This is a genomic window from Xanthomonas sp. LMG 8993 (genome assembly GCF_009835065.2).
Classification (GTDB): Bacteria; Pseudomonadota; Gammaproteobacteria; order Xanthomonadales; family Xanthomonadaceae; genus Xanthomonas; species Xanthomonas arboricola.
In genome coordinates this window covers 1-230,686 of sequence record NZ_QVIF02000001.1, presented here as the reverse complement: position 1 = coordinate 230,686, position 230,686 = coordinate 1, and the positions used below count along the sequence as shown (strand labels likewise).

General features: G+C 65.7%; 178 protein-coding genes, 1 tRNA gene, 1 other RNA gene, 1 pseudogene and 1 riboswitch (1 of these 182 cut by a window edge). Of the genes and pseudogenes, 73 read left to right on the top strand and 108 right to left on the bottom strand.

What is annotated here, in order from left to right; genetic code table 11:
• The 3 genes in view from hxsB to hxsA are tightly spaced (at most 2 nt apart) and all read left to right on the top strand, a layout consistent with a single transcriptional unit that may run on beyond the window.
• Positions 1–612, top strand: partial view of a His-Xaa-Ser system radical SAM maturase HxsB gene (hxsB, locus tag DYQ94_RS00905; RefSeq protein WP_160954608.1) — the 3' end only. The gene continues 882 nt to the left of window position 1, outside the view; 612 of the gene's 1,494 nt are visible here — the last part of the coding sequence; its start codon lies beyond the left edge, outside the window; it ends in the stop codon at positions 610–612.
• Positions 599–1,768, top strand: a complete 1,170-nt coding sequence (gene hxsC / locus DYQ94_RS00900; RefSeq protein ID WP_160954607.1) for a His-Xaa-Ser system radical SAM maturase HxsC — start codon at positions 599–601, stop codon at positions 1,766–1,768. Before hxsB ends, hxsC begins: the two co-directional genes overlap by 14 nt.
• A 2-nt stretch (positions 1,769–1,770) precedes the next feature.
• Positions 1,771–2,415 (top strand): His-Xaa-Ser repeat protein HxsA, encoded by a 645-nt coding sequence (hxsA, locus tag DYQ94_RS00895; protein ID WP_144410712.1) that lies wholly within the window; start codon positions 1,771–1,773, stop codon positions 2,413–2,415.
• Between the two features lie 322 nt (positions 2,416–2,737).
• Here the strand turns inward: hxsA and DYQ94_RS00890 are convergent, their stop codons facing one another.
• The 4 genes from DYQ94_RS00890 to DYQ94_RS00875 form a co-directional block, all read right to left on the bottom strand.
• The gene (locus DYQ94_RS00890) at positions 2,738–3,331 is read right to left on the bottom strand and encodes a hypothetical protein (RefSeq protein WP_144410711.1); all 594 of its coding nucleotides are present in this window, start codon (positions 3,329–3,331) and stop codon (positions 2,738–2,740) included.
• 133 nt (positions 3,332–3,464) lie between these two features.
• Positions 3,465–4,910: a site-specific integrase gene (locus DYQ94_RS00885; protein WP_160954606.1), complete on the bottom strand. Its 1,446-nt coding sequence runs from the start codon at positions 4,908–4,910 to the stop codon at positions 3,465–3,467.
• Positions 4,911–5,001: 91 nt separating this feature from the next.
• Positions 5,002–5,835, bottom strand: a complete 834-nt coding sequence (locus DYQ94_RS00880) for a hypothetical protein (protein WP_046342063.1) — start codon at positions 5,833–5,835, stop codon at positions 5,002–5,004.
• Positions 5,828–7,741: a site-specific integrase gene (locus DYQ94_RS00875; protein ID WP_160954605.1), complete on the bottom strand. Its 1,914-nt coding sequence runs from the start codon at positions 7,739–7,741 to the stop codon at positions 5,828–5,830. Before DYQ94_RS00875 ends, DYQ94_RS00880 begins: the two co-directional genes overlap by 8 nt.
• Positions 7,742–8,009: 268 nt before the next feature.
• On the opposite strand from DYQ94_RS00875, the gene mutS reads away from it, so the two are divergent.
• From mutS to katG, 3 genes are all read left to right on the top strand, one after another.
• On the top strand, positions 8,010–10,565 hold the full coding sequence (gene mutS, locus DYQ94_RS00870) for a DNA mismatch repair protein MutS (RefSeq protein WP_202397416.1): 2,556 nt from the start codon (positions 8,010–8,012) through the stop codon (positions 10,563–10,565).
• A 220-nt stretch (positions 10,566–10,785) separates the two neighbouring features.
• On the top strand, positions 10,786–11,400 hold the full coding sequence (locus DYQ94_RS00865; protein ID WP_126965700.1) for a DUF937 domain-containing protein: 615 nt from the start codon (positions 10,786–10,788) through the stop codon (positions 11,398–11,400).
• Between the two features lie 362 nt (positions 11,401–11,762).
• A complete protein-coding gene (katG, locus tag DYQ94_RS00860) occupies positions 11,763–14,009 on the top strand; it encodes a catalase/peroxidase HPI (protein ID WP_102256849.1) in 2,247 nt (748 codons plus the stop codon).
• Positions 14,010–14,391: 382 nt separating this feature from the next.
• On the opposite strand, the gene DYQ94_RS00855 is transcribed toward katG, so the two are convergent.
• Positions 14,392–14,799 carry an Hsp15 family ribosome-associated heat shock protein gene (locus DYQ94_RS00855; protein ID WP_039528472.1) on the bottom strand — a complete coding sequence of 136 codons (408 nt, stop codon included), beginning with the start codon at positions 14,797–14,799 and terminating at the stop codon, positions 14,392–14,394.
• Positions 14,800–15,077: 278 nt separating this feature from the next.
• Between DYQ94_RS00855 and DYQ94_RS00850 the strand changes: the two genes are divergently transcribed.
• The gene (locus tag DYQ94_RS00850) at positions 15,078–16,553 is read left to right on the top strand and encodes an MATE family efflux transporter (RefSeq protein WP_126965699.1); all 1,476 of its coding nucleotides are present in this window, start codon (positions 15,078–15,080) and stop codon (positions 16,551–16,553) included.
• Between the two features lie 340 nt (positions 16,554–16,893).
• On the opposite strand, the gene rplS is transcribed toward DYQ94_RS00850, so the two are convergent.
• The 7 genes from rplS to ffh form a co-directional block, all read right to left on the bottom strand.
• Positions 16,894–17,301, bottom strand: a complete 408-nt coding sequence (gene rplS / locus DYQ94_RS00845) for a 50S ribosomal protein L19 (protein WP_005989873.1) — start codon at positions 17,299–17,301, stop codon at positions 16,894–16,896.
• A gap of 145 nt (positions 17,302–17,446) precedes the next feature.
• Positions 17,447–18,205 (bottom strand): tRNA (guanosine(37)-N1)-methyltransferase TrmD, encoded by a 759-nt coding sequence (trmD, locus tag DYQ94_RS00840; protein ID WP_039520068.1) that lies wholly within the window; start codon positions 18,203–18,205, stop codon positions 17,447–17,449.
• Between the two features lie 62 nt (positions 18,206–18,267).
• On the bottom strand, positions 18,268–18,780 hold the full coding sequence (gene rimM / locus DYQ94_RS00835) for a ribosome maturation factor RimM (protein WP_126965698.1): 513 nt from the start codon (positions 18,778–18,780) through the stop codon (positions 18,268–18,270).
• A 44-nt stretch (positions 18,781–18,824) separates the two neighbouring features.
• Positions 18,825–19,085 carry a 30S ribosomal protein S16 gene (rpsP, locus tag DYQ94_RS00830; protein ID WP_011036396.1) on the bottom strand — a complete coding sequence of 87 codons (261 nt, stop codon included), beginning with the start codon at positions 19,083–19,085 and terminating at the stop codon, positions 18,825–18,827.
• 97 nt (positions 19,086–19,182) lie between these two features.
• Positions 19,183–19,980, bottom strand: a complete 798-nt coding sequence (locus DYQ94_RS00825; protein ID WP_126965697.1) for an aminotransferase class IV family protein — start codon at positions 19,978–19,980, stop codon at positions 19,183–19,185.
• Entirely contained in the window at positions 19,971–21,041 is a 1,071-nt protein-coding gene (locus DYQ94_RS00820) for an NAD(P)H-dependent flavin oxidoreductase (protein WP_126965696.1), read from the bottom strand. Before DYQ94_RS00820 ends, DYQ94_RS00825 begins: the two co-directional genes overlap by 10 nt.
• A 92-nt stretch (positions 21,042–21,133) precedes the next feature.
• Positions 21,134–22,510 (bottom strand): signal recognition particle protein, encoded by a 1,377-nt coding sequence (ffh, locus tag DYQ94_RS00815; protein ID WP_016901489.1) that lies wholly within the window; start codon positions 22,508–22,510, stop codon positions 21,134–21,136.
• A 352-nt stretch (positions 22,511–22,862) separates the two neighbouring features.
• Between ffh and DYQ94_RS00810 the strand changes: the two genes are divergently transcribed.
• Entirely contained in the window at positions 22,863–23,654 is a 792-nt protein-coding gene (locus tag DYQ94_RS00810; RefSeq protein WP_016901491.1) for a cytochrome C assembly family protein, read from the top strand.
• A 52-nt stretch (positions 23,655–23,706) separates the two neighbouring features.
• On the opposite strand, the gene DYQ94_RS00805 is transcribed toward DYQ94_RS00810, so the two are convergent.
• Positions 23,707–24,756, bottom strand: coding sequence for an aldose epimerase family protein (locus tag DYQ94_RS00805; protein ID WP_126965695.1), 1,050 nt, complete (start codon positions 24,754–24,756; stop codon positions 23,707–23,709).
• 239 nt (positions 24,757–24,995) lie between these two features.
• On the opposite strand from DYQ94_RS00805, the gene DYQ94_RS00800 reads away from it, so the two are divergent.
• Entirely contained in the window at positions 24,996–26,579 is a 1,584-nt protein-coding gene (locus DYQ94_RS00800) for an alpha-N-arabinofuranosidase (protein ID WP_160954603.1), read from the top strand.
• A 186-nt stretch (positions 26,580–26,765) separates the two neighbouring features.
• Here the strand turns inward: DYQ94_RS00800 and DYQ94_RS00795 are convergent, their stop codons facing one another.
• On the bottom strand, positions 26,766–27,731 hold the full coding sequence (locus DYQ94_RS00795; protein WP_126965694.1) for a LysR family transcriptional regulator: 966 nt from the start codon (positions 27,729–27,731) through the stop codon (positions 26,766–26,768).
• Positions 27,732–27,866: 135 nt separating this feature from the next.
• Here DYQ94_RS00795 and DYQ94_RS00790 point away from each other — a divergent pair, with 135 nt between their 5' ends.
• The 3 genes from DYQ94_RS00790 (at position 27,867) to DYQ94_RS00780 (ending at position 29,910) form a co-directional block, all read left to right on the top strand.
• Complete coding sequence (locus tag DYQ94_RS00790; protein WP_126965693.1) at positions 27,867–28,142, top strand: DUF2798 domain-containing protein; 276 nt, start codon at positions 27,867–27,869, stop codon at positions 28,140–28,142.
• Positions 28,139–28,492, top strand: a complete 354-nt coding sequence (locus tag DYQ94_RS00785; protein ID WP_126965692.1) for a hypothetical protein — start codon at positions 28,139–28,141, stop codon at positions 28,490–28,492. The genes DYQ94_RS00790 and DYQ94_RS00785 overlap by 4 nt, the downstream gene beginning before the upstream one ends.
• Positions 28,493–28,560: 68 nt before the next feature.
• A complete protein-coding gene (locus DYQ94_RS00780) occupies positions 28,561–29,910 on the top strand; it encodes a glycoside hydrolase family 16 protein (RefSeq protein WP_126965691.1) in 1,350 nt (449 codons plus the stop codon).
• Between the two features lie 62 nt (positions 29,911–29,972).
• On the opposite strand, the gene DYQ94_RS00775 is transcribed toward DYQ94_RS00780, so the two are convergent.
• Both DYQ94_RS00775 and DYQ94_RS00770 read right to left on the bottom strand, forming a co-directional pair.
• Positions 29,973–30,341 carry a response regulator gene (locus DYQ94_RS00775; RefSeq protein ID WP_102581770.1) on the bottom strand — a complete coding sequence of 123 codons (369 nt, stop codon included), beginning with the start codon at positions 30,339–30,341 and terminating at the stop codon, positions 29,973–29,975.
• Complete coding sequence (locus DYQ94_RS00770) at positions 30,334–31,497, bottom strand: PAS domain-containing hybrid sensor histidine kinase/response regulator family protein (RefSeq protein ID WP_046342045.1); 1,164 nt, start codon at positions 31,495–31,497, stop codon at positions 30,334–30,336. Before DYQ94_RS00770 ends, DYQ94_RS00775 begins: the two co-directional genes overlap by 8 nt.
• Positions 31,498–31,653: 156 nt before the next feature.
• On the opposite strand from DYQ94_RS00770, the gene DYQ94_RS00765 reads away from it, so the two are divergent.
• The 6 genes from DYQ94_RS00765 (at position 31,654) to trxC (ending at position 38,721) form a co-directional block, all read left to right on the top strand.
• Positions 31,654–34,818 carry a response regulator gene (locus DYQ94_RS00765; RefSeq protein WP_126965690.1) on the top strand — a complete coding sequence of 1,055 codons (3,165 nt, stop codon included), beginning with the start codon at positions 31,654–31,656 and terminating at the stop codon, positions 34,816–34,818.
• Positions 34,791–35,642: a CheR family methyltransferase gene (locus DYQ94_RS00760; protein WP_184428981.1), complete on the top strand. Its 852-nt coding sequence runs from the start codon at positions 34,791–34,793 to the stop codon at positions 35,640–35,642. The genes DYQ94_RS00765 and DYQ94_RS00760 overlap by 28 nt, the downstream gene beginning before the upstream one ends.
• 5 nt (positions 35,643–35,647) lie before the next feature.
• Positions 35,648–36,226, top strand: a complete 579-nt coding sequence (locus DYQ94_RS00755) for a chemotaxis protein CheB (RefSeq protein ID WP_024938076.1) — start codon at positions 35,648–35,650, stop codon at positions 36,224–36,226.
• On the top strand, positions 36,223–37,353 hold the full coding sequence (locus DYQ94_RS00750) for a hybrid sensor histidine kinase/response regulator (RefSeq protein WP_126965689.1): 1,131 nt from the start codon (positions 36,223–36,225) through the stop codon (positions 37,351–37,353). The genes DYQ94_RS00755 and DYQ94_RS00750 overlap by 4 nt, the downstream gene beginning before the upstream one ends.
• A gap of 377 nt (positions 37,354–37,730) precedes the next feature.
• Complete coding sequence (locus tag DYQ94_RS00745) at positions 37,731–38,096, top strand: DUF1428 domain-containing protein (RefSeq protein WP_046345870.1); 366 nt, start codon at positions 37,731–37,733, stop codon at positions 38,094–38,096.
• A gap of 178 nt (positions 38,097–38,274) precedes the next feature.
• Positions 38,275–38,721 (top strand): thioredoxin TrxC, encoded by a 447-nt coding sequence (trxC, locus tag DYQ94_RS00740; RefSeq protein ID WP_160954601.1) that lies wholly within the window; start codon positions 38,275–38,277, stop codon positions 38,719–38,721.
• A gap of 157 nt (positions 38,722–38,878) precedes the next feature.
• On the opposite strand, the gene DYQ94_RS00735 is transcribed toward trxC, so the two are convergent.
• Complete coding sequence (locus tag DYQ94_RS00735) at positions 38,879–41,254, bottom strand: TonB-dependent receptor (protein ID WP_126965688.1); 2,376 nt, start codon at positions 41,252–41,254, stop codon at positions 38,879–38,881.
• A gap of 108 nt (positions 41,255–41,362) precedes the next feature.
• Between DYQ94_RS00735 and DYQ94_RS00730 the strand changes: the two genes are divergently transcribed.
• Together DYQ94_RS00730 and DYQ94_RS00725 are read left to right on the top strand one after the other, a co-directional pair.
• Positions 41,363–41,439, top strand: a non-coding RNA gene (locus DYQ94_RS00730) — sX9 sRNA.
• Positions 41,440–41,688: 249 nt separating this feature from the next.
• A complete protein-coding gene (locus DYQ94_RS00725; RefSeq protein WP_126965750.1) occupies positions 41,689–43,338 on the top strand; it encodes a glycoside hydrolase family 43 protein in 1,650 nt (549 codons plus the stop codon).
• 231 nt (positions 43,339–43,569) lie between these two features.
• On the opposite strand, the gene DYQ94_RS00720 is transcribed toward DYQ94_RS00725, so the two are convergent.
• The 6 genes from DYQ94_RS00720 to DYQ94_RS00695 are packed head-to-tail and all read right to left on the bottom strand — an operon-like array spanning position 43,570 to position 48,989.
• On the bottom strand, positions 43,570–45,528 hold the full coding sequence (locus tag DYQ94_RS00720) for a response regulator (protein WP_184428979.1): 1,959 nt from the start codon (positions 45,526–45,528) through the stop codon (positions 43,570–43,572).
• Positions 45,518–46,393 carry a sensor histidine kinase gene (locus DYQ94_RS00715; RefSeq protein WP_065031873.1) on the bottom strand — a complete coding sequence of 292 codons (876 nt, stop codon included), beginning with the start codon at positions 46,391–46,393 and terminating at the stop codon, positions 45,518–45,520. The genes DYQ94_RS00720 and DYQ94_RS00715 overlap by 11 nt, the downstream gene beginning before the upstream one ends.
• Positions 46,390–47,400: an ATP-binding protein gene (locus DYQ94_RS00710; RefSeq protein ID WP_126965686.1), complete on the bottom strand. Its 1,011-nt coding sequence runs from the start codon at positions 47,398–47,400 to the stop codon at positions 46,390–46,392. Before DYQ94_RS00710 ends, DYQ94_RS00715 begins: the two co-directional genes overlap by 4 nt.
• Complete coding sequence (locus DYQ94_RS00705) at positions 47,391–47,786, bottom strand: ATP-binding protein (RefSeq protein WP_016901512.1); 396 nt, start codon at positions 47,784–47,786, stop codon at positions 47,391–47,393. The genes DYQ94_RS00710 and DYQ94_RS00705 overlap by 10 nt, the downstream gene beginning before the upstream one ends.
• Complete coding sequence (locus tag DYQ94_RS00700) at positions 47,783–48,145, bottom strand: STAS domain-containing protein (protein WP_126965685.1); 363 nt, start codon at positions 48,143–48,145, stop codon at positions 47,783–47,785. The genes DYQ94_RS00705 and DYQ94_RS00700 overlap by 4 nt, the downstream gene beginning before the upstream one ends.
• Before the next feature lies 1 nt (position 48,146).
• Positions 48,147–48,989 (bottom strand): STAS domain-containing protein, encoded by an 843-nt coding sequence (locus tag DYQ94_RS00695; protein WP_160954600.1) that lies wholly within the window; start codon positions 48,987–48,989, stop codon positions 48,147–48,149.
• Between the two features lie 544 nt (positions 48,990–49,533).
• On the opposite strand from DYQ94_RS00695, the gene DYQ94_RS00690 reads away from it, so the two are divergent.
• Positions 49,534–50,634, top strand: coding sequence for an NADH:flavin oxidoreductase/NADH oxidase (locus DYQ94_RS00690; RefSeq protein ID WP_126965684.1), 1,101 nt, complete (start codon positions 49,534–49,536; stop codon positions 50,632–50,634).
• 975 nt (positions 50,635–51,609) lie between these two features.
• On the opposite strand, the gene DYQ94_RS00685 is transcribed toward DYQ94_RS00690, so the two are convergent.
• The 3 genes from DYQ94_RS00685 to DYQ94_RS00675 form a co-directional block, all read right to left on the bottom strand.
• Positions 51,610–53,934, bottom strand: coding sequence for a tetratricopeptide repeat protein (locus DYQ94_RS00685; RefSeq protein WP_126965683.1), 2,325 nt, complete (start codon positions 53,932–53,934; stop codon positions 51,610–51,612).
• Between the two features lie 24 nt (positions 53,935–53,958).
• Positions 53,959–55,827 carry an ATP-binding protein gene (locus DYQ94_RS00680; RefSeq protein ID WP_024940066.1) on the bottom strand — a complete coding sequence of 623 codons (1,869 nt, stop codon included), beginning with the start codon at positions 55,825–55,827 and terminating at the stop codon, positions 53,959–53,961.
• A gap of 221 nt (positions 55,828–56,048) precedes the next feature.
• The gene (locus tag DYQ94_RS00675) at positions 56,049–57,404 is read right to left on the bottom strand and encodes a helix-turn-helix transcriptional regulator (RefSeq protein WP_024940067.1); all 1,356 of its coding nucleotides are present in this window, start codon (positions 57,402–57,404) and stop codon (positions 56,049–56,051) included.
• 96 nt (positions 57,405–57,500) lie between these two features.
• Between DYQ94_RS00675 and DYQ94_RS00670 the strand changes: the two genes are divergently transcribed.
• Positions 57,501–57,797 (top strand): hypothetical protein, encoded by a 297-nt coding sequence (locus DYQ94_RS00670; protein WP_126965681.1) that lies wholly within the window; start codon positions 57,501–57,503, stop codon positions 57,795–57,797.
• A 516-nt stretch (positions 57,798–58,313) separates the two neighbouring features.
• Positions 58,314–59,099 carry a winged helix-turn-helix domain-containing protein gene (locus DYQ94_RS00665; protein ID WP_126965680.1) on the top strand — a complete coding sequence of 262 codons (786 nt, stop codon included), beginning with the start codon at positions 58,314–58,316 and terminating at the stop codon, positions 59,097–59,099.
• A 403-nt stretch (positions 59,100–59,502) separates the two neighbouring features.
• On the opposite strand, the gene DYQ94_RS00660 is transcribed toward DYQ94_RS00665, so the two are convergent.
• The 13 genes from DYQ94_RS00660 to murJ form a co-directional block, all read right to left on the bottom strand.
• Positions 59,503–59,889, bottom strand: coding sequence for a DUF805 domain-containing protein (locus tag DYQ94_RS00660; RefSeq protein ID WP_016901521.1), 387 nt, complete (start codon positions 59,887–59,889; stop codon positions 59,503–59,505).
• Positions 59,890–60,191: 302 nt separating this feature from the next.
• Complete coding sequence (gene radA, locus DYQ94_RS00655) at positions 60,192–61,583, bottom strand: DNA repair protein RadA (protein WP_016901522.1); 1,392 nt, start codon at positions 61,581–61,583, stop codon at positions 60,192–60,194.
• 433 nt (positions 61,584–62,016) lie between these two features.
• A complete protein-coding gene (locus tag DYQ94_RS00650; protein ID WP_160954599.1) occupies positions 62,017–63,897 on the bottom strand; it encodes a M61 family metallopeptidase in 1,881 nt (626 codons plus the stop codon).
• Between the two features lie 180 nt (positions 63,898–64,077).
• A complete protein-coding gene (gene cyoD, locus DYQ94_RS00645; RefSeq protein ID WP_006450195.1) occupies positions 64,078–64,413 on the bottom strand; it encodes a cytochrome o ubiquinol oxidase subunit IV in 336 nt (111 codons plus the stop codon).
• Positions 64,413–65,042 (bottom strand): cytochrome o ubiquinol oxidase subunit III, encoded by a 630-nt coding sequence (gene cyoC, locus DYQ94_RS00640; protein ID WP_006450194.1) that lies wholly within the window; start codon positions 65,040–65,042, stop codon positions 64,413–64,415. Before cyoC ends, cyoD begins: the two co-directional genes overlap by 1 nt.
• A complete protein-coding gene (cyoB, locus tag DYQ94_RS00635) occupies positions 65,039–67,039 on the bottom strand; it encodes a cytochrome o ubiquinol oxidase subunit I (protein WP_039511404.1) in 2,001 nt (666 codons plus the stop codon). The genes cyoC and cyoB overlap by 4 nt, the downstream gene beginning before the upstream one ends.
• Positions 67,039–67,974, bottom strand: a complete 936-nt coding sequence (gene cyoA, locus DYQ94_RS00630; RefSeq protein WP_024940071.1) for a ubiquinol oxidase subunit II — start codon at positions 67,972–67,974, stop codon at positions 67,039–67,041. Before cyoA ends, cyoB begins: the two co-directional genes overlap by 1 nt.
• A gap of 357 nt (positions 67,975–68,331) precedes the next feature.
• Positions 68,332–68,407: transfer RNA gene (locus DYQ94_RS00625), tRNA-Thr, on the bottom strand.
• Positions 68,408–68,583: 176 nt separating this feature from the next.
• Entirely contained in the window at positions 68,584–69,534 is a 951-nt protein-coding gene (ispH, locus tag DYQ94_RS00620) for a 4-hydroxy-3-methylbut-2-enyl diphosphate reductase (RefSeq protein WP_102252551.1), read from the bottom strand.
• A gap of 77 nt (positions 69,535–69,611) precedes the next feature.
• On the bottom strand, positions 69,612–70,124 hold the full coding sequence (gene lspA / locus DYQ94_RS00615) for a signal peptidase II (RefSeq protein WP_039511422.1): 513 nt from the start codon (positions 70,122–70,124) through the stop codon (positions 69,612–69,614).
• A gap of 321 nt (positions 70,125–70,445) precedes the next feature.
• Complete coding sequence (gene ileS, locus DYQ94_RS00610) at positions 70,446–73,277, bottom strand: isoleucine--tRNA ligase (RefSeq protein WP_126965678.1); 2,832 nt, start codon at positions 73,275–73,277, stop codon at positions 70,446–70,448.
• Between the two features lie 6 nt (positions 73,278–73,283).
• A complete protein-coding gene (locus DYQ94_RS00605) occupies positions 73,284–74,354 on the bottom strand; it encodes a bifunctional riboflavin kinase/FAD synthetase (protein WP_104608706.1) in 1,071 nt (356 codons plus the stop codon).
• A 219-nt stretch (positions 74,355–74,573) separates the two neighbouring features.
• On the bottom strand, positions 74,574–76,166 hold the full coding sequence (gene murJ, locus DYQ94_RS00600) for a murein biosynthesis integral membrane protein MurJ (RefSeq protein WP_047126655.1): 1,593 nt from the start codon (positions 76,164–76,166) through the stop codon (positions 74,574–74,576).
• Positions 76,167–76,282: 116 nt separating this feature from the next.
• Between murJ and rpsT the strand changes: the two genes are divergently transcribed.
• Complete coding sequence (rpsT, locus tag DYQ94_RS00595) at positions 76,283–76,552, top strand: 30S ribosomal protein S20 (protein ID WP_002807888.1); 270 nt, start codon at positions 76,283–76,285, stop codon at positions 76,550–76,552.
• Between the two features lie 91 nt (positions 76,553–76,643).
• On the opposite strand, the gene obgE is transcribed toward rpsT, so the two are convergent.
• The 3 genes from obgE to rplU all read right to left on the bottom strand — a co-directional run bounded on the left by obgE (position 76,644) and on the right by rplU (position 78,519).
• Positions 76,644–77,693 carry a GTPase ObgE gene (obgE, locus tag DYQ94_RS00590; RefSeq protein ID WP_104624164.1) on the bottom strand — a complete coding sequence of 350 codons (1,050 nt, stop codon included), beginning with the start codon at positions 77,691–77,693 and terminating at the stop codon, positions 76,644–76,646.
• Between the two features lie 232 nt (positions 77,694–77,925).
• Positions 77,926–78,186, bottom strand: coding sequence for a 50S ribosomal protein L27 (gene rpmA, locus DYQ94_RS00585; RefSeq protein ID WP_003484326.1), 261 nt, complete (start codon positions 78,184–78,186; stop codon positions 77,926–77,928).
• A 12-nt stretch (positions 78,187–78,198) separates the two neighbouring features.
• Entirely contained in the window at positions 78,199–78,519 is a 321-nt protein-coding gene (gene rplU, locus DYQ94_RS00580) for a 50S ribosomal protein L21 (protein WP_046342025.1), read from the bottom strand.
• A 291-nt stretch (positions 78,520–78,810) separates the two neighbouring features.
• Between rplU and uvrA the strand changes: the two genes are divergently transcribed.
• The gene (gene uvrA / locus DYQ94_RS00575) at positions 78,811–81,777 is read left to right on the top strand and encodes an excinuclease ABC subunit UvrA (RefSeq protein ID WP_160954598.1); all 2,967 of its coding nucleotides are present in this window, start codon (positions 78,811–78,813) and stop codon (positions 81,775–81,777) included.
• Positions 81,777–82,184, top strand: coding sequence for an acyl-CoA thioesterase (locus DYQ94_RS00570; protein ID WP_024940078.1), 408 nt, complete (start codon positions 81,777–81,779; stop codon positions 82,182–82,184). The genes uvrA and DYQ94_RS00570 overlap by 1 nt, the downstream gene beginning before the upstream one ends.
• Positions 82,185–82,446: 262 nt before the next feature.
• Here the strand turns inward: DYQ94_RS00570 and DYQ94_RS00565 are convergent, their stop codons facing one another.
• A complete protein-coding gene (locus DYQ94_RS00565) occupies positions 82,447–82,884 on the bottom strand; it encodes a copper chaperone PCu(A)C (protein ID WP_237474883.1) in 438 nt (145 codons plus the stop codon).
• A gap of 53 nt (positions 82,885–82,937) precedes the next feature.
• Here DYQ94_RS00565 and DYQ94_RS00560 point away from each other — a divergent pair, with 53 nt between their 5' ends.
• From DYQ94_RS00560 to DYQ94_RS00545, 4 genes are all read left to right on the top strand, one after another.
• On the top strand, positions 82,938–83,708 hold the full coding sequence (locus tag DYQ94_RS00560) for an enoyl-CoA hydratase/isomerase family protein (protein WP_160954596.1): 771 nt from the start codon (positions 82,938–82,940) through the stop codon (positions 83,706–83,708).
• A 71-nt stretch (positions 83,709–83,779) separates the two neighbouring features.
• The gene (tesB, locus tag DYQ94_RS00555) at positions 83,780–84,694 is read left to right on the top strand and encodes an acyl-CoA thioesterase II (protein WP_016901707.1); all 915 of its coding nucleotides are present in this window, start codon (positions 83,780–83,782) and stop codon (positions 84,692–84,694) included.
• Positions 84,695–84,842: 148 nt separating this feature from the next.
• On the top strand, positions 84,843–85,352 hold the full coding sequence (locus DYQ94_RS00550) for a putative signal transducing protein (RefSeq protein WP_016901706.1): 510 nt from the start codon (positions 84,843–84,845) through the stop codon (positions 85,350–85,352).
• A gap of 99 nt (positions 85,353–85,451) precedes the next feature.
• Positions 85,452–86,645 carry an RNA polymerase sigma factor gene (locus tag DYQ94_RS00545; protein WP_160954595.1) on the top strand — a complete coding sequence of 398 codons (1,194 nt, stop codon included), beginning with the start codon at positions 85,452–85,454 and terminating at the stop codon, positions 86,643–86,645.
• A 186-nt stretch (positions 86,646–86,831) separates the two neighbouring features.
• Here the strand turns inward: DYQ94_RS00545 and DYQ94_RS00540 are convergent, their stop codons facing one another.
• Positions 86,832–87,569, bottom strand: a complete 738-nt coding sequence (locus DYQ94_RS00540) for an EF-hand domain-containing protein (RefSeq protein WP_374057716.1) — start codon at positions 87,567–87,569, stop codon at positions 86,832–86,834.
• On the opposite strand from DYQ94_RS00540, the gene DYQ94_RS00535 reads away from it, so the two are divergent.
• On the top strand, positions 87,460–88,374 hold the full coding sequence (locus DYQ94_RS00535; RefSeq protein WP_039519976.1) for an arginyltransferase: 915 nt from the start codon (positions 87,460–87,462) through the stop codon (positions 88,372–88,374). The two genes, DYQ94_RS00540 and DYQ94_RS00535, sit on opposite strands and share 110 nt — an antisense overlap.
• Before the next feature lie 52 nt (positions 88,375–88,426).
• Entirely contained in the window at positions 88,427–89,656 is a 1,230-nt protein-coding gene (locus DYQ94_RS00530) for an endonuclease/exonuclease/phosphatase family protein (protein WP_237474882.1), read from the top strand.
• Between the two features lie 93 nt (positions 89,657–89,749).
• On the opposite strand, the gene purT is transcribed toward DYQ94_RS00530, so the two are convergent.
• On the bottom strand, positions 89,750–90,949 hold the full coding sequence (gene purT / locus DYQ94_RS00525) for a formate-dependent phosphoribosylglycinamide formyltransferase (RefSeq protein ID WP_160954593.1): 1,200 nt from the start codon (positions 90,947–90,949) through the stop codon (positions 89,750–89,752).
• Positions 90,950–91,076: 127 nt separating this feature from the next.
• Between purT and DYQ94_RS00520 the strand changes: the two genes are divergently transcribed.
• The 4 genes from DYQ94_RS00520 (at position 91,077) to DYQ94_RS00505 (ending at position 93,387) form a co-directional block, all read left to right on the top strand.
• A complete protein-coding gene (locus DYQ94_RS00520) occupies positions 91,077–91,946 on the top strand; it encodes an SPFH domain-containing protein (RefSeq protein ID WP_160954592.1) in 870 nt (289 codons plus the stop codon).
• A 9-nt stretch (positions 91,947–91,955) separates the two neighbouring features.
• Positions 91,956–92,240 carry a hypothetical protein gene (locus DYQ94_RS00515; protein WP_016901699.1) on the top strand — a complete coding sequence of 95 codons (285 nt, stop codon included), beginning with the start codon at positions 91,956–91,958 and terminating at the stop codon, positions 92,238–92,240.
• Positions 92,237–92,416 carry a type II toxin-antitoxin system antitoxin gene (locus DYQ94_RS00510; protein ID WP_024939461.1) on the top strand — a complete coding sequence of 60 codons (180 nt, stop codon included), beginning with the start codon at positions 92,237–92,239 and terminating at the stop codon, positions 92,414–92,416. Before DYQ94_RS00515 ends, DYQ94_RS00510 begins: the two co-directional genes overlap by 4 nt.
• A 173-nt stretch (positions 92,417–92,589) precedes the next feature.
• Positions 92,590–93,387: a M15 family metallopeptidase gene (locus tag DYQ94_RS00505; protein ID WP_160954591.1), complete on the top strand. Its 798-nt coding sequence runs from the start codon at positions 92,590–92,592 to the stop codon at positions 93,385–93,387.
• Between the two features lie 37 nt (positions 93,388–93,424).
• Here the strand turns inward: DYQ94_RS00505 and DYQ94_RS00500 are convergent, their stop codons facing one another.
• The 5 genes from DYQ94_RS00500 to DYQ94_RS00480 form a co-directional block, all read right to left on the bottom strand.
• Positions 93,425–94,099, bottom strand: coding sequence for a DNA-3-methyladenine glycosylase family protein (locus tag DYQ94_RS00500; protein WP_126965669.1), 675 nt, complete (start codon positions 94,097–94,099; stop codon positions 93,425–93,427).
• Between the two features lie 2 nt (positions 94,100–94,101).
• Positions 94,102–94,473, bottom strand: a complete 372-nt coding sequence (locus DYQ94_RS00495) for a DUF423 domain-containing protein (RefSeq protein ID WP_126965668.1) — start codon at positions 94,471–94,473, stop codon at positions 94,102–94,104.
• 95 nt (positions 94,474–94,568) lie between these two features.
• On the bottom strand, positions 94,569–95,750 hold the full coding sequence (locus DYQ94_RS00490; protein WP_126965667.1) for a polyketide cyclase: 1,182 nt from the start codon (positions 95,748–95,750) through the stop codon (positions 94,569–94,571).
• Between the two features lie 373 nt (positions 95,751–96,123).
• A complete protein-coding gene (locus DYQ94_RS00485) occupies positions 96,124–96,765 on the bottom strand; it encodes a response regulator (RefSeq protein WP_016901693.1) in 642 nt (213 codons plus the stop codon).
• A complete protein-coding gene (locus DYQ94_RS00480; protein ID WP_016901692.1) occupies positions 96,765–97,961 on the bottom strand; it encodes a sensor histidine kinase in 1,197 nt (398 codons plus the stop codon). Before DYQ94_RS00480 ends, DYQ94_RS00485 begins: the two co-directional genes overlap by 1 nt.
• A 226-nt stretch (positions 97,962–98,187) precedes the next feature.
• Here DYQ94_RS00480 and DYQ94_RS00475 point away from each other — a divergent pair, with 226 nt between their 5' ends.
• The 5 genes from DYQ94_RS00475 to DYQ94_RS00455 all read left to right on the top strand — a co-directional run bounded on the left by DYQ94_RS00475 (position 98,188) and on the right by DYQ94_RS00455 (position 101,203).
• Positions 98,188–98,787: a GNAT family N-acetyltransferase gene (locus DYQ94_RS00475; RefSeq protein ID WP_126962257.1), complete on the top strand. Its 600-nt coding sequence runs from the start codon at positions 98,188–98,190 to the stop codon at positions 98,785–98,787.
• A gap of 3 nt (positions 98,788–98,790) precedes the next feature.
• Entirely contained in the window at positions 98,791–99,537 is a 747-nt protein-coding gene (gene minC, locus DYQ94_RS00470; RefSeq protein ID WP_016901690.1) for a septum site-determining protein MinC, read from the top strand.
• Between the two features lie 35 nt (positions 99,538–99,572).
• Positions 99,573–100,382 carry a septum site-determining protein MinD gene (gene minD / locus DYQ94_RS00465; protein WP_046342008.1) on the top strand — a complete coding sequence of 270 codons (810 nt, stop codon included), beginning with the start codon at positions 99,573–99,575 and terminating at the stop codon, positions 100,380–100,382.
• 2 nt (positions 100,383–100,384) lie between these two features.
• Positions 100,385–100,642, top strand: a complete 258-nt coding sequence (minE, locus tag DYQ94_RS00460) for a cell division topological specificity factor MinE (protein ID WP_005994583.1) — start codon at positions 100,385–100,387, stop codon at positions 100,640–100,642.
• A gap of 69 nt (positions 100,643–100,711) precedes the next feature.
• A complete protein-coding gene (locus tag DYQ94_RS00455) occupies positions 100,712–101,203 on the top strand; it encodes a hypothetical protein (RefSeq protein WP_102252572.1) in 492 nt (163 codons plus the stop codon).
• 177 nt (positions 101,204–101,380) lie between these two features.
• Here DYQ94_RS00455 and DYQ94_RS00450 read toward each other — a convergent pair whose 3' ends face one another.
• Both DYQ94_RS00450 and DYQ94_RS00445 read right to left on the bottom strand, forming a co-directional pair.
• Positions 101,381–102,676: a sensor histidine kinase gene (locus DYQ94_RS00450; protein WP_126967014.1), complete on the bottom strand. Its 1,296-nt coding sequence runs from the start codon at positions 102,674–102,676 to the stop codon at positions 101,381–101,383.
• Complete coding sequence (locus DYQ94_RS00445; RefSeq protein WP_016901685.1) at positions 102,669–103,385, bottom strand: response regulator transcription factor; 717 nt, start codon at positions 103,383–103,385, stop codon at positions 102,669–102,671. Before DYQ94_RS00445 ends, DYQ94_RS00450 begins: the two co-directional genes overlap by 8 nt.
• A gap of 136 nt (positions 103,386–103,521) precedes the next feature.
• Here DYQ94_RS00445 and DYQ94_RS00440 point away from each other — a divergent pair, with 136 nt between their 5' ends.
• From DYQ94_RS00440 to DYQ94_RS00420, 5 genes are all read left to right on the top strand, one after another.
• Positions 103,522–105,255 carry an ArnT family glycosyltransferase gene (locus tag DYQ94_RS00440; protein ID WP_160955133.1) on the top strand — a complete coding sequence of 578 codons (1,734 nt, stop codon included), beginning with the start codon at positions 103,522–103,524 and terminating at the stop codon, positions 105,253–105,255.
• Between the two features lie 100 nt (positions 105,256–105,355).
• Positions 105,356–106,120 carry a phosphatase PAP2 family protein gene (locus DYQ94_RS00435; protein WP_126967015.1) on the top strand — a complete coding sequence of 255 codons (765 nt, stop codon included), beginning with the start codon at positions 105,356–105,358 and terminating at the stop codon, positions 106,118–106,120.
• Positions 106,117–107,772, top strand: a complete 1,656-nt coding sequence (locus tag DYQ94_RS00430) for a phosphoethanolamine transferase (RefSeq protein WP_126967016.1) — start codon at positions 106,117–106,119, stop codon at positions 107,770–107,772. Before DYQ94_RS00435 ends, DYQ94_RS00430 begins: the two co-directional genes overlap by 4 nt.
• A gap of 1,215 nt (positions 107,773–108,987) precedes the next feature.
• A complete protein-coding gene (locus DYQ94_RS00425) occupies positions 108,988–111,006 on the top strand; it encodes a M2 family metallopeptidase (RefSeq protein ID WP_160955132.1) in 2,019 nt (672 codons plus the stop codon).
• 130 nt (positions 111,007–111,136) lie between these two features.
• On the top strand, positions 111,137–113,071 hold the full coding sequence (locus DYQ94_RS00420) for an XVIPCD domain-containing protein (protein ID WP_160955131.1): 1,935 nt from the start codon (positions 111,137–111,139) through the stop codon (positions 113,069–113,071).
• A gap of 119 nt (positions 113,072–113,190) precedes the next feature.
• Here the strand turns inward: DYQ94_RS00420 and DYQ94_RS00415 are convergent, their stop codons facing one another.
• Together DYQ94_RS00415 and DYQ94_RS00410 are read right to left on the bottom strand one after the other, a co-directional pair.
• Positions 113,191–113,592: a hypothetical protein gene (locus DYQ94_RS00415; protein ID WP_016901679.1), complete on the bottom strand. Its 402-nt coding sequence runs from the start codon at positions 113,590–113,592 to the stop codon at positions 113,191–113,193.
• Between the two features lie 16 nt (positions 113,593–113,608).
• Positions 113,609–114,862 carry a multidrug effflux MFS transporter gene (locus DYQ94_RS00410; protein WP_024939474.1) on the bottom strand — a complete coding sequence of 418 codons (1,254 nt, stop codon included), beginning with the start codon at positions 114,860–114,862 and terminating at the stop codon, positions 113,609–113,611.
• A gap of 256 nt (positions 114,863–115,118) precedes the next feature.
• A riboswitch (glycine riboswitch) is annotated at positions 115,119–115,233 on the top strand.
• Positions 115,234–115,331: 98 nt separating this feature from the next.
• Between DYQ94_RS00410 and gcvP the strand changes: the two genes are divergently transcribed.
• The 4 genes from gcvP (at position 115,332) to DYQ94_RS00390 (ending at position 123,529) form a co-directional block, all read left to right on the top strand.
• Positions 115,332–118,265 carry an aminomethyl-transferring glycine dehydrogenase gene (gene gcvP, locus DYQ94_RS00405; protein ID WP_126967019.1) on the top strand — a complete coding sequence of 978 codons (2,934 nt, stop codon included), beginning with the start codon at positions 115,332–115,334 and terminating at the stop codon, positions 118,263–118,265.
• 424 nt (positions 118,266–118,689) lie between these two features.
• A complete protein-coding gene (locus DYQ94_RS00400) occupies positions 118,690–120,339 on the top strand; it encodes a carboxylesterase/lipase family protein (RefSeq protein ID WP_126967020.1) in 1,650 nt (549 codons plus the stop codon).
• 21 nt (positions 120,340–120,360) lie between these two features.
• Positions 120,361–121,215 carry an aldo/keto reductase gene (locus tag DYQ94_RS00395; protein ID WP_024939477.1) on the top strand — a complete coding sequence of 285 codons (855 nt, stop codon included), beginning with the start codon at positions 120,361–120,363 and terminating at the stop codon, positions 121,213–121,215.
• A 205-nt stretch (positions 121,216–121,420) separates the two neighbouring features.
• Positions 121,421–123,529, top strand: coding sequence for a catalase (locus tag DYQ94_RS00390; RefSeq protein ID WP_160955129.1), 2,109 nt, complete (start codon positions 121,421–121,423; stop codon positions 123,527–123,529).
• A gap of 828 nt (positions 123,530–124,357) precedes the next feature.
• On the opposite strand, the gene DYQ94_RS00385 is transcribed toward DYQ94_RS00390, so the two are convergent.
• Together DYQ94_RS00385 and DYQ94_RS00380 are read right to left on the bottom strand one after the other, a co-directional pair.
• Positions 124,358–125,083, bottom strand: coding sequence for an AraC family transcriptional regulator (locus DYQ94_RS00385; RefSeq protein ID WP_024939479.1), 726 nt, complete (start codon positions 125,081–125,083; stop codon positions 124,358–124,360).
• 145 nt (positions 125,084–125,228) lie between these two features.
• Complete coding sequence (locus DYQ94_RS00380; RefSeq protein WP_065031898.1) at positions 125,229–125,699, bottom strand: hypothetical protein; 471 nt, start codon at positions 125,697–125,699, stop codon at positions 125,229–125,231.
• A gap of 324 nt (positions 125,700–126,023) precedes the next feature.
• Here DYQ94_RS00380 and DYQ94_RS00375 point away from each other — a divergent pair, with 324 nt between their 5' ends.
• Entirely contained in the window at positions 126,024–126,428 is a 405-nt protein-coding gene (locus DYQ94_RS00375; protein WP_202397570.1) for a hypothetical protein, read from the top strand.
• A gap of 101 nt (positions 126,429–126,529) precedes the next feature.
• Here the strand turns inward: DYQ94_RS00375 and DYQ94_RS00370 are convergent, their stop codons facing one another.
• The 7 genes from DYQ94_RS00370 to DYQ94_RS00340 form a co-directional block, all read right to left on the bottom strand.
• Complete coding sequence (locus DYQ94_RS00370) at positions 126,530–128,650, bottom strand: alpha/beta hydrolase family protein (protein ID WP_126967022.1); 2,121 nt, start codon at positions 128,648–128,650, stop codon at positions 126,530–126,532.
• Positions 128,651–128,822: 172 nt separating this feature from the next.
• The gene (locus DYQ94_RS00365) at positions 128,823–130,109 is read right to left on the bottom strand and encodes a carbohydrate porin (RefSeq protein ID WP_160955128.1); all 1,287 of its coding nucleotides are present in this window, start codon (positions 130,107–130,109) and stop codon (positions 128,823–128,825) included.
• Between the two features lie 241 nt (positions 130,110–130,350).
• The gene (locus tag DYQ94_RS00360; protein WP_241235279.1) at positions 130,351–132,777 is read right to left on the bottom strand and encodes a glucose/quinate/shikimate family membrane-bound PQQ-dependent dehydrogenase; all 2,427 of its coding nucleotides are present in this window, start codon (positions 132,775–132,777) and stop codon (positions 130,351–130,353) included.
• A gap of 302 nt (positions 132,778–133,079) precedes the next feature.
• Positions 133,080–133,928: a transporter gene (locus DYQ94_RS00355; RefSeq protein WP_126967024.1), complete on the bottom strand. Its 849-nt coding sequence runs from the start codon at positions 133,926–133,928 to the stop codon at positions 133,080–133,082.
• An 823-nt stretch (positions 133,929–134,751) separates the two neighbouring features.
• Positions 134,752–136,722, bottom strand: a complete 1,971-nt coding sequence (locus DYQ94_RS00350; protein ID WP_047125795.1) for an OPT family oligopeptide transporter — start codon at positions 136,720–136,722, stop codon at positions 134,752–134,754.
• A 610-nt stretch (positions 136,723–137,332) separates the two neighbouring features.
• Positions 137,333–138,151 carry an HDOD domain-containing protein gene (locus DYQ94_RS00345; RefSeq protein ID WP_054590888.1) on the bottom strand — a complete coding sequence of 273 codons (819 nt, stop codon included), beginning with the start codon at positions 138,149–138,151 and terminating at the stop codon, positions 137,333–137,335.
• Between the two features lie 211 nt (positions 138,152–138,362).
• Positions 138,363–139,955, bottom strand: a complete 1,593-nt coding sequence (locus tag DYQ94_RS00340) for an alpha/beta hydrolase family protein (RefSeq protein WP_126967039.1) — start codon at positions 139,953–139,955, stop codon at positions 138,363–138,365.
• A gap of 82 nt (positions 139,956–140,037) precedes the next feature.
• Here DYQ94_RS00340 and DYQ94_RS00335 point away from each other — a divergent pair, with 82 nt between their 5' ends.
• A complete protein-coding gene (locus DYQ94_RS00335) occupies positions 140,038–140,241 on the top strand; it encodes a hypothetical protein (RefSeq protein WP_080716326.1) in 204 nt (67 codons plus the stop codon).
• 146 nt (positions 140,242–140,387) lie between these two features.
• On the opposite strand, the gene DYQ94_RS00330 is transcribed toward DYQ94_RS00335, so the two are convergent.
• The 4 genes from DYQ94_RS00330 to lexA form a co-directional block, all read right to left on the bottom strand.
• Complete coding sequence (locus DYQ94_RS00330) at positions 140,388–143,639, bottom strand: error-prone DNA polymerase (protein WP_160955127.1); 3,252 nt, start codon at positions 143,637–143,639, stop codon at positions 140,388–140,390.
• A gap of 156 nt (positions 143,640–143,795) precedes the next feature.
• Positions 143,796–145,214 carry a Y-family DNA polymerase gene (locus DYQ94_RS00325; protein ID WP_126967025.1) on the bottom strand — a complete coding sequence of 473 codons (1,419 nt, stop codon included), beginning with the start codon at positions 145,212–145,214 and terminating at the stop codon, positions 143,796–143,798.
• 9 nt (positions 145,215–145,223) lie between these two features.
• Positions 145,224–145,877 carry a translesion DNA synthesis-associated protein ImuA gene (gene imuA, locus DYQ94_RS00320; protein WP_024938648.1) on the bottom strand — a complete coding sequence of 218 codons (654 nt, stop codon included), beginning with the start codon at positions 145,875–145,877 and terminating at the stop codon, positions 145,224–145,226.
• Position 145,878: 1 nt separating this feature from the next.
• A complete protein-coding gene (gene lexA / locus DYQ94_RS00315) occupies positions 145,879–146,484 on the bottom strand; it encodes a transcriptional repressor LexA (protein WP_046341994.1) in 606 nt (201 codons plus the stop codon).
• A 161-nt stretch (positions 146,485–146,645) separates the two neighbouring features.
• Between lexA and DYQ94_RS00310 the strand changes: the two genes are divergently transcribed.
• Together DYQ94_RS00310 and DYQ94_RS00305 are read left to right on the top strand one after the other, a co-directional pair.
• A complete protein-coding gene (locus DYQ94_RS00310) occupies positions 146,646–146,867 on the top strand; it encodes an AbrB/MazE/SpoVT family DNA-binding domain-containing protein (RefSeq protein WP_016903820.1) in 222 nt (73 codons plus the stop codon).
• A gap of 9 nt (positions 146,868–146,876) precedes the next feature.
• Entirely contained in the window at positions 146,877–147,302 is a 426-nt protein-coding gene (locus tag DYQ94_RS00305; RefSeq protein ID WP_104568814.1) for a type II toxin-antitoxin system death-on-curing family toxin, read from the top strand.
• Between the two features lie 87 nt (positions 147,303–147,389).
• On the opposite strand, the gene DYQ94_RS00300 is transcribed toward DYQ94_RS00305, so the two are convergent.
• The 5 genes from DYQ94_RS00300 to DYQ94_RS00280 form a co-directional block, all read right to left on the bottom strand.
• Positions 147,390–148,694, bottom strand: a complete 1,305-nt coding sequence (locus tag DYQ94_RS00300; protein ID WP_126967026.1) for a jacalin-like lectin — start codon at positions 148,692–148,694, stop codon at positions 147,390–147,392.
• Positions 148,695–148,803: 109 nt separating this feature from the next.
• A complete protein-coding gene (locus tag DYQ94_RS00295) occupies positions 148,804–150,120 on the bottom strand; it encodes a histidine-type phosphatase (RefSeq protein WP_160955126.1) in 1,317 nt (438 codons plus the stop codon).
• A gap of 275 nt (positions 150,121–150,395) precedes the next feature.
• Positions 150,396–153,293, bottom strand: a complete 2,898-nt coding sequence (locus DYQ94_RS00290) for a TonB-dependent receptor (protein WP_065031905.1) — start codon at positions 153,291–153,293, stop codon at positions 150,396–150,398.
• Between the two features lie 373 nt (positions 153,294–153,666).
• A complete protein-coding gene (locus DYQ94_RS00285; protein WP_237474998.1) occupies positions 153,667–154,689 on the bottom strand; it encodes a FecR family protein in 1,023 nt (340 codons plus the stop codon).
• Positions 154,690–154,754: 65 nt separating this feature from the next.
• Positions 154,755–155,279, bottom strand: a complete 525-nt coding sequence (locus DYQ94_RS00280; RefSeq protein ID WP_024938642.1) for an RNA polymerase sigma factor — start codon at positions 155,277–155,279, stop codon at positions 154,755–154,757.
• Positions 155,280–155,527: 248 nt separating this feature from the next.
• On the opposite strand from DYQ94_RS00280, the gene DYQ94_RS00275 reads away from it, so the two are divergent.
• From DYQ94_RS00275 to DYQ94_RS00265, 3 genes are read left to right on the top strand one after another with little or no spacing between them, the layout of a single operon-like run.
• Entirely contained in the window at positions 155,528–156,103 is a 576-nt protein-coding gene (locus DYQ94_RS00275; RefSeq protein ID WP_024938641.1) for a (2Fe-2S)-binding protein, read from the top strand.
• On the top strand, positions 156,076–157,164 hold the full coding sequence (locus DYQ94_RS00270) for an FAD binding domain-containing protein (RefSeq protein WP_024938640.1): 1,089 nt from the start codon (positions 156,076–156,078) through the stop codon (positions 157,162–157,164). The genes DYQ94_RS00275 and DYQ94_RS00270 overlap by 28 nt, the downstream gene beginning before the upstream one ends.
• Entirely contained in the window at positions 157,161–159,458 is a 2,298-nt protein-coding gene (locus DYQ94_RS00265; RefSeq protein ID WP_160955124.1) for a xanthine dehydrogenase family protein molybdopterin-binding subunit, read from the top strand. Before DYQ94_RS00270 ends, DYQ94_RS00265 begins: the two co-directional genes overlap by 4 nt.
• Positions 159,459–159,719: 261 nt before the next feature.
• Here the strand turns inward: DYQ94_RS00265 and DYQ94_RS00260 are convergent, their stop codons facing one another.
• Together DYQ94_RS00260 and DYQ94_RS00255 are read right to left on the bottom strand one after the other, a co-directional pair.
• The gene (locus tag DYQ94_RS00260) at positions 159,720–160,463 is read right to left on the bottom strand and encodes a FadR/GntR family transcriptional regulator (protein ID WP_104532764.1); all 744 of its coding nucleotides are present in this window, start codon (positions 160,461–160,463) and stop codon (positions 159,720–159,722) included.
• Between the two features lie 61 nt (positions 160,464–160,524).
• Positions 160,525–163,359, bottom strand: a complete 2,835-nt coding sequence (locus tag DYQ94_RS00255) for a TonB-dependent receptor (protein ID WP_237474996.1) — start codon at positions 163,357–163,359, stop codon at positions 160,525–160,527.
• A 313-nt stretch (positions 163,360–163,672) separates the two neighbouring features.
• On the opposite strand from DYQ94_RS00255, the gene DYQ94_RS00250 reads away from it, so the two are divergent.
• Genes DYQ94_RS00250 through DYQ94_RS00230 form a run of 5 tightly spaced genes read left to right on the top strand, consistent with a single transcriptional unit; the run spans position 163,673 to position 171,405 of the window.
• Positions 163,673–165,865, top strand: a complete 2,193-nt coding sequence (locus tag DYQ94_RS00250) for a polysaccharide lyase 6 family protein (protein WP_260286536.1) — start codon at positions 163,673–163,675, stop codon at positions 165,863–165,865.
• Entirely contained in the window at positions 165,862–168,105 is a 2,244-nt protein-coding gene (locus DYQ94_RS00245; RefSeq protein ID WP_160955123.1) for an oligoalginate lyase, read from the top strand. Before DYQ94_RS00250 ends, DYQ94_RS00245 begins: the two co-directional genes overlap by 4 nt.
• Positions 168,102–169,403, top strand: a complete 1,302-nt coding sequence (locus DYQ94_RS00240) for an MFS transporter (RefSeq protein ID WP_047130732.1) — start codon at positions 168,102–168,104, stop codon at positions 169,401–169,403. The genes DYQ94_RS00245 and DYQ94_RS00240 overlap by 4 nt, the downstream gene beginning before the upstream one ends.
• A 50-nt stretch (positions 169,404–169,453) precedes the next feature.
• Positions 169,454–170,206 (top strand): SDR family NAD(P)-dependent oxidoreductase, encoded by a 753-nt coding sequence (locus DYQ94_RS00235; protein ID WP_024938633.1) that lies wholly within the window; start codon positions 169,454–169,456, stop codon positions 170,204–170,206.
• A gap of 35 nt (positions 170,207–170,241) precedes the next feature.
• Entirely contained in the window at positions 170,242–171,405 is a 1,164-nt protein-coding gene (locus tag DYQ94_RS00230; protein ID WP_104560783.1) for an SGNH/GDSL hydrolase family protein, read from the top strand.
• Between the two features lie 94 nt (positions 171,406–171,499).
• On the opposite strand, the gene DYQ94_RS00225 is transcribed toward DYQ94_RS00230, so the two are convergent.
• Positions 171,500–172,000, bottom strand: coding sequence for a DUF421 domain-containing protein (locus DYQ94_RS00225; protein WP_046341982.1), 501 nt, complete (start codon positions 171,998–172,000; stop codon positions 171,500–171,502).
• A gap of 173 nt (positions 172,001–172,173) precedes the next feature.
• Here DYQ94_RS00225 and DYQ94_RS00220 point away from each other — a divergent pair, with 173 nt between their 5' ends.
• Positions 172,174–174,456 (top strand): glycoside hydrolase family 3 N-terminal domain-containing protein, encoded by a 2,283-nt coding sequence (locus DYQ94_RS00220; RefSeq protein ID WP_184428974.1) that lies wholly within the window; start codon positions 172,174–172,176, stop codon positions 174,454–174,456.
• Between the two features lie 503 nt (positions 174,457–174,959).
• Here DYQ94_RS00220 and DYQ94_RS00215 read toward each other — a convergent pair.
• On the bottom strand, positions 174,960–177,506 hold the full coding sequence (locus DYQ94_RS00215) for an excinuclease ABC subunit UvrA (RefSeq protein WP_160955121.1): 2,547 nt from the start codon (positions 177,504–177,506) through the stop codon (positions 174,960–174,962).
• Positions 177,507–178,152: 646 nt separating this feature from the next.
• The gene (locus DYQ94_RS00210; protein WP_126967035.1) at positions 178,153–178,791 is read right to left on the bottom strand and encodes an HD domain-containing protein; all 639 of its coding nucleotides are present in this window, start codon (positions 178,789–178,791) and stop codon (positions 178,153–178,155) included.
• 148 nt (positions 178,792–178,939) lie between these two features.
• On the opposite strand from DYQ94_RS00210, the gene DYQ94_RS00205 reads away from it, so the two are divergent.
• Positions 178,940–179,686 (top strand): EAL domain-containing protein, encoded by a 747-nt coding sequence (locus DYQ94_RS00205; RefSeq protein ID WP_024938629.1) that lies wholly within the window; start codon positions 178,940–178,942, stop codon positions 179,684–179,686.
• Positions 179,687–179,867: 181 nt separating this feature from the next.
• Here DYQ94_RS00205 and DYQ94_RS00200 read toward each other — a convergent pair whose 3' ends face one another.
• The 3 genes from DYQ94_RS00200 to DYQ94_RS00190 all read right to left on the bottom strand — a co-directional run bounded on the left by DYQ94_RS00200 (position 179,868) and on the right by DYQ94_RS00190 (position 182,893).
• Positions 179,868–180,173 carry a UBP-type zinc finger domain-containing protein gene (locus DYQ94_RS00200; protein WP_160954638.1) on the bottom strand — a complete coding sequence of 102 codons (306 nt, stop codon included), beginning with the start codon at positions 180,171–180,173 and terminating at the stop codon, positions 179,868–179,870.
• A complete protein-coding gene (locus DYQ94_RS00195; RefSeq protein WP_104624201.1) occupies positions 180,170–181,879 on the bottom strand; it encodes an FAD-dependent oxidoreductase in 1,710 nt (569 codons plus the stop codon). Before DYQ94_RS00195 ends, DYQ94_RS00200 begins: the two co-directional genes overlap by 4 nt.
• A gap of 384 nt (positions 181,880–182,263) precedes the next feature.
• On the bottom strand, positions 182,264–182,893 hold the full coding sequence (locus DYQ94_RS00190; protein ID WP_160954639.1) for an alpha-ketoglutarate-dependent dioxygenase AlkB family protein: 630 nt from the start codon (positions 182,891–182,893) through the stop codon (positions 182,264–182,266).
• A 310-nt stretch (positions 182,894–183,203) separates the two neighbouring features.
• Here DYQ94_RS00190 and DYQ94_RS00185 point away from each other — a divergent pair, with 310 nt between their 5' ends.
• On the top strand, positions 183,204–185,558 hold the full coding sequence (locus DYQ94_RS00185; protein WP_160954640.1) for a GH92 family glycosyl hydrolase: 2,355 nt from the start codon (positions 183,204–183,206) through the stop codon (positions 185,556–185,558).
• A 1-nt stretch (position 185,559) separates the two neighbouring features.
• Here DYQ94_RS00185 and DYQ94_RS00180 read toward each other — a convergent pair whose 3' ends face one another.
• Positions 185,560–186,267: a DUF429 domain-containing protein gene (locus DYQ94_RS00180; RefSeq protein WP_024938624.1), complete on the bottom strand. Its 708-nt coding sequence runs from the start codon at positions 186,265–186,267 to the stop codon at positions 185,560–185,562.
• A gap of 184 nt (positions 186,268–186,451) precedes the next feature.
• Between DYQ94_RS00180 and DYQ94_RS00175 the strand changes: the two genes are divergently transcribed.
• The gene (locus DYQ94_RS00175) at positions 186,452–187,354 is read left to right on the top strand and encodes an SDR family oxidoreductase (protein ID WP_160954641.1); all 903 of its coding nucleotides are present in this window, start codon (positions 186,452–186,454) and stop codon (positions 187,352–187,354) included.
• A gap of 277 nt (positions 187,355–187,631) precedes the next feature.
• Here the strand turns inward: DYQ94_RS00175 and DYQ94_RS00170 are convergent, their stop codons facing one another.
• The 3 genes from DYQ94_RS00170 to DYQ94_RS00160 all read right to left on the bottom strand — a co-directional run bounded on the left by DYQ94_RS00170 (position 187,632) and on the right by DYQ94_RS00160 (position 191,194).
• The gene (locus DYQ94_RS00170) at positions 187,632–189,101 is read right to left on the bottom strand and encodes a glycoside hydrolase family 30 protein (RefSeq protein WP_184428972.1); all 1,470 of its coding nucleotides are present in this window, start codon (positions 189,099–189,101) and stop codon (positions 187,632–187,634) included.
• A gap of 435 nt (positions 189,102–189,536) precedes the next feature.
• Positions 189,537–190,406, bottom strand: coding sequence for an NAD(P)H-hydrate dehydratase (locus DYQ94_RS00165; protein WP_126965144.1), 870 nt, complete (start codon positions 190,404–190,406; stop codon positions 189,537–189,539).
• A complete protein-coding gene (locus DYQ94_RS00160) occupies positions 190,406–191,194 on the bottom strand; it encodes a histidine phosphatase family protein (RefSeq protein WP_046341970.1) in 789 nt (262 codons plus the stop codon). The genes DYQ94_RS00165 and DYQ94_RS00160 overlap by 1 nt, the downstream gene beginning before the upstream one ends.
• 173 nt (positions 191,195–191,367) lie before the next feature.
• Here DYQ94_RS00160 and DYQ94_RS00155 point away from each other — a divergent pair, with 173 nt between their 5' ends.
• Complete coding sequence (locus tag DYQ94_RS00155; RefSeq protein WP_005920554.1) at positions 191,368–191,997, top strand: TetR/AcrR family transcriptional regulator; 630 nt, start codon at positions 191,368–191,370, stop codon at positions 191,995–191,997.
• 5 nt (positions 191,998–192,002) lie between these two features.
• Here the strand turns inward: DYQ94_RS00155 and DYQ94_RS00150 are convergent, their stop codons facing one another.
• The 8 genes and pseudogenes from DYQ94_RS00150 to DYQ94_RS00115 all read right to left on the bottom strand — a co-directional run bounded on the left by DYQ94_RS00150 (position 192,003) and on the right by DYQ94_RS00115 (position 201,133).
• Positions 192,003–192,269, bottom strand: a complete 267-nt coding sequence (locus DYQ94_RS00150) for an XAC0095 family protein (protein WP_126965145.1) — start codon at positions 192,267–192,269, stop codon at positions 192,003–192,005.
• Positions 192,270–192,656: 387 nt separating this feature from the next.
• On the bottom strand, positions 192,657–195,002 hold the full coding sequence (locus DYQ94_RS00145) for a restriction endonuclease subunit S (RefSeq protein WP_126965146.1): 2,346 nt from the start codon (positions 195,000–195,002) through the stop codon (positions 192,657–192,659).
• A complete protein-coding gene (locus tag DYQ94_RS00140) occupies positions 194,999–196,468 on the bottom strand; it encodes a type I restriction-modification system subunit M (protein WP_126965147.1) in 1,470 nt (489 codons plus the stop codon). The genes DYQ94_RS00145 and DYQ94_RS00140 overlap by 4 nt, the downstream gene beginning before the upstream one ends.
• A 4-nt stretch (positions 196,469–196,472) precedes the next feature.
• Positions 196,473–197,159: a nucleotidyl transferase AbiEii/AbiGii toxin family protein gene (locus DYQ94_RS00135; RefSeq protein ID WP_237474893.1), complete on the bottom strand. Its 687-nt coding sequence runs from the start codon at positions 197,157–197,159 to the stop codon at positions 196,473–196,475.
• Positions 197,160–197,194: 35 nt separating this feature from the next.
• The gene (locus tag DYQ94_RS00130; protein ID WP_126965149.1) at positions 197,195–197,830 is read right to left on the bottom strand and encodes a helix-turn-helix domain-containing protein; all 636 of its coding nucleotides are present in this window, start codon (positions 197,828–197,830) and stop codon (positions 197,195–197,197) included.
• 63 nt (positions 197,831–197,893) lie between these two features.
• Positions 197,894–200,275 (bottom strand): EcoAI/FtnUII family type I restriction enzme subunit R, encoded by a 2,382-nt coding sequence (gene hsdR, locus DYQ94_RS00125; protein ID WP_126965150.1) that lies wholly within the window; start codon positions 200,273–200,275, stop codon positions 197,894–197,896.
• 79 nt (positions 200,276–200,354) lie between these two features.
• Positions 200,355–200,508 (bottom strand): annotated as a pseudogene (locus DYQ94_RS00120) (type II toxin-antitoxin system RelE/ParE family toxin); the annotation flags it as partial.
• A gap of 34 nt (positions 200,509–200,542) precedes the next feature.
• Positions 200,543–201,133, bottom strand: a complete 591-nt coding sequence (locus DYQ94_RS00115) for a TetR/AcrR family transcriptional regulator (RefSeq protein ID WP_126965151.1) — start codon at positions 201,131–201,133, stop codon at positions 200,543–200,545.
• Between the two features lie 70 nt (positions 201,134–201,203).
• Here DYQ94_RS00115 and bdcA point away from each other — a divergent pair, with 70 nt between their 5' ends.
• From bdcA to DYQ94_RS00100, 3 genes are all read left to right on the top strand, one after another.
• Positions 201,204–201,917, top strand: a complete 714-nt coding sequence (gene bdcA, locus DYQ94_RS00110; protein ID WP_014506929.1) for an SDR family oxidoreductase — start codon at positions 201,204–201,206, stop codon at positions 201,915–201,917.
• A 258-nt stretch (positions 201,918–202,175) separates the two neighbouring features.
• Positions 202,176–203,039, top strand: coding sequence for a Smlt3025 familytype IV secretion system inhibitor (locus tag DYQ94_RS00105; protein ID WP_126965152.1), 864 nt, complete (start codon positions 202,176–202,178; stop codon positions 203,037–203,039).
• Positions 203,040–203,062: 23 nt separating this feature from the next.
• The gene (locus tag DYQ94_RS00100; protein WP_160954642.1) at positions 203,063–204,388 is read left to right on the top strand and encodes a Smlt3024 family type IV secretion system effector; all 1,326 of its coding nucleotides are present in this window, start codon (positions 203,063–203,065) and stop codon (positions 204,386–204,388) included.
• A gap of 5 nt (positions 204,389–204,393) precedes the next feature.
• Here the strand turns inward: DYQ94_RS00100 and DYQ94_RS00095 are convergent, their stop codons facing one another.
• Both DYQ94_RS00095 and DYQ94_RS00090 read right to left on the bottom strand, forming a co-directional pair.
• Positions 204,394–204,534: a hypothetical protein gene (locus DYQ94_RS00095; RefSeq protein ID WP_160954643.1), complete on the bottom strand. Its 141-nt coding sequence runs from the start codon at positions 204,532–204,534 to the stop codon at positions 204,394–204,396.
• Positions 204,535–204,675: 141 nt separating this feature from the next.
• On the bottom strand, positions 204,676–204,852 hold the full coding sequence (locus tag DYQ94_RS00090) for a type II toxin-antitoxin system RelE/ParE family toxin (RefSeq protein ID WP_425518989.1): 177 nt from the start codon (positions 204,850–204,852) through the stop codon (positions 204,676–204,678).
• 67 nt (positions 204,853–204,919) lie between these two features.
• Between DYQ94_RS00090 and DYQ94_RS00085 the strand changes: the two genes are divergently transcribed.
• Positions 204,920–205,072, top strand: a complete 153-nt coding sequence (locus DYQ94_RS00085; RefSeq protein WP_164738844.1) for a hypothetical protein — start codon at positions 204,920–204,922, stop codon at positions 205,070–205,072.
• Between the two features lie 9 nt (positions 205,073–205,081).
• Here DYQ94_RS00085 and DYQ94_RS00080 read toward each other — a convergent pair whose 3' ends face one another.
• The 9 genes from DYQ94_RS00080 to DYQ94_RS00040 all read right to left on the bottom strand — a co-directional run bounded on the left by DYQ94_RS00080 (position 205,082) and on the right by DYQ94_RS00040 (position 216,117).
• The gene (locus tag DYQ94_RS00080) at positions 205,082–207,745 is read right to left on the bottom strand and encodes a M1 family metallopeptidase (protein ID WP_126965154.1); all 2,664 of its coding nucleotides are present in this window, start codon (positions 207,743–207,745) and stop codon (positions 205,082–205,084) included.
• Positions 207,746–207,920: 175 nt separating this feature from the next.
• On the bottom strand, positions 207,921–209,213 hold the full coding sequence (locus tag DYQ94_RS00075) for an adenylosuccinate synthase (RefSeq protein ID WP_024938603.1): 1,293 nt from the start codon (positions 209,211–209,213) through the stop codon (positions 207,921–207,923).
• Between the two features lie 428 nt (positions 209,214–209,641).
• On the bottom strand, positions 209,642–209,827 hold the full coding sequence (locus tag DYQ94_RS00070) for a DUF2065 domain-containing protein (protein ID WP_039510765.1): 186 nt from the start codon (positions 209,825–209,827) through the stop codon (positions 209,642–209,644).
• Positions 209,828–210,165: 338 nt separating this feature from the next.
• Positions 210,166–210,630 (bottom strand): REP-associated tyrosine transposase, encoded by a 465-nt coding sequence (locus tag DYQ94_RS00065; RefSeq protein WP_065046697.1) that lies wholly within the window; start codon positions 210,628–210,630, stop codon positions 210,166–210,168.
• A gap of 598 nt (positions 210,631–211,228) precedes the next feature.
• Positions 211,229–212,092, bottom strand: a complete 864-nt coding sequence (gene hflC, locus DYQ94_RS00060; protein WP_039523939.1) for a protease modulator HflC — start codon at positions 212,090–212,092, stop codon at positions 211,229–211,231.
• Positions 212,092–213,231 carry an FtsH protease activity modulator HflK gene (gene hflK, locus DYQ94_RS00055; RefSeq protein WP_126965155.1) on the bottom strand — a complete coding sequence of 380 codons (1,140 nt, stop codon included), beginning with the start codon at positions 213,229–213,231 and terminating at the stop codon, positions 212,092–212,094. Before hflK ends, hflC begins: the two co-directional genes overlap by 1 nt.
• A gap of 463 nt (positions 213,232–213,694) precedes the next feature.
• A complete protein-coding gene (pilH, locus tag DYQ94_RS00050) occupies positions 213,695–214,081 on the bottom strand; it encodes a twitching motility response regulator PilH (RefSeq protein WP_024938599.1) in 387 nt (128 codons plus the stop codon).
• 522 nt (positions 214,082–214,603) lie between these two features.
• Positions 214,604–215,500 carry a DnaJ C-terminal domain-containing protein gene (locus tag DYQ94_RS00045; protein ID WP_054590856.1) on the bottom strand — a complete coding sequence of 299 codons (897 nt, stop codon included), beginning with the start codon at positions 215,498–215,500 and terminating at the stop codon, positions 214,604–214,606.
• A 140-nt stretch (positions 215,501–215,640) separates the two neighbouring features.
• The gene (locus DYQ94_RS00040; RefSeq protein ID WP_016903925.1) at positions 215,641–216,117 is read right to left on the bottom strand and encodes an Hsp20/alpha crystallin family protein; all 477 of its coding nucleotides are present in this window, start codon (positions 216,115–216,117) and stop codon (positions 215,641–215,643) included.
• Between the two features lie 162 nt (positions 216,118–216,279).
• On the opposite strand from DYQ94_RS00040, the gene DYQ94_RS00035 reads away from it, so the two are divergent.
• Positions 216,280–216,762, top strand: coding sequence for a peroxiredoxin (locus DYQ94_RS00035; protein WP_016903926.1), 483 nt, complete (start codon positions 216,280–216,282; stop codon positions 216,760–216,762).
• 43 nt (positions 216,763–216,805) lie between these two features.
• The gene (locus DYQ94_RS00030; protein WP_024938597.1) at positions 216,806–217,366 is read left to right on the top strand and encodes a ferritin-like domain-containing protein; all 561 of its coding nucleotides are present in this window, start codon (positions 216,806–216,808) and stop codon (positions 217,364–217,366) included.
• Positions 217,367–217,638: 272 nt separating this feature from the next.
• Here the strand turns inward: DYQ94_RS00030 and pbpC are convergent, their stop codons facing one another.
• From pbpC to DYQ94_RS00005, 5 genes are all read right to left on the bottom strand, one after another.
• Positions 217,639–220,059, bottom strand: coding sequence for a penicillin-binding protein 1C (gene pbpC, locus DYQ94_RS00025; protein ID WP_126965156.1), 2,421 nt, complete (start codon positions 220,057–220,059; stop codon positions 217,639–217,641).
• Positions 220,060–220,170: 111 nt separating this feature from the next.
• A complete protein-coding gene (locus tag DYQ94_RS00020; RefSeq protein WP_181126459.1) occupies positions 220,171–220,947 on the bottom strand; it encodes a CPBP family glutamic-type intramembrane protease in 777 nt (258 codons plus the stop codon).
• Between the two features lie 131 nt (positions 220,948–221,078).
• Positions 221,079–222,026, bottom strand: a complete 948-nt coding sequence (locus DYQ94_RS00015) for a glycerophosphodiester phosphodiesterase family protein (RefSeq protein ID WP_160954644.1) — start codon at positions 222,024–222,026, stop codon at positions 221,079–221,081.
• Positions 222,027–222,184: 158 nt separating this feature from the next.
• Positions 222,185–225,139: a TonB-dependent receptor gene (locus DYQ94_RS00010; RefSeq protein WP_126965158.1), complete on the bottom strand. Its 2,955-nt coding sequence runs from the start codon at positions 225,137–225,139 to the stop codon at positions 222,185–222,187.
• 346 nt (positions 225,140–225,485) lie between these two features.
• Positions 225,486–230,387, bottom strand: coding sequence for an alpha-2-macroglobulin family protein (locus DYQ94_RS00005; RefSeq protein WP_184428970.1), 4,902 nt, complete (start codon positions 230,385–230,387; stop codon positions 225,486–225,488).
• Positions 230,388–230,686 lie beyond the last annotated feature (299 nt).

Genomic DNA, 230,686 nt, shown 5'->3' with positions numbered 1-230,686 from the left:
GCGAATCGGACGGCTCGCCGAACCGGTTACTCAACGGAAGACTACCTGGCCTTCTACATGCGAGCCTTTGGCCATTTGATAGCGGTCAACCGCTCCGGTTATGCATTAGAAGAGTCGTATGCGTCGCTGCTGCTCTCGCAGCTCTTCACTTCGTTTGGTCATGGCTATGTCGATCTCAGGTCGCCATCTGGTGCAGGCCTTGGGGCCGTCATCTATGACCACGACGGGCGGGTCTACCCTTCTGACGAGGCAAGAATGCTCGCAGCGATGGGAGATGACCAGTTCGCGCTTGGAGACGTTTCACAACCGGTCGCCAGTTGGCTTTCGTCCCCTGTCATGGCGCGGCTATTGGAAGCTGGCGTAGCTGAGGCTTTACCTACCTGCTCCGATTGCGCATTCGTGCCGCTGTGCGGCGCGGACCCGATCGAGCACTACGCACGCCAGGGAGACACCGTTGGACATCGCCCGACTAGCGACTTTTGCAAGAGGAACATGGGCTTGTTCGATCTCTTGTTGGAACGCTACGAAGGCTCTGACCGATGGACCCAAGGCTTGATGCGATCCTGGGCGGCTCCCAAGGCAGCAGAGGAAGTTTCCAATGTTGCCGCTTGAGACCAAAGCACTGCTTGCGCCATCCACCCGAGCATCCTTACTGAAAGTCGTCGGCTTGGCAGATTTTTCGCAATCCCCACTGCCGTTAGAGCGGATGGCTTTGGATACAAGGGGCTTGAACCTGCAACGGTTGAGCGAATCACTGTTAGGACTGCCCTGGGGCGCTGTCCTTGCACCTGAAGAAGCAGCGTGGTTCGACGATCTCCCTCTCGTTCGCTTGAAGGGATCGCAGGACCTCTGCAAACCAGGGGACGTCATTGAACTCAATCCGCTTCAAAGCAAGGTTGCCATTCGCTACCGACGGGGCGATACAGGAAACGTGCTATTCGCCACCGAGCGTTGCAACAGCTACTGCCTGATGTGCTCGCAGCCACCGCGTGAGGTAGAAGACGCTTGGCGTGTCCAACATCTGCTGGACTTGATTGACCTAATCGACCAGAACGAGCCCTCTCTCGCTATCAGCGGAGGTGAACCCACGTTGCTGGGAGATGGCTTGGTCCAGGTCACCCAGAAGTGTGCGGATGCGCTGCCGAATACCCACATCCACGTCCTCTCGAATGGACGGCTTCGCGACCCAGCGCTGCCTGCAAAGTTCACGGGTATCCACCCCAATCTAAGTTGGGGTGTCCCGCTTTATGGCGACCACCACGCCCTGCATGACTATGTCGTTCAGAGCGAAGGCGCTTTCTCCCAAACCTTGCGAGGTCTGTATGCCCTTGAGGCCGCTGGCCAGAGAGTTGAGATCCGCGTCGTGCTGGTGAAGCCAAGCTTCGAGCGACTGGCACAGCTCGCTCGCTACATCTGGCGCAACTTTCCCTTCGTGGAGCACGTGGCGCTGATGGGCATTGAACCAATCGGATTTGCAAAGGCGCATCAGCAGGAACTGTGGGCTGACCCAGCCGATTACGCGGCAGAGCTTGGGGAGGCGGTTGAGACGCTCGCAGAGGGGGGAATCGCTGTCTCTCTCTACAACTTGCCGCTTTGCACCCTGAATCGCTCTCTTTGGCCGTATGCAGTTCAGAGCATCTCGACTTGGAAGAACGACTACCTTCCTGCATGTAACGCTTGCTCGGTTCGGGAACGTTGCGGCGGGTTCTTTTCGTGGGTCACTCCGGCGTGGACCAGTCGCGCCGTATCACCAATATTGGAAGCCTAGACATGTCCAACGCCTTGATGATTATCGGCTCTGCTACTTTTGGCAGCTTGGCCACTGAGCCGCCCAAGGGACAGTCTGATCTCATGATGCTTTCTGAGATGGACGGGAAATACGCCACAGTCCTGAGCACTTCCTTGAACGCCGGGCGGCACAACCTGTATGCCGGGCATAGAAGCCACAGTTCCCACCGTTCGCACAGCTCGCATCGGTCACACTCTTCCGGCTCTGGAAGTTCTTACAGATCCTACTCATCCCCACCGGCGACGACCTACACACCGCCAGCGAGCACCTACGCGCCGTCGTCGACGTCAAAGAGCACAGGCAGCACCTCGGGCGCATCGTATGGACAAAGCTTGCAACCGACTGGCACATCAACGACATCAGCGAACCACAGCAGTTCGCAACCGCTCTCATCGACCTCGACCACCAAGCTTGCCTCGGAGGGTCGAGATGCGGACGCCTTGAAGCTACTCATCATGCGCGTCCAGGCTGCCCTTTACTCGAAGGGCTACGACCCCGGGGCCATTGATGGGACTCTGACACCTGAGACGAAGTTAGCACTTCGGCTTTTCCAGCGGGCTTATGGGCTTAAGCCGACCGGCACCATGACTACACCAACGCTTGATGCACTAGGGGTGCGACTGTAGTCCTCCCTCCTCAAAGCCCGCGCAGATACTTAGCTAGTAGCTCGTGGAACCTGTCTCGGCCTACTTAACATCTCCTGGCCGCGCAGGTCATCGAAGCCATTGGGAGGCAATAGTCATGGTGAAGAGCTCTCCGATTATTCCTAACAACCGAAGGGGCTTGGTGTGAACTTCCTAACTTCAATTAACATCAAACACGGAGCTTGACATATCGGATATTCGAAATAATCTTCACGCATGAAAGATAATCTGAAAATTCAGCCGGCGCTTGGAGCAGCACTAGCTTGGTTAGCTGCAATAATTGCCATTGCCGCAAAATTTTTTGCTAGGTAAACCATTGGTCGGGAAAAGTTGCAATCGCAGTTCCAGCTAGGGCCACGAGTGTTCCAAAGAATGCATGCGTAAAAGCTGACTGAAGTGCGACCGCCACATCTTTAGAGGAGAGACGTAACATACGAGGAAATTTTGATTTTTGCTCATCCTTACGCTTCGCGTAGTATGAAATTATTTCATCAATTTCACTCTTCCATTGAAGCTCACTCAGCCCACCGCACCCTCTTAACTTTTTCAAAAGAGCAATTATTTCTCTCGTAAGCCTTACATCTCTTACTGCGACGGTTTGACGCAGACTCTCCTGGTCGATAAACCTTGATATGAAGCTTCTTTGAGAGCTGGTCAAGTAAACACCGAGAAGAATTTGCAAACCCCCACTCACGATAAGGACAATTTGGGCTATCGTCGAGAAATTCTTATTGCTAGTAGAAACGCCGATAGTTACCAAGATTAGTGCGGATGCCCCCGCATACACCCATAAGTGGCGACCCCAAGAAACCGCGGTCCTCTCTATCAGATCCCACCATTGCACATCCCCTTTACTCTGATAGCTCGCCATGTCATCTGTTTCTGTATCTGGCTCCATACATTCTCCAAAGTGACGTTTACGAAGTCAGAGCATAGCGCGCCACCGAGGTAAGGGGCGGGATGCTCGTCCGCTTTCAGCGTTAGAGGCGTTAGAGAGAGAGCGCCTGAGAGGCAACCACCATCATTCCCTCTCAAGAAATCCCGTAATTTATAGAGCCAAGTCCTGGGCCCTGGCCAAAGCCATGGAGCTTTTCAGTCACTGTAAACGGTCGACTGTAGGTGGCATGGTGCTCATCATCAAGTTCATGCCCTACTATTTGAGCGCGAAGCTCTGAGACTACACCTGCGCCCTGCAACTCTTGGATGAAAGTCTTCCGGAGCGAGTGGAAGCCCCTCTTAGCCGGCGACCAATTTTTACCGACCTCAGCTAGGTGCCGACCGAATGCCTTGGTGATCCAGTTGCCTTGCCCGTTTAACGCGTTAGCCTTGGCCGCTGGAAACAAGCGCTGGTGCCCAGCCGCCCGTAGTTCTTCGACCCAGCCCAAGAACCCTAACCTGATCAAGGCAGGATGGATTGGGACGATCCGCAGACTGGCTTCGGTTTTGACCTTCTGATGCTCGCCCTCGTCCGAAATGCGAATACATGGGATGCCGTCCTCCTCGCACACATCGCTGGTCAACAGTTGGCCCACCTCCGACACCCGCGCTCCAGTGTAAAGACCGATCAGCATTGCCCAGCGCGCGGCCAGCGGGACTCGCTCTAGGACTGCGGGAGCAAACAGGGCTTGGATCTGCTCACGGTCAAAAGCCTTAAATCCCAGCTTCCTTCGAGCCCGCCGTTCCCGTGCCGAATAGCTCACGTGGCCCTTAGCCGGGTTGTCGCCTTTAGGGTAGTGACCAGAAGCGATGGCCCAATCGAAAAACCCTCCCTTCCCGCCGATGTAGCTTTGCTTGTTTGTCAGGGTTGGAGTGGATGCTCCCTCCTTCCGCATCTGCTGATACCAGCGGGCCAAGTCCGAACGCGTGACCGTGTGGATCTTCGTCCTCTCCCCCAGGTGGTCCACCAATGCCTGGATGGCCGATTTTTTGATGACGTAAGTCTTGGGCAAAGTGCGTCCCTTCAAGGTCGCCAACCAGGCATGCTGCGCCTTTCCAAGCGTCACCGGCTCAATGGAAGAACCTGCCTCGGTGGCATATGCCGCCACAGCCAGCGGAGACCTCGGCAACGCTTCGGCTTGCTTACCATCCGAACCAGTGCCTTCGTGGAGCGCTCTAAACAGCCTGACTCCCTCTGGGCTGTCTATTTGCCAGCGCTCATGCACGGTCCCGTCCGGCGTTCTGGTTCGATGCAAGGTCAGGTTTCGGAAGGGGGCCGCGGCAGAAGATCCAGCCAACAATGCAGAGGCATCTTCTTTGCTGCGATTTTGCAAGCCGTCGGCACGCAGTTGAGCGAACAACCGTTCGTAGTGCGATGCCAGCGTCACCGCACGCAACTGTGCTTCTTCCACAATGTTCGTATGCAACGTGCGCTTGATTGTCTGCTGACCCAGCAAAGGCTGAAGATCGTTAGGGACACGCTGCCGAAAAGACCAACGGCCGGATGGCAACGAGCGCGACAAATATTGACGATTACGCATCAACAGCGGACCGGTTACGCTGGCCGTTGCTTCTCTCTATGGGCCTCTACTTAAAAGCAGGGAGAAAGCTTCAGCGTGGACCGGCGAACCTCTAAAACGGAGTGCGGGGAAGCACTATCGCCGGAGGCAGCCTATCTTCAAGGTCACGGCTTCGCTGCGCCGAGCGTTCCTGCGCAAGGTGTCGCGTCAGCTCCCCCAGTGCCCTATCCATCGCCTCGCTGAAAGGGTCTCGAGCTTCGTTGGTGGCCCAAGGCTCCTGTAGCGCTTCTTTCAGGGTAGCCGTCCACACCTCGCCAACCTCTGAGCCAACCCCGGTATGAGCAACATTCGCTTTGCTTGTGCCGTTCGCTTTGCTTGTGCCGTTCGCTTCGTTTGCTCCATCCGCAGCAGTCGCAGCCGTCAGCACATCGCCTGGCACGGTCAATACATGGCCAACCAAGCGACCGCCGACCAACACCCAGTCGTGCTGGGCGGTCAAACACTCTTTGACTGTCGTGAGGGCCAGGACCCTGCCCGCTTTTCGCGTCATGCGGGCGACTTGGTCCCTGACTGCCTGTAGTTCAAGTTGAAGCTCCAACTCCCGAGCCTGCTGCCTCAACCGTTCTAACTCATCTACAAGGCGTCGCTCTTTGGGCGTCTTGCTGGCCCTGGCTTTCTGCCACTCCACTAAGTCTTCATAGAGGTAGCGCACGTGCTGATTGGCCCCGCCACCTGTGAGTCCTGCGCCTTTCTGGAAGGGTGGCCCCAACGGTGGGGAGCGGCGGCGCCACTCCCCCAGCGTGTCGAAGTGGACTCCCAGGAACCGTGCCGCAGCCTTGGTGCTGACAGCTTTTGTCAGCCCACCTCTTGCGCGCTCCAGTTCCTGGTCCAGCGTCGCCTCCAACAGCGCACGGTAGTCCTCTTCACTGCGAACAACCTCAATCATCCAGTGCGGTCCGCTGGTTCCGTTGAGCAAAGATAGTAACCGGAGGGTCATTGGCCTCGTCCAGCCTCGGCTTGTCCGTCCCCTTCAGCCGGTTCCACACCCGCGGACTCTTGGCGACCATGGCTTCCTCAACTCGCCCCATCGCTTCTCGCAACTTGGACCACTCCTGCTCGGTGTAGCGCTCCGATACCGCTGCCATCCGGTCCTCGCCCTGGCCCCGCGTGTGGTGATGCAACAGCTGGGAGACGATGCGGCTCTCTCCGAACAACCGAGCCGCGTAGCGGCCCATGGTTCGACGGAGATCGTGCGGGGTCAGTCCGATGTCGATGTCCTCGCTGAGGTTCAAGAGGCCCGCATCGCGCCGAACGTTGGCCACGATGCTCTTGCTGTCTGAGTAGTGCCCCGAACGGCTGCGGCTCGAACGTGCAGGAAAGACGTAGCGGGTTCGATCCAGGGCGTGGCGCGCTTTCTCCAACTCCACTTCCAATCCTTTGATCAGCTCCCGGTTGGCACCCTTGGCCTTGGCGGCTCGAAGCAGCCCTTCCGTAGTCGCCACATCCTTCTTCGCTTCGGTGTCGTCAGGCCGCTCATCCAGACGCCGCTGAAGCACCTGCTCGGCGAAATACGTCACCGGCAAATAGCGCTCATCTCCGTTCTTGGTGTCGAACAGGTAGACCTGCGACCCCTCCCGACGGGTGAAAAGATTGACCTCTCCCGGTGGGGTCAACGACACCCACGACACCTCACGCTGAGTCAGCTCGCCCGGCGTGCAGCGGTCGAACCACCGCAACGCGGCTGCCTCGCTGCGCCTGGTGCCCCACAACAGAGTCAGCAGCAGGTAATCGGCACCGGCGGCGTTCAAACCGCCCTGCTCATCTCGGCGAGCCAGGATGACCTTCAGCACCTTGGGCAGCGTGTCATCCCCCAATGGATTGCGCACCTCAGCCCGGCTGTAGTGGTTGCGCAGGTCCTGAGCCCCGCGAAGCAAATCCTTGCTGTAGATAGCCTGGAATGGGTTGTAGATTATCTTGGGCTCTCGCCGAGCTTCATGCGCCTGTTCTTGTTCCACTTCGTTGAACAGGTCCACAGAGCGCTTGGCATCGGTGAAGGTGTGCTCGGCAGCGGCAAGTCCCGCGGCCCTTACCCGTTGAATGTATTTCCCAGCGATGCCCAGTTCGCCAAGCTGAGCTGTGGAAAGCTGGGCCCAGTCGTCGTGGGATGCCAAGGCCTGACGCATGGCGGTCGGGATACGGTTGGAGCGAAGCATGGCGCTCTTGCGCAACGCGTCGTATCCCCGCACCACGTCCTGGGTTCGCGTGTCCCGAATCTTCAAATCAGCCAGGCCCACCTCGGGTCGCTCCAGACGGGCCAAGCTGCTGCGGACCGCCTCGACACTGACCTGCTTTACCTTCTTCTTTTTGGCCCGCTCTCCCATGCGCTCGATGTAGAGCTCCATGCACTGCCGAAGCGTGATGTCTTCCGAGCGTTTGTCCCGACGCTTGGCGCGGAGTTCTGCACGCTCCTGGTGCACCGGATTGGTCCCGGTCTGCCGGAGCACCGACAGGTGCCCCTTGGCTACCTCGTAGGCTTCGTCCAGCCCCATGTCAGTGACGTTGCCCAAGGAAAAACGGCGGATGCCCGTCGGCCCACGCTTAACCACCTCGTATGTGGTCTTGGTGCTCCCCACCCGAAAACTAAAACCGGAAGGAGCCTTGTCACTTCCGTCCACCAAACGGTAGGGTTCGCCGGCCTCTTCAGGGGCCCGCTCCACCAGCTTGACCTTGCCCGCGTTGTCCATCACGGGGATCCGATCCACCGACAGGCTCAGGACTTGGGCGTAGGTCAGCTTAAACTTGAGCGACCCACGCCTCTTTGGCAGGTCTGGCAGCTCCGACGTCTTGCTCATGCATCCTCCATTGCTGTCGTGTAAGTGCCGTTGGCTGCAACCAAAGTCGCAACATCAACGCACGCTTTTCTTACCATGCGAACTCGTCGCAACATGCCAAATTGGGTCTCGCTTTGAATCGTCGCAACACGGTCGCAACAAAAAAGACCGTTACTCCCCGCCAAACCCCTCTTTTGACCGTCAGTTCCGTTACAGAGCAAATTCATAAGTGACTGTTTCCTCAGATATTTCCAAGCCTGGCAAGGCCCCTCAAGAACACACGCCTGCCATGAAGCAATTCTTCGCCGCCAAGTCGGACTACCCCGACCTGCTGCTGTTCTTCCGCATGGGCGATTTCTACGAGCTGTTCTACGACGATGCGCGCAAGGCTGCGCGGCTGCTCGACATCACCCTGACCCAGCGCGGCAGCTCCGGCGGTGCGCCGATCCCGATGGCCGGCGTGCCGGTGCATGCCTACGAGGGCTATCTGGCGCGGCTGGTGGCGTTGGGCGAGTCGGTGGCGATCTGCGAACAGATCGGCGACCCGGCGCTGGCCAAGGGCCTGGTCGAGCGCAAGGTGGTGCGCATCGTCACCCCCGGCACGGTCACCGACGAGGCGCTGCTGGACGAACGCCGCGACACCTTGCTGATGGCGATCTCGCGCAGCAAGCAAGGCTACGGCCTGGCCTGGGCCGATCTGGCCGGCGGGCGTTTTCTGGTCAACGAAGTGGACAGCGTGGACGCGCTGGAAGCGGAGATCGCACGCCTGGAACCGGCCGAACTGCTGGTGCCCGACGAAGACAACTGGCCGGAGTTCCTGCGTGGCCGCGTCGGCGTGCGGCGGCGGCCACCGTGGTTGTTCGACGCCGACAGCGGCCGGCGCCAGCTGCTGGCGTTCTTCAAGTTGCACGACCTGTCCGGCTTCGGCATCGACGACAAGCCCTGCGCTACGGCCGCCGCTGGCGCGCTGCTGGGCTATGTCGAGGAAACCCAGAAACAGCGGCTGCCGCATCTGACCTCCATCGCAATGGAAGTAGCCAGCGAAGCGATCTCGATGAACGCGGCCACGCGCCGGCATCTGGAGCTGGACACGCGCGTCGATGGCGACACCCGCAACACCTTGCTCGGGGTGCTGGATAGCACGGTCACGCCGATGGGCGGGCGCCTGCTGCGACGTTGGCTGCACCGCCCGCTGCGCCTGCGCGAGGTGCTGGTGCAGCGCCACCACGCGGTCGGCACGCTGATCGACAGCGGCGCCGATGCCGACGTGCGCGAGGCCTTCCGCGCGCTGGGCGATCTGGAACGCATCCTCACCCGCGTGGCGCTGCGCTCGGCGCGCCCGCGCGATTTTTCCACCTTGCGCGATGGACTGGCGCTGTTGCCGAAGATGCGTACGATCCTCGCACCACTGGATTCGCCGCGCCTGCAGACGCTGCATGCCGAACTCGGCGAGCACGATGCCACCGCGCACCTGTTGATCAGCGCAGTGGCGGAACAACCGCCGCTCAAGCTCAGCGACGGTGGCGTGATCGCCACCGGCTACGACGCCGATCTGGATGAGTTGCGCCGCCTGTCCACCAATGCCGATCAATTCCTGATCGACCTGGAACAGCGCGAACGCGCCAGCAGCGGCATCGCCACGCTCAAGGTCGGCTACAACCGCGTGCATGGCTATTACATCGAGATCAGCAAGGGCCAGGCCGAGAAGGCCCCGCTGCACTACAGCCGCCGGCAGACGCTGACCAACGCCGAGCGCTACATCACCGAAGAACTCAAGAGCTTCGAGGACAAGGTGCTGTCGGCGCGCGAGCGCTCGTTGTCGCGCGAAAAACTGCTGTATGAAGGCCTGCTCGATGCACTCGGCAGCGAGCTGGAAGGTCTCAAGCGTTGCGCGAGTGCATTGAGCGAACTGGATGTGCTGGCCGCCTTCGCCGAGCGCGCGCAGGCGCTGGACTGGGCGCAGCCGGAACTGGAGAGTGCCCCCTGCCTGCGTATCGAACGCGGCCGCCACCCGGTGGTGGAAGCGGTGCGCGACCAGCCGTTCGAACCCAACGATCTGGAGCTGCATGCCGACCGCCGCATGCTGGTCATCACCGGCCCGAACATGGGCGGTAAATCGACCTACATGCGCCAGAACGCCCTGATCGTGCTGCTGGCGCACATCGGCAGCTATGTGCCGGCCAGCCGCGCGGTGATCGGGCCGATCGACCGCATCCTCACCCGCATCGGCGCGGGCGACGATCTGGCGCGCGGGCAGTCCACCTTCATGGTGGAAATGGCCGAAACCAGCTACATCCTGCATCACGCCACGCCGCAATCGCTGGTGCTGATGGACGAGATCGGCCGCGGCACCTCCACCTACGATGGCCTGGCGCTGGCCGATGCCGTCGCACGCCATCTGGCGCATACCAACCGCTGTTACACGCTGTTCGCCACGCATTACTTCGAGCTCACCGCACTGGCCGACGAATCGCATGCCGGCGGTGCCAGCGGCATCGCCAACGTGCATCTGGACGCGGTCGAACACGGCGAGCGCCTGGTGTTCATGCATGCGGTCAAGGACGGCCCGGCCAATCGCAGCTTCGGCCTGCAGGTGGCCGCGCTCGCCGGCTTGCCCAAGGCCGCCGTGACCCAGGCGCGTCATCGCCTGGCCGAACTGGAACAACGCGGCGGCGAAAGCCATGTCGCACAGATGGCGCCGGCCGCATTGGACGCCCCGCAACAGTTCGGCCTGTTCACCGCGCCCTCGTCCGCTGCGCAGGAAGCGCTGCAGGCGCTGGACCCGGACGAACTCACGCCCAAGCAGGCGCTGGAAGCCTTGTATCGGTTGAAGGCGTTGCTTTGAGGGCGGGGAATCGGGAATCGGGAATCGTAGGAGCGTAGTTGCCTGGCTCTAATGCTTTGCGGGGTTGGTCAACCCGTTGCTGTGTTGTTGTCGGATGAAGTGACTTGACTGCCACTGTGCGGCATCGCTGCCCTCGCCCTGCAGTGCGACGCGTGCCGTGTTGCTCTGCTGCCGCGACGGGCGCACGCTGCGGCAACGTTTTGTCCAACCGGAGACACCCATGACCACGTCCGCCTCGTTGACCGATCAACTCGCCGCGCAGTTGCAAGGCCCGCAGTTGCAGCAGCTCGCCAGCCGGCTCGGCATTGCGCCCGAGCAGGCGCAATCGGCGGTGCAGACCGCGCTGCCGCTGTTGATGGGCGCCCTGGGCCGTAACAGCCAGCAGGCCGGCGGCACCGATGCGTTGCTGGGTGCCTTGCAGCGCGATCATGCCGGCAGCCCGGACATCGGCAGCCTGCTCGGTACGTTGCTGGGCGGCTCGGCCAGCGGTGCGCAAGGCAATGGCGCCGGCATCGTGGGGCATCTGTTCGGCGACAGGGCGCCGCAGGCTGCCGCTGGTCTGGGCCAGGCCACCGGCCTGGAAACCGGCAAGGCCAATCAACTGCTGCAGTTGCTGGCACCCATCGTGATGGCGTATCTGGCCAAGCGTTTCCTCGGCGGCAATGCCGATGCCAGCAGCCAGCTCGGCCCGGCCCTGGCGCAGGAACAGCAGCGCGCCAGCAGCGACACCGGGATCAACGGCGTGCTGGGCAGCGTGCTGGATCAGGACGGCGACGGGAAGCTTGGACTGGGCGATGTCATGAAGCTCGGCGGCAGCCTGTTCGGCAAGCGCTGAGATCGCAGCAACAGGTCGGTTCGGCACCGGCGTGCCATCCATAGCGTCTCGCTATCGATATGGTTGAATAATTCGAATTCCCCAACCGATCGATGCTGCTTATCGTGTGCGCACGCCACCACGATGAGTCCGCCTGATGCGTCTGTCTGCCAGTCACAGTCTGCATATCGACCTATACCGGCGCCTGCAGGCAGGCGCTAGCATCGGCACACCCGGCGACCATTCTCGATAACCCCACGGCCGCATCTGCGCCTTCGATCGATGACCACCGCTGACGCATTGCCCACCTTTTTGATTCCACCAGCACGTGTCCGCAGTTTCGGCACACAGCTCCCCAAGTGCTCACGCACACAGGTATTGCCATGACAACCGAAGCAAAGTGCCCTTTCAATCACGCCGTCGTCGGTACCGGAACCACCAACCGCGATTGGTGGCCCAAGCAGTTGCGCGTGGACCTGCTCAGCCAGCATTCGAGCAAGTCCAACCCGCTGGGCCAGACCTTCAACTATGCCGAGGCGTTCAAGCGCATCGATCTGGCCGCGCTCAAGCAGGAACTGCGTGCGCTGATGACCGACTCGCAGGACTGGTGGCCGGCCGACTTCGGCCATTACGGTCCGCTGTTCGTGCGCATGGCCTGGCATAGCGCCGGCACCTACCGCATCGGCGACGGACGTGGCGGCGGCGGTCGCGGCCAGCAGCGCTTCGCACCGCTCAACAGCTGGCCGGACAATGTCAGCCTGGACAAGGCGCGCCGCCTGCTGTGGCCGATCAAGCAGAAGTACGGCCAGGCGATCTCCTGGGCCGACCTGATGATCCTCACCGGCAACGTCGCGCTGGAAAGCATGGGCTTCAAGACCTTCGGCTTTGCCGGTGGCCGCGAAGACACCTGGGAACCGGATCAGGACCTGTATTGGGGCCGCGAAACCAAGTGGCTGGGTGGCGACGAGCGCTACTCGCGCGGTTCGCCCGGCGTGGACGAAGCGCACGGCGTGCTGGTGAAGGACGACGACAGCGAAGTGCCGCACACCCGCGATCTGGAGAACCCGCTGGCCGCCGTGCAGATGGGCCTGATCTACGTCAATCCGGAAGGCCCGGACGGCAAGCCCGACCCGGTCGCCGCCGCGCGCGACATCCGCGACACCTTCGCACGCATGGCGATGAACGACGAAGAGACCGTGGCGCTGATCGCCGGCGGCCACACCTTCGGCAAGACCCACGGCGCCGGCCCGGCCGACAACGTTGGTGCCGAGCCGGAAGCCGGCGAGCTGGAGAGCCAGGGCCTGGGCTGGCACAACCGCTACGGCAGCGGCAAGGGTGCCGACACCATCACCAGCGGCCTGGAAGTCACCTGGACCACCACCCCGGCGCAGTGGAGCAACGACTTCTTCGACCATCTGTTCAAGTTCGAGTGGGAACTGAGCAAGAGCCCGGCCGGCGCGCACCAGTGGGTGGCCAAGAATGCCGACGCCATCATTCCCGACGCCCACGATGCAGCGAAGAAGCATCGGCCGACCATGCTGACCACCGATCTGGCGCTGCGTTTCGACCCGGCCTATGAGGCCATCTCGCGTCGCTTCCACCAACACCCCGACCAGTTCGCCGACGCGTTCGCCCGGGCCTGGTTCAAGCTCACCCACCGCGACATGGGCCCGCGCTCGCGTTACCTGGGGACCGAGGTGCCGAGCGAAGAACTGCTGTGGCAGGACCCGGTGCCGGCCGTCGACCACCCGCTGGTCGATGCGCAGGACGCCGCCGCCCTCAAGCAGACCATCCTCGATTCCGGCCTGAGCGTGGCGCAGCTGGTGTCCACCGCGTGGGCATCGGCATCGACCTTCCGCGGCTCGGACAAGCGTGGCGGCGCCAACGGCGCACGCATCCGTCTGGCACCGCAGAAGGATTGGCAGGCCAACCAGCCCGCGCAGCTTGCACAGGTGCTGGGCACGCTGGAGCGCATCCGGGCCGACTTCAACGGCGCGCAGGCGGGCGGCAAGCAGATCTCGCTGGCCGACCTGATCGTGCTGGCCGGTAATGCCGCGGTCGAACATGCCGCACAGGCCGCTGGTCACAGCGTCACCGTGCCGTTCGCACCCGGCCGCACCGATGCCTCGCAGGAGCAGACCGATGTCGAATCGTTCGCGGTGCTGGAACCGGTGGCCGATGGCTTCCGCAACTACGCCAAGCAGCGCTATGCGGTGCCCGCTGAGGCGCTGTTGATCGACAAGGCACAGCTGCTGACGCTGACCGCGCCCGAGTTGACCGTGCTGGTCGGCGGCCTGCGCGTGCTCGGCGCCAATGTCGGCGACTCCAGCCATGGCGTGTTCACCACCCGCCCCGGCGTGCTGAGCAACGACTTCTTCGCCAACCTGCTCGACATGCGCACCGAGTGGAAAGCCACCTCCGAATCGAAGGAGGTCTACGAAGGCCGCGACCGCAGCACCGGTGAAGCCAAATGGACCGGCACGCGCGTGGATCTGGTGTTCGGCTCCAACTCGATCCTGCGTGCGGTGGCCGAGGTCTATGCCAGTGCCGACGCACAGGAGAAGTTCGTCCAGGACTTCGTCGCCGCCTGGACCAAGGTGATGCAGCTGGATCGTTTCGATCTGGCGTGAGTGGCAAGGCGCACGCCATCGTGCGTGCGCTTCCAACTCTCTGTTGAACTGCACGCAAGAGACCGACTCGGCACGGAAGACGTCAGTGGAGCGGCGGGTCTGCGGTTTGGCTGCAAGGCCCTTGCCCGCCCACCATCGCGGGACACGCCGCAAGTACGTCCTTGTAGGCTCTTACGCGGCATCCATGCCGCGTAAGGTCCCGCGACGGTGAGCGGGCAAGGACCCGTCGAGATGGTCGGTGTGCATGGTTGAGAGCAGAGCATCACGAACGGCGCTTCCCCCGCGATGGAGAAGCGCCGTTTTTATTGATTGAACAACATGACGGATGCCAAGGCGTTTCTTGTTTCCGTCAGTCGATTCGCAGCGAATAGCCCGCGCAGTGCTACAACGCGTCGATATCGCCCAGCGCGTTGATCAGCCGGCGTGCGCGCTTGTCCGGCTTGCCCTCGGGTGCGCGATAGCCGGTACGTTCGGCGGCGCGCTGCAGCCGCCATTGCGCCCGCGCCTCGCGTGAGGCATCGCTTTCCACGTACAGCGTCTGTGCGACCGGAGCCGGGCCGCGCACATCGCTCAGCGCGGCAACGGTGACTTCGAAGATTTCGCCGCCACGGTCGATGCGTAACTGTTCGCCGCTGCGCAGCGTGCGCGAGGGCTTGGGCCGCTGGCCGGCGACGTCCACCTTGCCGTTGTCCACCGCCGTCTTGGCCAGGCTGCGCGTCTTGAAGAAGCGCGCCGCCCACAGCCAGACATCCAGCCTGACCGTCGTCGCTTGTTCCACCAGTTGAGTCATCGCGTTGTGCTTGCCGTCGGATCCAATGGGCTGCGGGCCGCTGCCGTGATCGCCACTGTATCGGCGCGTCGCAACGGGCTGCGTTGAGCGGGAAATATCTGGGCGAGCCCGCTGTAACTCAAGCGTGGCTGCCGTCCAAGTACAGCCTTCCTTCCACACGCTGGCTGACTCATACAGACTGATCCGCACAGCGTGCGTCGTGTCATCGGCCTGGCGACAGCACGCGTCACACCTGCCAATGCTAGTGTTCGCAGCTTCCGCACCACGGCGCGCCTGCGATGCCCAAATCCGCTGTCCTGACCGAAGGCCCGATCGGCAAGAATCTGCTGCTGTTCGCGATGCCGATCCTTGCCGGGAACATCGCGCAATCGCTCAATGGCTCGATCAATGCGATCTGGGTGGGCCGCTACCTCGGCGAGGCGGCGCTGACTGCGGCGGCCAACGCCAACAGCATCATGTTCTTCCTGATCGGCTCGGTGTTCGGCATCGGCATGGCCTCGACCATCCTGATCGGCCAGGCAATGGGTGCGCGCGACATCGCGCAGGCGCGCAAGGTCATGGGCACCAGTGCCAGTTTCTTCGGAGGGCTGTCGGCGCTGATCGCGGTGCTGGGCTGGTTTCTGGCCCCGCATCTGTTGACCGCCATGGGCACGCCACCGGCGTCGCAGACACTGGCCGAAGAGTACCTGCGGGTGATCTTCCTGGCGATGCCGCTGATCTATGTGTTTGCGTTCCTGTCGGCGGCACTACGCGGTACCGGCGATGCCCGCACGCCATTCCGCTTCTTGTTGGTGTCGGTGGTGCTGGACATCGTGTTCAACCCGCTGCTGATCTTCGGCCTGGGCCCGTTCCCGGCGCTGGGCATCGCCGGCGCGGCCTGGGCCACCTTGCTGGCGCAGGCGGTGGCACTGGGCGGTTTGCTGCTGTATCTGCGCAGCAAACGCCATGTGCTGTGGCTGGGCCGTGGCGATCTGCACCTGTTCCGCATCGCGCCGACGATCCTGCGCGCGCTCATCGTCAAAGGCGTGCCGATGGGCCTGCAGATGGTGCTGATTTCGCTGGCCATGATCGCGATGATGACGCTGGTGAACGGCTTCGGCACCGACACCGCAGCCGCCTACGGCGCCGCGTTGCAGCTGTGGACCTATGTGCAGATGCCGGCGATGGCGCTGGGCGCGGCATGTTCGACGATGGCCGCGCAGAACGTGGGCGCGGGATTGTGGACACGCGTGGATGCGACCGCACGCACCGGCATCGCGGCCAATTTCCTGATGACCGGCGTGCTGATCGGGCTGCTGATCGTGTTCGATCGCTGGACGCTGGCGCTGTTCCTGCCGACCGACAGCCCGACACTGGAGGTCGCGCGGCATCTCAACCACATCGGAATCTGGTCGTTCCTGCTGTTCGGCGTGAGCTTTGTGGTTTCCGGCGTGGTGCGGGCCACCGGTGCGGTGATCCCGCCGCTGCTGATCCTGGCATTCGGTCTGTGGGGCGTGCGCGTGCCGCTGGCAAACGCCTTGATTCCGCATCTGGGAGCCGATGGCATCTGGTGGAGTCTTCCGATCAGTTCGCTGTGTTCGATGCTGCTGTCGCTGGCGTATTACCGCTGGGGCGGCTGGCGCAAGGCACGCATGCTGACCACGCCGGCAGATCCTGCCGAACTGGCCGCCGCCGCAGAAGTGCCGGCGCATCCGGCCTCGCCGGTTGCCGATACCGCGCCAATCGCGGGCGCGCCGCAGCCCCGCCGGCACTGACATCGGCTGGCACCAGGCGGCACGCTGCCACACCGGCCGACATCACGCGAAAGCAGGAGCCGGACGCTGCATTGAGTGATCGATACAGCGCGCAGGGATTTCTTGAGTGATCGATCTAGTCGACCGACGCCATCGCTCGCCAAGTCGCCACGAAAAGACATCCCGCCCCACTGCGCAACAACCGCGCGCTCACCTGTAAACCTATGAGCATCGCGTACGCACAACCGGCGAATCCCTAATCCCTAATCTCGATTCCCCAATCCCGATTCCCGATCCCCACAACGCAAACGGCCGCCCGAAGGCGGCCGTCTGGCAACAGCAGGACCAGCCTGCCAGTGACTTACTCAGCCTTGGCAGCAGCCTGGCGAGCGGCCTTGGCCTGTGCAGCGGCGGCCAGATCTTCCTTGATGCGGGCAGCCTTGCCTTCCAGACCACGCAGGTAGTACAGCTTGCCGGCGCGCACCTTACCGCGACGCTTCACTTCGACCGAGTCGATGATGGCGCTGTGGGTCTGGAACACGCGCTCGACGCCGAAGCCGTGCGAGATCTTGCGCACGGTGAACGCGGAGTTCAGGCCGGCGTTCTTGGTACCGATCACGACGCCCTCATAGGCCTGCACGCGCTCGCGGTTGCCTTCCTTCACCTTGACGTTCACCACGACGGTGTCGCCCTGGTTGAACTCGGGAAGCTTGCGCTGAATCTGGGCGGCTTCGAAGTCAGCCAGGATGGTCTTGTTGAGTTTGCTCATGATGGGCACCGCGTGTCTGGTGATATTGGACCGGCAGTCGCCGCACGGCGATTGCTCGAGGTTCGTAGGAGGGCCAGACGCAAGGCTGGCCAGCAAGCCGCATATTGTACCCCAATCGATAATGCAAGAGCTAGGGGTGGAGCCCTTATTTCTCGTCGCCCGGGGCGAGTTCGCGGCGAAACTCGTCCAGCAGACGGCGATCGTTCTTGTCCAACCCGGCTTCATCGAGCAAGTCCGGGCGACGCAACCAGGTCCGGCCCAGCGACTGCTGCCGACGCCAGCGCGCAATTGCAGCGTGATTGCCCGAGCGCAATACCTCCGGCACATCGCCCCAGTCATGGGTCGATGGATGGCTGTAGTGCGGGCAGTCGAGCAGGCCTTGCGGGCCTTCGAAACTGTCCTGGGCTGCGGATTCGGCGTCGTTCAACACACCCTCCTGCAACCGCGTCACCACATCCACCAGCACCGCCGCGCCAAGCTCGCCACCGGACAACACGTAGTCGCCGATGGAGATTTCCATATCCACCGCCTGCGCCAGAAAGCGCTCGTCCACGCCTTCGTAGCGCCCGCACAGCAACACCATGCGTGGCAACTGCGCCAGCTCGCGAGCGAGCGGCTGGGTGAGAGGCCGCCCCTGCGGGCTGAGATAGATCACCGGCGCCGGACGCGCGTCTGCCGCTTGCACCGCGTCCAGACAGGCCCGCAACGGCTCGATCAACATCACCATGCCGGGCCCGCCGCCGAACGGACGATCGTCCACCCGGCGGTAATTGCCCTGCGCATGCTCGCGTGGATTCCAGCCCTGCAATTCCAGCAAGCCACGCTCCTGCGCCCGCCCGACCACACCGAACGCCGCGCATTGCGCGATGAACTCGGGGAACAGGCTGATGACGTCGATGCGCACTGGGGAATCGGAAGTGGGAAATGGGGAAAGCAATAGCGGAGCGGCGCGATGCGCCATTCCGGTCAGAAATCCGGATCCCAGTCCACCACGATCAGGTTGGTTTCGAAGTCGACCGACTTGACGAAATCCGGCAGCACGAACGGCACCAGCCGCTCACGATCGCCGCGCACCACCATCACGTCGTTGGAGCCGGTGGAAAACAGGTGCGACACCGTACCGAGCTTGACGCCTTCGACGGTTTCCACCTGCAGCTCTTCCAGATCCACCCAGTAATATTCATCGGGCTTGGGCGGCGGCAGCACGCTGCGCGCGACGTAAATCTCGGTTCCGTGCATGGCCTCGACGGTGTCGCGGTCGGTGACGTCGGGGAACACCGCAATCAGATTCTTGCCCTGATCGCGCCCACGTACGCCGCTCACGACTGATTCCTGCCCCGAGGGCGTCCGCACGATCCACGGCTGATACCGGAAGATCGCACTGCGCGGCTCGGTCCAGGATTCGAGCTTGAGCTCGCCCTTGACACCAAAAGCGCCGACAATCCTGCCTAACAGGATGCGGCGCTCGGTCGGCTTCATCTGCGTCGACTCTGGGCCAGGCGCTGGCGCCCGGCCCTCCAGGATCAGGCCGCAGCGGCCTGGGACTTGGATGCTTCGCGATACAGGTTGCGCACCTTGTCGGTCAACTGAGCGCCCTGGCCGACCCAATGGTCGACGCGTGCGACGTCCAGCACGACGCGCGGTTCTGCGCCCTGCGCAACCGGGTTGTAGTAACCCAGACGCTCGATGTTGCGGCCGTCGCGCGCGCTGCGCACGTCGGTCACGATGATGTGGTAGAACGGACGCTTCTTGGCGCCGCCGCGGGTCAGTCGAATCTTGACCATGGTGTCGTTTTCCTGAGTTGCCCAGTCGCCAGAGTGGCGCGGTAAGCCGGCGATTATAGCGGGCTCCGGCGGCGAAGCCAAGTCACCCCGGAATCGTTCAGATCCCCTGCCAGGCCTGGGTCTGCAGGGCCTGCTCCAGCAATGGCAGCTGCGCGGCCTGTGCTGGCCATGACGCCGCGCCGGCTTGCACGATCGCCTGCTGACCGCGCGCGTTGCAGCTGAAGGCGCCATCGAAGCCGCCAAGCTCGCTCAGCATGACCGGGCGAAACTCCTGCTGGATACCGAGCGTCTGCAGTCCGGCCTGCAGCAGACGCTGCTGGGTGCCGGGCAGCGCCGGCCCTTGCGGCCACACCACCCTGCCCTGCTGCCACACGCCCAGATTCCAGAAGGCGCCCTCCAGCAGATGCGCCTGCGCGTCGATCAGCAATGCGTCGTCGTAACCGGCCGCCATGGCCTGGCGACGCAGATGCAGCAGCGCGAAGGTGCCGACATGCTTGTGCCGGGGTTGCTCGCGCACATGAAGGACCGGCTGCACGCGCAGCGCGGTGGTTGGCATCCGGGCTGCGGGCGCGATGGAGATCAGCACATCGAGCGCAAGCTGGCGCAATGGATCGCGCAGGTCGAAATCCTGCGCAAACACGGTGATGCGCACGCTGGCGTCTTCGCAGTTCGCAGCCGACAACGCAGCGCGCAACTGGGCGCGCAGGGATACCTCATCGATCGATGCACCGAACAAGGCAGCGCCGTCGTGTTGCAGTCGTTGCAGATGCAGGTCCAGCCCGCGTACCGCACCGCCGCGCACCTGCAGCGTGGTGAAGTGGCCGTAATTGATCAATGCGGCCGCGCCCAACTGCTGCGCTGTCGCCACTGCGCCGTTGCAGAAGATCAGCGGCACAACAGCGCCTGTGCCTCAGCCCACCACTGGGTTAGCAATTGCGCGGCAGGCTGGGCAGGTGCCATCCAGGCCGATTGGCCGGCCCAGGCCTGCATGGCGTCCAGGCGGTTGTCGCGCGCGGCGGCCTGACGCATCGGCGCGGTCAGCGCGCGCTGCACCGGATACGGCGCCGGCACCGGCGCCTCGGCCGCAATGGCAGCACGCACATAGTGCGTGGCGAGCGCACGCCCCAGCCGGCCGGAAAATGCACGGGTCGGCTGGGTCTGTTCCGGCTCGGCCTGGGCCAGCGCGTCCGCCCAGGCACTGGGCAGCGCCGCCTCGGGCGTGCGCAGCAGGCCGGTACCGATCTGCACGGCGCTCGCACCCAGCGTCAGCGCCGCGGCAATGCCGCGCGCATCGGCGATGCCGCCTGCGGCGATCACCGGAAGATCCAGGTGATCGACCAATCGTGGCAACAAGGCGAACAACCCGGTCATCTGCCGCTCGGCGCGACCGGCATCGAATGCACCACGATGCCCACCGGCCTCGGCGCCCTGCGCAACCACCGCATCGGCACCGGCCGCCTGGGCCGCACGCGCTTCGTCCAGCGTGGTGGCGCAGGCGAACCAGGCGATGCCGGCGCTTTTCAGCCGCGCAACCTGATCGGGCCGAAACACACCCATGATCGATGAGGCGACGGCGGGCCGTGCGGCGAGCAAGGCGTCGAACTGGGCATCGAAGTCGGCCGGTGTTGCGTCGCCCGCATCCTCGGGAACCGGCGGCCCCCACTGCGACACAAACGCACGCACGCGCGCCTCTGCCGCGGCGTCGCGCACAGGGGCCGGATCAGGAATCCACAGATTGACCTGGGCGGGCCCGGCGCTCGCGCCGCGAAACGCCGCCATCCACGCCACGATGTCCTGCGGTTGCGACAACACCGCACCCATCGCGCCCATGCCGCCGGCCTCGGCAACCGCCGCCGACAACGGCACCGGGCAGGCACCGGCCATGGGGCTGAGCAGGATGGGAAGGCCTAAACCAAAACGCTGCTGGAAGGCGTCGATCTGCGAAAACGAACCCATCGTGCGCGGCCTAAAGTGATGACGCGTTGTGCGCGAGTTCAACGCCACGCGTGCCTGTCGAAGGACTTACCGCGCGCGTCGCCGATTGAAACTCAACGGAACGGCATGCCGCCGCGGCCGCCCATGGCGCCCATCATGCCCTTCATGTTGCGCATCAGGCCCTTCATGCCACCGCCGGCCAGCTTGCCCATCATCTTTTCCATCTGCTGATACTGCTTCATCAGCTTGTTGACGTCGGCCGGCTGCATGCCGGAGCCGCGGGCGATGCGGGCGCGGCGCGAGCCGTTGAGCAGGGCCGGGTTGCGGCGCTCCTTCTTGGTCATCGAATTGATGATCGCGATCATGCGCGGCACTTCCTTGCCGGTGACCTGCTGCTTGACGTTGTCCGGGATCTGGCCCATGCCCGGCAGCTTGTCCATCAGCCCATGGATGCCGCCCATGTTCTGCATCTGCTCGAGCTGTTCCTTCATGTCGTTGAGGTCGAACTTCTTGCCCTTGGCGACCTTGGCGGCGAGCTTGGCGGCCTTTTCCTGGTCGACGCTGTGCTCGACCTGTTCCACCAGCGACAGCACGTCGCCCATGTCCAGGATGCGGCTGGCGACGCGGTCGGGATGGAACACGTCCAGGCCGTCGGTCTTTTCGCCGGTACCGACGAACTTGATCGGCTTGCCGGTGATGTAGCGCACGCTCAGCGCGGCGCCGCCACGGGCGTCGCCGTCGGTCTTGGTCAGCACTACGCCGGTCAGCGGCAGCGCCTCGCCGAAGGCCTTGGCGGTGTTGGCCGCGTCCTGGCCGGTCATCGCATCGACCACGAACAGGGTTTCGGTCGGGTTGACCGCGGCGTGCAGCGCCTTGATCTCCTCCATCATCGCCGCATCGATGGCCAGGCGGCCGGCGGTATCGACCAGCAGCACGTCGGCGAACGACTTGCGCGCATCGCTGATGGCGGCGCGCACGATGTCGACCGGCTTCTGCGAGGCGTCGGAGGGGAAGAACAGCACGCCGACCTGCTCGGCCAGGGTCTTGAGCTGCTCGATCGCGGCCGGACGGTAGACGTCGGCCGAGACCACCATGACCTTCTTCTTGCGCTTTTCCTTCAGGTGCTTGGCGAGCTTGCCGACCGTGGTGGTCTTGCCCGCGCCCTGCAGGCCGGCCATCAGGATGATCGCCGGCGCCGGCACGTTGAGGTTGAGGTCGGTGGCGGCCGCGCCCATCACAGCGGTCAACTCGTCGCGGACGATCTTGATCAGCGCCTGGCCCGGGGTCAGCGACTTGAGCACTTCCTGACCGACCGCGCGCACCTTGATGCGCTCGATCAGCGCCTGTACCACCGGCAGCGCCACGTCGGCTTCGAGCAACGCGATGCGCACTTCACGGGTGGCTTCGCGGATGTTCTCCTCGGTCAGGCGGCCGCGGCCGCGCAGGCGCTCCATGGTGCCGGAGAGACGTTGGGTAAGGGACTCGAACATGCGCAAGGGACCGCGTGAGGGGAAACGGGCGTCGATTATAGCGGCACCGGCCAGCCGGCCGCCCCGGCGGCCGCCAGCGCCCGACCGGCGAAGCCGACCCGCAAGCAGCTTCACCAACGCGCAGCAACGCGCACGGCCAACCAGCGCAGCAGCGCCAGGACGGGAACGGCAACTGCGGTGCCAGCAGGTAGCCCCTGCCCGCTCGCGCTCCGCCCCCAGCACGCCAGCCCACCTCCAGCCCCGCAGCTCGCAACTGCTTTCCCGATTCCCGATTCCCGATTCCCGATTCCCGATTCCCGATTCCCGATTCCCGATTCCCGATTCCCATCCCCCAATATGCGAAACTTCCACGATGACAATCGTTCTCATCGCGTTCGCCTTGTATCTGCTGGCCACGGCACTGCTCACCCGCTCGGTGCTGCGCGATGGCAACCAGGCGCCTGCACGCTGGCTGATCCCGGCACTGGCGGCCGTGGCGCTGCACGCCGGGTACCACGTGCTAGTGGCGCTGCGCACCGCCGGCGGGCCGGACATGCATTTCTTCGCGGCGCTATCGCTGTGCGGCCTGGGCATGGCCGCGCTGACGGCGGTGTTCGGCGCGCGCGGGCGCATGGCGGCGGTGGGCGTGGTGGTGTTCCCGCTGTCGGCAATCCTGCTGGCCTGCTATCACGCTTACGGCCACGAACCGAGCTCGGACCTGGGCTGGCGGCTGGAACTGCACGCGTGGATGGCGCTGCTGGCCTACGCCACGTTGGGCATCGCCGCGTTGCTGGCGATCATGCTGTGGCTGCAGGAGCGCGCCCTGCGCCGGCGCGACTTCCATACCTGGCTGCGCGCGCTGCCGCCGTTGACCGAGCTGGAGACGCTGCTGTTCCGCACGATCACCGTCGGCTTCGTGCTGTTGAGCCTGACCCTGCTGACCGGCCTGCTGTTCGTGCAGGACTTCCTGGCGCAGCGGCTGCTGCACAAGACCGTACTCAGCATCCTGTCGTGGATCGTGTTCGGTGCGCTGCTGATCGGGCGCTGGCGCAATGGCTGGCGCGGCACCAAAGCGGTGCACTGGACGCTGACCGCGATGGCGCTGCTGGTGTTGTCGTTCTTCGGCAGCAAGTTCGTGATCGAACTGGTGCTGGGGCCGCGCTGATCGCGTTGGCTCCAGGCCCGTCCAGGCCCCGCCGCCGCCACACCGCCCGCGCTCAGGCGTCCAGCGCAGCGCTCACCGCCGCCCACGGCTGATCCGGCCCCGGGCTGGCGAAGCGATAGGCGATGCGGCGGCGGTAGACCTGCCCGGGCCGCAGGATCGTCGACGGGAAATTGGGGTGGTTGGGCGCGTCCGGGTAGTCCTGCGGCTCCAGGCAGACGCCGCGGCCGAGTCCGGGATGGTGGTCGTCCAGATGCTGGCCTTCGTAGAGTTGCACCGCCGGTGCGTCGCTGCTGATGCGCAGCGCCACGCCACTGTGCGGCGAGTACAACTCGGCAACGCAATCGGCCCCGGCGGCCAGCACCAGGCATTGGTCGTAGCCCTTGCCGAGCACCACCTGCGGGTGCGACGGATCGCTTTTGTCGGCCAACGCGGCAGCATGGCGGAAATCGAACGGCGTGCCGGCGACCGAGGCGATTTCGCCGGTCGGAATCGATTCGGCATCCACCGGCAGATAGCGATCGGCCGGCACCCGCAGCACCTGCAGCGCGGCGCGCCGATGCGGGTTGCCGGATAGGTTGAAGTACGGGTGATGGGTGAGGTTCAACGCGGTGGCGGCATCGCAGTGCGCCTCGAAGTCCAGCTGCAGGCTGCGTCCTTGCAGCTGCAGCCGCGCACGCACCTGCAGATTGCCGGGATAGCCTTCTTCGCCATCGGGCGAGTCGTAACCGAGCAGTACCTGATCCGGTGCCTGCTCCAGCACGCTCCACACGCGCCGACCGAAGCCGCGCAGGCCGCCGTGCAACTGGTTGCGCCCTTCGTTGGCGGCCAGCGTGTGGGTGACCCCATCCAGCGTGTAGCGCGCGCCGGCGATGCGGTTGCCGAAGCGGCCGACCAGGATGTTGAGGCTGTCGCCATCGGCGGCGTAGGCCGGCAGATCCGGCAATGCCAGCAGCAGCGGCACCACCCCATGCTCGGTGGTCAGCCGCAGCGCATGCAGGATGCCGCCATAGGTGAGCACCTCCGCCTCCAGCCCGGCAGTGCTGCGCAGCGTGAGCGCGTGGACTTCGACACCGTCTGGCAACTGCCCGAACACTCGCTGCATGGATCGTCCTGCCGATACTGGAAGCTGGCGAGCATAGCGGGGGAGCGCGGTCGCCGACCATGCCCCGGCGCACATCCTGGCGTGCGATGCGATGATCGTGTCGGCGAGACCTACGCCAGCCCTGGCTGATTGATCGTGATGCAGCGACAACCTGCCATTGCAGGCACTAGGCTAGCGACGCGCCCGCCCCGCACCGGCGTGTGACCACCTCGATCGATCAGCACAGGAGCGCCAAGCCGATGCAGTGGATTTCCCCCGCTTTGCGAATCTCACCGGGACGGCTGTTGCAGGCTGTCGTTGGCGCGGCCTTGCTCGCCAGCGCGCTCGCCGCCCCTGCGGCCGAGGTCAAGGTGACCGGCACGCTGCGCGTGGACCAGCCCGGTGCGCAGGTGTCGCGGCAGCTGTTCGGCCAGTTCGCCGAGCATCTGGGCACCGGCATCTACGGCGGGGTGTGGGTCGGCGAGGACTCGGCGATTGCCAATACGCGCGGCTATCGCAACGATGTGCTGGCCGCGTTGAAGGCGATTGCAGTGCCCAACATCCGCTGGCCCGGCGGCTGTTTTGCCGACGAATACCATTGGCGCGATGGCGTCGGTGCGCCGGCCAAGCGCCCGGTCAGCGTCAACACGCACTGGGGCGGCGTGGAAGAGTCCAACCGCTTCGGCACGCACGAGTTCATGGACTTCACCGAACTGCTCGGCACCCAGGCCTACATCGCCGGCAATGTGGGCAATGCGGCGCCGGACGAGATCGCGCAGTGGGCCGAATACATGACGGCGCCGACCCGCTCGAGCCTGGCCAACGAACGCCGCGCCAATGGCCGCGATGCACCGTGGCAGGTGCCCTACTTCGGCGTCGGCAACGAGTTGTGGGGCTGCGGCGGCAACATGCGCGTGGAATACGCGGCCGACGTCTATCGGCGCTACCAGACCTTCGTCAAGGCCCCGGCCAATCAGAAGATCCTCAAGATCGCGCCCGGCCCCAACAACGACGATTACCACTGGACCGAGGTGATGATGCGCGAGGCCGGCACGCTGATGGACGGCCTGAGCCTGCACTACTACACCGTGCCCGGTGGCTGGCCGCCGCGCGCCTCCTCCACCGACTTCGACGAAGCCGCCTGGATCGACACCCTGTCGCGCACGCTGGTGATGGACGAGCTGATCCGCAAACACAGCGCGATCATGGACCGCTACGACCCGGGCAGGAAGGTCGCACTGGTGGTGGACGAATGGGGCACCTGGTACGCCGGGCTGCCGGACGCGAACCCGGGCTTCCTGCATCAGCAGAACACGCTGCGCGATGCACTGGTGGCGTCGTTGAACATCGACATCTTCAGCGCGCATGCCGAGCGCGTGCGCATGGCCAATATCGCGCAGATGGTCAACGTGCTGCAGGCGATGATCCTCACCGACGGCGACAAGATGGTGCTGACGCCCACCTACCATGTGTTCGCGCTGTACAAGCCCTACCAGGACGCCACCCAGCTGCCGTTGCAACTAAGTACACCCGAGTATCGCCATGGCGATGTCCACGTGCCCGCAGTGCACGGCTCGGCGGTCAAGGCCAGGGATGGACATGTCTATATCGCCCTGACCAATCTGGATGCGACGTCGGCCGCGAACGTCAATGTGCAGGTGGATGGCCTGACGGCGCGCGGGGTGACCGGACAGATTCTGACCGGGCCGGCGATCACTGCGCACAACACCTTTACGCAGCCGCGCACGGTGGAACCCAAAGCGTTCGAGGGGGCACGCGTGCAAGGCAACGCAGTGACTGTCGCGCTGCCGGCGCGCTCGGTGGTGATGCTCAAGCTGGAGTGAGCGATGGCGGCGGCAGCATCAACTGCCGCCTTAGTCGTTGGTCGAGAACGACAACTGCGCAAACTGCGTCTTCAGCGTCGTTCGCTCTCAAGCAACGTGGCATCCATCACGCATCAGCACGTCACGCCCGCGTGCACCCTGTCGAACAGAGCACGAACCAGGCGCGCTCCAGATGTCAGATGCTGGCTACACCCCGGTCGCTGCGTGAGCCGGCGCCGGCGCGGGCTCGGCAGTACGCCATTGCACCGGCAGGCGTTCGAGCACGTGCTCCATGAAGGCGCGCACCTTCGGGGTGAAGTCGCGGCGGTCGGCGACGCAGAGGTAGATCCGCAGCGGCTCCGGTAATGCCTGGGCTGTGCTGCCGAGATCGGAGACAAACAGCGGCTGCAGCTCGCCGCGCTGCAGGTAAGGCTGCACGACATAGGCGGCCAGGCGCGCGATGCCGCCGCCGGCCGCGGCCATGGTGGCGAGCGCATCGATATCGTCGCTGACCATCGCCTTGCCCAGTTCCGGCTGGAAGCGCACGCCATTGCGCACGAAATTCCACGGCAGGCAGCGCCCGTCGACCGGGTAACGCAGCAGCAGGCAATCGTGATACTTCAAGTCGTCCGTGCCCTGCGGCGTCCCGCAGCGCGCCAGATACTCGGGCGCTGCGCACACCACCAGCGGCACCTGGGCGATGCAGCGTGCGACCAGGCCGTCTTCCAGCTGCGCTTCGATGCGCAGGCTGACATCCACGCTTTCCTGCGCGTGCTGCACCGCCCGGTCGGTGCACAGCAGCTCGATCTCCAGCTGCGGGTACTGCTGACGCAGGGCCGGCAGCATCGGGGCGAGCACGTGCCGCGCGAAGGCCGCGGTGCTGGCCACCCGCAAGCGCCCCGCCGGCGCCTGCTGCGGCCCGGCCACCGACTGGCGCGCGCGCTCCAGGTCGCGCTCCAGCTGCCGCACCTGCTCGAAGTACAGCGTGCCGCGCTCGGTCAGCGCCAGGCTGCGCGTGGTCCGGTGCAGCAGACGCACGCCCAGGTGCTGCTCCAGCCGCGCGATGTTCTGGCTGACCGCAGCCGCGCTGATCCCCAGCAGCTTGGCGCCTCCGGCAATGCTGCCGGCATCGACAGTACTGACAAAGCTACGGATGGACTGAAGAATGTTCATTGGTCAGGCGAGTATTACCAAAGGATTCGTAAGTTTTTCTTACGTAAGCCGCAAGGCTACGCGATCTACCCCGCCCGCGGTGGCGTCTCTACAGTGCTGCCCATCACGCCGATCCGCGGCAACCGAGGCCACTGCATGTCGTCATCTCCCCCCTCCTCCCCATTGCTGCGCCCGCGCTGGAAACTCGGCGTGCGCACCACCCCGTTCGTGTTCGCGTTCTATATGGCCACGATCATGGCCTTGCTGATGTGCCTGGTGATCACCGGCGCCAATACCGGCCTTGCCCCCGGCTACCTGTGGCGCGTGCTGGATGCCTACCGCATTGCGATGCCCACCGCGTTCTGCTGCGTGCTGGTGGTGCGACCGTTGGTGATACGGCTGGTGGCCTGGACGGTCCACGCCGGGCATTGAGTCTGGCGTATGCGGCATGCGCGAAACGCTGCCGCAGGCAATCGTGCCGATGCATCCGCAAGGCCATCGATGTGCCGCAGCACGCGGCTTGCCTGCCACGTTGGCATCCCCTGCGCCGTAGCCATTCCAAAGCCTGCCAACGCGTGCATGCGTTGGCGCTCGAAGCATCTGCCGGCTTGAACGCATTGAGCTGGACGCCGCAGATGCGGTCGCGCCCGCAACGAAACATCCGCAGCCAGCTGCTGCCACGCAACATCCGGCGCATGCAGTCTGCGACCGCCGTCATGCCAATGATGGATGATTCCGGAATGAACACCACGGAACTGAAACGCGCCACACAATTGCTTTGACACTGAAGTAGCCGCTGCGCAGCGTCACTTCTCCCTGGACTTCGGTCCACTTTTTGGAGACGCACGCAATGAACACGCTACGCAGTGTCGCTGTGCAGTTCGCCTTGCTATGCGCAGTGGCGATGCCACCAGGCGCACACGCGCAAACCCTGGTGTGGGAGGACAATTTCAACGGCCCCGGCATCGACGGCAACAAGTGGACCTACGACGTCGGCAACGGCTGTCAGATCGGCCTGTGCGGCTGGGGCAACGGGGAGATGCAGTACTACACCAGCCGCGCCGAAAACGCGCGCATCGATAACGGCCGGCTGGTGATCGAAGCGCGACGCGAAGCGTTCCAGGGCATGCCGTTTACCTCGGCGCGTCTCAAGACCGAAGGCCGCATGCACTTCAAATACGGCACGCTGGAGGCGCGCATCAAGACGCCGGTCGTGGGCAACGGGCTATGGCCGGCGTACTGGATGCTGGGCACCATCGGCGTGTGGCCAGGTCGCGGCGAGATCGACCTGCTGGAAGCCGGCATGGCCGCAGCGATCGCCAATGGCACCGCCAATCGCCGTATCGGCGCGGCGGTGCACTGGGACTACAACGGCCAGCAGGCCGACTACGACACCAGCTACACCAGCCCGGTGGATCTGCATGCCGACTTCCATGTGTACCGCATGACCTGGGACCCGCAGTTCATCCGCGTGTCGATCGATGGCCAGCAGTACTTCGAGTTTGCGATCTCCAATATCGAAGGCGCCTCGCTGCACGAATTCCATCAGCAGCAGTATCTGCTGCTCAATCTCGCCGTCGGCGGCGCCTATACCGGCATCACCTCGCCTGCGGCGGTGACCGCGCCGTTGCCGGGCAGGATGGAGATCGATTACATCCGCCTGTATCAAAACCCCGGTTCGCAGCTGTACGTGGGCGCGCAACACGCGGCGCCCGCAGGGCGCTTCGGCGTGTTCACCGAGCAGGCCGATACCAGCGGGCGACTCAACTTCGGCCAGGATGCCGAGCTGTATCTGTGGAACAACCTCACCCCGATTGCGCAGGCGCCGTTCGAAGGCAGCAACGTGATGGCCTACCGCGCCAATGCCGGTGCCTGGTATGGCCTGGGCATCCAGACCGACTATCGCAACATGGCCGCCTATGCCGGCGGCGCGCTGAAGCTGCACCTGAAAACCACCACGCCATCGACCTTCAAGATCGGCATCAACACCAGCTTTGGCGACAGCTGGGTGGATTTTGTCGCGGGCGGCAATCAGTACGGCCTGGTGCGCGATGGCGCCTGGCATGAGGTGAGCATTCCCTTCAGTGCGTTCTACGACCTGGATCTGCAGGCGGTCAAACAGATGTTCATGCTGGTGGCCGATCCGCCGGCTGCGCCAGTGGAGATCGCCATCGACAAGGTGTATTACCAGAGCCGTTGAGCAGCGCAGGCGCAGGACGCTCGGTCACGGCCCCTGCAGCGCAGGACACCCGCAGCCAACGCTCAGGCGTTGGTTGCCACGCCTTTCAACACATCGATCAGCTGACGCAGGCGATACGGTTTAGGCAGGAAATCCACCTGCGCCGGCAGCGGCGGCAATTGCGCCTTTGCAAACCCCGAGGCCAGGATCACCCGCGCCTGCGGCAGCAGCTGCGCCACGTGTTCGCTCAGTTCGATGCCCGACATGCCGTTGGGCATGCGGATGTCGCTGAAGACCACATCGTAGGGGCCGTTCTCGCGCAGCATGCGCAAGGCGGTGTGGCCGTCGTCGGCGGTTTCGACGGTGATGCCTGCGTCGCGCAGCGCCTCGCCGATCAGTTCGCGCAATTCCTGCTGATCTTCCACCATCAACAGACGCAGGGATTCAGTCATGCTCAGCCTCCTCGATGGCCGGGAGAAACAGGGTAACGGTGGTGCCGCGGCCAGGCGCAGTGTCCAGCTCGACGAAGCCACCGGATTGGGACGCAAAGCCGTGTACCTGGCTCAATCCCAGGCCCGAACCCTTGCCCACGTCCTTGGTGGTGAAAAACGGCTCACTGGCGCATTGCGCCACGTGTGCCGACATGCCGGGGCCGTCATCGCGTACGGCAATGCTGACGTAAGCGCGCGGCCGGCCATGCGGATCGGATGGCGCAGCACGCTGCTGTAGCGCCGTTTCCAGCACGATGGTGCCGCCGCCCGGCATGGCATCGCAGCTGTTGAACACCAGATTGAGCAAGGCCGCCTCCAGTTGGCCCGGGTCTACGCGGATATCGGGCAACTGCTCGGCGAACGCCAGCGACAGCACGATCCCGGCCGGACAGGCACGCCGCAGCAGCTCCAGCGAGCGCGTCACCACCGCGTTGGCGCCGTGGCGTTCGGGAATCAGCCGCTGCCCGCGCGCAAAGGCGAGCAGTTGGCGTGTCAGCAAGGTGCCCCGATCGACTGCCGTCTGCGCCGCGTCCACCAGCATGCGCGTACGCGCGTCGTCGCCGGCACGCAGCGCGATCAGGTCCAGGCTGGTCACCATCACGGTCAGCAGGTTATTGAAATCGTGCGCCATGCCAAGCGTCAGGCGACCCAGCGCGTCCACCTTCTGCGACTGCAGCAGGGCATGCTGCGCATGCTGCAACAGCTGCTGCGCCTGGTGCCGCTGGTCGATGTCGCAGGTGACCTTGGCAAACCCCACCAACACACCGAATTCCAGCACCGGCTCGATCGCCACGCTTGCCCAGAAGCGGCTGCCGTCCTTGCGCACCCGCCAGCCTTCGGTGGCAAAACGCCCCTCGCGTCTGGCGGTGTCAAGATTGCGGGCAGGTTCGCCGCCCTGCGCATCCTCCGGCAGATAGAAGCGCGAAAAGTGCGAGCCAATGATCTCGGCGGTGGTGTAACCCTTGATGCGCTCGCCGCCGGGATTCCAGCTGCACACGTGGCCGCCCGTATCGAGCATGTAGATCGCGTAATCGGACACGCTCTGCACCAACAGCTGGCACTGCCGGCTGTCGTGAGAAAGCGGCCCCGCACTGTCGACGGCCGTTTCCGCATCCATCACGCAACTTTCCCCCGGAAAAGCGCGCGACCATAGTGACGAGTGCGTGAAGGCTGCGTGCAAGCCGCCCCGGCTGCAGAGCGTCAAAATCCCGGCGATTTGCGCGTGAAAGTTATCGGCTACCATGACCGCCCTCCCCGTCCGGTCCGCGCCTTTATGCAGAACATCTCGACCACACGCGACCGCTGGGTGTGGGTGATCGCGGGGGCCTTGATGGCCGGAACGCTCGGCGTGGAACTGGTCACGCCGCTCGGCTATGCGGTGTGGCTGACCTATTTCGTCGCGGTGGGCGTGACGGTCTTCCAGAATCGCGTGCAGGTGCCCCTGGTGGTCGCCGCGCTCTCGTGCGTGCTGCTGGCCGTCGGTTTTCAGCTGGCGCCGTCCAGTACCAGCTCGAGTTTTTCCTCGATCAACCGCAGCATCGGCGGGGTGTCGTTCCTGGCGATGGCGCTGGTGGTGATGCAGGCGATCCGCGCGCGCCGCCAGGCCGAACTGGCGCTGTGGCTGCAGCAGGCTGAAAACACCGTTGAAGCCAGTTTGCGCGGCGATCACAGCCCCGACGATCTGGCCAATGCCGCCGTGCGCGCGCTGTGCGACACGCTGGATGCGCAGGTCGGCGCGTTGTATCGCATCGAGGGCGACCGCCTGCGTCTGACCGGCGGCGCCGCGCTGCCGGCCGATGTGTCCAGGACATTGCCGACCGATGCCGGCCAACTCGGCGAGGCCTTGCGCAGCGGCACGGTGCGCCGGGTGCGCGGTGTGGAAGCCGGACATCTGCAGATCGCCTCGGGCCTGGGCCGCAGCGCCTGCCAGGAACTGCTGCTGGCACCGGTCATCGCCGATGGGCGGGTGATCGGCATCCTCGAGCTGGGCCGCGCCGCTGCGCCGGGCACTGCCCGCACGCGCGAGGAAGAACTCCTCACGCGCTGCGGCGAGAACATCGGCCTGGCCTTGCGCACGGCATTGCTGCGCGCGCAGCTGGTGGCCCTGCTGGAAGAAACCCAGCGCCAAAGCGAAGAGCTGCAGACCCAGCAGGAAGAGCTGCGCGTGGCCAACGAGGAGCTGGAGGAACAAAGCCGCAGCCTGCAGCAATCGCAGAGCGATCTGGAACTGCAGCAAGCCGAGCTGGAACAGACCAACGTGCAGCTGGAAGAGCGCACCCAGGCGTTGGAAGCGCAGAAGCAGGCCTTGCTGATCGCGCAGAATCAGTTGGTGCGCAACAGCAACGAGCTGTCCACCGCCTCGCGCTACAAATCCGAGTTCCTGGCCAACATGTCGCACGAGCTGCGCACGCCGCTCAACAGCGCGCTGATCCTGGCCAAGCTGCTGTCGGACAACAAGGACGGCACGCTCAGCCCCGAGCAGGTGAAATACGCGCAGGCGATCCTGTCGTCCAACAACGATCTGCTGGCGTTGATCAACGACATTCTCGACCTGTCCAAGATCGAAGCCGGGCATGTGGAACTGGCCGACGAAACCGTCACCACCAGCTCGGTGCTGCAGCGCCTGCGCGAGACCTTCGAACCGCTGGCGCGCCAGAAGGGCCTGGCGTTGCAGCTGGCTGCCGAATCCGATGCACCGACGCAACTGGTCGTCGACAGCCAGCGCCTGCAGCAGATCCTCAAGAACCTGCTGGCCAACGCGATCAAGTTCACCGAGCACGGCAGCGTCAGCCTGTCGATCCAGGCGCACACGCCGGGCCGGGTGCTGTTCAAGGTCAACGACACCGGCATCGGCATCGCGCACGAACAGACCGAGATCATCTTCGAAGCGTTCCGTCAGGCCGATGGCAGCACGCGCCGTCGCTACGGCGGCACCGGCTTGGGCCTGTCGATCTCGCGTGACCTGGCCCAGCGCATGGGCGGCAGCATTCGGGTGGACAGCCAGCCCGGACGTGGCAGCTGTTTCACGCTGGAATTGCCGATCGACGGCGCGCCGGCCGAGCTGGTCACCGCAGCACAGGCCAACGCGGGTGCGCTGGCGATCGGCGCCACGCCGTTGTCGCAATCCGCCAGTGGCACGGCCATGGCCTCGCGCCTCGATGGGCGTGCAACGGGTGCGTCCACGGGGATGCCGCTGCCGATTCCGGCAGCCGCCGCCCCGCCGCTGCAGCGCGCCGACGATGATCGCGACCAACGTACCCGCCCCGGCCGACTGATCCTGGCGGTGGAGGACGAAGCACGCTTTGCACAGGCGCTGGTCGACCTGGCACACGAGCTGGACTTCGATTGCGTGGTGGCGCCCAGCGCCGAAGAAGCGCTGCGCCTGGCCGCCGAACTGCGCCCCAGCGGCATCCTGCTCGACATCGGCCTGCCGGATGCGTCCGGCCTGAGCGTGCTCGAACGCCTCAAGCGCGATCCGGCCACGCGCCATATTCCGGTGCATGTGGTGTCCGCGCTGGAGCGCAGCCAGATTGCGCTGGAACTGGGCGCGGTGGGCTATCTGATCAAGCCGGCCACGCGCGAGCTGCTGGCGGGCGCGATCCGTCAACTGGAAGACACCAATGCACGCGCGGTGCGCCGCCTGCTGATCGTCGAAGACGACAGCGCGCTGCGTGCGAATCTGCAATTGCTGCTGGCGCGCGATCAGCTGGAGATCATCGCAGTGGGCAGCATTGCCGAGGCGATGCAGCAACTGGCCGGCTCGACCTTCGACTGCATGGTCACCGATCTGGCGCTGCCCGACGGCAGCGGCTACGACCTGCTCGAGCGCATGGCCGGCAACGACGCAGTCGCGTTTCCGCCGGTCATCGTCTACACCGGGCGCGCGCTCACCCGCGACGAGGAACAACGCCTGCGCCGCTATTCCAAGAGCATCATCATTAAGGGCGTGCGCTCGCCCGAACGCCTGCTCGATGAGGTGACGCTGTTCCTGCACAGCGTGGAAGCCTCGCTGCCCAGCGACCAGCAACGCCTGCTGCGCGAAGCGCGCCGCCGCGACGCGGTGCTGGACGGCGCCACCGTGCTGCTGGCCGAGGACGACGTGCGCAACATCTTTGCGCTCTCCAGCGTGCTCGAGCCGCTGGGCGTGACGCTGCAGATCGCCCGCAACGGCCGCGAGGCGCTGGAACATCTGGCCAAGCACGAAGTGGACCTGGTGCTGATGGACATCATGATGCCGGAGATGGACGGCCTGACCGCGATGCGCCAGATCCGCGCCAATCGCCAGTGGCAGGATCTGCCGATCATCGCGCTGACCGCCAAGGCCATGGCCGACGATCGCGAGCGCTGTCTGGAGGCCGGTGCCAACGACTACATCGCCAAGCCCATCGACGTGGACAAGCTGGTGTCGCTGTGCCGGGTGTGGTGCTCGCGGCAATGAACGCGGTTGAGCTGTTCGACCTGGAGCTGCGGGTGCTGCTGGAAGCGGTCTACCAGCGCTACCACTACGACTTCCGCGATTACGCGGTGTCGTCGCTGCGCCGGCGCATGCGCCACGCGATGGCACGCCTGGAGTGCGCGCGCGTGGCCGATCTGCAGCACCGCCTGCTGCACGAACCTGACACCTTCGCGCAGGCGATGCAGTTCTTCACCGTGCAGGTGTCGGAGATGTTCCGCGACCCGACCTACTTCCGCGTACTGCGCGAGCATGCGGTGCCGGTCTTGCGCACCTATCCATCGATCAAGCTGTGGGTGGCCGGCTGCAGCACCGGCGAGGAAGTCTGGTCGCTGGCGATCCTGTTGCACGAAGAAGGCCTGCTCGAAAAGGCGGTGATCTACGCCACCGACATCAATCCCGAAGCACTGGGCATGGCCGAGGCCGGCGCCTTCGGCATCGACCGCATCGCGCAGTTCAGCCGCAATTACCTGGATGCCGGCGGCCGCGGCTCGCTCTCGGATTACTACACCACCGCCTACGATGGCGCGGTGTTCGATCGCCGGTTGAAGCGCAATATCGTCTTCGCCGACCACAGCCTGGCCACCGATACGGTGTTCTCCGAAGTACACCTGGTGTCGTGCCGCAACGTGCTGATCTATTTCAACCGCAGCCTGCAGGACCGTGCCGTGGGCCTGTTCCACGATGCATTGGTGCACCGTGGGTTCCTGGGCCTGGGCAGCAAGGAGTCGCTGCAGTTCGGTGCGCATGCGCAGGCGTTCGAAACCGTGGCGCGCGAGCAGCGCCTGTTCCGCAAGGCGGCGGCATGAACGCAATGCACGCGGCGGCGGCGCAGTTCGACGCGATGGTGATCGGTGCCTCGGCCGGCGGTGTCATGGCCTTGCAGGCGCTGCTGTCCAGCCTGCCTGCAGACCTGCCGATGCCGGTGCTGGTGGTGTTGCACCTGCCGCGCGACCGCACCAGCCATCTTGCCGAGCTGATGGATGCACGCTGCGCCTTGCCGGTGCGCGAGGCCGAAGACAAGCAGCCACTGCTTGCCGGCAGCGTGACCATCGCCCCGCCCGACTACCATCTGCTGGTTGAAACGCGCGACAGCCTGGCGTTGTCGATGGATGCACCAGTGCTGTTCTCGCGCCCGGCGATCGACCCGCTGTTCGAATCGGCGGCCGACGTCTTCGGGCAGCGCCTGCTGGCGATCCTGCTCACCGGCGCCAGCAGCGACGGCAGCGCCGGCGTGGCGGCGGTGCGCGCAGTCGGTGGCACCGCATGGATCCAGCGCCCCGACGATGCCGCCTCACCGCTGATGCCCGCCTCCGCTCTCGCCTATGCTGGCGCCGATGCGGTGCTCACCCTGCAGGCGATCTGCAGCCGACTGGAAGCCTTTCACCCATGAATCTCACCGCGACCGGCCTGGCTGCGCACAGCAATGGCGACGAACCCGCCAAGCTGCTGATCGTCGACGACGTGCCGCAGAACCTGGTGGCGATGGAAGCGCTGCTGCAGCGCGACGGCCTCCAGGTGCTGTGTGCCGCGTCCGGCGCGCAGGCGCTGGAGCTGCTGCTCGAACACGATGTGGCGCTGGCGCTGCTGGATGTGCACATGCCGGAAATGGACGGCTTTTCGCTGGCCGAACTGATGCGCGGCTCGCAGCGCAGCCGGCATGTGCCGATCATTTTCCTGACCGCATCGCCGAACGATCCGATGCGCGCCTTCCAGGGCTACGAAACCGGCGCGGTGGATTTCCTGCACAAGCCGATCGAGCCGCACGTGATCCTGAGCAAGGTCAATGTGTTCATCGAGTTGTACCAGCAGCGGCGCCTGCTCAAGGCACGCAACGCCTCGCTGGAACGCGCGCTTACGCTCAACGAAACCATGATGGCCGTGCTCACCCACGACCTGCGTACGCCGCTGTCGGTGATCCTGCTGTGCGCCGACAAGCTCGGCCTGGATGTGAAGGCCGATGGCTCGGCCGCACGCACGCTCGATCACCTGGAAAACAGCGCGCGGCGGATGGCACGGATGGTCGAGCAGTTGCTGGATTTCTCGCGCCTGCGCAGCGACGGGCTGTCGATGCAGTTCGGCCCCTGCAATCTGGGCGAAGTCACCCACAGCGTGGTGGGCGAAGTGGCGCAGGCCAACCCGCACACGCCGATCGACCTGCGTACCGAAGGCGATCTGGACGGCGATGGCGACGGCGATCGCCTGGCCCAGGTCGTGTCCAACCTGGTCGGCAATGCGGTGCTGCATGGCGGCAGCCAGCCGGTGCGGGTGCATCTGGACGGACGCGAACGCGACACGCTGCGGCTGTCGGTGCGCAATGTCGGGCGCATCCCGGACAGCCTGATGCCGCGCCTGTTCGAGCCGTTCAAGGCCAGCTTCCATACCAGCCAGGGCCTGGGGCTGGGCCTGTTCATCGCCGACCAGTTCGTCAAGGCGCACGGCGGCACGCTGCAGGCACGCAACGAAAACGGCGACGTGGTGTTTGAAGCCGTGATGCGGCGACACAATCTGGCCGCGTAATCGCGGCCAACGGGGCGACAAGCATCACGCCGGGCGTTCGCCGCGGCACCCGGCAAGGCGTGCGGGGTGATCGAAACCCATGCAATCCCGATGCTGGCGGCCTGTCGTAAGCCCCGCCCATCGCGGCAACATAATCCCTCTGACGAACTCATCCAAGACGCCTCACGCAGCGCGCGGCGCATGCGGTCCGACAACGGAAGCCGGCACGAAAGCGGTTTGCATCGTCATGCGGGCGCGACCAGTGCCCGCATGACGGATGCGCCGTATGCTCGTACTCCACGCCCCGTCCCGGCGCAGCGTTCCAGCCTGTTTCGATCGCACCAGCATCTGTCGTCATCATCCGGCGCACGCCGTGCGCCATGTCCGAGGAGGTGGTCATGTCGTATGTGGATGGATTTGCACTCGCGGTACCCACGGCCAACAAGGCCGCGTTTCTGGAACATGCCCGCATGGGCGATGCCATCATCATCGAATACGGCGCGCTGCGCGTGGTGGAGTGCTGGGGCGATGACGTCCAGCATGGACAACTGACCGACTTCCACCGCGCGGTCGCTGCCGGCGAGGACGAAACCGTGGTGTTTTCGTGGATCGAATGGCCGGACAAGGCGACCCGCGATGCGGGCATGCGCAAGATGATGGACGACCCGCGCATGGACCCGTCGGTCAACCCGATGCCGTTCGATGGCAAGCGACTGATCTACGGCGGCTTTGTTCCGATCCTGAGCCTGGGACAATCGGGCTGAGCACTGCAGCGCGCACGCGTATCTGTCTTTCACGTGCGCGCTCCCCCCCGGTGTTGCGGAAGTGGCCGACGGCACCGGGTCTTCGGCGTTGGCCGTTACACTGGCCGCATGCAGCCGCGCTCGCCGCCCACGATGCGCGGGCGCAGCGACTGTATTGCCTGCCACCGGAGACCACCGCATGACCGACGCACCGCTTTTAATCGCCTGCCCGAGCTGCGCTGCGATGAACCGTGTTGCAGCTGCGCGTCTGCGCGATGCACCCAACTGCGGCAGTTGCCACAAGCCCTTGTTCCTGGGCACGCCGGTGGCGCTGTCGGAGGCCGATTTCGATAAGCATGCGGTGCATAGCGCGCTGCCGTTGGTGGTGGATTTCTGGGCGCCGTGGTGCGGGCCGTGCCTGAGCATGGCGCCGCAGTTTGCCGCAGCCGCGGCACTGCTCGAACCGCAGGTCCGGCTGGCGAAGGTCGATACCGATCTGCATCCGGCGCTTGGCACGCGCTTCGGCATCCGCAGCATCCCGACCTTGCTGGTCATCCGCGGCGGCAGTGAGCTGGGCCGTCACTCCGGCGCGGTGAGCAGCGCGCAGATCGTCAGCTGGGTGCAGTCGGTGTTGCGCAGCCGTTGATACAAAAAAACCCGCTGCATGATGCACGCAGCGGGTCTGTTCTACGTTCTACGATCGGCATCACTGCGGCACACGCGCAGTGATGCAGTCGATCGATCAAGCACCGGGAGCGGCTGACCAGAGCACTGTGCAGCCGCTGGCGACTTTTCAGTCGCTCTTACTGCCAGTTGACGTTGACCGACACGCCCACCACGCGCGGCTCGTTGTACACCGCCGCCATGTAGTTTTCGATCACGCCCTTGACGTTCTTCTCGTTGGTGATGTTGCGCGCAAACGCCGCCACCTCCCACGCGCCATAGCCGCCGGTGTAACCGAGCTTGAGGCCGCCTTCGAAATTGCCGTTGGCGCGGAACTCGGTGGAGTCGTACAGCACGAAGCTGGTTTCGCCCTGCTTGTTCCAGTCGGTGGAGACGAAGAAGGCGCCATCGTTGCCCACCGGAATGTCGTAGCGCGCGGCCAGGTTGAGGTTGTACTTGGGCGCGTTGGGCAGCGGGTTGCCGTCGATCTGCGCAAAGGTGTTGGCACCGACGCGGATGGTCGGGTCGTTGACCGTGCACACCACCACGCCGTTGAGCGCACAGGCCTGCGCGTAGACGCGATCGTCGTGGATTTCGCTATGCAACAGGCTCAGGCCGGCGGTTAGCGACAGGTTGGAGATCGGGCGCCAGTCCAGATCCGCCTCCAGGCCGTAGGCCTTGGCCTTGTCGGCATTGAACAGCACGCCATTACCGTCCGAGTCGTTGCCGTTGAGCTGGATGTCGTCCACCGTATAGGTGAAGCCGCTGACGTTCAGACGCAGGCGGTTGTCGAACAGGCTGCTCTTGATGCCGGCTTCCCACGACAGGATGGTTTCCGAATCGGCGGTGGTGAAATCCGAATTGAACACCGCGCTGCGGCCCTGGATGGTCGGGCCGCGGAAACCGCGTGCCACGCGCGCATAGATGCTCAGCTCGGGATTGATTTCATACATCGCGCTGAGATCCCAGCTGGGCTGGGTGTCGGACATGCGCACGTCGCGACGGCCGCGATAGGTCACCGCACCGGCGGCGGTATCGGCGGTCTTGAGCAGGCGGGTTTCCTTGCTGTCCTTGGTCTGGCGCAGACCGGCAGTCAGGGTGAGCGCGTCGGTGGCCTTGTAGCTGAGCTGCCCGAAGCCGGCCCAGGAGGTATTGGTGTTGCGCAGGCGCACCCAGTTGTTGGGGTTGCGCGCGGCGGTCTGCAGGAAATACGCCCGCTGATAGAAATCGGTGGTGTCGCGCCCGTCGAAGTAGAACGCGCCCACCTGCCATTGCAGAGCGTCGTCGCCTTCGCTGGCCAGACGCAGTTCCTGGGTGTACTGGTCCAGGTCGCGGATCTGCCCCATCGACTGGCCGAAGCCGTTCGGCACGCCGTTGACCGGGTAGTTGGCCGCTGCGCCGCCATCGGTGTCGCCACGGCTATAGCCGGAGGTGGTTTCGTAGGCGGTGATGGAGGTCAGCGACACGCCGCCGAAATCGTAGATCGCCTTGATGGAGCCGCCGTCGGTCTGATACGCCTGCGGGTTGTCGTGCGCCTCGTCGTAGGCCACGCGATCGCGCGGCACGTCGACCTTGTCGCTGCCGCGCGTGACCGCATTGCGCAGGAACAACGTGGAGGTGCCGTCGTAGTCGCGCGTATGCACCGAGCCCAGCAGCGAGAACGCGTCGTTGGGCTTGAGCAGCAACTGCAGGCGCGCATTGCGGTCGTTGTAGCCGCCCATTGCATCCTTGCGCGGGGTACGCGTGCCGTCGGCGCTGCTGCCGGCGAAGGTGTTGTCCACCCAGTCGTCGCGGTGCTGGTACAGGGCCGACACGCGGAACGAAAGCACGTCGTTGATCGGCCCACCGAAGCCGCCATCCAGCGACACGGTGTTGTAGCTGCCGTAGCTGGCATCGACGCGACCGGTGTAGGTATCGCCAGGTTTGATGGTGTCGAACTTGACGATGCCGGCGGTGGTGTTGCGGCCGAACAAGGTGCCCTGCGGGCCGCGCAGCACTTCGACCTGGTCCACGTCGTAGACCGGGTTGGACTTGAGCACCACGTGTTCCAGCACCACGTCGTCCTGGATGATGGACACCGGCTGCGAAGCGCCGAGGTAGAAATCGATATTGCCCAGGCCACGGATATAGAAGCGCGGGAAGATGCGCCCGGTGGTGGTCTCGGCATAGAAGCCCGGCACGCGGCCGGACAGCGCCAGCAGCGTGTCGTCGCCACCGGCGGTGAACTCGCGCATCGCCGCGCCTTGCACCACGCCCACCGACACCGGCACTTCCTGCAGGTTCTGCTCGCGGTGTTCGGCAGTGACGGTGACCGTATCCAGCGCGGTCGGGCTGCCCTCGCCCTCGCCCTGGCGCGTCGGCGCCTGCTGCGCAGAGGCAGCAGCGGCCAGCGAGGCAAGCAGCAGGCCGGCGCAGGCACGCGCCAGCGGCGTGCGCTGCAAGGCGGCGCGACGGCGTGCGGGTGCGTGCGTGGTGGCGGACGTCAGGGACGCGGAGACAGACGAGTACAACGACATGCGAGATGATCCTTGGGTAGGTGACGCGAGGGGTGACACGGAGGCAAACGTGGCGATCAACATGGCTGCGCGGCGATCAGTCGGGCACGGCCGGTACTTGGAATCGGCACGTCGCACTCGTACACGCCGGTTCCTCCCCCACCGTCCGCACCCACCTGACACCTGCTCGCCACGTGTTGTTGGCCACTCCAGCGTCCGTCGGCACCGGGCATGCCGGCCGACGACGCAAGGTGGCGCCGCGCGCACGATATGTCAGCAATGTTGCAGCTCTATGGCAAGCGTGTCGTTGCGCACATGGCCGCCGTTGCAGAGCCATGCCGCGGCGCGCGCCAGGCATTTCGAAACGGCATGCCTGCGCTGGCCGCGTGCTGTCATGCTGGCGCCATGCGGACGCGCTCAGCGGAGAGGAACAGAGCTTGAAACGACTTGGATGGATGGCGGGCGTACTGGCCGCAGTGAGTTGTCAGCTGGCGCAGGCCGGCAGCGCGGTGATCAGCCGGATCGACTACCAGGGCGATGACGGCGGCCCGATACCGACCGCGGCACAGTACCGCAACCCGGTCGTGGCCGGTTTCCATCCTGACCCGTCGGCGGTCCGCGTCGGCGACGACTTCTATCTGGTCAACTCCAGCTTCGGCTATTTCCCCGGCCTGCCGGTGTTCAAGAGCCGCGATCTGGTGCACTGGACGCAGATCGGCAACGCGATCGATCGCCCCGATCAGATCAAATACGGCAACGACGAACTCACCCGCGGCCTGTTCGCCGCCAGCATCAGCCACCACGACGGCACCTTCTACATCGCCAACACCTGTTTCTACTGCGATGGCGGCAATTTCCTGATCACCGCCAAGGATCCGGCCGGGCCCTGGTCGGACCCGATCTGGCTGGATGCCAAGGGCATCGACCCATCGCTGTTCTTCGACGACGACGGCAGCGCCTGGCTGGTCAACAACGATGTGCCGGCAGGCAAGCTGCGTTACGACGGGCACCGCGCGATCTGGCTGCAGCGACTGGATCTGGCCAGCATGAAACTGGTCGGCACGCGCCAGGTACTGGTGGATGCGGGCTTCCAGCCGGCCAGCAACCCCGAGCATATCGAGGGCCCGCACCTGTTCCGTCGCGATGGCTATTACTACCTGACCGCAGCCGAGGGCGGCACCGGCGAGCAGCATGCACAGATGATCTACCGCAGCCGCCAGATCGCCGGGCCCTACCAGCCCTGGAGCGGCAATCCGGTGCTGACCCAGCGCGATCTGGACCCCAGCCGCAGCGCGCCGATCACCTCCGCAGGCCACGCGCAATTGGTCGAATTGCAGGACGGCTCCTGGTGGGCGGTATTCCTGGCCACCCGCCCGTATCAAGGCAACCACTACACCCTGGGTCGCGAAACCTTCCTGCTGCCGGTGCAATGGCGCGACGGCTGGCCGGTGATACTGCCGCACGGCACGGCTGTGCCTGCGGTCGCCACGCGCCCGCCGCTGCCGGCAGGCACGCAGGACGCACCCACCAGCGGGCCAATGCAGTGGAGCGAGCATTTCCAGGACGCGCGCGTGCCGATGCAATGGATGACCATCCATCCGCCAACGGCGCCGTGGTATGTCACCAGCCCGCAGGGTCTGCGCATCACGCCCTCGAGCGTGGCGCTGGGCGATATCGGCCGCGGGCAGCCGGCGTATCTGGGCCACCGTCTGCAGCATCACCACGCCACGCTGGCGGCGACCGTCGATGGCAGCACGCTGGCAGCGGGCGAACAGGCGGGGCTGGCGATCGTCGCCAGGGAAACGCATTACCTGGCCTTACTGCTGGTGCGCGAGGATGCCGGCATGTCGGTGGTGCTGTCGCGCCGCGCCGGGACGCAGGAGCCAGGCAGCGGCACCGTGCTGGCGCGCGCGCCGCTGGCCGATGCAACCCAACCGGTCACGCTGCGCTTTGCCCTGGATGGCGCACGCGTGCATGTGGATTACGCAGTCGGCAGCGGCCAGTGGCAGACGCTGCTGGAACAGGGCGATGCCCGCATGCTCAGTACCGACAGCGCCGGCGGTTTCCTGGGTGCCACGTTCGGCCCGTACGCGGACGCGCAGTGAGCGCACGCACGCCAACGACACGCCGGTGCTGCCGGCGCACTGCACAGGCATCCACTGCAGCCAGGTGCGTGCAACACGGCGTGTCAGGCACAGGCGGCGCACACCTGAAACACACGCAGCTGGACGCTGGTTTGGACGCGCGCAACGCCTGAGGCGTCGCGGCACATCGCTATCGTTATCGTTGCGCGGCAGGCAGGCACCGACAGCTGGCGCCTACGCGCGTAAACCGCGTCAGGCGCGGGCGGCGATCACGCTGCTATCGAGCATCTGCCCGACCATGTTGAGCAGATCGTTGAGGCTGAAAGGCTTGGGCAGCAGCGCCATGCCGTCGGCCAGGAATTCCTGGCGGGTGGCGGCGTTTTCGGCGTAGCCGGTGATGAACAGGATCGGCAAGCCCGGCCGCAGCGCGCGCGCCACGTCGGCCATGTCGCGCCCGTTCATGCCGGGCAGGCCGACGTCGGACACCACCAGATCGATCTCCACCCCGGCACGCAACTGATCCAGCGCGCCGTTGGCATCATCGGCTTCCACCACGTGGTAGCCGGCATCGCTGAGCACCTCGCTCACCATCATGCGCACCACATCGGTGTCGTCCACCAGCAAGATACGCTCGCTGCGTGTACGGGGCGAACTCGGTGCCGGTGCCGGCGGCACTGCGCTGGCAGTGAGCCCGCGCGGCAGCAGCAAGGCCACCGTGGTTCCGCGGCCCACGGTGCTGGTGATGCGTGCGGTGCCGCCGGACTGGCGCGCAAAGCCATAGGTCATCGACAAGCCCAGGCCGGTGCCCTCGCCGATCGGCTTGGTGGTGAAGAACGGCTCGAAGACCTGATTGAGGATGGCCGGTTCGATGCCGCTGCCATTGTCGATCACGTTCAGCACCACGTAATCACCATCGTCCAGTTCCGGATCGCCTTGCGCGGTGTAGGCCGCGCTCTGGATGCGGATGGTGCCCCGGCCCTTCAAGGCGTCACGTGCGTTGATCACCAGGTTGAGCACCACGTTTTCGAGCTGGTTGGCATCGGCCATTGCCACCAGTGGCGTGTCGGCCAACTCCAGCTCCAGCACGATGTTCTCGCCGATCGAGCGGTGCAGCATGTCTTCCAGCGAACGCACGCGTGTGTTGATGTCGAAGGCTTGCGCATCCAGCGATTGCTTACGCGCGAAGGCGAGCATGCGCTGGGTCAGTGCGGCGGCGCGATGCGCCGAGCCGGTGGCGATCTCGGCCAGCCGCGGCACCCGCTCGATGCGGTTGGACTCGACCGCCAGCTGGATCATGTCCAGGCCGGAAATGATGCTGGTCAGCAGATTGTTGAAGTCGTGCGCGATGCCGCCGGTGAGCTTGCCCAGCGCCTCCATCTTCTGCGCCTGCAGCAACTGGATTTCGGTGCGCTGGCGCTCGGCGATCTGGTGGGCCAGCTCGGTGGTGGCGGTATCCAGCTCCTGGCGCTGCTCACGCTCGCGCAGGCGCTGTTCGGTGACGTCCTCGACCAGCAGCAGGCCCAGATCCGGTTCGCGATACGGCGACACGCGCCACTCGGTTTCGCGCACCTTGCCCTCGCGCAGGATCGACAAGGCACCGCTCCAGCGCTCGCGTTGCGCCAGTGCGTTGGTCAGCGCCTGCACGGTGGCGGCCTGGTCCACGCCGGGCACGGCAAGCGCCTCGCCGGGCGTGACGGTACCGATCAAGCGCTGGAACGCCGCGTTGGCCTCATGCGTGTGCAAGCTCGCATCGACCACCGCAATCGGTGCACTGATGTGCTCGAAGATCTCGCGGAAGCGTGCCTCGCTGATGCGCAAGGCGTCTTCGGCCTGGCGCGCGCGCAGCAGGGTGCGCAGCGTGGCGACCAGCACGCTGGGGTCGACCGGGTGAATCAGGTAGGCGTCGGCACCGGCCTCCAGGCCGGTGATCATGTCGCCGGTGGCGATCGACGCGGCCGACACGTGCACCACAGGCAGCAACGCGGTGCGCGGCTCGGCGCGCAGCGTGCGCACGATGTCAAAGCCGCTCATGTCCGGCAGATTGACGTCCAGCACCACCGCAGAGAATGCCTGCTCGGCCAGTTTGGCCAGGCCGTCGGTGCCGGTGCCGGCTTCGTCGACCACGAACTGGTGGTGTTCGAGCACGCGGCGCACCGAATAACGCGTCACCGCGTTATCGTCGACGACCAGAATGTGTGGCTTACTGCCCAAGTGCATCCTCCGCTGCCAGCGTGACCGGCAGCACCACGAAAAATTCCGAGCCCTGCCCGACCACGCTGTTGATCCCCACAGTGCCGCCCAGCAACTCGGCAAACCGCTTGCAGATCGACAGCCCCAGACCGGTGCCGGTGAGGCGTTTCTGCAACGGCGAATCCACCTGTACAAAATCCTCGAACAAGGCGTCGTGAAGCTCGGCCGGAATGCCGATGCCGGTGTCCTGCACGCTGAAGCGCACATGGGTCTCGCCTTCCAGCTGCGCGAATACGCGCACATGGCCTTGCGGGGTGAACTTGAGTGCGTTGGAAATGAAGTTGCGCAGGATCTGCGCCAGCTTCTTGTCGTCGGTATAGAGCATCGGCAGCACCGGCGGGTCTTCGAAGATCAAGGTGGTGCTGCCGGCATCGGTGAGCGGGCGGAACATGCCGCGCAAGGCCGCAAACAGGTCCATCAGGTCGAACCAGCCCGGCGAGATGGTGATGCGCCCGGCCTCGATCTTGGCCAGATCCAGCAGGTCGTCGACCATCTCGGTGAGCTCGCGCGCCGAGGCGCTGACAAAGCGCACCTGCTTGGACTGCTCGGCAGTCAGCGGCCCGTCCATGCCGTCTTCCAGCAGCCGCGTGATGCTCAGGATCGAACTGAGCGGGGTGCGGAACTCGTGGCTCATGTACGACAGGAAGCGGCTCTTGAGCTCGGACACATCGCGCAGCTGTTCGGCCTGCTGATCCAGCTCGGCATACAGCGCCAGCACACCCTGGTTGGTCTCTTCCAGCTCTTCGCGCAGGGCCTGGTTCTGCCGCCGCAGCGCATCCAGTTCGGCCAGCGGATCGAGCGGTGGTGTCTCACCGGAAGCATTCATTGCAGGCCTCCCAGCCGCATGACAAATACGCCGCAATCGTCGCGGCCACGCGTGTAATCGCGCAACAGCACCGCCGCAATCAGGCGCGGATGGCGCGACAGCAGGCCCGGGTGATCGCGCAGGTTCCAGCGCGATTGCAGGCCATCGCTGTGCATGACCAGCAGCTTGCCGGCGGCATCCGCAAAATCGAATGGCTGCGCCTTGCGGAACTGCACCCCGACGATGCCCGGATGCGACGGCATGCCACGCACGCCGTCGCCATCGCACAGCGAGGCGACGATATTGCCCACCCCGGCAAAGCGCACCCGGCCGGTGCTGCTGTCGAACTGCATCACCGCGGCCGCGCCGCCGCGGGTACCGGACATACCGGCATGCAGCTGCGCGATGCGCTCGCCGGGTTCGCCGCGGGCCGCCGCCGCTGCGCGCGCGCCGGCGTCGGCGGCTTCGGCGGCGCCCGGACCGTGGCCCAGGCCATCGATCAGGGTAACGGTCGCCCGCTGCTCGCCGATCGCCAGATGCCAGGCATCGCCGCACACCGTTTCGTTGTGCAGCGGCAGGCGAATGGCGCCGTACGGCAGGTCCAGCTCGGCGCGTTGCTGCGCAAACAACCGTGCCATCACCAGCGCACCCTTGGCATCGGAATACGCATCCAGCACCTGCGCCTGGCGCTGGATCGCACCCAGCCCGGTGCCCGGCGTCCCGGCGGTGGAATAGCCATCGCGCAGGCCGTCCACGAGTGCGAACCCGGGGCCGCCGTCGATGGCGCAGATCTCCACGCCCATGCCCTGGGCGGTGGCGACCGTGGACAACTGCAGCACGCCGCCACGTCCATGCTTGACCATGTTGGTGGCAAGCTCGGTGGCCACCAGCGCCACGCGCCCGCAGGCGGCCTCATCGAAACCCAGCGCCTGAGCCAGCACCGCCGCCTCGCGGCGCGCCTGCCCGACCTGGCTGGTTTCGTCGACGCGAAACGCGCGCGTAACCTCGCCGGCGAGCATCACTTCCATTTGGTGATGGTGATCCGCGTGCCCTTGCCGGCTGCGGTGTCCAGCACGAAATCATCCACCAGCCGACGGCTGCCGGACAGGCCCAGCCCCAGCCCGCTGCCGGAGGTCCAGCCATCGGTGAGCGCCAGATCCAGGTCGGGAATGCCGGGGCCCTCGTCGCGGAAGGTCAGCTGCACGCCCTTGCGGATGCCGCTTTCCACCAGGGCCCAATCCATGTCGCCGCCGCCGCCGTAGATCACGGTGTTGCGGGCCAGCTCGCTGGCTGCGGTGACCAGCTTGGTCTGGTCGACCAAACGCAGGCCGCACTGCACCACCAGCTTGCGTACCGTCTGCCGGGCCAGCACCACATCCTGTTCGGTGCGCACCGGTTGCGAACCGGTGGTCATGAAGCGTGATCGGGTTGCTGCAACAGGAGCATGCCGCGTTCGACATTGAGCGCGGTGCGCACCGACGGCAGGGTCAGGCCCAGCTCGACCAGCGTGATCGCCACGGCCGGCTGCATGCCGACCACCACGGTCCTGGCATCCATGATTGCCGCCAAGCCGGAGATGGTGCTGATCATGCGGCCGATGAAGGAGTCGACGATGTCCAGTGCGGAAATGTCGATCAGCACGCCGCGCGCGGAGGTGGCGCTGATCTTTTCCGACAGGTCTTCCTGCAGCGTCATCGCCAGTTGGTCGTGCATGTCCACCTGGATGGTGACCAGCAGCAGGTCGCCCATCCGCAGGATCGGGATGCGCTCCATGTCAGCCCGCCTTGCCCACGGTCATGCCGATGCGCTTGAGCGCCAGCGCCAAAGCGTCGGACAGGTTGGCCTTGGTGACGATGCCCTGCAGGTCCAGGCCCAGGTGCACGATGGTCTGCGCGATCTGCGGGCGCACGCCGCTGATGATGGCATCGGCGCCCATCAGGCGGATCGCGGTGACGGTCTTGAGCAGGTGCTGCGCCACCAGCGTGTCCACGGTGGGCACGCCGGTGATGTCGATGATGGCGATTTCCGAGCCGGTATCGACGATGCGCTGCAGCAGCGACTCCATCACCACCTGGGTGCGCTGCGAATCCAGCGTGCCGATCATCGGCAGTGCCAGCACGCCCTCCCACAGCTTGACCACCGGGGTGGACAGCTCCAGCATTTCTTCCTGCTGGCGCACGATGATGTCTTCGCGGGTCTTCTGGAACGCCTTGACGGTGTACAGGCCCAGACGGTCCAGCAGCTCGGACAGCGCCCACAGCTGCTGGCCCAGATCCTCCGGCGCATCGGCATACTCGCGCTGCATCAGCGCAAACAGCACCCGCTTGAGCGAGAAGATGAAGTTGGCGGTTTCCTGCGAATCGAAGCCACGGGTGGCGCGGTCGCGCGAGAGGTTTTCCAGGAAACGACGCACCTCGCTCCAGTCGGCGCTATCCAGGCTGCTGCCGCCGTCCTTCAGGGAAGCGACCAGCAGATGCAAAAAGTCCGCGCTCTGGGTTTCGACGTCCTGCCGGGAAATACGTCCATCGCTGCCCAGGCTGGAGCTTAGCCATGCAGCCAACAACGCCGTTTCCTGGCCACGAATCGCATCGATCGAGCGCTGCTGCAATGCCACCATGAGATCACCCGCCGAGAGTAGAAGAGAGAAGGCTGGGCATGCGGGACGATGGCGCCCCCTGACTGGCGCGGCGCCCCCACGCCGAAGCGCAGCAGAATAAAGCAATTCAGTTTCGGCAACCAGCAACGAACCTGTAGCGGTCAGAGGAAGGTCCAGACAGAGTTTGACATTGCGGCGCACGCGGTGAACGTGAGCGCGACCACGCCTGGAAAGATGCGATAACTGCCGTCCCGTTCCCTTGCCATAGGCGCGACGATTGCAGGCGCGACGGCCGCCGGTTGGCGTCCACCGCCGGCTCGGCCGTGCGTGCAGCCGCCGACCGCTACGCAACGGTGGTCATGGTTTTGCGGGCGGAGCGCGTCTGACGCCGCCCAATACCTGTCGGAAGCGCGCATCCCATGCCAGCGGACGCGCCCGCTGCGCCGGCTGGCCCGCTTGTCCACAACCGGCACCGCATGCAACGCGCTGTGCCACCGGCAGAGTGTCTGCGCGGCGGCCGGGCGTGTTCTGATCGCAGCCTGCTTTTCTCAGGTGGTCGCTCTCCATGTCATCGCTGTTCTCTCCGTATCAACTCAAGGACGTCACCCTGCGCAACCGCATCGCGGTGCCGCCCATGTGCCAGTACACCGCCGTCGACGGCCTCAGCAACGCGTGGCATCAGGTGCACTACGCCAGCATGGCGCGCGGCGGTGCGGGCCTGGTCATCGTCGAGGCCACCGGCGTGTCGCCGGAAGGACGCATCACCCCCGGGTGTCTGGGCCTGTGGAACGACGCCCAGGCCGAGGGACTGGCGCGCATCGCGGCATCGATCAGCGCTGCCGGCGCGGTGCCGGGCATCCAGATCGGCCACGCCGGCCGCAAGGCCAGTGCCAACCTGCCGTGGGAAGGCGACAACCACATCCCCGACGGCGACCCGCGCGGCTGGGACACCATCTCGCCCTCGGCCATCGCCTTCGGCGGCGGCCTGCCCAAAGTGCCGCGTGAGATGACGCTGGACGACATCGCCCGCGTGCGCGGCGATTTTGTCGCCGCCGCGCAGCGCGCGCGCGATGCCGGCTTCCAGTGGCTGGAGCTGCATTTTGCCCATGGCTATCTGGCGCAAAGCTTCTTCTCGGTACACGCCAATCAACGCCAGGATCACTACGGCGGCACTGCCGACAACCGTGCGCGCTTCCTGTTGGAAACGCTGCAGGCCGTGCGTGCGGTCTGGCCGGAACAGCTGCCGCTCACCGCACGCTTTGGCGTGATCGAATTCGATGGCCGCGACGAAGAGACCCTGCAGGAAGCCATCGCACTGACGCGCAACTTCAAGCAAGGCGGCCTGGATCTGCTCAACGTCAGCATCGGCTTTAGCACCCCGACTGCGCAGATTCCATGGGGACCGGCCTTGCTGGCGCCTTACGCCGAACGGGTCAGCCGCGAGGCGCAGCTGCCGGTTGCCTCGTCCTGGAACATCGACGATCCGCTGGAAGCCGACCGCGTCGTCGCCGCCGGACAGATGGAGCTGGTGATGGTCGGCCGCGCGCACCTGGCCAACCCACACTGGCCGTATCACGCCGCATTGGCCCTGGGCGAAGAACGCCCGTCCTGGGTGCTGCCGCCCTCGTACGCGCACTGGCTGGAGCGCTACGGCAAGCGCAGCTGATCGGGCAGCTGCCATGCACTGCGAGATAGCCGTACAGGCGAATGCTTAGGTCTGCTGCGGGCGCTTACACCGGGTTTCCAGGGATGGATTCCCGGCGTGTCCCGACACTGCATGCGGCGCCGCGCCGCCGACCAGCTCCGCAGACCTGGCAATCTTGTGCAAGACCTCTGCCGGTTCCATGCGAATGCTGCGGTCTGCCGAGGGCGCTTGCACGCGTACCGGCGTGGGACACGCCGCAAGTACGTCCCTGTAGGCTCTGGCGCGGCATCCATGCCGCTCAAGGTCCCACGCCGGCACGCGTGCAAGCACCACCGGTTGTTGTCGGTTGCTGAAAGAAATGCGGAGGGTCAGCTGAGCTGCACGTTCTTCCTAGCGTCCATTCCTGGCGACGTGACAGTAGATGGAAGGCTTACTGATTACATCGGCCACGAAGTCCGCAGGCATCAACACCTGCTTGAAGCATTGCTTGCCGATCAGCGATAGCAATATGGGGAGCGTGGCGCCGCGTCCGGTGGCGGGACCGTGTGGCGACATGGATGTCGCCACCGAGCCTCCAGGGACGGATTCACGGCGTGTCCCGACACTGGATGCGGCGCCGCGCCGCCGACCGACTCCGCACACCGATCAATCTTGCGCACGACATCCACCGGTTCTTCGCGAATGCCTCGGTCTGCCGAGGGAGCTTGCACGCGTACCAGCGTAGGACACGCCGCAAGTACGTCCGTGTAGGCTCTGGCGCGAGATCCATGCCGCGCAAGGTCCCACGCCGGCAACCGCGCAAGCACCACCGATTGCTATCGGTTGCGGAAAGAAATGCGAACAGCCAGATGGGCTGCACGTTCTTCCGAGCATCACCATTCCTGACGACAGGCCAGCAGTTGGCACGCAACCACGCATGCCAATCCCGAATGCCCAATCCCCAATCCCGGCGGCGGCCGCGTCAGCAGCTAATGCGCGACGAGCTTGATCGCCGCCCTACAGCCCGTAACGCTCCACTGCGTCCAGATGCGGGCGCGGGTCCTGGTCGCAGGCCTCGGCCAGGCGCAGCCAGCACATCGGGTGCGCCCACTGCGCGGTCGTGGCCAGCAGGAGGCGATGCAGTTCCAACGGCGGCGCCGCTTCCGGCAGCGCCACGGTGAACAGCACGCCCGGCAGACCCGTGCTCGCATCTTCCGGGTCGAACGCCTCCGCGTGTTCCGGATCGACCACGCGATAGTCGTCGCGGCTATGCAGCCACAGTTTCCAGCCACGCGCTTCGATGTCCTCGCGCAAGGCCTCGATCGCCTGCCCGCCGGGATGCACGCCATCCACCAGCCAGCTGCTGCCGTAACCGCCCGCCTCCAGCACATGCACCTGCGCATAAGTCGGCACGAAGCGCTCGCGCTCGGCCTCGTCCTCCGGCGGCGGATACAACAACTCCGCATCGAACACCACCCAGTCGCCGACATGCTGGCGCCGATGCGCCGGTGCATTTTCGACGATACGCGCGGTGACCGGGCCGGTGCGCCGCGCGTAGTACTCGGCTGCCTCGCCGTCATCCACGCAGCGCACGATCACCCAACCCCAGGTTTCTTCGACCACGCCGCTGGTGCTGCTCAGCTCCATGCCGAGCGCCAGCGCCGAGGTGCGCACTGCGTCCCATTGCTGCGCCGCGCTGGCCGCAGTCATGTGATCCCAATGCGCGGAGCGCGGTTCTTCCATCAACTCGGTCAGCTGTCGATACACCTCGGTGGCATCGGCGAAGCGGCCGGTATTGAGATACATGCGCCCCAGCAAGCCGCGCGCACCGTGCGAGCCGGGCGACAGTTCCAGTAACGCGGTGCAGGCCTGCTCCAGCGCCGGCCAATCGGCCAGCCGCTGGGCCAGCTGCGCTTCGCACCACAGCGCCGCCACCGGCACCAGCGGGCGATACAGCTGCGCCAGCCGGCGCAGGCCGGCCTCGTCGCCACGGCCCAGCAGCAGATTCATCAGCCGGAAGGTCGGGCTGGTTTCGCGATCGGCATGCCGCTGCACGAATGACCACAGCAGCGCGATCGCCTCGTCGTCGGCCGCACACGCGCTCAATGCCGACGCCGTGGTGTCCACCAACTCGGCATCGTCGGGTCGCTCGGCCACTGCCTGCAGCAACCACTGCGCCTCGCGCTCGGGGTTACGCGCCACGTCTTCGCCCTGCGCATCCAGCCATGCCAGCAACTGCTCGGCGGGCACCGGCGCCGGCTCGCCGGCCGGTGCGGTTTCGATGCGCACGGCCAGACCGTCCAGCAGTTGCGTGGCGCCCCGGTCCTGGCGCAACTTGGGCACGTGCGCACGCGCAAGCGCCAGGTGGCGGCGTGCGGTCCACACCGCGCCACGCTGCAAGGCCAGCCCGATCGCCATCTCGGCCGCGTCGATCAGGATGCGATGTGCACCGACCTGCGCGTAATGATCGAGCATCACCTGCAGGCGGCTGCCCAGATCCCAGGTATTGCGCTCGGGCTGGCGCGATACCAGCACCACCACCGCACGCAACCAGTGCAGGCGGTAGCGCGGCGCGACCTCGCGCCACGGCAGAAACGCTTCCAGTGCTTCGTCGTCGCGATTCAGCATCGCCAGGGCGCGGGCTTTCTGCAAACGCCGCGGCTGACTGCAGTTGGCCCACTCCGCGCCTTCGCGCGCGGCCTCGCGCTCGCGCTGCTCGATCAGTGCCAGCGCGTCTTCCGCGCGGCCCAGCGAGAGCAGGATCGAAATGCGCATGTCCGGCACGCCGTCGTAGATCTGCCCGCCATGCGCAACAATGGTCTGCGACTGCTGCTCCAGATAACTCAGCGCCGCCTCGCCGCGTCCGTCGTCGAGCAAGGCATCGGCTTTTTCGCAGCTCAGGCATTGGTAGCACGACCAGCTCGGATCGATGCGGCCCAGCGTTTCCTCGCACACCTCGATGCGCTCTTCCACCCAGCCCGGACCGTCGATGTTGGCGTAGCACGCGGCCAGATCCTGGGTCACGCACACCGACTGCGGGCACTCCACCGCATCGGGGCGGTGCGCACGCTCGAACAGCGTCACCGCATCGCTCAGCGCACGCTCGCCCTCGCACAGGTTGCCGACCCGGTTGCGCATTTCCCAATGCCCGACGAACACCTCCAGCCACGGATTGGCCAGCGTCTTGCCCAGCGCACGCGCCTCGGGCAACAGCGCTTCGGCACGTTCGATCTGCAGGTCGCAGATATGGTCGGTCAGGCGCGTCAGCAGTTGCGCATTCTGCGGCTGCCCGGCTTCGCCCAGATCGTCCTGTAGCTTCTCCACCCAGTTCCAGATTTCCATCGTGTTGCTCCTTCGATGCGGCGCTCAGCGTGCCAGCAATTGGGTCACGGCCTCGGCAAGATCGCCGAAGGCCCGGTTCAAATCCGATCCGCCCGATGCGTTGGCACCGGGCTGCGGCTGGGTGCGCCCCTGCGCCGACACGATCACCTTCAGTGAGCGCAGCAGCCGTGCCGCCACCGCCGCCTGCGGATTGCCGGCGCGTTGCGCCGCCAGCAGCGCCTGCAATGCCGGGTTATCGAGATTCAGGTAGAGCCGCTGGGTCTGCCGTGCTTCGATCCCCGCCGTGAACTGCCGGGCCAGCCGCAGCGCAGCGGTGGACACGCGCTTGTCGTTCTCGTCCTGCTCCAGGCGGCGTTTCAGTTCGGCCTCGCGGTCGGGCACCACCACCAACGGCAACGCCTCGGGGCTGAAACGCGCCGGCACCAGCGCTTCGCCATCGCCCAGATGCTGTTCCAGCCAGGCCAGTTCGTCGGCCGGCAGCGTGTCCAGCTGGAACAACTGCCGGTTGCCCTGCTCGGTGCCCAGCTCGACCAGGCGCACGCCCTTGGCCTGCGTCCAGCGGCGCAGGAACGGCACCACCGCATAGCGATTTCCGTAGGCCACCGGCACGCCCATCGCGCGGAACAGCATTTCTTCGAAACCGCTGTCGCTGTCCAGGATCACGTGCACCGCACCACGCGCCGGCAATTGCTGCGCCGGCAGGTCGCCCTGCGAGGTCGGCACCCGCACGTGTTCCATCAGCAACTCGAACAGACGCTCGTCGCACAAGGCAGCGCCCAGCAATGCCTCGTTGTGCCGCAGCAGGATGCGCCGCCAGGCTTCCGGCTGCTGACGCGCCACATCGGCCAGGCCCTGCACCAGCGCCTCGGACAACGCGTGCTGCACGGCCGCGTAGGTGGCATCGCGCTGCAGGTCTTCGCGGCTGGCGGTGGGCGTCAAGCGATTGGATTCGATCACGCCCCCGATAAAGCCCGCCCACGGCGGCAGCAATTCGCGTGCGTTGTCGTCCAGCAGCATGCCGCGCAGGAACACCGACAGATTGCGGTTGTCGCTGGTGCCGTAGGTGGCTCCGTCCTGCACCCACAGCAGGCCGACCGCATCGCTGCCCTCCTCCGCGCGCACCGGCATGCAGCACAAGGGTTCGAAGTTGCGCTCGAAACGTGCGGCAAACTCGCGTTGGCGCCGCCAGGCCTGCACCGGATGCAACGGCACCGCATCGTGCATGCGCCACGGCGGCGGCTCGGGGTTGATCGCCTGGGTATCGGAGCCGATCCAGATCGGCTCGCGCAGCAGCGCGCAATAGCGCGACAGGATCTCGCGCAGCCGTGCTTCCTGGGCCAACGACAGATAGTCCTGGTGCAGTTCCAGCACCACTTCCGTCCCGACCTGCGCACGCGCCGGGATCGGGCTCACCGTGTATTGCTCGGCATTGCTGGAGATATAGCAATGCCCCAGCGTCGGGCTCTGGTAGGAGGTGGTGCGCACGGTGACGCGGCGCGCCAGCACGAAGGCCGACAGAAAGCCCAGCCCGAACATGCCGATCAGGCCGCTGTCCTCATGCCCGCCCTGACGCAGGCCACGCGTATACCCCACGCCGACCGTGGCCAGGTAATCGTGGATCTCCTGCTGGGTCAGCCCGGCGCCGGTGTCGATGATGCGCACGATGCCCTGGGCAGCGTCGGCATGCACTTCGATGCGCGATTCGCCTTGCCAGTCGGGTTGTTCCAGCCGGCGACGCAGGATCGAGTCGTGCGCGTTCTGCACCAGCTCGCGCAGCGCGACCACCGGCGTGGAATACAGATGCTTGCTGAGCACGGACATCAGTCCGTTGAGATCGACGCCTGCACGGCGGATCTGGGAGGCGTCCGTCGCCTCGGAGGTGTGATCTTGCATGATCGTTCGTCGTTTCCTTGGCGGCCACGCCCATCCTCGGACGCGCCTTCCTGGGTGGCAGTGCGAGCCGAACAGGATAGCCGCAAGCCACGTCGTACGCACGCGCGCCGCACTCTCACGACTTCCAATGGCTGGCCGGCCGTTCGGTCGCCACTGCAGCACGGCCTTCGGAAACGACACGCCACGGCCTGCATCGACGCCCGGCCGTGGCGCGCAACGACCTAGCGCTGCAGGGTTTCCATCGGTGCCTCATTGAAATGCTGGCGATAGCCCTTGGCCAGCGCCGAGCGGCTGCCCACGCCCCAGCGGCTGGCCGCCTGCAGCACGCTGCCGCAGCCGCCTTCGGCCAGTAGTTCGTCGCGAATGCTCTGCATCCGGTAACGACGCAACACCTGGGTCGGCGACAGCCCGGTAGCGGACTTGAACGCCTGCTGCAAGGCGCGCCCGGTGACGCCGATCTGCGCAGCCACCTCGTTGATCGACAGATCCGAGCGGTGCGCATTGGTGATCATGTAGGCGTAGGCGCGCCGGTACTTGGCCGGCAGCCGCGCGGAGATGTCGTCGCTGACATGCGCCGGCGTGCCGCTTTCCAGCAGCCGCGGCGCCTGTACCTCGCTGCGCAGGCACTGCACCGCACCCAGCGCATAGCGGTTGTACAGCAGCAGTGCCTGCTCGGTCTTGCCCAGCGCCTGGCTGATCTTGGCCTGGCAATACTCGAACTCCAGATTCCAGCGCGGCGCGTGGTGCCGGCCCGCACCGGCCAGGGCGCGCTCTGCCAGATCGGCACGCCCTACCGCCAATGCGGCAAGCGCCAGCTCCACCTGCGCATCCTGCCGGGCGCAGGGCGGGCAACCGGTGGCGGCGGCCGGCAGCGCATCGATCTGCGCATCGAAACCGAAGGTGTCGCCACCGGCGATGCGCAGCAGATTGCGCACGTGGCGCATGCGCTGTGCGAGCACCGGCATGCTCTCGGCCAGGTCGGCGATGCAGGCACGCAGCTCGTTGGGCTCGAACGCGTGCGCCGCATCCTCCTGGCGCAGCGTGGCCTGCCAGAACACGTGGTCGCTCATCCGGTCGGCGCGCCGGATGCGCAACTGCGCAATCATGTCCAGGCGCAGCGCATTGGCGATGCGCAGCCACTCGGTTGCGCCGCTGTCCAGGTCCGCCAGCACGTCGTTGGCACGCTCCAGCGTCTGCAACGCCAGCGTGCTCTGGCCCAGATGAAAGTGGGTCAGCGCCTTGCCCAGCAGACTCTCCCCGCACAGGCAGGCCGGCGTCTCGCGGTCCATCGCCAGCTGTGCAAAGCAGTTCAATGCAGCGCTCAGGCGGCGCTGGCTCAGCATCAACCAGGCGGTATTGCGGCAGGACAGCAACCGCAATTGGCGCTGATGCCCGCGCATCGCCTTCAAGGCGTGGCGGTAGGCATCTTCGGCCTCCTCCTGGTATTCGAGGATCAACAAGGCGTCGCCGCTGGCGCCGAGCAGGCCGACTTCGTCGTCGGCGCCATCCGCGGCGGCCTGGCCATCACGGCGTTGTTGAAGATGTTGCAGACCTTGCGGCCAGGCACCAACCAGCATCCTGCTTGTATAGGTAGGAAGACGGTCTGCGTACGACAACGCAGAGATCGCCGCGAAGTAGGTTGAAAGGATCATGCCGGGCTCTCTCATAGGGGGATGAGCAAAAACAACAATGCGCCGGTCTGGCTGGCGCAACCGATTGTATGCAGCGGATCCAATGGAATTTCTCACTCCAAGGCACTAAGAAAATCAAAAAACCTCACTCTGTCTCCTGCCAACCCAGTTATGCGGCATGCAGATAAAGGGCACTTTTTGCATACCGCCGGCGCTGTCGTGCATAGGACATTGCACGCCATGCGAAGCCGTATTGAAGACAGGACGGCAGCCGGAGAAGATTGGCAGGGCCAACCAAATCCCATGCCTTGTGTCGGCTTCAGTGCTGTCCCGGCATGACGTTGCAATGGCCGCATCCGCGGTACTTCAGTAAATGAAAGATGCGCGTCAAACGATGGCCGCGCCGTTGTGCTGCATCGGCGGATCGCTCAGATATTCCATGTGCGCTGCAAGCGCGTGCAAATCGCAATACCGTGGTATAGACCTGGACGCGCAATGGGATGGACTCTGCGACTGCGCCCGTTGTCTCGCCGCGTCGACCGGCTGCGCGTTGCGCAATGTCGGAATTTTGTTAGTTACTGACGACGCATGCCCTGGATGTAAGAGCTGCTTTACGCCTAGATGAGCGTACGTTAAAGCCGGCCTACCCAAAGCCGAAGAAAAGTACGCAGCAGTGAAACTTTCTGGCTCGGCAATGGTACATACCATTCGTCCGGCCCCAGGTCGGATCCCCTGGCAGCCAAAGGCGATGGCGATGCACTTATCTCTACACGTGGGTTTTGTATTGGCGCCTGCTGTCCGCAACAGGCATCCGACGTACGCCTGGTACGTGTGCAGACATGGGAAGGCCGGCTGATGCACGGCAACCTTCCCGGCAAGCACGGATCGGCTTTCCTGTTGACGCAGGACGCGCGTCTGGCATCGCAGGTCAACGCGAGCCTCGCACCGCTGGCCCCGAGTTTTGCGGTGTTTTCCGATGAACTCGAACTTCTGCGCTCGCTGCGGCATTCCCCTTGCGAGCTGTTGATCTTCGATGCGACCTGCGTCGCGTCGGACGACAGCTCGCTGCTGGCCTGGCAACGCTGCCACAGCGGCCATCCCACGCCGCTGATCGTGCTGGGGCGTTTCGACTGTGCCCACGACATCCTGGCCTGGTACCGCGCCGGCGCACACGATGTGCTCGCCCTACCCTTCAATTCGCACGAGCTGCATGTGCGCGCAGCATTGGCGCTGTCGCCGGTGGCCGAGGCGTGCCCCGAGAGCCAACAGCTGAGTGTGGGCCCCTACCAGCTGATCCGCGACGAAAATACCGTATACCTGCACGGCAAGCCGATCGTGTTGACCGCACGCGAGTTCTCGATCGCCTGGCTGCTGTTTTCCAGCCCCGGTGTGTGTTTCCGCCGCTGCCAGTTGGCCAAGGCGGTGTGGGGTAGCCACACCGAGTTCACCGACCGCACGATGGAGCAACACATCTACAAGCTGCGCAAGAAGCTGCAGCTGTGCAATCACAGCGGCGTGGTGCGCATCAGAACCGTGTATTCGCATGGGTACAAGCTGGAACTTGCCCTGCAGGTCAAGGACGCACCGACGCCCGGCAAGGTCGTCAGCCCCAGCACCGGCCATCATGCTGCGGCCTGTTGACCGATGCGGACCTGCAAGAGCGAAGCGCGGCGACTTGCGCTTGCTATCTGCTACCGGCGCCTGCATGGCAGTGAATCGGCCGTTGCCATGCGTTGATCTGGTCAGGCATTAACTGGCAGAGCTTGTTCGCCGGCTCCATGTCGAGTGGAAACGCACCCAGTTAATAGTTCAATAATGTATTGAATATACAAATAGAGCTTGGCGCATTGCCGGTCGACTGCTTCCTACACCCTGGCAGGACGTCCAAGTTTTTGCCGGCAGTTGAAGAACGCATCAATCGAGCCGAATCCGGCACTCAAACGCACGCGTGTTGTTGGTCAGCCTGCGCCGACCGTACATCTCCAGAAACGACAATGGCGCGGAGGAGTCTCCGCGCCATTGTTCGATCAGGCCTTGCACCCGGTTACTGCTTGGGATTCTCGCCGTACTCGTTCGGGCCGGGCGTACCTTCCAGGCACATGAAGACCAGCACGATGAAGCCGCCCACATAAGGCACCAGGCTGATCAGATAGAACCAACCCGACTTGCCCTGGTCGTGCAAGCGACGCACGGTCACTGCAATGCTCGGCACAATCAATGCCAGCACCACGATCCCCATGACGGCAGCAACCAGCCATGCCAGTGCACCAGGACCGTTCTCGCCGCCCATCAGTGCAGCCGCGATGCCGAACAGGCCGCCCAACACCAGCAGGACGATCGCCTGCAGCAGCATGAACATCCAATATTCCTTGCGGCGCGAGCGGCCATTGAAGTCGGCGTAGCGCTTGAGTGGCAACAACATCCATTCCATCGTGTTTTCTCCTGATAACGCGCAGTGAGCGCTGTCCGTGATCCGGTGCACAGTGCAACGGGCCGCGCATGTTGCCATAGCCGCCCTGCGCTGAAAACGTTTTCTTATCGACGAATGGCGGATCGCGACCTGCTGGCCGACGGACGGTCACAGGAGCTGGCGACAGCCAGCCCGAAACTTCATTGATGTCATTCAAGCATGGCGCAGGCAGCCATACCGCCCACTGCACGGCGGTGCGGGGTCAGCTCATCGCATGCAGAGCGACGCCTCGTAAAGACAGTCGCTCACCTACCGCCCCGGTATCACTCGGCGGCCGCTTCCAGCGCCTGGCTCAGCCGCTCCACCGCAACGATCTCCATGCCCTTGATGCTGGTGGTCTTGGGCGCGTTGGCCTTGGGCACGATCGCGCGCTTGAAGCCGTGGGTGGCGGCCTCTTTCAGACGGTCCTCGCCGTTGGGCACCGGCCGGATCTCGCCGGACAGGCCCACTTCGCCAAAGGCGATGGTCTTCTCGGACAGCGGCCGATCGCGCAGCGAGGACAACACCGCCAGCAGCACCGGTAGGTCGGCAGCGGTTTCCTGCACACGGATGCCGCCGACCACATTGACGAACACGTCCTGGTCGCCCACCACGATGCCGCCGTGGCGGTGCAGCACCGCCAGCAGCATCGCCAGCCGGTTCTGCTCCAGACCCACCGCCACGCGCCGCGGATTGGACAGCGGCGAGGCGTCCACCAGCGCCTGCACCTCCACCATCAGCGGACGGGTGCCTTCGCGGGTGACCATCACGCAGCTGCCCGGTTGCTGGGTGCTGCCACCGGACAGGAAGATCGCCGACGGGTTGGAGACCTCCTTGAGGCCCTTCTCGCCCATCGCGAACACGCCCAGCTCGTTGACCGCACCGAAGCGGTTCTTGAACGCGCGCAACAGCCGGAACCGGCTGCCGCTCTCGCCTTCGAAGTACAGCACCGCATCGACCATATGCTCGAGCACGCGCGGGCCGGCGATGCCGCCTTCCTTGGTCACATGACCGACCAGGAACACCGCGGTGCCGGTCTCCTTCGCGTAACGCACCAGCCGCGCCGCACTCTCGCGTACCTGGCTGACCGAGCCCGGCGCTGCGGTCAGCGATTCGGTCCACAGCGTCTGTACCGAATCGGCCACGATCAGCTTCGGCCGCGCCACGCTGGCATGCTGCAGGATGTTTTCGATGCCGGTTTCAGCCAGCGCGTTCAGGCCCTCCAACGGCAGATCCAGCCGCACTGCGCGCCCGGCCACCTGTGCCAGCGATTCCTCGCCGGTGACGTACAGCACCGGCAGTGTGCTGGCCATGCTCGCCAGCGCCTGCAGCAACAGCGTCGACTTGCCGATGCCGGGGTCGCCACCGATCAGCACCACCGCACCTTCGACCAGGCCGCCGCCCAGCACCCGATCGAACTCGCCAATGCCGGTGGACACGCGCGCCTGCTCGGACTGCTGCACGTCCTTGAGCGCGGTGATCTTGGGTGCCTCGGCCTTGCCGGCCCAGCCGCTACGCCGCGATGCCGCAGGCGAGGCCTTGCCGCCGGGCGTGGCGCTTTCGAGCACGATCTCGCTGAGCGTGTTCCACACCCCGCACTCGGTGCATTGCCCCTGCCACTTGTTGTATTCGGCGCCGCACTCGCCGCAGACATAGGCCGTTTTCGCCTTCGCCATCGTCAGTTAACCAATCGCTTCTGGAGCGACAGGATAGTCGGCGTTGGTCTCAGGATGCGCGACGCTGGCTCGGGATTCGGGATTCGGGATTCGGGATTCGGGAGTCGGGATTCGGGATTCGGGATTCGGGAGTCGGGAGTCGGGATTCGGGAGTCGGGATTCGGGAGTCGGGAGTCGGGAGTCGGGAGTCGGGAGTCGGGAGTCGGCCAGGCTGCGGCGGCGCTGGAATGGATGCAACCGCGCATTCCTGCTGCTGCGTTTTCACTCGGACATCGATGGCGCCGAGCGTTTGGCTGGCGCGCTGTCTTCTGGTCGGTCGGCATCGGTACCGACCAGAACCAGCGTCTGGAGCCGCATGATCGATCGCAGCCGGTCATGCAGCTCCAGGTCTTGCCATTGCCCGCTTCAACGGCTGTGAGCGAGCGGCTGCCGCTCAGCGCGGCTTGTACAACTCGCTCAGGCGATCCGGCTTGCCGGGGATGCGTTCCAGATGCGGATACAGCAGGCCGCCGTGGTAATCGATGCGCACGGTGTCGTAGCGGTCCAGGCGCTTGACCAGCAGTTCGATCGGCGCGGTGGTGCCCTTGGCCGCCTTGATCGCGTCCTTGATCACCTCACTGCTGAAGGCGCGGCCGTTGACCGCCACGATGGTGTTGCCGGCGATCAGGCCGGCATTGAAGGCCGGGCCGTCCCACAGCACATCGCTGATATCGCCAGAGGCCTTCAGGGACACGCCAAGCGAATAGGTCAGGCTGGCGTCCTTGTCGTCGCTCTCGTCGGCCTTGGTGGCCAGGTTCGGCTCCTCGTTATAGACCAGCTTCCAGCCGTTGGCTTCGATACCGCCGTTCAAGGAGCCATGCCCGTCCATGCGGCTGCGCAACAGGCTCGCCCAGTCGTAGGCGGCGATGCCGTTGAGCGTGGCGACGATGTCGTCGAAGGTGTACGGATTGACGTCCCAGTCGCCGTTCTTCATGCCGAAGAAGGCCTTGCCGAAATCGTCGATGGAACGCTTGTTGTTGGTCAGCGCGCGCAGCTTGCTGTCCACTTCCAGCCACATCATCTGGCCGCCGGAGTAATAGTCTTCGGCCATCTGATAGCTACGGTAGGCCTTGGGCCGGCGCATCGACATGGTCGGGTCGTTGGTGGTGTCCTGCACGGTGCGCCAGGCCATGCCGGGGCGACCACGCTCGTAGTTCGCCGCCACGCCGGCCAGCATCTCGCGCGCCTGATCCTGCGTCCACAGGCCCGAACGCGCAGCCATCACTTCGCCCCAGAACTGGGTCTGGCCTTCGTACAGCCACAGCAGGCTGTCACCCATCGGCACGTTGAAATTGGGCGTGGCCAGGTCGGCGCCACGGCGGTACTTGCCGTTCCAGGAATGGTTGAACTCGTGCGCGAGCAGGTCGCGCCCGGTCCAGCTCTTGTCCCACTCGGTGAAGTAGGTCGGCACGCCGCTGTTTTCGCTGGAGCGATGGTGCTCCAGGCCGATGCCGCCCAACTTCTTGGTCAGCGCCAGCAGGAATTCGTAGTGGTCGAAATGCCGCGCGCCGTAGAGCTTGTCCATCTGCTGCACCAGCGATGCATGCGCCTTGATCTGCTCGGGCTTGGCCTCCAGCGACTTGGCTTCGTCGGCGAACACGTTGAGGTAGACCGGCTGCTTGCCGCCGCTCAGCTCCACGCGCTTGTAGTACTTGCCGGCGAACATCGGCGAGTCGACCAGGTCGTCGAAGTCGATCGGCTTGAAGGTCACCGTGTCGCCAACCCGGCGGTCAGTCTCCAGCGCCGTGGCATAGCTCCAGCCGGCTGGCAGCGTGACGCTGGCCTGGGCCTTGATGTTGCGTGCGAAGACGCCGGCCGGATACAGCGCCGTGGTGTTCCACTGCAGGTTGAGCATCTCCGGGGTCATCATCACCCGGCCCTGGTTCGGGGCCTGCGGCGAGAGGAACCTGAACTCGGCCACCAGCTCGCTGGCGCCCTGCGGCACGTCCACGGTGAAGGCATACACATCGAACTGGTCGCGCTTCCACGGCACCACCTTGCCATCGACCTTGATCACCAGACCGGCGAGCTTGTCGATCGGCCCGGTCGGCGAGTGATTGCCGGGAATCCACTGCGGATACAGCAGCGTCATCGGGCCCGGCCGCGCCGGCATGGTGGTTTTGACCTTGAAGATGCGATGGGCCAGATCGGTGGCATCGACGTCGATCTTCAAGGTGCCGTCGAACGGCACGTCCTGCGGCGCGGCAGTTTGTGCGGCCGCAGGCAACGACAGTGCCGCCAGCAACGACACGGACAACAAGGTGGGGATCTTCATCGCAACTCCGCAGGGACCTGGAACAGGCAAGCCCACGATGCTAAGCGCCTGCCCGCGCTTCCCCGTATGCCATAGGTCATGCTGCGCAGCGATTCACACACAAAAAAACCGCCGGTGACCCGGCGGCTTTTTGTCCAGCATCCTTGGATCCGGCGTGCCGTGATCCGGCACAGCGCCGTCTCAATGCATCATGTTGACGTTCATGTTGTGCAGCACCCACAGCGAACCGACGATCACGATGCCGATGATCAGCAGCGAGAACAGGCCCACCTGCACGTTGGAGCGCTGCTCGGGCGAGCGATCCATGTGCAGGAAGTACACCATGTGCACCAGCATCTGCACTGCGGCCATCAGCGAGATCACGATGACGGTGACGCCCTTGGAGAACGCCCCGCTCATCACCATCGCAAACGGGATGACGGTGAGGATCACGGCCATCACAAAGCCGATCAGATAGGACTTCAGGCCGCCGGCATGTGCGTCGGCAGCGGTTTCATGCGCGTGGTGATTGGCCATTACAGCGCTCCCAGCAGGTAGACGACGGTGAACACACCGATCCAGATGATGTCCAGGAAATGCCAGAACAGGCTCAGGCAGGCCAGACGCGTGCTGTTGCGCGGGGTCAGGCCGTTCTTGGAGATCTGGATCACCAGCACTGCCATCCACAACAGACCGGAGGCCACGTGCAGGCCGTGCGTGCCCACCAGGGTGAAGAAGGCCGACAGGAACGCGCTGCGCCCCGGACCCGCCCCTTCATGGATCAGGTGGTTGAACTCCCACACTTCCATGCACAGGAAGCCGATACCCAGCAGTGCGGTGACGCCCAGCCAGGCGTACAGCCCGGTCATGCTGCGCTTGTGCGCGGAGATCATCGCAACGCCGAAGCTCAGGCTGCTGAACAACAGCAGGAAGGTTTCCACCAGCACGAACTTCAGGTCGAACAGCTCCTTGGCGGTCGGTCCGTCCACCGTGGCGCCCGAGAGCACCGCATAGGTGGCGAACAGGCCGGCGAACAGCAGGCAGTCGCTCATCAGGTAGACCCAGAACCCGAAGACGGTGTTGCCACCGGCGTCGTGATGTTCGTGGTCGTCGTGGCCGCCCGCGTGGGCGGCGTGGTCAAGCGTGGTCGAGGAAGACATGGTCATACCACCTTCGCGGCCTGCGCCGCATGTTGCTGTTCGAGCAGGGCAAAGCGCGCGTTTTCGATGCGCTCCACTTCGTCGGCCGGCACCCAGTAATCGATGTCGTCATCGAAGGTGCGCGCAATGAAGCTGCCGATCATGCCGACCAGGCCGATGATGGCCAGCCACCAGATGTGCCAGATCAGACCGAAGCCCATCAGCACGCTGAAGGCACCGATATACACGCCAGCCCCGGTGTTGCGCGGCATGTGGATCGCCTCGTACTTGGACGGACGCACCCAGCCCTTGCCGTTCTGCTTGTCGGCCCAGAACTGATCGCGGTCGTCGATGTGCGGCAGCACGGCGAAGTTGTAGAACGGCGGCGGCGAGGAGGTGGCCCACTCCAGCGTACGGCCATCCCACGGATCGCCCGTGTAGTCCATGTGCTCCTTGCGCTTCCACACGCTGTAACCGATCTGCACCAGGTTCAGGAAGATACCCAGGCCGATGATCGCAGCACCGGCCGCAGCAACGTACAGCCACGGCGCCCACTCGGGGTGGTTGTAGGTGTTCATGCGACGGGTCATGCCCATGAAGCCGAGCACGTACAGCGGCATGAAAGCCACGAAGAAGCCGATGATCCAGCACCAGAACGAGGCCTTGCCGATCTTCTCGTTGAGCTTGAAGCCGAACGCCTTCGGGAACCAGTAGGTCAGGCCGGCCAGGTAGCCGAACACCACGCCGCCGATGATCACGTTATGGAAGTGGGCGATCAGGAACAGGCTGTTGTGCAGCACGAAGTCCACGGCCGGAATCGCCAGCATCACGCCGGTCATGCCACCGATGGTGAAGGTGATGATGAAGCCGATCGTCCACAGCACCGGCGAGGTCATGTGCACACGACCGCGGAACATGGTGAACAGCCAGTTGAAGATCTTCACGCCGGTCGGGATCGAGATGATCATCGTCGTGATGCCGAAGAAGGCATTGACGTTGGCACCCGAGCCCATGGTGAAGAAGTGGTGCAACCACACCACGAACGACAGCACGCCGATGCACGAGGTGGCGTAGACCATCGAGGTGTAGCCGAACAGGCGCTTGCGGCTGTAGGTCGCGATCAACTCGGAGAAGATGCCGAACGCCGGCAGGATCAGGATATAGACTTCCGGGTGACCCCAGATCCAGATCAGGTTGACGTACATCATGGCGTTGCCGCCACCGTCATTGGTGAAGAAGTGCGTGCCCAGGTAACGGTCGGCACCCAGCAGCGCCAGCGCCACGGTCAGGATCGGGAATGCGGCAATGATCAGGATGTTGGTGATCAGCGCGGTCCAGGTGAAGATCGGCATGCGCATCAGGGTCATGCCCGGCGCGCGCATCCGCATGATCGTCACGAAGAAGTTGATGCCGGTCAGCAAGGTGCCCAGGCCTGAGACCTGCAACGCCCAGATGTAGTAGTCGACACCGACCCCTGGACTGTATTCCAGCCCCGACAACGGCGGGTAGGCCAGCCAGCCGGTCTGCGCGAATTCGCCGACACCCAGCGAGATGTTGATCAGCGCCGCACCGGCCACGAACAGCCAGAAGCTCAGCGAGTTCAGGAACGGGAACGCCACGTCGCGTGCGCCGATCTGCAGCGGCACGATCAGGTTCAACAGGCCGGTCATGAACGGCATGGCCATGAAGAAGATCATGATCACGCCGTGCGCGGTGAAGATCTGGTCGTAGTGGTGCGGCGGCAGCACACCTTCGCCGCCGTTACCCGCCAGCGCCTGCTGGGTGCGCATCATCGCCGCATCGGCGAAGCCGCGCAGCAGCATGACCAGCGCCACGATGATGTACATCACACCGATGCGCTTGTGATCCACCGAGGTGAACCACTCCTTCCACAGGTAGCCCCACAGCTTGTACTTGGTGATGGCGCCCGCGATGAGCAGGCCGAGCAGGCCGGCACCACCGAGTGCGACCATGATGATCGGCTCGTGGTACGGAACCGCCTCGATCGTAAGTTTGCCTAGCATCACTTGTCTCCAGAAGTGCACATGGCAACCGGCTCTGCAGCCGCTGCCTGATGGTCGCCATGGCCTTTGTTATGGCCCGGACCATTCATGTATTTGTCGACGAGCGAGCGGAACATGCCGTCCTGCACCGACGAGTAGTAGGTGACCGGATACTGTTCCTTGTCGTTGCGATTGGCGGCCAGCACCTGGTACTCGGCAGCGTTCAACGCGGTCGGCGATGCCTTGACCTTGGCCACCCACGCATCGAAGCCGGCCTGATCGACCGCATGCGCCTTGAAGCTCATCTTCGAGAAGCCGTGACCGCTGTAATTGGTCGACAGGCCGAAGTATTCGCCAGGCTCGTTGGCCACCAGGTGCAGCTTGGTTTCCATGCCGGCCATCGCGTAGATCATCGTGCCCAGGTGCGGGATGAAGAACGAGTTCATCACCGTATCGGAGGTGATCTTGAAGTTCAGCGGCGTATGCACCGGGAACGCGATCTCGTTGACCGTGGCGATGTTCTGGTCCGGGTAGATGAACATCCACTTCCAGTCCAGCGACACCGCTTCGATGGTGATCGGCTTGACGTCCGAATCCAGCGGACGGTACGGGTCCAGCGCATGCGAGGAGCGCCAGGTCAGCACCGCCAGCACCAGGATGATCACGCACGGGATCGACCACACCACCACTTCGATGGCGGTGGAGTGCGACCAGTCCGGCTCGTAGCGCGCCTTCGTGTTGGACGCGCGGTATTTCCACGCGAACGCAATCGTCATCACGATCACCGGGATGACCACGATCAGCATCAGCACGACCGAGGTGATCAGCAGCTGCTTCTCGTCGTGGCCGATCTGGCCTTTCGGATTGAGAATGGCCGAGTTGCAGCCTGCCAACAGCAGGAACGGCAGCATCAGGCCTGGACGAAGTACACGCCCGAGATGTTTCAACGGAATCATCGGTCGATCCAAGTGCGAAGGAACGCCAGCCTCGTTCGTCGTATCCATGTGGACTCGTCCTGACGGCGCGCTTCCCGGGGGAAGGCGGCCACGCAGACCGAAGACACGAGTTAGCTCCCTGATTTTAGACTTTGCTGCACCTGCACGAAACCCATCGGCAATGATCTGCCGCAATTAATGCGCGCAAAACTGTGCGACATGTTGTCGCAGCGCTGCGCAGGGCGGAAAAGATGCGCTTGCGGCCATCGATTGCGGCCTGTGTGATGTGCGGCGTATATGGCGGCGCAGCGCCGGGATGTGCGTGATCGGCCCAAAACGCAACTGGGCCGACCCATGGTCGACCCAGTGCTGAAGCGATGGTGCCGGAAATAGGAATCGAACCTACGACCTACGCATTACGAATGCGCCGCTCTACCAACTGAGCTATTCCGGCGAGCCGTGAATTGTAGGAGCGGAGCCGGTGCCGGGTCAATCGCCACCAGGCGGAGGACAGCATGTCCGGCGCCGGACCCGGGCTGTGGCTGGCCGATATGGCCACCTGCAGCGGTGAGGCACACCAACTTGCTGCAGGCAGTCGACGCCGGCTCAGCCAGTCCGGCGTGCCCTGCGTCAGCTGACCAGACGCAACCGCAGTTCCTTGGGCAGCGCGAACACCATCGATTCCGGCTCGCCCTCCAGCTCGGACACACTTTCGGCCCCCAGCTCGCGCAACCGCGCCAGCACGCCATCGACCAGCACCTGCGGTGCGGAAGCGCCGGCGGTCAGGCCGATGTGCTGCTTGCCGACGATCCAGGCCGGATCGATCTCGCCGGCGTTGTCGATCAGGTAGGACTCCACCCCGTCGCGCCGGGCCAGCTCGCTGAGGCGATTGGAATTGGAGCTGTTGGGCGAACCGACCACCAGCACCAGATCGCATTGGCGCGCCAGATCGCGCACCGCATCCTGACGGTTCTGGGTGGCGTAGCAGATGTCGTCGTGGCGCGGCCCTTGCATCGCCGGGTAGCGCGCACGCAGGGCCTCGATGATGCCCATGGTGTCGTCCACCGACAGCGTGGTCTGGGTGGTGTAGGCAAGGTTCTCCGGCTGGCGGATCTGCAGCGTGGCGACCTGTTCGATATCCTCGACCAGATAGATCGTGCCCGGGCCGCGTTCGCGGCTCCACTGCCCCATCGTGCCTTCCACTTCCGGATGCCCGGCGTGGCCGATCAGCACCACGTCGCGGCCGGCCCGGCAATGCCGCGCCACCTCGAAATGCACCTTGGTCACCAGCGGACAGGTCGCGTCGAACACCTTGAGCCCGCGGCGCTCGGCTTCCTGACGCACCGCCTGCGAGACGCCGTGCGCGCTGAAGATCACCGTGGCATTGTCGGGCACCTCGTCCAATTCCTCGACGAAGACCGCGCCGCGCTGCTTGAGGTCGTCGACCACAAAACGGTTGTGTACCACTTCATGGCGCACATAGATCGGCGCGCCCAGCGTTTCGATCGCACGCTTGACGATCTCGATCGCGCGGTCGACACCGGCACAGAAACCACGGGGATTGGCGAGCAGGACATCCATGGCGGGCATTCTACGGGAATGGGGAATGGAGGATGGGACCGGACGGCGCCGGTGCGCCGCGACTTCAGCGTCGATTCCTACTTCCGCATCCCCGACTCGCGCTTGCCGGACTTGTCGAACAGACCGAATACCGCGATCCCGATGGCGCCGCCGACGATCGCCGAGTCAGCGATGTTGAACGACGGCCAGGTGTGGCTGCCGATGTACCACTGGATGAAATCGACCACATGGCCGTGCATCAGGCGGTCGATCACGTTGCCGATCGCCCCGCCGATCACCAGCGCATACGGCAGCGCGCTGCGCCATTCGCTGCGTGCGGTGCGCGACAGCCAGAACGCCAGCAGCCCACTGATGCCCACCGCCAGCGCGGTGAAGAACCACAGCTGCCAGCCGCCGGCATCGCTCAGGAAGCTGAAGGCCGCGCCGGTATTGTAGGTGCGGTACCAGTTCCAGAAGCCGTCGATCACCGGCACCGGGGTGTATTCGGGCAGGCTGGACAGCACCCAGGCCTTGCTCCACTGGTCCAGCCCGATCACGAGTGCCGACAGCAGCAACCAGATCAGGGCGGAGGGTTTGGGGCGTTGACTCATGTCGAAAGGTCGCAGTTGGGGGTGACTTCTCCGACGTCGGAGAAGATGCCTGGATGGCGATAAGTGAGGGCGGTGGCAGATGAAGCTGACGAAAGCGGGATGACAGGCAGGCAAGGATGGCATGGGCACCGGAGCCGGCTACCCTGCCCCGCCGTGCCGCATGCGCCATGCTTCAGCAAGGGCGTGCATGCAGCGCCGGGGCACTCGCCGTCCGGCACCAGCGCCTGCCCATGATGCCGCGACAGAGGCGCACGCCAGCCCGTACGGGGTCTCGATAACGCGTGGCAGGACCTGCCCGCCACGCGCATTCACGCAACCCCGTCAGAACCAGTGGCGTTGCTCGCCGGGGCCTTCGATATTGCTGACGCAGCGGCTGCACAGTTCCGGGTGACGCGGATCACTGCCCACGCTGGCCTGGTGGTGCCAGCAACGCACGCACTTGGCCTTGCTGGTCGGCTGCGCGCTGACGAAGATGTCGTCGGTGCTGGCCGCAGTCACGGTCACGTCGCCACTGATGAACAGGAAGCGCAGCTCCTCGGCCAGCGGCTGCCAGCGCGCGGCGGTCTGCGCATCGGCCGCCACGGTGATCTCCGCTTCCAGCGCCGCGCCGATCGCCCCATTGGCACGCATCGGCTCCAGCACCTTGGCCACCTGCTCGCGCAAGGCCAGCAGCCTGTCGACATCGGCACTGCTCAGCGCGGCATCGGCCGGCAACGGCGCCAGGCCGTCGTACCAGGTGGCGAACAACACGTTGTCGACCCGCTTGCCCGGCAGGTAGCCCCACAGTTCCTCGGCGGTGAAGCTCAGCACCGGCGCGATCCAGCGCACGAACGCCTCGGCCACGTGATACATCGCGCTCTGCGCCGAACGGCGGCCGCGTGCATCCTCGGCCATCGTGTACAGGCGGTCCTTGGTCACGTCCAGATACAGCGAGCCCAGGTCGACGCTGCAGAAATTCAGCAGCGCCTGCACGATTTCGGCAAAGTCGTAGCGCGCATACGCGGCAGCGATCTTTTCCTGCAGTTCGTGCGCGCGGTGCACGATCCAGCGGTCCAGCAGCACCATGTCGTCCAGCGCCACCAGGTGCTGCAGCGGATCGAAGCCATGCAGGTTGCCGAGCAGGAAGCGTGCGGTATTGCGCAGGCGGCGATACGCATCGGCGTTGCGCTTGAGGATCTCCTGCGACAGCGACATCTCGTTGCTGTAATCGGCCGAGGCGATCCACAGGCGCAGGATGTCCGCGCCCAGGGTCTTCATGATGTCCTGCGGCTCGATGCCGTTGCCCAGCGACTTGGACATCTTGCGCCCGTGCTCGTCCACGGTGAAGCCGTGGGTCAGGCACTGCTTGTATGGCGCCGCCTTGTCCATCGCCACGCCGGTCAGCAGCGAGGACTGGAACCAGCCACGGTGCTGGTCGGAGCCTTCCAGGTACAGGTCGGCCGGCTTGGGCAGGCCGCGGTCCACCAGCACCGCCTCGTGGGTCACGCCGGAGTCGAACCACACATCCAGGATGTCGGTGATCTTGTCGTAATCGGCGGCCTCATCGCCCAGCAGTTCGGCCGCATCCAGCGTGTACCACACGTCCACGCCGCCCAGTTCCACCCGGTCGGCGACCTGGCGCAGCAACTCGGTGCTGCGCGGATGCGGCTCGCCGGTTTCGCGATGCACGAACAAGGCGATCGGCACGCCCCAGGTGCGCTGGCGCGAGATGGTCCAGTCCGGACGTCCATCGACCATGCCGGCGATACGCGCCTGGCCCCAGGATGGATACCAGTGCACGTTGTCGATGGCCTTGAGCGCATCGGCTCGCAGGTTGGCCTGCTCCATCGAGATGAACCACTGCGGCGTGGCGCGGAACGCGATCGGCGTCTTGTGGCGCCAGCAATGCGGATAGCTGTGCTCCATCTTGCTGGCCGCCAGCAACACGCCGGTATCGCGCAGCGCCTCGATGATGATGTCGTTGGCTTTCCAGATGTGCAGCCCAGCCAGCACGGTGTCGCCCAGCGGCGGCGTCGACGGCAGGTACACGCCGCGCCCGTCCACCGGGTTGATCTGCGCCGCGCCGTAACGCTCGAGCAAGCCGTACTGCTTGGAGACCTGGTAGTCCTCCTGGCCATGGCCCGGTGCGGTATGCACCGCGCCGGTACCGTCCTCGGCCGACACGTGGTCGCCCAGCAGCAGCGGAATCTCGCGCTCGGCATAGAACGGGTGGTTCAGCAGCATCCGCTCCAGCGCCGCGCCCTTGGCATGGCCGTGCACCACCACCGTGTCCACGCCATAGCGCGACAGCGCCTTGCCGGCCAGGGCCTCGGCCACCACCAACCAGCGCGGCTGGCCGCGATCGGCCGGGCCTTCGACCAGCACGTAGTCCAGTTCCGCGCCTAGGCTCACCGCCAGCGACGCCGGCAGCGTCCACGGCGTGGTGGTCCAGATCGGCACCGCCACGCCCACGCCCGCCGGCAGGCTGGCGCCGAACGCGGCAGCGACAGCCGCCGGATCACGCGCCGGATAGGCGATGTCCACCGTCGGCGACACCTTGTCGGCGTATTCGATCTCGGCCTCGGCCAGTGCCGAGCCGCAGTCGAAGCACCAGTGCACCGGCTTCACGCCACGGGTCAGATGGCCGTTGTCGACCACCTTGGCCAGCGCGCGGATCTCGTTGGCTTCGAAGCGGAAATCCAGCGTCTTGTACGGGTTGTCCCAATCGCCGATCACGCCCAGGCGCTTGAAATCGCGGCGCTGCAGATCGATCTGCTCGGTGGCGTACTCGCGGCACTTCTGGCGGAACTCGGCGGCGTCGAGCTTGACGCCGACCTTGCCGTACTTTTTCTCGATCGCGATCTCGATCGGCAGGCCGTGGCAATCCCAGCCCGGGATGTAGGGCGCATCGAAGCCAGCCAGATACTTCGACTTGACGATGATGTCCTTGAGGATCTTGTTGACCGCATGGCCCAGATGGATCTGGCCATTGGCATACGGCGGGCCGTCGTGCAGCACGAACAGCGGGCGCCCTGCCGCATTGGCGCGCAGTTGCGCGTACAGCCCCTCGCGCTCCCAGCGGTCCAGCATCGCCGGCTCGCGCTTGGGCAGGTCGCCACGCATCGGGAATTCCGTCGCGGGCAGATGGAGAGTGGCTTTGTAGTCTTGGGTCACAGGTCTCTACCGTTGCGCTGGATTTTTTAATAAGTCCGCACATGGATGTGCGGGCTCTTGCGAGGGACTCGCATCATAGGTCGGCTCTTGCGAGGGACTCGCATCATAGGCGGGCTGTTGCGAGGAACTCGCATGTGTTGCAGAAACTGCGTGCCTGTCCAACACCGCACGCGCCTGCTCGGCATCACGATGCATCTGCACCGTCAGCGCGTCCAGGCCGTCGAACTTCTCTTCGTCGCGCAGCTTGGCAACGAATTCGACCTCGATATGCCGGCCATACAGGTCGCCCTGGAAATCGAACAGATGCGCTTCCAGCAGCGGCTCCACACCGGCCACGGTCGGGCGCGTGCCAAAGCTCGAGACCGACGGCCACGGCCGCTCGGCCACGCCATGCACCCAGGTCGCGTAAATACCCGACAGCGCCGGCGTGCGCGGAAAGCGCAGATTGGCGGTGGGATAGCCGAGGGTGCGGCCAAGCTGTTTGCCGCGCACCACCCGCCCGCCGATGGCATACGGACGGCCAAGCAATTGCCCGGCGTGCGCGAACTCGCCCGCGCCCAGCAGCTCACGGATGCGCGTGGCCGAGATGCGCTCGCCGTGCAGGTGCACCGGCGCGATTTCGCCCGCTGCAAAGCCGTAGTGCGCACCAAGCGAGCGAAGCAGGCCGATATCGCCGCCACGCCGATGGCCGAAACGGAACTCCGGGCCGATCCAGACCTCTTTGGCGCACAGCCGGCCGACCAGGGCCAGGCGCACGAAGTCTTCGGCACTCATCGCCGACAGGCGACCGTCGAACCGGATCATGCCCACGCTGTCGGCACCGAAGCCGTGCAGCCCTTCGATCTTGGCGCGGGCCAGGGTCAGCCGCGGCGGCGGCGCGGCCGGGGCGAAAAACTCGCGCGGCAACGGCTCGAAGCTCACCGCCACCGCCGGCACCCCAAGCGCGCGCGCGCGCGCGACCGCATGCTGCACCAATGCCCGATGCCCCAGGTGCAGGCCATCGAAGGCGCCGATGCAGACCACGCTTCCGTGCGGGAACAGCGTCCCGCCCTCGACGTCTCTAAACAGCCTGCTCATTCCTCGATCCAAACAGATGCCGGCCTGCCGGCCGACCCTCGTTGATGCATAACCCGCAAGTATAGCCGTGCCTGTCAATCCGCATGGGCGCGGCCCCGGGCCTGTGCCGCCGCGTCCCGGAAGCGGGCAGACGATTGCGCGCCTTCCCGGCCCAGGATTGGCCCCAGCCACCGTGCATGACGGCTGGCTCTGCACCCGCTCGGCCAGCTCGGCGGACGACTAGCCCTCGCGCAGATGCCGCGGCCGCAATCCCAGCGCCACTTGCGCCACCAGGTAGGTCGCCCCACCGCTGCCGACCAGCACCGCCAGCCAGCCGATGCGATCCCACTTATCCATCACAGTGAACGATGGCAGCCACCACAGCAGGCTCAACAGCACCGCCACCATCGCCGCGCATGCCAGCAGCAGGCGCAGCGCATAGCCAGCCCAGCCCGCCCGGCGCTGGTACACGCCGGACTTGCCCAACCAGTACCACAGCAAAGCCAGGTTGAGATAACTGGACAGCGCGCTGGCAATGCCCAGCGCCAGATGCAGACCCGGCTGCTTGCCCAGCGCCTGCATCACGCCCTGCGCCTTGAGCTCAGGCGGCACCATGACCTGGTAGACCACTGCCAGCAACGCGAAGTTGAACACCATGTTGGCGATCAACGCCGCCACGCCGGCACGCACCGGGGTGCGGGTGTCCTGACGGGCGTAGAAGGCCGGCAGCAGCACCTTGAGCATGGCGTACGCCGGCAGGCCAAAGCTCAGGCCGTAGACCGACATCGCGGTCATGCGCGTATCGAAGGCGGTGAACTGGCGGTACTGGAACAAGGTCGCCACCAGCGGCTCAGCCAGCAGCAGCAAGCCGAGCATCGCCGGCATCGCGATCAGCAGCGTGGTGCGGAACCCCCAGTCCAGCGCGCCGGAGAACGCGCTGCGGTCGGTCTTGACGTGATGGCGCGCCAGCGCCGGCAGGATCACCGTGCCCAGCGCCACCCCGAACACGCCCAGCGGCAGTTCCAGGAACCGGTCGGCCAGCGACAGCCACGACTGCGAGCCGTCGGCCAGCCGCGCGGCGATCACCGTGTCCAGCATCAGGTTGATCTGCGCGATCGACGAACCGAACAGGGTCGGAATCATCAGGGTCAGCACCTTGCGCACATCCGGGTGCGTCCAGCCCCAACGCGGCAGCGTCAGCAGGTCGATGCCCTTCAGGGCCGGCAGCTGAAACAGCAACTGCAGCGCCCCGGCCACCAGCACCGCCCAGCCCAGCGCCAGGATCGGCACGTCCAGCCGCGGCGCCAGCCACAGCGCGCCGGCGATCATGCACAGGTTGAGGATCACCGGCGTCAGCGCCGGAATCGCAAACCGCTGGAAGCTGTTGAGCGCCCCGCCCGCCAGCGCGGTCAACGAGACGAACAACAGAAACGGAAACGTCAGCCGCAACAAATCGACCAGCAGGCCGTATTTATCCGGATCGGTGGCCGCGCCATCGGAAAACACCGACGCCAGCTGCGGGGTGAAGATCAGCCCCAGCGCGGTGATCAGCAGCAACATGCCGCCGAGCGTGCCGGACACCCGCGACATCAGCTCGCGCAAGTCGGTATGCGGGCGGGTCTCCTTGACCTCGGTGAACACCGGCACGAAGGCGGTGGCGAACGAGCCCTCGGCAAACAGCCGACGAAGGAAATTGGGGATCCGGAACGCCACCCAGAACGCGTCGGTGACCGCATTGGCGCCGAAGGTGGTGGAGATCGCCTGGTCGCGGATCAGGCCCAACACCCGCGACACCATGGTCATACTGCTGAATGAGAGCAGGCCTCTCAACATGCCGGGCTTGCTCACGCTGCATCCCTCTTGACAACTGACTTGACGTACATAACTAAGCCCATCATACTTTCCCGCTTGCTTTTTCCACTACACCGATTTTTCAGGAACCCACCACCGTGGCCAATATCAAGTCCGCCAAGAAGCGCGCCAAGCAGACCGTCGTGCGCAATGAGCGCAACACGGGCCAGCGTTCGATGCTGCGCACCGCCGTCAAGAAGGTGATCAAGGCCCTTGACGCCAACGATGCTGCAGGCGCCGAAGCTGCTTTCGCCGTTGCCCAGCCCATCCTCGACCGTTTCAGCGCCCGTGGCCTGATTCACAAGAACAAGGCTGCGCGTCACAAGAGCCGCCTGACCGCTCGCATCAAGGCCATCAAGGCCGCGTAAGCGAGCCGTGCTGGCATCACCGCAGGCCTGGCTTGCGGTGGCATAGAAAAACCCGGCCTTGGCCGGGTTTTTTGTGTGCCTGCGCATGCGCTCAGCCGGCATTGCGTGCCTCGAGCTCGTCCTCGCGCTGACGGTCGAAGAACGCCATGATGTCCTTCATGATCGGGAAGGTGCCATCGCGGCCCAGCGCCGAGACCAGATACCACGGCGCGGCCCAGCCGAGTTCGGCCACGATCGTCTCGGCCGCAGCGCGCGCCTCGTCCTCGAACATCAGGTCGGCCTTGTTGAGCACCAGCCAGCGCGGCTTCTTCAGCAACTCCGGATCATGGCGCTCCAGCTCGCGTTCGATGGTGCGCACCTGATCCACCGGCGACGCCTCCACCCCACCATCCATCGGCGAAATGTCCACCAGATGCAGCAGCAGACGGGTGCGCTGCAGATGGCGCAGGAACTGCGTGCCCAGCCCGGCACCGTCGGCCGCGCCCTCGATCAGGCCCGGCACGTCGGCGATGACGAAGCTGCGGTATGCCTCGACACTGACCACGCCCAGATTCGGGTACAGGGTGGTGAACGGGTAATCGGCCACCTTCGGGGTTGCCGAGGACACCGCGCGGATCAGGGTGCTCTTGCCCGCATTGGGAAAGCCCAGCAAGCCGACGTCGGCCAGCAGCTTCAGCTCCAGCTTGAGCAACCGCTCCTCGCCCTCTTCACCGGTGGTGGACTGGCGCGGCGCGCGATTGACCGAGCTCTTGAAATGCATGTTGCCCAGGCCGCCCTTGCCGCCCTTGGCCACCAGCAGGCGATCGCCATGCTGGGTCAGGTCGCCGATGACTTCGTCGGTCTGCACGTTCATCACCACGGTGCCGACCGGCACCACGATGATGCGGTCTTCGCCGCCCTTGCCGTAGGCCTGGCGGCCCATGCCGTTCTCGCCGCGCTGCGCCTTGAAGGTGCGCTCATGCCGGAAGTCGACCAGCGTATTGACGTTCTCGTCGGCCACGATCCATACGCTGCCGCCGTTACCGCCGTCGCCACCATCGGGCCCACCGAGCGGGATGAACTTCTCGCGGCGAAAGCCGACACAGCCATTGCCGCCATTGCCGGCACTGACCAGGATTTCTGCTTCGTCGACTAACTTCATGAGATTTGGGATTCGTAATTTGGGATTGGTAACACCACCGCAGGACGCCGCTAGGCGGCCGCGGAAACAGCAGGAAGCAGCGGTACCGGGACTCTCGAAATCCGCCGTTGCGAATCCCCAATCCCGATTCTCCACTCCCGGCCGTCAAACGAAAAACCCCGCAAAAGCGGGGCTTTCCGTCTCGTCCGCCAGGCAGCGATGCCTGACGGACTGGCCTGCATGGAGCGGGCGATTACGCCTCGGCAACCACGCTGACGGTGCGACGCTTCTTCGGGCCCTTGGTGGAAAACTCCACCTTGCCGTCGACCAGCGCGAACAGGGTGTGGTCACGGCCGAGGCCGACGCCGGCGCCCGGATGGAACTGGGTGCCACGCTGACGCACGATGATGTTGCCGGCATCGATGGCCTGGCCACCGAAGATCTTCACACCCAGGTACTTCGGGTTGGAATCGCGACCGTTGCGCGAGGAACCTACGCCTTTTTTGTGTGCCATGACTGGTTCTCCTTACTTCTTATCGCCACCGGCGATGCCGGTGATCTCGATTTCGGTGTAGTGCTGACGGTGTCCCTGACGCTTCATGTGGTGCTTGCGGCGACGGAACTTGATGATGCGCACCTTGTCGGCGCGGCCATGGGCCACGACCTTGGCGGTGACCGAGGCGCCCTTCAGCGCATCGCCCAGCTTGATGCCATCGCTATCGCCCAGCATCAGGACGGTGTCGAACTTGATCTCGTTGCCAGCTTCGACATCGAGCTTTTCCACGCGGAGCGTTTCGCCCTGCGCGACGCGGTATTGCTTACCGCCGGTTACCAGAACTGCGTACATGACCAGGTTTTCCTCTGTAGTTATTATGGTCGCACTGACGTGCCCTAGGGCAGACAGGAGCGGGATTGTACGGGCTGGCGGGGTTTGGGGTCAACCTGCCGGCCAGCCGGCCATGGCCCCGCCCGATCCACCCGTGCAACGCATCATCCGGCCGCCACAGGCGCCCGGTCAGACTGGCATTTGGGGCAATTGCCCTCACCTAGGTCGGCGGGTAGGCTGATCGACTGCCACTCATTCCTGCTGAGCACGCTCGCACCACCGCCGGTTCGCCGGCCCGACATCGGATCCCCCATGGCGATGGATTTCATCCGCATCCGCGGCGCGCGGACGCACAACCTCAAGAACATCGACCTCGACCTGCCTCGCGACAAACTGATCGTGATCACCGGCCTGTCCGGCTCGGGCAAGTCGTCGTTGGCGTTCGACACCATCTATGCAGAAGGCCAGCGCCGCTACGTCGAGTCGCTGTCGGCGTATGCGCGCCAGTTCCTCAGCGTGATGGAAAAGCCGGACCTGGACCACATCGAAGGCCTGTCCCCGGCGATTTCGATCGAACAGAAATCGACCTCGCACAACCCGCGTTCCACGGTCGGCACGATCACCGAGATCTACGACTACCTGCGCCTGCTGTACGCGCGCGTCGGTCAGCCGCGCTGCCCGGACCACGGCTTCCCGCTGGAGGCGCAGACCGTCAGCCAGATGGTCGACCACATGCTCACGCAGGACCAGGAGCAGCGTTACATGCTGCTGGCGCCGGTGATCCGCGAGCGCAAGGGCGAGCATGCGCAGGTGTTCGAGCAGCTGCGCGCGCAGGGCTTTGTGCGCGTGCGCGTGGATGGCGAGCTATACGAGATCGACGCGGTGCCGCCGCTGGCGCTGCGCCAGAAGCACACCATCGAGGCGGTGATCGACCGCTTCCGTCCGCGCGAAGACATCAAGCAACGGCTGGCGGAAAGTTTCGAGACTGCGCTCAAGCTCGGCGAAGGCATGGTCGCAGTGCAGTCGCTGGACGACCCGGCCGCGGCCCCGCACCTGTTCTCGTCCAAGTACAGCTGCCCGGTCTGCGATTACTCGCTGCCGGAGCTGGAGCCGCGGCTGTTTTCGTTCAACGCACCGGTGGGCGCCTGCCCCAGCTGCGATGGCCTGGGCGTGGCCGAGTTCTTCGACCCGGATCGCGTCGTGGTGCATCCGGAGCTATCGCTGTCGGCCGGCGCGGTGCGCGGCTGGGATCGCCGCAATGCCTATTATTTCCAGCTGATCGCCTCGTTGGCCAAGCACTACAAGTTCGACGTGGACGCGGTGTGGAACACGCTGCCAGCCAAAGTGCGCCAGGCGGTGCTGTTCGGCAGCGGCGATGAGGCGATCAGTTTCACTTACTTCACCGATGCGGGCGGGCGCACCACGCGCAAGCACCGCTTCGAAGGCATCCTGCCGAACCTGGAACGCCGCTACCGCGAAACCGAATCGCCGGCCGTGCGCGAGGAGCTGACCAAGTACGTCAGCCAGCAGCCCTGCCCGGCCTGTAACGGCACGCGCCTGAACCGTGCCGCGCGCAACGTGTTCGTCGCCGACCGCCCGCTGCCCGAACTGGTGGTGCTGCCGGTCAACGAGGCGCTGAGCTTTTTCCGCGGCTTGTCGCTGCCGGGCTGGCGTGGCGAGATCGCCAGCAAGATCGTCAAGGAGATCGGCGAACGGCTGGGCTTCCTGGTCGACGTGGGCCTGGATTACCTGACCCTGGAACGCAAGGCCGATACCTTGTCCGGTGGCGAGGCGCAGCGTATCCGGCTGGCCAGCCAGATCGGCGCAGGCCTGGTCGGGGTGATGTATGTGCTGGACGAGCCGTCGATCGGCCTGCATCAGCGCGACAACGAACGCCTGCTCGGCACGCTGACGCGGCTGCGCGACCTGGGCAATACCGTGATCGTCGTCGAGCATGACGAGGACGCGATCCGCCTGGCCGATTACGTGCTGGACATCGGCCCCGGCGCCGGCGTGCACGGTGGCGAAATCTGCGCGCAGGGCACGCTGCAGGACATCCTGGATGCACCCGGCTCGCTGACCGGCCAGTACCTGTCGGGCAAGCGCCGCATCGAGATTCCCAAGCAGCGCCACAAGCCCAACCCGAAGATGATGCTGCATCTGCGCGGGGCGACGGGCAACAACCTGAAGAATGTCGACCTGGATATTCCGGCCGGCCTGTTGACCTGCATCACCGGCGTGTCCGGCTCGGGCAAGTCCACGCTGATCAACGACACCTTGTTCTCGCTGGCGGCCAACGAGATCAACGGCGCCTCGCATCCGGTGGCCGCGCATCGCGAGGTGGAGAATCTGGATCTGTTCGACAAGGTCGTGGATATCGACCAGTCGCCGATCGGGCGCACCCCGCGTTCCAATCCAGCCACCTACACCGGCATGTTCACCCCGTTGCGCGAGCTGTTCGCACAGGTGCCGGAAGCGCGTGCGCGCGGCTATTCGCCGGGCCGTTTCAGCTTCAACGTGCGCGGCGGCCGCTGCGAGGCCTGCCAGGGAGATGGCCTGATCAAGGTGGAGATGCACTTCCTGCCCGACGTCTACGTGCCCTGCGATGTCTGCCACGGCAAGCGCTACAACCGCGAGACGCTGGAGATCCGCTACAAGGGCTTCAACATCAGCGACGTGCTGCAGATGACCGTCGAGGACGCACTGCGGCTGTTCGAGCCAGTGCCGTCGATCGCACGCAAGCTGGAAACGCTGGTGGATGTGGGCCTGAGTTACATCAAGCTGGGCCAGAGCGCGACCACGCTGTCCGGCGGTGAGGCGCAGCGCGTCAAGTTGTCCAAGGAGCTGTCGCGTCGCGATACCGGACGTACCCTGTACATCCTCGACGAGCCGACCACCGGCCTGCACTTCCACGACATCGAAGCGCTGCTCGGCGTGCTGCACAAGCTGCGCGACGAGGGCAACACGGTGGTGGTGATCGAACACAATCTGGACGTGATCAAGACCGCCGACTGGATCGTGGATCTGGGCCCGGAAGGTGGCCATCGCGGCGGCAGCATCCTGGTCTCCGGCACGCCGGAAGATGTGGCCGCGCACAAGGCGTCCTACACCGGGCAGTTCCTGGCCAAGATGCTGCCATCGGTGAAGGCGCGCGAGACCCGGCCGGCGGCGATGGCCAACAAGCCCGATGCGCGCCCGCCACGCAAGATCAAACCGGAGAAGGTGGCGAAAGTCGCCAAGTCCGCCACCAAGAAAACCGCAAAGAAGAAGGCAAGCTGATGAGCGAAGAGCACAAGGTGTTGGCACGCATCCCGATCAGCGTGCGCTGGCGCGACATGGACAGCATGGGCCATGTCAACAACGCCAAGTACATTTCGTACCTGGAGGAAGCGCGCGTGCGCTGGATGCTGGGCGTTGAAGGCGTGGCGATGACCGACCGCATCGCGCCGGTGGTCGCGGCCACCAACGTCAACTACAAGCGCCCGCTGATATGGCCGAACGACATCCTGGTGGAACTGTTCGTCGAGCGCCTGGGCAGCAGCAGCATCACCATCGGCCACCGCATCCTCGACCAGAAGGACGAGGGCGTGCTGTATTCCGATGGCAACGTGGTGGTGGTGTGGATCGACACGCAGACCGGCAAGAGCGCATCGCTGCCGGACGCGGTACGCGCCGCCAGCAGCTGAGATTTGCCAGTTGCGCGCTGGATCTCCAGCGCCATAAGACGACGGCGGCTCTTCCGGGAGCCGCCGTTGTTGTTTGCAGCGATCCTGTCATGCCGCTGCGCGATACCACCGACAGGCCGCGTGATCGAGACCGGACTGACACAGTGAAGTGGCGGCTACCTGCCACCACGCATCGCGTTTGATCGGCAACATCGCGTAGTGGGCTCTGCAAGAACTGCAACCTGCACGGCTGCAGCCTCGCTCAGCCACGCACTGCGCGCGTTTACGAACCCGGCGCGCGCTTGCGCGCCTGCAGCGTGGTATTGACCTCGCGGCCATCCTGCAAGGTAAAGGTCACCGGCACCTGCGCGCCTTCCTGCAGCGGCGCACGCGCTTCCATCAGCATCAAATGCAGGCCGCCCGGTGCAAGCGGCACCGACTTGCCGGCCGGCAATGCCAGCTCCGGCACCGCGCGCATGCGGCTGACGCCGTTGGTTTGCGTGGTCTCGTGGATGGACACATCGGCAAACGCACTGCTCTTGGCCTCGGTGACCTTCGACGGCTGCGCACAGCCATTGTGGAACTGCCCGAAGCCCGCTGCCATGCCCATGCCACCGGGTGGCGGAATGCGGATCCAGCCGCCCTTGAACTCGGGCAGGCACTGCGCGCCAGCGCCTGCACTTGCCAGCATCACCCATGCACCGAGCACGCGTGCGTACATGCGCTGCCTGCTTCGACTGCCGTCTATCATGACCCAACCTCCAGGAGCCCCGAATGAGCATCCAGATCTTAGACCATGGCCGTCTACGCGAAATCCGTCTGGCGCGCCCGCCGGTCAATGCACTGGACAGCGCGCTGTGCCAGGCCCTGAGCGTTGCGGTGCAGCAGGCCGGCGAGGAGACCGATGGCATCGTGCTGTCGGGCAGCGAGCGGATCTTTTCCGGTGGCATGGACGTGCCGCACCTGCTGGCGCATGGCACCGACCGCGCCGCATTGCTGGCCAGCTGGACGGCCTTCTTCGAGGCCGCGCAGGCGCTGGCCAACAGCCGCGTGCCGGTGGTCGCGGCCATCGGCGGGCATGCGCCGGCCGGCGGCTGCGTGCTGGCACTGTGCTGCGACTACCGGGTGATGGCGCGCAGCGCCGATACCGCCAAACCGTATGCGATCGGCTTGAATGAAGTGCAGGTGGGCATGGCCGCGCCGGAAGGCATCCAGCGCCTGCTGCGCCGCGTGGTCGGGGCGCACCGCGCCGAGCGCCTGCTGATCTCCGGGCAGCTGCTGCCGGCCGAGCAGGCAGTCACGATCGGCCTGGTCGACGAACTGGTCGATGGCGAATTGGTCACCGCGCGCGCGGTGGCCTGGCTGCAGGACCTGCAGCAGCTGCCGCGCCAGCCGATGCTGGCCACGCGCGCGATTGCCCGCGCCGATCTGCGCGCGGCACTGGCGCCGGAGCTGATCCAGCTGGAGCGCTTCATCGACGGCTGGTACGCGCCGGATGCGCAGGCCGCCCTGCACGGCCTAGTGGCGCGGCTGCAGAAGGCCTGACGCCGCTCCCGCACGGCGCGCAGGGGGCGGCCCGCTATAATCGCGGTCCGTCGCACGCCCAGGCCAGCCCCTTGTCCGCCACTGCCGAACCCGTCGTCTCCGAACTGATCAGCCTGCTGTCGCTGGAGCGCCTGGAAGACAACCTGTTCCGCGGCCAGAGTCGCGACATCGGCACCAAGTACGTGTTCGGCGGACAGGTGCTGGGCCAGGCACTGGCCGCCGCGCAGGCCACCGTGGACAACGGTCGCCAGGCGCACTCCCTGCATGCCTATTTCCTGCGCGCCGGCAATATCGACCACCCGATCGTCTACGACGTCGACCGCACCCGCGATGGCGGCAGTTTTTCGGTGCGCCGGGTCACCGCGATCCAGCATGGCAAGGTGATCTTCTTCTGCGCGGCCTCGTTCCAGCAGCGCGAAGACGGCGCCGAACACCAGTCCGCGATGCCGGTGGTACCGCCGCCCGAAGACATCGAACCCACCCCGCCGCTGGCAGCGGAGGTGCTGGAGAAACTGCCTGCCAAGGTGCAGCGCTGGCTGTCGCGTGGCGGCCCGTTCGAGTTTCGCCATGTGTTTCCGCGCGACGAACTCAAGCCGCCCAAGCGCCCGCCCTTCCAGCAGATGTGGCTGCGCCTGAGCGACCCGGTCGGCGACGACGTCGGCCTGCACCAGGCCTTGCTGGCCTATGCCTCGGATTTTCAGCTGCTGGGCACCTCCACCTTTCCGCATGGCATCAGCTACTACACGCCGAACGTGCAGATGGCCTCGCTCGATCACGCGCTGTGGTTCCACCGCCCGTTCCGCACCGACGACTGGCTGCTGTATTCGCTCGACAGCCCCACCGCACAGGGTTCGCGCGGCCTGGCGCGCGGGCAGTTCTTCACCCGCGATGGCGTGCTGGTCGCCAGCACCACCCAGGAAGGCCTGATCCGGGTGGTGCCCGACGGCAGCGCGATCGCGGTGCCGGCAAACGACTCGCCATGTTGATCGCTGCACCGCGTTCGTCGCGCGCAGGCATGCTGATGGCCGCCTGCACTTTCCGGCCTGGATCGACGTCCTTGCCGCTCCTTTCTTTCAGCTCGAGCAAGCGCATTCGCAGCGCGCCCTGCTCGGCAATCGCTGGCACTCCTTAAGCATGCGCAAGATCTTCAGCAGTCAACGTATCGAAACCGCCGAAGGCGTGGCCGATCTCCTGCGCAACGCCGGTATCGACGTGCGCATGAGCAACGGCCGCTCCTACGAGAGCAAGCGCAGCGGCCAGTTCAGCTATCTCGAACAGGGCAACGCCCAGGCCTACCCCACGGTGTGGATCGTGCACGCCGACGACCAGCCGCGTGCCCGCGATCTGCTGCGCGACGCACGCCTGCTCGACACCACCCGCCGCGATCTGCCGAATGTGGAGTACACCTTCCGCGACGGCGAAAACGGCTCGAGCACCAATGCGCGCAGCTGGGCCTGGCGCATCCGGCTGGTGCTGCTGCTGGTGATCGGCGCGGTCGCCATGTTCGTGGTGCTGCGCCATCGCAATGCCCCGGATGCGGCCAGGCCAGTGGCACCGCCGGCCGCGCAACCAGCGCCCGCCACCACCGCACCGCCCGCCGCAGAAGACGACGAAGTGCGTGTACGGATCCAGCCGGCGCGCTGAGCGCAGTCACCCGGCGCTGCGCCAGGCGCCACCGCCATCACGTTGGTCACATCCGCTGCTCGCCTGCGTCATGCTGGGACCAGGACATGGATTGCGCCGATGCACACCGACACGCTAGACCTGATGTTGCAACGCGAATTGCCGGTCGCCGCCGCCGGCTGCCAGCAGGCCTACGGCCGCATCGTGCGCGCCTGCCAGAACACGGTGACCGCCATCGCGCTGGCGATCACCCGCGATATCGCCGCCAGCGAAGACATCGCCCAGGAAGCCTTTCTGCGCGCCTGGCAGCGGCTGGCGCAATTGCATCAGCCGGCTAGTTTCCTGCCGTGGCTGCGGCAGATCACCCGCAACCTGGCGCGCGACTGGCTGCGCGCCAACCGGCATCGCGCGCTCAGCGGCGAAGCGGCGGACCTGGCGATCGCGATGGCTGCCGACCCGGCCCCCTCGCCCGCCGACCAGTTGCTGCAGGTGGAAGAAGAGATCGCCGCGCTCGACATCATTTCTGCATTGCCCGAAGAGAGCCGCGAGACGCTGCTGCTGTTTTATCGCGAAGGCCAGAGTTCGCGGCAGGTTGCCTCGCTGCTCGGCCTGAGCGATGCGGCCGTGCGCAAGCGCCTGTCGCGGGCACGTGCCAGCGTGCGCGGCGAGCTGCTGCGCCGTTTCGGCGAGTTCGCCCGTGGCAGCGCGCCCAGCGTGGCCTTTGCCACCGCGGTGACCTCGGCAACCCTGCTGGCCGCGCCGGGGACGGCGAGCGCGGCCATCGTGCTGACCGGCATGGGGGGCGCGGGCAAATTAGGCGTGAGCGGGCTGACCGGCTCGGCATTGGGCGGGGGTGGCGCCGCTGGTGCGCTAAGCCTCTGGCTCGGCCTGCCGTCGCTGTTCGCCGCCGGCGCCGTGCTGGTTGCCGGCGTCGGCACGTACTGGTCGTGCTGGTATCTGCTGCGCTTTGCGCAGACCGCCGCCGAAGCAGCGGCGATTCGTCGTTTCCTGCACATCACCACGCTGACGTCGGTGCTGGTGGTGGGCAGCACGCTGCTGCTCAAACGCCTGGATGCCGGCGCATGGACGTCGCTGCTGTTGCTGGGCGCAGGCATGGCGGTGCTCAACTACCAATCCATCCGGGTGCTGCCACGCGTCATGCGCCCGATGCTGGAACGCGATGCGCAACGACGCGGCACCACGCGGGCACCGCTGCTGTATCGCTGCATGTTCAGCCCGGCCGCGATGCTGGTGAGCACGGCGGCGGTCATGCTGCCCATTGTGCGGCACTACATGAAGCTGGGGATGCTCTGATCCCGGCGTGGCGCCATCGCCGTATGCGGCAAGTGCGGCCATTCCAGTCAACAAAAACGGCCCCCTGCTTGCGCGGGAGGCCGTTGGTCGATCGGCGCCTTGTTGCGTGTTGCGGTTTACATGCTGCGTGTGACGTCAGTGCTGCCCCGGTCGCAGCACTGCGACCGGGTAAGCGACTGGATGAACTCAGTTGCCCGCGGCAGGCTTGGCCGGCATCGGACGCTTGCCGTGATCGCCATGCTCGCCCTGACCCCAGCGGCCATGCTCGCCACGCTGCTTGGATGCGGCATCGAACTCGGCCTTGCTCAGCTTGCCGTCCTTGTCTGTATCGGCCTTGGCAAACCACGCGTCGCGATGCTGCTGCATGCGCAGCTCACGGTCGGCGCGATCGACAAAGCCGTCCTTGTTGATGTCCATCTCATCGAAGCGCGCGGCGAACTTGGGGTCGGCCTTGGCTTCTTCGCGGCTGATGCGGCCGTCCTTGTTGGTGTCGAGCTTGCTCAGCCATTCGCCGCGTCCACCGCGCCCCGGGCCGCGATGATGCGGGCGCTCGTCGCGCGACAGCTTGCCGTCCTTGTTGGTGTCCAGCGTGTCGAACTGTGCGGCCAGCTTGGGGTCGGCGGCGGCTTCGCTGCGATCGATCACGCCATCGCCGTTCTTGTCGAGTTTGGCAGGACGCGGCGCATCGCCGGCGGCAGGCGGAGCGGCGAACACCGCGCCGGTGGACAGGGCAGCCAGCACGGCCAGTGCGAGAAACGGTTTGCGAGACGTCATGAGAAACTCCTGGAATGTGGGAACCACACGCGGCACCTGCATGGGCCGCATCGCGTGGGTGGCGCATCCGGATCCACCGTGCGCTGCCACCAACACCCACATCAACGAGCCATCGGCGCGCGCGTTGACGCGGCAACCGGGCGTATTCATCCGGCGGACAGTCGCCGCCGTTGCGACGCGCAGGCGCTATCCTGACGCCATGGCCATCCACGCCGACACCCATGACGACCTGCGCCTGTTCCAGACCGGCGAGCATGCCTGTGGCTACTGGTCCGAGCGCCGTGCGCGCGACCTGGTGCTGGATCCACACGACCCGCGTCTGGGTGCGATCTATCCGCAGGCCTTGGCATGGGGATTCCGTCGCTCCGGTGATCTGGTCTACCGGCCGCATTGCGAACGTTGCCGCGCCTGCGTGCCGGTGCGCATCGCGGTGGATGCGTTCCGGCCCGATCGCAGCCAGCGCCGCTGCCTGGCGCGCAACCAGGACCTGGTGGTGCGCGTGGTTGCTGCCGAGCGCACCGACGAACAACTCGCGTTGTACCGGCAGTACCTCAAGCACCGCCATCCCGGCGGCGGCATGGACGAGCATGGCGCCACCGAATTCGACCAGTTCCTGATCGGCGGCTGGTCGCATGGACGCTTCCTGGAAATCCGCGAACCGGCGGTGGCGCATGCGCCTGGGCGGCTGCTCGCCGTTGCGGTCACCGATGTCACCGAGCATGCGTTGTCGGCGGTCTATACGTTCTACGCACCGGATGCCACTGCGCGCAGCCTGGGCACCTTTGCGATCCTGCAGCAGATCCAGTGGGCGCAACGCGAGCGCCGCGCGCATGTGTATCTGGGCTACTGGATCGACGGCCATGCCAAGATGAACTACAAGCGCCGCTTCAGCGCGCTGGAGGCCTACGACGGCCGCCAGTGGCGTGGGCTTCCTGCCGCTGCACCGGAAGGGTGAACCCCGCCGGGACGACATCGGGCTGTCGTCTTGCACATGCGAGAATGTGGCGATGATCAGACCTCTCTTACTGCTTGCGCTGACCGCGCTCTGCGCCGCCTGCGCCCATCAGGCGACCTCTCCGGAGACAAGCGCCAAGGCAACTGCCGCCTCCGCGCCGGCCCAGCTGCGCATCGCGACCTACAACACCTCGCTGTATTCGGATCAGGCCGGCGGCCTGGTGCGCGAACTGCAGGGCGACAGCGCGCACGCGCGCAAGATCGCCGCGGTGCTGCAGCGGGTGCGTCCGGATCTGGTGCTGCTCAACGAGTTCGACTTCGACCCCGAGCACCGCGCCGCCGATCTGTTCCAGCAGCGCTATCTTCAGGTCGCCCAGCCGGGCGGCGGCGCAGCGTTGCGCTACCCGTATCGCTACTTGGCCCCGGTCAATACCGGCGTGCCGAGTGGCCTGGATCTGGACAACAACGGCAGCGTCGGTGGCGATGGCCGCACCCGCGGCAACGATGCCTGGGGTTACGGGCTGCATCCCGGCCAGTACGGCATGCTGGTGCTGTCGCGCTACCCGATCGACACGCAGGCGGTGCGCAGTTTCCAGTTGCTGAAATGGAGCGCGCTGCCGGGTGCGCTGCGCCCGACCGACCCGTCCAGCAAACAAGCGTTCTATCGCGACGCGATTTGGGCGCAACTGCGGCTGTCGTCCAAATCACATTGGGACGTGCCGGTGCGTACGCCGCTTGGTGTGGTGCACGCGCTGGTCTCGCACCCCACCCCGCCGGTGTTCGATGGCGCCGAGAAGCGTAACGTCGCCCGCAACCACGACGAGCTGCGGCTGTGGCGCGAGTATCTGGACAATCCCAAGGACGCCAGCTGGCTGTGCGACGACCAGGGCCGCTGCGGCGGGCTGCCCGCCGATGCGCGCTTCGTTATTCTCGGCGACCTCAATAACGACCCGGTCGACGGCGCCGGCCGGCACGATGCGATCCGCGCCTTGATCACGCACCCGCGGGTGCTGCAGTACCCCACGCCGCACAGTGCAGGCGGCCCGGAAAAAACCGCCGAATACGCCGCGCAAGGCATTGCCCATGCGGGCGACCCGCACCAGGTCACCGGCGACTTCGGGCCGCAGGCGGGCACGATGCGGCTGGACTACGTGCTGCCTTCGCGTCAGTTCACCTTGGTCGGCAGCGGCATCTTCTGGCCCGCCAGCGCCACGCCGGAAGCGGCGATCGCCGATGGCAGCGACCATCATGCGGTTTGGGTGGATGTGGCTGGGGCGCGGTGATTGGGGATTGGGGATTTGACGCGTCGGGTGGTTGCTTGTGTCGTGGCGCGATTGCGGCTGGTCGCCGCAACCGCGCCATGACCCGCGCAGCGCTCAGTCCAGCCGGATCTGCACTGCCTCTGCGGCTACCCGCGCCTTCGCGCGCGCGGCGTCGATGCTGTCGGCGCGCGCCAGCGTGACGCCGACGCGGCGGTGACCGTCCACGCGCGGCTTGCCGAACAGGCGCAGTGCGGTGTCCGGGTCGCGCAAAGCCTGCGCGACATTGTCGAAGGCCGGCACGCCATGACCGTGCGCCAGCAGCGCGCACGACGCCGACGGGCCACTCTGACGGATCACGCCGCCGTTTTCCGCACCGACCGGCAGGCCGAGAATCGCGCGCGCGTGCAGGGCGAATTCGCTCAGCTCCTGCGAGACCAGCGTGACCAGGCCGGTGTCGTGCGGGCGTGGCGAGACCTCGCTGAACCACACCTCGTCGCCCTTGACGAACAATTCCACGCCGAACAGGCCCAGACCGCCCAGGTCGTCGGTGATGGCCTGCGCGATCTGCTGCGAGCGCTGCAAGGCGGCCGCTGACATCGGCTGCGGCTGCCAGCTCTCGCGGTAGTCGCCGTCCTTCTGCCAATGCCCGATCGGGTCGCAGAACGAGGTGCCGCCTGCATGCCGCACGGTCAGCAAGGTGATCTCGTAATCGAAGTCGATGAAGCCCTCGACGATGCAGCGGCCGGCACCGGCACGTCCGCCGGTCTGCGCGTAGTCCCAGGCCGCCTCGATGTCCGCCTCGCTGCGCAGGGTGCTCTGGCCCTTGCCCGAGGACGACATCACCGGCTTGACCACGCACGGCAGGCCCACCGCGGCGATCGCCTCGCGATACTCGGCAGCCGTGTCGACGAAGCGATACGGCGAGGTCGGCAGGCCCAGTGTTTCGGCAGCCAGGCGACGGATGCCCTCGCGGTCCATGGTCAGGCGTGCGGCGCGCGCGGTCGGGATGACCCGCTGGCCCTGCTCGCGTTCCAGCGCGAGCAGCGTTTCGGTATGGATCGCCTCGATCTCCGGCACGATCAGATGCGGCTGCTCCTGGGCGATCAGCGCGCGCAGCGCCTGGGGATCGAGCATGTCCAGCACGTGCGAACGGTGCGCCACCTGCATCGCCGGCGCGTCGGCATAGCGATCGGCGGCGATCACTTCCACCCCGAAGCGCTGCAATTCGATCGCCACTTCCTTGCCCAGCTCGCCCGAGCCCAGCAACAACACGCGGGTGGCGGAAGGCGACAACGGCGTGCCGAGAGTAGTCATGAGCGCGGTCCAGATCGGGAGGGGGCCGCCATTCTAACGGGCCGTCACTCCGGCCGCCGACCGCACGACTTGCATCGACTGATATCACTTTGATATCTTTTTTGAACTCCCCAAGGACACCCACCTCATGAAAGAGAAGCCGATCAGCTCACTGCCGGGCATCCCGGTCATCCTCGCCGCTGGCGCCGCGTTCGCGGGCGCCGCCTGGTTCATTCTCACGACCCTGGCGGCCGGCAGCCCGACTCCAGGCGGGCTGCTGATTGCGCTGCTGGTGGTGGCGGCGGGCATCTTCATGCTGGCCGGCCTGTACACGCTGGAGCCGAACCAGGCGGCGGTGCTGAGCCTGTTCGGCAAGTACGTCGGCACGGTCAAGGACCCGGGCCTGCGCTGGAACAGCCCTTTCTACGCCAAGCGCCGGGTCAGCCAGCGCGTGCGCAACTTCGAGAGCGGCCGGCTCAAGGTCAACGAACTGGACGGCAGCCCGATCGAGATCGCCGCGGTCATCGTGTGGCAGGTGCTGGACGCTTCCGAGGCGGTCTACAACGTCGACGATTACGAAAGCTTCGTGCATATCCAGTCCGAAGCGGCGCTGCGCGCGATGGCCACCAGCTACCCGTACGATCAGCACGAAGACGATCAGATCTCGCTGCGCAGCCATCCGGCCGAAATCAGCGAACAACTCAAGCGCCATCTGGACGAGCGCGTGACCCAGGCCGGCGTGGACGTGATCGAAGCACGCATCAGCCACCTGGCCTACGCGCCGGAAATCGCCCAGGCCATGCTGCAACGTCAGCAGGCCAATGCGGTGATCGCCGCACGCACGCGCATCGTCGCCGGTGCGGTGGGCATGGTCGAAATGGCGCTGGCCGAGTTGCAGAAAAACGGCGTGGTGCAGCTGGACGAAGAGCGCAAGGCGCACATGGTCAGCAACCTGCTCACCGTGTTGTGTTCTGATCGTGGCACCCAACCGGTGGTCAACGCCGGCTCGCTGTATTGAGGTGATGCAATGAATGTCATGGTGCCGTTGGTCGTCGCGCTTTCCGGCTTGCCTGCATTGGCAATCGCCGCCTCCATCGGTGCGGACGACGACGACCGCGCGCGCGGCCTGGGGCTGCGCTGGGCCCTGATCAGCCTGGTCATCCTGATCGGTGCTGCCTGCCTGTACTGGGCCGGCGACAACCGCGCCGGCATCTACGCGGTGGTGATCGGCATGCTCGTCGGTGTGAATGTGTTGATCGTGTCGATGGTGATGCACCTGCGCCGCCACAGCGGCCGCCAGGAGCGCGAGTGAGCGAGAAGAAGGCCTATCCGCTGCGCATCAACGCCGACGTGCTGGCCGCCGCGCAGCGCTGGGCCGACGACGAACTGCGCAGCCTCAACGCGCAGATCGAATACGTGCTGCGCGATGCGCTACGCAAGGCCGGGCGCCTGCCGAAGCCGCAGGGCGACAAGGACGCCGATGCTTGAAAGTAAGCCCGGTTGAGAACAAGCACAGGCGTGAGTGATCGTCAGAACGGATCAGCTTCCGCTCGCATGCATCCGCCCCGCCGCTGCTCAACGGAGCATCTCTACCGGCGCACGCCAGCATTCGCGCCGCTCCGGACTGGCAGCCCTCACGTGGCACCCGCTAAGCTGCGGCGATGCGCAACTCCCCACGCTTTCTGTTCAACACCTCCAACATCGAACTGTGGCCGGCAGACCTGCTGCGTGCGCGCGGCAATGCGGATGCACGCGTGCTGGCGCAGGCCGACTGGCTGCTGCGGCGCAAGCGCGACGGACGCTACCTGGCCGCGCATCTGCCGCAGGGCGTGATGCCGTTGATCCCGCGACTGGCGTACGAGCCGGGGCTGGACGAGGCACTGGCGCTGCTGGAACTGCCAGGCGGGCGTGCATCGGACCGTACGAACACGCTGTTGCCGGTCAGCGGCGTGCAGCAGCGGCTGGCGCAACTGGAAATCGACGTGGAAGCGTATCCACGGCAGACCGGGCTGAGCCTGGTGGCCGAACCTGCTGCCCTGCACTTTGCCGGACGCGATCGTTTTGCACGGCCGTTGTGGCTCAGCGCCGGCGCAAGCCATGCATGGCGGCAGATGCAGGCCGACGCTGCACGCGCTGGCGTGCTGCTGGATGCGTTGTCCGGGTATCGCAGCCACGATTACCAACTGGCGATCTTCGAACGCAAGCTGGCGCGCGGCCTGACGGTGCCGCAAATCCTGGCGGTCAACACCGCGCCCGGCTTCAGCGAACACCACAGCGGCGATGCACTGGATATCGGCACGCCCGGCGAGCCGCCGGTGGAAGAATCCTTCGAGACCACGCCGGCCTTCGCGTGGCTGCGCGACAACGCGGATCGCTTTGGCTACCGGCTGAGTTATCCGCGCGACAATCCCTACGGCATCATCTACGAGCCCTGGCATTGGCGTTGGTCGGCGGCGTAATGCGCGCGGCAAGCCGCACGCACCGCACTGCAACGCCCTATTCCTGCGAGCGCGGCGTCGGCACCTTGGCTGCCACGCTGAAGTCGGCGATCTTCCATAGATAAAACGCGGCGTAGCTGCGGTACGGGGCCCAGCGTTCGCCGCGGATGGCCAGTTCCTTCGGCGTGGGCATCTGTTCCTGCCTGTCCACGCGCTGGGCGCCCTTGCGCACGCCCAGGTCATCGACGGGCAGAAGATCCGGGCGCCCCAGGCGGAACATCAGCATCATCTCCACCGTCCAGCGGCCGATGCCGCGCACCGGGATCAGCGCCTGCACGATCGCTTCCTCGTCCATGAAGGCGAGCCTGCGCAGGGAGGGAATCTCGCCATCGCGCTCGCGGCGCGCCAGATCGCGCAGCGCCAGCGACTTGTTGCCGGACACGCCACACGCACGCAGTGCCGCGTCGTCGATGCGACCGAGCGTGTCTGCATGCAGGCGCGACGCACCGATGGCCGCTTCCACCCGCGCCACGATCGTCGATGCGGCCTTGCCGCTGAGTTGCTGGAACAGGATCGCGCGCGCCAACGCGTCCACCGGATCGAACGGCTTGCGCCAACCCGGCTGCGCGGTGATCGGGCCGATGCGCTTCATCCACGCGCCCAGCGCGCGATCGCGCCGGGTCAGGTGCGCGAAGGCGGCCTCCACATCGAATCCGCGGGCATGGCGCGGCATGCTCAGCGCCTCAACGCGCCGATCGCCAGCACCGCCCAGCCCAGCATCAGGCTGACGCCGCCCACCGGTGCAAGGCTGGTGGGCCAGTGCAGCAGCGCGCCGCCGACCAGACTGCCGGCAAACAGCAGCGTGCCGAGCAACAGCAGATACAGGCCGAGCCGGCCAAGCGCGCGCGTTTCGGTGGCGCCGAGTACCGTCAGCACGGCACCGTGGCCAAAGGCATACAGCGCTGCCAGTTGCAGCCGCGATTGCACCAGCGCATCGGCCACCCCGTGCGAGGCATAGGCCGACAGGCCCACCGCGACGGCGGCCAGCAAGGCGCCGCAAAACGCCAGCAGCGACGGATGTTTCTTGCGACGTTCGAGCAGGGACATAACGAAGTTTCCATTGCAGCGCCGTGATGCAAAAAAAAACGCGCCGCAGGACTGCGGCGCGTTTTCGTCTGGATCAGATCATCGTGGTGAGACGATTACTTGATGGCCCAGTAGACGTCGTAGGTACCGTCCTGCGTAAACGACTTGTCCACGCCGCCCTTCCACGACTCGTACGGACGCTCGGTCACGTCGTTGCCGTTGGTGGCAGCCCAGGCACGCAGGGAGCTACGCACTGCATCCAGGCCGGCCATGTGGCCTGCGTAGGTTGCAAACGCGGAACGGTGTGCCTTGGTGCGCTCGTACTTGACCGGTGCTTCCGACGGGATGTTGACCTTCAACTCCTCGCCCGCTGCAGCAACCGGGGTTGCATCCACAGGTGCGGCAGCCGCGGCGTCGTCCTTCTTGGCATCGGCCTTGGCGGTGTCGGCCTTGGCATCGGTCTTCGGCGCACCACCGGCACGCTTGCGGACCGGCTGCACCACGTCGAACGCGTACTTGTCGGTAGCGAAGTCGGTGGTCACGATGCGGACCGGACCAGCAGCCTCGAGGCCGTTGGCGTCCATCACGCGCTTGATCCACTCCTGGTTGTCCTTGATCGACTTCTTGATCGTCTCGTTGTCACGATCGATGTTGCCCGCGTTGACGACCAGCAGGTCCTCGGCCGGCACATCGACGAGCTTGAGATCGCTCAACACCGGCTTGCCGTCGAGCTGGGCGCGGTAGTCGAAATTCGGCACGGTGGCCAGTGCGGTCGCCAGACGCGACAGACCCAGCTTCAGGTCGTCGCCCACGTGGCGGCTGACATACAGGCCGGCATAACGACCGAACAGGTTCCAGCCGTACTTGACGCTGTAGTCCTGGGTGATCTTTACGTTCTTGTTGTTCTTGCCGGTTGGCGCAAGGGTGAAGTTGGTGACTTTGTCGTAGCCCTTGGTGGGATCGTCGATCGAAATCTCAACACGCTCGTTCTTGACGCTGTTGGTGATCTCCCAGCTGCCGTCGCCGATATAGCCTTCAGTGGAGCTGTATTCGACGCGTGCACCCTTGCCCTCGGTCGGGCCGACCAGCTTCAGCTGGATCTTCGGGTCACGCAGCACAAGCGGGTTCCAATCCTTGAAACGACGGAAGCTGTTCACGGTGTCGTAAACAATCGTCATCCTGCGGTTGGTCTCAACACTCTCGGACATCTGCCGCTCCGAGGGCAACACCAAGCCCACCACGACAAACAAGCCAGCCACGATCCCCAAGGCGATCAGGAACTCGATAATACGGGTCATTCAGGAGGTCTCCGGGGCCGATCCCACGGCCGGGTTGAGTGAAGCGAAGCCGCCATCCTAGCAGGCTTCGAGAAAGATGTTCAGTTGTGCGACGGGTAGCGCGGTCTTGCGGTGTCATCCACCGCGCAACCGCGCAGTCCATGACTGCGCAATCCCAACCTGCACAAGGGTTTGGGCAGATTGCGCGCAGCTATCATGCACATCGCGCGATGCCTGTGTGTGATGCGATTGCCGCCGGCGCGGTTTTCGTTCCTCCGGCAGCACGCATGATCGGCGTGGAAACGACCAGACCACCCCGCCACGCGCGTTGCCACATGCGCTGCGAAGCGCGCGCAGCGCCGCGCGCCGGCAGCTGCACCCCCTGCGCTGCCGATCAGACCAATTGCAGCTCGAAGGCCTTCAGCACCGCGCGGGTGCGGTCGCGCACGCCGAGCTTGGACAGGATGTTGGAGACGTGATTCTTGATGGTGCCCTCGGCCACGCCCAGCGAGTTGGCGATCTCCTTGTTGGAGAAGCCGCTGGCCATCAGCCGCAGGATCTCGGTCTCGCGGTCGGTCAGCGGATCGGGCCGGTCCAGGCTGACGAACTCGTTGCGCATGTGCTCCAGGCCCGACAGCAGGCGCTGGGTCACCGCCGGCTGCACCAGCGAGCCGCCGTCGGCCACGGTGCGGATCGCGCCGACCAGTTGTTCCAGCGAGACGTCCTTGAGCAGGTAGCCCTTGGCGCCGGCCTTGAGCCCGGCCAGCACCAGTTGGTCGTCGTCGAAGGTGGTCAGGATGATGGTCGGCGGCAGCGTGCCGTTGCGCGAGAGCATCTGCAGCGCCTCCAGGCCGGACATCACCGGCATGCGCATGTCCATCAGCACCACGTCGGGCTGGACCTGCGGGATCTGCTCGACCGCCTGCTTGCCGTCCGAGGCCTCGGCCACCACCTCGATGCCGTTATCCAGCGCCAGCAGCGAGCGGATGCCCTGGCGTACCAGGGTTTGGTCGTCGACCAGGCACACACGGATCATCAGAACACTCCTTGAGTCACGGCCGCAGGCATCAGTGCCGGCGCGCCTGGGACGGAGATGCGCAGGCCGAAGCCGTCACCCCGCCGGGTTTGAATCTCGAGCTGGCCACCATACTGGTTCAGCCGCTCGCGCATGCCGCGCAGCCCGTTGCCGGGCGCCACCGTGTCGGCGCCATGGCCATCGTCGCGCGCGTCGATCAACACGGTGTCGGCATCGCGCCGCACCTGGATCCACAGATTGCGCGCACCGGCATGGCGCACCGCATTGGTGATGATTTCCTGGGTACAGCGCAACAGCACGTGAGCGCGCTCGGGGTCGTCCAGGGTCAGCGGCTGGGCGATGTCCAGGTGGATGTCCAGCGACGGCACCTGGGTCACCAGCGGGCGCAGGGCCGCTTCCAGGTCGATCGCGCCGCTGTCGCGCAGGTGGCTGACCGCTTCGCGCACGTCGGTGAGCAGCAGCTTGGCCAGCGTATGCGCCTGGCGCACGTGCTCCTGGGCCTGGCCGTCGGTGATGTGGCCGGCCACTTCCAGGTTCAGGCTCAGCGCGGTGAGGTGGTGGCCGAGCAGGTCGTGCAGCTCGCGCGAGATGCGGGTGCGCTCGTTGACGCGGGCGCTTTCGGCCAGCAGCGCGCGGGTGGCGCGCAGCTCGGCATTGAGCCGGCGCTGTTCTTCGCGGGCATCGGTCTGCTGGCGCGCGACCAGGCTGGTCACGAAGATGAACATCGAAAAGCCGCCGTACAGCAGCGACTGCATCAGCGCGGCGAACAGGGTGAAGTCCGGGCGCAGGTAATAGAACACCGGCAGTACCGCCAGCTGGCTGAGCACCAGCCAGGCCACGCCGATGCGCAGCGGCAGCAGCCAGGGGATCACCCCGGCCGCCACCATCATCAGGATGCTGCCCAGTCCGGTCCCGCTCAGATAGCTGACCGCCAGCGCGAAGATGGTCAGCAGCAGCAGGATCAGCCGGTCGTACCAATGCGCATGGCCGCCGCTGCTCAGGCCGCGGGTCAGCCAGAAGTAGCTGGCGCCGAAGCCGACGAAGAACGCCGACATCAGCAGGCCTTCGGCCACGCTGCGGTGGTCGCCCTCTTCTGCGGCCGGCCAGTAGGTGTACACCAAGGGCATGGCGATCATCGCCCAGGTGAACAGGCCGGCGAAGCGCAGGACGCGCGTATGACTGAGGTATCCCAACATGCAGGCATCTTAGGCGCTCGCCGGGCGGCTGCCCTCTTGCCGGAAGTCATGCATGCGTGTGGCATGGCGCGCCGGGCCTGGCAGCAGGAGCTGCCGGCATTGGCATGCTGCAGTCGGTTCTCATGCCTGGCTGGCAGCACACGGCGGGTCGCCGCTTCAGGCCACGCATGCAATAATCCGACGCAGATCCGATTTCGGGTCGAGAGCGTTACCCCACGGAGTCCCAATGTCGATCGTTATCCGCGACGTGCGCGAGCACGAGCTCGATTCCGTCCTGGCCCTGAACAACAATGCCGGACTGGCAATCCTGCCGCTGGATTCAACCAAGCTGCAACGTTTCTACGAGCAGGCCGAATATTTCCGCGTCGCCGAGCGCGACGGCAACCTGGCCGGGTTCCTGGTCGGGTTCGGCAGCGGCAGTGCGCATGACAGCAGCAATTTCGCCTGGTTCCGGGACCGTTACCCGGAATTCTTCTATATCGACCGCATCGTGGTCGCCAGCCGCCGTCGCGGCGGTGGCGTCGGGCGTGCGTTCTACGCCGATGTGCAGAGCTACACCGAGTTGCGCTACCCGCAACTGGCCTGCGAGGTGTTCCTGGACCATGGCGCCGATGCAGCGTTGCTGTTCCATGGCAGCTTCGGCTTCCGCGAGGTCGGCCAGAACACCATGGCCGATGTCGAGGTGCGCGCCAGCATGCTGATGAAAGACATGTGCAGCTATCCGTGGGTCAAGGAGACCTATGCCGGCAAGTTGCCCGACCACCTGCCGTGGGTCGGCCGGCCGCGTCATGCCGCCGCCACCGACAACCCGTCGACGGGGGGCTGAGGCGTGGCGAGCGTGAATGTGGATTTTGAACAGGCCGGCGAACTGAAGATCGGCCAGGTGGGCATTGCCAACCTGCGCGTGCGCACGCTGGATGTGCCGCGCCTGGTGCGCGAGATGCGCGAACGCGTGACCCGCGCGCCGAAGTTGTTCGGACGTGCGGCGGTGATCCTGGATTTCGGCGGCTTGTCGCAGGTACCGGACCTGGCCACGGCCAAGGCGCTGCTGGACGGTCTGCGCGATGCCGGCGTGTTGCCGGTGGCGCTGGCCTACGGCACCAGCGAGATCGACCTGCTCTCGCAGCAGCTCGGCGTACCGCTGCTGGCCAAGTTCCGTGCGCAATACGAGCCGACCGCGGTGAGCCCGCCGCCACCCCCGCCACCACCGGCGCGTGCCGAACCCGCAGCGCCCGCGGCGCGGCCGGCGCCTGGGCGCATGCAACGCAACGCGGTGCGCTCGGGCCAGCAGCTGTATGCGGAGAACTGCGACCTGACTGTGCTCAGTACGGTCGGTGCCGGGGCGGAGGTCATCGCCGACGGCAGCATCCATATCTACGGTACCCTGCGTGGCCGCGCGTTGGCCGGCGCCCAGGGCAACCCTGACGCGCGCATCTTCTGCCGCGACTTCCACGCCGAACTGGTTGCCATCGCTGGCCACTACAAGGTGCTGGACGATGTTCCCATGGACCTGCGTGGCAAGGCCGTCCAGGTCTGGCTGGAGCAGGATCAGATCAAGATCGCTGCGCTGGACTGACGCAGCCCAACCACAGAAATATTCGGAGAAATCCTTTGGCTGAAATCATCGTAGTCACCTCCGGCAAGGGCGGCGTTGGCAAGACCACCACCAGCGCGAGCCTGGCCTGCGGGCTGGCACGGCGCGGCAAGAAGGTCGCCGTCATCGACTTCGACGTCGGTCTGCGCAACCTGGACCTGATCATGGGCTGCGAGCGGCGCGTGGTGTACGACTTCGTCAACGTCGTGCATGGCGAAGCCACGCTCAAGCAGTCGCTGATCAAGGACAAGCGCTTCGACAACCTGTACGTGCTGGCTGCCTCGCAGACCCGCGACAAGGACGCGCTGACCCAGGAAGGCGTGGAGAAGGTGCTCAAGGACCTGGCCGCCGACGGCTTCGACTACATCGTCTGCGATTCGCCCGCCGGCATCGAGAAAGGCGCGTTCCTGGCGATGTATTTCGCCGACCGTGCGGTGGTGGTGGTCAATCCGGAAGTTTCCTCGGTCCGCGACTCGGACCGCATCATCGGCCTGCTCGATTCCAAGACCCGCAAGGCCGAGCAAGGCCAGACCGTGCCGGCCTTCCTGCTGCTGACCCGCTACAGCCCGGGCCGCGTGGAAGGCGGCGAGATGCTCAGCATCACCGACGTGGAGGAAGTGCTGGGGCTGAAGGCCATCGGCGTGATTCCCGAATCCGGCGATGTGCTCAACGCCTCCAACAAGGGCGAGCCGGTGATCCTGGATGCCGAGTCCCCGGCCGGCCAGGCCTACGACGACGCGGTCGCCCGCATCATGGGCGAAGAGCGCCCGATGCGATTCACATCCGTGGAGAAGAAAGGCTTCTTCAGCAAGCTGTTCGGAGGGTAAGCATGGGCCTGCTCGATTTTCTCAAGAGCAAGAAGAACACCGCCGAGACGGCCAAGAACCGCCTGCAGATCATCATTGCGCAGGAGCGCAACCACCGCGGCGGGCCGGATTACCTGCCGCTGCTGCAGCGCGAATTGCTGGAAGTGATCAAGAAGTACGTCAACATCGACGCCGATGCGGTGCGGGTTGATCTGGTCAAGGATGGCGAGCATGACGTGCTCGATATTTCGGTTGCCTTGCCCGAAGACGGCGACAAGTAAGCGTTCCCTGCGGCACCGTGTTTGCACGGTGCCGCCTTGACGGCCCGAACCGACCGCGAGCCTTTGCGTGTGACCATCGATTCCTCTCCCAGCCCCGAGCCAGCCAGCGTGTTGTGCGTGGGCGATATCGGCCTGGACGCGCCGGCCGCGCTGCTCGCCCGCTATGGCCTGCGCCTGCATCGCGTGGAAGCCGGCGCGCCGATCCCCGGCAGTTTCTGGGGCGAACCGGAAGCCGGCATCATCGGCTGCGATGTCTATGTGCGTGACGACACGCCGGTGCATTCGCTGTTGCACGAGGCCGGGCACCTGATCGTCCTGCCGGCCGACAAACGCGCGGCTGTGCATACCGACGCCACCGATTCGGTGGATGAGGAAGACGCCACCTGTTATCTGCAGATCCTGCTGGCCGAGCAATTGCCGGGCGTGGGCAGCGCGCGCCTGATGACCGACATGGACACCTGGGGCTATACCTACCGGCTGGGATCCACGCGCGCCTGGTTCGAGCAGGATGCGGAAAATGCGCGCAGCTGGTTGAGCGCGCGCGGTTTGCTGCCGGCCTGAGTGCCCGCGCCGTGGTCGAGGGGCGTTGCGCTGGATGCGGCTCTCGAGATCAGTCGATGCGTCCACTCAACGCAGTGGCTGCCACGCCGTAGTAAACAGCCGTCGGGCGCTGGCAGATGCCGCACACGCGGCGTGTGCGCGACCACGTGCGATGTCACCGCCTGCGTGACTGCCCCATCATCCCTTCGCTGTCGCGGCCAATGCCCCGGACAGGTCCAGCGTCGCCACCGTGCCCTGGCCGGCATTGGAATCCAGGTTCAGATGCCAGCCCAGATGCTCGCAGAGGCGTCCGATCAGTTCCAGCCCGATGCCGTTGCCCTGGCGTGTGTTGCCGCGCGCCAGGCGCGCGTAGATCGCGCTGATCTCCTCCGGCGTCATGCCGTGGCCCGGGTCGGCAATGCGCACCACACCTGGTGCCGATAGCGAGACGCGGATGATGCCGCGGTCGCTGTTCTCGATCGCGTTGCGCAACAGATTGCCGATGGCGGTCTGCACGATCGCCACCGGTGCGGTGAGGCTGCATGGCGGAAGCGGGTCGGTGAGTACCTGCAGGTCCTTGTCGGCGAGCAGATGCGCGTGGTCGGCGACGATCTCCGGCAGCAACTGGTCCAGACGCAGCGTATCGCTGCTGCGCGTCAGCCGGCCGGGGTCCTTGGCCAGCACCAGCAACAAGGTGATCAACTGCTCCACCGCGGCGCTGGTCTGGGCGATGCGCTCCAGCTGGTGGCGCACCGCCGGTGGTGTGCCGGGTTGCTCCAGCGCCAGTTCGGCGGCGTTGCCGATCACCGCCAGCGGGGTGCGCAACTCGTGGCTGGCACTGTCGATGAAGGCGCGTTCGCGTTCGACGAACTGGCCGTTGCGGTCGAGATAGTCGTTGAGCGCGTCGGCAATCACGTACAGCTCGGCGCTGCCCTGCGGGCCAACAGCAATGCGTTGTGCACGCCGCTCGGGACGCAGCGCGCCGATGTCGCGCGCCAGCTCCACCAGCGGGCGCACCAACCGCGCCATCGCATAAGTGCCCATCAGCAAGGTGATGCCGATCAGCGCGACGCCTGCCGCCAGCATCCAGCGGGTGATGAACTGCTCCAGCGCCTCGAAGTCGGTGATGTCCAGCACCAGCGCCAGGCGCCCGGCATGCGGTGTGTCGCGCACCATCACCGCGCTCTGGCGGCCGGCGATTTCCAGCTCGTCGTGCAGGCCGGGATGCAGCGTGCGCAAGACCGGCGGCACTGCCGCGCCGCCGTCGACGCGATACAGCCGCAAGGTGTCCGAGTCCTGCCAGCGGTAATCCGGATTCTGCGCACTGCGATCCAGGATGCTGTCCAGCTCCGAATTCAGCAACGAGCGCCACACGCCGTGTTCTGCGCGCTCGTGCAGATACTGCGCGGTGCCGAACACCGCCAGCACCATCAACAGCGTGTAGCCGAACAACCACACCAGCACGCGGCGGCCCAACGGGCGCTGCCTAAGCATCGCTGCACTCGCCCGCAGCGGGATCGCCGGCACCTTCCAGCGGCGCCAGGCGATAGCCCAGCCGCGGCAGGGTGTGGATCAGTTTCTGCGCGAACGGGCCGTCCACGCTGCGACGCAACTCGTAGATATGCGAGCGCAGCATGTCGCCATCGGGCGGATCGTCGCCCCATAGCGATTGCTCCAGCCGCTGGCGGGTAACCGCGGCGGGGCTGGCCTGCATCAGCACTTCCAGCAGCTTGCGGCAGGCCGGATACAGATGCAGCACCTGGCCGGCGCGGGTGGCTTCCAGCGTGGACAGGTCCAGACGCAGATCGGCCACCTGCAACAACTTGCCGCGTCGGCGTCCATGCGCACGCGCAAGCAGGGCCTCGATGCGGACCTCCAGTTCCGGCAGCGCGAACGGCTTGGTCAGATAGTCGTCGGCACCGGCCCGGAAGCCGGCGATCTTGTCGGGCAACTCGTCGCGGGCGGTGAGCATGATCACCGGCAGCTCGGACTGGTGCTGCTCGCGCAGGCGGCGCAGCACTTCCGGGCCGTCCATGCGCGGCATCATCCAGTCCAGCACCAGCACGTCGTACTGCTGGGTGGTGGCCAGATGCAGGCCGGTGATGCCGTCGGGCGCTGCGTCAAGGGTGTGCCCGCGCGCTTCGAAATAGTCGAACAGGTTGGCAACCATGTTGCGGTTGTCTTCGATGACCAGCAGCCGCATGAGCGCGTTTCCAGGGCGGCCCGGCAGGGACGATGTGCGCATCCTAACCGAGCCTGGCCGAACACAGCCGCTCTGGATGGCTCCGACAAAATTCCGACCTGCTTGCCGGATAGTGTGGCGCCCCACCGATCGGGGCGTGCGCGTGTCGCCTGCCATCTCCGCCGCCACTTCCCGCCAGCGCGCACTGCTCGCCGCCGTGTTGCTGATCGTCGTCAGCCTGCTGGCCGGGCTGGGCCTGCGCCAGCCCAACCCGCCGGACGAGCCGCGCTTTGTGCTGGCCGCACGCAGCATGGTTGCGACCGGTCAGTGGCTATTGCCGCACCGGGGCAGCGAGCTGTATGCCGAAAAACCGCCGGTCTTCATGTGGTTGCAGGCAGCCAGCTACGAGCTGGTGCCGCACTGGCCGGTCGCGTTCCTGCTGCCGTCGCTGCTGGCTGCGCTCGCCACGTTATGGCTGACCTGGGACATCGCGCGGCGGTTGTGGAACCGGCGCGTGGCGCGGCATGCGGTACTGGCATTGTTTGCGGTGCTGCAGTTCGGCCTGATGGCCAAGCGTGCGCAGATCGACATGGTGCTGGTGGCGCTGACCACGCTGTCGTTGTGGGGGATGCTGCGGCATCTGCTGCGCGGGCCGGACTGGCGCGCATGGACGCTGGGATTGTTCGCCGCCGGCGTGGGCACGGTGACCAAGGGTGTGGGCTTTCTGCCCTTGCTGCTGTTGCTGCCGTGGATGGCGCTGCCGCGCAGGCACTGGCGCGTGCTGCCGGCACGCGCACAGGCCGGGCGCAGCTGGTTGCTGGTGCTGCCCGCGTTCCTGGCGGGGACCGCGGTATGGCTTGGTCCGCTGGGTATCGCGTTGTGGCAGAGCAACGACCCGACGCTGCATGCCTACGCGCACGAGTTGTTGTTCAAGCAGACAGGTACCCGTTACGCCCACGCCTGGCATCACCTCAAGCCGGCCTGGTACTACCTGCAGGTGATCGCCACGTTGTGGTTGCCCGGCTGCCTGCTGTTGCCCTGGCTGCTGCCGGCCTGGTGGCGGCGGCTGCGACGCGGCGACCCGCGCTATCTGTTGCTGCTTGCCTGGAGCATGTTGGTGCTGGTGTTCTTCAGCGCCAGCCCGGGCAAGCGCGAGGTCTACATCTTTCCGATGCTGCCGGCCCTGTGCATCGCCGCCGCACCGCTTCTGGCCGGGCTGCTGCGCAAACGTGGCGTCCGCGTATTGCTGACCGGCTACCTGCTGCTGCTTGCGCTGGCCGCTCTTGCATTGGGCAGCGGTATCGCACTGCATCTGCACTGGGCGGAAAACACCGCCCTGCAGCGCGGGATGGAGTTGGCCTCGCTGCGGTCGGTGGCTCTCTGGTTGATCGGCCTGGGTGTGGTCGGCCTGGCGGCAATTGCATGGTCGCGTGGCAAGCGCACCGGCACCGCGGTGGTGGTGGTGACCGCCGCGCTGTGGAGCGTGTATGGCCTGGGCTTGATGCCGGCACTGGACCCGTACAGTTCTGCCGCCCGCTTGATGCAGCGCGTGGGACAGCGCATCGGCCCGGAGGCCGAGCTCGGCATGCTGGCCTGGCGCGAGCAGAACATGCTGCAGGCGGATCGACCGGTCACCGACTTCGGCTTCAAGGCGAGTTGGCAGCAGCAGTGGGCCAAGGCCGGTCTGTGGCTTGCAAACGCACCTGAGCGCCGTTGGCTGTTCGTCCTCAAGCAGGCGGTACCGGCGTGCATCGATCCGGCGCAACGGATCGATATTGGCGAGTCCAACCGCAATCAATGGCAGTTGGTGCCGGGCACGGCATGGCATGCCGGTTGCGTTGCAACCGCCTCCGACACCAACACCGGCAGTGGCGACAGCGAGACAGACTGAACGCCGGATAGCGCGTTAACCGCCGGACAACTCCGGTCCGACCGCTTTCCGACATGCCGCTTTCGAAGATGCCGGGCATAGACCACCGGCCGATGCTTCGATGACCACGCTTCCCGTATACGCACCAGCCCTGGCGCGCACAGCCACCGTTGCGCAAACCCGCTTTCTCGTTCGGCATCTATGGCTGCCGCTGGCAGGCGTGCTCGTGCTCAGCGCGTTGTTGATGGGCGCCGGCGGCGACCAGTGGGTTGCCGATGCGCTGTATCGCCTGGAAGGTGGGCAGTGGCTGCTCAAGGACCACTGGTTCACCAGTGGCGTGATTCACCGTGTCGGCAAATGGTTGAGCACCGCCGGCGCTGTCAGCGTACTGGTGCTGGCGCTGATTGCCTGGTACCGGCCGCGCCTGCGTGTGCTGCGCTGGCCGCTGACGTATCTGGCTGCATCGATCGCACTGTCGACCTCGCTGGTGTCCTTGCTCAAGTCGTGGACGGCGATGGATTGCCCGTGGGATCTGAGCCGTTACGGCGGCACCCAGCAGATGATCGGGCTGTTCGAATCGCGCCACGGCATTGCTGCGTCCGGTTGTTTTCCTGCAGGCCACGCCAGCGCCGGTTATGCGTGGGTGGCGCTGTATTTCTGTGCGCTGGCACTACGTCCTGCGTGGCGTGTTCCTGCATTGTGGCTGGGCATCGCGGCAGGGTTGTTGTTCGGGATTGCGCAGCAATTACGCGGCGCGCATTTTCTGTCGCACGACCTGTGGTCGCTGGCGGTGTGTTGGGGAACTGCACTTGCACTGTACTGCGTGATGCTGGCTCGACCGCATCGCGCCAATGTTGTGGTGTTGCAATCGGGGGATGCAGCATGAGTACCTATCTACCGCAATCGCGTGGGTTCAAGCGCCTGCGCGCACTGAGCTGGACGACGCGACCGACGGTCTCGACCGAAACCTTGGTATTGTTGTCGAGTCTGTTCTTCGCACTGGTGTGCAACCAGCTGTTCTGGCACACGGCCATGGCCACGCATCCGGGCAGTCTCGGGTTTGCCATCTCGTTGATGGCCTTGCTGGTGGCCGTGCATGCGTTATTGCTGGGCCTGCTGGTGTGGCGCTGGAACGCCAAGCCGCTGTTGACGCTGCTGCTGTTCACCACCGCGCTGGCTGCGCACTACATGGACAGCTACAACGTCTACCTGGATGCGGACATGCTGCGCAATGTGCTGCATACCGACCACAAGGAATCGCGCGAACTGCTCACGCCCGACCTGATCCTGCCGCTGCTGTGCTACTTCCTGATTCCGGCCACGCTGTTGTGGCGCACGCGCCTGCAGGCACCCAGCATCGGCAGATCACTGGCAATCCGCGCCGGTTTCTTGCTGGTGGTGGCAGTGGTCGGCGCGGCCGGCGCGATGCTGTCGTCGCAGGACGTCTCGGCGTTGATGCGCAATCACCGCGAGGTACGTTACCTGGCCACGCCGATCAACTACATCGTGGCACTGCGGCAGAACCTCAAATCCGATTCGCCAATCAAGCATGCGCCCAAGCAACCGGTCGAACACGACGCCATGGCCACACCACGTGCACCCGGAAGCCGTCCGCGCCTGCTGCTGGTGGTGCTGGGCGAAACCGCACGTGCGCAGAACTGGGGCCTCAACGGCTATGCGCGCCAGACCACGCCCGAGCTGGCCCAGGCCGGGGTGATCAATTTCCCCGACATGCATTCCTGCGGCACCAGCACCGAGGTCTCGGTGCCGTGCATGTTTTCGCCGTTCGGTCGCCGCGATTACAACGAGGACACGATCCGCGGCCACCAGTCGCTGCTGCATGTGCTCGAACATGCCGGCATTTCCACGCTGTGGCGCGACAACCAGTCCGGCTGCAAGGGCGTCTGCGATGGCCTGGACATCCAGAAGCTGGACGATGCCACCACGCCAGGGCTGTGCGCCGATGGCCGCTGCATGGACGAGATCCTGCTGAGCGACCTGGCTGCGCAAGTCCGCGCAAAGCCCGGCGACCGCGTGGTGGTGCTGCACCAACTCGGCAGCCACGGGCCGAGTTACTTCGAGCGCTACCCGGCACAGTTCGAGCGCTTCAAGCCGGTGTGCAAGACCGCCGACCTGGGCAGTTGCAGCCGCCAGAACATCGTCAACGCCTACGACAATTCCATCACCTATACCGATCACTTCCTCAACCAGGCCATCCACACGCTGCGCGGGCTGCAGGACTACGACACCGCGATGATCTACCTCTCCGATCACGGCGAATCGCTGGGTGAAAAAGGCCTCTACCTGCATGGCGTGCCATACGCGATCGCGCCCAAGGAACAGACCCACGTGCCGATGGTGATGTGGTTCTCGCCGGAGTTCGCACGTGACCGCGGCCTGGACGAAACCTGCCTGCGCCACCGTGCCGGCCAGTACACCGATCAGGACGCGCTGTTTCCGTCGGTGCTCGGTCTGATGCAGGTCAAGACCAGCGCCTATGCGCGCGAGCGCGATCTGTTCGCGCAATGCACGGGATAAATGCAGCTGGATTTCTTCAAGCATGGCTTATCGAAGGCACGGTGCCCTAGCCGCTCGCGCGACACGCCGTGAATCTTCCCGTGGAGGCGCCCTGGCGGCATCCATGCCGGCAAGGACACCGCGCCAGTAAGTTGGTCGGATTCTTTTTTGAAGACTTGCTGCGCAACTTGCGATGGAAAGATTTTCGGACGCACGACACTCCGAACAACGCGCATCAGGCACTGCTCTTACCGTGCACACCGACTATCTCGACGGGCCCTTGCCCGCCCACCCTCGCGGGACCTTACGCGGCATCGATGCCGCGTAAGAGCCTACATGGACGTACTTGCGGCGTGTCCTGCGAGGGTGGGCGGGCAAGGGCCCTGCAACCCAGCCGCAGATCATCCGCTCTGTAGCCGATCTATCCGCGCTGTCCAGACCTTTGGAGCACGACACCCAAAACAACGCGTGACAAGCTGCTTGTCGCGCGTGTGTCGGACTTCGAGCATCTAACAACGCGCATTACGCACTGCTCTTACCGTGCACACAGACCATCTCGACTGGTCCTTGCCCGCCCACCCTCGCGGGACCTTACGCGGCATGGATGCCGCGTAAGAGCCTACATGGACGTACTTGCGGCGTGTCCTGCGAGGGTGGGCGGGCAAGGGCCCCGCAGCCAAGCGGCAGATCAACCGCTCTGCAGCTGATACATCAGCGTCGTCCAGTCCTTTGGAGCACGACACCAAAAGCAATCTCGTGAAAAGCTGCTTGTCGCGCGTGTGTCGGACGTCGAGTATCGAACAACGCGCATCACGCACTGCTCTTACCGTGCACACCGACCATCTCCACTGGTCCTTGCCCGCCTACCGTCGCGGGACCTTACGCGGCATGGATGCCGCGTAAGAGCCTACAAGGACGTACTTGCGGCGTGTCCTGCGAGGGTGGGCGGGCAAGGGCCCCGCAGCCAAGCGGCAGATCATCCGCTCTGCAACTGATCCGCCTACACCGCTCCATCAACCCAATGCCATCGGTCCCCCAGTCTTGAAGCAACTGGCAGTACATCGCGAGCAAACAGGTAACGGCCGTGCCCGCCTGCGGTGAGCACGCCAATGTGGCACTTGCTCTGACGAGCACAGATGGATTTGCAGCCCACCCAAGTCGCGTACACCGTGACAGCGCTTGCGGTGAACCTCGACGCGCTCTAGCCTGCGTCGGACTTCACCGCAAGGACCACCCGTGAATCCTCGTTTGTTGTGGCTGGCACTGGCCGTGGCAGCCGGCACCCTGTCGTTGTCGGCCTGCCGTCAGGACGCGGCAGCACCCGCCAAGCCCGCTGCCACCAAAACCGCGCCGGAGGAAAGCGCCGACCAGTTCGTCGCGCGCATCAGCGCCGAGTACAAGGCCGCTTACCCAGAACTCACCGCCGCGCAATGGTTGTCTTCGACCTACATCAACGGCGACTCGCAGCTGCTGGCCGCCAAGGCCAACGAACGCTCGCTGGCGCAACTGGACCGCTGGATCGAACAATCCAAGCAGTATGCAGGCACCCCGATGTCGGCCGACAGCGCGCGTGCATTGCAACTGCTGAAATTGATGAGCGCCCTGCCCGCACCACGCGACCCGGCCAAGCTGGCAGAGCTCACCCGGATCGCCGCCAAGATGGAAGGCGATTATGGTGCGGCCAGTTATTGCATGGGCGATGGCGAACAACGCCGCTGCCGCCAGCTTGGCGAGCTGGAACAGGTGCTGGCCAGCAGCCGTGATTACGCCGAACAGCTGGATGCCTGGCAGGGCTGGCATGGCACTGCAGTCCCGATGCACAAGGACTACCAGCGCTTTGTCGAGCTCGCCAACGAGGGCGCGCGCGGGCTGGGCTTTGCCGATGTCGGCGTGCTGTGGCGCAGCGGTTACGACATGCCGCCAGCGCAACTGGCCAGCGAGACCGACCGTCTCTGGGACCAGGTCAAGCCGCTATACGCACAACTGCAGTGCTATGCGCGCGGCAAGCTCGATACGCAGTACGGCAAGGACAAGGGCGAGCTCGCCGGCGGCATGTTGCCGGCGCATCTGATGGGCAATATGTGGCAGCAGGACTGGAGCAATCTGTGGGACCTGCTGCAGCCGTACCCGGGTGCCGGCGACCTGGACATCACCGCTGCGCTGGAAAAACAGTACCAGGGCAACCTGAGTGCGGTGCTGGCGCGCACCACCGGCACGGAGGGTGGCAGTGGCGCGCGCTTCCAGGCCGAGCGCGAAGCGCAGCTGCGCACCGCAAGACAGATGACCGAACGTGCGCAGGATTTCTACACCTCGCTCGGCATGCCCAAGCTTCCCGACACCTATTGGCAGCGTTCGCAGTTCATCAAACCGCTGGACCGCGACGTGGTCTGCCATGCCAGCGCATGGGACATGAACATGGGCGGCGAAGCGACGCAGAACATCGGTGCGGACGTGCGCACCAAGATGTGCATCAAGCCGACCGAAGAGGATTTCACCACCATCTATCACGAGCTTGGGCACATCTATTACGACCTGGCCTATAACCCGCTACCGCCACTGTTCCAGAACGGCGCCAACGACGGTTTCCACGAAGCGATCGGCGACACCATCGTGCTGGCGATGACGCCCAAGTATCTGCAGTCGATCGGCATGGTGGGCGAACAGCAAACCAGCCGCGAGGCGCTGCTCAATTCGCAGATGCGCATGGCGCTGAGCAAGATCGCCTTCCTGCCGTTCGGCCTGATGATCGATCGCTGGCGCTGGGGCGTGTTCGACGGCTCGATCCCCCCCGAGCGTTACAACCAGGCCTGGTGGGAACTGAAAGCCAGGTATCAGGGCGTGGCACCGGCGAGCCCGCGCGGCGAAGAGTTCTTCGATGCCGGCGCCAAGTACCATGTGCCCGGCAACACGCCGTACACCCGGTATTTTCTCGCGCACATCCTGCAGTTCCAGTTCTACAAGGGCCTGTGCGAAGCCGCCGGCCATCAAGGCCCGTTGTACGAGTGCAGTTTCTACGGCAACAAGGACGCCGGGCAGAAGTTCTGGTCGATGCTGCAACGGGGTTCCAGCCAACCCTGGCAGACCACGCTGAAGGAACTCACCGGCAACGACCGCCTGGATGCCGGCCCGATGCTGGAATATTTCGCGCCGATGAACGAGTGGCTGAAGCAGCAGAACCAGGGGAAATTGTGCGGCTGGCAGGCGAACGCACCCGCGGCCGCCAGCACTACGCCTGTGCCTGCCGCACCGCACTGACGCACGCGTTTCCTGCGGCAGGCGACGGCCCTCACCCTGGCCGCCGCATAACGTTGATTTGATAAACGCACAAAACGCCGGCGATATACTGCGCGCCCGCTGCACCGGCGCAGCATGCAGGATGCATCCAGTGAACAACACCTCCACCGGCCCGGACCCGCGCGACGCGGACCGCAACAAGCAGTTCATCGACGACGCAAACGACCGCGCATTCGACCCGATCTACAGCAGCAAGAGCAGCGACTACGCGCTGGAAGTGGGCGGCAGCAACATCGAGCTCAGCCCCGAAGATCAGACGGTCAAGTATTCCCATACCAGCGAGCAGAGCAGCGGCAGTCCGACGCAGCCACTGGGCGAGAACAGCCTGCGCAGCAGCCGCTCGCTCGGCCTGGGCAAGCTCAGCGACGCCGAAGCCAAGACCACCACCTTCAACCTCGAGGCCGACGCCAACACCGGCCAGCAGCAACGCCTGCAGACCAAGCTCGGCGACAGCAAGCTGAGCATCGAGACCAGCACCAGTGCCGGGCAGCGCATGCGTTACGCACTGACGCTGCCCGGTGCAGACCAGCCTGCAGAAGCGGCCACCCGCGTCAATCCGCTGCAGCCGGAGAGCCTGCCGATCGGCGCGCGCGCGGTGATGGACACGCAGACCTACACCCAGCGCGACGCCTCGGCGAGCCTGCAACACCTCACCATGCAAAGCGAGATCACCGAAGCCAGCGGCCGCAGCTACCTGATCGAGCGCGTGGACGAGCGCCACGTGCGTGTGGTGACCGGGCCCAATGCAGCCATCGAGGCAGTGAACGCCGTTGGCGTCAAGGTGGGACCGGCGCAGGCCCTGCTCGGGCGCGCCGACGCCCTGGGCCAGTCGCGTGTGGAGAGCGCGCAATTCGACCTGGCCGATCCGCGTGCGCGCGCAGCCATGGGCGACTTTGTGCGCGAGGGCAAGATGGCACCGGGCGTGCCCGGCGTCGATGAGCTACAGACGGTGGAGCGGATCAGTTTCAGCTCGCAGCAGCGTCTGCAGCTGGAATTGGGCCCGCTCAGCGCCGATGTGGCCGGCAACCGGAATCAGGGCAGCCAGGTGCGCATCAGCACACCGGGCCAGGACGGCTACACCGTGGTGCAGCAGCTGCAATACGGCGGCAACGTGCCGCTGACGATCGTGCGCCAGTACGACGGCAACGACACCGAACGCGTGCAGGAACGCAGCTACCGCTTCGAGATCGATGGTGATGTCGCCGCGCCGGGGCTGCTGCAACGCCTGGGCGGGCGCAACGAGGCCAGCGAGGAAAAGGCGATTGCACAGAATCTCAACAGCGCGCTGAGCGGCGACATGGCGGGCACCGGTGCGATTGCGCCAGGGCAGAAGACCACGCTGGCCTTCAGCGAGGCGCAGATGCAGGCGCTGATGCAGCAGACCCAGGCCAGCGTCGAAGCCGGCAGGATCGGCGGCAGCTCGCTGACGGCGCTGGTCGGCGACCGCAACGCCGCACCGCAGTCACCCGAACGCTTCGCGATCGCGATGGCCCGCAATGTGGGCGGCGAGCCGTATCCGTTCGTCGAGCGGCTGCAGCGCATCGCCGACGGCGCCGATGGGGCATACGACGGCCGGTTGCAGCGCATCGATGCCGAGGCGCTTCCGCGCCAGGCGGCTGCGGAAACCGCGGCGGCGGATCCGCGCAATCCGGCCAGTCCGGACCATGCGCTGCTGACCCAATGCACCGCAGCGGTGGAGCAGCTGGAAGCCGCGCGCGGCCGCGTACCCGATGCGGACAGTGAGCGCCTGGCAGCCGGCGCGCTGGTGGCCGCACGCGAGCACGGGCTGCAGCGCGTCGACCACGTGGTGCTCGGCCGCGACCCGGCACAGGGCTTCGTGGTCCAGGGAGCGCTGGATTCGCCGGCGCACCTGCGCGGACCCTTCGATGCCCAGGCCGCGCAGCAGACGCCGGTGGACCACAGCCTGCAGCGCGCGCAGGCAGTGGGCGCCGAGCAGGATCGCAACGCCGCCGCGCAGGAACAGGCGCAGCAGCAGGACGTCCAGCGACAGGCTCCGGCGCGCTGATCCAGCGCGCCGGCTGATCCACAGCCAAGCGCTGGCGCAGGTCAGCACCGAACACGGCCCGCTGACGCGGAATGGGCCGTGTTCGGAGCCGGCCTCGCCGACACCGCTGCGTTATGACCTCAGTTGGTGCGCGCGGGCACCAGCTTCTGCGCGAACTCGATCCGGAACGCCTCGAAATCCCTGCCGTCGGCGGCCGCCTCGGCATGCGCCGCGTCCTTGAGCGCATCCGAATAGGTCAGCCGTACCGGCGTGCCCTGGCGCTCGTGCAGCTCGGCCGCGCGCATGATCAGGGCCAGCACCTGGGCGGCGCTGGTGCTTTCGCCGGCAATGCGGCCGTCCATGCCCAGCACCCATTCGCCGTCGCGGCGGACGATGCCGGCCAGTAGCGTGCGTTGCTGGTCGCGCAGTTCGGCATGCGGCTCGATCGGCGAGACCGGCGCGGGATTGGCGGCGGCCTGGTTGCGCTGGCGCTCGGCGGCGCGCTTGCGGGCATCGCGGCGCAGCTTGGAATCGGTGGACATGCAGGCTCCTGTGAGGTCAGAGATGGTCCGCCGGCTCCAGAGGCACTGCCTCCTCGGCCTGGCGGCGGCGCAGACGGCGGCCGCTGCGGCGTTCCCAGCGCCAGAATAGCCAGCCCAGCAGGAAAAAACCGGTCATGCCGATCGCCAGATGGCGCGGGTGTTCACTCAGCAGCGGCGACAGCACCCCGGCCACCAGCGTATTGGTCATCAGCTGGGTGAAGGCCTGCAGCGAGGAGGCCAGGCCGCGCTGATGCGGGTACATGTCCAGCACCGCCAGCGCCAGGATCGGGAAGATCAGCGCCATGCCCACGCCGGCCAGGAAGATCGGCAGCACCGCCCAGGGCAGCGCGATCTGCGCCGCCGTCATGGTGTAGCCCAGGTTCGCCAGCGCCGCCACGCCGCAGCAGATGAAGCCGATGCGGATCTGCCGCACCGGGTCCATGCTGCCGGCCATGCGCCCGGACAGGAACGAGCCCAGCGTCATGCCGCCGATGGTGGGAATGAACAGCCAGGCGAAGTCGCCCTCGCCCAGGTGCAGGTGGCGCATGATCAGGACCGGCGCCGAGGCGATGTACAAAAAGATGCCGGCGAAGTTGAACGCACCGGCCGCCGCCAGCCGCTGAAAACGCGGGTTGAAGCCGATCCGCACGTAGTCGTGCATCAGGCGGCGCAGCTGCAGCGGCGTGCGCGCCTCCGGCGGGTGGGTCTCCGGCAGCCAGGTCAGCGTGGCCACCAGCAGCACCAGCCCGAACGCCACCAGGAACCAGAAGATCAGCGGCCAGCCGGCACCGCTGAGCAGGATCCAGCCGCCGATGATCGGCGCGATCGCCGGGGCGATGCCGAAGATCATCGACACCTGGCTCATCAGCCGTTGCGCGTCCGCCCCCTGGAACAGGTCGCGGATCACCGCCCGCCCGACGATCATGCCTACCCCGGCCGACAGCCCCTGCAGTGCGCGGAACGCCAGCAGGGTGGGCAGGTCCTGAGACAGCGCGCAGCCCACCGAGCCGGCGATGAACAGCACCAGCCCGCCCAGGATCACCCGCTTGCGGCCCCAGGCATCGGACAGCGGGCCGTGCGCGATGCTCATCAGCCCGTAGGCGAGCAGATAGACGCTGATGGTCTGCTGGATCGCCACCTCGTCCACCGCCAGGCTGCGGCTGAGCCGCGAGAACGCCGGGAAGATGGTGTCGATGGAAAACGGGCCGAACATCGCCAACCCGGCGAGCAGCAGCGCCATGCGACGGGTGGAAGGCGTGGTGGGGGTCATGCAGGGATCCGAAACGTGGTGCATCGGGGGGACGCACGCCGGCGCCGCCCTGGGGGCGGCGTCGGGATGAGCACAAGGGCGTCGATGATAGGCGCTGGCCGTTGCAAGGTTAAGCAAACCCGAGCGCATGGCCTGCCGCGTGCGCTCCGGCGCGTGCGCACGCAGGCTATAATCGGCCGGCAACACGGTGGGAGAAGCGGCACTGCCGCTGCCGAAGGCGCAACAGCCCGTAATCGCTCAGGCCCGATACCATCCGCAGTACAACTCTGGAGAGACCGGCCGATGCCGGCGCCGAAGGGGCACGGAACGCAGGCAGGCCCAGCGCCATGCCGCGTTCTTAAACTCTCAGGCAAAAGGACAGAGGGGCGCGAGGAAGACTGTCGCTGCGACAGGAGGTGATGCGCTGCGCGCGTCACGCCGGTCCGGTGGCCGTCGACCATTCGTCTGCCCCCTGCCCCGGATGCCCGCCATGTCCCAGACCACGTCTTCCTTGCGCGACCTCGAACACCACAGTGCGTTCGTCGAACGCCATATCGGCCCCAACGACGCAGAAATCGCACAGATGCTGGAGGTGGTCGGCCACGCCTCGCTGGATGCGATGACCGATGCGATCGTGCCCGGCAACATCAAGTCGCCAGCGGCGCTGGCGCTGCCCGAGGCGATCACCGAAGAAGAGGCGCTGGCCAAGATCCGCGCCATCGCCAGCAAGAACCAGGTGCAGCGCAGCTTCATCGGCCAGGGCTATTACGGCACCCATACGCCCAAGGTGATCCTGCGCAACATCCTGGAAAACCCGGCCTGGTACACCGCCTACACGCCCTACCAGGCCGAGATTTCGCAGGGCCGCATGGAAGCGCTGATCAACTTCCAGACCCTGTGCACCGACCTCACCGGCATGCAGATCGCCAACGCCTCGCTGCTGGACGAGGCCACTGCCGCGGCCGAAGCGATGACGCTGGCCAAGCGCTCGGCCAAGTCGAAGTCGGACACCTTCTTTGTGCATGACGCGGTGCACCCGCAGACGCTGGAACTGCTGCGCACCCGCGCCGAGCCGCTGGGCATCGTGCTGCGCGTCGGCACGCCGGAAGAGGCCTTGCAGGCCGAGTGCTTCGGCGTGCTGCTGCAGTACCCGGACAGCTTCGGGCACATCGGCGATCACGCTGCGCTGGCCGATGCGGTGCACGCGCAAGGCGGCCTGGTCGCGGTGGCCACCGACCTGCTGGCGCTGACCCTGATCGCCGCACCCGGCGAATGGGGCGCCGATATCGTGGTCGGCAATTCGCAGCGCTTCGGCGTGCCGTTCGGCTTCGGCGGCCCGCACGCCGCGTTCATGGCCTGTCGCGATGCCTACAAGCGCTCGATGCCGGGCCGCCTGATCGGCGTGTCGATCGATGCCGCCGGCAACCCGGCCTACCGCCTCACCCTGCAGACGCGCGAGCAACATATCCGCCGCGAGAAGGCCACCTCCAACATCTGCACCGCGCAGGTGCTGCTGGCCGTGATGGCCTCGATGTACGCGGTCTACCACGGCCCCGAGGGCCTGACCCGCATCGCGCGGCGCACGCATCGCCTTGCCGCGATCCTGGCCGCCGCCCTGCGCGGCGCCGGTGTCACCGTGGGCGAGCAGTTCTTCGACACCCTGCACGTCAAGGCGATCGATGCCGAGGCCATCCACGCCAAGGCCCGCGCCGCCGGCATCAACCTGCGCGCGATCGACAGCGAAGCGGTCGGCATCAGCCTGGATGAAACCAGCACGCGCGCCGATGTGGTCGCGCTGGCCGCGTTGTTCGGCGCGCAGGCGGATGTGGACGCACTCGATGCCGCCACCGCCGACGCATTGCCGCAGGGCCTGCTGCGCAGCAGCGCGTTCCTGACACACCCGGTGTTCAACACCCACCACAGCGAGCACGAACTGCTGCGCTACATGCGCTCGCTGGCCGACAAGGACCTGGCGATGGATCGCACCATGATCCCGCTGGGCAGCTGCACGATGAAGCTCAACGCCACCGCCGAGATGATCCCGGTGACCTGGCCCGAATTCGGCGCAATCCATCCGCTGGCCCCGGCCGAGCAATCGGCTGGCTATGCGCAGCTGATCGAGGAGCTGGAAGCGATGCTGGTCGAATGCACCGGCTACGACGCGGTGAGCCTGCAGCCCAACTCCGGCGCGCAGGGCGAGTACGCCGGCCTGCTGGCGATCCGTGCCTATCACCGCGCGCGCGGTGAAGCGCATCGCGACATCTGCCTGATTCCGGAATCCGCCCACGGCACCAACCCGGCGTCGGCGCAGATGTGCGGCATGACCGTGGTCGTGACCAAGTGCGATGCCAACGGCAATGTCGATGTCGACGACATCCGCGCCAAGGCGGAAAAGTACTCCGAGCGTCTGGCCGCGTTGATGATCACCTACCCGTCCACCCACGGCGTGTTCGAAGAGGACGTGGTGGCGATCTGCGAAGCGGTGCATGCGCATGGTGGCCAGGTTTACACCGACGGCGCCAACATGAATGCCCTGGTCGGCGTGGCCAAGCCCGGCAAGTGGGGCTCGGACGTGTCGCACCTGAACCTGCACAAGACCTTCTGCATTCCGCATGGCGGCGGCGGCCCGGGTGTGGGCCCGTGCGCGGTGAAGTCGCATCTGGCGCCATACCTGCCTCGTGCCGGCATCCATGCCGGCGAAGGTCAAACTGCCGCCATCCATGGCGGCGGACTCAACTCCGAAAGCGGGAGTGGACACTCCTCGCGCATTGGCGGCATGGTCAGCGCGGCGGCCTACGGCTCGGCCTCGATCCTGCCGATCAGCTGGATGTACGTGACCATGATGGGCAGCGGCGGCCTGCGCAAGGCGACCCAGGTGGCCCTGCTCAATGCCAACTACATCGCCAAGCGCTTGGCGCCGCACTACAAGACGCTGTACACCGGCCGCAACGGCCTGGTGGCGCACGAGTGCATCCTCGACATCCGCCCGCTGGAAAAGACCAGCGGCATCGGTGCCGAAGACATCGCCAAGCGCCTGATCGACTTCGGCTTCCACGCGCCGACGCTGAGCTTCCCGGTCGCCGGCACCTTGATGGTGGAGCCGACCGAAAGCGAATCGCAGCACGAACTGGACCGCTTCATCGACGCGATGATCCAGATCCGCGAAGAGATCCGCGCCATCGAAGACGGCCGCCTGGACCGCGACGACAACCCGCTCAAGCACGCCCCGCACACCGCCACCCAGGTGTCGGCCAGCGAGTGGACCCACGCCTACCCGCGCGAACTAGCCGCCTTCCCGCTGCCCAGCCTCAAGCAGCAGAAGTACTGGCCGCCGGTGGCGCGCGTGGACAACGTCTACGGCGACAAGAACGTGATGTGCGCCTGCATCCCGGTGGATGCGTACAAGGACGACGTGGAGGCGTAAGCGCCACCACCAGGTAAAAACGCGAAACCCAGCCGGTCACACGGCTGGGTTTTTTGTTGCCGTGCCGGGACGGGACGGCGCTGCCGCCAACACAGGTTTTGCGTTTGTCACAGCCAGGGCGATAGCCGGCTCTTCATGGGCAGCGATGAAAGATTGCCCTCCGGCGCGTGCTGCGCTCATCGCACCGCACTCGACCAGGCGACAGCGATGCCATCTGCCCCTCGCCGGCGGATGCATCAACACTCGTGCATGAGGACTGCGCGAGTAGATACACATACGTCGTAGGCAGCGATATCTGACCAATCCTCGGCGACACGTGTACCCGGCCATCTCATGCCGGAGCCCTACCAACCACACGTTTGCCTGCCCTACACGTGCGGTGGAGATGATGGCGGACGTCCTCACGCACACGGCAGACCTGCGCATGCTTCAGCTGAAACACTTCGGCATCCTCCTGCTGGTGGCCTGCACGCTGACCGCGTGCGCGCCCCGCCGCCCTGGCGAGGTGCCGGCGCTGGTGCACGCGGCCGATGCGCAGGCCGAGGTGGTGCAGACCGATGCCGGCGCAGTCCGCGGTGTTGCCGGCGCGCAGGGGCGGGTGTTCTTGGGCGTGCCGTTCGCCGCGCCGCCGGTGGGCGCATTGCGCTTTCGCGCGCCGCAGGCGGCGCCCGCCTGGAAGGGAGTCCGCGATGCCACCCAGGCCGGGCCGGCGTGCCTGCCGCGTTATCGCTTCGGGCAGAAGCAGGTGTCCGAGGATTGCCTCACCCTCAACGTCTATGCGCCACCCGGCCCTGCGCCGGCGCATCCGCGCGCAGTGATGGTGTGGATCTACGGTGGCGCGCTGGAGCTGGGCAGCAATGTCGACTACGACCTGAGTGCATTGGCGGCGCGGCAGAACGTCATCGTGGTGGCGCCCAATTACCGGCTGGGGGTGTTCGGTTTCTTCGCGCATCCGGCGCTGCGTGGCGAGGGCGAAGGCGCATATGCATTGCTCGATCAACAGGCTGCGTTGCGTTGGGTCAGGCGCAACATCGCCGCCTTCGGCGGCGATGCGCACAACGTCACCGTGTTCGGTGAATCGGCCGGTGCCTGGAGCATCTGCTATCAACTGGCCGCACCGGGCGCGGCCGGTCTGTTCCAACGCGCAATCCTGCAGAGCGGCAGTTGCCTGGCCAGCGATTCCAGCCTGCCGCGTGCCGAAGCCGAGCGCGGCGGTGTGCGCATGGCGCAGACGCTTGGCTGCGAGCGCTCAGGCGATGTTGCCGCGTGCCTGCGCGCATTGCCTGCCGACAGCGTGGCCGACGCAAAACCGCAGCGACGTGGCCTGACCGGCAGCGATGCGTGGGCGCCGATGTCCGGCGGCGAGGTGTTGCCGTTGCCGCCCGCCAAGGCGATCGCCAACCTGCAACATGCGCAGGTGCCGGTGCTGATCGGCACCAACCGCAACGAAGGGCGGCTGTTTGCGCAGTTGCTGTCCTACATCGGCAAGCTCAACCTGCGCAGCGGTTATGAGGCACGCCTCAAGCGCATGCATGCCGACCCTAGCGCGATCATGGCGCGCTACGCGGACGTTGCCGCGCAATCGCGCTGGGATGCATTTGCCGACATCGTCACCGATGGCGGATTCGCCTGCCCGACACGTAGGCTGGGCCAGGCCTTGCACACCCGCGCGCCGGTGTATGCGTACGAATTCGACAACCCGCAGGCGCCTTACGGCCTGTTGCGCCTGCCGTTCTCGCATCCGCTGGGCGCGTATCACGCGTCCGAACTGGTGTACCTGTTCCAGCGTCCGTGGGTACTCAGTGGCGAGCCGGCGTTCACGCCGGCGCAGCAGGCCTTCGCCAATACGCTGCAGGATTACTGGGGCGCGTTTGCGCGCACCGGCGATCCGAACGGGGCTGGCCGTCCGCAATGGCCGCGCTTCGATGGCGACGCTCCGTTGACGCTGTCGCCCGGCAGGATCGGCGCAACGCCCGACTTCGCGCAACGGCATCGCTGCACGTTCTGGGATGCACAGGCAACGCTGACACCACCGCACGCGACAGCAACGCCGGCACAGTCACACTCGCATTGATCGCATCATCAGGAGCCACCCATGTCCGTTTCCACCTCATCTCCCTGCCCCACGGTGCGCCTGCGCAACGGACGCAGCGTGCCGGCACTCGGGCTCGGCTCGTGGAACCTGGGCCAGGGACGACACCCGCCGCAGCAGGAGATCGATGCGCTGCAGACAGGCCAGCAATTGGGCATGCGCCTGATCGACACCGCCGAGATGTATGGCAATGGACGGTCGGAGCAACTGATCGGCCAGGCCATGGACAGCGCGCAGCGGCCTTATCTGGTATCGAAGGTCCTGCCGAGCAATGCCAGCGCGCGCGGCATCGCGCGTGCCTGCGAGGCCAGCCTGCAGCGGCTTGGCGTGCGCACGCTGGATCTGTATCTGCTGCACTGGCGCGGCGGCAGCGAGCTGCGCGAGGTGGTCGATGCCTTCGAGGCCTTGCGCGATGCCGGCAAGATCCGCGACTGGGGCGTATCGAATTTCGATGTGGAGGACATGCAGGAGCTGTGGGAGATCGAGGGCGGGCAGCATTGCCTGGTCAATCAGGTGCTGTATCACGCCGGTAGCCGCGGCATCGAGTTCGATCTGCTGCCGTGGTGCGCACAGCACGAGGTGACGGTAATGGCGTATTCGCCGCTAGGCAGCCGCGCATTGCTGGATCACCCGGTACTGCACGCGATCGGCGAGCGACGCGGCGTGGCCGCAACTGCGGTAGCGCTGGCATGGGCGATCCGCAGCGGCCAGGTCATTGCCATTCCCGAATCGGGAACGCCCGCGCATGTGCGCGCGAATGCAGCTGCGTGCACGCTGCACCTGGACGCGCAGGACCTTGCCGAACTGGACCGTGCGTTCCCGCCACCGACGCGCAAGCAGCCGCTGGATCTGCTGTAGTCGGCATGTAACGGTCGCGTTCGCTGCATGCGCTTGCAGACGTGCGTCGGCACATTGCGTGACCGACGCATCGGACGGCTGCGATCCAGCGCAAGCTTTTGGTTGCATGTGAGTATTCGTTCGCATGCAGACACATGCACTTAACAGCGCCCCTCCCAGGCTCAGTGGATCAGCCCGCATTTCAAGCCCGCCAGAGTGGAGTCCCATGCCCAAGTCCCCCAGCAAGTCCGCGCAACTTCCGTCCACCGCTGCTGTCAGCGCAACTCCCGAAACGTTGCGCGGCACGGGCGATGAATTGCATCAGAAGGCCGGCGGCACGCATCCGCAGCTGACCACCAACCAGGGCATTCCGGTTGGCGACAACCAGAACTCGCTGCGCGCCACGCCGCGCGGGCCGACGTTGCTGGAAGACTTCATCCTGCGCGAGAAGATCACCCACTTCGATCACGAGCGCATCCCCGAGCGCATCGTGCACGCACGCGGTAGCGCGGCGCATGGCTATTTCGAGCTGACCAAGTCGTTGAGCCAGTACACCACTGCCAAGATCTTCACCGAAGTCGGCGAAAAGACGCCGCTGTTCACGCGTTTTTCCACCGTTGCCGGTGGTGCCGGCTCGGTGGACACGCCGCGCGACGTGCGCGGGTTTGCGGTGAAGTTCTACACCAAGGAAGGCAACTGGGATCTGGTGGGCAACAATATCCCGGTGTTCTTCATCCAGGATTCGATGAAGTTCCCGGACCTGATCCACGCGGTGAAAATGGAGCCGGACCGCGGTTTCCCGCAGGCTGCCAGTGCGCACGACACTTTCTGGGACTTCATCTCGCTGAGCCCCGAGTCGATGCACATGATCATGTGGGCGATGAGCGATCGCACCATTCCGCGCTCGCTGCGCATGATCGAAGGCTTCGGCATCCACAGCTTCCGTTTCCTCAATGAAAAGGGCGACAGCACCTTCGTCAAGTTCCATTGGCGCCCCAAGCTCGGCCTGCAGTCCACGATCTGGGACGAGGCAGTGAAGATCGCCGGCGCCGATCAGGACTTCCATCGTCGCGATCTGTTCGAATCGATCCAGAGCGGCGACTTCCCCGAGTGGGAGCTGGGCGTGCAGCTGTTCACCGAGGCGGAAGCCGATGCATTCCCGTTCGATCACCTGGATTCGACCAAGGTCATTCCGGAAGAACTGGTGCCGCTGCAGATCGTCGGCCGCATGGTGCTGGACCGCTGGCCGGACAACTTCTTCGCAGAGACCGAGCAGGTCGCGTACTGCCCGGCCAACATCGTGCCCGGCATCGACTTCAGCAACGATCCGCTGCTGCAGGGCCGCCTGTTCTCGTATCTGGACACGCAGCTGAGCCGCCTGGGTGGACCGAACTTCCACCAGATCCCGGTCAACGCGCCCAAGTGCCCGTTCGCCAACAACCAGCGCGACGGCCATATGCAGATGGGCGTCCCCAAGGGCCGTGTCGCCTACGAACCCAGCTCGTTGCAGGCCGATGCACCGCGTGAGGCGCTGCGTGGATTCCCCAGCCATGCGACACCGGCCGAAGACGGCGCCAAGGGCCGCGTACGCGCAGCAAGTTTTGCCGATCACTACAGCCAGGCACGCATGTTCTTCCGCAGCCAGACCGCACCGGAACAGGCGCATATGGCATCGGCGCTGGTGTTCGAGTTGTCCAAGGTGGAGACCGCGCACGTGCGTGAAGCCATCGTCGGTCACCTGCGTCACATCGACCCGACGCTGGCACAGCGTGTGGCCGATGGCATGGGCATGACCACGTTGCCGCCGGCGCCGCCGGCTGCGGTCGCACCGACCGACATGCCGCTGTCGCCTGCCTTGCAGCTGATCGGCAAGATGAAGGACACCTTGCAGGGCCGCACGGTCGGCATCCTGATTCACGATGGCTCCGATGCAGCGACGATCAAGGAGGTGCGCAAGGCCGCCGAAGCCGCCGGTGCTACGGTCAAGATCGTTGCGCCGAAACTGGGCGGCGCCAAGCTCAGCGACGGCAAGCAACTGGCTGCAGATGGTCAATTGGCCGGCACACCCTCGGTGGTGTTCGATGCAGTGGCAGTGGTGTTGTCGTCGGAAGCTGCCAAGGCGCTGACACGCGAATCGGCGGCGCTGGATTTTGTCAGCAATGCGTGGGCGCATCTGAAGGCAATCGCCTTCGACGATGGCGCGCAGCTGCTGCTGAAGGCCGGCAATGTCGGTAAGGACGCGGGTGTGATCGCGGCGGCAGATACCAAGGCATTCATCACTGCCGCCAAGACCCGCCAGTGGGCACGCGAACCAAAGGTGCGCATGTTGGCGTAACCGCATCCGCATAGGCTGCACAGGCTTGGGCGCGAACGACTCCACGTCGTTCGCGCCCAAGTCGTTGATGCGGATAGCAACTCATCTTCAGCAGTAGATCAACGCGTCCTGTGCAACGGCCGGCCTTCAGCCATTCTTTTGGCCGCGTCTACTAAACGATGCTGCGACTTGGAATCCTGGCTGTCTTTATGTCGTTGCTCGGTCGTGTCTTTGGGGTGTCGGTGCGCGCGACCAGGTCGGCAGTAGAGCGGCGGGCTGCGGTTTGGCTGCGAGGCCCTTGCCCGCCCACCCTCGCGGGACACGCCGCAAGTACGTCCGTGTAGGCTCTTACGCGGCATCCATGCCGCGTAAGGTCCCGCGACGGTGGGCGGGCAAGGACCCGTCGAGAGGGTCGGTGTGCACGGTTGCAAGCAAGAGCATGCGGTGCGCTGGGCGGATTGCTCTGGGCGCGACCAGCTCTTAACGACTCTCCGTTGCAAGCGGGGTAGCCGACAGGCTTTCAACACGTGACCTACCAACTTCTCTTCTGCCCAGGCTGAGCAACAAGCTTTCAGGAAAACAGCCGACCAACTATCTGGTGCGGTGCCCTCGCCGCTTGCGGGACCGTGTGGCGGCATGGATGCCGCCACCGAGCCTCCATGGACGGATTCACGGCGTGTCCCGCAAGCGGTGAGGGCGCCGCACACTCGACGAACCAGGCTTTCGACTGCATCTACCAAACGAAACTGCAACCCGGAATCTCGATGGATTCACGCAGTTCCCCGCAAGCATTACAGAGGAGCCGTGCTCGGCTAATTCAGCAGCTGAGCAGTCGTCTTGTCGGATGCGCTAAGCCGGTTCGGCAGGAAACTGCGCCGCGTTCGCCAGCGCGCGATACTCGCGTGGCGTCATGCCGACCGCCAGCTTGAACTGCCGTGCGAAGGCGCTCTGATCGCTGAAACCGCAGGCATGCCCGATTTCGGTGAGGCTCTTGTTTCCGTGCAGCAGATGCATCGCCATCTGCAGGCGTAGCTTGGCCAGCACCTGTTGCGGGGTGAGTTGAAACACCTTGCGGAACGAGCGTTGCAGCTTGGACATCGAAAACCCGGTGATCTCCACCAGCGCCTGCATGCGCACGTTCTGCGCGTAGTTGGCGTTGAGGTACGCCAGCGCGAGCCGCAGTTTTTCGTACTGCGATTCGTGCCCGTCCTGCGGCCCCAGATCGCGCGAGATGCCGATGATGCCCTGCACCTTGCCGTCGACCAGCAGCGGACGTTTGCAGGTCAGGCACCAGCCCGGTTCGCGGTTGGCGAACAGATGCAGTTCCAGCAGGTTGTCGATCACTTCCCCGGCCAGCACCTGCTCGTCCTGATTGGCGTAGTTTGCACCCAGCCCGCTGGGATAGACCTCGGCAACGCGCTTGCCGATCAATTCCTTGCGCGATTTCAGGCCCAGGCGCCGCAGCATGGTCTGGTTGACGTGGGTATAGCGGCCCTCGCGGTCCTTGACGAAGAACAGCACGTCCGGCACCGCATCGAACAACGCTTCCAGATCGGCAGGATCGATGCTCTTCATGGAGGTCATGCGGGACTGGACTCGGGATCAGGAAAGACGCAGCTGGCGCTGACGCGCGCCACCAATGCAGGCCGCAGCGCATGCAGCGCATGCAGCGCATGCAGCGCCATGATACGCCGCGCGCCTAAGACGCCGGCGCACCGCGTCAGCGCGGGTTGTCGGCCACCTTGGACGCGGCCGGCGCAGCCTTGCTGTCCACCGCCGCTGCGGTGGGGTTGCCGATGCGATCCAGCGGCACCTGCTGCGCGCGCCAGCCACTGACCACCGCCGCGCCGGACTGCGAGCCAACCTGCACCTGCAGGCGTGCACTGCCGCCGGGTGCGATGAACTCGACGGCGCAATCGCCGGCGGCCATGCAGCTGTCGGCGGCGAGCGGATCCACCAGCTGCCAGCCCTGCTCCATCACCGCCTGCGCAAACGCGCGGTAGCCCATGCCGGGCTTCAGCGTGGCCGGCAGCGGCACGCCCGGATCGCTGGCCACCGCATCGGTGCCAACCGCGGCAGTCGCAGCCACGGGCGCACGCGCGGGCACGGCGGCGGGCCGCGATGCGGCATTCAGGGCAGGACTACAGACGAGGGCGAGCGCCCACAATGAGGGGCGGAACAAGGTGCGCATGCAAACGGTCCTTGCGATCCTGGCAGGGAGTTGAGGAAGTTAAAGAATCGCTATTTTGACATGGCTTGCGTGCACTGCGGCACTGCTGGCTCATGCTGGCATTCAGCCAGATGCGGCGATCCAGGCCCTCTCCACGCTCCGCAAGCGGACTCATCCACGCGTGGACGCTGCCGGCACGCAACGCCGTACCTGCGAACATCGTCTGACGGGCGAAGCGCGATTGCGCAGACCTCGGGTCGAACGCCGGACCAACCCCGGCATGCCGGCAGAGTCGCCATCTCCGCAAGCGCGTTGCATCATTGCGGTTTGATCGTGGAGTACCCGATGCCTGACACCACCTCCCCCGTCTATGCGGTCGGCCAGCTCTGGCGCTGCCGCGGGCGCACCGCAACCGAGGCCCCGCTGCTGCTGATCAACCAGATCGATGTGCACCCCCACGGCGGCCAGATCCTGCACGTGAGCATCAGCGACATCCAGGTGCGTCACGCAGGATTGCCCGCTGGGATCCTGGACGCGCTGCCGCACATCCCGGTGATCGCGCAGACCCTGGAGCGCAGCGCTGCCGAACACGTCGGCACTGCCGCGCCCAATCAGGATTACCTGCCGGGTTATGCAGAATGGAAGGCCGCCTTCGATGCCGGCAATGCCGGCTCGTTCGGCATCGCGGTGGCGGAGATCCTGCAGATCGTCGAAGGCCAGTTGGCCAAACGCGATCAGCTGCCGAACTGAGCAAACCGAACAACCCTGCGACCCGCATCAAAGGCCGAGGTCTCACGCGTCATCGCCGCACCAACCGGCACGCCGCTCCAGGCGGCGTGCCGGTCGCGACCTCACTGGCCGATATGCTGCTTCAGCCAGCTGTTGACGGTGTCGTGCCACAGCACGCTGTTGTCCGGCTTGAGTACCCAGTGATTCTCGTCCGGGAAGTACAGGAACTTGGAATCGATACCCTTGCGCTGCAGCGCGGTGAACGCGGCCAGGCCCTGCTCGACCGGGATGCGGAAATCCTGCTGGCCGTGGATGACCAGCATCGGCACCTTCCACTTGTCCACGTGCAGCACCGGGTTGAACTTCTCGTAGCCGGCCGGGTTCTGCCACGGCGTGCCGCCGTTTTCCCATTCGCTGAACCACAGTTCCTCGGTGGCGTAGCCCATGGTGCGGTTGTCGAACACGCCGTCGTGGTCGACCAGGCACTTCCACGGCTGATTCCAGTTGCCGGCCATCCAATAGACCATGTAGCCGCCATAGCTGGCACCCAGCGCGCAGGCCTTGTCGCCATTGAGGAAGCCGTACTGCTTCTGCGCGGCGGTCCAGCCCTTCTGCAGGTCTTCCAGCGGGCGGTCGCCCCAATGCTGGCTGATCGCATCAGTGAATTCCTGGCCGTAGCCGGTGGAGCCGTGGAAGTCGATCATCACCACCGCATAGCCCTGGCCGGCGTAGGTCTGCGGATTCCAGCGGTTGCTCCAGCCGTTGCCGAAGCTGCCCTGCGGCCCGCCGTGGATCAGGAATGCCACCGGGTAGGTCTTGCCTTCCTGGTAGTTGTACGGCTTGACCACATAGCCGTGCACGGTGTCGTTGTTCCAGCCCTTGAACTGGAACTGCTCGTAATCGCCGAACTGCACCTCCGGCAGCAACTCGCCGGCGCTCTGGGTGATCGCACGCAGACCCTGGCCCTGCACGTCGCTCACAAAGACCTGGTCGCCGCTCTTGAGCGAGTTGCGGGTGAACGCCAGCGTGTTGCCGGCCAGGGTCGGCGCATGCACGCTGCCCTCGCCCACCAGCTTGGTCGCCTGGCCGCTGGCGATGTCGATCTTGAACAACGGATGCTCGCCGAGGTCATCGGCGCTGGTGTAGAGGCTGGCGCCATCGGCGCTCAAGACGATCTCGCCGGCCGAGCGGTCCCACTTGGGGGCGATCTCGCGGCTCTTGCCGCTGGCCACGTCCATCGCCATCAGGCCGAAGCGGTCGGCTTCGAAACCGGGGCGTTTCATCGCGCGGTAGTACAGCGTCTTGCCGTCGCTGCTGAACACCGGGCCGGCATCCCAGGCCGGGTTGGACGCGGTCAGATTGACCGGCGCGGCCTTGTCGGCCGCATCCAGGCGGTACAGGTCGAAGTTGGTCTGCCACGGCTCGTCGTTGCCGGTGGGCTTGGCGCCGGCGCTTGCCTTCTTGCCGGTTTCCGGTCCATGCGGCTGCGGCACGCGCACGCTGGCCACCACACTGCCGCCGTCGGGCGACCAGGCGTAATCGTCGTTGCCGCCGAACGGCTTGGAGGGCGCATCGCCGGCCAGCGTGGCGCTGATCGCCGAGGCACCGGCCACGGCCTTGCCGCCGGCAGCCGGCAGGTCGGCGACGAACAAGGTGTTGCGTCGGCCATCGTTCCAGGTATCCCAATGCCGCACGAACAACTGGTCATAGACCACGCCGCTGGCCTTGGCGCTCTTGAGGTTGGCGAGCTTGCTCTTGGTGCAACCCAGGTCCGAGCCGCAGTCCTGGAACACGCCGGCACTGAAGGCGATGCGCTTGCCGTCGGGCGAGAGCTTGTAGCTGTCCACATCCACCGCAAAGGCGGTCAACTGCTGCGGCGCGCCGCCGGCCAGCGGCTGCGCGTACAGCTGCTGTGTACCGGATTTACTGCTGAGGAAGTACACCGTCTTGCCGTCCGGCGACAGCGCCGGGCTGTTGACGTTCCAGCCGTCGGGAGTGAGCCGCCTGGGCGGCGCGGCATCGCGGGTACGCAGATTGCGCGTCCACAGGCCGGTGGCCGGCTTGCCGTTGCTGCTCTTGGCCTGCCGCTTGGCGAACACCAGCACGCTGCCGTCGGGGCTGAGCGTGGGCGAAGACACCCGGTCCAGCGCGACCATGTCGCGCACATCGAATCCGCGCGCAGCGGCAAGACTTGGCAAGGCGGCCAACAGACACAGGGGCAGCACGGCGTAACGAAGCTTCATCGAGAGTTCCTGCAACGGCAAAACGTCGATGGTAGGCGTTGCTGCGCCGCACGCGCAAAGGCACAAGGTCATGCACCCGCAGGCGCCGCACGTGGCCGCCCTGCAAGGCGCCGAATGCGCACAGCGCGCAGTGCGCCGTGCGGCAACGGCGCGCCACGCTGTGGGCACGCACTCAGAACGTGAGTTTGGCCTGCAGCCCGACCACCACTGCGTTGCGCGTGTGGGTATAGGCGTAGGTCCCGGGGTTGACGATGTATTGCAGGTCCGGGCGCAACATCAGCCACGGCGTGATCTGCGCGCTGTAGGCGAGCTCGTAGAGCTCTTCGGCAGCGCTCAGCCCGACCAGTGGCGAATCGGCCGCCACGCCGGCATCGATCAGTTCTGCGCGGCGTGCATCGAGCAGCCGATGATTGATCCTGCCGGCCACATAGCCGAGTGCGATGCGGTCCCGCGTGCGTGTGCCGATGCCCTGGTACACCCCGCCGACCGAATACCACCGTGTCATCAGCGCACTGTCGTGGTCGCTGGCCATGTACTGGGCGAATCCGGTCAGGCCGATGACGGGGTCCGCTCCCTTGGTGAACAGTTTCTGTTCGACCAGCAGATAGGCGCCGTCGCGGCCGGTGCTGCGGCTGGTATCCAGCCCACGCCTGGGTACCGACGAGGAATCGTAGTAGCCGCCGAACTTGTACACGCCCGGGTAGCGTGCGGTGGCCGGCTTCCAGGTAAATTCGAGCGGGAAGATCGCACCGGTGGTGCCGCTGGCGAACGGCTCGAACGCGTAGGTGTCGCGGGCACCGAAGCCCAGATTCGGGTTGACCTGAAACCAGCCGGCATGCAGGTTGAGCTGCGGGGTCAGCTGCTGCGCGCCTTCGATGCCCCAGCGCGCGGCCGGATAGTTGTACCAGCCGCTATTGGCCGAAAACGCTAGCGGATGCGCGCAGAACGCGGCATTGACGAAGTTCACCAGCAACGTGTGCGAAGCGAACTGGTTGCCCATCGCATAGAAGCCCAGTTTCAGATACGTCCTGCCCTGGTTGAAGCTGCGGTCGTAGCTGAACTCGCTCAGGCGGGTGTACTGGCCTCCGTACACTTCCTGGATGGGGAAGCGATTGCCGACCAGGTCGGCGGAGGTGCTGCGGCCGCGGCGGTCGTTGATGGTGACGTGCAGGCTGCCACCACCCCAGCCGGCGAGCTTGGCCATGTCCAGATCCACGCCCACCCGCAGTTGCTGTGCATAGCGCGCGCTGGTGTTTTCGTAGCCGCCGTCCACCACGCCAAACGTCTCGGACACGTAGTCGCCGCGGACGCTCACGCCTTGCTCGGCCCAGGCGGACCGGCGCCCACCCCAGTCGCCGGTCAGCGTGGTATCGCCCGCGGCGACTGCGGTGGCCGGCAGTGCCAGCAACAAGGCGTAGCCCAGCGCACTGCGGCGCGGGAGGAAAGACAGACGATGCATCGTGGTTCTCTGATCGGGGCAGCGTGCACGGCCATCGGTGGCGATGCATGGCGGTGTGCCAAAGCGCCGCTGCGGTAACGGGAGCGTTGGCCGGGATGTGCGAGACACCCGGCCGTCGGGTTGCAGCCAACAGCGGCTGACGCGAGTGCGCAGCGGTCAGCCGGGCACGCGCGAGGTTTGTCGGCCGCTCCGTGACCACGCCGACGCAGCTGGCGACGTGGTCACGGGGGTGGGGGCGGTGTCAGTGCGCGTCAGGCAAGCTGTAGGCGATCACGTCATCGCCCCGATCGGGCGACTGCCGCGCACCACCGGCACTGATCACCACGTACTGCTTGCCGGTCTTGTGCGAGACGTAGGTCATCGGCCCGCCCTGACTGCCGACCGGCAAGCGGCCCTTCCAGAGTTCCTTGCCGGTGGCACTGTCGAACGCGCGCAGGTAGTAGTCCTGGGTGCCGGCGATGAACACGAGCCCGCCCTGGGTGGACAGGGTGCCGCCCAGCGTGGGCATGCCGATCGGGATCGGCAGATGCATCTTGATGCCGAACGGGCCGGTGTCCTGCACCGTCCCCACCGGCACCTGCCAGGCGATGCTGCGCGTCTTGAGGTCGATCGCGCTGAGCGTGCCGTAAGGCGGCGCCTGGCACGGAATGCCCAGCGCCGACAGGAAGCGGTTCTTGTTGACCGCATACGGCGTGCCCTTCAGCGGCACGGCGCCCATGCCGGTATTGACGGCCTCGCCACCACCGGCCGCCTCGGCCTTGCGGGTGTCGGCAGGAATCATCTGCACCCACAAGCCGAGGCGCATGTCGTTGGCGAAGATGACGTCATGCACCGGGTCGGTCGACAGGCCTCCCCAGTTCATGCCGCCCAGCGAGCCGGGGAAACTCAGCGAGACATCGGTGCCCGGCGCGGTGTACAGGCCTTCATAACGCATCTGCTTGAACGCGATGCGGCACAGCATCTGGTCGATCGCAGTGGCGCCCCACATGTCCGATTCGGTCAGGTGCTTGGTGCCGATCTGCGGCATGCCGACCGACAGCGGCTGGGTCGGTGCATACTGCTCGTGTGCAATATCCGAGCCTTTCACCGGTACTTCCCTGACCTCGGTCAGCGGTTGGCCGGTGGCGCGGTCGAGCACGTAGATCTGCCCGGCCTTGGTGCCGATGACCACCGCCGGGGTGTGGCTGCCGTCCGGGTTGGGGAAGTCGATCAGGCTGGGCTGCATCGGCAGGTCGAAGTCCCACAGATCGTTGTGCACGGTCTGGTAGACCCACTTCTCCGCACCGGTGGTGGCATCCAGCGCCAGCACCGAGGCGCCGTACCGGTGATCGAGCGCGGTGCGCTCGGCGCCGTACAGATCGGTCGACGGCCCGCCCAGCGGCAGGAACACGGTATTCATCGCCGCGTCGTAGGACATCGGTGCCCATACGTTCGGCGTGCTGCGCACATAGCTGCTGCCGGCGGCCGGCGCCTGGCGGTCGTGCGGATTGCCCGGGTCGAAGGCCCAGCGCTGCGCGCCGGTGACCACATCGAAGCCGCGCACCACGCCACCAGGCATGTCGGTCTGCACGTTGTCGGCCACGCGTCCGCCCACCACCACGGTGGTGCCGGCCACCAGTGGCGGCGAGGTCAGCTGGTAGAACGGATCCGGCGCAGCGCCCAGGCCGGCCTTGAGATCGACCTGACCGTTGCTGCCGAAGCCCTGGCAGAACGCACCGGTGTCCGCATCCACCGCGATCAGGCGACCATCGATGGTGTTGGTGAACAGGCGGCGACGGCAGTTGGCGTCCTGCGCCACCGTCACTGCGGCGATCGGCGAGGGATTGGCCGCGCTCGGCGTCGGCAACGCCGCGTCTGCGTCGAAGTAGCCCAGGCCACGGCAGCGCTGCCAGACCGACGAGGTCGCATTGATCTCGCGCCGCCACAGCTGCTTGCCGGTGCTGGCGTCGAGCGCAATCAGATTGTTGTGCGGTGTGCACAGGAACACCTTCTCGCCCACCTGCAGCGGGGTCAGCTGATCCTCGGCACCGTTGCCGTCGCTGTTGGCGATCTCGCCGGTGTGGTAGGTCCAGGCGACCTGCAGCTGGTCGACGTTGCTGCGGTTGATCTGGTCCAGCGCAGCGAAGCGGCTGCCGCCATCGGTATTGCCGTAGGCGGACCAGTTTTGTTGCACGCTTCCAGGCGGCACCGCCGTCATGCCCGGCCCCGCGTTACCTGCCACCGGCGGATGCGGCACGAACATGCCGCCGATCCCGGCCACTACCGCCAGCGCCAGCACCGTCGCCACGCCATAGGCCGTACGCCCGGTCGGCAACGCCCGGCTGCGCCGCAGCGCTGGCCAGGCCAGTGCCACCAGCACGGCGAACGCCGCAGGCAGCATCAGCCGCGAGACCAGCGGCCAGAACTCCAGCCCCGCATCCCACAGCGCCCACACCAGCGTCAGCGCGAAGGCGACGCCGTACACCAGCGCACCGGCCGGCCGACGCAGCACGATCAAGACACCGGCCAAAGCGGTCGCCAGGCCCATCAGCAGGAAGTACCAGCTGCCGCCCAGGCTGGCCAACCTCGCGCCACCCAGCAGAAAGATCAGCCCCACCAGCGCGACCAGCATGCCCAGCACCAGCAGCAATGCCCGGCCCGGGACCGGCAACTTCGATTTCGTTTCCACGTTGCAACACCTCGATCAGGAGATTCCGCCCTGCATTGCGCCCGGCATTCCGATCTGGATGCTGCAAGGTGCCCGCACGGCGGCCAGTAGAGGCAGCATCACTGCCCACTTTCTGTCACTCCCCTCCCCGGCCCGCGTACCTCTGGCGAGACCGGCACCGGCATGCCCGGCAGACTGACGACATAGTGTCGCACCGCACCGGGCAGTTATTACATATCTGAAGCGGTTTCCTGCGGAACACTGCAGTCCGCACAGGCGCGGACCGCAGCGGCGTTTTGTATGCGCAGCGCGCGCTGCGCGCGTCAGAAGCGGTGCGACATGCCCACATACACCTGCGCGTCCGGGGTGCGGTCGTTGAGGCCGAAATTGGCGCCCACATCCAGCTGCAGCAGCGGATTGAGCAGATACGCAGCGGCGATGTCGGCCGAATACTGCTCGATGGTCTGCGCCGGGTCGCGGTTGATCGAGGACCACACTTCCACCGCCATCGACAACTTGGAGGTGAGCGGATGCGCCAGGTTGATCGCATTGATCAGCGCAACATGCTTGCCGCTGCCATCGCTGTCGGCCAACCAATCCACCTCAGGCCCGAAGGTCAGCGAGAAGCTGTTGGGCAGCGCGAAATTGATCGGCAATGCGACGCCGCCTTCCCACTCGTCGTTGCCCAGGCCGGTGCGCGCGGTCGGTGCCTTGACGAACGGCAGCAACGCCACGCTGGCGGTGTCGCTTTCGTAGAAACGCGCCTTCATGCGCAGATAGATGTCGCCGCCGCCGCTCAGGCTGCTGCGTGCGCCGGTGGCGCGGTCGGTGGTCTTGACCTGCAGCTGCGGCGCCCAGTTGAGCTGCAGATCGATGCGGTCGCTGACGCCGTATTTGAGCGTGGGATTGGTGAACACCGAGGTTTCGATGCGCGTGCCGGGCTGGCTGTCGCGGGTGTAGCTGCCGATGTCGGTTTCCAGCTGCCAGGCGCCGGTTGGCACGGTACAGGTGGAATTGGCCTTGGTCGGGCGATCGGTACACAGCGCCGCGTCGGTGGCCTCCTGTGCCTGCGCCTGCAGCGCAAGGCTGCACAGCACACCGGCCAGGGCGATACTCAATAAGGGGGCACGGCGTGCGCGGGTGGAACGGTGGGAGATAGCAGCAGTCAGCATTGCAGTGGTTTCCATGGCAAGACGCTGGCCAGATCGCGTGAACGGCCAGCAGTGGGAGGGGGAATGCGCGTGGATGTCGAACGACTGCATGGCCGCTGGAGGGCGGCGTGTTGCCAATCGATCTTATAGGCGTCGGCAGGTCCGAAAACGCCGTCGGTGACAAAAGCGGCCTCAACAGTGTGCGGATGTCGCACAGCGTGATGTGAGTCGCTTTTCCACACCCATCATTAATGGGGTCAGGCGGAGCGATGAACTGCGCCGTGGCGCGTCACCGGGATCGATCGAGGCATGCGGTCGCCGTGGTGCACCATCGGTGCGGGAGACGGCACGATACGGAGCAGCCGCATAAAGTCGCTATGCACGAGGCCTGGGTGGGGCGTAAAGCCGGCGCAAAGGCGCTGCGGTGGTGCAGACGCGATGGCCTGAGCCTTGTGCGTGCATTGCGCGATCGGCAAACGCTTGATGCGTTGGCGCGGTGCAGCTGCGCTCGTCGTGTCAGCTGATTGACCAGATGCGCCAACGACGTTGCCCTGCACCGGCAATGCAGGTCCGCTCACGGTGGCAATGCACGAGCATGCAGGAATGTTCGAACTGGATGTGCCGCTGTGCGGTCACGGCATCGATTCGGTGCACCATGCCTTGCCGGCATGCTGCTGCACTTGCGCGTTCGGCAGCAGGGCCGCATTCGAACCGCGTCTGCGGCAAGGCAATCAGAACTGCGGCAATCCGGTTTCAATGCCACAACGAAAAACGGACACGCATCCAGCGATGCGTGTCCGTCGAGAGGCAGCGCGCGGGCACATGCTTTAGTGAAGCGTCACCCTCAGGCGGTCTGTTCGCCGCGCTTGCCGACGCGGTACAGCAGCCAGCCGACCAGGGCGAGAATCGCCAGGCCGAACCATTGGTTGAGCTGCAGGCTGGCCGGCAACGCCAGCACATCGGCGCGGCTGGACAGCACGATCGGCACCGCGATGGCGATCCCCATCAACGCCTCGCCGGTGATCAGGCCGGCGGCGAACAGCACGCCCGGGCGATGCACGCGGTCGCGGCCATCTTCGTCATCGGCGCGGATCTTGTGGAAGCGCTCCACCAGGTGCGCGATCAGGCCGCCGAGGAAGATCGGCACCATCAGCTCCAGCGGCAGGTAGATACCGATCGCCGCCGCCAGCACCGGCACACGGAAGCGCTTGCCGGTCTTCTTCAGCCATTCGTCCAGCGCGATGATCGCCGCGCCCACTGCGGCACCGATGGCAATCATCGACCACGGCAGCTGCCCGCCGAACAGGCCCTTGGCGACCGAGGCCATCAGCGTGGCCTGCGGTGCAGCGAGCGAGTTGGGGTGCTGCGGCGTGGCCGGGCCAATGCCGTAGGCCTGCGCCAGCAGGTTCAACACCGGCGCCATGATCAGTGCGCAGGAAAACGCGCCGATGCCCAGCATCAGTTGCTGCTTCCATGGCGTGGCGCCGACCAGATAGCCGGCCTTGAGATCCTGCAGGTTGTCGCCGCCCACCGCTGCCGCGCAGCACACCACCGCGCCGATCATGATCGCCGCCACCGCACCCAACGGCGCCGCGCCGATGCCGACCGGCACCAGACCATCCTTGCCGAGCAACAGCACCAGCACCGCCGAGGCGAACAGGATGGTGGAAATGGTGATGCCCGAGACCGGGTTGTTGGACGAACCGATCAGGCCGGCCAGATAGCCGGACACCGACACGAACAGAAAGCCGGCCACGATCATGATGATGGTCATCGGGATCGACACGTGCCACTGCTGCACGATCGCCTGGTACAAGCCCAGCAGCGGCAAGGTGCACAGCACCAGCGCCGCCAGCATCCACTTCATCGGCAGGTCGCGCTCGGTCTCGGCGACCACACCGCCGCCGCTCTTGCGCGCGGCGGCAAAGCCGCTCTTGACGCCGGACAACAGCGACTTGCGCAGCGAGAACAGCGTCCATACGCCGCCGATCAGCATCGCGCCGACACCCAGGTAACGGATCTTCGCGCCCCAGATGCCGAATGCCGCATCGGCCGCCGGCGCACCGACCAGGCTCTGCGCCAGGGCCGGGTCGCTGCCCATGAAGAACTGCTGATACAGCGGAATGGCGATATGCCAGGACAGGATCGACCCGGACAGCACCACGATGCCGACATTCAGGCCGACGATGTAGCCCACCCCCAGCAGCGCCGGCGACAGGTTGGTGCCCAGATAGCCGACCAGCCGGCTGCTGCCCAGATAGGTGGCCTGCGCCCAGGTATCCGGGATCACCCGCAGGCCGCTGGCCGCACCCAGCTTGACCAGCGCGCCGATCGCACCGGACATCGCCAGGATCTTCAGGCCCGGGCCGGGGTTTTCACCGGCCTTGAGCACCTCGGCCGCCGCCTTGCCTTCGGGGAACGGCAGCGGGTCTTCGACGATCATCGAGCGCCGCAACGGCACCGAGAACAGCACCCCGAGCAAGCCGCCCATGCCGGCGATGCCCAGCACCCACCAGTATTTGAAGTCCGGCCAGTAGCCCATGATCACCAACGCGGGGATGGTGAAGATCACCCCGGCCGCGATCGACGAACCGGCCGAGGCACCGGTCTGGACGATGTTGTTTTCCAGAATGGTGCCGCCGCCGAGCAGGCGCAGCACGCCCATCGAGACGACCGCAGCCGGAATGGCGGTGGCGATGGTCAGGCCGGCGAACAGGCCGAGATAGGCATTGGCGGCCGAAAGCACCACCGCCAGCACGATGGCCAGCACGACGGCGCGGAAGGTGAGCTGGCGCGGCTGCGCGTCATGGCTCATGGGCAGTTCCCCTGTGGCAAAAAATCCGGACCACGCTAGCGCCTACACGGGGTTCCGTCCAGCTGCGCCGCGGCGTGACACTGTGCCTGCTGTGGCGGCTGGAATACCCGGGGATGTAGCGACGGGGACGACAGGCGTGTACCAGCGTGTGCCGGCGACTGCATCGCGCATGCGGATCGCAAGCGCATAGGTCGCACGGTGTGGAGGTGGCGGACACTGCTGCATGGCATGCAGACCAGCGGCATACGGCATCAGGATGCAGCGATGTGGTTTTCCGGCTCGTCGACCGACGGAGGCGCCATGAGCGACGCGCGCCGTGGCCGATAGGTGACAACGAGCGATGGACTCGTCATCACGTCCATCGCTCGTACCGGCAGTCGCCTGCCGCCCGTGCTGGCGGGACAATGCGCTGATGAGGGGTCGCGGATGAGGCCGCGCGCCCGTAAGGGCCGACTGGTCTGCTGCTGCAGCGGCCGGCACGCGTTGCCGTTACATCGCTATCGCCGTGAGCACTGGACGCTGCCGTTTTTTCTGCACGTCAGGGATCTGCTGCCGGCGATGGTGCGTCAGCGGCTGCGCCGACGCTGGCGACGTCGGCGCGGCTGTCCGATCAATGCAGCAGTTCGGCAAACGCGCGGTCGGCCTCGATCACGTCCGGCAATGCGGCGAACAAGGCATCCAGATCCACCGTGTCCATCAACGGACCGCGCACCGCCTCCAACGCCGCCGGCGTGGCGCCACCATGTGCACGCAGCGCATCGGATACCTGCACCGCCTGGGCGACCAGCAGCGGCATCCGCGCACCTTCCGGCGCAGCGGCCGGGCGGACCTGATAGGCGATCGCTTCCTGGATGACGGCGGGCAGCTGCCAGCGACGTACCAGCTCGGCGCCGACCTCCGGGTAGCCGAAGCCCAGCTGCAGGGTTTCTTCGGCGGCATGGCCAGCCGATGAGCTGTCGTGATTGATGCGGCTGGCGTAATCCGGCGCGCCGGACTGGATCAGCAGCTCGCCGATGTTGTGCATCATGCCGCAGGTAAACGCGGTTTCCGGATCCACGCCGTGCTGGCGCGCCAGCAGGCGGCAGATGCCGGCGACCTCGAAACTGTGCCGCCAGAACGCCTTCAGATCGAAGCCCGGGCCGGCGCGGAACGCGCCGGTCATCGCCGAGGCCAGCACCAGGGTGCGCAGCGTGTTGAAGCCCAGCCGCATGGCCGCGTCTTCTACGCTGGTGGAGTCGCGCAGGCCGTGGAAGCGCGCCGAATTGGCAAGCCGCAGCACCTTGGCGGCGATCACCGGATCGCGCTCGATGGTGTGCGCCAGCACATCGATGTTGGTTGCCGGATCGTCGAACCGGGCAATCAGGTCCTGCGCCACCTCGGGCACGGTGGGCAAGGTGTGCAACTGGTCGAACAACGCCTCCAACTTCATGATCGCCTCGTGGATGAAAGGTAAGCCAGCGCGGCCGCGCCGGCGTGCATGGTGTAGCACAGACCGGTTGGATGACGATGACCCGCCACGGCGGCTATTCACCCGCGCTTTTGCGTCATCGCCTTGTGGCGGGCTGCCCCGCCGGTCGCGTAGCGACGGCCATCATGGATGGCGCGGTCGACAAGATCCGGATATGCGTGCGTTGACGCGGTCAGTTCGCTTTGGCACCACCCAGCGACTTGGCCAGAAACGCCAGCAACTGCGTATAGAACGCACGCCGATGCGGCTCGGTATAGAACCCGTGGCCTTCGGTGTCGTAGTACAAGGTTTCCACCGGCGTTCCGGCCTGGCGCAATGCCGCCTCCATGCGCTTGCTGTGCTGGATCGGCGCGCGCTCGTCCTCACCACCGGCCGCCAGAAACACCGGGACCTTGATCTGCTTGGCCAGATGGACCGGCGAGCGTGCGGCCAGGGTTGCCGGATCGCCCAGCCATTGCTTCAGATAGTTCTCGCCTGAACCGCGCTTCTGGATGTCGCCGCTGGTGAACATCATCGGCAAATCGTAGACGCCGACATAGCCGGCCGCGCAGGCATACAACCCAGGTTCCTTGGCTGCCCCCATCAGGGCTGCATACGCCCCATAACTTGCACCAAAGATGCAGATCCTGCGCGCATCCGCATAGCCTTGCGTCACCGCCCAGCGCGTGGCGTCGGTGACGTCATCCTGCATGGTGCCGCCCCACTGGCGCGCGCCGGCATGCTGGAAAGCGCGGCCGTAATTGCCGGAACCACGGAAATTGATCTGCAGCACCGCATAGCCGGCCTGCGCCAGCAACTGCGCGTCGTCGTCGAACTGCCAGCTGTCGAAGATCTCGAACGGGCCGCCATGCGGCATCACCACCATCGGCAGGTTCTTTGCCGCGCCGGTGCGCGGCAGCGTGAGGTAGCCATGCAACGGCACGCCATCGCGTGCCTGCAGCGCGATGGGCTGCACGGTCGCGGTGCGCTCGGGATCGAACCAGTCGCGTCGGCTGATCACGTGCTGGGCTTTTTTCTCCTGCGTATCGAACACATAGAAATCGCCAGGGTTGCTGCCCGAATCGACCTGCAACATGACGTAGCGGCCATCGCTGGTACTGGAGGTGATACGCACGGCGTTGCCGGCGAAGGCGGCCTCCAGGCTGTGATACATCCGCGCCTCGGGGCCCTGCTCGTCGAAAAAGCGGCTGCGCGGACGGTCAGCCATGAAAATGGCACCCACCGGGATCGTGGTGCCGTTGCGATAGATGACGTCCAGTGGATCGGCCACTGCGTCACGCAGCACCTGTTCACGGCGATTGGCCTGGATGTCCCAAGCCACGATCGCATCGGGGCCATCGGCAGCCTGCACGCGCAGGTAGGCAATGCGCTCGTCCTGCGAAAAGCCCAGTGGGGTTTCGATGCGGCCGCTGGCCTGTTCGTCGTTGAGCAGCGTCCACTCGGTTCCACCACCAACGCGGTAATACAGCTTGCTGACATTGTCCGAGCCTGCGCCCTGCGCAAAACGCACCTCGCCATGGTGGTCGGTGGTGAAGCTGGCGCGCTGAATCGGGGCACGCGCCAGCGGAAGACGCCGACCTGTGTTGACGTCGAGCTTTTCTGCGCGCGTGTACGGGTCCTGCCCTGACAACGGCCAGATGCCGACGACCACGTTGCGATCGTCATCGGGCAAGGTATCGGTGAGGAATGCGGCAACTGCTTCGGTTTTCTTGACCTTGATGTTGGTGCCAAGCCCGGTGCCTCGAGCACGATAGCCCACCAGCAACTCGACACCAGTGCCATCGGCATTGATGGCATACAGCTCGCCGGTCGGCAACGGCTTGTCGAGCAGACCGTATTTCTGTGCGATGGAGATCAACACACGCGTCTCGCTGACCCAGGCAAAGTCGCTCACATACGTGTTCTTCTCCAGCACAAAGGTTGCGCCCATGCTGTTGTCCGAACGCCGCACGATCGCCAGCGCGGTCTTGTCTTCCATCGGCACGGTAGCGGCGAAAAACGCGCCGCTGGGCGATAGCTTGATATCGGCAAACTTGTCTTTTTTGATATAGGCGCCAACATCCACCTGCGCTGCGGCAGTGCCGGCAGCCATCAGCAACCCCAAGGCCGCAATAAAAATCCTTTTCCGCACGTACTGCTCCATGTCGTGTGCAAACTGAGCGCGAAATTTACCAGCAATCGCAGACCAGACAAAGTTTCAATGAAAATCGCGCGAGGGCAGCTGCATTTCGCCGAGCAGGTCGCTGAGGTCGTGCAGATCGCCGGCGATGAGATGCTCCACGCCGTCCACGCGCTCCCAGCGGCCGCGGACGGCCAGCAGGCGCGATTCCAGCAGTGCGCGGCGGCGGCGCAGCGCCAGGTGCGACCAGACGATGACGTTGATCATGCCGTGCTCGTCTTCCAGGGTGACGAAGATGGTGCCCTTGGCGGTGGCCGGGCGCTGGCGCTGGGTGACTAGGCCGGCGACATGCACGCCGCTGCCGTGACGGCGGCCCTGCAGGTCGCGCAGGCCGAGGATGCGCCGCTGCTGCATCTGGGGGCGCAGCAGTGCCATCGGATGCTGGCGCAGACTCAGGCCGACCGAGCGATAGTCGGCCAGGATCTCTTCGCCTGCGCGCGGGGCTTCAAACGTCACCGTGCGTTCTTCGGGGCTGCCCGGTAATAACGGCCGACGCGCTTCCACGCCAGCCATCGCCCAACGCGCAGCATTGCGATTGCCCACCATGCCCTGCAAGGCGCCGGCTTCGGCCAATGCCAGGCGCGCCTTTTCGTCGAGTGCGGCGCGCAGGCACAGATCGCCGATATCGGCGAAGGCCCGCTGCGCGCGTGCCGCGACAATGCGGTTGGCCACCACTTCCGATAACCCGGCGATCTGGCGCATGCCCAGCCGGATCGCCGGTTGCTCGCCGGGGTCGTCGTCGCTGCGCCAGGGCCGGCCACCGACCAGCGTGTTGTCCCAGTCGCTGTGCAACACGTCCACAGGCAACACCTCCACGCGCGCACGCTCGGGACTGCCGCGGCGTGCGTCCTGCACGATCTGACTGGCCGAGTAGAAGCCCATCGGCTGCGCATTGAGCAGCCCGCAGGCGAAGGCCGCCGGCTCATGGCGCTTGAGCCAGCAGCTGGCGTAGACAAGCTTGGCGAACGAGGCGGCGTGGCTTTGCGGGAAACCGTAGGAACCGAAGCCCTTGATCTGCTCGAAGATCTGGTCGATGAAGGTGGAGGCGTAGCCTTTGCCCTGCATGCGCTCGCGCACCCGTTCGCGGTGCTGTTCCATGTCGCCGCCGCGCCGCCAGGCGGCCATCGAGCGGCGTAGATTGTCCGCTTCGCTCTCGCTGTAATCGGCAGCGTGCATCAGCAGCTCCATCACCTGTTCCTGGAATAGCGGAACTCCAAGCGTCGGCTTGAGAATGTCCTCCACCTCTGGCGAGGGGTAGTTCACGTCCTCGCGCCCCTGCCGCCGGCGCAGATACGGGTGCACCATGTCGCCCTGGATCGGGCCGGGGCGCACGATCGCCACTTCGATCACCAGGTCGTAGAACACCGCAGGCTTGAGCCGCGGCAACATCGCCATCTGCGCGCGCGACTCGATCTGGAATACGCCGACCGTGTCGGCGCGCTGGATCATCTTGTAGGTCGGCTCGTCATTGCCTGGCAGTGTGGCAATGCTGTAATCGCGCCCGCGGTGGCCGCGCACCAGCTCCAGCGTCTTGCGGATGCAGGTCAGCATGCCCAGCGCCAGGCAATCGACCTTGAGCAGCTTCATGGTTTCCAGATCGTCCTTGTCCCACTGGATGATGGTGCGGTCGGCCATCGCGGCGTTTTCCACCGGCACCAGCAGCGACAGGGGTTGGTCGGAGATGACGAAACCGCCGACATGCTGCGACAGATGGCGCGGGTGATCGCGCAGTTGCTCGGTCACCGCAAGAATCTTGTTGATCAGCGGGTTGGCCAGATCGAACCCAGCCTCTTCGATGCGCTGTTCCATCGGCGTTTCGCCATTGCCCCAGCCATAGCAATTGGCCAGCAACGCAATCTGGTCCGGCGGCAGGCCGAACGCCTTGGCCACATCGCGCACGGCGCTCTTGCCGCGATAGCAGATCACCGTCGCCGCCAATGCCGCGCGTTCGCGGCCGTACTTGTTGTAGACGTACTGCAGCACCTCCTCGCGGCGTTCGTGTTCGAAATCGACGTCGATGTCCGGGGGCTCGTCGCGTTTTTCGGACAGGAAGCGTGCCATCAACAGACGCGTTTCATCCGGGTTGACCGCGGTGATGCCCAACGCATAACACACCGCCGAGTTGGCCGATGAGCCACGGCCCTGACAGAGAATGTGCTGCTCGCGGGCGAAGCGCACCACGTCCTGCACGGTGAGAAAGAAGGCCTCGTAGCTCTTATGCGCGATCAGCGCCAGTTCCTTCTCGATGTCGGCGCGTACCTTTGCCGGCGTTCCATCCGGCCACCGCTCGCGCATCCCCTCTTCGGTGAGCTGTCGCAGATAACTCGCCGGCGTATGCCCTTGCGGCACCAGTTCGCGCGGATAGGTGTATTCAAGCCTGGAGATATCGAAGCTGCAGCGCTGCGCCAGGTCCACCGCGGCCTGCAACAGCGCATCCGGATAGATGTTGCCCAAGGCACGCCGCGTGCGCAGATGGCGCTCGCCGTTGCGGAACAGGTGCGCGCCGCACTCGGCCAACGGCAAGCCGTGGCGGATGGCGGTCAGGGTGTCCTGCACGATGCGCTCGCGCCGCTGCGCCATATGCACATCGCCGCTGGCCAGAGCGGTCATGCCCAGTTGCTGCGCCAGCAGCTGCAGGACAAGCAACCGCGCCGCATCGTCCTGTTCGCGGTGCAGTTCCACCGCCAGGAATGCACGCTCGCCGAACAGCTGCTGCAGCCAGGCGCCCTGCTCGGCCTGCGGCTGCGCGCCGGGTAACCACAGCGCGAACACGCCCGGTTCCACCGCGCGAAACTGCGCCTCCACCTCGGCACGCCCGAGCCGGTACGCACCCTTGCCTGCCGCACGCCGCGCGGTGGTGATCAGCGCGCACAACTGCGGATAGCCATGCGCGTTTTCCACCAGCAGCACGAAGCGGGTGCCATCGACCAGGGTGAATTCGCTGCCGACGATCAGGCGCACGCCGGTGGCGCGCGAGGCTTCCAGGCCGCGCACGATGCCGGCCAGCGAGCACTCGTCGGTGATCGCCAGGGCGCTGTAGCCGCAGTGGTGCGCGCGCATGAACAATTGTTCGGCGCTGGAGGCGCCGCGCAGGAACGAAAAATCCGACAGGCAGTGCAGCTCGGCATAGGCAGGCAGCCCATCGGCGACCATGGCATGGGCGATGTCGTCGTTTGCCGCGCGCAACCGCGCGGCGACCGTCCAGGCGCGCGGCATGCGTCCACCGGGCGTATCGCGGTCCACGCCGTCGACGGCGTCATCCCAGCTCATGCGCGCACCTCTTCGACATCGCGCTGCCGCCACACATGCGCTGCAGATCGACGCGCTGCGTTTGCCTCTTCGGTCCGTGGCATCGGACGCGTGCGGCACCGCTGCGATGACCAGCCCCGCAGGCAATGCTCGGCTGCTGCAAGGGCACGCAACCGATCATGCGAACCACCCGTGCAGCATCCAGCCATCGACACGGCCAGGAGCGGCGAACGCCCAGCCACGCCGGCCGCGTGCGGTTTCCACCACGTAGTAATCGCGGCGCGCCTCGTCGTCGTCCCACCAGCCGCTTTCCAGCCGCTCCGGGCCGGAGATGATGCGCAGCTGCGTCTCGTGCAGGGGCACCGGCTGCGGCAACAGCCAGGTCGGGCGCGGCGGACGCGGCGGTGCATGGGCTTCGCGCACTGCATCACCGATGGCGCGCCGCCAGGCACGTTCCGGGCGCGGGTCGTCGGCCGGCAGCACGCGATACACCGCCTCATCGCCCAGCCGCGCGCGCAAGCGCTCGCGCAGCTGCGGCCATTCCACCGATTGCTGCGCACGTTGATCGAACAGATCGCGCATGGCCGGCACGAACGGTGGCAGCTGCCGCGCCAGCAGGCGCATCGCCACTACCGGGCGTGGAATCTCCACCCGCTCCAGCCGGTTACGCGCAAGCTCGAACAACAGCGTCGGCGCGCGCTCCGGCGTCAGCAAGCCGATCTCGACATCGGTGGCGCCTTCCTCGTGTTCCAGCCGCAGCAGGAACCGTTGCACGCCGCCGTCGCGGATGGACAGGTAGGTGCACAGGTCGCCGATCAGGCGCCGCAGCGGGAACAGCAGCGCCGGATGCATTTCCACCTCGTAGCCGAGTTCCACACGCTGGTCGAAGTGGTCCGGTGGCGCGTAGCACTCCAGGGGGTCGTCGACCTGGCCGTAGAGGCGGTCCAGATGCTCGAGCAGGCCCGCGCCGAACCGCCGGCGCAGCCCATCGCGCGGCAACGCGCGCACCGCCGCCAGCGTGCGCACGCCCATGTGTTGCAGGCGCTCGCCGGCATCGCCCGGCAACGCGGCGCGGCGTACCGGCACCTTGTCCAGCGTGGCGTGCAAGGCCGGCAACTGCGTCACCACCATGCCATCGCGCAGACCGGCCAGCACGCGCGCGGCGCGCGGCGTAGGTGCCAGTGCGAGCCGGTGCCGGAAGCCCAAGGCCTGCAGTTCATCGCGCAGGCGGCGCTCGAAACGCGGCCATGGACCGAACAACCGAAAACTGGCACCGGCCTCCAGCACGATGGCACGCGACCATTGCTGGCTCACCAACGAACTGTGCCGGTACGCCCACGCCGCAAGAAACCGCTGCGTGCGCGCCTCAGCCTGGGCCTCGTAATCAATGATGCGTACATGGGACATCAGCGCATGCGCCGCCGACAGCCGCATGCCGGCTTTCAGGCCGGCGGCGGACGCCGCTGCATTGACCGAGTGCAGGCTGCGCAACTGCGCCGGGCCTTCCACCAACGCCAGCGGTGCGTCCGGCTCTTCCAGACGCCGGAGGACGGCGTCCAGCGCCAGCTGCGGCAGCAAGATGCAGGCCCACAACATGCGCGCGCCTCAATGCGCCAGCCGCAACGGCTGCGACGGGACCTGCCCGCCGCGGCACTTGCGTACCTGCCAGGCATCGCGCTCGGGCAGGAATTCCAGCCGTAACGCCGCCGGCGATGCATTGACCGCATGCTTGCGATCGCGCAACGCGAACGCGCAGCAGTTGCCGCTGTCGGCGGCGACCTGCAGCCGCCGCAATGCGCGTGCATCGCCGGTCTGCGGCCAGCCCAGCACTGCCGCGCATGCGCCACTGCGCAGGCATTGCTCGAACGCCCACAAGGCATCGCGCGGCTCGGCCTGCACCACTTCCAGATGTTCCAGCACCACCCCGCCCGCCTGCCAGGCCGGCGCATAGGGAATGAACGGCGGCGCCACCAGCACCACCCGGCTGCTGGCGCCGGTCATGCGCGCCAGCGTGGGCAACAGCAGGGCGATCTCGCCCACGCCATGCGCGGGCAGCAGCAACTCGGTCAGTGCCCGCCGCGGCCAGCCGCCATCGGGTAGCAGCGCATCCAGCGCCGCATGCCCGGTGGATTCGCCGCCATGGGCGATGGCGGTGCCACGACCCGCGCGCCACACCGTGCGCGCGGCCAGCAGGGCGTCCAGCGGCAAGGCGACTGCCGCGTTGCCGTCCTGCCTGATGCGCGCGGGCTCCTGGCTCATCTCAACCCTGCCGGATCAGACCGCAGTACAGTCCTTCGATCGCGAAGTCGGCATCGGCCGCCACTACGATCGGCGCGTGCGCGCGGTTGCGCGGCAACAGGCGGATGCGTTCGGCACCGCGCTCCAGCCGCTTGATGGTGATTTCGCCATCCACCCGCGCCACCACGATCTGCCCATCGCGCGCCTCGCTGCTGCGATGCACGCCGACCAGATCGCCGTCCAGGATGCCGTCGTCGATCATCGAATCGCCTTGCACCTGCAGCAGATAGTCCGGGCGCAAGGAGAACAGCGTGCGGTCCAGCCACAACTGCCGGTCCAGGCCGATATCCGCCCCGATCGGCACACCGGCCGCCACCCGGCCCAGCACCGGCAAGGCCAGCAAGGCATCGCGCGCGGCCCCGCCCGGCATGCGGATGCCGCGCTTCTGATTGGGCAACAGCTCGATCAACCCGGCCTCGGCCAGCGCCTGCACGTGCTTCTGCGCGGCATTGCGCGAGGCGAACCCGAACGCCTGCGCAATCTCGGCCAGGCTGGGGGATACCCCTGCACGCGCCTGTTCCTGCAGGAAAGCCAGCACCGCCTGACGCTTGGGGGAGAGAGATTCCATGGGAGTGCAACGGCCGGCCGGGACAAGGTGTACATTTGTACACCTGTCGGTCGCAGCAGGCGAGATCGGCCCATGCAGGTTGCTGAGCCGCTTCAGCCAGGACGGGCTTGTGATCGGCGGGAGACGGAGTTATAACTTACGTACTAACGAAGGCGTCGGCCATGAAGCTCAAGATCACCTCCATCGGCAATTCCGCTGGCGTCATCCTGCCCAAGGAACTGCTCGCCCGCCTGCGCCTGGGCAAGGGCGACGAACTCTATGCACTGGAAACGCCCGACGGCATCAAGCTGACCGCGTTCGACCCGACCCTGGCCGCGCAGATGGATGTGGCCGAGCAGGTGATGCGCAACCGCCGCGCGTTGCTGCACAAGCTGGCGCAATAAGGCTCGACCATGATCGTCTGGATCGAGCGGCCACTTGTCCTGGCCATCCACGATCGCCAACTGGCCGAACACGGCGGCGGCAGCGGCGTGCGCGACGACGCCCTGCTCGACTCGGCACTTGCCAGGCCAAAGCAACTGCTGTCCTACGGCGAGCCGCCACCGGACCTGGCTGCGCTTGCCGCCAGTCTTGCCTACGGATTGGGCCGCAACCATCCGTTTGTCGACGGCAACAAGCGCACTGCCGCCGTCGCTTGCGAAACCTTCATCGTGCTCAACGGAGCGACCTTGGCCGCCGATGATCTGGAACTCTACGGTTTCTACATCGGCCTGGCCGATGGCTCACTCGATGAAGCGGCCTGCGCCGCGTGGTTGCGCTCACGCCTGCGCTTGCGGCATCCAGACCGCGTGCACGAATCGGCGCCGTCATATGGGTGACTGGTAGCCCGGCAAGCCTACAGTGCAGCAGCCATCCATGGCGCGCATCGCTGCCCTGCCGCTGTCACTGAAAAACAGCGTCAGCGCCTAGTCCTTCGCATACACCACCCCCAGCTTGTCGATCTCCTCACCCGCGCGACCGGTGAAACCGGCGATATGCCAGCCGCTGGGAGCGCTCAGCGTGTAGCTCTCGCTGGTCGGGCTGCCCACCTGCACGCTGCGGCCTTTGTTGGTGCGCAGGCTCAGCGAGAACAGGCGGGTGCGGTCGTTGTACTTGCCCACGGTGAAGGTGGCCGAGGACAGCGTTTCGTTGGCACCCAGCGACAGTGTGGTCGCCTGCCCACCGCTGCCGCCATGCGCGAGCAGCTTGCCGCTGTCCAGGATCACGCCGACGCCATCCAGGCGTGCACCGCCGCGCAGGGTCACGCCACTGAGCGGACGCACGCCAGGGTTGCCGGCCAGATCGTTGAACGGAACGCCATGCGGACCACCGAACTGGTCGCTGGTGCGCAATCGGTCGCCCACGGCCCATCCGAATTGCGCATGCAGCGGGTAGTGGTCGGACAGCGGCTTGCCGGCGCTGTCATAGAAGCCGCCGCCATCGAGCTGGTAACGGTTGGCCACCAGGGTCAATTGCGGCGCATCGCGGTACAGGATCTTGTCGACCACTTCGCAGCTATTGGTGGGCGGCGTGCCGCACAACAGCGGTGCGGCGCCGGCCGCCGGTGCTGCGCCCTTGATCAGCTCCACCCACGGATCGGTCAAACCGTTGGAGGCGATCAACTCGCGGATGTTGTCGTCGCTGCGGGTGTAGCGCGTATTGGAATCCATCATCACCAGCACCGCATTGCCGGCCGACCAGGTCTGGATGAACTGCGAGAGTTGGCCGATATTGGCGCGACGTGCGGACAGGTCGCCCGCTTCGACCCCGGCATTGGGGTGCGCGTTGTAGACGTCCAGTAACACGCCGTCTGCCAGGCGCACGCGCATGTAACTGAAACCCTTCGGGGTCAGGCAGTCGGTGCCGTTGCACTGGTTCCACTTGACCCGGGTGAAGTCGTTGAAGGGATAGTTGCTGAGCGTGTTGAGGCCGTCGCCGAACGCGGCACCGCCACTGGTGGCAGTGCGGTAGGGATGCGCGTCGCCGGCGTACAGCGTGGCGTGGTAGTTGAAGTCTTCCTGCACGTTGACCAGCCCGTAAGGCGCCAGTTTCGGTGCGAGCAGTGCGGTGTTGGTGGCCGGCGTTCCGCTGGACAGGCCTTCGGGCAGGCCGGCGACGTTGTAGGTCAGTACGTCGAGTACGCCGACGTCCGTTTGCGCCTGGGCGATGCCTGCGCAGGCAAGACCGAAAGTGATTCCGAGACTGACGAGAGTACGTCGCTGGTGGAGCATAAATCGCCTCTTGCAGTGATGAGAAACAGCGGCTGGCACGGTGGCCAGGGAAACGGCGCCGATGCGCCGATGCAACCACGCGCGCCGACCGCGGCCGGCGCGCGCGGCGTCATTCGCTCAGGTAATGCGGGTCGATCGCGGCGTCGATCAATGTCGCCAGGGCTGGTAGCGGGCAGTCGTACTCCGGGGTGGCGCTGCTGCAGCCGGGAATGAACACCGGCGATGACGGCGGCGGCGCCTGCAGTGTCAGTGCGCGCCGTTCGCGCAGTTGCGCCAGCGTCTGCGCGGTGTAGCGCAGGCGGATCACCCGCTGCCCATCGGCACGCCGCCAGCGCTCGAAGACCAAGGCGCCGCCAGGCACGGTCTGGTCGGGTTGGTAACCAGGCAATTGCCAATGCAGATCGAACATGCCGGCCAGCAAGGTCAGCGTGCCGTCGTGACCGGACAGCACCACCAGCCGTGCATCGCCACCGATCGGCGTTGTGTGCGATGGATTGCGATTGCCACTGGCAACGCTGCCTTGCTGCAATGTCGCCAGCAGCCGCGCCGCCAGCGGCGTACTGGCCATGCGCGCCACCGTCGGCGCACGCAGGCGCAGCGCGAACTCGGCCTGATGCGGTGCGAACGCGCGCAGCAGACTGGCTTCGTCCACGCCTTGCCATCCCAACGCGGCAAAGTCCTGGCCGTCGGCCCAGCCCATCAACAGGCTTTCGCTGATGCCGGAGGCTGCCGGTGCCGGGCCTTGGACACCGGCGATTCCGTCGTGGGCAGCGCCCATGCCTGCGGGCACCGCATCCAGGCGTTGCTTGCCGGCACCGGCCTGGGTCAGGCACGGCCGCTGCGCGCATTGCAGCAACAGTTGCTGCAAGCTGTCGATCGCATCGCGTTGCGCCGCATTCCAGGCGACCACATCGCCACCGACGCGGCCGGCAATGGCCGCGCGCATCAACGCCGCCGCAGCGGGTTGTCGCAATGCCGGCGCGCCGTCAAACAGTGGATCGGACGCGTCATCGGCCACGTGGTGCACCGTGTTCGTACACCCCGGGGTGAGCGTGCTTGCCAACGCACGCGCCGAGGCGATGGTGCGCTGGGTGCGATTGGCCCAGTAGTAGACATTGGCGCAGCCATCGCCATCGAACAGACCCAGCGGCGTGTAACGGGCGCGGTAGTAGGCACCGAATAATGCCTCCAGACGCGCACCGTTTGCGGTCAGGTGGCCGGCCGGCACATCGAAGCGTGGCCAGGGACGTGCGGAATAGCGACCCAGTTGCTCCGGGCTGGACATCGCCGCACGCACGCCGTGGCGCTTGAGGATGACGACTTTCTCAAGCGTCTCCGACGTGGCGGCGGCAGGCGCTACCGGCGTAGCCAGGCCGGCCACGATCAAGACAAAAAAACCGATACAGCTACGAAGCAGTAATGACATGAGTGGTCTCAACACGTGATGCAGGTGCTGCACACCGCGATACGCGGCGATGTGCCGCTGGCAACAGCGCCACAGCCGAAGTCATGGCCCTTGCAGATGGCGCCTTGCAGCAAGGCGCCCGGTGGCGGCATTGGCTGCCGCCAACAGACTGGATCGGCGATCACGACGGCTGCGCTCGTCGCAAGGCCTTCATGGCGGTATGTCACCCGCAAGCGCAGCGCCCCCGATGCACACCGCACGTCGCTGGCAACTGCCCGTCAGGTCTCCAGCCCTTGTCAAAAGCGCGCGCGCAACCCCAGCGACCAGGTGCGGCCGTAGTCGGTATAGCCGCCGAACAAGTGATCGCCAACGAACTGGCGCTGCACTTCGCCGGTGAGATTGATCGCGTTGACGAATACCGAGAGCGTGTCGTTGACCTTGTAGGCGACATTGGCATCCAGGCTGCCGAACCGGTCGCTGTTGAGCGTGGCCACATTGGCGGTACCCACCGCGTTGAGGATGTCGTCGCTCCAGCTGTAGCTGACGCGCGCCATCAACGGCCCCTTCTCGTAAAACAGCACGGCGTTGTAGGTGTTCCTGGCCACGCCTTCCAGGCTGTCGGTGAAGCTGCCGGTGCCGTCGTGATAGGTCGCCTTGCTGTCGGTCCAGGTGTAGTTGAGCTGCATGCCCAGGCCGTCCAGCGGCGACGGCAGGCCGCTGAAGACCTGCTGATACGCCACTTCCGCGCCTTGCACCATCGCCTTGCTGCCGTTGGTCTTGGACGACAGCAGATAGGTCTGGCCTTGGTAGACCAGGTTGGACATCTGGGTCTGGATGAAGCTGGAGATGTCCTTGTAGAACAGACCGCCGGTCAGTGCCGAGGTGCCGTCGATGTACCACTCGAAGGTCAGGTCGTACTGCCACGCTTCGAAGGGCTGCAGCGCTGGGTTGCCGCCGCTGGCGGTGAGGCGTTCGCCACTGGAATTGAAGGTCAGCTTGGACGACAGATCGGTAAGGTCCGGGCGCGTGATCACCTTGGCCGCGGAAGTCCGCAGCACCATGTCCTCGCGCACATCCCAGGCCGCGTTGAACGAAGGCAGCACATTGGTATAGCTGCGCTCGAAATGCACCGGCTGTGCGCTGCCGTTGACATCGGCATGGCCATCGGTGGCCTGCTCGGTGCGCACCACGCGCGCGCCGACATTACCGCGCAGCTCGCGGCCCGCCAGCTGGGTGGCGAAGTTGCTCATCGCGTACGCCGAGGCGATCTTTTCCTGCACCTCGTAGGAATTCTGCAGGTCGGCGCTGTTGGGCGTGTTGCTCAGATCGGCGCTGGTCGGCCAATTGCCCCAGAACGCGGATTCGATCGGCGCCAGCCATTGCCGCGGCAGGTTGCCGTTGGCGTCCGACAGCATGTCGCCCACCGGCAACGCGGTGAAATAGCTGCCCGGGAAACGTACCCCGGCAATGCTGTTGAGCAGCAGGTCGGCGCGATCGTAGGTGCGCGAGCGCTGGCGGTACTTGGCGCCCACCTTGAAGTCGCGAAAGAAGCTGCCGTCGAGTGTGCGCCTGGCATCGAACTGCAGCGCGTCTTCCTTGTCGCGCGCATCGATCTCGCGCCATTCCAGCCGGCGCCCTGCCACGGTGGCCGGGTTGGTCGGATCGAAGCCGTTGGTGAAGCTCCAGTCCGGTACGTTGTCGCCGTCGGCTTGCGGCATGTCCACGCGCATCGACAGGTTGGTGCCGCTGCGCAGACGGGTGCGCCGGATCGGGTCGGAGTCGTAGCTGTGCGCCTGCGAGTGGAACGCCACTGCGCCCAGTGTCCACTGGTCGCCGCTCCAGGTGCTGGACAGGCGTGCGCTGCGGTTGTCGTCGGTGATACCGGAGGTCTCGCGCGAGATCTGCACCTGGCCGTTGCGATAATCGAAGCCGGTGATACCGCCATTTTCCACCCGCAGATTGCTCAGCTTGGCCAGGCTGTCGAAGCCCACGCCCATGCTGTATTCGTCGTAATGCACGGTCTGCCTGGCGTAGAGCAGATCCAGGTTGGTCTCCCACGCCGCGCTGGGCTTCCATTGCAGCGAGGCCGCCACGCCGGTGCGCTCGCGCTCTTCCAGTTCCAGCGTCGGGCGCAGGCCGGTCGGCACATAATTGGCACCGGGCACACCCGGCACGCCGTTGCGGTAATAGTCCCAGCTCACCTCGTTGACGCGGTCCTGGCGCAGCGTGCGTTGCGCATACGCGCCGGAAATCAGCATGCCGAAGGTACCCTCGGCATTGACCCAGTTGAACAGCCCGGAGACGCGCGGATCGTTAGCCTGGGTGCGCTGGGCCTGGCTGGATTCCAGCGATACGTTGGTCAGTGTCTTGCCCAGCTCCAGCGGGCGGAATGTACGCACGTTGACAATGCCGCCGATGGCGCCTTCGTCCAGGTCGGCGGTGGGGCTCTTGATCACGTCCAGCCCGGAGACCAGTTCGGCCGGCAGCGTGTCGTAGCGGAATTGCCGCCCGGTCTGGCCGGAGGTGCGCACGTTCTCGTTGACCGCCATGGTCTGGCCGTTGAGCGTGGTGACCTGGAAATTCGGGCCCAGGCCGCGCACGCGCACGTACACGCCTTCGCCGCGGTCGCGCACGATCGACACGCCCGGCACGCGCTGTAGCGCCTCGGCCACGTTCTGCGCGGGCAGCTTGCCGATGTCTTCGGCGGCGATCACATCCACCACGCTGTCGGCGTAGCGTTTCTGGCGCAACGCGGCGCTGAGGCTGCCGGCGTAACTGCCGAGCACCTGGATGCTGTCCAGTTCCTGCACCGGCGCGTCTGCACGCGGCACCGGTGCCGTGGCGACCGCGGCCGTTGCCGGAGCCGCTGGCGGCAGGCCGGGCGCCGGCTCGGCGGTTTCGATCGTCACCGTGGTCGCATCGAGATAGCGGTAGCGCAGGCCGGTACCGTCGAGCAATTGCTGCAGGGCCTGCTCGGGTGCGACGCCGGCCGCGGTGGCGCGGGTCTGCGGGTTGCCGGCCACGCCGGCGGCATAGACAAACTGCAGCCCGGTCTGGCGCGACAGCGCATTGAGCGCGCGCGCCAGGGGCTGGGCCGGAATCGCATCGACCGCGACGGTGGCAGCAGCCGTCTGGGCGCCAGCGGTACCGGCATGCAGGGCGAGAGCGATCGAAAGAAACAACGTACGGCGCATCGTGAAATCCAGTAGGGGAGGAAGCAATGCGCAACACCACCCGCCACGCGGGGAATGCTGCGTTGTACCTGGACTACGAGCATCGACAGCGACGATCGGGCACCGTTTTTTGATGAATTTTCTGTGACATCTGCGCAGGCACCGAACGGTGCGGGCACGACGCACGGCATCTGCATCGCGCTGCGCCTTGCGTGCACGAGGACGTGAGGTCTTGCATGTGCGTGGACGCAGCCGCAGACGGCCATCGGCATGCACGCGGCGCAATGGCATCGGCAACCCCATCCACTGCGCGCAGGATCAATGCATGTGGGCTACGCGCGCGATGCGGCATGCGCACGCGCTGCACGCATTACGGCGTCGTGCAGCGCCGTGGCTATCGCGTCGCCGTTCCCGGCGCAGGCCGGCTGCTCACGCGCAGCATCCCCGGCGCGCTGACCACGCGCAGGTTCGGCTGGCCATCCAGGAAGGCACGCAGCGCGGCAAGATCGTCACCGCGCAGATTACCGGTGAGCCGCAGCGCACCGGCGGCAGCATCGTCGATCGACAAACGCGTGCGGTTGAGGCGATTGAAGTCTTCGGCCACTGTGGCCAGCGGCGCGTCGCGGAACACGATGCGCCGCTGCCGCCAGGCATGCATGGCGGCCACCTCTTCGCTGGCCAGTTCGATCTTGCCGGTGGCCGCATCGATCCGTGCGCTCTGCCCCGCTCCCAGGTCGGCGAGCATCGGCTGCCCATCGCGCGCGTCGCGCCAGACATGGACACGGCCCTCGGCGACCTCGATGCGTGCCTGGTGTTGATACAGGGCGATATTGAAGGTGGTGCCGATATCCTCGACACGCAGATGGCCTGCATGCACCTGCAACGGGCGCCGATCCGGCGCGACCACGAAGCTGGCCTGGCCACGCAGCAGCTGCAGGTGGCGGCTCCACGGCGTCATGGTGGCACGCAGGCTGCTTTGCCCATTCAAATGCACCACGCTGCGGTCGGCCAACTGCACGCTGCGCTGCTCGCCGTGCGCAGTGGCGTAGGTCTGCGTGCGTGGCCAGGCCCAGCCGGTCAGGATCGCCACGCCGCACAGCGCCGCGGCCAGGCCCATGCGCCAGCTGCGCATGCGTGCATTGGGTTGGCCTTCGCTGCGGCGCGGCCGGGCAGCGGGTTGCGGTGCTGGCTGAACTTGTGACCGCAGCGGCAGCGCGATCACGTTGGGCGGCGCGGCATCGGCAGTCTTGCGCCGGTCGGCAGCAAGCAGGGCATCCACGTCCAGGTCCATGCCACGTATGGCATCGCCCAGATCGCCGGCCACACGCAGCACCGCCATGTATTCGCGTACATGCAGCGGCGATGCGGTCAGCCATTGCAGAAAGCCGGCCTGTTGCGTCGCATCCAGCGCCTGCATGCGTTGCAGCGCGTGCCAGTGCGCGGCTTCACCGACAACGCTGCGGCTCGGTAACACCGGCTTGCTCACCAGCTGTCCCCGCTGTCGGCAACCGCCCGTCGGCAGGCCGACAAGCCACGCACCACATGCTTCTTGACCATATGCGCAGACACCCCCATGCGCTCGGCGATCTGCTTGTAACTGAGCCCGTCGCGGTACTGCATCACCAATACCGCGCAGGTGCGCTCCGGCAACGTGGCCAGCAGGGCCTGCAGGCGTTGCTGGCGCTGCTGCCGGTGCGCGGCGTCTTCCACGTCGTCGCCTGCGGCCAGCAACTGCGAAAACTGTTCCATCTCGTCGATGCGCAGTGGCGCCTGCTTGCGTCGCGCGGCCTGCTCGCGCGCCAGGTTCAGCGCCACCGTGTACAGATACGCCTCGGGATTGGCGATCGCCTCGCCCTGATCCTGATGCGCACGCAATAGCCGCAGATAGGTTTCCTGCACCAGGTCTTCAGCATCCTCGTTGGCGCCGCGACGCACGAAAAAGCCACGCAGCACCGATCCGTGCTGGGTGAACACCTGCGTCCAGGCGCGGGTGGCGTTGGCTTTCATGCGGCGCGTTCCCCTGTGCGCTGGGCCGGCTAGCCTGGCCAATGCAGGTGACACCACGATGACGCACCGACGATTGGCACCGGCCTGCGATCAAGCGATGTCATGCGCAGCAACGCCGCCATGTTCCGCGCATGACCACGCTCAGGCTTCACGCACGCGTGAAAGAGACCTCACTCACCTACACCACACCTTGACCACGCAGGCATCAAGGTGAGGGTCCTCCTCTCAGCCATCGCCACGGGGTTCGCATGAATGCCACACCCGCCACTGCCACGCATCTGGCGCCGGCCACCGCCACTGCTGCGCCGACCTACCCGGTCAACCTGCGCATCAATGGCCAGCCTTACCAATTGCAGCTCGAAGCCTGGGTCAGCCTGCTCGATCTATTGCGCGACCGGCTCGACCTCACCGGCACCAAGAAAGGCTGCGACCACGGCCAATGCGGCGCCTGCACGGTGCTGGTCGATGGGCGCCGCATCAACAGCTGCCTGACGCTTGCGGTCATGCAGGACGGCGCCGAGATCACCACCGTCGAAGGCCTGGCCGAGGGCGAACAGCTGCATCCGCTGCAGCGTGCCTTCATCGAGAACGATGCCTTCCAGTGCGGCTATTGCACGCCCGGGCAGTTATGCTCGGCAGTGGGCCTGATCAATGAAGGCAAGGCGCACGACCGCGACCAGGTGCGCGAGTTGATGAGCGGCAATCTGTGCCGCTGCGGTGCCTACCCGCAAATCACCGATGCGGTGATGCAGGTCATGGGCAAGCCCAGCGACAGCAGCGAGAGCGCCGCCACACCGTGGACGCCAGGGACGGTGCCGGCATGATTCCGCTCACCTATACGCGCGCGGACAGCGTCGATGCGGCGCTGACTGCCCTGTCGGTGCGCGGCAGCGACCCGCACCCGGTGCCCGCCGAAGCCCCGGTGCGCCTGATCGCCGGCGGCACCAATCTCACCGACTTGATGAAGCTGCAATTGATGCGGCCGGGCAGCCTGGTCGATATCAATCGCCTGCCGCTGGACAGCATCAGTGCGCTCCCCGAAGGCGGCCTGCGCCTGGGCGCACTCGCACGCAATGCCGACACCGCCTATCACCCGGACGTGGAGACGCAGTACCCCTTGCTGAGCGCGGCGATCCTGGCCGGCGCCTCGCCACAGATCCGCAACATGGCCAGCAACGGCGGCAACCTGCTGCAGCGCACCCGCTGCCTGTACTTCTACGACCACGCCACCCCGTGCAACAAGCGCGCACCCGGCACCGGCTGCTCGGCGATCGGCGGGCTCACCACCTATAACGCCATCCTCGGCGCCAGCGCGCAGTGCATTGCCACGCACCCGTCGGACATGTGCGTCGCGCTGGCTGCGCTGGACGCAGTGGTGCACGTGCAAGGCCCCAACGGGGAGCGCGACATCCCGTTCGCGCAGTTCCACCGCCTGCCCGGCGAGCACCCGGAGCTGGACAGCACCCTGGCCCCGGACGAGTTGATCGTGCATATCGACCTGCCCGATGCACAGCGCTTCGTCGCGCATAGCGCCTACCTGAAGATCCGCGAGCGCCTGTCGTATGCATTCGCGCTGGTGTCGGTGGCGGCGGCGCTGGACCTGGCCGAGGACGGCAGCATCCGTGAGGTGCGCGTGGCCCTGGGCGGCGTGGCGCACAAGCCCTGGCGCAACCCCGACGCCGAAGCGCAGCTGGTGGGCAAACCGGCCACGGCCGAGAGCTTCGGCAGCCTGGCCGATGCCTTGCTGCAGGGTGCGCAACCGCAAGGCAACAATGCCTTCAAGCTGCCGCTGGCACGCCGCGCGATCGTGCGTGCCCTGGACGTCGCCCGCGAGGGCACCATCGACAACCGCGGGCGAACCAGCGCGCTGGAGGAAGCGCCATGAACGCACGCAGCACCGATCTACCCGACAACGACCTGATCCCGCCGGTTGCCGACAGCGGCACCGGCTATCGCCCCACCGGCACCGGCGTCACCCGCATCGACGGGCGTGCCAAGGTCACCGGCCAGGCACGTTATGCCGCCGAATGGCCGGTGGCGGATCTGGCCTATGGTGTGGTGGTCAACAGCAGCATCGCCAAGGGCGAGATCGTCGCCTTCCATCTTGATGCCGCGCGTGCGGTGCCGGGCGTGCTGGAGATCGTCACCCATGAGAACCGCCCGCATATGCGCGGCATGGATGTGTTCTACAAGGACATGACCGCACCGGCCGGTTCGCCGTTCCGGCCCCTGTACGACAACAAGATCCTGTACAGCGGCCAGCCAATCGCCCTGGTGGTGGCCGACACTTTTGAAGCGGCGCGCCACGCGGCCCACCTGGTGGAGGTGGAACTGCTGCAGGACCCGCACGACACCAACCTGATGACCAACCTGGACCGCGCGCACAAGCCCAAGGCCATGAAGGCTGGTTTCTCGCCGCCGCCCAAGGACAAGGGCGAGCCGGACACCGCCTTTGCCAATGCCGCTGTCCAGGTGCAGGCCGACTACTACAGCGGCGTGGAGCACCACAATCCGATGGAGCTGTTCGCCTCCACCGTGATCCGCGATGCCGATGGCCACTTCACCATCTACGACAAGACCCAGGGCTCGCAGAACAGCCGCTGGTATGTCTCACATGTGTTCGGCCTGAGCAAGCGCAAGGTCACCGTGCGCAATCCGTACGTGGGCGGTGCCTTCGGTTCCGGGCTGCGCCCGCAGTATCAGTTGCCGCTGGCGGTGATGGCGTCGATCCTGCTGGACCGCTCGGTGCGCGTGGTGCTGACGCGGCAACAGATGTTCACTTTCGGCCATCGCCCGGAGACATTGCAGCGGCTCAAGCTCGGCGCCGACCGCGACGGCAGCTTGCGTGCGATCTGGCACGAGGCCATTGCCGAGACATCGCGCATCGAGGATTACGTCGAGGTGGTGGTCAACTGGAGCGGGCAGCTGTATGCCTGCGACAACGTGCATCTGGGCTACAACCTGGTGAGCCTGGACCAGTTCAGCCCGATGGACATGCGCGCACCCGGCGCCGCACACGGCGTGCATGCGCTGGAAGTGGCGATGGACGAGCTGTCCTATGAGCTGGGCATGGATCCGCTGGCGCTGCGCCTGAAGAACTATGCCGAGGTCAACCCGGCCGACGACAAGCCCTACTCCACCAAGGCGCTGCGCGCGTGCTACCAGCAAGGTGCCGAACGCTTCGGCTGGGCGCAGCGTCCGCTGCAGCCGCGTGCACGCAAGGAAGGCAACGAGTGGGTCGGCTGGGGCATGGCCACCGGTCAATGGGATGCGATGCAGATGTTTGCGCGCGCGCATGCGGTGCTGCACGCCGATGGCCGGCTGGTGGTGAGCAGCGCAGCCAGCGATATCGGCACCGGCACCTATACGGTGATGGCGATGATCGCGGCCGAAGCACTGGGCCTGCCGCTGGAACAGGTCACTTTCCAACTCGGCGATTCGACTCTGCCGGTCGCACCGATCGAAGGCGGCTCGTCGCATGTGACCACGGTGGGCTCGGCGGTGGATGGCGTGTGCGCGAAGCTGCGCGCACGGTTGCTGCGCCTGGCGCAGGCGTTGCCGAACTCGCGCTTTGGCAAGGCCAAGCTGGACGAGGTGGTGTTTGCCGACGGCACGCTGGCCTTGCGCGCCGATGCCGGCACCACCATTGCCTTGACCGAATTGTTGCGTGCAGCAGAACTGGAACAGATCGAAGACAAGTTCCTGCTGCTGCCCAATGTGCTCAAGCAACGCAAGTACACCCGTGCCACCCACGGCGCGGTGTTTGTGGAAGTGCGGGTGGATGAAGAGCTGGGCACGGTCCGCGTCACCCGCGTGGTCAGCGCGGTTGCAGCCGGGCGCATCCTCAACCCGATCACCGCGCGCAGCCAGATCGTCGGCGGCGTGGTCTGGGGCATCGGCCAGGCGCTGCACGAACACACCCAGTCCGATCATCGCTTCGGTCGTTTCATGAATCACGATTTTGCGATGTATCACGTCTCGGCCAATGCCGACATCCACGACATCGATGTGATCTTCGCCGACGAGGACGACCGCATCGTCAGCAGCCTGGGCGCAAAAGGCGTGGGCGAAATCGGCCTGGTCGGTGTTTCGGCGGCGATCTGCAATGCGATCTTCCATGCCACCGGCAAGCGCATCCGCAGCACCCCGATGACGCCGGACAAGGTGATGGCGGACTGAGACCTGCACTTGCAGGTGCCTACGCCCTATCAGGTAGAGCGATCTGCCTGAGGGCGGACGCGCCTGCAGCGTGTTGTCGCTGCAGCGTCCGCGACGACCGCAGGCGCGACACTCAGATCAGCCGCGTGTCGGTGGTGCCGAACCGGCGCAGACGGCGCGTCCAGCTGATTAGTGGATGTGTTTTTTGGAGGCTCCAGCGTCAGCGGCACGAAAGTGCCGCTGGTGGTCGACGCAGCGCGTCCAACAAACCATCACATGCACTCAGGTGCGCGTGGCCGCCAGAAAATGCGCGCGGTCCTGCTGGGTGCGGCGGCGGATCTCCGCCAGTGCATCGTTCTCGGTCGCTTCCAGCATGGATTCGAACAGACGCTGGAAGTGGTTGCGCATGGCCGTGCGTGCCGCCATGGGGTCGCGTTGCTGCAGGGCCTGCAGGATGGCGGTGTGTTCGTCCACGCGGGTGGCGCCGTCGTCGTGGCAGACCCGCGCATACACCTCGCGTACGCGCGGCAATTCGTTGCGCATGCGCCAGATCAGCTGCACGCAGTGCGCCACCACCGGGTTGCCACTAATCCGCGCGATCGCCAGGTGGAAGGCGCGGTCGTAGTCGGCAGCGGCCGCATCGCTGAGCCCCGGTGCGGACAGCGCCTGGATCATGCCGTTCAACTCATCCAGCTCCGCATCGGTGATGTGGCTGGCGGCCAATGCGGCCGCCTCCGCCTCGATCACCGCGCGCGCGGCAGTCAGCTCGAACGCGCTGACATCCGGCAACGCGCCCTCGTCCGACGCCAGGCGTGGCTTGACGTACACGCCCGAGCCGATCTTGATCACGATGCGGCCCTGCGCTTCCAGCGCGATTTCGGCCTCGCGCACGGTGACGCGACTGACGCCGAAGCGCTCGGCCAACTCGCGCTCGCCCGGCAGGCGCGAGCCGACCGGGAATTCGCCCGTGTCGATCAGCGCGCGGATCTTGGCGGCAACGGAGTGGTACAGGCGGTTTTCGGACATCGGCGACTCAAACCCTCAGGGTGATCGGCCCGGCACACGGGTGCCGGACAGGTGGGCGACGCTAGAACCGGTAGCGCACCCCCAAATAATAACGTCGCCCGTAAGTGTTGTACTCACGGAAGCTGCCGGGCACCGGCATGTCGGAGATCCGCGGCTCGTTGGTCAGGTTGGAAGCCTCCAACGACACCGACAGCTGCGCATTGACGCGGTAGCTGGCACGCAGGTCCAGGGTGCCGCTGTCGCGCACGTAGCGGTTCTGCGCCGGGGCGCCGACGAACTTCTGGAAATACTCGGAGCGATACTTGTAGATGGCCTGCAGGTCGACCGCGCCGATGGCGTAATACAGCTGGCCGGAGAACACGTGCCGCGACAGGCCGAAGATATTGGCCGGCGCGACGATGCCGCTGCTCACCAGGCCGGTTGCCGGGTCGATCTGGTCGCCCAGGCGCAGATCCTGGGTCTTGTAGTTGGAATCGGCGTAGTTGTAGCTCAGCTTGACGCCCAGGCCGTCGAACGGCGCCGGCAGGTAGGAGAAGCGGTGGGTGCCGGTCAACTCCAGCCCGGTGAGATCGCTCTTTTGCCGGGTGGTGACGTCCTGCACCACCGGCACCACCACCGCGGTGCCGTCGATGACGAAGCGCTCGTCCACCACCGTGGGCACCGCGCCACCGGTGAACTGCTTGTAGTACACCGCGGCGCTGAGCAGGGAGTCGGCATTGGGATACCACTCCAGCGACACGTCCGCATTGGACGACAGCAGCGGCTGCGTGCGCGGGTTGCCGGTGGCGGTGATGCTGCCGATCGCCTCGCCGACGGTAGTGAATTCGGTCCCCGGCTCCAGGATGAAAGTGCGCCCGGCAGACAGCGCCACCAGATCCGGGCGCGCCATGGCCCGGTACAGCCCGAAGCGCAGCTGGGTCTGCTCGGTGAGGCCGATGTTGGCGTTGAAGCTGGGCAGGAACACGCGGTTGGACGCGCGCACCGTCTGCGCGGCGAAGCGCCCGGTTTCCACCAGCTGGATGGTGCCGTCGGGGTTGTCGACCACGTCCAGCTCGCCGCGCAACCCCACCGAGCTGACGTCGGTGCGCACCCAGCGCACGCCCAGGTTGCCGTCCAGCGGCAGCCCGAACAGCGTGCTGGCGAACTCGCCCATCACATACAGCGCGCGGGTCTTTTCTTCCACGTCGGAGTCGGCGGTGCCGCGCGGGTCGGCATTGCGGCCGGTGTCGTCCACGCCGGTGATGGCGCTGAACAGACAGCGGCTGTCGAAGGTGGCCCACTGCTGGATGGTGTTGCCGCTGGCGCTGGAGAGGAAATCCTCCTGCGGGAACGGTTGCCGGCAGGCCAGGTTGGCGGCGCGGATCGTGGCCGGATCGGTGACGTTGCGTTCGACGCGGTCGTCCAGGTCGCGGTAAGTCGCCTCGGACAGGCGCACGCCGCCCTTGATGGAGGTGAGCAGCCCGCTTTCCGGGGTGAAGGCGCCATCGAAACGCCAGGCCCGGATGGTGTGCTCGCGGCGCAACTCGTCGCGCCGCGCGCGCGCCGCGGCGCTGAAATTGTCCGGGTTGTTCAGGTCGAACGCGGGATCGACCACGATCCCCGGCACATCGCCGGCATAGGTGTAGGTGTAGTCCACGCGTTGCCCGTTGATCCCGGGCACGCGGTTGCCGTTGATGTCGGTGGCATTGGAGCGCAGCCGCATCAGGCGGTCGATTTCGCTGCGCTCGGTGCGCGAATACGACAGGTCGGTGGACAGCATCCAGGCCGCGTTCGGGCGCCATTCCACGCGTAGCCCGCCACCACGGTACTGCTCGTCGCGCACCTTGTAGTCGGTGGAAGATTCCACCGTGCTGCTGCCGGTATGGCCGAGCAAGGCGCCGTTGTCGCCCACCTGGCGGTTGTTGAGGTTGCGCAGGGTCTCGGAGAAGTTCAGCTCGGCGCGGTCTTCGGTCACGGTGCGCTGCGAATCCTGGTAATCCAGGGCCACCTCCAGGCCGTCGAAGGGCCGCCATTGCAGCGCGGCGAAGGCCGCGTCGCGTTGATCGTGCTCGCTGATCTGGCGGTACACGCGGCTGCCGGGCGCCAGGTAATACGGCGTCCCCGCCTGCACCTGCGCCGGGGTCACGGCGGTGCAGTTGCGGCTGGCGCCCACCACCTCGTTGGCGTTGCAGGCCGTCCAGGTGGAGCTGCTGCTCATCACCTCTTCCGGGTTGGTGCCTTCCAGCCGCTGCAGGCCGAGCGAGACCCCCAGCTTGCCGGCCCCGCGCAGATCGAACTGGTCCAGGTAGCTGACGGTGCCGCGCCAGCCCACGCCATCGGCATCGCGCAACTTGCTGTCGCCATCGGCATAGGTCGCCCGCCCGTCCAGTTGCACGCGGCGCTTGCCGAATTCCAGCGGCCGCACGGTCTGCATGTTGACCGTGCCGGCGATGCCACCTTCGACGAAGTCGGCGCGCTGGGTCTTGTAGATCGCCACGGTGTTGATGAGTTCGGAGGGGAACTGGTTGAAGTTCACCGAGCGGTCGCCGCTGCCGTTGCTGGCCTCGCGCCCATTGAAGGTGGCCGAGCCCAGGAACGGCCCCAGGCCACGGATGGAGATCTCCGACGCGCCGCCCTTCTCGCGGTGCGTGGCCGCACCAGTGATGGTCTCGATCGCCTCGCCGATCGACAGCGCCGGCAGGTCGCCGATGTCCTCGGCCGACAGCACGTCGGCCACCACCGTCTGCTCGCGCTTGCTGTCGATAGACGACTGGATCGAGCTGCGGATGCCGGTGACCTTGACCTGGTCCAGCGTGGTGGGCGCTTGCTCCGGTGCCTGCTGGGCCGCGTCGCTTTGCTGGGCCAGGGCTGCCTGCGCGCTTGCCAGTGCAACGGCAGTCAGTAGCGCCTGGGCCAAGGCATTCCGAATAATTGGTCTACGCAATTGGACTGGTTTTAGATACCGCACAATTCCTCCTCCCAAAGGACGCTCGAGACCGAGCGAGGTGGAGACTCTACGCGGATCAATGCCAAGTCAATCATTTTTACAATTTATCCAACGAACCACCTGACTAGGCCAGTTATGTGGATTATTTTGTGCATTTGCAGCATGACATCGAAGCGATCACGGGCTTCAATACGGACCAACTGGACTATCATTTTGGTTGACGATCCAGTTTGCACTGTTACCCTCGGCCATCACCGACGCGCCAGCGTCCAGGAGCATCCCGATGCGATCCCCCGTCTCCCTTGCCTGCCTGTTGCTGCTGTGCGCGCCCGCCTGGGTCGGCTCGGCCCAGGCCACCTCGTACCTGGTGCACGACCAGAGCGAGTACGCCGTGGCGGCGGCCGCGCTGCGTGCCGGCGATCGCATCGTGCTGGCCGATGGGCAGTGGCGGGATTTCGCCATCGTGCTGCGCGGGCAAGGCACCGCCGAGCAGCCGATCACCCTCACCGCGCAAACGCCGGGCAAGGTGATCATCAGCGGCACCTCCGACCTGCACATGGCCGGCACCTACCTGGTGGTGTCGGACCTGGTGTTCCGCGACGGCCATAGCCCCGGCGATGCGGTGCTGTCGTACCGCATCTCCAGCAAGGAGCGCGCGCGCCACAGCCGCATCACCGGGGTGGTGGTGGATGGCTTCAGCAAGCCCACCCGCAGTGACTCGGACAACTGGGTGGCGCTGTACGACAGCGACAACCGCTTCGACCACAACCAGCTGGTCGGCAAGACCAATGCCGGCCCCACCCTGGTGGTGGTGCGCGACGCCACCCAGGGCCTGGACAACCGCCATCGCATCGACCACAACTGGTTCGGGCCACGCCCCAACCTGGGCGCCAATGGCGGCGAGACGCTACGCATCGGCACCAGCAGCGATGCCGACAGCGCCTCCAACTCGGTGGTGGACAACAACTGGTTCGAAGGCTGCGACGGCGAGGTGGAGGTGGTCTCCAACAAGTCCGGCGGCAACACCTACCGGGGCAATGTGTTCAAGCAATCACGCGGCGCGCTGGTGCTGCGGCATGGCGATGGCAACCTGGTCGAGCGCAACGTGTTCTTCGGCGACGGCAAGGCCAACACCGGCGGCATCCGCGTGATCAACCGCAAGCAGACCGTGCGCCACAACTACCTGGAAAACCTGGCCGGCGATGGCTATTCGTCGGCGCTGAGCATCATGTACGGGGTGCCCAACTCGCCTGCCAACCGCTACGTGCAGGTGGACCAGGCGCGCATCGAGCGCAACACCTTCGTGACCGTCAACCAGCTGTACTTCGGTGCCGGCATGGATGCCGAGCGCACCGCCGCGCCGATCAACAGCCGCTTTGCCGGCAACCTGATCGTGGCCGCCAGCGACCCGGTGCGCGTGCTGGGCGACCTGTCCGGTATTGCCTTCACCAGCAACCTGCAAAGCCCGCTGGCCTCCACCCGCCTGCCCGGCGGCGTCAACAGCCGCCAGGTGACGATGACCCGCGCCAGCACCGGCTTGCTGGTCGCCGACAACGCCACTGGCGTCGGCGCCGACCCGGCGCTGAGTTACATCGCGCGCGCACAGGTGGGCGTGAGCTGGTACCCCAAGCAGGCAGCGCAGGCAGTCACCGATAGCGGCCGCCGCACCCGCGTTCGGCCGGGGCAGTCCAGCCTGACCGACGCCGTGGCGCAGGCCGGCCCCGGCGACCGCCTGCAACTGGACGCAGGCCGCTACCAGGTCGATGACATCCTCGACGTGGACCGGCCGCTGACGCTGGAAGGCCCGCAACGCGGCCACGCGCGCATCCGCTTTTCCCAGCCGGCGCTGTTCCAGATCGCATCCGGCGGCTCGCTCAGCCTGGCCCGGCTCGAGATCGATGGCCGCGCCGCACCCGCGCAGCCGGGCAATGCGGTGATCCGCACCGCACCGGGCAGCGCGGTGGCGCAGTACCAGCTCACCTTGCGCGACACGCACCTGCATCATCTGGACGCGCAACCCGGCTTCGACGTGATCGCACTCGGCAAGGGCAGCCTGGCCGACCATATCCTGCTGGACCGGCTGCTGGTCGAGGACGTCTCCGGCAAGGTGTTGTCCGCACACGCCGAGACCGACGACCGTGGCACCTACAACGTCGAACAGGTCACGGTGCAGCAGTCGCAGTTCCACCGCGTCGCCGGGCCGGTGCTGGACCTGTATCGCGGCGGCCGCGACGAAAGCACCTTCGGCCCGGTGCTGCAGGTGAGCGACTCGCACTTCACGCAGGTCGGCCGCAACGCAGGTGCGTCGCTGCGCCTGCACGGCGTGCAGCACATTGCGCTGCGCAATAACCGCTTCGTCGACAGCGCCGCGATCCTGGCGCAGCACACCACCGGCACACCCCACCTCATCGCCAGCGGCAACCAGTTCGTCGGCACCCCGGCCTTGCACGCCGACGCAGCGGAGCCCCTGCTATGACCCGTTCCACCCGCCTGTTGCTGCTGGTCCTGGTCGGCGCCGGCAGCGCCCTGCCCTGCAGCGCCGCCCCGTCACCCGCGGCCGAACAAGCAGCGCAGCCGCAACCGCGGGCCACCGACGCCGCGCCGGTGCTGGTCACCGCCCAGCAATGGCGCGAGATGGCCAGCGCTGGCGCCAGGCTGCCGGTGTTCGCCCGCGAACAGGCACGCGCAGAAGCCAGCGTGCGCGCGGCGATGCGGGCCGGGGTGGACGTGCCGGTGCCCAGCGATCCCGGCGGCGGCGCCAGCCACGAGCAGCACAAACGCAACTACCAGGCCATCCAGGCCGCCGGTGCGCTGTACCGGCTCACCGGCGATCGCGCCTATGCCGACTATGCGCGCGACGTGCTGCTGGCCTACGCACGCCTGTATCCCACGCTGGGCGCACACCCGGCCGGGCGCGGCCAGGTGCCGGGGCGGCTGTTCTGGCAGTCCTTGAACGACTCGGTGTGGCTGGTCTACGCAAGCCAGGGCTACGACGCCATCCGCGACACGCTCAGCGCGCAGGACCGCGCCACCATCGACCGCGACGTGTTCGCACGCATGGCGCAGTTCCTGTGCGACGAAAGCGCCGACAACTTCGACAAGATCCACAACCACGCCACCTGGGCAGTGGCCGCAGTCGGCATGACCGGCTATGTGCTGCGCGACCAGGCGCTGGTGGACAAGGCACTGCGCGGCAGCAGGCGCGATGGCAAGGCAGGCTTCCTGGCGCAGGTGGACCAGTTGTTCTCGCCGGACGGCTACTACGCCGAAGGCCCGTACTACCAACGCTATGCCCTGGCGCCGTTCGTGCTGTTCGCCAATGCGATCGAGCGCAACCAGCCGCAGCAGCACATCTTCCAGCGCCGCGACGGCGTGCTGCTCAAGGCCGTAAACAGCCTGGTGCAGAGCAGCTACGGCGGTTATTTCTTCCCGATCAACGACGCCATCCTCGACAAGGGCCTGGACACCGAGGAACTGGTGGCCGGCATCGGCATCGCCTACGCGCAGACCCACGACGCGCAGCTGCTGTCCATCGCGCAACGCCAGCGCCGCGTGCTGCTCACCCCCGAAGGCCTGGCCGTGGCCACCGCGCTCGCGCAGGACCGCGCCCAGCCGTTCGCCTTCGGCAGCGTGTTGCTGCGCGATGGCGCACGGGGCGACCGGGGCGCGCTGGCGATCCTGCGCAGCGGCGGCGAAGACGGCCAGACGCTGGTGATGAAGAACACCTCGCAAGGCATGGGCCACGGCCACTTCGACAAGTTGAACTGGCTGTTCTACGACAACGGCCAGCGCGTGGTCACCGACTACGGCGCGGCGCGTTTCCTGAATGTGGAAGCCAAGGCCGGCGGCATCTATCTACCGGAGAACACCAGCTGGGCCAAGCAGACCGTTGCGCACAACACGCTGGTGGTGAACGAGACCAGCCACTTCAACGGCGACTGGAAGGTGGGCGAGCAACACGCGCCGACGCAGCTGCTGTTCGCCAGCACTGCCGACACCCAGATCGTGTCGGCGCGCATGCAGCAGGCCTACGACGGGGTCAGCTTCACCCGCACCCAGGCGCTGCTGTCGCACCCGCAGCTGCGCCTGCCGGTGGTGGTCGACCTGCTGCGCGTCAACGCCAGCGCTCCGGCACGTTACGACCTGCCGCTGCACTTCAACGGGCAGATCATGCAGGTCGGCTTCACCGCAGAGCGCGCACTGACGCAACGCCCGGTGCTGGGCAAGGCCAACGGCTATCAGCACCTGTGGGTGGACGCCTCCAGCGACGCCAGCACCGACACGCGCAGCCTGAGCTGGCTGCTCGCCGGCCGCTTCTACAGCTACCGCTTCGGCAGCAGCGCGCCGGCGCGTGCCCTGCTGGTGGAGAGCGGAGCCAACGACCCGAACTTCAACCTGCGCCGCGAACCGGCGCTGATCCAGCGCGTGGATGGGCAGGCCAATGTCAGCTTCTTCGGCGTGCTGGAACCGCATGGCGAATACAACGGCACCGCCGAATACGTGCACGGCGCCAATAGCCGCATCCGCGCCATCGAGCGCGTGCGCGGCGACGATGCCGAGGTGATCGTGCTCACCCTGGTCGGCGGCCAGCGCATCGCGCTGGCGGTGGCCGACGACGCCGATGCACAACGCAGTCACCAGGTACAGGCTGCCGGTCAGCGCTACAGCTGGCGCGGCAGCTACGCGCGCTTCGATCGCACTGCAGGTGCGCAATGAGCACCGCCTCCACCCGCACGCGCCCCGCGGGCAAGCGCTCGGCAGTGCGCTGGCTGATCGTGGCGCTGATCGCGGTGGCCACGGTGATCAACTACATCGACCGCAACGCGCTGGCGGTGATGTGGCCGGCGATCTCGCGCGACATCGGCGCCACCAAGGAAGACTACGCGCTGCTGGTCACCATCTTCATGCTGTTCTATGCCGCCGGGCAGTTCGTGTTCGGGCGGCTGTTCGACATCATCGGCACCCGGCTCGGCTTTGCCCTGTCCATCGCGGTGTGGTCGCTCTCCATCGCGCTGCATGCGGTCACGCACTCCATCATGGCGTTCTCGGTGGTGCGCGCGCTGCTGGGCATCAGCGAAGCCGGCGCCTGGCCGGGCGCGGTCAAGGCCAATGCGGAATGGTTTCCCGCGCGCGAGCGTGCGTTGGCGCAGGGCATCTTCAATGCCGGCGCCTCCATCGGCGCGATCGTCTCGGCACCGCTGATCGCGCTGCTGTTCCTGTCGTTCGGCTGGAAGGGCACGTTCGTGCTGATCGGCGTGCTCGGCATGCTGTGGTTGCTGCCGTGGCTGGTGATCTACCGCGCCGGACCGGACCGGCATCCCTGGGTCGACGCGGCCGAACGTGCGTTGATCCTGGATGCGCCCGACGCCGGCAGCGCGCCGCCGCCGGCCTACCTGCCCACGCTGCGCCAGCTGATGTCGCACCGGCAAAGCTGGGGGATCGTGCTGGCGCGGTTCTTCCTGGACCCGATCTGGTGGCTGTTCGTGTCGTGGCTGCCGATCTACCTGGCCGAGACCTTCCACTTCGACATCAAGCAGATCGGCGCATTCGCCTGGGTGCCGTTCGTCGGTGCGATGCTGGGCAGCCTGTGCGGCGGCTGGCTGTCCGGGCGCCTGATCGCGGCCGGCTGGAGCGTGGACCGCGCGCGCAAATGGACCATCACCCTGGGCGGGGCCATCATGGCGCCGGCGCTGCTGGGCGCCGTGCAGGCCGCCGACCCGCGCATGGCGGTGCTGACGATTGCCGCCGTGCTGTTCGGCTTCCAGATCGCCATCGGCAATATCCAGACCCTGCCCGGCGATCTGTTCGCCGGCAAATCGGTCGGCTCGCTGGCCGGCATCGGCGGCATGGCCGCGGTGGCCGGCACCTTGATCACCACCTGGCTGGTCCCGGTGATGACCGCAACCTCGTACGCACCGATGTTCATTCTGGTCGCCGCGCTGGTGCCGGCTTCGCTGGCCGCGCTGTGGCTGGTCACCGGCCGCATCCACCGACTCGACGCAGCGGGCACCTGAGCGTGCCCGCTGCCTACCCCGCTTTCCCCACACCAACAGGACACACCCGCATGCACTTCCACGACAAGGTCGCCATCGTCACCGGCGGTGGCCGCGATATCGGCCGCGCCATCTCGCTCAAGCTGGCCGCGGCCGGCGCCAAGGTCTGCATCAACTACGCCAACGACGACGCCAGCGCGCGCGACACCCTGGCACAGCTGCAGGCTGCCGGCGGGCAGGGCATCCTGCACCGCGCCGACGTCACCGATGCCACCGCCGTGGCCGGCCTGCTGACCGCCACGCGCACCGCCTTCGGCCAGCACATCGACGTGCTGATCAACGTGGCCGGCGGCATGCTGGCGCGCAAGCCGCTGGCCGACATCGACGAGGCCTTCTTCCATCAGGTGATGGACCTCAACCTCAAATCGGTCTACCTGACCACCCAGGCGGTGGCGCCGCATATGCGCGAAGGCGGTGCGATCGTCAATTTCGCCTCGCTTGCCGGGCGCGATGGCGGCGGGCCGGGCGCGGCCATCTACGCCACCGCCAAGGCGGCGGTGATGACCTTCTCGCGCGCGATGGCCAAGGAACTGGGCCCGCGCGGCATCCGCGTCAACGCATTGTGCTGCGGCATGATCTCCACCCGCTTCCATGACGACTTCACCAAGCCGGAAGTGCGTGCCTTCGTCGCCAATGCCACCCCGCTGCGGCGCGAAGGCCGCCCGGAGGAAGCCGCCGATGCGGCGTTGTACCTGGCCTCGGATGCGGCCAGCTTCATCAATGGCGCCAACCTGGACGTCAACGGCGGCGTGTTCTTTTCCTGACCGACAAAGGAGTCCTGCGCATGCGCTGGCGATGGATGATGACTGCGACACTGAGTGTGGTGCTGGCAGGCCCGGCCACGGCGCACCCCGCGCCACGCTGGGTGCCGGCCTGGATCGCTTCGGCAACGCCGGACCGGCTCGACGGCGGTGCCGACACGCCGCTGCAATTTGCCGATGAAACGGTGCGCCAGGACATGCGCCTGGGCAGCGCGGCAGTGGCCCTGCGCGTGCGCATCAGCAACGAGCTGGGCACCGCACCGCTGACCATCGCTGCGGGCACCGCGCGCCTGCTCGGCGGCGGCGGGGGCGCGCAACCGCTGCGCTTTGACGGGCGCGCCAGCGTGACCGTGCCGCCCGGTGGCGTGCTGCTCAGCGACCCGGTGCCGCTGCGTGCACCGGCATTGGGCGAGGTGGCGGTCAGCCTGTATTTCCCCACGCCGGCGCGCCCGGCGGTACGCCGCACGGCCGTGCGGGTGGTCAAGGGCCAGGCCGAGGTGCCGGACAGCAAGGCGTTGGCGTATCGCCAGAACGTCATCTCCGCCCTTTACGTGCAAGCGCCGCACCCACGCCAGACGGTGGTGGTGGCGCTGGGCGATTCGATCACCGAAGGCGCCACCGCCACACGCGGCGCCAATGGCGATTGGCCGGCCCTGCTGGCCAGGCGGCTGGAGCAGCGTTGCCCCGGCAGCGTGGTGGTGCTCAACGCCGGCATCAGCGGCAACAAGCTGCTCGACGACGGCCGCAGCCCCAGCGCGCTGGCGCGGCTGGATCGCGACGTGCTGGCGCTGCCCGGCGTGGACCAGGTGATCCTGTTCGAAGGCATCAACGACATCCGCCACAGCGGTCCGCCGGATGCGATTGCCGGCCGCAATGCCGCCGACATGGTGCTGGGGTATCGCCAGATCGTGACCCGGCTGCAGCAACACGGCATCGCCGTGATCGGCGCCACGCTGACCCCGTTCGGCAACTCCGACCGCTACGAACCGGTGGCGGCGGCCACGCGCCAGACGCTCAACGGCTTCATCCGCGACGGGCAGGCATTCGATGCGGTGATCGACTTCGACGCCGCGCTGCGCGACCCGGCCAGGCCGGAGTGGCTACCCGCCGCGCTGACCCGCGACTTCCTGCATCCCAACGATGCCGGTTACCAGCGCATGGCCGAGTCGGTGGACCTGTCGTTGTTCTGCAAGGCCCGCTAATCCGCGGGTCGCCACGCAGTGAAGCGCATGCGCCAGGCTGGCTGCCACGCTGGTGCGGCGCCACCGCCGGCATGCACGCCGGCCTGCCGGCGCGCTAGCGCTTTTTCAGGATGCTGATCTCCCCGGAGGTCTCCAGGATCGCCATGTCGATATCGGCATCGTCGCGGCAATCGGCCTTGCGTTTTGCCACTTCGAAATCGGCATAGCTGACGTTGTGGCGGACCAGTTCCTTCCAGTAGATCTCACCGCCACGCGCCAGCAGCGCCGGGGTGCCCTGTACCCAGGTATCGATCCGCCGGCTGCGCGCGGTGGCCATGCCCACCAGCCAGTTCAACACCAGCAAGGTGGCCGCCAGGATCATGCCGCCCAGCAGCGAGACGTCCTTGCCGATCAACGAGTTCTGCACCGCGGTTCCCAGCAGCACGATGAGCAGCACGTCGAACGGCGTGGATTGGCCCAGCGCGCGCTTGCCGGTCATGCGCGTCAACAGCAGGACCACGGTATAGACCGCTACCGCACGCAGCACGAACTCCCACCACGGCATGCCCAGGTGCATCATTTCGTAAAAGCGCACGCGTGTTTCCACGTCCAGCATCGTGTGTCCTGACTGCCGTTGATCGATGGCGCACGCTAGTGCGGAAACGGTGAAGGCGCCGTGCTGTCGCCGTCGTTGCCGAGACCGCCCGCCCGGCACCCATCGTGCAGCGCATCACGGCTTTTCGCTGGCGATCCGTTAGCGTCTGGCATGGACAGACGGGGATGGCGGGCATGCGGAAAGGGATCACGCGTCGTGGGTTGCTGCTGGGCACCGCCTCGGCAGCAGTGTTGGCACAGGTACCGGTGGGAGTTGCGCTGCCGCGCCGTGCGGCTGCGGCGCCGCCCTTTATCGATACGTTGATCGCGCGCATGAGCGTGGAGGAAAAAGCCGGCCAGCTAACGCTGTCCGGTTCGGCGCAGCAGACCGATGCGGCCGCAGCGGCCAATCCGATCAATACCGTGCCCACGGCCGAGGGCCAGCTTGCTGCCGCGCGTGCCGGGCGGGTCGGCGGCATCTTCAATGGCTCCAATGTGCTGTGGCATCAGCAACTGCAACAGGCCGCGCTGCAGAGCCGCCTGAAGATTCCGCTGCTGTTTGCCGCCGATGTGATCCACGGGTTCACCACGGTGTTTCCGGTGCCGCTGGCCGAGGCCGCCAGCTTCGAGCCGGCGCTGGCGCAACGCACCGCGCGTGCGGCCGCACTGGAGGCCAGTGCGGTCGGCATCGACTGGACCTTCGCGCCGATGGTGGACATCGCGCGCGATGCGCGCTGGGGGCGCGGCGTGGAAGGCAGTGGCGAAGACGTGCTGCTCGGCCGGCGTTTTGCGCAGGCCCGCGTGCGCGGCTTCCAGGGCGAGGGCCTGGATCATGCCGATGCACTTGCAGCCTGCCCCAAGCATTTCGCGGCCTATGGGGCCGCCGAGGCCGGGCTGGACTACAACACCGTCGACATCTCCGAGCGCAGCCTGCGCGAGGTCTATTTCCCACCGTTCCAGGCTGCCTTCGATGCCGGCGCAGTGACCACGATGGTGGCCTTCAACGAGATCGCCGGCATCCCTGCCACCGCCAATCGCTGGTTGCTGGGCGAGGTATTGCGCGGCGAGTGGGACTACCGCGGCCTGGTGGTGTCCGACTACACCGGCGATCTGGAATTGATCGGGCACGGGTTTGCCAGCGATGCGCGCGAGGCGACCAGGCTGGCGTTCCTGGCCGGTGTGGACATCAGCATGCAGAGCGGGCTGTACCTGCAGCATCTGCCGGCGCTGGTGGCCGCCGGCGAGGTGACGATGGCGCAGCTGGATGCCTCGGTGCGGCGCGTGCTGCAATTCAAGGCCGAGCTTGGATTGTTCGACAATCCGTTCCTGCGCATCGTGCCGGCACGCGCACAGGCGCGGCAGCGGCGCCCGGACAGCCTGGCACTGGCGCGCGAGGCGGCGCGCAAATCCATCGTGCTGCTCAAGAACGATGGCGAGCTGCTGCCACTGAAGACGCAGGGGCAACGCATCGCGCTGATCGGGCCGATGGCACGCAACTGGACCGACAGCGCCGGCCCGTGGACGCTGTTCGGCGGCGACGACAGCGGCAACGACCTGGCCACCGCAGTGCGCGCGCGGCTGGGCAACCCGGACGGCCTGCAGGTGGTGGAAGGCTGCGACTTCGAACATGGCCTGCCCGGCGGCGTGCAGGCGGCCGTCACCGCAGCGGCGTCCGCGGATGTGGCGGTGCTGGCGATCGGCGAGCCGATGCGCTACTCCGGCGAAGCGCAATCGCGCAGCGAGATCGTCATTCCCGCCGTGCAGCAAGCGCTGCTGGCTGCGGTGGCAGCCACCGGCACGCCGGTGGTGGTGGTGCTCAGCAACGGCCGTGCGCTGGTGATCGATGGCCCGGTGCTCAAGGCGCCGGCGATCCTGGTCGGCTGGTTCCTGGGCTCGGCATCGGGCGCCGCACTGGCGGACATCCTGTTTGGCGCGCACGGTCCGTCCGGGCGCCTGCCGGTGAGTTTTCCGCACACCGCCGGGCAGGTGCCCTATAGCTATGCGCACAAGCCCAGCGGCCGTGCCGACCCGCGCCCGGATGCCTTGCAACCGTTCAAGACCCGCTACCGCACCGCGCCCAATGCCGCGTTGTTTCCGTTCGGGCACGGCCTGACCTATGGCCGCATCGAATACGGCGAACTGCGCTTGAGCGATGCACGCATGGCGGCGACCGGCAGCCTGCGCATCAGCGCGCGCATCCACAACCGCGGCACCCGCGATGCCGAGGAAGTGGCGCAGCTCTACATCCGCGACCGCAGCGCCAGCATCACCCGCCCGGTGCGCGAGCTGAAGGACTTCCGCAAGCTGGCGGTGCCGGCGGGCAGCAGCGCGGTGGTGGAGTTCGTGCTGCGCCGTGAGGACCTGCTGTTTATCGGCCAGGCATTGAAGCCGACGGTAGAGCCTGGCGTATTCGATGTGTGGGTAGCGCCCTCTGCAGAGGCCGAGGGCGTGTCTGCGAGTTTTGAGTTGATGGGCTGAGCGCCAGCGGCAATCGGAATGACCAGCTCAGGGGATGGATACGGGGCGTGTCTCGCTCACGCAGAAGGCATCGCGCCCAGGTTGACTCGGGAACACATCCCCATCGCGCTCACGCTCTCGGTCGTCTTGAGAGGGGACTGGGTCTTGAGAGCTTGGACGGTGCGTCTGCCCCGGTTTTACAGCGGACGATCTGCGGGTTTGCTGCGGGGTCCTTGCGCGCCCACCATCGCAGGACACGCCGCAAGTACGTCCCTGTAGGCGCTTACGCGGCATCCATGCCGCGTAAGGTCCCGCGACGGTAGGCGGGCAAGAACCCGTCGGGTTGGTCGGTGTGCGTGGTCAGGAGCAGTGATGCCGTGCCCTGCAATGCGATGCGATGCAGTGCGGTCTGATCAGTTCTTCGACGCGAGCAACTCGCTGCCATGCCGAGATCGATTCACGCGTCATCGAAGGTGCGTCTGGCCAACATGCTGACGCCATCGCTACAACCTTCGAAAGGTTTGTCAGCCGATCTTATTTCCGCGCAACACCTCTGCAAGGAACGGCGCAGTGCGGCTGCCGCGCTGCCGCGCAACCGCCTCCGGCGCACCCGCCGCCACGACAGCGCCACCCGCGCCGCCCGCGCCCGGGCCCATGTCCAGCACCCAGTCGCTGCTGGCGGCCACCCGCATGTCGTGCTCGACCACGATCACTGTATTGCCCGCCTCCACCAGGCCTTGCAGCTGACGCATCAAGGTATCCACATCGGCCGGATGCAGGCCGGTAGTCGGCTCGTCCAGCACGTACACGGTGTCGCGCCGCTGCGCGCGTTGCAGCTCGGTGGCCAGCTTGATGCGTTGCGCCTCGCCGCCGGACAGCTCGGTGGCCGGCTGGCCGAGCCGCAGATAGCCCAGCCCCACTTCGCGCAATACCTGCAACGGGCGCAGCACGCTGGCGTCGTCGGCAAAGAAGCTGGCGGCCTGGTCCACCGTCATCGCCAACACCTGCGCGATGTTGTGACCCCGCAGCGCGATCTCCAGGGTCTTGGCGTTGTAGCGCGCGCCGTGGCAGCTGGGGCATGGCGCGTACACGCTGGGCATGAACAGCAATTCCACATGCACCGAGCCCTCTCCCTCGCAGGTGGCGCAGCGGCCCTTGGCGACGTTGAACGAAAACTGCCCCGGGTCGTAACGACGGCGGCGCGCGGCCGGTGTGGCGGCAAACAACTTGCGCACCGGATCGAACAGGCCGGTGTAGGTGGCCAAGTTGGAACGTGGCGTGCGGCCGATCGGTTTCTGGTCCACCCGCACCAGGCGGCGCACCTGGTCGAGCCCGCCGACGATCGCACCACCCAGCGGCACCTGCGTGCCGCGCTCCAGCGGGTCCAGCGCTTCGTCTTCATCTGCCTGGGTTTGTCCAAGATGGGCGGCCAGCAGTTCCACCAATGCCTGGCTCACCAGCGACGACTTGCCCGAGCCGGACACACCGGTCACGGTGGTGAATACCCCCAGCGGCAGGTCCACATCCAGCTCGCGCACATTGTTGCGGGTGATGCCGCGCAGTTGCAGCCAACCGGTGGCCGCACGCGCATGGCTGTGCACCTGCGGCGGGGTGCCGAACAGGTAACGCCGCGTGGACGAGGCCTCCACCTGCTCCAGTCCCGCGGGCGGGCCGCTGTACAGCACCTGCCCGCCGTGCACGCCGGCAGCCGGGCCGACGTCGACGATCCAGTCGGCGTGGCGGATCACATCCACCTCGTGTTCGACCACGAATACTGAATTGCCGGCGGCCTTGAGCTGATCCAGCGCGCCCAGCAAGGCCTGCGCATCGGCCGGATGCAGGCCCGCCGATGGCTCGTCCATCACATACACCACGCCGAACAACTGCGAGCGGATCTGCGTGGCCAGCCGCAGCCGTTGCAGCTCGCCCGGCGACAGCGTCGGCGTGCTGCGCTCCAGGCTGAGATAACCCAGGCCCAGCGCCTGCACCACCTCGATCCGCGCGCGCAGGTCGGCGGCGATGCGTTGCGCGGCAATCGCCTGCTCGGGATGCGTATCTGCCTGCTTGCGCCTGTCGTTGCGCTTGCCACCGGCACCTTCCGCAGCCGGGCGCAGCAGGTCGGCCACCTCGTCCAGCGGCCGCCGCGACAGCTCGCCGATATCCAGGCCGGCGAAGGTCACCGACAGCGCCTCGCGGCGCAGCCGCTTGCCGTCGCACTGCGGGCACAGCGTGCTGATCAGGTACTGCGCCACGCGCTTTTTCATCTGCGCGCTCTGCGTGGTGGCAAAGGTGTGCAGCACGTAGCGCCGCGCACTGGTGAAGGTGCCCATGTAGCTGGGCTCTTCCTTGCGGCGCAGCGCGCGTCTGGCCTCGTCCAGGCTGTAGCCGGCGTACACCGGCACCACCGGTTGCTCGTCGGTGTAGAGGATCCAGTCGCGGGTCTTCTTCGGCAGCTTGTGCCACGGCAGGTCGACGTCGTGGCCCAGCGTGGTGAGGATGTCGCGCTGGTTCTGGCCATGCCAGGCACCGGGCCAGGCGGCAACCGCGCGATCGCGGATGCTCAGCGTGGGATCCAGCACCATGGTCGCCTCGGTCGCATCGTAGATCCGCCCCAGGCCATGGCAGGTGGGGCAGGCCCCGGCCGGGGTATTGGGCGAAAAGCCGTCGGCGTAGATGATGTCCTGCCCCGGCGGGTAGCTGCCCGCACGCGAATACAGCATGCGCAGGGAGTTGGAGATGGTGGTGACGCTGCCCACCGACGAGCGCGCACTCGGCGCGCCGCGCGCCTGCTGCAAGGCCACCGCCGGCGGCAGGCCTTCGATGGAATCCACTTCCGGCACGCCGACCTGGTCGATCAGGCGCCGCGCATACGGCGAGATCGAATCCAGGTAACGCCGCTGCGCTTCGGCAAATACGGTACCGAACGCCAGCGACGACTTGCCCGAGCCGGACACCCCGGTGAACACCACCAGCGCATCGCGCGGGATGTCCACGTCCACGTTCTTGAGGTTGTGCTCGCGCGCACCGCGCACGCGCACCAGGCCGGAGGAAGACGACGCTGCGCTGGACATGAGTGACACACCGACATTCGACAATGCGCCAGCCTACCGCTTGCCGCATACAGCCGGTGTCAGTGTTGACGGCGAGTCCTGCGGTGCTCCACTCAAGCAACTTGCTGCTCGCCCTGGAATGCATCGGTCGAAGGCGCGGCGCCCTCACCGCTCGCGGGCTATGCCGTACACCCGTTCGTGGGGGCCAGGTGGCGACATCCATGCCCCCACACGGTCCCGCAAGCGGCGAGGACACCGCACAAGACAGTTGCCGGCTGCTTTGTTGAAAACCATGCGCGCCGGCCAACTCAACTGGTCCTTGCCCGCCCACCGTCGCGGGACCTTACGCGGCATGGATGCCGCGTAAGAGCCTACATGGACGTACTTGCGGCGTGTCCTGCGATGGTGGGCGGGCAAGGGCCCTGCAGCAAACCCACAGCGTCAAGAGCGCGGCGAGAACACCTCACCAGAAAGTCAGTCGGTTGCCTTATCGAAAACCACACACACCGGCCATCTCGACAGGTCCTTGCCCGCCCACCGTCGCGGGACCTTACGCGGCAGGGATGCCGCGTAAGAGCCTACAAGGACGTACTTGCGGCGTGTCCTGCGAGGGTGGGCGGGCAAGGGCCCTGCAGCCAACTCACCAACCAGCCGCTCTACAACGCAATCACCCCAGCGCGTGCGCCGGCACCGGCTGCTCGCCGGTCTCCGCCAGCGCCTGCATGCGCGCCACCACACCACTGAACAGCCGTGCAGTCGCCGCGCCACGCGTGCGGAAGATCTCCTCAAGCTCGCCGTAGTACCACAACGTGCCGGCGCGCCCGGCGGTGAACACGTTGAAGATGTCCTGGCCCACGTCCGGGTTTTCCAGGTCCTGCACGATGGTGCGCGCGTTATAGAGCTTGTCGCAGCCGGACACCAGCAAGGCGCGCCCGGGCGTGTTGCGCAGGTGCTCCAGGTAGGCCAGCTTGCGCTCGCGCCAGTCGCGTTTGCGCGCGCTGGCGGTGTTGTCCACCTCGGCCTTGTCTTCGGCGGTGGCATCGGTGCACGCCATCACGATGTCGGCCACCGCATCGCCGAACTGCGCGCGGATCGAGGCCTCATGACCGCCGCCGCAGTCTTCCACCACATCGTGCAGCAGCCCGGCGATGGCCTGCTCTTCGTCGCCGCCGCATTCCAGCACCAGCGTGGACACGCCCAGCAAGTGGCTCAGATACGGAATCTGCGTGCCCTTGCGCACCTGCCCGGCATGGGCGATGCGCGCGTAATCCACGGCCAGGGCGTAACGTTCGGTGAGAGCGGTCATGGGGCGTCCGATGCGGGGAATGGCGCATTATCGCCGAGCCCGGTGACGCCCCAGGTGAGGATGGCGCGAGGATGCGTGTGCAGACTCAATGACGCGCTGTTGCGGCCGATACCGCTAGGCTACCTCCACGCCGCACGATTGCTCAGCCATGCCCACGCTCCCCGTTTGCAACGCCTGCCGCGACGGCCAGGACTTTCCCACCGCCATCACCATGGCGTTCCAGCCGATCGTGGACGTGTCCACCCGCAGCATCTATGCCGGCGAGGCGCTGGTGCGCGGCGTCAACGGCGAATCGGCCGGCAGCATCCTGGCCGCCGTGGATGAGCGCAACCGCTACGCCTTCGACCAGGCCTGCCGCATCAAGGCGATCGAATGCGCCGCGCAGATCGCGCTGCCGGCCCTGTTGTCGATCAACTTCATGCCCAACGCGGTCTACAACCCCGAACACTGCCTGCGCGCCACGCTCTCGGCCACTGCGCAGTACGGCTGGCCGCTGGACGCCATCATCTTCGAGGTCAGCGAACAGGAACACCTGGCCGAACCGGCCCATCTGCTCGACATCATGCGCACCTACCAGGCGCGCGGCCTGAAGACCGCCATCGACGACTTCGGCGCCGGCTATTCCGGCCTTGGCCTGCTGGCCGATTTCCAGCCGGACCTGCTCAAGCTGGACATCGCCCTGGTGCGCGGCATCGACGCCGACCGCAGCCGCCAGGCCATCGTCCGCCACACCACCCGCATGTGCGAAGAACTCGGCATCGCCGTCATCGCCGAAGGCATCGAGCACCCGGACGAATACCGCACCCTGCGCGACATGGGCATCCACCTGCAGCAAGGCTATCTGTTCGCCCGCCCAACAATCGGCGAACTACCGCAGGTGCACTGGCCGGAGTAAGTGGGCGCCGCGAAGCAAGCGAACCGCCCCCCTCAGCAGACTTGCCATCGCCCCACACAAAATCCCCGCCCGACCAAATCAAACAGCACGCAAGCCGCTTTTACGATTCCCGATTCCCCAATCCCGATTCCCAGCGGCGCCCCAGCCCCCCATCCACACCCCGCCAACCAACCGCGCCGCCTCACACATACCGCGGTATCGGCCCCAGCTGCGGCGTCTGGTCCGGCAACTCCACTTCCACCTCGTCCACATAGCACCATCCCCAGCCTTCGGGCGGGTCGTAGCCTTCGATGATGGGATGGCTTGTGGCGTGATAGTGCGCCGTGGCGTGCTTGTGCGGCGAATCATCGCAGCACCCCACGTGGCCGCAGCTGCGGCACAGGCGCAGATGCACCCAGGCGCTATCGATGGCCAGACAGTCTTCGCAGCCACGTGCGCTGGGCGTGACCTCGCTGATCTGCGCGGTATGTGTGCACTGGTCGCTCATGAGGTGGTGGACTCCTGTGAGGCACTGACAAGTTCGGATGCCGGCACCGGGTTGGCCTGGTGTGCCAGGTATTGATGGATCTGCGCGACGACCGCCGCGCCCTCGCCCACCGCCGCGGCCACGCGCTTGACCGAGCCGGCCCGCACATCGCCGATGGCGAACACGCCGGGGCGGTTGGTTTCCAGCGGCAGGCAGGCCGGCACGCCATCGCCGCGTGCGTTGCCGGTGACGACGAAGCCACGCGCATCGGTCTCCACGCACTGCTGCAGCCAGCCGGTGTTGGGGTCGGCGCCGACGAACAGGAACAGGTGCCGCAATTCCACCCGCGTGGTCTGCCCATCGGCGCGCGTGCGCAATACCGCCGCCTGCAGGCCGCGCTCCGGGTCGCCTTCCAGCGCGGACACTTCGGTGCCGGTATGCAGCTGCACGTTCGGCAGCACGGCGATGCGGTCGATCAGGTATTGCGACATCGACGATTCCAGCCCTTCGCCGCGAATGATCAGGTGCAGTTCCTTCACCCGCGGTGCCAGAAACGCCACGGCCTGGCCGGCGGAATTGCCGCCACCCACCAGCGCCACCACGCCGCCCTCGCACAGCCGCGCTTCCACCGGCGAGGCCCAGTACGACACGCCATGGCCTTCGAAACGCTCCAGCCCGTCGATCTCCGGGCGCCGGTAACGCGCCCCGGAGGCGACCACCACCGTGCTGGCCAGCAGCTGCTTGCCGTCGGCCAGATCCAGCTTCAGCGCACCGTCGTCGCGCCCGCATTCCAGCGTGCCGGCCTCGATCGGAATCGCCAGCTCGGCACCGAATTTCAGCGCCTGGTTATAGGCGCGCCCGGCCAGCGCCTGGCCGGAAATGCCGGTCGGAAAGCCCAGATAGTTTTCGATGCGTGCCGAGGCGCCGGCCTGGCCGCCGATGGCGCGCTGGTCCAGCACCAGCACCGACAGGCCTTCGGAGGCCGCATACACCGCCGTCGCCAGACCGGCCGGGCCGGCGCCGACGATGGCCACGTCGTAGCGCTTGTCCGGGTCGATGTCCGGCGTCATGCCCAGGCAATGCGCCGCTTCGGCATCGCTGGGCTGGCGCAGCACCCGCCCGCTCGGGCACACCATCACCGGCAGTTCCTGCTCCTGGATGCCGAAGCGCTGTACCAACGCGCGGCCTTCCTCATCGGAGGCATCGATCACCGTGTTCGGGTAACCGTTGCGGGTGAGAAAGCCCTGCAAACGGGTCAGATGCGGATCGTCCGGCTCGCCGATCAATACCGAGCCGGAGGCATCGCCTTCGATCAGGCCGACGCGGCGCAGGATCAACGCACGCATCACCACCTCGCCCACTTCGGCCGAGCTGATCATCAGCGCGCGCAGATGCGCGGTGTCGAACGGCAGCGCCAGGCAGCCCTGCGGCCCGGCACGTCCACCGGCGAGTGAGGCGCGCCCGGCCAGCTGACTGACCTCGCCGGTGAACTGGCCGGGCGTCTGCAAGGTGATCGGCTTTTCGTTGCCCAACCCGTCGCGACGCACCACTTCGATGGCGCCTTCCAGCACCACCCACACCGGCGCGTGCGCATCGCCCACGTCGAAGACGATCTCGCCCGCATCGAAACGCTGCGCCGGCCCGCTGGCAAACCGCCGCGTGATCGCCAATTGGCCCGAGTCCAGCTCGGGAAACATCTGATGGTGGCGGGTATCGGCCAGGGACATGGAGTGGCGACGCTGAGGGGGAAGTACATGCAAGCATGGCCAGCCGTGAGGGTGATGGCAATCACCCGAAAGGGCCATGCCGTGCGCGACAGAGCGCATGCACGAGCAGCACCGGCGCGCGCACCAGTGCGGTGTTTGCACAGGCAAAACACCTCACGCGGCTGCCAGCGGTACCGCACGCTCACCAGCGGTGATCGGCACAATCAGCCGCAACCGTACGCGCAGAAGGTTGCCGACGTAGCTACTGCGCTGGCCGTCAAGCGAACACGGCACTGGGCCCGCAGCCGGTACGCGGCACTCGTGTGATCCCGTCGCTCCTGTTGCCCGGGAGACTCCGGCCTGCTCCGCACCGTGCCGACAAACGTGCATGCCTTATCAGCCACGCTACGGTTGTACCGGCTCCCAGTGCGGCCCGTGCTGGCCGGCAGCCATGCGCTCGGCCGGGCGCACGCGAAACACCACGCTGATGCGCTCGCCCACCGCACGTGCGGTCTTGGCGATGCCGTGCTCGTGGCTCAGTTGCGAGGCATGGCTCATCGCCAGCAGGCTGCCGGGCGCCAGTTCCACACCGATCGCACGCGTATTGCCGTCCTTTGCGCGCAGCTGCATCCGCCGCGTCGCGCCCAGCGACACCAATGCAATCGGATGCGGCGCCAGCAACGTCTGCAGCTTGTCGTGATGCATCGCCACGCTGTCGCGGCCATCGCGATACAGATTCAGGCCCACCGCGTTGTACGGCGCAGGCAGCACGGCCTGCACCGCATCGAGCAGCGCCTGCAGCGGCAGCCCAGGCGGCAGCGGTGCATCCAGCCGATACGAGGCCAGCAGCCGCGGCACCTCCACCACACGGTCGTACATCTCGCGGCGCTGGCTGCGCCAGTCAGTCGCCTGGCGCAACGCGGCAAAGCACTGCTGCGCCACGGCAGGCGCCAGCAGCTGCGGCCAGTAGCGCACGCCGCCCTGCGTATCGTGCAGCAGCTGCACGGGCGCGGTGGGAGTATCGAACAGATCCATCGGGGTGATATGCGGACGGTTTGCACGATTTCAGCAGCCCGGCGTTGCGATTGCCCGCAGCCGAAGCCCCGCATTCGCGCGCTCTCTCGCAGTTGCTGCCATTGCGCTCGTTCCGTGCAGAAAGGCGACCGACCTGCGCATCCGCTGTCTCCTGCGCGCAACGCCGGCAACCTCTCAAAGACAGGCGCACGCATCACCGCCGCCCGCCCCGCACCGGTTAGCGAGCTCAACGATGCAGGCATGGATGTCATGCGATCAGGCCCGACAGCTGTGCTACGGTCCGGCGCTGCATCCGCCTGGAACCGTTCGCATGCAGCATCGCTCAATCGCCTTCTCTCCCCTGCGTTGGCTGGCGCTGCTTGCCGCCTGCGTCAGCTTTGCCGGCAACGCGGCGCCACGTGGGGACGACGCGGGTTTCAGCGCGGTCGACCCGTTGATCGGCACCGGTGGCGAAGGCCACACCTATCCCGGTGCCACGCTGCCGTTCGGCATGGTGCAGCTGAGCCCGGACACGCAGATCAAGCCGCGCAAGGAGGCCTATGGCTGGGCCGCCGGTTACCGGCATGGCGACACCACGATTGTCGGCTTTTCGCACACGCACTTTTCCGGGTCCGGGCATTCGGACCTGGGCGATGTGTTGCTGATGCCGCAGACCGGCCAGGTCAAACTCGAACGCGGCGATGTCGCTACACCGGGCAGCGGCTATACCGCGCAGTTCGACCATGCCAGCGAGCAGGCGCAACCCGGCTATTACGCGGTGACCTTGAAAGACCGCAACATCCGCGCCGAACTCACCGCCAGTGCGCGCGTGGGTGTGCATCGCTACACCTTCCCCAAGGGCACGCCGGCGCATGTACTGGTGGACCTGCGCACCAGCCTGTACGACTACCCCGGCAAGGTGCAGTGGTCGCGGCTGCGCGTACGCGGCGAAGGCACCGTGACCGGCTTTCGCGAAACCCGCGGCTGGGCACCCGGCCGCCAGCTGTATTTCGCCATGCGCTTTTCGCGCCCGCTCACCGCCACGCAATTGCACGACACCGAGCAGGACGTCCCATACAAGGGCTTTCCGCCGCCAGGCGAGAAGAACCCCGCGCAGCGCGCACAGATCGAAGGCCGGCAGCTGGTCGGCGTATTCGACGTCGCCAACGATGGCACGCCGCTGGTGGTCAAGGTTGCGCTGTCGCCGGTCAGCGAGGCCGGCGCCATCGCCAATCTCGATGCGGAAGTGCCCGATTTCGATTTCGACCGCGTGCGCGCCGATGCGCGCGCGCAGTGGACACAGGCGCTGTCGGCGATCGATGCGCAAGGTACGCCGCAACAGCGCACCCAGCTTTACACCGCGCTTTATCACACCCTGCTCGGCCCCACCCTGTTCATGGACAGCGATGGGCAATACCGCGGGCCGGACAACGCCGTGCATCAGGCGCATGGCTGGACCAATTACTCCACCTTCTCGCTCTGGGACACCTACCGCGCCCTGCATCCACTGCTGACCCTGGTGCAGCCGCCGCAACGCAGCAGCGACATGGTCAATTCATTGCTCGCCTCACGCCGCGAGAGCGCCTACGGCATCCTGCCCGTCTGGGCGTTCCACGGCCTGGAAACCTGGTGCATGATCGGCTACCACGCCGTGCCGGTGATTGCCGATGCCTACATGAAAGGCATCGGCGGCTTCGATGCCGACGAAGCGCTCGATGCCATGGTCGCCAGCGCCAACTACGGCCCCTACGACGGTATCGCGCAGTACCGCGAGCTGGGCTACGTGCCCATCGACGAAGAAGGCGAAGCCGCCTCCAAGACGCTGGAATACGCCTTCGACGACTGGACCATCGCGCGCATGGCCGACAAGCTCGGCAAGCCCGCCATCGCCGCAGAATTCAGCAAGCGCGCCGGCAACTGGAAGCACGCCTTCGACCCCGCTACAGGCTACATGCGTGCACGCACCCGTGCCGGCAACTTCCGCGAACCATTCGATCCATCCACTAGCGGCTACGGCAGCGACTATACCGAAGGCAATGCCTGGCAATACTCCTGGTATGTGCCGCAGGACGTCGCAGGGCTTGCTGCCGCACATGGCGGCGACGACAAACTGCTGGCGCGCCTGGATGCGGTGTTCGATGCCAAGGTCGACCCCAAGGTGTTCGCGCATATGGAAGACATCACCGGCCTGATCGGCTGGTATGCGCACGGCAACGAACCCAGCCACCACGTCGCCTATCTGTACGCCTACGCCGGCCAGCCCTGGCGCACCCAGGCGCGGCTGACACAAATCATGGACACCCAGTACCACGCCGGCCCCGAGGGCCTGGCCGGCAACGACGATCTCGGCCAGATGTCGGCCTGGTACGTGTTCACCACACTGGGTTTCTATCCGGTGGCACCGGGCAGCAACCAGTACATCATCGGCCGCCCATTCCTGCCGCGCGCCACGCTCAAGCTGCCCAATGGCAAGCGCTTCAGCGTGATCGCCGATGGCCTGAGCAAGGCGCGCAGCTACATCGGCAGCGCCACCCTCAACGGCCAGCCGCTGACCCGCGCCTACCTCACGCATGAAGAAATCCAGGCCGGCGGCGAGTTGCGCTTCCGCATGCAGGCCACGCCGAACACGCAATGGGCCACCGATCCGGCGCAGCGGCCGTATTCGATGTCGACGCAGACGCGCTGAGTCAGTAGTGGATGCCCATGCGTAGCCCGCAGGCGTCGCGCTCCACCACCGCCGGCAGGCTGCCGGCGGTGCCCGCGGCAATGCGCTGCGCGCTCCAGCAGGCCACCAGGGCATCGAGCACATCGTCCGGCTTGGCCAGCGCACGCGGCACGCGCTCCAGCAACGCGGCCACCTGCCTGGCGCCATAGCACTGGCCCAGCAAGGCGGCGCGCTGTTGGTGGCCTGCACTGCTCTTCTTGCCCGCCGCCAGGCCATGCCCGCCGGCGAGCACGGCGAACGACACCTCCGGGTGCACCTCGAACACGCGCTCCGCCCACGCCGGATCGGCGCGCAAGGCATCGTCCCAGGCGCGAATCTTCGACAGCAGCGCAAACGACTGCACGCCAAAGCCACGCTGCCCGTCGTGATCCAACACCCGATGCAACGCGGACGCTTCCACCTGCGTGGGTGCATGCAGCATGCCGCGCAATGGCGCGGCAAAGATGCTGCATGCGCGGCGCCCACCCACAAAGCGCCGCGCCTGCACATCCGCAGCGCGGGGCGCGTGCTCGCTCAGACCGATCGGGATATCCACGCCCAGCACAGCGACGTCCCCCAATGCGCTCGCCACCGCGGCCACCGTGGGGTAGCCGGCAAACTGCAATCCGTCACCGGCCTGCCACACCGCCAGCCAGCCGCTGCCGGCGCCATCGATTCCTACACACTGCATTGCGGTCCTCCCGGTCGTGGCCTGCGTGCACGGCGCAGCAGCACCGCACGCACGCCATCTGCGTGGCGCGTTCACATCATGCACAACATTCGTTCACCCGCACGCATCGCCGTGGTTTCCAGACTGCTCCGCATCGGCCGCAGCACGCTGCGGCCCTGCCATCCCCCACTGCAGGAGCCAGCGCATGTCCAGCACCAAGAACCAGTACGAAATGCAGAACCCGCTCACCCAGTTTCCGCAGCCCAAGTTCCCCGAGCAGACCCAGGAAGCGCCGGGCACCATCCATGCATTGCAGCCAAGGGCCGACCACGGCGAGCAGAGCTACCAGGGCTTCGGTCGCCTGAAGGGCCGCAAGGCGCTGATCACCGGCGCCGACTCGGGCATTGGCCGCGCCACTGCAATCGCCTACGCACGCGAAGGCGCCGACATCGTGTTGAACTACCTGCCGGAAGAAGAGCAGGACGCTGCGGAGGTGGTGAAGTTGATCGAGGCCGAAGGCCGCAAGGCGATCAGCATCCCTGGTGATCTCAAGGATGAGGCTTTCTGCAACCAGTTGGTCGAACGCGCGGTCAAGGAGCTCGGTGGGCTGGATCTGCTGGTCAATATCGCCGGCAAGCAGACCGCGATGAAAGACATCGCCGACATCACCACCGAGCAGTTCGACGCCACCTACAAGACCAACGTGTACGCGATGTTCTGGCTGTGCAAGGCGGCCATTCCGCACCTGCCGCCGGGCGCATCCATCATCAACACCGGCTCGATCCAGTCCTATCAGCCCTCGCCGACGCTGCTGGACTACGCTTCCACCAAGGCGGCCATCGTCAACTTCACCAAGGGCCTGGCTCAACAGGTCGCCGAGAAGGGCATCCGCGTCAACGCCGTCGCCCCCGGCCCGGTATGGACCCCGCTGCAACCCAGCGGTGGCCAGCCGCCGGAAAAGATTCCCGAGTTCGGCTCGGAAACCCCGCTCAAGCGTGCCGGCCAGCCGGTGGAGATGGCGCCGCTGTATGTGATCCTGGCTTCGCAGGAATCCAGCTATGTGACCGGCGAAGTATTCGGTGCCACCGGTGGTTTGCTGCTGTCGTAAGCAAGCTGAAAGCGCGTTTTTTCGCGTAATGCCACTAGAACCCTGCCGATCGCTGCACGCGCAGCGGTCCGCAGGGTTCTCATCGATGGCGTTTTTGGTAGTGGCGGCAGTCTCGAATGCTGATGCATCAGCACCACCGAACCCCAAGGTAGTTCGACCAGCTACGCAAAGACGGCTTCGATCATGCGAGCCCCCCCTTCTCCCACCGGGACAAGGTGCCCGAAGGGCGGATGAGGGTACGCCCCTCCCCCACCAATGCTCCGCCCACGGCCTGCGCTTACTGTGTCATCACCACCGTCTGGATCGCATGCGCCGGGATCTCCAATTCACTCGATGCATCGCCCACATACAGGTTGTAACGGATCGCCACATCGCTGGCATTCATCACCACCGTCGCCAGGCTGCCATCGGTGTTGAGAAAGGACGTCGTTGCCAGATTGCTGCGGCTGCTGGCTGCACTCACCCGCCGCGCGCCGGGGCGGATGAACTTGGAAAAGTGGCCGATATACCAATAGCTCGGCGTGTAAGTCACCTCACCGGTGCGAGTGTCGGCATGCACCGGCGCAAAGCAGTAATTGCCCACGTGGTTCGGCCCGCCGTGCTGGTCGAGCAGGATGTTCCAGTCGGTCCAGCCCACCGCCCCATGATTGAGATCGTTGATGATGGCGGTGCCATAGCGCTCGCCATTGGGCCAGTACTGCAACTTTGCCGGGTCGAACTTTTCCACCGCTGCTTCGGTCAGCAGTAGCGGCTTGTCCGGGTACGCCTGCGCCACCGCCGCCACGTTCTCCACCATCGGCGCGAACCCGGCCCAGGTCTCGTACCAGTGGAAGCCCATGCCCCACGCGTATCTCGCCGCTTCCGGATCGTCGAAGATCACGTGCGCGCGGTGCAGCATCATGTCGCGGTTATGGTCCCACACGATGATCTTGCGGTCGCCATAGCCGGCCTGCTCCATCGTCGGGCCGAGGTGGTTCTTCAAAAAGTCGCGCTCTTCCTCGGCGGAAAACACCATCGACTCCCAGGTTTGCACCGCCATCGGCTCGTTCTGCAGGCTGATGCCCCAGATCGGGATGCCGGCCTTTTCGTAGGCCGCAATAAAGCGCGTGTAGTAGGTGGCCCAGGCCGGCGCATACGCGGGCAGCAACTTGCCGCCCTTGAGCATGTTGTTGCTGTCTTTCATGAAGGCCGGCGCGCTCCACGGGCTGGCGAATGTCGTCAACTTGCCGCCGGCCGCCGCAATGGCCTGGCGCAGCATCGGGATGCGATAACGCTGATCGTGCCTGACCGAAAAGCTCTTCAGCGCCGCATCGCCTTCCTTGATGTAGGTGTAGCTGCCGCTGCTGAAATCCGAACTGTGGATGGTGGTGCGCGCCAGCGTATAGCCGATGCCCTTTTGTGGGTCGTAGTAGGCAGTGAGCAATGCGCGCTGCGCAGGCTTGGGCAGCCTGGCAAAGGTCTCGGCACTGGCATCGGTGATTGCCCCGCCGATGCCCAACACCTCCTGGAAGCGCCGCTGCGGATTGACGAAGATGGAGTTCTCCTTCTCGGTCAAAGCATGTCCGGCCGTGGGCGCCTCAGCGCTACTGACGCGCATCTGCTGCGTTGCGCCTTGGGCAGAGGTGTAAACGCGTAGTGCACCGGCGGGTGCTGCTGGCGGAACAGCAGCATCCACAACTGCAGCTTCTACCGCCGTCGATGTGGGCGTGGATGCAGACGGTGCCGTCGATGCCGTCGATGCCAGCATCGGAATCGGCGTTGCGGCTGTTCCTATCGCTGTCGCTGTCGCTGTTGCAGATGCCAACACCGTTTCAGTCGCAGCACCCCAAACCCCCAGAACCCCCACCATCGACCACGCAATCGTTCGCTTCACCGTGCACCCTCCCAGGTTGGTGACCAAGCCTAACCGACCAACGCGGCGCAACATCGCGCAACAAACGAGCACAACCATGCACCCTTCCACCATCGGCAATTCCCTTCTCCCCTCGGGAGAAGGTGGCCCGAAGGGCCGGATGAGCCTACGTCTGCCAAGAGTGCAACCCGCCCCCTGCAATCAAGGCAACAACCTAAACCCCAACTGGAAAGACAGCCCCACGACTCCAGCAAACCTACCCTCACCCCAATCCATCTCCCGCTGGAGAGGGGCTTGGTCTGCGCGCCGCATCAACGCGACGAGCGTCGATCACCGGCGTGCCAACCGATGCAAAATCCCAGGCACTTCCAGCCCAAGCTCGCGCGCCAGAAACCCCACTGGCCCAATCCGCCTGGCCAACTGCCTGCCCGCCGCCGCATGCACAAACACGCCCCATAACGCAGCGGTCAACGCATCGCAGCCGCGCGCGGCAAAGCCGGCAATCAATCCCGCCAGCACATCGCCAGACCCGGACGTGCCTAACCCGGACGCACCCCCGCGATGCATCCACACCACTCCATCCGGGCCGGCAATAAAACTGTCCGCGCCCTTGACGATCACCACGCTGCGCAGCTTCTGCGCAAACTTCAACGCGTACGCGCCCGGCGCCGCTTCCACCGCCGCCTTGTCGTCGCCGGCCAGGGTCGCCATCTCGCCCGCATGCGGCGTCAACACGAATGGCCGCCCGATCGGCGCCCGCAGGCCACGCGACAACGCGCCGGCATCCAGCACCAAGGTGCACACCGCCTGCTCGGCGGCGCGCCTGACCATCGCCGTGGTGGTGGCCGACGACGCCATCCCCGGCCCGATCACTGCCGCATCGCAGGCCGCCATTGCCCCGTCCAGCGCGCGGTGCCCGCGCACGATCTCACCCTGCCCGTTCTGCGCCAACCCCAGCACCAGCGCCTCCGGCACCGCCAAAGCCATACCCGGCGCCACACTGGCGGCGGTGGCGATCTGCAGCTTGCCGGCACCGGTGCGCAGCGCGGCCTCGCCGGCCAGCAGCACCGCACCGGGCACACGCATCGAGCCACCCACGATCAACACGCGCCCGCGCTGCTCCTTGTCGCCACCTGGAGCAGGCAACGGCATCGCCCGCAAGGCGGCCGCGGTGAGCATGCGCACGCGCGGGGCGGCCATCAGCGCGCCCCGGCCGGGCGGTCGGACTCGGTGGTCACCGGCTCGTCGGCCAGCTCCGGCGGCACGAACTTGGTGCGCAGCAACTCCAGCGATTGCCCATCGGCCGCAGCCGCGTATTCGGTGACGCCGCAATTGGGCACATCGCCTTCGCGGTCGATGCCCAGGATGGTGGCCTCATCCATCCTCTCGATCAGGTAGCGGAAGCAATTGACGATCACCTGATGCCCCACGATCAGCACGCGCGCGCCCACATGGTTGCGCTGCAGATCGCCCACCACCCCGCGCAGGCGGAAGATCACATCGCACCAGCTCTCGCCACCGGGCGGGCGAAAGTAGAACTTGCCCACCAGCTTGCGCTGCTCGGCCAGCTCCGGAAAGGTCGCAAGAATGCCGGCCGTGGTATAGCGGTCGAGCACGCCGAATTCCTTCTCGCGCAAACGCTCGTCCACGCTGACCGAATCGGCCGGCTGCCCCAGCGCACGCGCCACCGCAGCGGCGGTCTGCCGCGCACGCACATAGGTGGAACTCAGGATCAGGGTCGGGCGCTCGTGCTCGGGCAAACCGGCCATCCACGCCCCCAACGCCTCGGCCTGGCGCTCGCCCAGCGCCGACAACGGCACATCCGCGTCGCGGTGCTCCAGGTCGATCAAGGCCGAGCCGTTGGACTCGGCCACATCGCGCGCCACATTGCCCGCGCTTTGCCCATGCCGCACCACCCACAACCGCGCCGGCCACTGCGCCGAGACACCGGCTACCGCACTGTTCTCACTCACATGCTTCTCCTGCACAACGTCGACCTCACGTGTCGCACAGCCGCCGTGAAAACATGGTCGACCAGCGCATCTGTGACCGGTGTTTCAATACGCACGCGCATCCATGACTGATGGCACGGCAACAAGCGAACGCAACGGATGGGTAACGCCGCGCCGGTATACTGCAGCCCCCCGACACCCTGCTGCCCATGTCCAACGTCCTGTTGCTGCGCACGGCAAAAGAGCGCGAAGAACTGCTGCTGGAAGAGGTGCTGGACGCCACCGAGCAGTGCATCGACGTCATCGGCCTGAGTGCCACCAGCTTCGAGCTGATCGCCGAGCGCGCCAAGGTCAGCTGCGGCAGCCTGCTGCAACGTTTCGAAGACAAGGACGCGCTGGTGCGCGCATTGCTGGAGCGCAACTACATGCGCGCTATCCGCCAGATGTGGCTGGTGGAACGCCCGGCCAACGTGCACGTGGTGGATTTCATCGCCGGCCTGCTCGAAGAATGGCTGCTGCAGGAAATCAACATCAAGCGCACCCGCATCGACCTGGAACTGCACCTGGCCACCCTGCGCGACCCGGTGCTTGCCGCCTTCATGCGCCGGCAGAGCGCATCGCTGATCGAACACCTCAGCGCCCTGCTCAAACGCCTGCTCCGCGGCCACGCCGACCCGGCCAGCAGCGAACAGGAATTCCAGGCCCGCGTCTTCGCCGTCGCCGCCATGTGCGGCGGCCTGCACAGCGTGATGACCAGCGGCATGGAACTCAACCGCATGCATCTGCAGCTGATCCTGCGCGAGAGTCTGTCTGGGATTTTGAAGTCTGCGCCGGTGTAAGAGCGCTACTTTCCGCCTGATTCTTCCAGACTCGCCGGCCACTGCACCTGCTTCAGCGCATGGGTCATCTGATCGGCAAGCAGCTCCAGACAAAACGCCAACTCGTCCATGCAGATGGCAGGCTGTCGCGCCTGCTCTTCCGCTGGTGTGCGCGGCTGCGCCAAACGCGCCAGAAAGCGCATGTGGTCGCGCAGCTGCTGCAAGCGGTACTGCGCGCCTTCTGACAGGTAGTAGCCCGGGTGTGACTGCACATCGCGTACAACGTCCGACATGGCCTGCTCCTCATTCCATGGAATCAGCCCGCCCGCCGCAAGGCGACGGACGGGAAGTCGGGAGGCTCGAAACCGCGAACAGCCGGCGGGCGTATTCCCCTTGCGGGTGTTGTATTAGCCGCCCTCCCGACGCAGAGCATCGCGTCGGTTGCACCAGCAAAGTTGCAGGCACAAAAAACCCACCGGTTTGTCGGAGGTGGGTACCGCTGTTCGGGGAGTTTCGAGGCTCCGTGCAGAAAGATTGCTACCGAAAAATTTCTACGTCAAGCATGGATAACGAACGCCGCTGTGAGCTGGAAAACGCATCATTGGCCAGCGGCAACGAGGTTTCCCCGTCGGAGCTCAACCGACTCGTTGCCATTAGCCCGTACCCCGCACACTGCAGATTCAATTGAACAAGAAAGCTGCCTGTGACTTCGTCACCGCACTGTTGCCCGTCGGGACAAGCCCATGATCGCGCATCCAACCAAGCCACTTACCTAAGATGTCCGGCGTGAAGCGCTCCTTCGCCTCATGCCAGTTACCGCGGAACTCGTTGATCAACCACTCGTCATTGGGATGAAGCCCCCCGGCAAGCGCGTCGTTCCAGACCGCGTATAGCGTTGCGACAGCCTCCAGATCGTCCGTCTTACGCCCCTCAAATAGCGCGATAAGACGATCCAACTCCTTCTGAGCAGAACCGAGTGCGGAAGCCGCTGTTTCGACAGAGTGACTGATGTTCGCCCCAATGTGATAGGAGACCTTTTCCTGCCCCGATTTGAGCACCTCGATCGAGGTCGAATACAGCCCTTCTTGAGCAGCACGCTCCTCTACCCGATAAATCATCGTATCGAGCGGACCAGCAGCATGGCGACGATATCCATCCATCAGTCCCAAGCCCAGATGGGAATCCGCCAAAAACAGCAACTTCATATGCGCAACACGCCCGAAGGTGCGTCGTGACGCGAGCCTGAAAATCAGGTAAGCGCTGAAGTCAACAACCTCAGCCCTCGACTCCTTCCCGCTATTCAAACCTAAGCCAATCAATGCATTAACCAAGTCCCCATGCACCTGGCGAGCCTCGCCGAGGCGGGCTTTGAGTTGGTCGCAGAGCGCCATCAGTTGATTGACCTTGGCGACGATGCGGTGTTGTTCGGCTAGGGGAGGCAAGGCAATTGGCAAGCTAAGAATCTGCTCGCGCGAAACGTTTTTCATTGAGCTGCTTGTGCCTCCGGCTACTCGGGCGTAGTACTGACGAGCATGTGCAGCGCTGTTTACTAGGTTTACATAATGTCGGTTGCAAAACTTTGTTAGCTTCAGTCGAACGACCTTGTCACTTAGCATCAATCGGCTCGGGGTCGAATCCACTATGACACTTCGGGCTACGAGTTCAGCAGTGTTTGCGCGGGAAATTAAGAAGTCACCTTCAGAGACCTCATGCTCGGAGCGAGCATCCAAGTTCATTGGTAGTGCTTTATTTTCCTCGGGGCGGTAAATACCCCATGAGACGGCACTGACCTTCAGAACTCCCCAGTCGTTCCCCTCTCTTGGCCTTGGCTCGCAAATAGGACTCCAACCAGCACCACTTTCGATCACTTGATCACCTAAACGAGCCCACTCCCAGCCTGCTGCCAGCTCAAACAGTTTTTCGTCTTCGTTAATCTCCGCAAGATACTTCTGCTTTTTGATCTTCTTCTCCGCCTCGAACTGTGATTTTTCCTCGGCGATCCGTTTAAGTAGCTCACTCGCCAGTTCATCGCTAGGGTCTTGCGGCACCAGCTTGCCCATCACCGCCAGTTGCAGCAGGGTTTGCTTGAGGGCGTCAATGCTGGATTCTGTGGTGAACAGGGTGTGGAAGTGTTCGGCCAGGCGCTGCCAGCTTTGCGCAAAGTCCTCGGCGTCGCGGGCCTGGGTCAGGCTCTCCAGCAGCGCCTGCACCAGTTGGGCGTGGGCGCTGCCGGCATCGGCCTGACGAGCTTCCAGCCGGTCGCACAGGGCCATCAGCTCATCGACTTTGGCGACGATGCGGTGTTGTTCGGCGAGTGGCGGCAGTGGGCAGAGTGTTTCATTTGCTCTGCCGATAGTGAGCGTGTGTACTGTCGTACCCATGCTCTCAGCGTGAATTTTCTCTATCCATAGCGGAGAAACGAAGTACTTAAGAAGATAGTCTGAATTATCCGCTATATGATTCTTGAAAATCAGGACGCTGGCATCCTTAAAGTAAAAACGATCTGTTTTCTGTACGCGGTATGGGACACCAATTGTCCCTACACCTGTCAGCATTATGTCTCCTACTTTCGGCGCTGACTCTCCTGTGGAAAGCTCTTGATATAGAGCCTCCGAAATAAATAATTCGTTTTCGACAAAACCATCTTTGGATAGCCGAACTATTTCCCGGGCACGGTAGAAAGGAATACCGCTAGTTTGCCAGTCTTTCTGGTGTACACGCGAACTAGACCCGACTAAACCCAACTCTCCAAGACGCGTCCACGCCCAGTTGGTAGGCACTTCAAACGGTGTCTCTTCTTCGCCAATCTCGGCAAGTGGCTTCTGCTTCTTGATCTTCCCCTCAGCCACCAACCGCGCTTTTTCCTCCGCAATCCGCTTCAGCAGCTCACTCGCCGGCTCATCATTCGGATCTTGCGGCACCAGCTTGCCACGCACCGCCAGCTCCAGAATCAGCTCGCGCAGCTTCTTGATACCATTGGGCGCGCCTGCCAGCAGCGGCAGATTGCGGGTAAGCAGCGTCGTCATACCCGGCGCTCCAGCGCTTCGGCCAGCACAGCCTTGAGCTGGTCACGCAACCCGTCAATCTCGCCTTGCAGGGCGGCATAGCCGCGCAGCAGCTCGTGCGGGTCGTGGCTGATCTGCTCGCCCACATGCGGGTTCTTGCTGTCGAGGTTCCAGTTGCGGCTTTGTAGCTCTTCGAAGCTGACCTTCCAGGCGAATTCATTTTCCTGGCGAGCAGCAAAGCCATCGGCCTCGCTGCCCCACCAGGCTTCCTCAACGGCGAACTCCTCGACGCGCATGGGCTTGGTCTTGGAGTAACTCTTGTACCCGGCCGGGTACTGGTGCTCGTAGAACCACACGTTCTTGGTGGGCGTGCCCTTGGTGAAGAACAGCAGGTTGGTCTTGATGCCGGTGTAGGGGTTGAACACGCCGTTGGGCAGGCGAACAATGGTGTGCAGGTTGCACTCGGTGAGCAGCTTTTCCTTGATACGGCTCTTGATGCCCTCACCGAAGAGAAAGCCATCGGGCAGCACCACGGCGGCGCGGCCACCGTCCTTGAGCAGGTGCATGATCAGCACCAGGAACAGGTCCGCGGTTTCACGGGTGCGGAAGGCGGCGGGGAAGTTGGTTTCGATGCCGTCTTCTTCCATGCCGCCAAACGGTGGGTTGGCGACGATGCAGTCGACCCGCTCACCCGGCCCCCAGCTGATCAGCGGGCGCGCCAGGGTGTTGTCGTGCTTGATCTGGCTGGGCACTTCGATGCCGTGCAGCACCATGTTGGTGGTGGCCAGCAGGTGCGGCAGCGGCTTCTTCTCCACGCCGAAGATGCTGGCCTGCAGGATGGCCTCCTCCTCGGCGGTGCGCACATAGCGTTGGCGCTTGTGCTCGATGGCGCAGGTGAGGAAGCCGCCGGTGCCACAGGCAGGATCCATCACCTTTTCATGCAGCTTGGGGTCGACCATGCGCACCATGAATTCGGTGACCGGGCGCGGTGTGTAGAACTCGCCTGCGTTGCCGGCGCTCTGCAGGTCGCGCAGCAGCTGCTCGTACATGTCGCCGAACGCATGGCGCTCCTGCGCCTTGTTGAAGTCCACACCACTCTGAATCTTGTTGAGCACCTGGCGGATCAGCTGCCCGGACTTCATGTAGTTGTAGGCGTCCTGGAACACATCGCGCACGACAAAGCCCAGGGGCTTGCTGTGGCGCGGTGTCAGATCGCGCAGATCGGGAAACAGGTCAATATCAATGAAGCTTTTCAGCTCATCACCGGTGATCCCTTCCGGATCGGCCGCCCAATTGCGCCAACGCAGCCGCTGCGGCAACGGCGAACGGTAGTCCTCGTGGATGAGCTCCCATTCCTGCTCACGGTCATCGAGAATCTTGAGGAACAACATCCACACCAGCTGGCCGATGCGCTGGGCGTCTCCGTCGACGCCGGAGTCCTTGCGCATGATGTCCTGGATGGATTTGATGGTACTGCTGATCGACATCGTGTTACCTGTTGAAGGATGCAAGTGCGTCCAGCCGCGTGAAGATCAACTCCTCGCGCTGGCGGTTGTTGTTGGAAGTAGCCTGAACGGCATAGTTGAAGTCGCGGTGGCGCAGGAGTTCGGCGATCCCCTGTGCGATATCCAACTGCAATGCCGTTGACGCCTGCGCGACCTCATCGCACAGGCTGGCGCGGCCATCCACGACATTGAGGATGTCCTCGACATCCCGGCTGGCCAATGGATCACGGTTGCCGCGCCCCCGGTAGGCCTCCAGCTTGGTGCCCAGAAAGTAGGCTGGAGCGACCACGCGAATCGTCACACCTGTCGGCAGTGCGTGATCGTACGCCTCACGCAGCGCATCGGCGTACCAGCGATTGCTGAATCCGAGGACGGCAGCGTCGTCGGGCATGAAATCGACGATCAGCTCGCTGGCATGTTGATCGCGCAGGCGGGTACGGCAGACCACGTCGTCGTTGGGCGAGGTGCGAAAGCCCTTACCGGCCAGCACCTGCTGCAGGCGGTACCAACTGCCCAGGCCCATGACGTGCACGATCAGGTCGACGTCTTCGGTAAAGCGAACAGCTTCCCGGCTTACCGCGTCTGTCACCAGCAGACCGGTGGTGCAGCCGCCGACGAAGGCGACTTCCGGCAGCAGATCCGGCCCAAGCGCTTCGGCCACGCGTGCCAGCATGTGCTGCTGGATATCCCAGTTTCCAGGCGTGCCCATTACGGCACTTCCCGCAGGTATCGGGTCAGCACACTGCCGGCAAGCGCCGACTCACGCTCACGCCCCAGCCGGATCGCGTCCACCAGCGCCAGCATGGCGTACAGCTCCGCATCGCGACGTACGGCACGCGGCACGCTCTTGTATAGCGGCTCCACGCGCTGGCCCTGCTCGCTGCCGTAGCCGTCCTCCCAGACGTAGATGTGTTCGCCTGCGGATAACAGGCGATCGACCAGCACCGGCGCGGCGTGTGCCGTGGGAATGCCTCGGACGATCGGGCCCGGGCGCGCCGGGAACACATACTTCAGCCCGTTCATCACAAAGCCCAGCAGGGCGCGCGTGTTGGCGCGCGGGATGCCACTGCCGCGCTCGGCCAGGACCAATCCCACGTCCGCGCAACGCCGGAGCGCCTGACTGACTTCCGATTTGCTGATGCCGGTGGACTCCTCAAGGCCGCGTACGGAGAACGCATCTTCGGCCAAGCCGCTCGCCCCCCTATCCTCCTGAGCCGCCGACATGGCCCAGCCGCGCCAGTCATCGGGAATGCCGAGCGCTGCTTTCTCGCCGCCTACAGGGACCGATTGCTGGCGCTCGAGGCTGACCAGCTTCAGCAAGAGCAGGATGTCTTGACTTTTCATGAGTAACGGAAAGGCGCCGTCCCCCGTCCTGAAACAAAGGACAAGAATACCATGGAAAACAGGTCAGGCAACGTCCGCACTGCTGTATAGCTGGCTTTCCAGGTCCAGGATGGCCCGCTGGTAGTTCGTCTTGCCGCCAAAGGCCGCCACAAGTTCGATCGGTGCTCCAAGGGTACGAAACGGTTCAAGCTGCAGGATCCTGATGTCCTCGATGTGCTCCACCCCGGTGTCGGCGTACTTGTCCAACAAGCCTTCGAGTACCTGCCGCGCCTTGCCCTGATACCTGGCGAAGTAATTGCGCTTGCGCACACCCTCCGCCCGCTCCCTGCGCGACAGCGGCGGTTGATCAAAGGCCACGTGACAGATTAGGTCGAACGGATCGAGCGACTGGCCCAGTTTCTTCTCGACCTCGCCGGCAAGCTCTTCCCATAACACGCCCTGTGTGGCCAGCTCATCGATGATGGCCTTCTTCTGCTGCGCATCGCTCCAGCGCCGCAAGAAGTCATCAAGCGATGCGAACTGGCGCAGGACGCGCTCACGGGTGTAATCGCGCAGCGACTCGGTGATGAGCTTGCCATCGGATCCGTAATACAGGACGCGCTCGGCCACGACCGATACCGGCAATTTGTCGATGACGTATTTGATGCGCTTCGGCCCACCTTCACCCCCGGTGGTGACGTCATCACCGCCATCTGGAGGATCACCGACCACACCGCCGTCGCCACCCTCGCCGCCCCCGATCTCAGGCGGTACCGGACTGTCATTGGGCGATGGGTTGTAGATCACCTCCGGGTCTCCATCGAATGATGGATCAGCGAACAGTTCGGTTGCCTTCTTGAAATCCATGATGGTGAACCAGTACTTGCCGTAGTACTCATTGATGCGCGTCCCGCGACCGATGATCTGCTTGAACTCGGTCATTGACCTGATGTGCTGGTCCAGCACGATGAGCTTGCAGGTTTGCGCGTCAACGCCGGTCGTCATCAGCTTGCTGGTGGTGGCGATGACGGGGTAGCGCATTTCCGGATTGATGAAATTGTCGAGCTCGGCCTTTCCCTCGTTGTCATCGCCGGTGATGCGCATGACGTACTTGCGATTTTCCGCAACACGCTGCGGATTGAGATTCACCAGGGCCTGGCGCATACGCTCGGCGTGATCGATGTCGTCACAGAAAACAATGGTCTTCTGGAATGGACCGGTGGCAGTGAGGAATTCGGTGACTTTTTGCGCGACCAGATATGTCCGCGCTTCGACGACAAGCTGGCGATCCATATCCCGCAGGTTGTAGATACGATCTTCGATCAACTCGCCGTTTTTGTCGCGCATCCCTTTAGGTGGCCGCCAGCCCTGCAGATCGACATCGAAGTCGATGCGCACCACTTTGTACGGTGCCAGGAAGCCATCATCAATGCCCTGCTTCAGCGTGTAGCTGTAGACGGGCTCTCCAAAGTAAGTACTGCTGGAGACTTCCTTGGTCTCCTTTGGCGTTGCGGTCAGGCCGATATGCGTGGCACCAGAGAAATATTCCAGGATCTCCCGCCACGCAGAATCCTCAGCCGCGCTGCCACGATGGCATTCATCGATGACGACAAGGTCAAAGAATTCCCGAGAGAACTGCTTGTAGATGTTCTTGACGTCCTCTACGCCGGTCACCGCCTGGTACAGGGACAGGTAGATTTCGTAAGACGTATCGATCTGGCGCTTGGTGATCTTGGTCATCGCCGTACCGAACGGCTTGAAATCGTTGTTTTTTGTCTGATCGACCAAGATGTTGCGATCAGCCAGGAACAGGATGCGCTTCTTCTGGCGCGACTTCCAAAGCCGCCAGATGATCTGGAAAGCGGTATAGGTTTTGCCGGTTCCGGTGGCCATCACCAGCAGGATGCGGTTTTGACCATTGGCCACAGCTTCGATCGTTCGATTGATCGCATTGATCTGGTAGTAGCGCGGCGAGCGACTGCTGCCATCATCGTAGTACGGGGACTCGACCACCTGTCGCGCGTCCTCACCAAGCCCCTTCCAGAGGCAATAGCGACGCCACAGTTCCTCTGGCGAGGGAAACTGATCCAACGTCAGTTCGGATTCGACCTTGTCGCCGGTTGCGGTTCTATCGTGGAAAAGGAATCCGTCGCCATTGCTTGAGAACACAAACGGAACATCCAGCGCATCTGCATATCCCAGCGCCTGTTGCATGCCGGAACCAACGGTATGCTTGTTGTCCTTTGCCTCAATCACGGCCAAAGGAAGATTGGCGCGGTGGTACAGCACGAAGTCGGCACGACGCGCCAACCCTCGGCTGTGCAGCTTGCCGCGAACGACGACACGCCCCTTGGTAAAAGCGACCTCTTCGCGCACCTGGAGATCCAGATCCCAGCCCGCAGCGACGATCGACGGAATGATGAATTTCGTGCAGATATCGCGCTCGGTTAACGACGACTTGTCCATTCAATCCCCTGTGTCTCCACCTTCCCGTCATTGGCGATGCGCCCCAGGCACAGACGCCACTGATCGATTGACTCGCCGCCTAATGATAGTCGTCTTCACGCCAATGCCTGATCGCCAACGGTGACGACCTGATCGCTTGCAACCTCAAACAGCAGCACGTAGCCACTGGCACTGAAACCAATCATCAACTCGCACAAGAACGGGATCCGCCAGCCCCGCTTGCGGTAGCTCATACCATCGAAAGCCTTCTGCCCACTCTCACGCTGCCTAGCCGCGCAGCGCCACCCGAAGCGCCTCCCCCGCCAAGCGCGCACTCGTCAGCAGACGCTCTAGGCTCTGCCCATGCCGGGCGCTGGCGGACAGCCCGGCCATGGTGGTGCTGACGAAATCCGCCAGCCGGTCTGCGTCGTGCGGGCACTGCTTGGCGATGTGGGAGCGGATCAACTCCTGGGCGGCGACATGAAAACCGCAGGCGGCCTCGCGCGCCTGCGCGTCGTTGCTGCGCGTGCCTTCCAGCACCAGGCAGCCGGTGGCGGCGGGGTCTGCGGCGTAGCAGCGGGCGGCCTGCTCCAGTACGTCGGCCAGTGCGTCGGCCAGCGGGCGGGCGGTGTCCAGGATCTGTGGCAACGGGATGGCCCCGGTCTGCGCGTAGCGGTCGAGGATGCGCGCGTACAGGCCGGCCTTGCTGCCGAAGGCGGCGTAGAAACTGGGCGGATTGATGCCCAGTGCCTGGGTGAGGTCGGCCACGCTCAGTGCGTCGTAGCCGCGCGCATGGAACAGCTGCTGCGCGGTGGCGACCGCTTGGTCCGGGTCGAACGCCCGCGGCCGGCCGCGGGCCCGGGGGTTTTCTGTAGTCATAGTTACAAAACTCTTGACGGCAAGCGAAATCTATTATGTATTACTCGCTACATTAATTGCGAGGTGATGCATGTCAGCATTCAAAGACAAGTCGGTATTGGTGCTCGGTGGCAGCCGGGGCATTGGGGCCGCCATCGTGCGGCGCTTTGTGGCCGAGGGCGCGCGGGTGACGTTCACCTATGCCGGCTCTGCCGAGGCGGCGCAGCGCCTGGCCGGTGACACCGGCAGTACCGCGGTGCTGGCCGACAGTGCCGACCGCGATGCGGTCATCGACACGGTGCGCCGCAGCGGGCCGCTGGATGTGCTGGTGGTCAACTCCGGCATCGCCTTGTTCGGCGATGCCCTGGACCAGGATCCGGACGCGGTGGACCGGCTGTTCCGCATCAACGTGCACGCGCCCTACCACGCCGCCGTGGAGGCCGCGCGGCAGATGCCGCCCGGCGGGCGGATCATCGTGATTGGCTCGGTCAACGGCGACCGCATGCCGCTGCCCGGCATGGCGTCCTACGCGCTGAGCAAATCCGCGCTGCAAGGGCTGGCGCGCGGGCTGGCGCGCGACTTCGGGCCGCGTGGCATCACCATCAACGTGGTGCAACCGGGCCCGATCGATACCGACGCCAACCCGGAAAACGGGCCGATGAAAGACCTGATGCACAGCTTCATGGCGATCAAACGCCACGGCCGTGCCGACGAAGTGGCCGGCATGGTGGCCTGGCTGGCCGGCCCGGAAGCGAGCTTTGTCACCGGGGCGATGCATACGATCGATGGTGCGTTTGGGGCATGAGGTGGCGGCGGCGGCGTTGACCACGCTGCAGCTCGACACTTAGTGTGGTCAAGGGCAGCAAACGCCCTTCTTCAGCACACGTGGCGAGCTGCCGTTGCACCGCCCGTGTTTTGATCCACGCGCCTTTCCTTCCGGCAGAGCGTGATCGCATTCCCATGTCATGCGGCGCATGGCACGGACAATCGCAGGCTTGGCCCTTGCTGTCGCGCTGATCCCAAGTTGCCTATAGTTGCGGCGAACCCTGCAATGGATTGACCAATGCACATGATGTCATCCGGCCGGTGCCTGGCCCTTGCACTCGCCATCGCCGTCACCGGCAGTGCCTGTGCACGGACGCCATCACCCGAACAAAAAAGGACTTCCCCCATGTCAGGCACCGTTACCACAGGCCGCACCATCAACGGGCACACCTATTCGGACGCGCCGGTTGACGTAAAGCTGGGGCCGAACACCTTCCGCATCCCCGCCAACTATCTGGACAGCCAGATCGCACCATGGCCGGGCGAAGGCGTCACGCTGGTCATCGAGTGGCCAGACATGACCCCCACCCCGCCCGGGGCACGGGCCAACCCGCGTACGAATGATTTCCGAAAGGAGATCTCAGTTCGAATCAATTACATCGACCGGGCTCCTATCGAGACATCATTAGAGCGACACTCTTCCAATGATGCGATTACCGAGGCCAATTCAGTGGAACGTCGAGATCCGAGGCAGCGCCTCGATCTCCGCCTTGCCCAGCAGGACACGTTGGACCTAACGCCCTACGCAATCGACGAAGCGAAAATGCTGGCGTATTCGAAAGAGTACGAAGACCACTACGGGAAACCGCCGATTCGCAACCCTGCCTACGAAGATGACTGGTACGTCGCCCGTGACTCAAGCGGCGGCCTCACCACCTTCATCAAGTGCGACAGCACCAAATTTCGTGGAGACGGTGTGCGGCTGGAGGGAGCTGAAGTAGTACACGAAAAAGGCGCTGTTGCTGCAAGTTGTGTCCACTACTTCTCTGATATCGAGAACAAGCTTTCTATCACCCTGAACTATAAGCGCGCATTCTTGAAGGACTGGAAACGCATGGAGGACGCGGTAAGGACCGTACTGGCCGGCACCAAAGTCAGGTGATCGGCGACGATAAGGAGCAGGACATGAGCGGATTGAATGAGCAGGACCTCAAGATTCTTTCCAGCTATGCGGACGCGGGCAACCGCGAGCTGTACTGGAATTATCTTTCGCAGCTAGATGGTGCAGATGGCTACGGGACGCTGGCGCTGGGCGTGGTGCGTAACGATAGCTTGCCCGGCCAGGTTGCAAATAATTACGCACAGAATTATGCCAGGACACAGCACGATAACGGCTCTCACTTTGCCAACGCGAACCTGAGCGAGAGGCAGTGGGAAGCGTTTGGGCAAACCCTGCTCAAAAAGGATCTTGAAGCCAGGCAATACTGGATGAGCGAACACCGTCCGGATCTAGCGCAGAATTTGCCTGGTGCTGATGTCATGCGGGCACACGATCAAGCCTTCCTGGACCATGAGCTCGACCCCAACTGCTGGACGCCTCGCGTCCTCCTGCAAGCGGCGCTGGAAAAAAGTGGCCCCCAGAAGCTGGAACAGATCTGGACCAACATGCTCGACAACGAGTACGCCGGCGCCACCCGTATCAACAACACGGGCTACGAGACCTTTGCGCAGATGGGACTGGCGGCCGGCAGCCAGTACCTGGCCAAGCTCGGCACCACCGAAGCGATCCAGATGCTGGAAGGCCGCTCCGCCGTCGACCCCAACGTCATCGGCAGCAACAGCTTCTACGCGATGTACTTTGAAAAAGAGCAGAAATGGGTGAACGTCAGCGCAGGCGGTGGGCATCTTTCCATGCGCGAAGAAACAAATCCCGGCCGTATCGCCGAACTCGACGATGCCCGCGCCGTCCGCCTGGAACGGCAGCAGAAAGCCACGCAGTTCCACGAAGACGATCCGCATCGCTCCATTACCCGCAGCCCGCTCACGGCATCGGTCGACGGGCTGCCCGATCGGATGCAGCCGCCCACCAAACTCGCCGATATCGGCCCTGAGCACCGGGACTACGCATTGCTGCAGCAGGTGCGCGCAGGCGTGAACGCGATCGATGCGCAAGCCGGACGCACACCGGACGAGAACAGCGAGCGCCTCATCGCCAGCGTGATGACTCTCGCCCGCCAGAACAACCTGGACCGGGCCGACCACGTGGTGCTGAGCCAACAGACGACCGACAGCCCGGCTGGCCGCAATGTGTTTGTGGTGCAGGGCGAGTTGAACAACCCGGCGCACCTGCGCGCCCATATGTCGACCGACATGGCCGTGCAGACGCCGGTGGAGCAGTCGCTGCAGCGACTGGAAGTCGCCAGCACCGATCGCCAGCAGGCGTTGGCGCAGAGCCAGCAGCAGGAGATGGATACCCGGCAGCGTGAGAGTGCGTCGATGCGCATGGGATAACGGCGCTAGGCGGGTGGCGAGCATTGCGGCGGCTTCTGGGCAATGGCGTGCAGGCGATACCGGTTGGCAACGTCGGCGTGGCGCGCGACGATCTCCAGCACCGGCTTGTGCGGCTCGGGTGGCAGTGCATCGAATAACAGGGACACCGGCTACAGCGATCAGGGAACTGCCGATATCACGGCCCCGCAAAGCCCGCCTCACGTTGCGAGCGAACGGCCAGCACAAACACCGTGCCGATCTGCGCGACATGCAGTACAGCGCCAGATCGCCGTGCGCGCCGTGACCGATCACCAGTTCGCACCTGCCGCCGCCGGCCGGCCGATCAGCGGATTGGTTTCCAGCACATCGATTGCCGCAATGACCTCGTGCAGGCGTGCTGCGACATGTGCGGCCTCATGGCGCTGGAGCTGGTCGAAGATCCGCTCAAGATCCTGTGCAACCTCCGGTGCCAGCGCGATACGCACCATGCTACCGGGCTAGTTTGCGAGCCGTGGGACGCTTTGCCGGCTCGCCGGCCATGCGCTTTTCCAGATGGCCACACATGTCGTCCCAGGCGATGGTCTTCCCGGACGCCACAATGCCGGCATCACGCTGCTCGGCGGCCTCGCTCCCCACCTCCAGGTGACTGCCGGCGCGGCAAAGAAAAAGCCCGGCAAGGCCGGGCTGTTTCCTGTGCTGCGATGACCGCAACGCTCAGCGCTTGCGCGCCTTCAACCATGCCTTGATCTGCGGCAGCGATGCCGCCCGCAGCTTCACCCGCGTCTGGATCGTGTTGACGGCATTGTCTGCGGCCTGCCGCGAGGTGGGTGCGATGTACTGCTCGGCATAGGCCTTGATCCGGTCGGCGGTGGCAAGCTCGGCCGAGTCCATGCCCAGGCCGGGGTAGTAGCGGGCGCGCGAGGTGGAATCCACCAGGGTGTCCACCTGCGTGCGATGCGCCACCGCGAAGTCGAAGGCAAGCTCCGGGTGCCGGGAAGCGACCCGGTCGATCATGCTCGCACCGGTGGTGGCGCCCGGCTCGGCTGTCAACGCCAGTTCCAGCGCGCGCCTGGCCAGCACCTCGTCGTTGGGCATGGAGAGGAAGTCGTAATAGGTGTCGCGCACCATCGACGAGGTTTCCTGCCTGGCCAAGGCATGCAAGGCGTCCCAGGTGGCTGCATCGGCATTGTGCGCAACCGCGCCCAACACGCTGTCGCGCAGCTCCGGCGACAGCGAGGCGGGGTTGGCCTGGAAGGCGGCAAAGCGCCGGCGTGCCTCGGCGATCACGGCGGCATCGCCCATGTCGCTGAGGGTGGCGATCAGGCGGGTACGCAACTGCTGGATCTGCGCCGAATCGCCATCGCGCTTGTCCCAACCCAGCGTTGCGAATTCGGCCGACAGCCGCGGTACGGCATAGGCACGCCACGTGGCGCGCGCAGCCGGGTCGCGCTCGAAGCTGCCATCCACATCGTCGTAGATGCTGGCCACCATGTCCCAGACATCAGGCGATGCGCCTGCCGCCACCTGGGCGGTGAGATTCAGCACGTCGGCCTGCGCCTGCACGCCGGCACCGGCCAGTGCGTTGGTGTCGTTCAACACGCCCACCTGGTCCACCACCGGTAGCGCGGCAAACCTGGTGGTCAGCGCCTTGAACTGCGCGGGCGCATACCAGGTGCGGAAGTAGCCCTTTTGCCCGGCATTGACCACCACCGGTGCGTCGCAGCCGGGCACCTGCACCTGCGCGGTGCCATCTACCAGCACGCGCACCGGCGCGCCATTGCCGCTGCGCAGGACCACCGGCACATGCCAGCGCAACGGCTGCTTGTCGGGGCGGTCCAGCGTGAACTCGCCCTGCTCCAGCGTCACCGCGGTCTGGCCGCCGACGCAGCGGCTACTGGCCTTGATCAACGGCACGCCCGGCTGCAGCGTGAAGTCGTGCGCCACCTGGGTGAATTGCTTGCCCGGGGCCACCGCGTCGATCTGCTGCCACAACTGGTCGGTCACCGCGTTGCCGTACTGATGTTGCTTGATGTAGCTGCGCACACCGGTGCGCCAGCGATCGGAGCCGACGTAGTCTTCCAGCATGGCAATCACCGCCTCGCCCTTCTGGTAGGTGATGGCGTCGAAGGCCTGGCTGGCCTGCTCCACGGTGGCCACGTGCTGCACCACCGGGTGGGTGGTCGCATACGCATCGCGCCGCATCGCCGCGCGGCTCTTCAGCGCCGGGCCGGTCTTGTCGATATCCCATTCCGGATGCAGTTTTGCCGTGGTGCGCGCCTCCATCCAGTTGGCGAAGCCTTCGTTGAGCCACAGGTCGTCCCACCACGCCATGGTCACCAGGTTGCCGAACCACTGGTGCGCAATCTCATGCGCGGCGACGGTGAACACGCCTTGCTTGGTGTCGATGTTGGCCACCGCCGGATCCAGCAACAACGAGTATTCGAAGGTGAAGATCGCGCCCCAGTTTTCCATGGCGCTGAAGAACTGGCTGCGCCCGGGCGCGGCGATGTTGTCCAGCTTGGGCAGCGGGTACGGGATGCCGAAGTAGGCGTTGTATTCGTGCAGCACGTCGCGGCCGGATTCCAGCGCGAACTGCGCCTGGTCCACCTTGCCCTTCTGCGCGATCACGCCGATCTCGGTGCCGTTGTCGGCGGTGACGGTGGCACGCTCGAAATCGCCCACGCTGACGAACAGCAGGTATGTGGACATCTTGGGCGAGGTCTGGAACGCGATGCGGGTGCGCCCGTTTGCGCCCGGCTTGGACGAGGCCACCGGCATGTTGCTCACCGCCATCTGCCCGGCCGGCGCATTGATCGCCAGGTCGAAGGTGGCCTTGAAGTTGGGCTCGTCCCAGGAGGGAATGAAGCGGCGCGCATCGGAGTTTTCGAACTGGGTGAACAACGCGCGGCGCGCACCTTGCGCGGTGGTGTAATCCAGCGCGAACAAGCCGTTGGCCTGCGTGTTGATCACGCCGCTGTAGTCGATGGACAGCACGTACTCGCCCACTGCCAGCGGCTTGTCGAACGCGAACGTGGCGGTCTGCGCCTCGGCATCGGTGCTGACCTTGGCAGCTTGCGGCTTGCCGCCTTTTTGCGTGAGCGTGCCGCGCGCCAAGCTCAGGTTGGCCGCCTGCAACACGATGCGGTCGGTGGCCTGCAGCACGCTGATATCGATGGCCACCTTGCCGTCGAATGTCATCTTGTCCGCGTGCGGCGTGATCTCCACCGCGTAATGCGTGGGCTTGGCCGTGCGCGGCAACTGGGTGGTGATGGACGAGGCGGCGGCGCTCGGCGGTGCGGGCGCGGCGGCGAGCACGCAGGCAGCCGGACTTGTACCGACCAGGGCCAGTGCGATGGCGGTCACCAGGGGAAGACGCATGGGAAATTCTCGATATGGGCGAAGTGGGCAGGCAAGCGGCGCCAGGCCGCGGATGATCCGCCGGAACAGTGCGCGCAGGCACCGCCGGAAGTCATGGCAAATCTCAGCAATCCTCAAATGCCAACGGCCCGGACAAGCCGGGCCGTTGGACGATGCCGCGTCTGGCGTCAGCCGATCAGGCGAACGGATCCTGCAGCACCATCGTGTGGTCACGATCCGGGCCGGTGGAGACGATCGAGATCGGGCAGCCGGCCAGTTCTTCCAGCGCGCGCAGGTAGGCACGCGCGGCCACCGGCAGCTTGTCCCACTCGGTGATGCCGTGGGTGTTTTCGGTCCAGCCCGGGAACTCCAGGTACACCGGGGTGCACTCTTCCCAGCCCTGCGCGTCCAGCGGGGCGTATTCGGTACGCTTGCCGCGGTATTCGTAGGCGATGCAGACCTTGAGCTTTTCCATGCCGTCGAGCACGTCGAGCTTGGTGATGCACAGGCCGGAGATGCCGTTGATGGCCACCGCACGCTTGAGCGCAACGATGTCCATCCAGCCACAGCGGCGCGGGCGGCCGGTGGAGGCGCCGTACTCGGCACCGCGGTCGCGGATGCCCTGGCCGACTTCGTCGTCCAGCTCGGTCGGGAACGGGCCGCCGCCCACGCGGGTGGCGTAGGCCTTGGCGATGCCCAGCACGTAGTCGATCGCATCGGCGCCCACGCCGGTGCCGGCCAGTGCGCCGCCGACGGTGGTGTTGGAGCTGGTGACGTACGGATAGGTGCCGTGGTCGATGTCCAGCAACGCCCCCTGCGCGCCTTCGAACAGCACGCGCTTACCCTGCTTGCGCAGGTCGTGCAGGATGCCGGCCACGTCCGACTTCATCGGCTGCACGTAGTCGCCGAAGGCCAGCGCTTCGTCGAAGGTCTTCTGGAAGTCCACCGCTTCCACGCCCAGGTACTTGGTCAGCACGAAGTTGTGGTAATCCAGCGCGGTGCGCAGCAGCTCTTCCAGCTGCGGCGGGTAATGCAGGTCGGCGATGCGGATACCGCGGCGGGCGACCTTGTCTTCGTACGCCGGGCCGATACCGCGGCCGGTGGTGCCGATGGCCTTGCCGCCGGCGGCCTTCTCGCGCGCCTGATCCAGGGCGATGTGGTACGGCATGATCAACGGCGCGGCCGGGGAGATCTTCAAGCGCGAGCGCACTTCCACGCCGGCACCTTCCAGCTCGCTGATTTCCTTGATCAGCGCGGCCGGGGAGATCACCACGCCATTGCCGATCAGGCACAGCGCGTCGTCGCGCAGGATGCCGGACGGAATCAGATGCAAGACGGTCTTCTTGCCGTTGATGACGAGCGTGTGGCCGGCATTGTGGCCACCCTGGAAGCGGACCACCGCACCGATCTCTTCGGTAAGCAGATCGACGATCTTGCCTTTGCCTTCATCGCCCCACTGGGCACCGAGCACGACAACTGACTGACCCATGACGGGTGAACTCCTGAGTTTTGCTGCGGCCATCGGGGCCGCGGGATGGGACCGGTTCACGGCTGGCGGCGCCGCCTGGCGCGCGGCTCCATCGGGGAGCGTTGCAGCGGCGCGTGAAGCCCTGACACGGAAAAAGCCGAACGAGGTGCCCTGTGTGAGCGTGCCCGGCCGGCTTTTGTGCATTATCCGGGTTTCCGGTGACGTGCACTACCCCTGGCGGACGGCGGATCGGGGGGCGGGTCAGATTGCGGCTGGCCGTCGGTTGCGCGGTGCTCCGGGCGCTGCCGCCCCCTGGCCCGGGAGATCCCGTCGCGACAATCCCAATGGCTCGTAGGAGCGCACCAGGGCGCGACGAGCATTCCCGGTAAAGCAAGTCGCGCCCAGGTGCGCTCCTACGCTGTCCGTTGCGGTCGGAATGGACCACCCACTCAGTGACGCACCACCCACAGCGCGATCGCGCCCAGCACCAGCGTCACACCACCAATCGCACGCAGTTGCGCGGTGGGCAGACTGAACAGTTGCTCGACCATGCGTTTCCAGGCGGTGGGCGCGGCAAACAGCAGCAGGCCTTCGATGACGGCGATCAGGCACAACGCGGACAGAAATTCATGCATCAGCAACACCAGGACGTGGGGAACTGCAGTGTGCCGCGTCAGCGCCCTCCACGCGCCCCGCGTAGGAGCGCACCCGGGCGCGACAGGCATTCCCGGTAACGCCGGTCGCGCCCAGGTGCGCTCCTACGCGGCAACGTGGCGAGCCTAGTCAAACCTACAGACCGCCCAAAGCACCATCGCCCGATCCACGACAGGCACCCCCCGACAAACCCACCCCGTAGGAGCGCACCCGGGCGCGACGGGCATTCCCGGTAAAGCCGGTCGCGCCCAGGTGCGCTCCTACGCGGCGGCGCGCGGCAAACGGTGGGCATGCACTAGGCCTGCTGGCGGCTCGACGCTCAGAGCCAGATTGCGTCCCAGAACGGATAATCACCGACGTGGGTGACCAGCCCGGCCCGGAGCGGATTGGCGATGAGGTAACGCGCGGCTGCGTGCAGGTCGTCGTCTTTGCGCAACGCGTGGTCATGGTAGCTGCGGCTCCAGACCGGTGCGTGATGCTGCCGCTGATCGTTCACCGAACGCGCTACGCACGCTTTCATGCGGGACACGGCGTCGGCCAACGCGGTGACGCTCCCCAGCTGCAACAGCCAATGTGCATGATCCGGCATCAACACCCAGGCCAGCAGCCTGGCATCGCAAGGCGTTGCTGCGGTGAATGCCCGGCAGGCGGTTGCTGCAAGCAGAAAATCTGCGAACACGGCGCGACGCTGCCATGTCGTGGTGGTCAGCAGGTAAACGCTGTTGGGCGAAGACTGCCTGCCGCGGCGCAGCGCGCGATGCCCTGGAGAGTCGATGTTGGCCATACCGCGATGCTGACGGCCTTGGACCACGCGGGATATCGGCGGTTGCCGCGTTCTGCGCTAGGGGGAATCCATATGGCGACTGGCTATCAACGGCAATCAGCGGGGTCCGCCGATAGGGCCCGTCGCGCCCGGGTGCGCTCCTACCGGGCCGAGTCTGGTCAACACGACGGGAGAGGCGCTCCAGGCAGCTGCGGATTACGGACATACCCATGGGCATCACAGTGCACGAAGCGCCGTGCGCCCGATTCATCGGCCGACGCACGCCCTGCGTAGGAGCGCACCCGGGCGCGATTGCCTTACCGGGCATGCCCGTCGCGCCCGGGTGCGCTCCTACCGGGCCGAGTCTAGTCAACACTACGGGAGAGGCGCTCCAGGCAGTTGGATTCCAGACGTGACCATCAGCATCGCAGTGCACGAAGCGCCGTGCGCCCGATCCATCGGCTGACGCACGCCCTGCGTAGGAGCGCACCTGGGCGCGATCGCCTTACCGGGCATGCCCGTCGCGCCCGGGTGCGCTCCTACGGTGGGGGCGCGGCAGTGAAAGGCACATACGACAACGCCCGCATTCCGCGGGCGTTGTCGATTCAGCGCAGAGCGATCAACGATCGCTCTTGAGGTACTGCAGGAACGGGTCGTTCTTGTCCAGCACCACCACGCCGTTGCCGTCGGTCATGGAGCCGCGATAGGCCTCCAGGCTGCGATAGAACGCGTAGAACGACGGATCCTTGGCACCGGCCTGGCCGTAGATGCGGGCGGCGTCGGCATCCCCTTCGCCGCGCAGCTTCTGCGCATCGCGCTCGGCGTCGGCCACGATCACGGTGGACTCGCGGTCGGCCTGGGCGCGGATGGTCAGGGCCTGCTCCTCGCCTTCGGCGCGCAGCTTGCTGGCTTCCTGCTTGCGCTGGGCGCGCATGCGCTCGTAGACGTCGGTGATGACCTGGCTGTCGGTCGGCAGGTCGATCTGCTTGATGCGCAGGTCGGTGATCTGCATGCCCAGGCCCTTGATCGCGCCGTTGATGCCCTTGAGCTGGTTGGCGATCAACTCGCTGCGGTCGCCGGAGACCAGCTGCTGCAGGGTGCGCGAGTTGATCTGGTTGCGCAGCGAGTCGGTGATGATCGGGGCCAGGCGCGAATTGGCCACCGACTCCTCACCACCGGTGGCGCGATAGAACGCCCGCACATCGGAGATGTAGCCGATGGCGAAGAAGTCTACGCTGACGTCTTTCTGCTCGGCGGTGAAGTAGCGCGCCGGGGCGGTGTCCAGCACCTGGAAGCGGCGATCGAACACGCGCACCGATTCCACCACCGGGATCTTGAAGTGCAGGCCGGGCTTGAGGTCGGCACGCACCACGCGGCCCAGGTTGAGCACCATGGCGGTCTGGTCCTCGCGCACCACGAACACCGAGCCCATCAGGGTCAGCAACACGGCGACGATCAGGCCGATGACTAGCGAATTCTTCATTATTCGGTTCCCTCACGGCCGGTCGGGCGCGGGCCGCGCTCCGGATTGCGGATGCCCTCGCTGCCGCCACTGGTTTGCGGCGGATTCAACAGCACATCCTGCGGCACCATCGACGGCATGCTGCCGTTGCCCGCAGTGCCGCTGTTGCTGGCGGACTTGCTGGCGTCGGCCGGCAGCGGCACATAGATGACCTGGCGGCCATCGCTGCCGATCACCTTGCGGTTCTCCGACAGCACCTTCTGCACGGTTTCCAGCCACAGGCGCTTGCGCGTGACCTCGGGGGCATTGGCGTACTGCTCCTGCAACAGCGTGAAGCGATCGGCGTCGCCCTCGGCCTTGGAGATCACCGCCTGCTTGTAGCCTTCGGCGCCGGTCCGGGTGCGCGCGCCCTGGCCGCGTGCCTCGGGCACCACCTTGGCGGCGTAGGCCTGGGCTTCGTTGATCAGGCGCTCGCGCACCTGCTGAGCGCCGTTGACCTCGTCGAAGGCCGGCTTCACTTCTTCCGGCGGACGCGCGTCCGGCAGGGTCACACCGGTGACGGACAGCCCTGTGTTGTAGGCATCCAGTGCCGCCTGCAGGCGGTCCTTGGAGGCGATGGCCAGCGGGCCGCGATTGTTGAGCACGGTATTGAGGTCGGAACGACCCACCTGCTCACGCACGGCGCTTTGCGCGGCTTGCTCCAACACCAGGTCGGCATTGCGCGAACCGAACAGGTATTTGCGCGGGTCGCTGATCTGGTACTGCACGTTGAGCGAGACGTTGACGATGTTCTCGTCGCGGGTCAGCACCGGCACCTGGTTGCTGAAGGTCTTGATCTCGGTGGCGTTGACCTTGCGCACCGACTCGACCGGCCAGGGCAGCTTGAAGTTGGGGCCGGGCTGCAGGATGCGCGAGAACTGGCCGAAGCGCAGCACCACGCCACGCTGCTGCTCGCCGATGAGCTGGAAGCTGGAGAACAGCACCATCAGCACCACCGCGACCAGAATCCAGCGCCCCACGCTGCCATCGAACAGCTCCTTCAACGGGGCGGGCAGATTGCCCCAGCCACCACCGTTGCCACCACCGCGCGGGCCCCAGGACCTGCGACGGTTGGGGTCCGGGCCGTCTCCGCCCTTGTTGCCGGGTGTGTTCCAGGCCATGCACGCTCCATGATCGAGGGGCTGTGCGGGCCAGTCCCGCAGTGCCGCCGTGTTGTGTGATTCGATGATTCTACTAGATGGGGCAGACCGACCGTTTTGAAAGGCCCCGATTGGCACATCCCGGTTTAGCCGCTGGGGTGGATCGGGCGGCGACGCATCGGGCGACAGCAGGGCCCGGTCCGGTCCATGCGCGTGTCGACGCGGTCCCGGGGGCCGGAAAGGCGCGCATGTGATGACCTTGGCGTTGGGAGCAGGCAAGGCCGGAGGTGAGCGGCCTTCGATGCGCGTTGCTGCCGGTGACCGCGTGATGCGGGCAGGCCCGCGGCGCCAACCGGTCTACCGATTCCACGCTGCGCGAAGCTGGATCAAGCAGGCCTTCGTCGATCGCACCGGCCGCGGTCAACGCGTCGGCTTATCGCACTGCGGAGCGAACCCGCGCCCCGGTCGCACCTCGCCGGCGCGCTTAGACGGTCGGCGGTTCGTCTTTCTGGTTGAACACGCGCTCCATCACTTCCAGCAACTCGTCTTCGGAAAACGGCTTAGTGATGTAGGCGCGTGCGCCCTGGCGCATGCCCCACATGCGATCGGTGTCCTGGTCCTTGGTGGTCACCAGGATCACCGGGATGTGCTGAGTGGTCGGCTCGCGCTTGAGCGTGCGCGTGGCCTGGAAGCCGTTGAGGTTGGGCATCACCACATCCATCAGCACCAGATCCGGCAACGAGGACTTGGCCGCTTCCACGCCGGCGGCACCATCGGTTGCGGTGATGGTTTCATGCCCCAGCTTCTCGACGATGCGCTGAATCCCCAGCAGCTGCGACGGCGAGTCGTCGACGATCAGAATGCGTGCCATGTGTTTCCCCTAGTGTGCGCGGCGAGTGTAGTGCGCCGGCCGCGCTTTCGGTAGCTGGGCCAGGCGGTGCGCCCGGCGATGCTGTTGCGACGTGCGATCCGGTGGCGCGTTGCGGTTGCCCTGGTCAACGCGTACTACGTTGCACAGGGGGCAACTGGATTCAACAACGTTGCAGAAGGTCGTTCACCGTTGCATCGCGTGCATGCTGCCTTCCCCTGATCCCTCACCACAGGAAAGGCGATTGCTCCCTTCTCCCACCCGGAGAAGGTGGCGCAAAGCGCCGGATGAGGGGACGGCAGAGATCCAATGCCGCAGATCGACGCTGACGGTGCACCGCTCGTCCGCCGCCCCCCACCGCGATCCCTCCCTCGAAAATGTCGGCTGCTCCCTTCTCCCACCGGGAGAAGGTGGCGCAAAGCGCCGGATGAGGGGACGGCGGCGATTCAACGCCGCAGATCGACGTTCACTGGCACACCACCTGCCTGCCGAACCCTCACCCATTTCCCGCTCGACCCACGCGGCCTACACCGATTCGCCGAACGCCTTGGCCAGATTGCGGTAGGCCTTCTTCTGCGCATCGTCGGTGGGGGCCGGGGCCAGGATTTCCAGCTCCACGATCTGGTCGCCCGGCGTGGTGCCCGGCAGGCCGCGGCCGCGCAGGCGCAGCTTGCGCCCGGCGTCCGAGTCGGCCGGCACCTTCAACTCCACCGACCCGCCCAGGGTCGGCACGCTGATGGTGGTGCCCAGTGCCGCCTGCCAGGGCATGACCTGCAGGGTGTACAGGATGTTGCGCCCGTCCACCTCGAACTGCGGGTGCGCGGCGTATTCGATCTCCAGCAGCAGGTTGCCGCCGCCGTTGCCCTGCCCGCTCAGGCGGATCACCTGGCCGGGCTGCACGCCCTTGGGCACGCGCACATCCAGCTGCTTGCCGTTGATGGTGATGCGCACGCTGTCGCCCGCATACACCGCTTCCAACGGCACTGCCAGCTTGGCGCGGGTGTCGCCGCGCGCCTGCGGACCCGCGCCTGCACCAGGGCCGGCGCCCGGACCACGCGGACGGCCGCCGCGCTGGCCGGCGAACAGGCTTTCGAAGAAATCGCTGAAGCCGCCACCGGCGCCGCCGTTGCCGAACACTTCCTCGTAGTCGTAGCCCTGCCCACCGCCGTAGCTGGGCGGGGCCTGGAACTCGTCGCCCGGGCGGAAGCCCTGCGCCTTGAGCTGGTCGTAGGCCTTGCGCTTGGCCGGGTCGCGCAGCGCCTCGTAGGCTTCGTTGATCGCCTTGAACTTGTCTTCGGCGCCGGCCTCCTTGCTGACGTCGGGGTGGTACTTGCGCGCCAGCCGGCGGTAGGCGGTCTTGATCTCCGCATCGCCCGCGCTGGGCTCCACGCCCAGCGTTGCGTAGTAATCCTTGAATTCCATCTAATCACCTCTGAAAAAAACGGCCCGCAGCCGAGGCCACGAGCCAGTCATATCGCAGCCGGGCGGGCAACCGCACCTATTCTACGGTGCGGTTGCCGCCGGGAAGCGAAGCATGCCGCTCCGCTCCAGGTTTTGCTGCCTTACTGCACCGTATTGCCGGCCGGGTCCTGGCCGTTGCCGACCTGGATGCGGCGCGGGGTGGCCGCCGGGCGCTTGGGGATGCGGATTTCCAGCACACCGTTGTGCCCGGTCGCGGTGATGCCGTCGGGGTCGGCACTGTCGGGCAGCGCAAAGCGGCGGTGGAAGCTGCCGTAGCGGCGCTCGATGCGCGAGAAGCGCTCGGTCTCGGTGCTGGACTCGCCCTTGCGCTCGCCCTTGATCGACAGGATGCCCTTGTCCATCTGCACCTCGATCTGGCCGGGGTCGATGCCCGGCAGGTCCGCATACAGCACGAAGTGGTTGGCCTCTTCCTTGATGTCCACGCGCGGCACCCACTGCGCGGTCACCACCGCCGATTCGTCGGTGTCGCCGTTCTGCTCGAAGAAACGGTCGAACACGTGCTTGATCTCGTTTTGCAGCGCATGGGTGGGCCACTGGGGATAACGAACGATGTTCATTGCGAGCCTCCAAAAGGTTGGGTGAGGGGCCGGCTGCCGCGGCGCGCGCCGTTGCGCCGGCCATGTGCGTCAGATAGGCGTGCCGCTGTGGATTTCAAGCGCGTTGACGCGCTTTTCCCTCGCCCCTTTCTAGACTTCGTTCAGCCGCAGGAGCCCCGCCCCATGACCATCCACGTTGGTGACCGCATTCCCGAAGTCGTGCTCAAGCGCCTGCGCGAGGGCATCGAGGCGGTGGACACCCACAGCCTGTTCGCCGGCCGCAAGGTGCTGCTGTTCGCGGTGCCGGGCGCCTTTACCCCGACCTGCTCGGCCAAGCACCTGCCGGGCTATGTGGAGCACTTCGACGCATTCCGCAAACGCGGCATCGAAGTGCTGTGCACCGCGGTCAACGACCCGTTCGTGATGCAGGCCTGGGGCCGCAGCCAGCTGATCCCCGACGGCCTGCACCTGCTGCCCGACGGCAACGCCGAACTGGCCCGCGCACTGGGCCTGGAGATCGACGCCAGCGGCTCGGGCATGGGCCTGCGCTCGCGCCGCTACGCACTGTATGCCGACGACGCCGTGGTCAAGGCCTTGTTCGTCGAAGAACCCGGCGAATTCAAGGTGTCCGCCGCCGATTACGTACTGCAGCACCTGCCCGATTGATGCATTGATTCCCCCCAACCACTCAGAAGGAAACCGGCCAGCCATGTCTAACCAGCCAGCCAAGCAACTCCCCGACGGCATCACCGATACCGCCACCTTGCGTAGCCGCGCACGCCAGAGCATCGAAGACGGTGCCATCACCGAGAGCTACCACGCCGACCGCGAGGCGGTGATCGAGCTGCTCAACACCGCACTGGCCACCGAATACGTGTGCACCCTGCGGTATTACCGCCACTACTTCATGGCCAAGGGCATGCTTGCCGACGCGGTCAAGGGCGAGTTCCTGGAGCATGCGCAGCAGGAACAGGCGCACGCACACAGGCTCGCCGAGCGCATCGTGCAGCTGGGCGGCGAACCGGACCTCAATCCGGACACGCTGACCAAGCGCTCGCATGCCGAATACAAGGAAGGCAGCGACCTGCGCGACATGGTCAAGGAAAACCTGATCGCCGAGCGCATCGCCATCGACAGCTACCGCGAGATGATCGATTTCATCGGCGACAAGGACACCACCACCAAGCGCATCCTGGAAGACATCCTGGCGCAGGAAGAAGAGCACGCCGACGAGTTCGCCGACCTGCTGGAAGGCTGGATCGGCGAGTGAGCCGAGCGATTGCAATGCAGCGATGGAGCGTTGCGAGCGATGATCGGTATCGACATTCACACTGAAGTTGAAAGTTGAAATCGACTCGATGATTTAAGCAGACAGGGCGCCTTGAGCGCCCTGTCTGTTTTGTGTGCCGCAGGATGCTGTGTGGTTGCCTGCGGCGGTAGGAGCGCACCCGGGCGCGACGGGGCATTCCCTGTAACGCTTCATCGCGCCCAGGTGCGCTCCTACGGGTGTGTGCACGCTGGTCGGGCGCAGCACGTGCGCGGTCAGCGCAATACGCGAAAGCGCAGCTGCGTCCAGGCACCATCGCTGGCCATTGCGGTGAGCGTATGCGTGCCGACCTCGGCAAATTCGCGCTGAAATCCCTGGCGTCCGTTGGTCTGTGCGATCCAGCGGCCATCCAGCAACCAGTCGATGCGCGCGTCGCTGCCCAGGGCACGCAGTTGCAGGCGCACCGGACGCGAGGTGGCGTTGGCACGCGCCAGCGTGGCGCGATCGCTCAGCCCGTCGATACGCAGCACACCGCCCCCGGTCATGCGCCCATCGGGCAGACAGTCCGGCGCAAGTGGCGGCAGCTGCGCAGCATTGCGCTCGGCTGTGCTGAGCCAGGGCGAGACCAATGCCGGCCAGCGCGCCACTGCATGCGGCACGCGCTCATGCGCCTGGCTGCACTCCTGCGACAGCCGCTGGCCACTACGCGCATCCACATCGAAATGCAGCTGTCCGCTTTGCCATAGCCGTGCGTCGCGCTCGGCAAAGGTGGGAGGCACTGCGCCATCGAGCACGTAGGCGTCGGCGCGGCGTGCGCATTGTGCCGGTGGTGTCTGATCGGCCGCGCCGCCGAGCGGCCAGCAGATGTCCAGCGCCTGCACGGTGGCTGGCATCGGCACCGGCGCGCTATCGCCGGCGCTGCGCGGCAAGGCATCGATGACTTCGAACATCAGCGGCAGCGCGGTGACGGCGCCGTACTGGCCCGGCAGCGGCGTACCGTCCGGACGCCCCACCCACACCCCGACCGTGTAGCGACGCGTGCCGCCGATCGCCCAGGCATCGCGGTAGCCGTAGCTGGTGCCGGTCTTCCAGGCCACGCCCGGGCGCGTGGCGGTGTCGAAGGTGCCGCTGCCGTACCCGGGGCGCGGATTGCTTTGCAGGATCTCGCGCACGATCCAGGCCGCGCCCGGCGACATCAGCCGGCGCTCGATGCGCGGATCGTCCGGCGTATAGCGCACGCGCCCGGCGATGCCGCCGCGATTGAGCGCCGCAAATGCACCGACCAGTTCCTGCAATTGCGCGCCTGTGCCACCCAGGATCAATGCCAGATTGGGCACGCTGCCGTGCGCAAAGCGCAGCTCGATCCCGGCATTGGACAGCCGCGCAGCAAACCGCGCCGAGCCGATCCGGTCGAGCAGGTCCACCGCAGGCACGTTCAGTGACAACCGCAACGCCGTCGCCGCGCTCACCGGCCCATTGAAGGCCGCATCGAAATTGCCTGGCCGATAACTGCCAAAACTCTGCGGCGCATCCACCAACAGGCTTTCGGAGTGGATCAACCCATCGTCCAACGCCATGCCGTACAGGAACGGCTTGAGTGTGGAACCGGGCGAGCGCCAGGCCTGCACCATGTCCACATGCCCCAGCCGCTTGCGATCGCCGAAGCTGGCCGAGCCCACGTATGCGCGCGCTTCCATGGTGGCGTTGTCCACCACCAGCAATGCCGCGGAGGTGCGCTCGGGCAGCTGCGAAAAGTATGTCGTGACGCGTTCTTCCAGGGTGCGCTGCAGCTCCACATCCAGCGTGGTCACGATGCGTGCCGCGCGCGGTTGCGCGCTGTGCAACCGCTGCGCGAGCAGCGCCGCATGCAACGGCGGTTTGAGCGAGCGCGTCACCACCGGCTCGATCCGCGCATCGTCCACCTGCGCGCGCGACCACACGCCCAGCTCCACCATGCGATCGAGCACCTTGTCGCGCGCGCGTTGCGCGGCCTCGGGATGGCGATCCGGGCGCAGGCGGCTGGGCGATTGCGGCAACACCGCCAGCAACGCAGCTTCGGCCTGCGACAAGGCCCTGGCCGGCTTGCCCAGGTACGCCCAGCTGGCCGCTTCCACGCCTTCGATGGTGCCGCCATAGGGCGCGCGCTCCAGATACAGCGTCAGAATCTCGCGCTTGCTCAGGTGCGCTTCCAGCTGCAGCGCGCGCAGCAGCTGCTTGGCCTTGCCCCACGGCGTGCGCGTATGCGGATCCAGGATGCGCGCCACCTGCATGGTCAGCGTCGAACCGCCGGAGACGATGCGCCCCTGCCCGATCCATTGCCCGCCGGCACGCAGCAGGCCCCACGGGTTGACTCCGGGATGGCGCCAGAACCAGCGGTCCTCGTAATTGAGCAGCGCCTGCAGATACAGCGGCGACACACTCTGCGGGCTGGCCGGATAACGCCACACCCCGTTGCGGTCGGCGAACGCGCGCAGCGGCGTGCCATCGCGTGCCACCACCAGCGTGGAGGTGTCCCGTGATTTGGGCAGTGGCAGTGGGAAGGCCAGGTCCAGCAGCAACACCGCAGACAACAGTGCCACGGCGCTCCAGCGTAGCCATGTCAACCAGCGCCGGCCACGCCGAGCAACGCCCTCCTTGCCAGCGACGCGTTCCTGCGTCTGGTCGATCCTTGCCTGCGCGTGCTGCTGCTCATCCATCCTGCCAAGGATGCAGGGCAAAACGCATTTCGGCCACCATCGCGCGCGGCAAGCTGCGGCGTTGAGCGATCAACGTGACTGTACGCTCCTGCTTGCGCGACGACAGGTGCGCTAGCCCACCACGTCCGCGTGCGGCGAGCGACGCGGCCTTACGAACAGCCGCAGCAACCCCATCGCCAGGAATACCGCAGACAGGCGCAACGCAATGCCGAGCCAGCCGCTGGCCGCCGAATCGGAGATCGCAAAGACCGTCCAGGCCGCGTTGAGCGAGACATGCAACACCCAGCCGCTCCAGATCGTGTAGCCATCCTGCGCGTCCACGATGGCAAACAGCAGCGCACCGATACCGGTAATGGCGAAGATCAATAACGCCTCGCCACCTCCACCGCCGGCCCCGAGCCAATGCACACCGCCAAACACAACCGCCTGCACCAGCGCGGCGATTGCCGGACGCCAGGCCAGCGCACGGCAGGCAAAGACGAAGCCGAAACCGCGAAACACGATTTCTTCCGCTAGCGGAAACAGCAGTGCCAACCAGAGCAGGCCAAGCAGATCGTCGGTACCGACCGAGCTGGACTGCGTCCACAGCCCCAGCCAACACGGCAGTGTGGCCAGCAACGTCAGCGCCGGGCCGCGCAAGCCGTTCCAACGCAACCCCAGACGCGCCGCGAGCTCGCCTGGCATGCCAGGACGCAGCAATGCCGCTGCGACGAGCACGACCACTACGCTGAGCAGATTGTCGAGAATCCCACCGCCGTAAGGCACCGGAATTTTCGGGATTGGAAAACCAAGGGCCTTGGCCACATCACGCACCTGCAGCGCGACCAGCAGCACCAACAACCAGACGACATGCGGCGTGAGTCGGCGCAGGGATGTATCGAGCGGCATGCAGACGCCCTTGCGTGCAAACGAACGCTGACTATAACGGCAACACCACCGCCGCAGTTCCACGGATCACATTGCGCGGCGACATCCGCTCCCGTCGCAGGCCAGCTGCATGCGATGATGCAACGCGACGCTCACGGCTGCTCCAGCGACGCGCGATAGCGCAGCAAGGCTTCTGGCGCATCGGTCTGGATGATCGACACGCCCTCGCGGTACAGGCGGCCCCACACCTTGTCGGGATCGCGCTCGGCATCGGCGTCGCCGCCGTAGCCGGCGATGAAGCCGTCCCACAGCGAGTTGACCATCAGCCGCACCTTGTGTGCCTTGCTCACTGCAACCAATGCCGGCAATTGCGCTGCCGACATCTTGGGCAGCTCGAACGCGACCGGATGCGCGTTGCGTGTCTGCGCAGTGGCGATCGCGGCCAGGTCGGCAGTGCCATGGGCGTTGATCAGGATCGGGAAGAAATACACCTTGTCGAACGGCAGCATCGCCGCCAGCGGCGGCGTGGCGATGCCGGCTTCGGCCTTGACGATCACCTGGTGCTGCATGCCGGCACGGGCAACCGCATCGACCACCTGCACGTAAATCGCATCCTTGACGTCCAGGTTGAGCAGGATGTGGCCCTTGGACCTGGCCAGCATCTGCTCGAGCGTGACCACGCGTTGATCGGTCAGCGGCGCCTGCGCGCCACCTTCGTCGCTGCGCAGCCGCAATTTTTGCAGGTCGGCCAAGGTCAGCTCGGACAGCTTGCCGGTGCCGTCGGTGGTGCGGTCCACGGTGGCGTCGTGCAGCATCACCAGGGTGCCGTCGGCGGCACGCCGCACATCGGTCTCCATCACGTCGGCACCGATGGCGATGCAGCGCTCCAGCGCGGCCAGCGAGTTCTCCGGTGCGCTGTCCTTGAAACCATGATCAGGCGCCGGCGCATGGCAACCGCGATGAGCCACCACCACGATGCCGCCGTCAGGATTGGTCAGCCGGGCCTGGATTGCGGCCACGCCGGTGGGCGCCGCGCTCGCATGGGTGGCCAGTGCCGCGCACAGCATGGCCGCGACGGTGGCAGCAGTACGTAAGCTCATCGAACAACTCCACTATGAAGGGGTTAAAAGAACCATTGCGCTACCGTCAGGTGAGCGCGGTCGGCACGCGGCATGGTCTCTGCCAGGTGCACATCTGGATTTCCACGCACTGCACGTACCTACCTGGGGCTCTGCTTGTCATGCCAGCTTCGCCGCGCCTAGAACGTCGGCGTAAAGCGCAAGCCGAACCAATACGTCGTGGGCACCGAATAACTGTCCTTGAGCAGGTTCTGCCCGGGGCCGGTCACGCTGGTGATGCGGCTGGGGGTGAGGTTGCTGACTTGGCCGATCAGGCTGAGCTGTTTGCTGATCGCATAGGTCGCGGTGAAATCCAGCTGCGAACGCGGCGACCAATACAGGTCCTGCCAGTCGATATTGCTGACGATGGCACGCAAGGCCTTGCCCTGACGATTGTAGGCCGCGCGCAGCTCCAGTCCGCCGCTGTTGTAGAACAGCGTGGCATTGGCGGTGTAGTCGGGCTGCCCGACCAGGTTGTCGAGCTTGCGCTCGCGCTGGCTCATATTGCTGCCGCTGCCAACGCTGTAGGGCACATCCAGGCTGCCATCGAGCACCGCAAAATTTGCACTGAAACCGACCCCACTCAGCCACGGCGCGATCGGCGCCAGGGTGTTGACGATGCCGTTGAACTCCACCCCGCGGATACGCGCCTTGGCGGCATTGGCCGGCGTGCTGATCAGCGCGTTGGCGTAGGTGGTGCCGTCGAACGTGAAGCTGTCGGTGCGCGACAGCGTAAAGATCTCGTCCTGGATGCGCTTATCGAACACGGCCGTGGACGCGAACGCATCGAAGTCGCCAGGCAGGCGCCATTCCAGCGACAGATCCAGGTTGTTGGACACGCGCGGCTTGATGTCCGGGTTACCGATGGTGACGGTGACGCCTTGCGCATTCGGGTTGCCGGCATCGGCCGTGTTGACGAAGCCGATCGAGGTGCGCGCCGCGTACGCATCGTATGGCGGGCGGCCGAGCGTACGGCTTGCGCCGGCGCGCAGGTCCAATGCATCGGTCAGGTGGTAGGTCATGATGGCCGAGGGCAGCAGATAGTGGTAATCGGCACTGGTCGGGTTATCGACATACACATAGCGGTTGGTCGCGGCATCCAGCTGCCGCTGGCGGCCGACCGTATCGAGCCTGGTGCTGTCGAAATGCAGACCGCCCTGCACATTGAAACGCTCGCTGCGATAGCTGATCAGGCCATAGCTGCCGAAGGTCTTTTCGGTATGGGTGAAGTTGTCCTGATTGCTGAAGGCCTGCTGGTCGGTGCTGTTGAACGCGCTCAACGGCGTTGCAGCCAATGCGCGATTGGCCTTGTCTGGATCGATGGTGATCAGGTTCAGGCCGGCGTAGCGCATCGGCGCCCGGCCGGTACCCGCCACATCGGCCAGGCCAAACGCCGGCGCACTGGTATTGGGCTGATATTCGACGCGATAGATGTCGTAGGACGGTTTGTCGGTGGTGTACGACACGCCTGCGGCAAAGCCGATCCCCTGATCGCTCTCGCCCTGGTTGAAACCGTAATCCAGCCGGCCGGTGAGGATGCGATCGGCGGCAGTGCGTTTGTAGTCCGGGCGCCAGTACGACAGGCTGTAGTTGCCCAGATCGTTGTAGGCCTGCGGCGACACCCCGAAGCGCTGATCGAAGCCGGAGGTGTCGTAGTTGAATGCGTAGTTGGGCGTGGCATTGATGGTCACACCGCTGCCGGTCTGGCCCACCGGTACCGCTGCGGCGCGGGTGATGCCGGTGGCGTACTTGATCATGCGGATCGGCTCGTCGTAGGTCGCATCCGACCACGCGCCGCGCGCGGAGAACTGTTGCCGATCGGTGGGCCGCCAGATCGTGCCCAGCTGCGCGACCTTGGTACGTGTGGTGACGATCTGGTTCGAGTAACCCACCTCGATATCGCCGCCGGGATAGCTGCCGGAGCTGGCAGTCTGATTGAACACCTGGCCACGGTTGCGCGGGTCGATGATGACCTCGTTGCGCTCCATGTTGTCCTTGAAATAGTAGTAGCCGGCCGTTGCATAGGCTTCCAGTGCGGCACTGGGATGCACTTCGAACTTGCCGGTGACGCCATAGCGGTCGCGCTGGTTCTGCACGTACCAGTACTTGTCCTGCTGCGGCACCGCCCAGCCATTGCCGAGATTGGCACCGGTCTGCAGCTCGCCGTTGTTGTCGTAGAACCCGTAATGCACCGTGTCGGTGGTCATATGGGTTTCGGTGTAGCTGCTCAGCGTCTGGTAGTTGGCCGACAGGGTGACCCCGTACTGCTGCTCGCTGCCGAAGGTGCGGCTGCCGGTGGCGTTCAAGCGGTAGCCGGGGTCGTCCTGGTCGCGCGGCTTGCCGACATCGTTGGCGTGGCCGAGCGCCGCTTCGGCACTGAAGAAGGGCTTGCCGCCGTTTTCGAAGGCGCTGCGTGTCTTGAGGTTGATCGCCCCGCCCGTTGCGTTGGGGTCTAGGTCGGGCGTGAAGGTCTTGACCACCTGCAACTCGCTGACCATCGACGCCGGCAGCAGGTCCAGACGCACGCCGCGGGTAATCGAGCCGAGCGTGCCGTTCGGCGTGCCGGGCGAGGCAATGGTCAGCCCATCGATGGTGACGTTGTTGTAGGACGGGCCCAGGCCGCGCAGTACCGGTGTGGCGGCCTCGTCGCGCGGATGCTCGTTGTCGGTGGCCGGCAATACCGACAGGCCGGGCACGCGGCGCAGCGCTTCGACGATGGTGCTGTCGGGCAAGGCGCGCACATCGGTGGCGCTGATCACATCGGTGATATTGGTTGCCGCGCGCTTGCTTTCCACCGCAGCGGCATTGGCACGGCGCACGCCGGTGACCTGCATGGCATCCAATGTCTGCACGCCGGAGCTGGCGGATGCGGCATCAGTCGAGGCTTTGGCGACTGGCGACGACGAATTGCATGCTGCGGCGGGCGTTACCGCAGTGGATATGGTCCCCACTGCGTCTGCAGGCATTGCAGCCGACGAGGTCTGCGCTACCGCGTTGGAAGAGTCGAAGGCCTGCGCCTGCACGCCCGAACAACAGGCGGTGATGGCGATGGCAAGAACAGACAGGTGCGAACGGTACACATCAGAGCGCTGCATGGAGTCCCGAGATCGCGCAGCAAGGGCGCCACGCCTGTGAGAAAGCACCCCACCGTAGCCACTGAAAATGACCCTTGCGTGTCGCGCGCATCGCATCGAAAAGACAGTGCGCAACGATGTCGCGGCCTGCGAAGCAGGCAACCGGCGACCGGCAAAATTCTTCGGTACGGGGCTTCAAATGCCCCCCATCCGCCCTTCGGGCGCCTTCCCCAGCACGCGGGAGAAGGAACGCATCTGATCGCAGTGCGGCGGTTGAGCCCCTCTCCCGCCTGCGGGAGAGGGGTTGGGATGAGGGGAGGCTTCTGGCATAGGAGCATGCCCCTACACCAGAAACTTCAACGCCATCCTACGGCTGCACCACCGTCATCGTCGCTGGCGTGCTGCGCCCCACGCCGCGCAGCTCCGGGCGGTACATGTCTTCCACCAACGATGGCGGCACCGTGTAGGTGCCCGGGGTGACTGCGCGCACCAGGTAATACAACTGCGCCTTGCTGCCCGAGGACAGCGCCAGCGCGGCCACATAGCGGTCGTCGCGGAACTCTTCGTGCTTGACGTCGGCGGCGCTGGAACGCTCGCTGATGCCGATGCCGTCCACCACCACATCGGCCCATTGCTTGGCATCGCCGAGATTGAAGTTCTCGATCTCCAGGCCGGCCGGCAGCAGGTCGGTCAGCAGCGCGTCCGGCATGTCGCTGTTGGCGGTGATGGTGACGCGCACGATCAGCGCTTCGCCTTCCTTCAATGCACGCGGGGTCCACGGTTTGCCGTCGGTGGTGTACCAGCTGCGCTCCACGCTGAGGTTGCGCGTGTCCGGCTCCGGTGCGCTGCGCGGGATGCCGGCCACTTCCAGGCTGGCGTACATAGGTGCCTCGCCCTGCGGTGCGAACTGCACGCCGCGCGCCAGGGCGGCGCTGTCGAAACTGCGCCCGAACAGGCGTGCCGGCGCAATCTCCTGCGTCTCGCCGCCAACAGTCAAGGTGCCGGACACCTGCTTGCCCTGCCCGACCATCAAGGCCTTGCCCAAGCGCGCCAGCGCCACCTGCTCCTGCGTGCTCAGCCACAGCCAGCCGGTGGCGCGGCGTGCATCCAGCGCGCGGCCCAATGCCACTGCGCGGGTGTCGTACTCGGGCTTGGACAAGCCACGCTCGTGCAGCAGCGCCATCATCAAGGCATCGTCGCGGATCGCGCTGCCGTAATCGGCGAAGTACGGCGGCCGCTCGCTGCTGTCCTTGGCAAAACCCGCCTTGATTGCCGCCTGCCCACGCTTGGTGTCGCCCTGCAGCGACAATGCCGCGCCCAGATGCACCAGCGACAAGCCGGTCAATGCCTTGTCGCGCTGGTTGTCGTACAACGCGCGCAGCGTGCCCAGCGGGGCGCGGTTGACGCGTGCCAACACATAGCCGGACCAGGCCTGGTTGGCGAACTTCAGGCTATCGCGGCGGTCCTGCCCGTAGAACTCGTTGCCACCGGACAGCAGGTCCTCGCTGAGCCGATTGAGCGCCTTCTGCAGCACGTTGTCGGGCACCGCAAAACCGGCGTCCTTGGCGTCGAGCAGGAACTCGGCGATGTACGGGGTCAGGCCCGGATTGACGTAACCGTCGTCGCCCCACATCGAAAAATGCCCGCTGGCGATCTGCATCGAGGCCAGGCGACCGAATGCGCCTTCCATGCGCTCGCGGCGCTTGGCCGCCTCCAGCCCCTTGGTGCCCAGTGCCCTGGCGGTGGCATCGTCGAGCAAGAGCGCGGCGTAACCCTTGCTGGTGGTCTGCTCGGCGCAGCCATACGGATAGTCCAACGCACCCTGCAGGGCGCTGGCGAAGGGAATCGGCGGCAGCGGGCTGACCACCATGCGCGCGGTCACCGAGCCGGCCATCAGGCCATCGGCAAAGCCACTGTCCAGGGTGATCGGCGCCAGCGGATCGAGCACGCGCGTCTGCGCACGCAACACCTGCGGCCAGCCGGCACGCACCGGCAGGTCGTAGCTGCGGTCGGCCTTGAAGCCGTTGCCGTCCACACGCACGCGCACCTTGGCCACGCTATAGCCTTCGGTGGCGCTCAGCGGGAAGCTCAGCGTCTGCTTGGCATCCACACCGAGCTTGACGCTGCGCGCCGCCTCGGCGATGGCCAGCGGGCCGATCCCGTCCACGCGCACATTGAACTCGCCCGGCTTGCCGGTGAAGTTCTGCACATCCAGCGTCACCGTGCTGCGGTCGCCCGGCGCCATCACGCGCGGCATGCTGGCCTCGGCCAGGATCGGGGCACGCACCACGGTTTCCACCGCGTGGTTGCCGAACCGCGTATCCGAATACACCAACGCCGACACCCGCAGCGTGCCGTTGAAATCCGGCACCGGCAGTTGCACGCGCGCATCGCCCTTGGCATCGAGCTTCACCGAGCCGGAGAACAGGTCCACGGTCTGCACGCGCGCGGTCGGGCGCTTGGCCTGCGGCAAGGCTTCCAGCGCCATGTCGCCGCCGAACTTGAGCTTGCCGCTGGCGCCTTCGAAGCTCTCGATCACGCGGCCGTAGATGTCGTAGGCATCGGTGCCCAGACGACGCTGCGCGAAGAACTGCGCGTTGGCATCGGGCACCGGGAAGCGGGTGATGTTGAGGATGCCCACGTCCACCGCCGAGATGGTCACGTGCGCCGCCTTGCCGGCCAGCTCGGGCACGCTCACCGTCACCGGCAACGCCTGCTCGGGGCGCATCTGCTTGGGCGCGGCCAGGCCCACCGCCACGCGTCGCGCCTTGCGGTCCATCGGTACATACGCCACGCCCACCGCGCGCGCCGGGGTGATCTTGCTCGGCGCACTGCCGCCGCGGAACACCAACGCGGTGACGTAGACATCGTGGCGTTCCCACGCGTCGGTCACCGGAATTTCGAAGCTGCTGCCCGGCTTGACGTCGATGTCCTGCACGTACAGCAGCTTGTCGCTTTCCACCAGCAGCACGCCCTTGCCGGCATGCGGCGGGGTCAGCGTGACGGTGAGCGTGTCGCCGGCACGATAGGCGGTCTTGTCCAAGGCCAGCTTGACCTTGTCCGGGCGCGCGTCCAGGCCGCGGTTTTCGTCGTTCCAGCTCCAGCCGGCACGGAACGGGTAGCGCGTGGTCAGCCCGGTGGACGGGTCGAACACATCCAGGCGGTACTCGCCCCACTCCACCGGGACCTCGAGCTTGGCGTTGCCGCCGGCGATGTCGAGCGTGCGCGTGTCCTTGTTCTCGAAGCGGCGGGTGAAGTCGTAATCCCAGTGGTCGTCGGTGTAGTTCCAGTGGTAGTCGCGCAGCTCGCGCACCAGCGTGGCCTTCAGGCCCTTGGCCGGTTGCGGCTTGCCATCGGCATCCACGCGGGTGATTTCGAAGCGCGCGGTGCCGTTGGCGTCGGTGCCGTCCTTGTCGTCGAACAGGGGACGCACGCCGACCAGCGCCTTGGCCGGCCACAGCACGCGCTTGACGCTGCGGGTGACGGTGCGCCCGCCGGTCTCGTATACGCTGCCCGAGACCACCGCCGCAATCGTGCTGACCGGCTTGGCTTCGGCAGGCAGCGCGATGTCTTCGCGCAATACGCCATCGCTGCCGAACTCGGTGTCGATCACGTCCTTGGCGTCGCGCGGCAGCTCCAGCGTGGGGTCGCCGAAGAACCAGCCCGGCAAGGACTCGAGCGGATGCTGCTCGACGCTGACCGCAAGCTTGGCGGTGAAACGGTTACCGTCGGCCGGCGCGCCGTACAGGTATGCGGCATTGGCGACCAGCGTGAACGGCTGGCCGGGGCTCAGGGTCTTTTGGGTGCTGTCCAGATCCAGCTTCATGCGCTCGGGCAGGAACTCTTCCACGCGCACGGTCATCCCCTGCACGGCGTCCTTGCTGGCCGGATCGGTGCGGAATTCCACCTGCCAGCGGCCGGTCGGCGCATCGGCCGGAATCTGCTGGCTGAACTCGAAATAGCCCTGCTCACCCGGCTGCAGCTTGGTCTCGCGGAAGGTCTTGCCGTCCGGCTGCTTGAGGCGCAGGAACACCGGCTGCGGCTTGGTCGGCTTGCCGTCGTTGTCGCGCAGGATCGCCGACACGCGCATGGTCTCGCCAGGGCGATACAGGTCGCGGCTGGCCCAGGCGAACACGTCGAACCAGGCGCTCTCGCGCCCGGCCACTGCGAATTCGCTCAAATCCAGCGCCGGCTGGTTGAACGGCAGCACCGAGATATCGGTCTTGCTGCGCGCCACCAGCACGTGGCCGGCATCGAGCGTGTAGTTGAGCAGCGCATTGCCGTTGCCGTCGGTGGCACCCTTGAGGAACAGCTCGCCCTTGGCATCGAGGACGCGCACTTCCACGTTTTTGATCGGCTCGCCGCTCTGCAGCGAGGCGGTGTGCACGAACAGCTTGTCCTTGTAGGCGCGCGTGTGCAGGCCGATGTCGCTGACGGTGAAGAACGCGGTGTCGAAACCATTGTCGAAACTGCCGGCACGCTTCATCACCGCAAAATACAGGCCCGGCTCCTGCAGTTCCTTGATGTCCTGCGTGGGCAGGTAGGTCAGCACGCGCTCGTTCTGCTTGCCGCCGAGAATGAAACGATTGACGTAGACCGGGTCGGCCAGCTTGGACAACGGCTGCTTGTCGTTATATTCGCTCTCCAGCTCCCAGCTGCCGCGACGACCGCCGCGCTGGAACTGCTGGAAGAACGCGGGCAGCGACTTCTCGCGCACGCGCAGGAACTCCACGTCCACTTCCGGTACGTTGACCGACACCACCGGCAGACCGCGGCTCTCGCGTGCCGGCAGCACGCTGCCTTGTGAAGCGAACCCGGCCACTGGCTTGAGCGCGCCGGTGTAGACCTTCTGCTTGAGCGGCTTTCCCAGGCGGCTGCCATCGGCGGCCAGCAGGTTGGCGTCGACCAGGACGGTGTAGTCCTTGGCCGCTTCCACGTACGGGTAGCGCAGCGTCTTGCCGTCGTCGGACAGCGTCCAGCTGCTGTCGCCGGTGCCGACTTTTTCCTCGAAACGCACCAGCGCATCGAAGTCCTGCGTCCCCACCAACGGCCGCGAGAATTCCAGCGCCAGCGACAGGCCGTCGCTGGTCTGGTCGGGATAGGCGCGCGCCAGCGCGAAACCGGTGATGGCCTGCTTGTCGGCCTTGATCGCCTCGCCACTGGCGGCAGGCAGCTGGCCGCTTTCGTTGCGCTTGCACGCCACCGCGCCGATCGCCACGCCCAGCAAGACCACCCACAGCAACATGCGCCGCGTGCCCGACCACGTCATCCCTGATTCCCGGCTGTCCATTCGCACTACCCCATGACTGAGGACGCAAGTATAGCGATGCCGTTCACGTCAACGATGGTGGTATGGGGCGATGCAAGGACTTGCCGATGGGCGGCGATGACGCGCCACCGGGCCAGCGCTGCGATTGCACCGGCGCGCCCGACCAGTGGTGAGCGCAATGGTTTGACACCGGCCCATGGCAGGCCGCTGAGTTGCGGCTTGGCTGCGGGGCCCTTGCCCGCCCACCATCGCAGGACACGCCGCAAGTACGTCCATGTAGGCTCTTACGCGGCATCCAT

Excerpts from the sequence above, each read along its gene's own strand:
- hxsC (WP_160954607.1), top strand. The coding sequence starts at position 599 with ATGTTGCCGCTTGAGACCAAAGCACTGCTTGCGCCATCCACCCGAGCA.
- hxsA (WP_144410712.1), top strand. The coding sequence starts at position 1,771 with ATGTCCAACGCCTTGATGATTATCGGCTCTGCTACTTTTGGCAGCTTG.
- DYQ94_RS00890 (WP_144410711.1), bottom strand. The coding sequence starts at position 3,331 with ATGGAGCCAGATACAGAAACAGATGACATGGCGAGCTATCAGAGTAAA.
- DYQ94_RS00885 (WP_160954606.1), bottom strand. The coding sequence starts at position 4,910 with ATGCGTAATCGTCAATATTTGTCGCGCTCGTTGCCATCCGGCCGTTGG.
- DYQ94_RS00880 (WP_046342063.1), bottom strand. The coding sequence starts at position 5,835 with ATGATTGAGGTTGTTCGCAGTGAAGAGGACTACCGTGCGCTGTTGGAG.
- DYQ94_RS00875 (WP_160954605.1), bottom strand. The coding sequence starts at position 7,741 with ATGAGCAAGACGTCGGAGCTGCCAGACCTGCCAAAGAGGCGTGGGTCG.
- mutS (WP_202397416.1), top strand. The coding sequence starts at position 8,010 with ATGAAGCAATTCTTCGCCGCCAAGTCGGACTACCCCGACCTGCTGCTG.
- DYQ94_RS00865 (WP_126965700.1), top strand. The coding sequence starts at position 10,786 with ATGACCACGTCCGCCTCGTTGACCGATCAACTCGCCGCGCAGTTGCAA.
- katG (WP_102256849.1), top strand. The coding sequence starts at position 11,763 with ATGACAACCGAAGCAAAGTGCCCTTTCAATCACGCCGTCGTCGGTACC.
- DYQ94_RS00855 (WP_039528472.1), bottom strand. The coding sequence starts at position 14,799 with ATGACTCAACTGGTGGAACAAGCGACGACGGTCAGGCTGGATGTCTGG.
- DYQ94_RS00850 (WP_126965699.1), top strand. The coding sequence starts at position 15,078 with ATGCCCAAATCCGCTGTCCTGACCGAAGGCCCGATCGGCAAGAATCTG.
- rplS (WP_005989873.1), bottom strand. The coding sequence starts at position 17,301 with ATGAGCAAACTCAACAAGACCATCCTGGCTGACTTCGAAGCCGCCCAG.
- rimM (WP_126965698.1), bottom strand. The coding sequence starts at position 18,780 with ATGAAGCCGACCGAGCGCCGCATCCTGTTAGGCAGGATTGTCGGCGCT.
- rpsP (WP_011036396.1), bottom strand. The coding sequence starts at position 19,085 with ATGGTCAAGATTCGACTGACCCGCGGCGGCGCCAAGAAGCGTCCGTTC.
- DYQ94_RS00820 (WP_126965696.1), bottom strand. The coding sequence starts at position 21,041 with ATGGGTTCGTTTTCGCAGATCGACGCCTTCCAGCAGCGTTTTGGTTTA.
- ffh (WP_016901489.1), bottom strand. The coding sequence starts at position 22,510 with ATGTTCGAGTCCCTTACCCAACGTCTCTCCGGCACCATGGAGCGCCTG.
- DYQ94_RS00810 (WP_016901491.1), top strand. The coding sequence starts at position 22,863 with ATGACAATCGTTCTCATCGCGTTCGCCTTGTATCTGCTGGCCACGGCA.
- DYQ94_RS00805 (WP_126965695.1), bottom strand. The coding sequence starts at position 24,756 with ATGCAGCGAGTGTTCGGGCAGTTGCCAGACGGTGTCGAAGTCCACGCG.
- DYQ94_RS00800 (WP_160954603.1), top strand. The coding sequence starts at position 24,996 with ATGCAGTGGATTTCCCCCGCTTTGCGAATCTCACCGGGACGGCTGTTG.
- DYQ94_RS00795 (WP_126965694.1), bottom strand. The coding sequence starts at position 27,731 with ATGAACATTCTTCAGTCCATCCGTAGCTTTGTCAGTACTGTCGATGCC.
- DYQ94_RS00790 (WP_126965693.1), top strand. The coding sequence starts at position 27,867 with ATGTCGTCATCTCCCCCCTCCTCCCCATTGCTGCGCCCGCGCTGGAAA.
- DYQ94_RS00780 (WP_126965691.1), top strand. The coding sequence starts at position 28,561 with ATGAACACGCTACGCAGTGTCGCTGTGCAGTTCGCCTTGCTATGCGCA.
- DYQ94_RS00775 (WP_102581770.1), bottom strand. The coding sequence starts at position 30,341 with ATGACTGAATCCCTGCGTCTGTTGATGGTGGAAGATCAGCAGGAATTG.
- DYQ94_RS00770 (WP_046342045.1), bottom strand. The coding sequence starts at position 31,497 with ATGGATGCGGAAACGGCCGTCGACAGTGCGGGGCCGCTTTCTCACGAC.
- DYQ94_RS00765 (WP_126965690.1), top strand. The coding sequence starts at position 31,654 with ATGCAGAACATCTCGACCACACGCGACCGCTGGGTGTGGGTGATCGCG.
- DYQ94_RS00755 (WP_024938076.1), top strand. The coding sequence starts at position 35,648 with ATGCACGCGGCGGCGGCGCAGTTCGACGCGATGGTGATCGGTGCCTCG.
- DYQ94_RS00750 (WP_126965689.1), top strand. The coding sequence starts at position 36,223 with ATGAATCTCACCGCGACCGGCCTGGCTGCGCACAGCAATGGCGACGAA.
- DYQ94_RS00745 (WP_046345870.1), top strand. The coding sequence starts at position 37,731 with ATGTCGTATGTGGATGGATTTGCACTCGCGGTACCCACGGCCAACAAG.
- trxC (WP_160954601.1), top strand. The coding sequence starts at position 38,275 with ATGACCGACGCACCGCTTTTAATCGCCTGCCCGAGCTGCGCTGCGATG.
- DYQ94_RS00735 (WP_126965688.1), bottom strand. The coding sequence starts at position 41,254 with ATGTCGTTGTACTCGTCTGTCTCCGCGTCCCTGACGTCCGCCACCACG.
- DYQ94_RS00725 (WP_126965750.1), top strand. The coding sequence starts at position 41,689 with ATGGCGGGCGTACTGGCCGCAGTGAGTTGTCAGCTGGCGCAGGCCGGC.
- DYQ94_RS00715 (WP_065031873.1), bottom strand. The coding sequence starts at position 46,393 with ATGAATGCTTCCGGTGAGACACCACCGCTCGATCCGCTGGCCGAACTG.
- DYQ94_RS00710 (WP_126965686.1), bottom strand. The coding sequence starts at position 47,400 with ATGGAAGTGATGCTCGCCGGCGAGGTTACGCGCGCGTTTCGCGTCGAC.
- DYQ94_RS00705 (WP_016901512.1), bottom strand. The coding sequence starts at position 47,786 with ATGACCACCGGTTCGCAACCGGTGCGCACCGAACAGGATGTGGTGCTG.
- DYQ94_RS00700 (WP_126965685.1), bottom strand. The coding sequence starts at position 48,145 with ATGGAGCGCATCCCGATCCTGCGGATGGGCGACCTGCTGCTGGTCACC.
- DYQ94_RS00695 (WP_160954600.1), bottom strand. The coding sequence starts at position 48,989 with ATGGTGGCATTGCAGCAGCGCTCGATCGATGCGATTCGTGGCCAGGAA.
- DYQ94_RS00690 (WP_126965684.1), top strand. The coding sequence starts at position 49,534 with ATGTCATCGCTGTTCTCTCCGTATCAACTCAAGGACGTCACCCTGCGC.
- DYQ94_RS00685 (WP_126965683.1), bottom strand. The coding sequence starts at position 53,934 with ATGGAAATCTGGAACTGGGTGGAGAAGCTACAGGACGATCTGGGCGAA.
- DYQ94_RS00680 (WP_024940066.1), bottom strand. The coding sequence starts at position 55,827 with ATGCAAGATCACACCTCCGAGGCGACGGACGCCTCCCAGATCCGCCGT.
- DYQ94_RS00675 (WP_024940067.1), bottom strand. The coding sequence starts at position 57,404 with ATGCTGGTTGGTGCCTGGCCGCAAGGTCTGCAACATCTTCAACAACGC.
- DYQ94_RS00670 (WP_126965681.1), top strand. The coding sequence starts at position 57,501 with ATGAGCAAAAACAACAATGCGCCGGTCTGGCTGGCGCAACCGATTGTA.
- DYQ94_RS00665 (WP_126965680.1), top strand. The coding sequence starts at position 58,314 with ATGCACGGCAACCTTCCCGGCAAGCACGGATCGGCTTTCCTGTTGACG.
- DYQ94_RS00660 (WP_016901521.1), bottom strand. The coding sequence starts at position 59,889 with ATGGAATGGATGTTGTTGCCACTCAAGCGCTACGCCGACTTCAATGGC.
- radA (WP_016901522.1), bottom strand. The coding sequence starts at position 61,583 with ATGGCGAAGGCGAAAACGGCCTATGTCTGCGGCGAGTGCGGCGCCGAA.
- DYQ94_RS00650 (WP_160954599.1), bottom strand. The coding sequence starts at position 63,897 with ATGAAGATCCCCACCTTGTTGTCCGTGTCGTTGCTGGCGGCACTGTCG.
- cyoD (WP_006450195.1), bottom strand. The coding sequence starts at position 64,413 with ATGGCCAATCACCACGCGCATGAAACCGCTGCCGACGCACATGCCGGC.
- cyoC (WP_006450194.1), bottom strand. The coding sequence starts at position 65,042 with ATGACCATGTCTTCCTCGACCACGCTTGACCACGCCGCCCACGCGGGC.
- cyoB (WP_039511404.1), bottom strand. The coding sequence starts at position 67,039 with ATGCTAGGCAAACTTACGATCGAGGCGGTTCCGTACCACGAGCCGATC.
- cyoA (WP_024940071.1), bottom strand. The coding sequence starts at position 67,974 with ATGATTCCGTTGAAACATCTCGGGCGTGTACTTCGTCCAGGCCTGATG.
- ispH (WP_102252551.1), bottom strand. The coding sequence starts at position 69,534 with ATGGATGTCCTGCTCGCCAATCCCCGTGGTTTCTGTGCCGGTGTCGAC.
- lspA (WP_039511422.1), bottom strand. The coding sequence starts at position 70,124 with ATGAGTCAACGCCCCAAACCCTCCGCCCTGATCTGGTTGCTGCTGTCG.
- DYQ94_RS00605 (WP_104608706.1), bottom strand. The coding sequence starts at position 74,354 with ATGAGCAGGCTGTTTAGAGACGTCGAGGGCGGGACGCTGTTCCCGCAC.
- murJ (WP_047126655.1), bottom strand. The coding sequence starts at position 76,166 with ATGTTGAGAGGCCTGCTCTCATTCAGCAGTATGACCATGGTGTCGCGG.
- obgE (WP_104624164.1), bottom strand. The coding sequence starts at position 77,693 with ATGAAGTTAGTCGACGAAGCAGAAATCCTGGTCAGTGCCGGCAATGGC.
- rpmA (WP_003484326.1), bottom strand. The coding sequence starts at position 78,186 with ATGGCACACAAAAAAGGCGTAGGTTCCTCGCGCAACGGTCGCGATTCC.
- rplU (WP_046342025.1), bottom strand. The coding sequence starts at position 78,519 with ATGTACGCAGTTCTGGTAACCGGCGGTAAGCAATACCGCGTCGCGCAG.
- uvrA (WP_160954598.1), top strand. The coding sequence starts at position 78,811 with ATGGCGATGGATTTCATCCGCATCCGCGGCGCGCGGACGCACAACCTC.
- DYQ94_RS00570 (WP_024940078.1), top strand. The coding sequence starts at position 81,777 with ATGAGCGAAGAGCACAAGGTGTTGGCACGCATCCCGATCAGCGTGCGC.
- DYQ94_RS00565 (WP_237474883.1), bottom strand. The coding sequence starts at position 82,884 with ATGTACGCACGCGTGCTCGGTGCATGGGTGATGCTGGCAAGTGCAGGC.
- DYQ94_RS00560 (WP_160954596.1), top strand. The coding sequence starts at position 82,938 with ATGAGCATCCAGATCTTAGACCATGGCCGTCTACGCGAAATCCGTCTG.
- DYQ94_RS00550 (WP_016901706.1), top strand. The coding sequence starts at position 84,843 with ATGCGCAAGATCTTCAGCAGTCAACGTATCGAAACCGCCGAAGGCGTG.
- DYQ94_RS00545 (WP_160954595.1), top strand. The coding sequence starts at position 85,452 with ATGCACACCGACACGCTAGACCTGATGTTGCAACGCGAATTGCCGGTC.
- DYQ94_RS00535 (WP_039519976.1), top strand. The coding sequence starts at position 87,460 with ATGGGCCGCATCGCGTGGGTGGCGCATCCGGATCCACCGTGCGCTGCC.
- DYQ94_RS00540 (WP_374057716.1), bottom strand. The coding sequence starts at position 87,569 with ATGAATACGCCCGGTTGCCGCGTCAACGCGCGCGCCGATGGCTCGTTG.
- DYQ94_RS00530 (WP_237474882.1), top strand. The coding sequence starts at position 88,427 with ATGATCAGACCTCTCTTACTGCTTGCGCTGACCGCGCTCTGCGCCGCC.
- purT (WP_160954593.1), bottom strand. The coding sequence starts at position 90,949 with ATGACTACTCTCGGCACGCCGTTGTCGCCTTCCGCCACCCGCGTGTTG.
- DYQ94_RS00520 (WP_160954592.1), top strand. The coding sequence starts at position 91,077 with ATGAAAGAGAAGCCGATCAGCTCACTGCCGGGCATCCCGGTCATCCTC.
- DYQ94_RS00515 (WP_016901699.1), top strand. The coding sequence starts at position 91,956 with ATGAATGTCATGGTGCCGTTGGTCGTCGCGCTTTCCGGCTTGCCTGCA.
- DYQ94_RS00505 (WP_160954591.1), top strand. The coding sequence starts at position 92,590 with ATGCGCAACTCCCCACGCTTTCTGTTCAACACCTCCAACATCGAACTG.
- DYQ94_RS00500 (WP_126965669.1), bottom strand. The coding sequence starts at position 94,099 with ATGCCGCGCCATGCCCGCGGATTCGATGTGGAGGCCGCCTTCGCGCAC.
- DYQ94_RS00495 (WP_126965668.1), bottom strand. The coding sequence starts at position 94,473 with ATGTCCCTGCTCGAACGTCGCAAGAAACATCCGTCGCTGCTGGCGTTT.
- DYQ94_RS00490 (WP_126965667.1), bottom strand. The coding sequence starts at position 95,750 with ATGACCCGTATTATCGAGTTCCTGATCGCCTTGGGGATCGTGGCTGGC.
- DYQ94_RS00485 (WP_016901693.1), bottom strand. The coding sequence starts at position 96,765 with ATGATCCGTGTGTGCCTGGTCGACGACCAAACCCTGGTACGCCAGGGC.
- DYQ94_RS00480 (WP_016901692.1), bottom strand. The coding sequence starts at position 97,961 with ATGTTGGGATACCTCAGTCATACGCGCGTCCTGCGCTTCGCCGGCCTG.
- DYQ94_RS00475 (WP_126962257.1), top strand. The coding sequence starts at position 98,188 with ATGTCGATCGTTATCCGCGACGTGCGCGAGCACGAGCTCGATTCCGTC.
- minE (WP_005994583.1), top strand. The coding sequence starts at position 100,385 with ATGGGCCTGCTCGATTTTCTCAAGAGCAAGAAGAACACCGCCGAGACG.
- DYQ94_RS00450 (WP_126967014.1), bottom strand. The coding sequence starts at position 102,676 with ATGCTTAGGCAGCGCCCGTTGGGCCGCCGCGTGCTGGTGTGGTTGTTC.
- DYQ94_RS00445 (WP_016901685.1), bottom strand. The coding sequence starts at position 103,385 with ATGCGGCTGCTGGTCATCGAAGACAACCGCAACATGGTTGCCAACCTG.
- DYQ94_RS00435 (WP_126967015.1), top strand. The coding sequence starts at position 105,356 with ATGACCACGCTTCCCGTATACGCACCAGCCCTGGCGCGCACAGCCACC.
- DYQ94_RS00430 (WP_126967016.1), top strand. The coding sequence starts at position 106,117 with ATGAGTACCTATCTACCGCAATCGCGTGGGTTCAAGCGCCTGCGCGCA.
- DYQ94_RS00415 (WP_016901679.1), bottom strand. The coding sequence starts at position 113,592 with ATGTCCACCGATTCCAAGCTGCGCCGCGATGCCCGCAAGCGCGCCGCC.
- DYQ94_RS00410 (WP_024939474.1), bottom strand. The coding sequence starts at position 114,862 with ATGACCCCCACCACGCCTTCCACCCGTCGCATGGCGCTGCTGCTCGCC.
- gcvP (WP_126967019.1), top strand. The coding sequence starts at position 115,332 with ATGTCCCAGACCACGTCTTCCTTGCGCGACCTCGAACACCACAGTGCG.
- DYQ94_RS00400 (WP_126967020.1), top strand. The coding sequence starts at position 118,690 with ATGCTTCAGCTGAAACACTTCGGCATCCTCCTGCTGGTGGCCTGCACG.
- DYQ94_RS00395 (WP_024939477.1), top strand. The coding sequence starts at position 120,361 with ATGTCCGTTTCCACCTCATCTCCCTGCCCCACGGTGCGCCTGCGCAAC.
- DYQ94_RS00390 (WP_160955129.1), top strand. The coding sequence starts at position 121,421 with ATGCCCAAGTCCCCCAGCAAGTCCGCGCAACTTCCGTCCACCGCTGCT.
- DYQ94_RS00385 (WP_024939479.1), bottom strand. The coding sequence starts at position 125,083 with ATGAAGAGCATCGATCCTGCCGATCTGGAAGCGTTGTTCGATGCGGTG.
- DYQ94_RS00380 (WP_065031898.1), bottom strand. The coding sequence starts at position 125,699 with ATGCGCACCTTGTTCCGCCCCTCATTGTGGGCGCTCGCCCTCGTCTGT.
- DYQ94_RS00375 (WP_202397570.1), top strand. The coding sequence starts at position 126,024 with ATGCCTGACACCACCTCCCCCGTCTATGCGGTCGGCCAGCTCTGGCGC.
- DYQ94_RS00370 (WP_126967022.1), bottom strand. The coding sequence starts at position 128,650 with ATGAAGCTTCGTTACGCCGTGCTGCCCCTGTGTCTGTTGGCCGCCTTG.
- DYQ94_RS00365 (WP_160955128.1), bottom strand. The coding sequence starts at position 130,109 with ATGCATCGTCTGTCTTTCCTCCCGCGCCGCAGTGCGCTGGGCTACGCC.
- DYQ94_RS00355 (WP_126967024.1), bottom strand. The coding sequence starts at position 133,928 with ATGCTGACTGCTGCTATCTCCCACCGTTCCACCCGCGCACGCCGTGCC.
- DYQ94_RS00350 (WP_047125795.1), bottom strand. The coding sequence starts at position 136,722 with ATGAGCCATGACGCGCAGCCGCGCCAGCTCACCTTCCGCGCCGTCGTG.
- DYQ94_RS00345 (WP_054590888.1), bottom strand. The coding sequence starts at position 138,151 with ATGAAGTTGGAGGCGTTGTTCGACCAGTTGCACACCTTGCCCACCGTG.
- DYQ94_RS00335 (WP_080716326.1), top strand. The coding sequence starts at position 140,038 with ATGGAGATCAACACACGCGTCTCGCTGACCCAGGCAAAGTCGCTCACA.
- DYQ94_RS00330 (WP_160955127.1), bottom strand. The coding sequence starts at position 143,639 with ATGAGCTGGGATGACGCCGTCGACGGCGTGGACCGCGATACGCCCGGT.
- DYQ94_RS00325 (WP_126967025.1), bottom strand. The coding sequence starts at position 145,214 with ATGTTGTGGGCCTGCATCTTGCTGCCGCAGCTGGCGCTGGACGCCGTC.
- imuA (WP_024938648.1), bottom strand. The coding sequence starts at position 145,877 with ATGAGCCAGGAGCCCGCGCGCATCAGGCAGGACGGCAACGCGGCAGTC.
- lexA (WP_046341994.1), bottom strand. The coding sequence starts at position 146,484 with ATGGAATCTCTCTCCCCCAAGCGTCAGGCGGTGCTGGCTTTCCTGCAG.
- DYQ94_RS00310 (WP_016903820.1), top strand. The coding sequence starts at position 146,646 with ATGAAGCTCAAGATCACCTCCATCGGCAATTCCGCTGGCGTCATCCTG.
- DYQ94_RS00305 (WP_104568814.1), top strand. The coding sequence starts at position 146,877 with ATGATCGTCTGGATCGAGCGGCCACTTGTCCTGGCCATCCACGATCGC.
- DYQ94_RS00300 (WP_126967026.1), bottom strand. The coding sequence starts at position 148,694 with ATGCTCCACCAGCGACGTACTCTCGTCAGTCTCGGAATCACTTTCGGT.
- DYQ94_RS00295 (WP_160955126.1), bottom strand. The coding sequence starts at position 150,120 with ATGTCATTACTGCTTCGTAGCTGTATCGGTTTTTTTGTCTTGATCGTG.
- DYQ94_RS00290 (WP_065031905.1), bottom strand. The coding sequence starts at position 153,293 with ATGCGCCGTACGTTGTTTCTTTCGATCGCTCTCGCCCTGCATGCCGGT.
- DYQ94_RS00285 (WP_237474998.1), bottom strand. The coding sequence starts at position 154,689 with ATGCAGGCGCTGGATGCGACGCAACAGGCCGGCTTTCTGCAATGGCTG.
- DYQ94_RS00280 (WP_024938642.1), bottom strand. The coding sequence starts at position 155,279 with ATGAAAGCCAACGCCACCCGCGCCTGGACGCAGGTGTTCACCCAGCAC.
- DYQ94_RS00275 (WP_024938641.1), top strand. The coding sequence starts at position 155,528 with ATGAATGCCACACCCGCCACTGCCACGCATCTGGCGCCGGCCACCGCC.
- DYQ94_RS00265 (WP_160955124.1), top strand. The coding sequence starts at position 157,161 with ATGAACGCACGCAGCACCGATCTACCCGACAACGACCTGATCCCGCCG.
- DYQ94_RS00260 (WP_104532764.1), bottom strand. The coding sequence starts at position 160,463 with ATGTCCGAAAACCGCCTGTACCACTCCGTTGCCGCCAAGATCCGCGCG.
- DYQ94_RS00250 (WP_260286536.1), top strand. The coding sequence starts at position 163,673 with ATGCGATCCCCCGTCTCCCTTGCCTGCCTGTTGCTGCTGTGCGCGCCC.
- DYQ94_RS00245 (WP_160955123.1), top strand. The coding sequence starts at position 165,862 with ATGACCCGTTCCACCCGCCTGTTGCTGCTGGTCCTGGTCGGCGCCGGC.
- DYQ94_RS00240 (WP_047130732.1), top strand. The coding sequence starts at position 168,102 with ATGAGCACCGCCTCCACCCGCACGCGCCCCGCGGGCAAGCGCTCGGCA.
- DYQ94_RS00235 (WP_024938633.1), top strand. The coding sequence starts at position 169,454 with ATGCACTTCCACGACAAGGTCGCCATCGTCACCGGCGGTGGCCGCGAT.
- DYQ94_RS00230 (WP_104560783.1), top strand. The coding sequence starts at position 170,242 with ATGATGACTGCGACACTGAGTGTGGTGCTGGCAGGCCCGGCCACGGCG.
- DYQ94_RS00225 (WP_046341982.1), bottom strand. The coding sequence starts at position 172,000 with ATGCTGGACGTGGAAACACGCGTGCGCTTTTACGAAATGATGCACCTG.
- DYQ94_RS00220 (WP_184428974.1), top strand. The coding sequence starts at position 172,174 with ATGCGGAAAGGGATCACGCGTCGTGGGTTGCTGCTGGGCACCGCCTCG.
- DYQ94_RS00215 (WP_160955121.1), bottom strand. The coding sequence starts at position 177,506 with ATGTCCAGCGCAGCGTCGTCTTCCTCCGGCCTGGTGCGCGTGCGCGGT.
- DYQ94_RS00210 (WP_126967035.1), bottom strand. The coding sequence starts at position 178,791 with ATGACCGCTCTCACCGAACGTTACGCCCTGGCCGTGGATTACGCGCGC.
- DYQ94_RS00205 (WP_024938629.1), top strand. The coding sequence starts at position 178,940 with ATGCCCACGCTCCCCGTTTGCAACGCCTGCCGCGACGGCCAGGACTTT.
- DYQ94_RS00200 (WP_160954638.1), bottom strand. The coding sequence starts at position 180,173 with ATGAGCGACCAGTGCACACATACCGCGCAGATCAGCGAGGTCACGCCC.
- DYQ94_RS00195 (WP_104624201.1), bottom strand. The coding sequence starts at position 181,879 with ATGTCCCTGGCCGATACCCGCCACCATCAGATGTTTCCCGAGCTGGAC.
- DYQ94_RS00190 (WP_160954639.1), bottom strand. The coding sequence starts at position 182,893 with ATGGATCTGTTCGATACTCCCACCGCGCCCGTGCAGCTGCTGCACGAT.
- DYQ94_RS00185 (WP_160954640.1), top strand. The coding sequence starts at position 183,204 with ATGCAGCATCGCTCAATCGCCTTCTCTCCCCTGCGTTGGCTGGCGCTG.
- DYQ94_RS00180 (WP_024938624.1), bottom strand. The coding sequence starts at position 186,267 with ATGCAGTGTGTAGGAATCGATGGCGCCGGCAGCGGCTGGCTGGCGGTG.
- DYQ94_RS00175 (WP_160954641.1), top strand. The coding sequence starts at position 186,452 with ATGTCCAGCACCAAGAACCAGTACGAAATGCAGAACCCGCTCACCCAG.
- DYQ94_RS00170 (WP_184428972.1), bottom strand. The coding sequence starts at position 189,101 with ATGCTGGCATCGACGGCATCGACGGCACCGTCTGCATCCACGCCCACA.
- DYQ94_RS00165 (WP_126965144.1), bottom strand. The coding sequence starts at position 190,406 with ATGGCCGCCCCGCGCGTGCGCATGCTCACCGCGGCCGCCTTGCGGGCG.
- DYQ94_RS00155 (WP_005920554.1), top strand. The coding sequence starts at position 191,368 with ATGTCCAACGTCCTGTTGCTGCGCACGGCAAAAGAGCGCGAAGAACTG.
- DYQ94_RS00150 (WP_126965145.1), bottom strand. The coding sequence starts at position 192,269 with ATGTCGGACGTTGTACGCGATGTGCAGTCACACCCGGGCTACTACCTG.
- DYQ94_RS00145 (WP_126965146.1), bottom strand. The coding sequence starts at position 195,002 with ATGACGACGCTGCTTACCCGCAATCTGCCGCTGCTGGCAGGCGCGCCC.
- DYQ94_RS00140 (WP_126965147.1), bottom strand. The coding sequence starts at position 196,468 with ATGTCGATCAGCAGTACCATCAAATCCATCCAGGACATCATGCGCAAG.
- DYQ94_RS00135 (WP_237474893.1), bottom strand. The coding sequence starts at position 197,159 with ATGCTGGCACGCGTGGCCGAAGCGCTTGGGCCGGATCTGCTGCCGGAA.
- DYQ94_RS00130 (WP_126965149.1), bottom strand. The coding sequence starts at position 197,830 with ATGAAAAGTCAAGACATCCTGCTCTTGCTGAAGCTGGTCAGCCTCGAG.
- hsdR (WP_126965150.1), bottom strand. The coding sequence starts at position 200,275 with ATGGACAAGTCGTCGTTAACCGAGCGCGATATCTGCACGAAATTCATC.
- DYQ94_RS00115 (WP_126965151.1), bottom strand. The coding sequence starts at position 201,133 with ATGACTACAGAAAACCCCCGGGCCCGCGGCCGGCCGCGGGCGTTCGAC.
- bdcA (WP_014506929.1), top strand. The coding sequence starts at position 201,204 with ATGTCAGCATTCAAAGACAAGTCGGTATTGGTGCTCGGTGGCAGCCGG.
- DYQ94_RS00105 (WP_126965152.1), top strand. The coding sequence starts at position 202,176 with ATGCACATGATGTCATCCGGCCGGTGCCTGGCCCTTGCACTCGCCATC.
- DYQ94_RS00100 (WP_160954642.1), top strand. The coding sequence starts at position 203,063 with ATGAGCGGATTGAATGAGCAGGACCTCAAGATTCTTTCCAGCTATGCG.
- DYQ94_RS00085 (WP_164738844.1), top strand. The coding sequence starts at position 204,920 with ATGGCCACACATGTCGTCCCAGGCGATGGTCTTCCCGGACGCCACAAT.
- DYQ94_RS00080 (WP_126965154.1), bottom strand. The coding sequence starts at position 207,745 with ATGCGTCTTCCCCTGGTGACCGCCATCGCACTGGCCCTGGTCGGTACA.
- DYQ94_RS00075 (WP_024938603.1), bottom strand. The coding sequence starts at position 209,213 with ATGGGTCAGTCAGTTGTCGTGCTCGGTGCCCAGTGGGGCGATGAAGGC.
- DYQ94_RS00070 (WP_039510765.1), bottom strand. The coding sequence starts at position 209,827 with ATGCATGAATTTCTGTCCGCGTTGTGCCTGATCGCCGTCATCGAAGGC.
- DYQ94_RS00065 (WP_065046697.1), bottom strand. The coding sequence starts at position 210,630 with ATGGCCAACATCGACTCTCCAGGGCATCGCGCGCTGCGCCGCGGCAGG.
- hflC (WP_039523939.1), bottom strand. The coding sequence starts at position 212,092 with ATGAAGAATTCGCTAGTCATCGGCCTGATCGTCGCCGTGTTGCTGACC.
- hflK (WP_126965155.1), bottom strand. The coding sequence starts at position 213,231 with ATGGCCTGGAACACACCCGGCAACAAGGGCGGAGACGGCCCGGACCCC.
- pilH (WP_024938599.1), bottom strand. The coding sequence starts at position 214,081 with ATGGCACGCATTCTGATCGTCGACGACTCGCCGTCGCAGCTGCTGGGG.
- DYQ94_RS00045 (WP_054590856.1), bottom strand. The coding sequence starts at position 215,500 with ATGGAATTCAAGGATTACTACGCAACGCTGGGCGTGGAGCCCAGCGCG.
- DYQ94_RS00040 (WP_016903925.1), bottom strand. The coding sequence starts at position 216,117 with ATGAACATCGTTCGTTATCCCCAGTGGCCCACCCATGCGCTGCAAAAC.
- DYQ94_RS00035 (WP_016903926.1), top strand. The coding sequence starts at position 216,280 with ATGACCATCCACGTTGGTGACCGCATTCCCGAAGTCGTGCTCAAGCGC.
- DYQ94_RS00030 (WP_024938597.1), top strand. The coding sequence starts at position 216,806 with ATGTCTAACCAGCCAGCCAAGCAACTCCCCGACGGCATCACCGATACC.
- pbpC (WP_126965156.1), bottom strand. The coding sequence starts at position 220,059 with ATGGATGAGCAGCAGCACGCGCAGGCAAGGATCGACCAGACGCAGGAA.
- DYQ94_RS00020 (WP_181126459.1), bottom strand. The coding sequence starts at position 220,947 with ATGCCGCTCGATACATCCCTGCGCCGACTCACGCCGCATGTCGTCTGG.
- DYQ94_RS00015 (WP_160954644.1), bottom strand. The coding sequence starts at position 222,026 with ATGAGCTTACGTACTGCTGCCACCGTCGCGGCCATGCTGTGCGCGGCA.
- DYQ94_RS00010 (WP_126965158.1), bottom strand. The coding sequence starts at position 225,139 with ATGCAGCGCTCTGATGTGTACCGTTCGCACCTGTCTGTTCTTGCCATC.
- DYQ94_RS00005 (WP_184428970.1), bottom strand. The coding sequence starts at position 230,387 with ATGACGTGGTCGGGCACGCGGCGCATGTTGCTGTGGGTGGTCTTGCTG.